199 protein-coding genes and 4 tRNA genes (2 of these 203 only partly in view) are annotated in these 230,686 nt (G+C 39.2%); 128 read left to right on the top strand and 75 right to left on the bottom strand.

Features of this window, described 5'->3' with window-relative positions; genetic code table 11:
- The 33 genes from HZB59_07230 to HZB59_07070 form a co-directional block, all read right to left on the bottom strand.
- Positions 1-716: the 5' portion of a TolC family protein gene (locus HZB59_07230; protein ID MBI5021211.1), read on the bottom strand. Its footprint begins 673 nt before the window's first position; only the first 716 of its 1,389 coding nucleotides appear in the window; its start codon is at positions 714-716; the stop codon falls past the left edge of the window.
- A gap of 520 nt (positions 717-1,236) precedes the next feature.
- Entirely contained in the window at positions 1,237-1,719 is a 483-nt protein-coding gene (locus HZB59_07225; protein ID MBI5021210.1) for a hypothetical protein, read from the bottom strand.
- A 466-nt stretch (positions 1,720-2,185) separates the two neighbouring features.
- A complete protein-coding gene (locus HZB59_07220) occupies positions 2,186-2,422 on the bottom strand; it encodes a hypothetical protein (protein ID MBI5021209.1) in 237 nt (78 codons plus the stop codon).
- Positions 2,423-3,042: 620 nt separating this feature from the next.
- Entirely contained in the window at positions 3,043-4,650 is a 1,608-nt protein-coding gene (locus tag HZB59_07215; protein ID MBI5021208.1) for a hypothetical protein, read from the bottom strand.
- 42 nt (positions 4,651-4,692) lie between these two features.
- Positions 4,693-6,177, bottom strand: a complete 1,485-nt coding sequence (locus tag HZB59_07210) for an OmpA family protein (protein MBI5021207.1) — start codon at positions 6,175-6,177, stop codon at positions 4,693-4,695.
- 53 nt (positions 6,178-6,230) lie between these two features.
- Positions 6,231-7,526, bottom strand: a complete 1,296-nt coding sequence (locus HZB59_07205) for a (Fe-S)-binding protein (GenBank protein MBI5021206.1) — start codon at positions 7,524-7,526, stop codon at positions 6,231-6,233.
- A gap of 1 nt (position 7,527) precedes the next feature.
- Entirely contained in the window at positions 7,528-8,196 is a 669-nt protein-coding gene (locus tag HZB59_07200; GenBank protein ID MBI5021205.1) for a rhomboid family intramembrane serine protease, read from the bottom strand.
- 127 nt (positions 8,197-8,323) lie between these two features.
- A complete protein-coding gene (locus tag HZB59_07195; protein MBI5021204.1) occupies positions 8,324-8,974 on the bottom strand; it encodes an alpha/beta fold hydrolase in 651 nt (216 codons plus the stop codon).
- A 51-nt stretch (positions 8,975-9,025) separates the two neighbouring features.
- On the bottom strand, positions 9,026-10,480 hold the full coding sequence (locus tag HZB59_07190) for an FAD-binding protein (GenBank protein MBI5021203.1): 1,455 nt from the start codon (positions 10,478-10,480) through the stop codon (positions 9,026-9,028).
- Between the two features lie 22 nt (positions 10,481-10,502).
- A complete protein-coding gene (locus tag HZB59_07185) occupies positions 10,503-12,545 on the bottom strand; it encodes a (Fe-S)-binding protein (GenBank protein MBI5021202.1) in 2,043 nt (680 codons plus the stop codon).
- A 13-nt stretch (positions 12,546-12,558) separates the two neighbouring features.
- Positions 12,559-13,464 (bottom strand): PhzF family phenazine biosynthesis protein, encoded by a 906-nt coding sequence (locus HZB59_07180; protein ID MBI5021201.1) that lies wholly within the window; start codon positions 13,462-13,464, stop codon positions 12,559-12,561.
- Between the two features lie 8 nt (positions 13,465-13,472).
- Positions 13,473-14,312, bottom strand: coding sequence for a DUF4905 domain-containing protein (locus HZB59_07175; protein MBI5021200.1), 840 nt, complete (start codon positions 14,310-14,312; stop codon positions 13,473-13,475).
- A gap of 125 nt (positions 14,313-14,437) precedes the next feature.
- Positions 14,438-15,034, bottom strand: coding sequence for an RdgB/HAM1 family non-canonical purine NTP pyrophosphatase (gene rdgB, locus HZB59_07170; GenBank protein MBI5021199.1), 597 nt, complete (start codon positions 15,032-15,034; stop codon positions 14,438-14,440).
- A gap of 16 nt (positions 15,035-15,050) precedes the next feature.
- On the bottom strand, positions 15,051-16,403 hold the full coding sequence (gene radA, locus HZB59_07165) for a DNA repair protein RadA (GenBank protein MBI5021198.1): 1,353 nt from the start codon (positions 16,401-16,403) through the stop codon (positions 15,051-15,053).
- Positions 16,404-17,291, bottom strand: a complete 888-nt coding sequence (locus HZB59_07160; GenBank protein MBI5021197.1) for an NAD(+)/NADH kinase — start codon at positions 17,289-17,291, stop codon at positions 16,404-16,406. It lies immediately after the preceding gene.
- Positions 17,288-17,602, bottom strand: coding sequence for a DUF1844 domain-containing protein (locus HZB59_07155; protein MBI5021196.1), 315 nt, complete (start codon positions 17,600-17,602; stop codon positions 17,288-17,290). Before HZB59_07155 ends, HZB59_07160 begins: the two co-directional genes overlap by 4 nt.
- A gap of 120 nt (positions 17,603-17,722) precedes the next feature.
- Positions 17,723-20,047, bottom strand: coding sequence for a T9SS type A sorting domain-containing protein (locus HZB59_07150; GenBank protein MBI5021195.1), 2,325 nt, complete (start codon positions 20,045-20,047; stop codon positions 17,723-17,725).
- Positions 20,048-20,074: 27 nt separating this feature from the next.
- Positions 20,075-22,471: a T9SS type A sorting domain-containing protein gene (locus tag HZB59_07145; protein ID MBI5021194.1), complete on the bottom strand. Its 2,397-nt coding sequence runs from the start codon at positions 22,469-22,471 to the stop codon at positions 20,075-20,077.
- 549 nt (positions 22,472-23,020) lie between these two features.
- Complete coding sequence (locus tag HZB59_07140) at positions 23,021-27,508, bottom strand: lamin tail domain-containing protein (protein MBI5021193.1); 4,488 nt, start codon at positions 27,506-27,508, stop codon at positions 23,021-23,023.
- A gap of 340 nt (positions 27,509-27,848) precedes the next feature.
- Positions 27,849-30,053 carry a hypothetical protein gene (locus tag HZB59_07135; protein MBI5021192.1) on the bottom strand — a complete coding sequence of 735 codons (2,205 nt, stop codon included), beginning with the start codon at positions 30,051-30,053 and terminating at the stop codon, positions 27,849-27,851.
- A gap of 60 nt (positions 30,054-30,113) precedes the next feature.
- Positions 30,114-32,327 carry a T9SS type A sorting domain-containing protein gene (locus HZB59_07130; GenBank protein MBI5021191.1) on the bottom strand — a complete coding sequence of 738 codons (2,214 nt, stop codon included), beginning with the start codon at positions 32,325-32,327 and terminating at the stop codon, positions 30,114-30,116.
- Between the two features lie 53 nt (positions 32,328-32,380).
- Positions 32,381-34,933 (bottom strand): carboxypeptidase regulatory-like domain-containing protein, encoded by a 2,553-nt coding sequence (locus HZB59_07125; GenBank protein ID MBI5021190.1) that lies wholly within the window; start codon positions 34,931-34,933, stop codon positions 32,381-32,383.
- Between the two features lie 12 nt (positions 34,934-34,945).
- Complete coding sequence (locus HZB59_07120) at positions 34,946-35,773, bottom strand: hypothetical protein (protein MBI5021189.1); 828 nt, start codon at positions 35,771-35,773, stop codon at positions 34,946-34,948.
- Between the two features lie 121 nt (positions 35,774-35,894).
- Positions 35,895-36,449 (bottom strand): hypothetical protein, encoded by a 555-nt coding sequence (locus HZB59_07115; GenBank protein ID MBI5021188.1) that lies wholly within the window; start codon positions 36,447-36,449, stop codon positions 35,895-35,897.
- A 182-nt stretch (positions 36,450-36,631) separates the two neighbouring features.
- Positions 36,632-38,506 (bottom strand): T9SS type A sorting domain-containing protein, encoded by a 1,875-nt coding sequence (locus HZB59_07110; GenBank protein MBI5021187.1) that lies wholly within the window; start codon positions 38,504-38,506, stop codon positions 36,632-36,634.
- Positions 38,507-38,510: 4 nt separating this feature from the next.
- Positions 38,511-40,550, bottom strand: a complete 2,040-nt coding sequence (locus HZB59_07105) for a T9SS type A sorting domain-containing protein (GenBank protein ID MBI5021186.1) — start codon at positions 40,548-40,550, stop codon at positions 38,511-38,513.
- A gap of 16 nt (positions 40,551-40,566) precedes the next feature.
- Positions 40,567-41,799 carry a hypothetical protein gene (locus HZB59_07100; protein ID MBI5021185.1) on the bottom strand — a complete coding sequence of 411 codons (1,233 nt, stop codon included), beginning with the start codon at positions 41,797-41,799 and terminating at the stop codon, positions 40,567-40,569.
- Between the two features lie 100 nt (positions 41,800-41,899).
- A complete protein-coding gene (locus HZB59_07095) occupies positions 41,900-42,907 on the bottom strand; it encodes an NAD-dependent isocitrate dehydrogenase (protein MBI5021184.1) in 1,008 nt (335 codons plus the stop codon).
- Positions 42,908-43,223: 316 nt separating this feature from the next.
- The gene (gene aroC, locus HZB59_07090; protein MBI5021183.1) at positions 43,224-44,561 is read right to left on the bottom strand and encodes a chorismate synthase; all 1,338 of its coding nucleotides are present in this window, start codon (positions 44,559-44,561) and stop codon (positions 43,224-43,226) included.
- A gap of 2 nt (positions 44,562-44,563) precedes the next feature.
- Complete coding sequence (gene aroA, locus HZB59_07085; protein ID MBI5021182.1) at positions 44,564-45,826, bottom strand: 3-phosphoshikimate 1-carboxyvinyltransferase; 1,263 nt, start codon at positions 45,824-45,826, stop codon at positions 44,564-44,566.
- Positions 45,826-47,247 (bottom strand): type I 3-dehydroquinate dehydratase, encoded by a 1,422-nt coding sequence (aroD, locus tag HZB59_07080; GenBank protein MBI5021181.1) that lies wholly within the window; start codon positions 47,245-47,247, stop codon positions 45,826-45,828. Before aroD ends, aroA begins: the two co-directional genes overlap by 1 nt.
- The gene (gene aroB / locus HZB59_07075; GenBank protein ID MBI5021180.1) at positions 47,244-48,329 is read right to left on the bottom strand and encodes a 3-dehydroquinate synthase; all 1,086 of its coding nucleotides are present in this window, start codon (positions 48,327-48,329) and stop codon (positions 47,244-47,246) included. Before aroB ends, aroD begins: the two co-directional genes overlap by 4 nt.
- Positions 48,330-48,396: 67 nt before the next feature.
- A complete protein-coding gene (locus HZB59_07070; protein ID MBI5021179.1) occupies positions 48,397-48,954 on the bottom strand; it encodes an ATP-binding protein in 558 nt (185 codons plus the stop codon).
- 2 nt (positions 48,955-48,956) lie between these two features.
- On the opposite strand from HZB59_07070, the gene HZB59_07065 reads away from it, so the two are divergent.
- The gene (locus HZB59_07065; protein MBI5021178.1) at positions 48,957-49,325 is read left to right on the top strand and encodes a helix-turn-helix domain-containing protein; all 369 of its coding nucleotides are present in this window, start codon (positions 48,957-48,959) and stop codon (positions 49,323-49,325) included.
- A 330-nt stretch (positions 49,326-49,655) separates the two neighbouring features.
- Here the strand turns inward: HZB59_07065 and HZB59_07060 are convergent, their stop codons facing one another.
- The 4 genes from HZB59_07060 to HZB59_07045 all read right to left on the bottom strand — a co-directional run bounded on the left by HZB59_07060 (position 49,656) and on the right by HZB59_07045 (position 54,981).
- On the bottom strand, positions 49,656-51,122 hold the full coding sequence (locus HZB59_07060; protein MBI5021177.1) for a hypothetical protein: 1,467 nt from the start codon (positions 51,120-51,122) through the stop codon (positions 49,656-49,658).
- Between the two features lie 101 nt (positions 51,123-51,223).
- On the bottom strand, positions 51,224-52,645 hold the full coding sequence (locus tag HZB59_07055) for an ABC transporter permease subunit (protein ID MBI5021176.1): 1,422 nt from the start codon (positions 52,643-52,645) through the stop codon (positions 51,224-51,226).
- Positions 52,646-52,660: 15 nt separating this feature from the next.
- Positions 52,661-54,226, bottom strand: coding sequence for an ABC transporter permease subunit (locus tag HZB59_07050; GenBank protein ID MBI5021175.1), 1,566 nt, complete (start codon positions 54,224-54,226; stop codon positions 52,661-52,663).
- Positions 54,227-54,276: 50 nt separating this feature from the next.
- Entirely contained in the window at positions 54,277-54,981 is a 705-nt protein-coding gene (locus HZB59_07045; protein MBI5021174.1) for an ABC transporter ATP-binding protein, read from the bottom strand.
- A gap of 418 nt (positions 54,982-55,399) precedes the next feature.
- Between HZB59_07045 and HZB59_07040 the strand changes: the two genes are divergently transcribed.
- Together HZB59_07040 and HZB59_07035 are read left to right on the top strand one after the other, a co-directional pair.
- The gene (locus tag HZB59_07040; protein ID MBI5021173.1) at positions 55,400-55,615 is read left to right on the top strand and encodes a hypothetical protein; all 216 of its coding nucleotides are present in this window, start codon (positions 55,400-55,402) and stop codon (positions 55,613-55,615) included.
- Positions 55,616-55,720: 105 nt separating this feature from the next.
- Complete coding sequence (locus HZB59_07035) at positions 55,721-57,175, top strand: radical SAM protein (protein ID MBI5021172.1); 1,455 nt, start codon at positions 55,721-55,723, stop codon at positions 57,173-57,175.
- A gap of 208 nt (positions 57,176-57,383) precedes the next feature.
- Here the strand turns inward: HZB59_07035 and HZB59_07030 are convergent, their stop codons facing one another.
- The 3 genes from HZB59_07030 to HZB59_07020 form a co-directional block, all read right to left on the bottom strand.
- The gene (locus HZB59_07030; GenBank protein MBI5021171.1) at positions 57,384-58,376 is read right to left on the bottom strand and encodes a sigma-54-dependent Fis family transcriptional regulator; all 993 of its coding nucleotides are present in this window, start codon (positions 58,374-58,376) and stop codon (positions 57,384-57,386) included.
- Between the two features lie 119 nt (positions 58,377-58,495).
- Entirely contained in the window at positions 58,496-59,662 is a 1,167-nt protein-coding gene (locus HZB59_07025; protein MBI5021170.1) for an efflux RND transporter periplasmic adaptor subunit, read from the bottom strand.
- A gap of 47 nt (positions 59,663-59,709) precedes the next feature.
- Positions 59,710-61,530: a peptidase domain-containing ABC transporter gene (locus HZB59_07020; protein ID MBI5021169.1), complete on the bottom strand. Its 1,821-nt coding sequence runs from the start codon at positions 61,528-61,530 to the stop codon at positions 59,710-59,712.
- Between the two features lie 582 nt (positions 61,531-62,112).
- On the opposite strand from HZB59_07020, the gene HZB59_07015 reads away from it, so the two are divergent.
- The 6 genes from HZB59_07015 (at position 62,113) to HZB59_06990 (ending at position 67,180) form a co-directional block, all read left to right on the top strand.
- The gene (locus HZB59_07015) at positions 62,113-62,547 is read left to right on the top strand and encodes a hypothetical protein (GenBank protein ID MBI5021168.1); all 435 of its coding nucleotides are present in this window, start codon (positions 62,113-62,115) and stop codon (positions 62,545-62,547) included.
- 28 nt (positions 62,548-62,575) lie between these two features.
- Positions 62,576-63,208: a hypothetical protein gene (locus HZB59_07010; protein MBI5021167.1), complete on the top strand. Its 633-nt coding sequence runs from the start codon at positions 62,576-62,578 to the stop codon at positions 63,206-63,208.
- Positions 63,205-64,434 carry a PAS domain-containing sensor histidine kinase gene (locus HZB59_07005; protein ID MBI5021166.1) on the top strand — a complete coding sequence of 410 codons (1,230 nt, stop codon included), beginning with the start codon at positions 63,205-63,207 and terminating at the stop codon, positions 64,432-64,434. The genes HZB59_07010 and HZB59_07005 overlap by 4 nt, the downstream gene beginning before the upstream one ends.
- A gap of 24 nt (positions 64,435-64,458) precedes the next feature.
- A complete protein-coding gene (locus tag HZB59_07000; GenBank protein ID MBI5021165.1) occupies positions 64,459-65,091 on the top strand; it encodes a response regulator transcription factor in 633 nt (210 codons plus the stop codon).
- A gap of 168 nt (positions 65,092-65,259) precedes the next feature.
- A complete protein-coding gene (locus tag HZB59_06995; GenBank protein ID MBI5021164.1) occupies positions 65,260-66,207 on the top strand; it encodes a hypothetical protein in 948 nt (315 codons plus the stop codon).
- Between the two features lie 40 nt (positions 66,208-66,247).
- Positions 66,248-67,180, top strand: a complete 933-nt coding sequence (locus HZB59_06990; GenBank protein ID MBI5021163.1) for a patatin-like phospholipase family protein — start codon at positions 66,248-66,250, stop codon at positions 67,178-67,180.
- 95 nt (positions 67,181-67,275) lie between these two features.
- On the opposite strand, the gene HZB59_06985 is transcribed toward HZB59_06990, so the two are convergent.
- Positions 67,276-67,431 (bottom strand): hypothetical protein, encoded by a 156-nt coding sequence (locus HZB59_06985; protein ID MBI5021162.1) that lies wholly within the window; start codon positions 67,429-67,431, stop codon positions 67,276-67,278.
- Between the two features lie 78 nt (positions 67,432-67,509).
- Between HZB59_06985 and HZB59_06980 the strand changes: the two genes are divergently transcribed.
- From HZB59_06980 to HZB59_06925, 12 genes are all read left to right on the top strand, one after another.
- Positions 67,510-68,682, top strand: coding sequence for a radical SAM protein (locus tag HZB59_06980; protein MBI5021161.1), 1,173 nt, complete (start codon positions 67,510-67,512; stop codon positions 68,680-68,682).
- A gap of 39 nt (positions 68,683-68,721) precedes the next feature.
- Positions 68,722-69,120 carry a hypothetical protein gene (locus HZB59_06975; protein ID MBI5021160.1) on the top strand — a complete coding sequence of 133 codons (399 nt, stop codon included), beginning with the start codon at positions 68,722-68,724 and terminating at the stop codon, positions 69,118-69,120.
- A gap of 906 nt (positions 69,121-70,026) precedes the next feature.
- Positions 70,027-70,746, top strand: a complete 720-nt coding sequence (locus tag HZB59_06970) for a hypothetical protein (protein ID MBI5021159.1) — start codon at positions 70,027-70,029, stop codon at positions 70,744-70,746.
- Between the two features lie 191 nt (positions 70,747-70,937).
- Positions 70,938-71,894 (top strand): hypothetical protein, encoded by a 957-nt coding sequence (locus HZB59_06965; protein ID MBI5021158.1) that lies wholly within the window; start codon positions 70,938-70,940, stop codon positions 71,892-71,894.
- Positions 71,895-72,204: 310 nt separating this feature from the next.
- The gene (locus tag HZB59_06960; GenBank protein ID MBI5021157.1) at positions 72,205-73,314 is read left to right on the top strand and encodes an HD domain-containing protein; all 1,110 of its coding nucleotides are present in this window, start codon (positions 72,205-72,207) and stop codon (positions 73,312-73,314) included.
- A gap of 396 nt (positions 73,315-73,710) precedes the next feature.
- Positions 73,711-74,697 carry a hypothetical protein gene (locus tag HZB59_06955; GenBank protein ID MBI5021156.1) on the top strand — a complete coding sequence of 329 codons (987 nt, stop codon included), beginning with the start codon at positions 73,711-73,713 and terminating at the stop codon, positions 74,695-74,697.
- A 158-nt stretch (positions 74,698-74,855) separates the two neighbouring features.
- Positions 74,856-75,149, top strand: coding sequence for a hypothetical protein (locus tag HZB59_06950; protein MBI5021155.1), 294 nt, complete (start codon positions 74,856-74,858; stop codon positions 75,147-75,149).
- 164 nt (positions 75,150-75,313) lie between these two features.
- Entirely contained in the window at positions 75,314-76,492 is a 1,179-nt protein-coding gene (locus HZB59_06945; GenBank protein MBI5021154.1) for an aminotransferase class V-fold PLP-dependent enzyme, read from the top strand.
- Positions 76,476-77,528: a radical SAM protein gene (locus HZB59_06940; protein ID MBI5021153.1), complete on the top strand. Its 1,053-nt coding sequence runs from the start codon at positions 76,476-76,478 to the stop codon at positions 77,526-77,528. Before HZB59_06945 ends, HZB59_06940 begins: the two co-directional genes overlap by 17 nt.
- Positions 77,529-77,562: 34 nt before the next feature.
- Positions 77,563-78,207, top strand: coding sequence for a deoxynucleoside kinase (locus HZB59_06935; GenBank protein MBI5021152.1), 645 nt, complete (start codon positions 77,563-77,565; stop codon positions 78,205-78,207).
- Positions 78,197-79,378, top strand: a complete 1,182-nt coding sequence (locus HZB59_06930) for a hypothetical protein (protein ID MBI5021151.1) — start codon at positions 78,197-78,199, stop codon at positions 79,376-79,378. Before HZB59_06935 ends, HZB59_06930 begins: the two co-directional genes overlap by 11 nt.
- Before the next feature lie 49 nt (positions 79,379-79,427).
- The gene (locus HZB59_06925; protein ID MBI5021150.1) at positions 79,428-80,201 is read left to right on the top strand and encodes an MBL fold metallo-hydrolase; all 774 of its coding nucleotides are present in this window, start codon (positions 79,428-79,430) and stop codon (positions 80,199-80,201) included.
- A 40-nt stretch (positions 80,202-80,241) separates the two neighbouring features.
- On the opposite strand, the gene HZB59_06920 is transcribed toward HZB59_06925, so the two are convergent.
- From HZB59_06920 to HZB59_06895, 6 genes are all read right to left on the bottom strand, one after another.
- Positions 80,242-80,475: a hypothetical protein gene (locus HZB59_06920; GenBank protein MBI5021149.1), complete on the bottom strand. Its 234-nt coding sequence runs from the start codon at positions 80,473-80,475 to the stop codon at positions 80,242-80,244.
- A gap of 126 nt (positions 80,476-80,601) precedes the next feature.
- On the bottom strand, positions 80,602-83,640 hold the full coding sequence (locus HZB59_06915; GenBank protein ID MBI5021148.1) for a type IV secretion system DNA-binding domain-containing protein: 3,039 nt from the start codon (positions 83,638-83,640) through the stop codon (positions 80,602-80,604).
- An 11-nt stretch (positions 83,641-83,651) separates the two neighbouring features.
- Positions 83,652-84,224, bottom strand: coding sequence for a hypothetical protein (locus HZB59_06910; protein MBI5021147.1), 573 nt, complete (start codon positions 84,222-84,224; stop codon positions 83,652-83,654).
- A gap of 92 nt (positions 84,225-84,316) precedes the next feature.
- Positions 84,317-84,832: a hypothetical protein gene (locus HZB59_06905; GenBank protein ID MBI5021146.1), complete on the bottom strand. Its 516-nt coding sequence runs from the start codon at positions 84,830-84,832 to the stop codon at positions 84,317-84,319.
- Positions 84,798-85,037, bottom strand: a complete 240-nt coding sequence (locus tag HZB59_06900; GenBank protein MBI5021145.1) for a hypothetical protein — start codon at positions 85,035-85,037, stop codon at positions 84,798-84,800. The genes HZB59_06905 and HZB59_06900 overlap by 35 nt, the downstream gene beginning before the upstream one ends.
- Before the next feature lie 191 nt (positions 85,038-85,228).
- Positions 85,229-85,510 (bottom strand): helix-turn-helix transcriptional regulator, encoded by a 282-nt coding sequence (locus tag HZB59_06895; GenBank protein ID MBI5021144.1) that lies wholly within the window; start codon positions 85,508-85,510, stop codon positions 85,229-85,231.
- A 335-nt stretch (positions 85,511-85,845) separates the two neighbouring features.
- On the opposite strand from HZB59_06895, the gene HZB59_06890 reads away from it, so the two are divergent.
- The 3 genes from HZB59_06890 (at position 85,846) to HZB59_06880 (ending at position 87,715) form a co-directional block, all read left to right on the top strand.
- Positions 85,846-86,058: a helix-turn-helix domain-containing protein gene (locus HZB59_06890; GenBank protein MBI5021143.1), complete on the top strand. Its 213-nt coding sequence runs from the start codon at positions 85,846-85,848 to the stop codon at positions 86,056-86,058.
- An 11-nt stretch (positions 86,059-86,069) separates the two neighbouring features.
- A complete protein-coding gene (locus HZB59_06885) occupies positions 86,070-87,224 on the top strand; it encodes a site-specific integrase (GenBank protein ID MBI5021142.1) in 1,155 nt (384 codons plus the stop codon).
- Between the two features lie 242 nt (positions 87,225-87,466).
- A complete protein-coding gene (locus HZB59_06880) occupies positions 87,467-87,715 on the top strand; it encodes a helix-turn-helix domain-containing protein (GenBank protein MBI5021141.1) in 249 nt (82 codons plus the stop codon).
- Between the two features lie 24 nt (positions 87,716-87,739).
- Here HZB59_06880 and HZB59_06875 read toward each other — a convergent pair whose 3' ends face one another.
- Positions 87,740-91,930: an ATP-binding protein gene (locus tag HZB59_06875; GenBank protein ID MBI5021140.1), complete on the bottom strand. Its 4,191-nt coding sequence runs from the start codon at positions 91,928-91,930 to the stop codon at positions 87,740-87,742.
- Positions 91,931-92,290: 360 nt separating this feature from the next.
- Positions 92,291-93,940 (bottom strand): tetratricopeptide repeat protein, encoded by a 1,650-nt coding sequence (locus HZB59_06870; GenBank protein ID MBI5021139.1) that lies wholly within the window; start codon positions 93,938-93,940, stop codon positions 92,291-92,293.
- Between the two features lie 91 nt (positions 93,941-94,031).
- Between HZB59_06870 and HZB59_06865 the strand changes: the two genes are divergently transcribed.
- From HZB59_06865 to HZB59_06855, 3 genes are all read left to right on the top strand, one after another.
- A complete protein-coding gene (locus HZB59_06865; protein ID MBI5021138.1) occupies positions 94,032-94,193 on the top strand; it encodes a hypothetical protein in 162 nt (53 codons plus the stop codon).
- A 374-nt stretch (positions 94,194-94,567) separates the two neighbouring features.
- Complete coding sequence (locus HZB59_06860) at positions 94,568-94,813, top strand: DUF2188 domain-containing protein (protein MBI5021137.1); 246 nt, start codon at positions 94,568-94,570, stop codon at positions 94,811-94,813.
- Positions 94,814-95,024: 211 nt separating this feature from the next.
- Positions 95,025-95,735, top strand: coding sequence for a hypothetical protein (locus tag HZB59_06855; protein MBI5021136.1), 711 nt, complete (start codon positions 95,025-95,027; stop codon positions 95,733-95,735).
- On the opposite strand, the gene HZB59_06850 is transcribed toward HZB59_06855, so the two are convergent.
- A complete protein-coding gene (locus tag HZB59_06850; protein MBI5021135.1) occupies positions 95,698-96,144 on the bottom strand; it encodes a putative toxin-antitoxin system toxin component, PIN family in 447 nt (148 codons plus the stop codon). The genes HZB59_06855 and HZB59_06850 overlap by 38 nt on opposite strands.
- On the bottom strand, positions 96,141-97,334 hold the full coding sequence (locus HZB59_06845) for a hypothetical protein (GenBank protein ID MBI5021134.1): 1,194 nt from the start codon (positions 97,332-97,334) through the stop codon (positions 96,141-96,143). The genes HZB59_06850 and HZB59_06845 overlap by 4 nt, the downstream gene beginning before the upstream one ends.
- A gap of 405 nt (positions 97,335-97,739) precedes the next feature.
- Here HZB59_06845 and HZB59_06840 point away from each other — a divergent pair, with 405 nt between their 5' ends.
- From HZB59_06840 to HZB59_06810, 7 genes are all read left to right on the top strand, one after another.
- A complete protein-coding gene (locus tag HZB59_06840; protein ID MBI5021133.1) occupies positions 97,740-98,504 on the top strand; it encodes a hypothetical protein in 765 nt (254 codons plus the stop codon).
- Positions 98,505-98,535: 31 nt separating this feature from the next.
- Positions 98,536-98,796, top strand: a complete 261-nt coding sequence (locus HZB59_06835) for a hypothetical protein (GenBank protein MBI5021132.1) — start codon at positions 98,536-98,538, stop codon at positions 98,794-98,796.
- Between the two features lie 9 nt (positions 98,797-98,805).
- Positions 98,806-99,297, top strand: coding sequence for a hypothetical protein (locus tag HZB59_06830; GenBank protein MBI5021131.1), 492 nt, complete (start codon positions 98,806-98,808; stop codon positions 99,295-99,297).
- 64 nt (positions 99,298-99,361) lie between these two features.
- Positions 99,362-99,817 (top strand): Mov34/MPN/PAD-1 family protein, encoded by a 456-nt coding sequence (locus HZB59_06825; GenBank protein ID MBI5021130.1) that lies wholly within the window; start codon positions 99,362-99,364, stop codon positions 99,815-99,817.
- A gap of 24 nt (positions 99,818-99,841) precedes the next feature.
- The gene (locus tag HZB59_06820) at positions 99,842-101,227 is read left to right on the top strand and encodes a ThiF family adenylyltransferase (protein MBI5021129.1); all 1,386 of its coding nucleotides are present in this window, start codon (positions 99,842-99,844) and stop codon (positions 101,225-101,227) included.
- Between the two features lie 397 nt (positions 101,228-101,624).
- A complete protein-coding gene (locus HZB59_06815; GenBank protein MBI5021128.1) occupies positions 101,625-102,440 on the top strand; it encodes a hypothetical protein in 816 nt (271 codons plus the stop codon).
- 201 nt (positions 102,441-102,641) lie between these two features.
- Positions 102,642-103,643 carry a hypothetical protein gene (locus HZB59_06810; GenBank protein MBI5021127.1) on the top strand — a complete coding sequence of 334 codons (1,002 nt, stop codon included), beginning with the start codon at positions 102,642-102,644 and terminating at the stop codon, positions 103,641-103,643.
- Between the two features lie 2 nt (positions 103,644-103,645).
- Here HZB59_06810 and HZB59_06805 read toward each other — a convergent pair whose 3' ends face one another.
- From HZB59_06805 to HZB59_06780, 6 genes are all read right to left on the bottom strand, one after another.
- The gene (locus HZB59_06805; GenBank protein ID MBI5021126.1) at positions 103,646-104,824 is read right to left on the bottom strand and encodes a hypothetical protein; all 1,179 of its coding nucleotides are present in this window, start codon (positions 104,822-104,824) and stop codon (positions 103,646-103,648) included.
- 37 nt (positions 104,825-104,861) lie between these two features.
- The gene (locus HZB59_06800) at positions 104,862-105,815 is read right to left on the bottom strand and encodes a tyrosine-type recombinase/integrase (protein MBI5021125.1); all 954 of its coding nucleotides are present in this window, start codon (positions 105,813-105,815) and stop codon (positions 104,862-104,864) included.
- 334 nt (positions 105,816-106,149) lie between these two features.
- Entirely contained in the window at positions 106,150-107,151 is a 1,002-nt protein-coding gene (locus tag HZB59_06795) for a DUF932 domain-containing protein (GenBank protein ID MBI5021124.1), read from the bottom strand.
- Between the two features lie 139 nt (positions 107,152-107,290).
- Positions 107,291-107,515: a DUF3276 family protein gene (locus HZB59_06790; protein ID MBI5021123.1), complete on the bottom strand. Its 225-nt coding sequence runs from the start codon at positions 107,513-107,515 to the stop codon at positions 107,291-107,293.
- Between the two features lie 72 nt (positions 107,516-107,587).
- Positions 107,588-108,370: a PD-(D/E)XK nuclease family protein gene (locus HZB59_06785; protein ID MBI5021122.1), complete on the bottom strand. Its 783-nt coding sequence runs from the start codon at positions 108,368-108,370 to the stop codon at positions 107,588-107,590.
- The gene (locus HZB59_06780) at positions 108,357-108,785 is read right to left on the bottom strand and encodes a hypothetical protein (protein MBI5021121.1); all 429 of its coding nucleotides are present in this window, start codon (positions 108,783-108,785) and stop codon (positions 108,357-108,359) included. Before HZB59_06780 ends, HZB59_06785 begins: the two co-directional genes overlap by 14 nt.
- A 179-nt stretch (positions 108,786-108,964) precedes the next feature.
- Between HZB59_06780 and HZB59_06775 the strand changes: the two genes are divergently transcribed.
- A complete protein-coding gene (locus tag HZB59_06775) occupies positions 108,965-109,441 on the top strand; it encodes a DNA repair protein RadC (GenBank protein MBI5021120.1) in 477 nt (158 codons plus the stop codon).
- Positions 109,442-109,642: 201 nt separating this feature from the next.
- Positions 109,643-110,101, top strand: a complete 459-nt coding sequence (locus HZB59_06770) for a DNA repair protein RadC (protein MBI5021119.1) — start codon at positions 109,643-109,645, stop codon at positions 110,099-110,101.
- A 284-nt stretch (positions 110,102-110,385) separates the two neighbouring features.
- Here HZB59_06770 and HZB59_06765 read toward each other — a convergent pair whose 3' ends face one another.
- Entirely contained in the window at positions 110,386-111,267 is an 882-nt protein-coding gene (locus HZB59_06765; GenBank protein MBI5021118.1) for a hypothetical protein, read from the bottom strand.
- A 148-nt stretch (positions 111,268-111,415) separates the two neighbouring features.
- Between HZB59_06765 and HZB59_06760 the strand changes: the two genes are divergently transcribed.
- Together HZB59_06760 and HZB59_06755 are read left to right on the top strand one after the other, a co-directional pair.
- Entirely contained in the window at positions 111,416-112,279 is an 864-nt protein-coding gene (locus HZB59_06760) for a hypothetical protein (protein MBI5021117.1), read from the top strand.
- Entirely contained in the window at positions 112,251-113,108 is an 858-nt protein-coding gene (locus HZB59_06755) for a UbiA family prenyltransferase (protein MBI5021116.1), read from the top strand. The genes HZB59_06760 and HZB59_06755 overlap by 29 nt, the downstream gene beginning before the upstream one ends.
- A gap of 53 nt (positions 113,109-113,161) precedes the next feature.
- On the opposite strand, the gene HZB59_06750 is transcribed toward HZB59_06755, so the two are convergent.
- Positions 113,162-113,308: a hypothetical protein gene (locus HZB59_06750; GenBank protein ID MBI5021115.1), complete on the bottom strand. Its 147-nt coding sequence runs from the start codon at positions 113,306-113,308 to the stop codon at positions 113,162-113,164.
- Between the two features lie 540 nt (positions 113,309-113,848).
- Positions 113,849-113,995 (bottom strand): hypothetical protein, encoded by a 147-nt coding sequence (locus HZB59_06745; GenBank protein MBI5021114.1) that lies wholly within the window; start codon positions 113,993-113,995, stop codon positions 113,849-113,851.
- A gap of 1,060 nt (positions 113,996-115,055) precedes the next feature.
- Between HZB59_06745 and HZB59_06740 the strand changes: the two genes are divergently transcribed.
- Positions 115,056-115,850: a PEGA domain-containing protein gene (locus tag HZB59_06740; GenBank protein MBI5021113.1), complete on the top strand. Its 795-nt coding sequence runs from the start codon at positions 115,056-115,058 to the stop codon at positions 115,848-115,850.
- 231 nt (positions 115,851-116,081) lie between these two features.
- Positions 116,082-117,575 (top strand): recombinase family protein, encoded by a 1,494-nt coding sequence (locus HZB59_06735; protein MBI5021112.1) that lies wholly within the window; start codon positions 116,082-116,084, stop codon positions 117,573-117,575.
- Here HZB59_06735 and HZB59_06730 read toward each other — a convergent pair.
- The gene (locus HZB59_06730) at positions 117,547-118,605 is read right to left on the bottom strand and encodes a YifB family Mg chelatase-like AAA ATPase (GenBank protein ID MBI5021111.1); all 1,059 of its coding nucleotides are present in this window, start codon (positions 118,603-118,605) and stop codon (positions 117,547-117,549) included. The genes HZB59_06735 and HZB59_06730 overlap by 29 nt on opposite strands.
- 155 nt (positions 118,606-118,760) lie before the next feature.
- Here HZB59_06730 and HZB59_06725 point away from each other — a divergent pair, with 155 nt between their 5' ends.
- From HZB59_06725 to HZB59_06615, 23 genes are all read left to right on the top strand, one after another.
- Positions 118,761-121,097 carry a tetratricopeptide repeat protein gene (locus tag HZB59_06725; GenBank protein ID MBI5021110.1) on the top strand — a complete coding sequence of 779 codons (2,337 nt, stop codon included), beginning with the start codon at positions 118,761-118,763 and terminating at the stop codon, positions 121,095-121,097.
- Positions 121,098-121,119: 22 nt separating this feature from the next.
- Positions 121,120-121,896, top strand: a complete 777-nt coding sequence (locus HZB59_06720) for a dihydroorotate dehydrogenase electron transfer subunit (protein ID MBI5021109.1) — start codon at positions 121,120-121,122, stop codon at positions 121,894-121,896.
- Positions 121,889-122,800, top strand: a complete 912-nt coding sequence (locus HZB59_06715; GenBank protein ID MBI5021108.1) for a dihydroorotate dehydrogenase — start codon at positions 121,889-121,891, stop codon at positions 122,798-122,800. Before HZB59_06720 ends, HZB59_06715 begins: the two co-directional genes overlap by 8 nt.
- A 3-nt stretch (positions 122,801-122,803) precedes the next feature.
- Positions 122,804-124,117, top strand: a complete 1,314-nt coding sequence (locus HZB59_06710) for a bifunctional folylpolyglutamate synthase/dihydrofolate synthase (protein MBI5021107.1) — start codon at positions 122,804-122,806, stop codon at positions 124,115-124,117.
- A gap of 222 nt (positions 124,118-124,339) precedes the next feature.
- Positions 124,340-125,587: a transcription termination factor Rho gene (rho, locus tag HZB59_06705; GenBank protein ID MBI5021106.1), complete on the top strand. Its 1,248-nt coding sequence runs from the start codon at positions 124,340-124,342 to the stop codon at positions 125,585-125,587.
- Positions 125,588-125,705: 118 nt separating this feature from the next.
- A complete protein-coding gene (locus HZB59_06700; protein MBI5021105.1) occupies positions 125,706-127,220 on the top strand; it encodes an OmpA family protein in 1,515 nt (504 codons plus the stop codon).
- A 57-nt stretch (positions 127,221-127,277) separates the two neighbouring features.
- Positions 127,278-128,459, top strand: coding sequence for a thiolase family protein (locus HZB59_06695; GenBank protein MBI5021104.1), 1,182 nt, complete (start codon positions 127,278-127,280; stop codon positions 128,457-128,459).
- A gap of 12 nt (positions 128,460-128,471) precedes the next feature.
- The gene (locus HZB59_06690) at positions 128,472-129,332 is read left to right on the top strand and encodes a 3-hydroxybutyryl-CoA dehydrogenase (protein ID MBI5021103.1); all 861 of its coding nucleotides are present in this window, start codon (positions 128,472-128,474) and stop codon (positions 129,330-129,332) included.
- 2 nt (positions 129,333-129,334) lie between these two features.
- Positions 129,335-130,477: an acyl-CoA dehydrogenase gene (locus HZB59_06685; protein MBI5021102.1), complete on the top strand. Its 1,143-nt coding sequence runs from the start codon at positions 129,335-129,337 to the stop codon at positions 130,475-130,477.
- Between the two features lie 120 nt (positions 130,478-130,597).
- Positions 130,598-131,161 (top strand): outer membrane beta-barrel protein, encoded by a 564-nt coding sequence (locus HZB59_06680; protein ID MBI5021101.1) that lies wholly within the window; start codon positions 130,598-130,600, stop codon positions 131,159-131,161.
- 291 nt (positions 131,162-131,452) lie between these two features.
- Positions 131,453-132,031: an outer membrane beta-barrel protein gene (locus HZB59_06675; protein MBI5021100.1), complete on the top strand. Its 579-nt coding sequence runs from the start codon at positions 131,453-131,455 to the stop codon at positions 132,029-132,031.
- Between the two features lie 40 nt (positions 132,032-132,071).
- Positions 132,072-133,601 (top strand): hypothetical protein, encoded by a 1,530-nt coding sequence (locus HZB59_06670; GenBank protein MBI5021099.1) that lies wholly within the window; start codon positions 132,072-132,074, stop codon positions 133,599-133,601.
- 177 nt (positions 133,602-133,778) lie between these two features.
- Positions 133,779-139,778, top strand: coding sequence for a PAS domain S-box protein (locus tag HZB59_06665; protein ID MBI5021098.1), 6,000 nt, complete (start codon positions 133,779-133,781; stop codon positions 139,776-139,778).
- A gap of 1 nt (position 139,779) precedes the next feature.
- Positions 139,780-140,457: a response regulator gene (locus HZB59_06660; protein ID MBI5021097.1), complete on the top strand. Its 678-nt coding sequence runs from the start codon at positions 139,780-139,782 to the stop codon at positions 140,455-140,457.
- Between the two features lie 66 nt (positions 140,458-140,523).
- Positions 140,524-141,819, top strand: coding sequence for an asparagine--tRNA ligase (gene asnS / locus HZB59_06655; GenBank protein MBI5021096.1), 1,296 nt, complete (start codon positions 140,524-140,526; stop codon positions 141,817-141,819).
- 4 nt (positions 141,820-141,823) lie between these two features.
- Complete coding sequence (locus HZB59_06650) at positions 141,824-142,744, top strand: ATP-binding cassette domain-containing protein (protein ID MBI5021095.1); 921 nt, start codon at positions 141,824-141,826, stop codon at positions 142,742-142,744.
- Entirely contained in the window at positions 142,741-143,991 is a 1,251-nt protein-coding gene (locus HZB59_06645) for an ABC transporter permease (GenBank protein MBI5021094.1), read from the top strand. The genes HZB59_06650 and HZB59_06645 overlap by 4 nt, the downstream gene beginning before the upstream one ends.
- Before the next feature lie 14 nt (positions 143,992-144,005).
- Positions 144,006-144,494: a hypothetical protein gene (locus tag HZB59_06640; protein MBI5021093.1), complete on the top strand. Its 489-nt coding sequence runs from the start codon at positions 144,006-144,008 to the stop codon at positions 144,492-144,494.
- Between the two features lie 82 nt (positions 144,495-144,576).
- A complete protein-coding gene (locus HZB59_06635; protein MBI5021092.1) occupies positions 144,577-145,062 on the top strand; it encodes an NADH-quinone oxidoreductase subunit J in 486 nt (161 codons plus the stop codon).
- Positions 145,059-145,379, top strand: a complete 321-nt coding sequence (gene nuoK, locus HZB59_06630) for an NADH-quinone oxidoreductase subunit NuoK (GenBank protein ID MBI5021091.1) — start codon at positions 145,059-145,061, stop codon at positions 145,377-145,379. The genes HZB59_06635 and nuoK overlap by 4 nt, the downstream gene beginning before the upstream one ends.
- 73 nt (positions 145,380-145,452) lie before the next feature.
- Positions 145,453-147,405 (top strand): NADH-quinone oxidoreductase subunit L, encoded by a 1,953-nt coding sequence (gene nuoL / locus HZB59_06625; protein ID MBI5021090.1) that lies wholly within the window; start codon positions 145,453-145,455, stop codon positions 147,403-147,405.
- A gap of 33 nt (positions 147,406-147,438) precedes the next feature.
- Positions 147,439-148,998: an NADH-quinone oxidoreductase subunit M gene (locus HZB59_06620; GenBank protein ID MBI5021089.1), complete on the top strand. Its 1,560-nt coding sequence runs from the start codon at positions 147,439-147,441 to the stop codon at positions 148,996-148,998.
- An 8-nt stretch (positions 148,999-149,006) separates the two neighbouring features.
- Positions 149,007-150,500 carry a sodium:proton antiporter gene (locus HZB59_06615; protein MBI5021088.1) on the top strand — a complete coding sequence of 498 codons (1,494 nt, stop codon included), beginning with the start codon at positions 149,007-149,009 and terminating at the stop codon, positions 150,498-150,500.
- Between the two features lie 93 nt (positions 150,501-150,593).
- Here the strand turns inward: HZB59_06615 and HZB59_06610 are convergent, their stop codons facing one another.
- From HZB59_06610 to HZB59_06595, 4 genes are all read right to left on the bottom strand, one after another.
- The gene (locus HZB59_06610) at positions 150,594-151,493 is read right to left on the bottom strand and encodes a universal stress protein (protein MBI5021087.1); all 900 of its coding nucleotides are present in this window, start codon (positions 151,491-151,493) and stop codon (positions 150,594-150,596) included.
- 73 nt (positions 151,494-151,566) lie between these two features.
- Positions 151,567-153,105 carry a GNAT family N-acetyltransferase gene (locus tag HZB59_06605; GenBank protein ID MBI5021086.1) on the bottom strand — a complete coding sequence of 513 codons (1,539 nt, stop codon included), beginning with the start codon at positions 153,103-153,105 and terminating at the stop codon, positions 151,567-151,569.
- Positions 153,106-153,129: 24 nt separating this feature from the next.
- Positions 153,130-154,395: a cation:proton antiporter gene (locus tag HZB59_06600; protein ID MBI5021085.1), complete on the bottom strand. Its 1,266-nt coding sequence runs from the start codon at positions 154,393-154,395 to the stop codon at positions 153,130-153,132.
- A 282-nt stretch (positions 154,396-154,677) separates the two neighbouring features.
- Entirely contained in the window at positions 154,678-154,815 is a 138-nt protein-coding gene (locus HZB59_06595) for a hypothetical protein (protein ID MBI5021084.1), read from the bottom strand.
- 247 nt (positions 154,816-155,062) lie between these two features.
- Here HZB59_06595 and HZB59_06590 point away from each other — a divergent pair, with 247 nt between their 5' ends.
- The 35 genes from HZB59_06590 to lnt (HZB59_06420) all read left to right on the top strand — a co-directional run bounded on the left by HZB59_06590 (position 155,063) and on the right by lnt (HZB59_06420) (position 192,213).
- Positions 155,063-155,212, top strand: coding sequence for a hypothetical protein (locus HZB59_06590; protein MBI5021083.1), 150 nt, complete (start codon positions 155,063-155,065; stop codon positions 155,210-155,212).
- Positions 155,213-155,615: 403 nt separating this feature from the next.
- Positions 155,616-157,031 (top strand): NADH-quinone oxidoreductase subunit N, encoded by a 1,416-nt coding sequence (locus HZB59_06585; GenBank protein ID MBI5021082.1) that lies wholly within the window; start codon positions 155,616-155,618, stop codon positions 157,029-157,031.
- Positions 157,032-157,062: 31 nt separating this feature from the next.
- Positions 157,063-158,610: an NAD(P)H-hydrate dehydratase gene (locus tag HZB59_06580; protein MBI5021081.1), complete on the top strand. Its 1,548-nt coding sequence runs from the start codon at positions 157,063-157,065 to the stop codon at positions 158,608-158,610.
- A 2-nt stretch (positions 158,611-158,612) separates the two neighbouring features.
- Positions 158,613-159,017: a VanZ family protein gene (vanZ, locus tag HZB59_06575; protein ID MBI5021080.1), complete on the top strand. Its 405-nt coding sequence runs from the start codon at positions 158,613-158,615 to the stop codon at positions 159,015-159,017.
- A 115-nt stretch (positions 159,018-159,132) separates the two neighbouring features.
- Positions 159,133-160,254, top strand: coding sequence for a tRNA guanosine(34) transglycosylase Tgt (gene tgt / locus HZB59_06570; protein ID MBI5021079.1), 1,122 nt, complete (start codon positions 159,133-159,135; stop codon positions 160,252-160,254).
- A 96-nt stretch (positions 160,255-160,350) separates the two neighbouring features.
- Positions 160,351-160,665: a preprotein translocase subunit YajC gene (gene yajC / locus HZB59_06565; GenBank protein ID MBI5021078.1), complete on the top strand. Its 315-nt coding sequence runs from the start codon at positions 160,351-160,353 to the stop codon at positions 160,663-160,665.
- 19 nt (positions 160,666-160,684) lie between these two features.
- A complete protein-coding gene (locus HZB59_06560; GenBank protein ID MBI5021077.1) occupies positions 160,685-161,911 on the top strand; it encodes a bifunctional 3,4-dihydroxy-2-butanone-4-phosphate synthase/GTP cyclohydrolase II in 1,227 nt (408 codons plus the stop codon).
- A 145-nt stretch (positions 161,912-162,056) separates the two neighbouring features.
- Positions 162,057-162,545 carry a transcription elongation factor GreA gene (gene greA / locus HZB59_06555; protein ID MBI5021076.1) on the top strand — a complete coding sequence of 163 codons (489 nt, stop codon included), beginning with the start codon at positions 162,057-162,059 and terminating at the stop codon, positions 162,543-162,545.
- 16 nt (positions 162,546-162,561) lie between these two features.
- The gene (locus HZB59_06550) at positions 162,562-163,083 is read left to right on the top strand and encodes a class IV adenylate cyclase (GenBank protein MBI5021075.1); all 522 of its coding nucleotides are present in this window, start codon (positions 162,562-162,564) and stop codon (positions 163,081-163,083) included.
- 105 nt (positions 163,084-163,188) lie between these two features.
- Positions 163,189-163,261: transfer RNA gene (locus HZB59_06545), tRNA-Gly, on the top strand.
- Between the two features lie 114 nt (positions 163,262-163,375).
- A tRNA-Cys gene (locus tag HZB59_06540) sits at positions 163,376-163,447 on the top strand.
- 81 nt (positions 163,448-163,528) lie between these two features.
- Positions 163,529-163,614, top strand: a tRNA-Leu gene (locus HZB59_06535).
- Positions 163,615-163,631: 17 nt separating this feature from the next.
- A tRNA-Val gene (locus HZB59_06530) sits at positions 163,632-163,705 on the top strand.
- A gap of 98 nt (positions 163,706-163,803) precedes the next feature.
- Positions 163,804-165,726, top strand: coding sequence for a threonine--tRNA ligase (thrS, locus tag HZB59_06525; GenBank protein MBI5021074.1), 1,923 nt, complete (start codon positions 163,804-163,806; stop codon positions 165,724-165,726).
- 10 nt (positions 165,727-165,736) lie between these two features.
- Positions 165,737-166,306 carry a translation initiation factor IF-3 gene (locus tag HZB59_06520; GenBank protein ID MBI5021073.1) on the top strand — a complete coding sequence of 190 codons (570 nt, stop codon included), beginning with the start codon at positions 165,737-165,739 and terminating at the stop codon, positions 166,304-166,306.
- Positions 166,307-166,312: 6 nt separating this feature from the next.
- A complete protein-coding gene (rpmI, locus tag HZB59_06515; GenBank protein MBI5021072.1) occupies positions 166,313-166,504 on the top strand; it encodes a 50S ribosomal protein L35 in 192 nt (63 codons plus the stop codon).
- Between the two features lie 45 nt (positions 166,505-166,549).
- A complete protein-coding gene (gene rplT / locus HZB59_06510; protein MBI5021071.1) occupies positions 166,550-166,897 on the top strand; it encodes a 50S ribosomal protein L20 in 348 nt (115 codons plus the stop codon).
- Positions 166,898-166,980: 83 nt separating this feature from the next.
- Complete coding sequence (pheS, locus tag HZB59_06505) at positions 166,981-167,991, top strand: phenylalanine--tRNA ligase subunit alpha (protein MBI5021070.1); 1,011 nt, start codon at positions 166,981-166,983, stop codon at positions 167,989-167,991.
- Between the two features lie 14 nt (positions 167,992-168,005).
- A complete protein-coding gene (locus HZB59_06500) occupies positions 168,006-170,441 on the top strand; it encodes a phenylalanine--tRNA ligase subunit beta (protein MBI5021069.1) in 2,436 nt (811 codons plus the stop codon).
- A 37-nt stretch (positions 170,442-170,478) separates the two neighbouring features.
- Entirely contained in the window at positions 170,479-170,778 is a 300-nt protein-coding gene (locus HZB59_06495) for a hypothetical protein (GenBank protein MBI5021068.1), read from the top strand.
- Positions 170,779-170,857: 79 nt separating this feature from the next.
- Entirely contained in the window at positions 170,858-171,154 is a 297-nt protein-coding gene (locus HZB59_06490) for a cell division protein ZapA (GenBank protein ID MBI5021067.1), read from the top strand.
- Positions 171,155-171,509: 355 nt separating this feature from the next.
- Positions 171,510-173,078 carry a ribonuclease Y gene (rny, locus tag HZB59_06485; GenBank protein ID MBI5021066.1) on the top strand — a complete coding sequence of 523 codons (1,569 nt, stop codon included), beginning with the start codon at positions 171,510-171,512 and terminating at the stop codon, positions 173,076-173,078.
- A 52-nt stretch (positions 173,079-173,130) separates the two neighbouring features.
- Complete coding sequence (locus tag HZB59_06480) at positions 173,131-173,775, top strand: dephospho-CoA kinase (GenBank protein ID MBI5021065.1); 645 nt, start codon at positions 173,131-173,133, stop codon at positions 173,773-173,775.
- 17 nt (positions 173,776-173,792) lie between these two features.
- Positions 173,793-175,394 carry an L-aspartate oxidase gene (nadB, locus tag HZB59_06475; GenBank protein MBI5021064.1) on the top strand — a complete coding sequence of 534 codons (1,602 nt, stop codon included), beginning with the start codon at positions 173,793-173,795 and terminating at the stop codon, positions 175,392-175,394.
- Between the two features lie 54 nt (positions 175,395-175,448).
- Positions 175,449-176,936 (top strand): amidophosphoribosyltransferase, encoded by a 1,488-nt coding sequence (locus HZB59_06470; protein MBI5021063.1) that lies wholly within the window; start codon positions 175,449-175,451, stop codon positions 176,934-176,936.
- 3 nt (positions 176,937-176,939) lie between these two features.
- Positions 176,940-177,491, top strand: coding sequence for a CDP-diacylglycerol--glycerol-3-phosphate 3-phosphatidyltransferase (gene pgsA, locus HZB59_06465; protein MBI5021062.1), 552 nt, complete (start codon positions 176,940-176,942; stop codon positions 177,489-177,491).
- Between the two features lie 18 nt (positions 177,492-177,509).
- Complete coding sequence (gene ftsY, locus HZB59_06460) at positions 177,510-178,454, top strand: signal recognition particle-docking protein FtsY (protein MBI5021061.1); 945 nt, start codon at positions 177,510-177,512, stop codon at positions 178,452-178,454.
- A gap of 2 nt (positions 178,455-178,456) precedes the next feature.
- A complete protein-coding gene (locus HZB59_06455; protein MBI5021060.1) occupies positions 178,457-179,485 on the top strand; it encodes a dipeptide epimerase in 1,029 nt (342 codons plus the stop codon).
- Positions 179,482-181,263 carry a DNA mismatch repair endonuclease MutL gene (gene mutL / locus HZB59_06450; protein ID MBI5021059.1) on the top strand — a complete coding sequence of 594 codons (1,782 nt, stop codon included), beginning with the start codon at positions 179,482-179,484 and terminating at the stop codon, positions 181,261-181,263. The genes HZB59_06455 and mutL overlap by 4 nt, the downstream gene beginning before the upstream one ends.
- A 90-nt stretch (positions 181,264-181,353) precedes the next feature.
- Complete coding sequence (locus HZB59_06445; GenBank protein MBI5021058.1) at positions 181,354-185,742, top strand: SBBP repeat-containing protein; 4,389 nt, start codon at positions 181,354-181,356, stop codon at positions 185,740-185,742.
- A 153-nt stretch (positions 185,743-185,895) separates the two neighbouring features.
- Complete coding sequence (locus tag HZB59_06440) at positions 185,896-187,557, top strand: methylmalonyl-CoA mutase family protein (protein MBI5021057.1); 1,662 nt, start codon at positions 185,896-185,898, stop codon at positions 187,555-187,557.
- Between the two features lie 6 nt (positions 187,558-187,563).
- Positions 187,564-188,442, top strand: a complete 879-nt coding sequence (locus tag HZB59_06435; protein ID MBI5021056.1) for a decaprenyl-phosphate phosphoribosyltransferase — start codon at positions 187,564-187,566, stop codon at positions 188,440-188,442.
- 4 nt (positions 188,443-188,446) lie between these two features.
- Complete coding sequence (locus HZB59_06430; GenBank protein MBI5021055.1) at positions 188,447-189,544, top strand: DUF362 domain-containing protein; 1,098 nt, start codon at positions 188,447-188,449, stop codon at positions 189,542-189,544.
- Positions 189,545-189,594: 50 nt separating this feature from the next.
- Positions 189,595-190,491: a DMT family transporter gene (locus HZB59_06425; protein ID MBI5021054.1), complete on the top strand. Its 897-nt coding sequence runs from the start codon at positions 189,595-189,597 to the stop codon at positions 190,489-190,491.
- A 66-nt stretch (positions 190,492-190,557) separates the two neighbouring features.
- Positions 190,558-192,213, top strand: a complete 1,656-nt coding sequence (gene lnt / locus HZB59_06420; GenBank protein MBI5021053.1) for an apolipoprotein N-acyltransferase — start codon at positions 190,558-190,560, stop codon at positions 192,211-192,213.
- On the opposite strand, the gene HZB59_06415 is transcribed toward lnt (HZB59_06420), so the two are convergent.
- Positions 192,194-193,666: a PAS domain S-box protein gene (locus HZB59_06415; GenBank protein ID MBI5021052.1), complete on the bottom strand. Its 1,473-nt coding sequence runs from the start codon at positions 193,664-193,666 to the stop codon at positions 192,194-192,196. The genes lnt (HZB59_06420) and HZB59_06415 overlap by 20 nt on opposite strands.
- A gap of 149 nt (positions 193,667-193,815) precedes the next feature.
- Between HZB59_06415 and HZB59_06410 the strand changes: the two genes are divergently transcribed.
- From HZB59_06410 to HZB59_06345, 14 genes are all read left to right on the top strand, one after another.
- On the top strand, positions 193,816-194,091 hold the full coding sequence (locus HZB59_06410) for an acylphosphatase (GenBank protein ID MBI5021051.1): 276 nt from the start codon (positions 193,816-193,818) through the stop codon (positions 194,089-194,091).
- A 4-nt stretch (positions 194,092-194,095) separates the two neighbouring features.
- On the top strand, positions 194,096-194,575 hold the full coding sequence (locus HZB59_06405; protein ID MBI5021050.1) for a 2-C-methyl-D-erythritol 2,4-cyclodiphosphate synthase: 480 nt from the start codon (positions 194,096-194,098) through the stop codon (positions 194,573-194,575).
- Between the two features lie 24 nt (positions 194,576-194,599).
- On the top strand, positions 194,600-195,202 hold the full coding sequence (locus HZB59_06400; protein ID MBI5021049.1) for a DedA family protein: 603 nt from the start codon (positions 194,600-194,602) through the stop codon (positions 195,200-195,202).
- 90 nt (positions 195,203-195,292) lie between these two features.
- On the top strand, positions 195,293-195,799 hold the full coding sequence (locus tag HZB59_06395; GenBank protein ID MBI5021048.1) for a phosphatase PAP2 family protein: 507 nt from the start codon (positions 195,293-195,295) through the stop codon (positions 195,797-195,799).
- A 14-nt stretch (positions 195,800-195,813) separates the two neighbouring features.
- Complete coding sequence (gene lnt / locus HZB59_06390) at positions 195,814-197,436, top strand: apolipoprotein N-acyltransferase (protein ID MBI5021047.1); 1,623 nt, start codon at positions 195,814-195,816, stop codon at positions 197,434-197,436.
- Positions 197,423-198,460, top strand: coding sequence for a low-specificity L-threonine aldolase (gene ltaE, locus HZB59_06385; protein MBI5021046.1), 1,038 nt, complete (start codon positions 197,423-197,425; stop codon positions 198,458-198,460). Before lnt (HZB59_06390) ends, ltaE begins: the two co-directional genes overlap by 14 nt.
- A 65-nt stretch (positions 198,461-198,525) precedes the next feature.
- Complete coding sequence (locus tag HZB59_06380) at positions 198,526-198,912, top strand: acyl-CoA thioesterase (protein MBI5021045.1); 387 nt, start codon at positions 198,526-198,528, stop codon at positions 198,910-198,912.
- Positions 198,913-199,051: 139 nt separating this feature from the next.
- On the top strand, positions 199,052-199,504 hold the full coding sequence (locus tag HZB59_06375) for a ribosome maturation factor RimP (protein MBI5021044.1): 453 nt from the start codon (positions 199,052-199,054) through the stop codon (positions 199,502-199,504).
- 36 nt (positions 199,505-199,540) lie between these two features.
- Complete coding sequence (nusA, locus tag HZB59_06370) at positions 199,541-200,908, top strand: transcription termination/antitermination protein NusA (protein MBI5021043.1); 1,368 nt, start codon at positions 199,541-199,543, stop codon at positions 200,906-200,908.
- Positions 200,909-200,933: 25 nt separating this feature from the next.
- Positions 200,934-203,714, top strand: coding sequence for a translation initiation factor IF-2 (gene infB, locus HZB59_06365; protein ID MBI5021042.1), 2,781 nt, complete (start codon positions 200,934-200,936; stop codon positions 203,712-203,714).
- Entirely contained in the window at positions 203,714-204,076 is a 363-nt protein-coding gene (gene rbfA, locus HZB59_06360) for a 30S ribosome-binding factor RbfA (GenBank protein MBI5021041.1), read from the top strand. The genes infB and rbfA overlap by 1 nt, the downstream gene beginning before the upstream one ends.
- Positions 204,073-205,011: a bifunctional riboflavin kinase/FAD synthetase gene (locus HZB59_06355; protein MBI5021040.1), complete on the top strand. Its 939-nt coding sequence runs from the start codon at positions 204,073-204,075 to the stop codon at positions 205,009-205,011. The genes rbfA and HZB59_06355 overlap by 4 nt, the downstream gene beginning before the upstream one ends.
- Before the next feature lie 16 nt (positions 205,012-205,027).
- Complete coding sequence (gene rpsO, locus HZB59_06350; protein MBI5021039.1) at positions 205,028-205,297, top strand: 30S ribosomal protein S15; 270 nt, start codon at positions 205,028-205,030, stop codon at positions 205,295-205,297.
- Positions 205,298-205,339: 42 nt separating this feature from the next.
- The gene (locus HZB59_06345) at positions 205,340-207,613 is read left to right on the top strand and encodes a polyribonucleotide nucleotidyltransferase (GenBank protein MBI5021038.1); all 2,274 of its coding nucleotides are present in this window, start codon (positions 205,340-205,342) and stop codon (positions 207,611-207,613) included.
- Positions 207,614-208,208: 595 nt separating this feature from the next.
- Here the strand turns inward: HZB59_06345 and bshC are convergent.
- The 5 genes from bshC to cdd are packed head-to-tail and all read right to left on the bottom strand — an operon-like array spanning position 208,209 to position 213,073.
- On the bottom strand, positions 208,209-209,858 hold the full coding sequence (gene bshC / locus HZB59_06340) for a bacillithiol biosynthesis cysteine-adding enzyme BshC (protein ID MBI5021037.1): 1,650 nt from the start codon (positions 209,856-209,858) through the stop codon (positions 208,209-208,211).
- A 54-nt stretch (positions 209,859-209,912) separates the two neighbouring features.
- Positions 209,913-210,734 carry a purine-nucleoside phosphorylase gene (locus tag HZB59_06335; protein ID MBI5021036.1) on the bottom strand — a complete coding sequence of 274 codons (822 nt, stop codon included), beginning with the start codon at positions 210,732-210,734 and terminating at the stop codon, positions 209,913-209,915.
- Positions 210,731-212,080, bottom strand: a complete 1,350-nt coding sequence (locus HZB59_06330) for a NupC/NupG family nucleoside CNT transporter (protein MBI5021035.1) — start codon at positions 212,078-212,080, stop codon at positions 210,731-210,733. Before HZB59_06330 ends, HZB59_06335 begins: the two co-directional genes overlap by 4 nt.
- Positions 212,081-212,087: 7 nt before the next feature.
- Positions 212,088-212,666 (bottom strand): thymidine kinase, encoded by a 579-nt coding sequence (locus HZB59_06325; protein ID MBI5021034.1) that lies wholly within the window; start codon positions 212,664-212,666, stop codon positions 212,088-212,090.
- A 5-nt stretch (positions 212,667-212,671) separates the two neighbouring features.
- Positions 212,672-213,073, bottom strand: a complete 402-nt coding sequence (gene cdd / locus HZB59_06320; protein MBI5021033.1) for a cytidine deaminase — start codon at positions 213,071-213,073, stop codon at positions 212,672-212,674.
- A 103-nt stretch (positions 213,074-213,176) separates the two neighbouring features.
- On the opposite strand from cdd, the gene HZB59_06315 reads away from it, so the two are divergent.
- The 10 genes from HZB59_06315 to HZB59_06270 all read left to right on the top strand — a co-directional run bounded on the left by HZB59_06315 (position 213,177) and on the right by HZB59_06270 (position 220,872).
- On the top strand, positions 213,177-213,956 hold the full coding sequence (locus HZB59_06315; GenBank protein MBI5021032.1) for a PASTA domain-containing protein: 780 nt from the start codon (positions 213,177-213,179) through the stop codon (positions 213,954-213,956).
- Positions 213,957-213,968: 12 nt separating this feature from the next.
- Entirely contained in the window at positions 213,969-214,622 is a 654-nt protein-coding gene (locus HZB59_06310) for a ribulose-phosphate 3-epimerase (GenBank protein ID MBI5021031.1), read from the top strand.
- A gap of 124 nt (positions 214,623-214,746) precedes the next feature.
- On the top strand, positions 214,747-215,205 hold the full coding sequence (locus HZB59_06305; GenBank protein MBI5021030.1) for an Lrp/AsnC family transcriptional regulator: 459 nt from the start codon (positions 214,747-214,749) through the stop codon (positions 215,203-215,205).
- A 16-nt stretch (positions 215,206-215,221) separates the two neighbouring features.
- On the top strand, positions 215,222-216,589 hold the full coding sequence (glnA, locus tag HZB59_06300) for a type I glutamate--ammonia ligase (protein ID MBI5021029.1): 1,368 nt from the start codon (positions 215,222-215,224) through the stop codon (positions 216,587-216,589).
- A gap of 98 nt (positions 216,590-216,687) precedes the next feature.
- Complete coding sequence (locus HZB59_06295; GenBank protein ID MBI5021028.1) at positions 216,688-217,470, top strand: enoyl-CoA hydratase/isomerase family protein; 783 nt, start codon at positions 216,688-216,690, stop codon at positions 217,468-217,470.
- A complete protein-coding gene (locus tag HZB59_06290; GenBank protein ID MBI5021027.1) occupies positions 217,464-217,994 on the top strand; it encodes an adenine phosphoribosyltransferase in 531 nt (176 codons plus the stop codon). Before HZB59_06295 ends, HZB59_06290 begins: the two co-directional genes overlap by 7 nt.
- Before the next feature lie 77 nt (positions 217,995-218,071).
- Positions 218,072-219,451, top strand: a complete 1,380-nt coding sequence (locus HZB59_06285; GenBank protein MBI5021026.1) for a tryptophanase — start codon at positions 218,072-218,074, stop codon at positions 219,449-219,451.
- Between the two features lie 8 nt (positions 219,452-219,459).
- Positions 219,460-220,176: a YIP1 family protein gene (locus HZB59_06280; GenBank protein MBI5021025.1), complete on the top strand. Its 717-nt coding sequence runs from the start codon at positions 219,460-219,462 to the stop codon at positions 220,174-220,176.
- Entirely contained in the window at positions 220,166-220,537 is a 372-nt protein-coding gene (locus tag HZB59_06275) for a metallopeptidase family protein (GenBank protein ID MBI5021024.1), read from the top strand. Before HZB59_06280 ends, HZB59_06275 begins: the two co-directional genes overlap by 11 nt.
- Positions 220,538-220,578: 41 nt before the next feature.
- The gene (locus HZB59_06270) at positions 220,579-220,872 is read left to right on the top strand and encodes a hypothetical protein (GenBank protein ID MBI5021023.1); all 294 of its coding nucleotides are present in this window, start codon (positions 220,579-220,581) and stop codon (positions 220,870-220,872) included.
- Between the two features lie 37 nt (positions 220,873-220,909).
- On the opposite strand, the gene HZB59_06265 is transcribed toward HZB59_06270, so the two are convergent.
- From HZB59_06265 to HZB59_06255, 3 genes are read right to left on the bottom strand one after another with little or no spacing between them, the layout of a single operon-like run.
- Positions 220,910-222,715, bottom strand: coding sequence for a M28 family peptidase (locus HZB59_06265; protein MBI5021022.1), 1,806 nt, complete (start codon positions 222,713-222,715; stop codon positions 220,910-220,912).
- Between the two features lie 6 nt (positions 222,716-222,721).
- The gene (locus HZB59_06260) at positions 222,722-223,045 is read right to left on the bottom strand and encodes a hypothetical protein (GenBank protein ID MBI5021021.1); all 324 of its coding nucleotides are present in this window, start codon (positions 223,043-223,045) and stop codon (positions 222,722-222,724) included.
- Positions 223,046-223,591, bottom strand: a complete 546-nt coding sequence (locus HZB59_06255) for a peroxiredoxin (GenBank protein MBI5021020.1) — start codon at positions 223,589-223,591, stop codon at positions 223,046-223,048.
- A gap of 111 nt (positions 223,592-223,702) precedes the next feature.
- On the opposite strand from HZB59_06255, the gene HZB59_06250 reads away from it, so the two are divergent.
- The 3 genes from HZB59_06250 to HZB59_06240 are packed head-to-tail and all read left to right on the top strand — an operon-like array spanning position 223,703 to position 226,008.
- Complete coding sequence (locus HZB59_06250) at positions 223,703-224,641, top strand: energy-coupling factor ABC transporter permease (protein ID MBI5021019.1); 939 nt, start codon at positions 223,703-223,705, stop codon at positions 224,639-224,641.
- A gap of 6 nt (positions 224,642-224,647) precedes the next feature.
- Positions 224,648-225,259, top strand: a complete 612-nt coding sequence (cbiQ, locus tag HZB59_06245) for a cobalt ECF transporter T component CbiQ (protein MBI5021018.1) — start codon at positions 224,648-224,650, stop codon at positions 225,257-225,259.
- Positions 225,256-226,008 carry an ABC transporter ATP-binding protein gene (locus tag HZB59_06240; protein ID MBI5021017.1) on the top strand — a complete coding sequence of 251 codons (753 nt, stop codon included), beginning with the start codon at positions 225,256-225,258 and terminating at the stop codon, positions 226,006-226,008. Before cbiQ ends, HZB59_06240 begins: the two co-directional genes overlap by 4 nt.
- A 1-nt stretch (position 226,009) precedes the next feature.
- Here the strand turns inward: HZB59_06240 and HZB59_06235 are convergent, their stop codons facing one another.
- The gene (locus tag HZB59_06235) at positions 226,010-226,462 is read right to left on the bottom strand and encodes a response regulator (GenBank protein ID MBI5021016.1); all 453 of its coding nucleotides are present in this window, start codon (positions 226,460-226,462) and stop codon (positions 226,010-226,012) included.
- Between the two features lie 221 nt (positions 226,463-226,683).
- On the opposite strand from HZB59_06235, the gene HZB59_06230 reads away from it, so the two are divergent.
- From HZB59_06230 to HZB59_06220, 3 genes are all read left to right on the top strand, one after another.
- Positions 226,684-229,956 carry a PD40 domain-containing protein gene (locus HZB59_06230; protein ID MBI5021015.1) on the top strand — a complete coding sequence of 1,091 codons (3,273 nt, stop codon included), beginning with the start codon at positions 226,684-226,686 and terminating at the stop codon, positions 229,954-229,956.
- 149 nt (positions 229,957-230,105) lie between these two features.
- Complete coding sequence (locus tag HZB59_06225) at positions 230,106-230,462, top strand: hypothetical protein (protein ID MBI5021014.1); 357 nt, start codon at positions 230,106-230,108, stop codon at positions 230,460-230,462.
- A gap of 99 nt (positions 230,463-230,561) precedes the next feature.
- Positions 230,562-230,686: the start of a LysE family transporter gene (locus HZB59_06220; protein ID MBI5021013.1), read on the top strand. Its footprint extends 487 nt past the window's final position; the window shows 125 of its 612 coding nt (coding positions 1-125); it begins with the start codon at positions 230,562-230,564; its stop codon lies off the right edge, out of view.

Raw genomic sequence — 230,686 nt, 5'->3', positions numbered from 1 at the left:
TCCTTATCAACGCCGATAGCGTTTCGCAATGCGTCAACCGAAAGTTCAAAATTGTTTTCGCTCTGTATCACCGAAGGACGAAGATTCTCCACCTGGACCGAGGCGCGCAGTTCGTCATATTCCGATACAATACCCTGCTTCCGCATAAGCAGAACATTTTTGAAATTATCTTCTGCATTTTTCAGACTCGATCTCATCATCTCAACAACCTTATCGGCAAGCAGTGCAGTGTAATAAGCTTTCCGTACTTTTGCAACAGTCTCTACCCGTTTGCTTTCATAAAGATCTTTAGCAAGATTTGAATAAACCTTCGCCGCGCCAACACCGACGATTACCGCACCGTTAAAAAGTATTTGCTGTGCGGTTAACGTTGCATCAAGCGAATAGTCCGATCCTATTTTGATAGGTATTGTACGACCGCTGTTCAGATCCTCGAAATCAGGCAAGAAGAACACCGGCAGTTTCAATGCGCGTGTAAAGCGTCCCGATATATCCAGCGAAGGCATAGCATTACCCCATGCCTCAAGCACCCGTGCATCCGATCTTTCAATCTCGAGTTGAGCCGTTTTCAGTTCAGGATTATGAACCATTGCAATTTGAATTGCCTCTTGCAAGCTTAGCGGCTTTTTGATCTCCGTTTGCGAGTGTACATTTTGTATAATTAAAATGAAGACGAATATTAAATAACCTATTCGTGATAAACTTCTGATTGTCATTTACTCCTCAATCTTATTTTATTGCGTTTTAATTGACATTATTTCGGACTCAACCCTCTTTAATCCCCCTTCTCTTTGATAAGATAAGGGGGAAATGGGGGATGAGTTTAATGTTACCTAAATTACGGAATAGTAATTACGTTTCAAAAAAGCGGATGTTTCATTTTTTGGCAAGTATTGGATGTAGAGCGAGATGTCACCTCGCTCAGGACGAACTATCAGTTCGTCCTACATCTCCTCTTCTTTTTTGCAGTTCGATGAATTACAATACAGCCCTGAGTTTAAGAAATTGGTATGTTCCACTAAGAAAGATGTTTGATTTAACTTTGATAAATTCTGATAAATTTTTGACTGTATGTTCCCTCAGTAGTGTTAGTCATAATTACAATCGTTGCCGCCAAGTCGACCATAATCACATCGTTAAAAAATAACGACAAAGGATATCATTTTCTCTTGACGGCGCCTGTCCCATCATCTTTTGATGGGAACCTTTTATAAAGTGTTATACGCAGGCGGCAGCTCATGAACGTAGAAATGAAATGTCGTTTTTCAGTAAGAAGAGTTCCCATTCATCGATACATCTCCCAGCAAGCTCGAATGCGTCGTAGTTTTTATCTCCAGCAGATATTAATATTGCTGCGCCAATTTTACCATCCGTGTTACTTGAGTCTATTCGACGATAATCCCTTGGGCTAATTTCTGGATTAGATCCACTTCTTGAATTGTTTAGAACTAAATGCTTAAGTCCATTACAAATATCAGCACAAAGGCTTAGTGCTGGTGATTCGTTGATGTAAGCTTCTACAAGCTTGTTCAAATGTGGTACACTTGAATCGTTCTTGATCCAATCTTTGAGATGATAGCAATTCATAAAGAATGCAAACATATCATCGCGGTGTTGGTCGTATGATTCAACTTGAACGGTCCCTTCAGCGATAGGTTGAAGCCGTTCATGCCATCGACGAATGCGTTCAAATTGTTCGAGATATCGAGGAGAAGTCATAACTGTCAATCAAGACCCACATATAGATGAATTGGCATGGACGCTTGCGTATAACGTTCGCAACTATGAAATATTGCGTTGTTCTCGTTTTTAGTTTTTGCCTATTTAAGCAATTATTGTGTTTCATCTGGTATTTTATATTCGTCTTTCGTGTAAGCCCATCATCATAACCACGCATTCCATTACCGTCTCATCATTAATACTTCATCCATATGCGTGAGTTCCCGTCTATCAACTCCATCATAATCGTGATATGCAAATTATAAAACATCCCGTTCATTGTCAAGTAAAAAACAGTAAAACCTTCCTAAAGCTTACCCGTTCAACCTTCTATAACTTGCTGGAGGTTATAATTTCGCTACCCCGTTATTTTGCTTGTTTTTGAGGGGTCAAAACAGCTACCTCACAAAACAGAACGTTTTGGGCACAATCCTATGTCGGATCGTTGCAATCCTATATTGCATCGTCACGTTCCTACATTGCATTGCGGCAATCCTATATTTCCCCGCCGCGTTCCTATATTGCATCGTCGCAATCCTATATTTCCCCGCCACGTTCCTATATTGCATTGCGGCAATCCTACATTTCCCTGCCACGTTCCTATATTGCATCGTCGCGATCCTACATTTCCCTGCCACGTTCCTATATTGCATTGCGGCAATCCTACATTTCCCTGCCACGTTCCTATATTGCATCGTCGCAATCCTACATTTCCCTGCCACGTTCCTACATTGCATCGTCGCTATCCTTATAGCTTCTGTCGTAATGCAGAAAGGGATTATCACAATAATGTTAAGTGTCGAGGATGATCTGAGTATTTTAGTTTCAATACTGATCAGAATGATATCAGATCAAGATATCATAGGGTGAGCATCTTCGAAAATCCTACCTCCCCTCAATCGGGGTGACTAAAAAGTACTTTACTGTCACTCCCGCATGTTTTAAGCGGGAGTCCAGTCCCCAGATATATTCAGATTCCTGGATTCCCGATAGAAGCATTCGGGAATGACAACTCTAAATTTACTTATTGGTCTGCCCCACGATTAATTTCACCAAGAACATTATTACAGAGAGGTATTTCATAATCCAATATTAATTGAGAAGTGCGACTCACCTACACATTTGAATCTTCGATGGAGGTGAGTCGCACATAAACTACTCTTACTGGGAGGAAGCTTTGCCCCGGCCCGCATAAATGGCTAAATGATCGGGAGTACGTGCGCCAGAGGCACATCAGTCTTTGGTTGAAACACACCAGCGGTCATACCATATAATTGACTCGAAAATACACACCCCTGTAATCCCCTCTCAAGAAGGGATTGTTTATGATTTCAAACCGAGTATTGAATCATCCGAAGTATCTCCCTCTGTTGCACTGCTGTCTTTTTCTGCAACACCTAATCCAATCCTGTAAAGCAACGGTATGCTGAACTCCATGCTCGAATCTACGCTTCTGCCGTTAGGCGTAAGAAGTCCTGTATCGTGAACGGAACGAATGCCCTCATCACCGTTTGGCGTGAGGTTTTCGAATAATTTATTTAACTCGTCGCGCGTGAAACGGACTTTCGGTGAACCTCGGAAGACATCGAAATGTTTTGCCAAATGAGGAAACTCGGAATATAAATATGTATCGCATCTGTAAATTGAAAGATGCGCGAATGCTTCTTTCAGCGCTTTGGCGCCTATCAAACGGGTTGCGCCATGCTCACCTTCTTTTCTGTTCATCTCTAACTGTTTCTCAACAGAAAGGTTTCCCAGATGAATCTGTTCGCGTGGATAGACGTTTCCCATACCGTCGGTTAAATGTTTCAGCATCCATGAATGCACAAACGGGAACTGCCCAACTTCGGCATCGCTCTCATCCATCGTCGATTCGAAAATAACGTAGAACATTCCGAGGACATCTTCATCGGTTCCGTTGATGATATCGGTGACTGTTACTTCCATTCCTGTCTGCTCTTCGCAATATGCGCGTACTGTCGGATCGGCAACCGCACGTGATACGAGCAATTTTAATAATAATGAATCGCTCCACTTCATCTCGCTTGTGTAACTGATTAGGTGCGATTTGTTCACAATCCGCAACTGACGGTAAATATCGGAACGCAGGAATATCTTGAAATGTATATTTTTGAATCTGTTGCTTTGTTCGATAAGCAATTGCACCAATCCCGTGATCGATGATTTCAGTTTTTCAAAATCATCTATAAAAAGAAGATCGAGTTTATCCAGCATGAGCCACGCTGTGCAGTTGATCTCCTGTAGGATGGTATCGATTTTATCCATAACTGCAGTAACGCTCATTCCCGTTCTGTGTTTAAAATCTTCCGCGAGTATCAATTGCGGCGGATCGTTCGATCCGTTCCCTTTCATCGATGGTTTTACCAACTGCATAACCCGCTGTTTTAATTTCGAGACCGCGCCTTTTTCAGGTTCGATGCTTAAATCTTCAAAAACCTGAAGAAGCGTTTTATACGCGTCTTTGAGTTTTTGATTTTTACTCTTCGTAACCATATCCCTGATCTTCGGTTCTTCGGCAATAGTTGTAACAGCTCTCAGTCCGATTATCATTAACCAGAAATATCTGAATTCATCGATTGAATCGGATTTCATCTCACGGAATTCACTGCCATATACATACTCTTCGTTGTACAAACCGTAAACGGGTATAGGAAATACATCTTCGAAGTTACGGGGAAACAACGGACGTAACCGTTCTTTGTCGGTGCAGAGAAGTCGGAATGCCGCGCTTTTTCCCGATCCTTTACTGCCGAGCACTAGCGAATGCTGCGCCCGAAGCGTATGGCGAAGCATATCTGTTCCGATGAAACAATTTTCAAATCGGTTATCAGATTCGGCGTCAACCCTTCCGAAATTCAAACTGTGTAAAACCTGATTGGGTTCTAACTTTTTATCTTTATCGTTTTCCACGTTTCTAATATAAAAGAATATTTGATATTTTCATATCGTTGATTATTTCCATTGAGGAACGATGACAACATCGATTCGTCTGTTCTTTGTTCGTCCTTCAGGTGTATCGTTGCTGGCAATGGGTCGGCTCTCGCCATAACCATTCGAATTGATCGGGGGATCGACGCTCATATTTGCCATTATATATTCCGCGATTGCATTTGCGCGTTTCTCTGACAATGATTGGTTCGCATCGTCGCTGCCCTGAGAGTCGGTATGCCCTTCTATGGTTACCCGACTTCCCGGAAATTTCCTTATAGCTTGTTGAAGTTTAGCAAGGAGAGGATAAAATTCTGATTCGATAGAACTCTTGGCAACACCGAATGTCAATCCGTACATTCGAATGATTATATTATCTCCCTCACGTACAATATTCGCCTCCTGTTCATTGAACAATGAGAGTAAGCTCTTAACGGTTTCTTCCTGTTCATGCTTGAGAGCCAATTTGCGTTGCAGTTCTTTTCCTTCATCCTGCAATTTCTTTTCCGCGTCACTCAATGTTCCCAATCTCTGGACCATGAGATCATTTTGTTTCTTAATGTTTTCAATCTCGGCATTTTTCTGTTTTACCGTTTCATTAGCCAACCGTAACGCTTCGGCGTCGCCTGATGATTTTAAATCTCGTTCTTTTATAGCTTGCTGAATCTCGGCGACCGCACCGGAAAGTCCATTATCGAAATGGACATTGACTCCTAACGACACGGCAACTTTTTTCATCTCAGCTTCAGCCATCAATAGAACATCTTCAAATGTTTTCTCACCCGTTTTATATTGTTCAATCGTGCGATCTAAATATATAGAATGAGCCGCTTCAATCTTGGCTTCCTGAGCGAGTTGCCGCGCTTCATCGGTATCGTACCGGTTATTTTTCAGTAATCCTTCAACTTGCCGCGCTAAACGCCAGGCATTCTGTAATGTTTTTTGCGCGTTTTTTTTCACATCCATTTCATCTGCCTTCGTAAGCAGGGCGCGTGCGGGAGATAGATAATTCGCTTTGATAGCTTCAAGCTCGGAAGTTCTGTAACTTTCTTCTGCTCTCCTGCCTCCTTCCTTAGCATCGGTAAGTGATCCGCTTTCCAACTCCTCACCTGCGGATTGAAAATATTTTTCACCCTTTTCCCACAACTCGGTTGCATGTTTGCGAGCTCCGGCACTATCCGCATCTGTACGAGCCGCAGTCACCGAACTGAAAGTCGCCTCTCCCAATCTGCATAGATCAAGAACCTTCGTGAAATATGCCTCTCCGTTTTTTATGCTCTCTCTTATATCTTCCAGACTTTTTCCGCGCCTGTAATAATCGTTCGCCTCGGCATAATATTTCATCGCCTTCGAGAAATTGGACGGAGCAAACAGTTCACCATTCTGCGCCCGGGCTTTATTCATTAACTCTTCCACATTTGAGAATAATTGAGAGCGCAACTGCTCTTGCGCAAATCCTGTCGTTCCCAGCATCAATATCAATATTAACAAAGTTTTAAAAAGCTTCATACGATTCTCCATAATATTTGAATAAAACCATTTTGAATATAGCTGAATTCATGTTAATGGTCAAGAGTTTTAGCATAGGCGCGTGATAAAATGCTTACCGGATGTAATACTTCCATTTTTAAACCTTTTTTCTCTATTCCATATTCAAGCTGAAGGTGGCAACCGGGATTCGCGGTAGTTACAATCGCGGCTCCGGTTGATTTGATATTTTCCATTTTACGATCCAATATTTTCATTGAATCATCATAGCGGACCACATTGTATATCCCCGCTGATCCGCAGCACCACGATGATTCAGACAATTCAATCAATTTTACACCCGGAATATTTTGCAATAACCCGCGCGGTTGCCGACTTATTTTTTGAGTATGAACCAGATGACAAGCATCGTGGTATGTAACGGTGGCTGAATATTTTTCGGGTATTTTTGAAAGACCAACCTCTGAGAGAAATTCGGTAATTTCTTTTATTTTGTATGAAAGATTTTTTGCCCTTTCGGCATAGTCGGGTTCATCAGCAAAGAATTTTCCATACTCTTTCATAAACGCACTGCAACCGGCAGAATCCACAACAAGATAATCGAATTGATATTTTTCAAATACTTCAATATTTATTTTCGCCAATCGTTTCGCTTCTTTGAGATCACCGTTGTGAGAATGCAATGAACCGCAGCAGACCTGTTTCTTAGGAATGACAATTTCGAATCCATTAAGATTTAAAACCCGAACCGCGTCTTGATGAATTTTTGTGAATGAGATATTCATGATACAGCCCGAAAGGAATGCTATTCTGCCCCGCTTCTCGCCGTTTTGAACATGGATAATTTCATTTACCGATTCATCGAAACAGTTTCTATCGGCTTTCGGTAATAATCGATGTTTCTCATGAAATGACGGTGATATTATTTTTAGAATTCCCGATTCCTCAATGGCGTTCCTCAAACCAATCTCCGCGTACCAATAGAGAAGTCTCCCGAATAGTTTTGTCCGGGCAGATGATGACAGTACGCCACGTAGAAATATATTTTTAACAATTCTTAGCAGATAATGATCTTTATTGGATTCACCAATAACGTTTCTTGATGCCTCAACAAGTTCTCCATACCGAACACCTGCCGGACACGCTGTTTCGCATGCCTGGCAATCGAGGCAGTAGTATATTTCATTAACGAATTTATCTGAAAGAGGGATTGATTTATTCTCAACAGCATACATCAGCTGTATTCTTCCTCGCGGCGATGATTCTTCGCGAAGATCGATATTGTAAGTCGGACATGTAGGCAAACAAAGTCCGCAATGCAAACATTTGTTATAGATATCATTCAGATGCGTATGAAGAGTGGCTTCCACTTCACGATCTCTTTCTAAAAAACGGCAGCATTATTACACCGGCTAGAAATCCGCCGATGTGTGCCCACCATGCAACACCGCCTGCATCAGCGCCTATACCGAGTGAAAATAAACCGCTGAATATTTGCATTGCAAACCATATCCCCAAAAAAAGGAACGCGGGTAATTCAACGATTTGAAAAAAGAAGAAGATCGGAATGAGTGTTACAATTTTTGCGCCTGGAAATAGGAAAACGTACGCTCCAAGAACACCAGCGATTGCGCCGCTCGCCCCCACCATTGGAGTTGTCGAATCAGGGAATATGATTGTTTGCATTACAGCAGCGCTAACACCTGCAAGAATATAAAAAATGAAATACCTGATATGTCCGAATTTATCTTCGATATTATCTCCGAAGATATAAAGGAATAACATGTTTCCAATCAAGTGCATCCATCCACCATGAAGAAACATCGAGCTAAAGAAGGGAAATATTGAGCCAACCCCGATAGACATCATCTTGAAATCGTTCATGATTGTTGCAGGAACGACTCCATAATTATAAATGAAATTCCCCAAATCAGCATCAAGTGATAATTCAAAAAGAAATATAATCAGATTAGCCGCGATCAAGATGTAATTCACTATCGGGACTGTACGTGATGGATTGGTGTCGCGGAGTGGGATCATTGATTAGAAGGGAAACCTTAGTTATTGGTGATTGGTTGTGAGTTAGTGGTTAGCAGTTAATAGTTTTTGGTTATTTTATTTTTGCAGATCACTCTATGCTCTATGCTCTATGCCCTATGCCCTATGCTTAAATATATCTCTCAAGCCATTTCATTATATCCGCCAGACTCTCTTCATCGATCTGGTGATCCATTTCATACTCTCGATACGTGACCTGAGCTTCCGATTTCTCTAACAATACTTTTGCACGTTTCGCGAACGCCACGGGAATTATCGAATCATGAACACCGTGAGACACAAAATAAGGTCTCTCTTTAACTTTTTCCCATTTATAATCCAAATCCAATCCTTCGGGAATAATTCCGCTGTTTGCAATTACCCCTCTAATCATTTCAGGATGTGTAAGAGAAACGGCATAAGCCATCATAGTACCCATGCTGAATCCGAATAAAAAGATTTTATCGGGATCGATCGGATAACCGCTTTTCACATCGTCAATGAATTTCAATAATTTTTTATAACTCTCGTTGAACATTTTAAGGTCAGGTTTGCCGATATCCTCAATATCGAACCATGTGAAACCGCCGGTATAAGCAAACTGGAAAGGTGCTTGAACACTGATGATGAATAATCGCTCATCGAGGTATTCGGAGAGACCGATTAAATCGTTTTCATCGGCGCCCCGCCCGTGTAGCATGATCAACACAGGCGCTTTTCCGGATGTCCCTTTTCGCGGTAGAAGTATTCTGTGAATGAGAGTTGAGTTGATAAGATTCATTGTGATTTCAGATTAATATTTTTAATTTTTCATTTTTAATTACGTATTCATTTAAATCCACGCTACATCTTCGAATTTCTTTATTTGATCTCTATATGTTGGCAATGTTCCTTCGCACTTCGGTTTCAGGTCAAATATTTTACCGGGATTAAGAACATTGTTTGGATCTATCATCTGCTTCAGAGTTTTCATCATAGTCAGCGATGGTGAACCTACCATTTTTTCTAAAAGTCGTTTCTTATATAAACCAACGCCATGCTCACCAGTTATTGTTCCTCCCAATTCAATTGCGGCTTCTTCAACTTCTATTATCGATTTTTCAGCCATTGCGAATGCTGCCTTATCTCTCTTGTCAGTCATATAATTAGGATGAAGATTACCATCACCCGCATGACCGAATGTGCCGATGCGAACATTATTTTTCTTCCCAACTTCGCTAATACGAGAAATCAATTCAGCAATTAGAGAACGCGGCACTGCAATATCTTCCGACATCGTGTTCGGTGTAGCTCTTGCAAGCGATGCAAATGCAGAGCGACGCGCAGATTTTAACTTTATAGATTCCTGCTCGCTCTCGGCAGTTTTGATTGTAAAAGCATTATTATTCCTGCATATCTCATAGATCAATTTTGCATCATCTTCAACAGCAGTTTGTCTGCCATCCACCTCAATTAACAAAATCGCTGCTGTGTCTACAGGCAAACCAATGTGAGTGTAATCTTCCACGCATCGTATTGTTGTATTATCAAGAAATTCAAGCATGGAAGGTGTAATCTTGGCGCCAATAATTGCAGAAACTGTCTTTGCCGCATCATCCATCGACGGGAAAAAGGCAAGAATGGTTCGGGATGTTTCTGGTTTTGGAACAATCTTCAATAATATTTTTGTGAATATACCAAGCGTGCCTTCCGATCCGACAAGAATATCTTTCAAGTTATATCCCGCGACATCTTTTACAGACTTGCCGCCAGTTCGCAATATTTCACCGGTAGGTAAAACAACTTCAAGTCCGAGAACATAATTTTTTGTTACACCATACTTCAAACCGCGTAAACCACCGGCATTCTCGGCAACATTTCCGCCTAGTGTAGAGATGCTTGAGCTTCCCGGATCGGGCGGATAAATAAATCCATATTTCTCAACTTCCTGCTGAAGAACGGCGGTAATAACTCCCGGCTCTACCCAAACACTCAGATTTTCTTCATCAATTTCTATGATGCGATTCCAATGATTTGTCAGCAGAACTATTGAATTTTCCATAGGCACTGTACCCCCGCTTAAGCCGGTACCTGAACCCCTGGGAATTATCGATAACTTCTCTTCGTTCGCAAGCGTTATGATCTTAGATATTTCCTCCGCTGTGTTTGGTCGCAATATTAAGTCAGGAATTCTCGCCGCAATGGGAGAAGAATCATACGAATACGCTGTCCGGCTTTCCATTGAATCGAGAATGTTTTCATTCCCGATCAGTTCACGCAGTTTTTTAACAGCAGATGATTTTAACATAATCTTGCGCAATCATCGATGATCATATATCTTTATTTTCAATAGCTTCCAGAACCAATTCAGCAACATCTTTCACGAATACTTTATCAGAGGCATCTTTATCTTTAACGCCATCACTCACCATCGTCATGCAGAAGGGACAGGCAGTGCCTATCACATCAGGATTGAGGGTGAGTGCTTCTTCCATTCGTTCATGGTTGACACGCTTACCGGTTGTTTCTTCCATGAACATTCGAGCCCCACCGGCACCGCAGCAAAATCCTTTATCACCCGATCTCTTCATTTCAATTGATTCCAATCCCGGAACGGCAGAGATCAAATCACGCGGGGCATCATAAATGTTATTATACCGACCGAGATAGCATGAATCGTGATAAGTGATTTTCGCTTTTGTTGATTTTGATAATTTCAACGAACCGGATTCGATTAAACTCAAAATAAAATCTGCATGATGAATCACCTCATAATTACCACCGAACTGTGGATACTCATTCTTCATTGTATTGAAACAATGCGGACAAGTTGTTACAATTTTATTGAATTTATATTTTGCCATCGTCGAAATATTATCGTTAATGAGCATCTGTGCAAGGTATTCGTTACCCGCGCGGCGTGCCGGATCGCCATTACATTTTTCTTCGGTGCCGAGGATCGCAAAATTGACTCCCGCGATCTGCATCAGTCTGGTAAATGCTTTGGTAACTTTCTTGTATCGTTCATCGTACGAACCTGCACATCCAACCCAAAACAAAACATCAACTTTTTCTTTGGATGCCATGAGTGGAACATTCAACCCTTCTGCCCAATCGGCGCGGGAAGAATGACTGAATGCCCATGGCGTAAAATTCCGTTCGAGATTTTGAAAAACAACTTGCATCTCTTTCGGAAACCGTGACTCATTGAGCACCAGGTATCTTCTCAAATCCATAATAGAATCAATATGCTCTATTTGAACCGGGCACTCTTGAACACATGCCATGCAGGTAGTGCAAGACCATAATTCCTCCTCCGTGATATAATTATCAATTAGCGGCTTACTGAGAATTCTATCATCAACCGATTCACTATCATTATTCTTCCATTGTCCATCCGCGAATTTCAGATCGTTTTTTGTAATCAACGATGCTTTTTCAAGTAGCCGATGCTTTATATCGACAATTATTTTTTTAGGAGAAAGCGGTTTACCAGTTATATTCGCAGGGCAGGAAGCGGTGCACCGTCCGCACTCAGTGCATGTGTATCCATCAAGTAATTGCTTCCATGTTAAATCTTCAACATCCGATGCGCCGAACTTTGTCGCAGTTTCATCCGCAAGATTTAACATTTTAAGGCTTGCTCTATTATCTAATTTAGCGAGGTAAACATTCGGAATTGATGATAGTATATGAAGATGTTTTGAATAAGGGAGATAATTCATCAAGCTCAAAACAAACAATATGTGCATCCACCAGAATATTTCGTACCAGGATTGCTGCTGTTCAAAAGGAAGACCGGAGAAATACAAAGCGATTTGCGCCGATATAATTTTCCAGGAATAAATGGTGGTGTCGGACTTTGCGATCTGAGCGGCACTTTGTCCGAACATCGATATCATTATTAAAACAATCATCGTCAATATCAAAGTCGCATCAAATTGCGCATGCCCGCTAACCTCCAACCTTTTGGGACGCAATATATACCTTCTGAACAACGCGAATGCGACCGATGTTATGACCAGCAAACCCATAACATCCTGCAGCATGCATAACGGTTTATATAAAACGCCCAAAAAAGAGAAATTAAAATCCGGATATAATCCTTCACCTATCGTTTCAAGAATCGCAAGTAGAAGTACAATGAATCCCCAAAATATCATGAAGTGCATGATGCCAGCGAATGGTTCACGAAGAAGTTTTTTTTGTCCGAGCGCGATCGTGATAACATTTTTTATCCGCCGCCATTTATTATCGGATCTATCCTCCGGTTTGCCGAGTTTCAGGTACGACAACAATCTTTTTACATTTATTGTAAAAAGAGTAAAAGAAGAGATAAGTATAACAATAAATATTATCGATTTAATCATTATAAATCCTGCTTAATCATTCATGTATTTGCATCTCACCATCCATAACGGTGATCGCATTACCGCCGATCCTCACGGAAGTAATTTTCTTAGATCTGAGTTCTATCTGCACTCTCACTCTACCTTTCCTGCCTATAACGTCACCCTGTTCTCCCTGAAATTCATAAAAATTTTCAGCATGTTTTAAGTAACCATTTTCATAAAGCAAGAATGCTAAAGGTCCGTGCGCAGAACCTGTAACAGGATCTTCATTGATTCCTATCGTCGGAGCGAAGAAGCGCGAATGTACTTTAGAATCACGGTCAACCGTTTCAGTTGCATAGACGCACAATCCCTCCAGATTCCGTGATGCAAGAAAATATGACATCGTTGTGAAGTTCGGTTTCATTGTAAAAAGAGTATGGAGGCGTTTAACTTGAACAAACAGATTTTTATCGCAAACATCTGCCGCACGGTTTTCGAATTCACCCGGGTTTATATCGAGGACGCGTATCAATTCAACCTTCGGCTGCACACCTTGATCAATCACCGGGTGTTTCAATCCGAACCAAACGGTGATCCGTCCCGTTTCTTTGACAACCTCAACTGGCAGAATACCTGATGCTGTTTCGATCTTAAAATTATATTCTCCAGCATCTTTCATTCCCAGTAAACCATCTTGAGCCAGTGCATGGAAAGCAGCAACGGTTGCGTGTCCGCATAAATTAACCTCAGTAGTCGGCGTAAACCACCGCAAATGAACATCCGTATCCGCTTTTTTTGGTTTGCATACAAATGCGGTTTCAGACAAATTTATTTCGCGTGCAATTTTTTGCATCATCATGTCGCTCAGGTCAGATGCATCCAATACAACGCCCGCCGGATTTCCGGTGTTGGGTGTTAAAGTGAACGCATCTACTGTTTTAACTTTAATTTTTCGCATGGTTGTTCTTATTTAATTTCCAGGGCATTTAAGATTTTGTGATCTTTCAAATACAGAATAATATTTTCGATCAGGAGAAATATTCCTCGCACAGGATAATTTGCAGATCGTATTACTGTATCCTGGTATATTATTTTGTTTTTATCTTTGTTGATAATGATTATATCCTGATTAAATGTCGATCGATTGTCGATATCAGACGACAGATAATAACCAGCAATAACCATCATCTTATCTACTTCGATATATTCAGTTAAATTGAATCCTGATATTTTCTTTTTCAGCATAATAATCTCTTTTGTTGATTCAAGCGGATTGAGATCGTTCGATTCGGGATAGACAACAGATTTAGGCACAGGTATTATTGATTTCTGCTGTAACGATCTGACCGAACATTCATCATGCCTGGCAATGATATCACAATTTTGCATCTCACATTCGACATACCCGATATTGAAATTTGATCGTTGTTCCGCAACGAGTTTTCCGGAATAACAAAAAAGATATTTGAGATTAATATCTGACCAGAGTACTTTCCCCGTCTTCAGGTCAACAACCTGAACACCTTTATGTTCCGGCAGTTCGGGTGAAGCATATCCGTGAAATATGATAGCACCATAGTAAACAATCTCGATACCAATCCACCATATTTCATGGAATGATTTTCTCCAACATTCCTTTCCGGTCAGATAATCGAGAACAACATATTCTACAATTTTTGAATCCTTGTTCCTGTCTTCGAGAACCAGGTACTGATCATCTGCGGGAATGATTTTCCAGAATACACCGTTCGCTTCATATTTCCATAGAAAGCGGGGACGGTTTTTAATAAACGGTAACTCTATCATCTGTAAAATTAATTTTGTATAAGATAATCATACTACAGACGATTTTCAAGAAATTTCTCGATAATCATAATAATTACGAATTGGGTGAGATGATGTATATTTTGTCGATACCCTACAAAATATCATTAAAGATTATAATACTCGATGAGAAATTTTATCAATTTTTGGAATGCGACAGCCCTGTGGCTGATTTTATTCTTTTCCGTAAGAGTTAATTCAGCATACGTCTTTCGATAACCGTCAGGGACAAATATCGGATCGTACCCGAATCCTTCTGTTCCTCGTAAATCGTGTATAATTTTACCCTTGCAAATTCCTTCAAATGATCTTTCAATTTTTCCATCTGTAAAGACAGCAACGCAACGAAATTGAGCACCACGCTCTTCATCCGGAACACCTTCCATCTCCTTGAGCAGCTTTTGATTGTTATCGGAATAAGTGACATTCTCACCTGCATAGCGTGCCGAGATAACTCCCGGCATCATATTAAGATGATATACTTCTAAACCTGTATCGTCGGAAATGGTAGGAGATTTTGTGGAATCATAAATTATCCGTGCTTTCTTCAACGCGTTTTCTTCAAGTGTGTTTCCATCCTCAATAATTGCAGGAAGATCGTTTCTTCCTATCAGACTTTCGATATTAATCGGGATACCGGCGATCAGACTTTTAACCTCTTTTACTTTTCCCGGATTATTTGAAGCAAAAATAATATTTTTCATTAATATTCATCCTGAGCTAAAGGAGCAGTTTCATTGCGTCATCGATTCTTTCCACACCAATGATCTCGATGCCATTCGAGTTACTGAATTCTTTCATGTTGTTCTTCGGTATGATAATTCTTTGAAATCCGAGTTTGGTCGCTTCCTGAACTCGCTTTTCGATATGGCTCACAGTTCTAACTTCACCTCCGAGGCCTATTTCGCCGACAGATACCGCCTGATTATCAACCGGTACATCCCGAAAGCTCGAAATTATGGACGCGGCTATACCTAAATCGACTGCGGGTTCATCGATTGAGATTCCACCTGCGATGTTGACAAAAACATCTTGTTGACCGAGGTGCATACCAAGACGTTTTTCCAAAACGGCGAGTAATAAATTTAATCGTCGCAGGTCGACTCCGGTTGAATTCCTTTGCGGGGTGCCATAATTTGTTGTGCTTACAAGCGCCTGAACTTCTATAAGTATCGGGCGGGTACCTTCAATACTCGCTACAACTGCTGAACCTGAAGTACCGAACGATCGTTCAGATAGAAATACCTCGGAAGGATTTTTAACTTCTTCCAATCCGTTTACCCTCATCTCGAAGACACCGATTTCATTTGTCGATCCGAAACGGTTTTTCATCACGCGCAGAATCCTGTAAGCATAATGCCGTTCCCCTTCAAATTGCAGAACCGTATCAACCATATGCTCGATAACTTTCGGTCCGGCTATCATACCGTCTTTAGTGACATGGCCGATCAGAAAAACCGGGATCGATTTCTCTTTCGCGATCCGGGTAAATAACGCCGCGCTCTCACGAACCTGCCCGACACTTCCCGCCGAACTTTCCAACTGAGGTTTGAACATCGTCTGAATTGAATCGACAATAATAATATCAGGTGGTGTTCTTTCGATTACTTCTTGAATGAGGTCCAGGTTGGTTTCAGCGAGTACAAGAAAAGAATCGCTCTTTGGAAATTTCAATCTATCGGCGCGTAATTTTATTTGCCGTGCAGATTCTTCACCGGATATATATAGAACTATCTTATTCGTAAGGTGGGCGGCAATTTGCATCATCAAAGTCGATTTACCTATTCCGGGATCTCCTCCGATCAGCATAACAGAACCATCCACGATTCCTCCTCCCAGAACCCTGTCCAGTTCAACAATATTAGTTCGTGTGCGGGAATCATCCTGTGTATCGATTTCCGTAAGAGGAGTTCCTTTGACATTAGATGAGGAAGCTGTTTTGCGTGTTGCGCCTCGTTGAGCGAGCTCTTCAACAAAAGTATTCCAACCGCTGCAGTTCGGACATTTACCGGTCCAGCGGGGTGATTCATATCCGCAACTCTGGCAAATATATTTCGAAATTATTTTTGCCATTCACTTTGTTTCTTTCCGGACATCTTTTACCCAGTTGAGCTTTGTTCTAAGCAGATCAAAATATGTATGCTCCCTTCGTTTAACAAGTTTCACTCTCAGAGGAGATTTTTTGATCCTGAATTCGGCGGGTGTATTATAAAAATATTCTTCCTGACCATCGATTGTTAAGTGAATCGGTTGATTACCGGCAGGAATCTTAATAATGATTTCGCTGTGATCGGGGATGATTACCGGACGGGCAGAAAGCGTGTGAGGTGAAATTGGACTGATTGCCAAAACCGCACTACCGGGGACAACAATCGGTCCACCCGTTGCCAACGAATATGCTGTTGAGCCGGTTGGTGTGCTCACAATTATACCATCGGCAACGTAAGTCGCGAGGTAATCACCATCAACAATAGTTTCTATCTCGATAACGCGTGGGGAAGAACCGCGATCCAACACGATATCATTAAGAGCGAAAAACAACTCCTGATCTGTGGATGTAGCGCCTTGCAATGCCAACCGCTCTTCGATGAAATACTGACCTCGTGCTATCTCATCAATGCAATCGTTCATATCATCTATAGAAACTTCAGCAAGGAAACCAAGTTTCCCGAGATTAACACCTAATATGGGTAATCCGCGCTGGCGCACCATTCGCGCCGCCGATAGCATAGTACCATCACCACCAAGAGCTATGAGCATATCGCATTTCTCGCTGATCTCCGATTCAGGCACCATTATAGATTCATCAATCGTCAAACCGGCACCCGATTGGTTAAACCATGTTCCTAATTTCTGGTGTACGACGAATGGAATTTTTTCCATCGTAAGGTAACTTACAAGATTTTCTGTTACCTCGATGATCGCAGCTTTTCTTGTGTTTCCGAATATGCCGAATTTCATTGTTGTTCCGGTTGAGATGCTTCGGGTGATGCTGTTGAAGTTTTTTGAGATTTGTTCACTTCATCAACGTAGTTAAGCTTTAGTTCCTGCAAAACTCCGGTAAACATTTTCTCTTCTTCTTTTGATAGATTGTTCTTCATTTTGTTATGAAGCATATCAAGCAAATCGATCGAGATCTGTGCTTGGGGCAGGTCTTGATCTATTTTATCGGTTAAAGGATTTTTTAATTTTCCCATATGCTGAAGCGCAGCCGTCTGAAACATTAGAATGAGCTGAGTGAGAAGCAGGTCGTCTTTTGTTATTTGATCCATATTACATCCAAAATTGTTCCTGAGAAATTATGAAAATTACAGTTGAAAAACAAAAATATAAATAAAAAAACCCACTCGATGACAAGTGGGTTTTGAACGATCATCATCATTATTTTTTTATTATTTCAGCAAAATCATCTTTTGCAATTGATGATATTGAGCATTGTCAGTGTATAAACGATAGAAATAGATACCCGATGCTAATGAACTGGCATCAAAAATGATTTCGGTTGTACCTTCATCGCATTCTTCATTTTCGAATAACGTCGTTACTTCTTTTCCAAGTATATCGTACACTTTCAATGTCACCAACGATTGTTCTGGTAAATCAAAAGAGATCGTGGTACTCGGATTGAAAGGATTCGGGTAATTTTGGTGTAACTGGAATTTATCGGGTGATAGCTCGATGCCATTTATGTCAAACGCCAATGGTTCAATGGGCGGCGCGATTGCCGGTTTTAAAAACCATACACTGTCAATTGGATTTACCCCGGTAACGACCAACGGATCACGTGAAACTATTTTAAGTGTATCAAAAAACGCGTGGTTAACCGACGACAATATATTATCGAGTAGTAGCCAATCGACGGTAGAATAATTCTTACCGTATGTCAGATAATTATCGGCAGTGGCAGCAATTTGTCGAAGTGTTTTATTCCGATACGGATTGAGCGGATTTCCATCATCAAACCTAATATCACCGAATGTAGGTGCTGTTATACCGGCATCACTCGCTGCAATGCTGATTTTCAACGCAATCAATTCTCCGGCAAGATGGTTGTTGTGTTTATCTCGTTTAGGATTTTTCTTTTCACCTACAAAAGGTGCGGATGAATAAAAATCGAACCACCTTGGTGAACCTGTATCCGGTAAATAGCTCGATACACTCTTTCCCTTATCAAATCTCATCCAACCATACGAAGTTGCAGAGTCGGGGTTTTGACTTCCAATTACCATTCCACCCGGATACCCGATGTATCCTTTTTTGATTTTTGGATAAGCCAACCTCATCGCCTCTTCACAAACATTACCCATATTTGGTTTTTGAGTAAGTTTGATACTGATAGCTTTTAGAGTCAGACTTTCCTGAACAAATGAGCGGTACTTTACAACATCGCTATCGACATACTTTATCGTTAAAAATTCAGAACCCTTTAATTTTTTCGATTGACCTGTAACATAAACAGCACCGGACGATGAAAGCACTGCAACAGGTGTGTCGTCGCTATTGGTATAACCGTTATACCTTGCGGAATAATTCAGATTGCCATTATTACCGTTGTGTTGGATGAGTACAAAATCTTTACCAACACCGGTTCCCATACTTGCACCTATTATGTAAGGATTGGTGGTTCCGGTTATCCCCACTCCGATGTCTTCATCACCCGCTGTCCCATTATAAGATCGGACCCAATTTGAGTCGCCATCCGATTGCGCATAACATACGGTTACAATATCATTGAAAGACCCGGTTTGAATACTTTTCCCTGTTACATAAATACGATTCGTACCGGATAAACCGATTGCATATGCTTCATCATGAGTATTGGTAGGACCGTTATATCGGCTTATCCATTTCACGGTACCGCTTGAAGTATAACCGATAGTTACATAATCATTATTTCCTGAAGCATTCATACTCGATCCACTAATAAACACTTCGTTATTTGTGTTTCTAACAATTCCACGGGGAATATCATTACCTAGAAGATATCCATTGTAGCGAGCAGACCAGATAGAATCTCCGGTTGCCGGATTATATTTAATTGTAAAATAATCGTACCCGGAATCGACACTTGTTCCTGTCACAAATAAATCTGTATTTCTATATAATACCATACCGAGCGCGCTATCGGTGCTGCTTGCAGGACCATTATACCGTTTGACCCATTTTTCAATACCTGAACGATCATATTTTATCGTTACATAATCTACCCCCGACCCGACGCCTTTGCTCCATCCACTAACAAAGACATTCAGAGAATCGTTAACGGCAATTGCCGTTGGTTGATCATCTTTGTTATCAGTTCCGTTATAAAGAATCGACCAAAGCTGTTGAAGATTGCTGTCATATTTAACTGTAAGAAAATCAAAACCACCTCCTCCTGAGGTAGTATATCCGGTGACATATATATTTCTACCAGTATCAACTGCGATTGCGACAGGTTTATCGATACCGGAATTTTCTACCAGGGTCCGTTTCAACTCCTCGCCATCGGATGAATAAATTACGGTAACAATATCCACACCGGTAGATTTATTAGTCGCCCAACCGGTTACTATTAGTCTCCCGGTTTTATCAACAACTAGTGCCGATCCACTGGCAGGTGAATTTTTTAAAGAACCTGATAAATGCGAAACCCACTGTCGGGTGTCTTGAGCGAACGAAAGTGCAGAAAATAGAAACAAAAAGATGAGGTATCGCTCAACTTGTAATTGTTTCATATGGGTGTTCATCCCCTTTCTGAAAGGTTATTTTAGAACTATCATCTTCTTAACCAGATGATGAACATCGGCACCTGAAAGCGGCTCAGCGATCAATCTATAAAAATAAACGCCTGATGAAAGATTTGAAGCATCGAAATCTAGACTATATTGCTCTTCATCTAAAAACGCGCGATCCATGAGCGATGCAACCTGCTGACCAAGAATGTTGTAAATTGTAAGGGATACGTACGATTGTTCGGGAACAGAAAATTCAATCGTGGTGTATGGATTGAAGGGATTAGGATAATTTTGAAGCAAGTTAAAACTTTCAGGGATTTCCTCTTCGTCGCCTATTGCCTGGAATGTTGGCAACTGGGGTGGCGGTTCAACACTCGGACGAAGGAATGGAATCGAGAATAACGCTTTCACAGATTTCATCCTTAGAGGTGAAGATGAAACTGTATCGAATGCTCCGTGAAATGCTCTGTTAATTCTTTCCAACGATGTAGCAACCGAATTATAATTAACCTGCTTGTAAGATTGCCACATAGTTAACATTGAATCGACAAGGGATGCAATATTTCTAAGTTTGCGATTGTTTAAAGGATTATTTTGAATGGTATCGAGAAAGACAATATCACCCAATCCTTCCGGTATTAATCCTGCGTCGCTCGCACCGATATTGAGTTTTAATGCTATCAATTCAGCTAGAACACGATTATTATATCGCATCGAACTCAAGTTCTTTTTCTCACCGATAAATAATCTGTCAATTATCCAATCGAAGGGCCGCGCCGCGCCTTGTTGTGGTAAAACTCTCTTTAAGAAATACGATTTTGTATATCTTATCCAACCATATTTTTTTGCGCTATCGAGACGAGATACCCCGGCGTAAAGTCCGTATGGGAACACACCTCGTTTAAAAACCGAGTCTCTGATATTGCCGGCATTCGGCATCGCTAGTATTTTTCGAGATAAATTGTTGATATATCGTTTAGACTTTGCACTTAAACTATCCTGGATAAATGTACGGTAGCACCCACCAGCAGGTAATCCATTCGCACCAATCCGGTGACTGAATATATCCGTTGAGCCGCTGTTGAGGTGATAATCAGCCCAACCAATTATTGCACCATTCATGCTGTCGATAGATAACTGCGGTATAAATTGATCCATTGGAGATGTAGCAATCGGATTTCCGTTCGTACCCCAAAGAATTTGCCCCTGTTGGTTGAATCTTTGTGCGTAGATGTCAAAATTAGCACCACGCTTATCTTGCCAGGTAACTATAAAATAAGAATTTTGATAAATGATTTGAGGATTGTACTGATACCCTGTTGCATTGCATATGGGAATGCCAGAAACTCCCCATTGCATGTTACCTTCTCTAGAAAATCTTTGGGCATAGATATCGTAATCAATTCCCGATCTATTGTCTTGCCATACCACAACTCCGCCACCGAGACAATCGGAAACTAATTGAGGATAATATTGATTACCTGCAACTGGTGCAATCGCCAACCCATCAGATAGCCATCTTATATTACCGTATGGATCGATTCTTTGTCCATAAATATTATCATATGTATTATTCCTTCTATCCTGCCAAACAACAATCGTTCCGCCGATAGTATCGGGAATCATTTGAATATTCCACTGATTATTTTGTGAAGTACATAGCGGTAATCCGTTAGCGATCCATGCGTTTTGTCCTGAAGGGAAAATCCTTTGACAATAGACATCTGAAGAACCGCTACCCAATCTGAAATCTTCCCACGCGATGAATGCACCGCCCCGGTGATCGCTTGTGATTTTGGGATTTATTTGACTTGTTGAATCGTTACAAATTAATTGCCCGTTCATCGCCCATGACGTCTGCCCTAGTGAATCAACTCGTTGAGCGAAAATATCGAACTGTCCTTTACGCCGATCTTGCCAGGTGATAATTACACCTCCCAATCCGTCGGTTGTTAACTGTGGATTGTATTGATGTCCGATAGCGTTGCAAACTGTCACACCGTTCGGCGACCAGTTCGAAACTCCGTTGCCATCAATCTTTTGAACAAATATATCATAGTCGTAACCTGATCGATTGTCTTGCCAAACAATGAAGGCACTGCCTTTTCCATCTGATAGGATTTGAGGATAATACTGATATCCGGAGGTTGAAGTGAGAGGAAGTCCATCGGTACTCCAAATCGGATTACCTGAAGGAGTTGTTCGCTGAATATATAATTTATCGCCGCCACCTCTGCGATCCTGCCAAACATAAAATGCACCATTCTTCGCATCGCTGGAAATACGAAGATTCCATTGACCTCCTGAGGCGGTAACAATCGGGACGCTGCTATCAGTCCGGCATGGCCAGTCTGCTAATAACAAACCCTGAAAAAACAGGCTAGCGAAAATATTTAGAAGTAAAATCCTTACCAATTTGGTCATGCTATAATCACAAAATTCAAATGCATCTCAGTCACATCTATCATTAACTTCATTACATTTAATGCGTGTATAAATCCTAAAATCTTTATGCTTAAAGTATATACGCTCGCAACCTACTTCAGATTAAGATAACTTCAACAAAGACATATATGGTTGAAATAGGTTCACACTCTTTAAAATAAATCAAATATTTTTTTGGATAGCGTGAATCAGGAATACTGTATTTTTTATTTATCCTCTAAGCCATTTCTCCTTTAACAACCCGCACTTGGCCCGGTATCAATTGAGAATCCTATTTAACAGCTCTGAGGTGTGGTGCTTTACTTGGTTATTACTTTACAAAGTATACTAAAATATACAATTACAGTCAATACCTAAATTAAAAAAAACGAGAAAATATGATATTTTCTTTTATTTGCTTAAAAATCCAATTATCCACCGAAATAGATAAAAAAAATCGTTCATTTTTTCATATTTTGGCTACATTTTGATCACTCATTAACACTATGGGAGCTTACAACCTATGTAAGCTCCCATCCAATACAATTATTATTTTAATAATACCGCTTTAGTGATCGCATTAAATTTATCTGCAGCCATTTTGATAAAATATATACCACTAGTAGCCGGGCGATTATCATCGGATAATCCGTTCCATTCGAGGACGGAAATTCCTGCTTCTTTTTCACCATGGTAAAGTGTTTTAATTTTTCTCCCGATCGCATCGTAGACTACAATATTCACAACGGTTGTATAAGGAATTTCGATCTGAAATTTTGTTGAAGGGTTAAACGGATTTGGATAAGATTTGCCAAGTGTAAAATTCTTCGGTAATTCTTTTTGAGAATTATATCCGAGCCTCAGTGAAGTTACCGGCTCATTGAATATAATGCTATTAGCACCGGTTATCAATTGATTTTTACTTTCAGTCCGCAGATAGCAATTTCCAATATCTTGTTTAATATCCCATTCAATCGTAATAGGATATTGCACTCCTTGCAGATTTATAGAAAATTCCTTTGATGATTCTTGAACTCGATCAACAGCTTCTATATTTCGATTCGAAGCGAATCGAATATCGAATATTTCTTCAGGACCTAATGGTGGTACGTCATGAGATTGAAGTTGTTTTTCATCTATACCATTTCCGAAATACAATGTTTGTTTCTTTCCGGTTTGATCCGTGATGGTTAATGTATTCAGTGCAAGACCATTTTCCGACGAAGAAGAATTGTTAGAACCAACTAAAACTCCACTGTTCAAAACCAGTTTCCCTCCACCATTTATTTTTACCCAATATCCATGGCTCGGTTTAATTGTATCAGATATCAGATAAGTATTTGTAAATTCAAAATATTTTGATGTTACAATATCGGTCGGAATCTGCTGAATACTGGCAGTCAAAATATTCTTGCCGATTGAACCTATCATATTCCAGCCATCCACTACAATAATCGTATCGTTGAGGATATCTGCACCCGAAAAATTAAATGTTGCGTCAACAGGGAATTTCAACCAATAGCCGAAACCTTTTTTGAGTGTATCTTCAACTTTGTAAGTACCTTCATAATAAAAAGCGTTACCAGGTGCTGTTGGATAAAGGATACTCTTTCTTGCATCTGCGACATAGTATGGTAGAGAGATTAAATTCCAGCCGGCCGTGACCGTGTGTGATTTTGTTGTAGCTCCGATTGAATGTGCAGCATCAGAGGCTGTATAGAAATCTAGTGAACTTAATCCTGTCGCCTCGATCTTATTCAATCCTGCATCGAATGTTGCAGATTGCGCCCACCATGTAGTGCCGTTATCGGTTGATTTCCAGAATGACAATGTCGCTTCGTTCTGGCCGTTCAACTCACTTTGGTCGTAATAGAACGACATTGTCGCATTCAATCCGATATTCACTTTCGGACTGAAAGAGAATGCCCGCAAAATCGATTCATTACCACCACCTGTTTGCGGTGTACCTGTGATACGATAGATCACAGTCGTATCGGGAGTGGCATCGAGCGCGTTTACTGTAACACCAATACCGCCGCATGTGTTGGCAACTGCCTGGGTTAACACACGTTTTGTTCTAACAACTCCAATAACAGTTTTACCCGACGATTCAACTATCTCGCCATTAACAAGCATAGTATCTACGTTCATCGAATTATTTAAGATCACTGTATCGATCGCACCAACTTTGACAAATGAATACGTGCCTGCGCTGCTACCACCAATGGTTTGCTTTGAACCGGTTGGATCTTCGGTTAATTCACCAAACGCTACCGAATATTTACGCGAACCGTTCGGTGACTTTAGATTGAGAGTTCCATTGTTAGTGATACCGCCATCTTTCAGATTGATATAAGCTGTGTTTGATCCGCTTAATGCATTATTCACAAGGAAACTCGCCCCAGTCTCAATTACGATACCACCCGTCAGCATCGGTAATCCTGGCGTTGAAAAATTTCCGATAGGGTTGATATTGGCTTCCGATTCCATACCGATGATAAATGAACTTCCGGTTTTCACTGTCAAACTTCGAATGTTCATGGTCGCGTTCGCTGTTTGATTCCAATACAGTATTTTCGCGTTCGTTCCATCACCAATGACAAAATTCGCGAGACGGAAACCTGCATCGGTTTTTAATGAATCTGTGGATGCACCTGTGAATTTCACAGTACCTTCGTTCATATTCAACCCGCGGTCACCATTCGCTGTCGTATTGGAGGCATTCGTGAACGCTCCTGCTTTCAGAACCAATGTTGCGTCGGTATTTCCGTTGGATGTCAGTTTCGGTCGTCCCGGTGTACCAGATAAATCTAATTTACCGTTAACAGTCAATGTTAACGCACCTGACGAATTAAATTGCAGAACCGGACCGGCTACACCGCCGACGGTATCCACACCGACCATTGTCAATTTATTACATTGCGCATCGGCAGTGATTGTAACAACAACATTTCCTGTTGTCATAGTAACATCATCGGTTGACGTTGGAACAATGCCACCCGACCATGTTGCACCGCTGTTCCAATTACCTGTCGCAATCGCTTCGAATGTATTCGTAGTGATATTTACCGTTGGAGATGAAGCTATTGGTGTGAGCGTTCCGCTTGCAAGAGCAGTCTTCACAATGAAAGATGTATTACCACTTGAAGCGGGGGTGTTGAGGTCTTTAATTTCAATTGTTCCGGGATTAACATCTGTTAAAAGCAATCCTGCAATGGTTATAACATACGGAGTTGTAGAACCATCACCAGTGATAGTCGGTGTCTTTCCGGCAAACGCGCCGGTTAACACATACGAAGCAGTATTCGTCCATGCCCATGTTAGTGGGATCTGGATGCTGACACTTTCTAACGTATTAACTCCATCACCGGTAACGGTGAGTGTTTCTGCAACCGCAGTTAGAGAAACAAGTCTGCTGGTTGGTTTAATTGTAGCTGTCCCAGAACCATCGCCCGTAGAAAGACCTAAGTCTTCAGCTTTGCGCGGTTTGATTTCCATATATGTGTAGTAATATGCTAAGATACCAGTAACATCTGTTGCTATTGATGGAATTGTTTTCCCTAAAACTGTATTTGCAGTTCCGTTACTTTGTATGTAAACCGTTATTGTGTCATTATCAGATTCTTTGAAATTATAACCATGTTCAGCAAAAGTTCCGACTGAATCAGTTGTCAAGCCGAGAATCTTCACCAGCTTACCTTCATTCGAGTAAGATGAATCTTTTGGAAGAGGTAAAGTTAAAGTAACCGGAGTAATTGTAGATGTACCAAGAGCGGTATCTACAAAATTGAAATTTGGTGTTTGCAGTTGATAGACATGAGATGATGCTGACCCGATAGTACCCTCAACTTTGGCGTTACGTCCTGCCTTTAATGACGATGGCATTCCGGTAAGGGATAAGTATAATCCACCTGTTGCATCTTGAATGTACGTTGAATTAGATGATAAGGTATTAGCATCGACATTTAACGTCCCGTTTATTCTGGCTCCGTACCCCGCAACAGAAGAAACACCATATGATTTAATCGAACTGATTGGTGAATCGCCAACAAAATATCCGTATACGCTGGATGCCGAATATGCCCCAAGGTTATCTATTGCCGTTATAAAATATTTTACAAGATCTCCGTTTGTTACATGTTTTGAAACCGGAATATCTCCGCTATAAGTTGAACCTGAAACAAATGTCATTGTAACAGATGAATCATAATTCCCCCCATTAACACTGATTGCTAATTTTACTGATGTAATAGTTCCATCATCAATAACATTTGCAGAGATAGTATTTGTTGAACTTGTTGCCGGCACAAATGTACCGCGGGTAATTGCCGAAATACTTGGAGATTGATTCCCTGATGGAGGATCCTCTGCTGAGGAAGCTGAGTTTTGTGGTACCTGAGTCGATTGAATTACAAAATCGGCGCTATTATCATTCGAATCCCATCCATTACCGTTTGTGACATCAGAACCGCCCGCTGCCATAGTAATTGCTGTTGATGATGATTGCGCTTTACGTTCAGCACATGTTGTATTACTCAACGATGAAGTAGGTCCTGATCCTTCATAAAGTGATGCAGTGCTACCATAACCAATAAAATCGACAATATTTGTACTTGAAGGACCAGTAACAGAAATAGTATCATTTGCAAGAGCTACTTTCCCATTCGAAGAAGACATGGCAATTGAGCCCGTCGCATCTGCAAGTGGTAAGTCTGTGGTACCGCCAGCTCCTGCTGCCTCTTTTACCAAAAAGAATCCATGCGCAGGTATGGTCCCTGAGAATATAGTTTTATACAATGCTCCAGCTTGAAACACACCCGCTGCTGACGCGTATTGCACAGACCAATTAGTCATTGTTATAGGTGAACTCGTAGGATTATACAATTCAACATAATCGTTTTTATATGTTGAACCGCTGTTACCGCCACCACCATAAACTTCGCTTATCACAACATGGTTAGTAATTTGGGCAAGGGCACCTACACTAAAAAGCACTAAAAATAGTGCGAAATTAAAAATTTGTCTTAAAGTTTTCATAATCCTTTCCTCCAAAAATATTTTTGAATTTGTTGATTGTATGATTTTAAAATTTTTGTTAATGAATATTCAAATATAAACTCACAAAGGATATGGGAGAAACATAAAATTTTTATTAACAAATATGAATTTCTATGTCAACTATCTCTCTGCCAACCTCGCCCTCAAAGTTACTCTAATATTGCAAAATTCCATAAATAAAACAAAACACCCGCCGGAATTCCTCGGGCGGGTGTCGATCTGGGATTTATACATATTCTGCTATAGTAATTGCTTTCCAACTTAAGCTCCCAATTTTTTATCCTACAATTGCATGATAATATTTTTAAGGATTACATTTTCACCTGATTAGAACCAATTTCCCGGCAACCTGAGTTTTGGGGGTCGAAAGAGAGTATATGTAAACACCGGTCGGGACCGAAACACCATTCATATCTCTCCCGTCCCACGAGGGCGCGTAAGGATTACCGCGTGAATTATCATAAACCCCGGCGGCGACAAAACCTAGCGGGATTTCCTGTACCTTTCTTCCGAGTATATCATAAATTTTGATCATCACACTTGTTGATATGTTCAATTCAAAAGGTAGATACGTGCCCGCTGAATGATTCATAGGATAATACGGATTTGGGAAATTTGGTAATAGTTTAATTTCTTTAGGTGCTTTAGCCACAATAGGATCTGTGTTTAAGACCCTACCGCCACCATCGACAGTTTTTAAAATCGCTCCCCTATCGCCGATAACCCACCCAACCTTATCGGAAATAAATTTTGCTGAATAGAGATCCCGGTTTGTCCCGCTCGCAAGTGCGAACCAATTTTTACCGCCGTTTGTACTTTTTAATACTGTTCCTTGCTTTCCTGCAATCCAACCGGTACTATCGTCGACGAAAAATATACTTTGATAATCTACTTTTAGAGATGGTGTGTTGATGCGTCTCGGGTACCATGTTGTGCCATAATCTGTGGTCGTCAGAATTGTTCCGTTACGGCCCGACGCGAAACCTGACTGTGGAGAAATAAATTGTACAGATAATAACGCCATATAGGGTTCGGCATGCGGAACCACCCATGTTACTCCGGCGTCTGTGCTTTTGAACATTCTTCCCAATCCGGATGAATCACCGACTGCGATAATTGTATCTTTATCTATGAACTGAACATCCGCGAGACGATAATTGCTATGCAACTGAATAAGATTCCAATCAAGTCCGCCGTTTCTTGAACGAAGAATAACTCCTCCTTCACCAACGATGATGCCTACGAGTGAAGAATTTAATCTAATTTTCATGAGTCGACTTGTTACGGGACTTGTAAGTTTCGTCCAAGTCAATCCACGATCTAAAGTGTATAGAATGATACCGGAATCACCTACGGTAACACCAGTCAGTTCATCCAAAAAATCTATTGAGTTTAAGACAGTTTTATAATTAGTATGCACGGTATCCCATCGGGCACCGCCATTTCGTGTGAATGCGATAACACCATTGGCACCCGAGGCGAAAGCGCGGTTCGAATCGATCACAGCAAGTTCTCGCAAATCATTCACATCGCCACCCGAATAATTTACCCAATTGACTCCGTTATTTGTGGTTTTCCATATCCGTCCATTTGTCCCCACAGCCCATCCAATACTATTCGGTGAAGAAAGCACAGAAACATTCAAGAAATCTGACGTGCTGTCGAAAACGCCTGCATTCCATGTCGATCCGCCTGTAGCGCTCCTTAAAATTACACCGTTATTACCAACAATAACACCTACCTGTTGGGAGAAAAAATCAAGGGCATTTAATCCTCCGGTGCCGGTAGATTTTTTTGACCAGTGCGAACCGCCGTCTGATGTAATAAAAATTTCTCCGAAATCGCGACCTAACACCCAACCTAAAGATTGATTGATAAACTTCAGATCAACAAAATCGCTGGGTGAAATCGAAGCTAACGTATCGCTTAACTGCCAATCATTGCCACTATTCATTGTTGTATAAAGTGTACGCCGGTCTGCCGCTAAAAAACCGACTTGCGGTGAGACAAATTGAATTGAATTGAGTGAGTTAGTAAGATTCAATCCTAACCGTTCCCATGAAGAGCCGTTATTTGTTGTTCGAATTAAATATCCATTTTGACCCGATATCCAACCAAGATTCCTATCGAAAAAAAACACATCTTTTAAAGTATTGGAAGTCCCGATATAACTGACTCTCCACCTATCTCCCTGATTCGTTGTGTTTAATATTCTTCCTTCCTCTCCAACAATCCATCCATTCGATTGTGTGTTAAATTGGAGCGACCGAAATGATGTGCGTATGTCTTCGAGATTTCCTCTAACTGACCATGTCGAACCACTATTGGTACTGCTCAGGAGCATTCCGGCATCACCAACTGCGTAAACAGTTCGTGCATCAATGGTTACCACATCGTAAAGATCGTTACCTTGAGGAAACGGATTTTGCCAAATCCATCCTTGAGATTCTTGACTGTGCAACGCAGGATATGATAAGATGAGAAATACAAAGATGGAATATAATCGCTTCAAAACATTTTTCATGTTTGAAATTTCTTTATTTGAGAATATCCATATGAGCCCGCTCAAATCTACCTCCATTATTTACCTGATGTATAATATTTTTCTGACCACCTGGTACTTCATCTTTTCCGATACAATATGCACAAAATACATTCCGGTTGCATAAGATTGAAAATCAACAGAAATATTGTGCGAGCCCGTATTAAATTCTTGATTTTTAAACAACGACACCACCTCTTGTCCGTAAACGTTGTAAATTCTAATTGATAGATTTGCATTTTCCATAAGCGTAAACGAAATATTCGTTGAGGGATTGAATGGATTCGGATAATTTCCAAGCTCAGTGATCAGAGAAAGATATTTCGCTTTCGAAGAAATATATCCACCTGACGAATCGTAGCGCAGTATAGTTGAGTTCCTACCGGCAATCCATCCGATGGTTGAATCGGCAAAGGATAGACTAAATAGATTATTTGCTGTTCCGCTGCCTACTTTTGCCCAGGTGAATCCACCGTCAGTCGAGTGTAATAAAATTCCATACTCACCAGTTGCCCATACATTATTTTCATTCAGGAATTTTACAGAAAGAAGATTGCGTTTCGTTCCCGATGCAACAGTATTCCATGTTCCACCGCCATCTGTTGTGAGAACGATCGTTCCTTTGTATCCCACGGATACACCGCGCTGAGGAGAAATGAAATCGATGCTGCTTAAATTGTTGCGTAACGGCCTGATTTCTTGAGGCACCCAACCATTTCCACCATCATAAGATTGAACCAGAATTCCATTTCTGCCGCAAGCCCAGGCAATTAAATTCGTTACCATTTTTATAGAATTGAGTTGACGGGATGTGTTGGCATTTTTGGATATCCATAACGAGCCGCCGTTTGTAGTACGAATAATTTTGCCCCGCGTGCCAACTGCGATGCCATTTTGTGAATCATAGAAGTGCACACCATAAAGTGTATTCAACGTAGGAGTGCTTTGTTCAATCCATGTTGCGCCGCCATCTGTTGTGTGAAGGACAGTGCCTGATTTTCCTACAACCCAACCATTCAAATGGTCTGTGAAATGAACCGCATTAAATCGTATAAGCATTGCTGAATTTTGCTGAGTCCAATTCAATCCTGCATTGGTGGTTTTCATTATTAAACCGCCATCACCTACAACCCAGCCAATATCCCGTGTTGGAAAATGTGCACCACGAAAGAATCCTGTTTCTCCACGATTTAATTTTATCCATGACGTACCGCCATCGCTCGTTCGTAATATAATTCCGCCATACCCAACAATCCAGCCCACTAAAGGATTAGCGAACCGTACACTAGATAAATAATTTGTAGTCGGCGAATTTTGACTTGCCCAGGCAGATCCTCCATTTGTCGTTTTTATTATCATTCCTCCGTAACCTACCGCCCAACCATGGTCCTTGTCGACAAAACAAATAGATTCATACGATGCAAATGGTGCGGCTTGCATTATCCATGTTAATCCACCGTTGGTAGTCCGCCTTATAACTCCATCGATTCCGGCAACCCAGCCTGAATCGGCGTTAATAAATTCGACAGATTGCAATATTTTTGTTGTATTCGAATTTTGTGCCACCCATGTCGTTCCGCCATTCGTAGTTTTAAAAATTTTACCCGAATCGCCAACAACCCAACCTTGAAGTTTATCGATAAAGTCTATACCCCGCAGTCGTACAAAACTTAGAGTGTATTGCGAGGTCCAGGAATTCCCTCCGTCAGTTGTTTTTACAACAGTGCCATTGTAACCCACAACCCATCCTGTCAAAGAATCCACGAATTTTAAAGCATGGATCGGCATAGATGTACCGAAAGATGTAGGTGCCCAGGATTCACCACCGTCTGAAGATCGGACCACCAATCCAATTGTACCGGCAGCATAAATATATTTATCATCAACAACATCGATAGCGAATAATCTTCGCGTACTCTGTCCTACGGAATGCTGCTTGTACCACGATGATCCATCATCTGTCGTTCTAAGGAAACTTTCTACATCTCCAACCGCGCACATTCCTGTATCTCTAAATACGTCGACCGAATAAAGTGTGTTTCCCTGAGGGTATGGATTCAGCCAATGCCAATTTGCACCGGCTGCAACTTCTGAAGATGTAAGTGCTTCCTCATCATCCAACAAGGGATTACTCGATTGGACGAGATCATCCATGTCCACATCGACGCTATCCATTTCTTCCTGAGCGAAGAGAGGCGTGGAGCAAAACAATGCAAGGAGAAATATTAAGGTAAAGATATCATTTCTATTTTTCATAATCATCTTCCCCCAATTTTTATTGTCAAATATTTTATTAATCAATGCATTCATTACTTCGATATCAAAACAAAATTCTTATTATCAATCAGATCACCGTCGGTTGTTAGATTAACTTCGATGTTCATGTATGATGGTTGTGCACGTAAACCAAGAGCATTCAGTTGGGTCTCATCCAGAGTAAGTCGATATCTTCCCGGGGGTATTGATGCATACTCAAATTCACCTGTTGAAAACGATGTTGTTGAATATGTTTTACCTTGATCAGACTTCATATCTTTCAGCAATAATCTGATACCTTCGGCAATGATAGTGTTATTCTGAATTTTAACAGAGCCACGCACGGTACCGCCAATGACAAGAGGAATATCGATTGCACGTACTTTATTCGGTTCTGCATAAACCCTGAATACATTATTCAGAGGTACCCATGTTGGATTTTCGAGTGTGTTCTGATCTACCGCAACATCATACTCCTCGTATGCAGGCAATTTCAAAAGGCGTGTTGAATTCATCTGTATAGACGAAACGCGTTTACTTCGCGTGATATCCGAGAAAAATAGACGGCCTACTTTAGATTTTTCTTCATCCTCGTCAAGAATCCCGTTATTATTTCCATCAAAGAACGGATTGACTTGAATTCCGCCATATCCAAGATTGGTGGTATTATTTTCGAATGATACAAGAAATGGTTTAGGAGTAATATTGACTACACCCGATCCGCCAAGCGTATATTCTCTGAAATTATTCGTTCTTTGTGAGACACTCGAATTCACACGTAAAAATGGAAAGACATACTCCAGGCGGAGAGTCGATATCGGTGAACCAAACATCGGAAATCGATAATGAGAGAACGATAACCTGACAGAATTAAATAACATTTTGTTTATGGTGAGACCGATAGATTCAATCCCTTTTCTTATATGGTTATAAGAAATATCTCCGTAAAGAAACACGCTCAGTGGAAGTGTGGTAGATAGATCAAAAAGGGAGATATGATTTAACAGCGTTCTCGAACCATCATCGACACGCCAATACATACGTGATGTAATTCGCGGAGAAATAAACTTTGAATTTATGTAGAACGAGATTTCACCATTCTGATATAGGTGACGAGCGTAGTTTACCTGACTACCGTTAAGTTGGAAACCGGTACCACCGACAATCGGAATTGTCGATGATAAATCGAATCTGGTTTTCATGCCAACCGGGTTGTAGTAATTATTTCGTGCGTAGTAAGTAGCTCCTAAATTTATCTCGGCATCCGATGGAAGAAGCCACTGAATACGAGCGCTGGAATATGCATTTGGAGTTGAACTTAAATTCAGCAATAATCCGGAATTAATCCGCGCTAAAGAACTGAATGTCGGATAGAACTTAGAATTAATTCGTGGAAGGTCGAGATAATCAATCGATATTCCAGCTGTAAAATTTGTCGATAATCCTACTTGAACATTCGCTGCTGATGTAAATCGCTGGCCGGCTCTCCTCATTCTTCCAAAAACAAGAGAATACTCGGCTGTGCCCGGCGGTACTAGCGAAAATGGGACATTCATCCTGTATCGATTCATTTCCTGTAAACCCCAAGGATCATATGACTGTATATCAATTCTACCTTGTCCATAATAGATCGGGACATTAAAATTATACCGACCGAGTGAATCGGTTTTTGTGTACATCAGGTTGGATTGAGTGTTTCTTAATTGAACATCGATATCAGGTGTGAAGGTTCCTTGGAATTCTTCATATCCGTATATGTAGCGTCTCTGCAATGGACGATTAGATATCTCAATACCTCTCGCTAAACGTGATGAAAATCCGGATGTTACTACGTCTCCTATAATTATTTGCCTTATAGCAGTCTCATCCAAAAAAGGATAACGCCATTGTGCCCGGAATTCACTGTAAGGTTTATATTTCCTTTGTACTCCGAAGGCGCTCATATTGAGATCGCCGCCGAGAAGTCCGCCACCCACCGTAAATTTATAGTGTCGGTAAGGATTGACCGTGTTCGCAAATCGATTAAAGATATTCCATCCCAACCGTCCACCATCGAATACTGAGAATGTATGCCCTATTTCAACATCGGGAGGCGGGAGTATTATTCTTGTGCGTTCTAGACGTTCTAACCTTTTAAAACCCTGGATATATTTTACTTTGGGTAAATCTTCAACTAAGGGGAGTTGAATCAATAATTGTCTGGGATTGAACTTAAAACTTAATCCGAAAAATTTATTCAGGAATGCCATTCTAAGAAATAAATCACCGTTGTTTACAAGAAAATCGTTCGCTGTCATTACAGTACGATTTTTTTTGAGTCTCGCCTCCAAAGCCGAACAATCGATTGTATATTGATTATCCGGATTTTTATAAAATCCTTTAATGATTAATTCTTCTGCGTCATAAACATTTTGTATCCCTAGAAAAGATAGAACGGTAGTTGCCGGTAAATAGATAGCCGAATCTTTTTCGATTATTTCTATATTGAGCGAACCTATCGCTTTCACCCGCAATTCAACCGGAATTCGAGTTTCTACCCCTAATTGCGACGATGCAGTATTAAATAAGAAACCAAAGTAAAAGCTTATTACTATCAGTAGCTTCACAAAAAATCCCTATTAAAATATTTCAACTTCACTTGAAAATCGAATCGGCATTGTCGATAGCAAGTACTTACTTAGAATATCGCGCCTTTTTGGAACAATTTCAAATTCGGCCGTGTATCTTCCGGCCGGTAAATCTTTTATTTTTAATCGATCTTTTAGTACAAACGTGTTAAATACAACGAGAGTGGTCATCGAGGATCGAACTACATTTCCCTCTCTATCTTTTAATCTGAGTGTTCGGGAACCGTTGAATGCAGCATTTCCTGTGCGGAATAAATTTACAGAATAGATTAATGCAGAATCCATTTTTGAAACGGTGAAATTATTTGCTTCTAATCCGGTGTGTACTTTCCCTTTACGGTAATAGATAGGCAAACCCAATTCTTGCGCCATCATCATTCCACCTTTTACTTTTAACTTGGTAGTATCCGTAAGAACTCGACGCGGTATCACTCGCACCATAATACGTGCCCAGTACTCTCCGTCGGGGAGATCCGGCGGGGGGGTTGCGAGAAGACGAATAGTTTGGCTTTCCAATCCGCCCAGGACGAATCTTGTAGGGTATGGCTTGATCCATTGGGCGGCAGATGTAAGCTCGGTCGATGCTGAGTCGACTATCAGATCAATTTTCCCCGTATCATTTGTCGTGATATAGCTATATACAATTCGGACTGCAATTTCAATTTCTGCTTCGTCCTGATTTCTCACTGTCACAGGGATCATACGCTGAGTTTGATCAAAAAATATTTGTTTTGGGGTAACTGTAACTGCCCCGTTCATGAACGAACAAAAAATGATAATTAAGAGAAGTATTTCACCCAAATATTTTAGATTGCGCATGAGTTAGAGCTCCGAAAGTTTCTTTGTTAATATACTAAAAAGGTAGCTTGTAAACCATACAAGCTACCTTTCGTTAAGGTTAATACAAAAATCGTTGTCTATTATTTAATAGAACGAACTTTTACTTGTATTGAACTGTGAGTAAGCCTTCACCTAGCCATGTACCACCGGCTACGATAGTCTTCGGAACGCATGTATTGAAACCAATCCATACTTCGGCTGCGCCGCCATCATCAAGAGTTCCAACGAACGGTCCGGCTGTTGGATTGAAGAACCATCCATCACCAAGTCCGTTCAGGAATTCTGCTGATGTTCCTGTGTATGTAAGAGCTAAGTTACCTGTTGTTCCATCGCCTAAAAGAATGGTTGGAACTGCACAGCTAACGATAACTTCTGAGAATGGATCGCCTGCAATAACTGCTGCTGTGATTGCGGCAAGTTCTGCACTTGTAACCGGCGTGATACCACCGCTTGCAATAAGACCAGCTGGATCTGGCACTACTTCATAACATACACCAGGCATAAGCCCTTCAACTGTTACATCGCCAGCTTCAACTGTTAAACCTGTTGCAACTGAGGTGACATTAAATGTATAGATGTTTTGGTTGGCAGGTTGTGCAAGTGCAATACCTGATACAAACAAACATACTACTAATAAGAACATGAATTTTTTCATGTTTGACTCCTTTGTAAATAGTTATTTAATTGGTGGATTAGATATTTTGTTAATTAGTTTTAGTTTTATTTTATAATTTCAGATTTCAAGAGAACTTCTTCATCTCCCTAGAAATCCCGCTCAAAACTTTATTAGTGTCCTTGCGAAGGTTTTCAACCTTCGCAAGGTTTACAGATATTTAATTACTTCAATAACATCATCTTTTGGACTTGCTGCATTTCGCCGTCGTTGACGATGAGGCGATAGTAGTACACGCCTGATGCAAGCGCGGAAGCGTCGAACTCAACATCGTTGGAACCTTCTGTGTATTCCTCACGATCGATAAGTGTCGCAATTTCCTGTCCTAACATGTTGTATACCTTCAACGTTACAAACGCATCTGCTGATAGATCGAAAGATATGGTCGTAGTTGGATTGAAGGGGTTCGGATAGTTCTGATTTAATTTGAACTCTACCGGTGTTGCCGATTCTACGTAATTCGGTGTTGTAATCGGTTCAACAGTTGCAAACGAAGTTCGGTAAAGAACACTGACATTCATCAATATTTTTGCATTTTTCAATACAGTTTTTGTGCCGAAACTTACTGTATCAAATGTACCAGCAAATGCACCGTTGATACGACTAATAATGGTATTCAATTCTGTTCCAGTCGCAGTTGTTGTGAAACACGAAAAATATCTATCTGCGATTGCTAGAATTGAATCTACTGATATACCATCAACCCATGATGGATCGCCTGCTTGAGCTTTATAAGCTAGTGAACCGAATCCTGTATTTGTGTGTCCATATTTACTAGAAGCTACATTGAACTTCAATGTGGCTATCTGAGCAAATAATTCGTGCTTTGATTTATCTGCGGTTAAACCTTTTGATCCTTTAGCAACTGCCTTTGTACCAATAAATCTGAAACAGGTAGTAGCGCCGCCTAAGTGAGAACCCTTGCCGATCAACGATTTATTGACATCTTTCCATTTCGGCAGGTTAACAAATTTATATTGCGGTGCTCCCTTTACTGTACTATCGGATGCGACAGTATTTAGACCGACAATCAAACCAAGTGTTGGATCGAATGCCGGTGGTGGACCGCCGTAAACCTCTTCTCCAACGTTGTTCCAGTTCGGCATTTTTAACCATAAGCGTGAGGAACCACTGTTTGGATTAACCGGTCCTAATTTAGTCGGTTTCCATTTTAATGGTGGGACATTAGGTATCCACCAGTATTTTTTCGCAACAAGTTCCTTGCCTTTGTTACCTTCCGCAAATACTGTTACTGTAGCCGGACCTAGTAATTGTGTTCCGCTGGTGAATTCAAATGTATACTTCTTCTTCTTTCCATCTAAATCTGTTACCTTATCGAAGTGATCGTAATCTAATGTTGCAATATTAACTTCCTGGCTGAATTCAACATAAAGAGCATCAGTGCTATCAGCTGAATTTGTAAATGAGAATTCACCTTCACTTGCAACAGTTTTACGTTTCTCTGCTTTGCCTTTGCCTTTTGAGTCTACTGCTTGCTCAAGAGCCAATACGGTTGCTGTATTAAAACCAAGGCCGTCACCTTTAGCAATCATGAAATACACATACGCATCGCTTTCCGTTTGAAAAACGTAGTTCGGTTGTGCCGTCATATCGCAAAGCTCAACTCCGTTATCATCAAGTAAGCGCCAGAATCCGCCGTAAACATGCGCCATATCAGCGGGCCAGCTAATCGTAACTGGTGATCCGCTAAATTCCGGTGCGAATGCGATTCTAAATGTATCGGTTTGACCTATCCGATATTGTTTGTGGTAATTAATGCGAACACCATCCGAGCCTAGTGTATCCCATCTCGGCATAGAGAAACATCGCATATCAAAAGCGTATCCTTTGGGCGGGAGTGAGTACTCACCTAATGCGGCATCGATACCACCCGTTGCAGCCGGGTGGATACCGATTGTGACGGATCCACTTCCTGAGCCATCGGTTCCGCTAATAACAACGCTTTGTTGCGCCAGTGACACACCAACTGTGAGAGCACAGAGGGCAAGCACGAGCGAAACTTTCTTCAATAAATTCATAATTTTACTTCATCAGCATAATTTTTTGAACAGCAGAGAAGTTATCGGCAGTCATACGGACGAAGTAGATACCAGTAGGCACAACCTGATTGTGTGCATCTACGGCATTCCATTCCATCTGGTATGAACCGGCTTCTTGTTCACCGTTCATCAAGGTAACTATCTTTTGTCCGAGGACATTATATATTGCTACCTCTACGTTTGTTGCTCTCGGCACGTCAACCGCGAAACGGGTTGTCGGGTTGAAGGGGTTCGGATAGTTCTGACCGAGCGCGAATACTTTCGGCACATTTACATTGCCGTTTAACGCTAAGCCCAATCCGGCTCCATTCTTTACCTTCATGCTTCCGCTGCCTTCAAGCACTCCTAATAATTTGCCGCCTGATACAAGCGTTAAGCTCTTCTCTGCCGATTTACTTATTTCCCATTTCACTATCACAGGATACGCATCCGTTGATATGCTGATAGGATATTCGTATTTGGCTGCTTCTAACTTTGCAGGATAGGTTGCTACCATACCATTTGAGTTCTTGAAGCGTGCATCAAAGCTGGGTGCTGCCGGGGGCCATTCGCCCGCGTCTAATCCGGCTGCATTAACTAATCCTTCTTCTCCAATGTAGAGTGTCTGGTAACGGCCTGCTTTGTCGATAATCGTTACTTTGTTGATCTGTGAATAATCGGCTACTTCCTGTTTCGGAAGTGATGCACTGCCGGTCATGGTTAATGTACCGGGCTGGTTTGTCTTTACCCAATATCCTAAACCGGGGGTTATAGTTGTTACCGCTTGGTAACTGCCTGCATATTTATATACAGTTCCAATCGTCAAACCGGATGATAATCCGATATTTGCGACCGCTACCGGCTTTGCGATTGAACCAATCATATTCCAGCCGGTGAGAACGTCTATTGATACGCTGTTCTTCGGAATACCGGGTCCGCCTGCGTATGTAAATTTATCAAACTTCAACCAGTAGCCAGGTCCGTTTGTTAGTGGATCGGTAGGCTGATAACCAGACGCATATCTGAAGGCCACTGATGCTGCCGTCGGATAAATGGTTGCCTTGCTCATATCGTTTCCGTTCGTTGACGCTCCGGTTGTTGCAACAGATAGCATTTGCCAGCCGGATGTAACATATACTGGCATACCTGCATACATCTTGATGCACCAGTTATCACGCGGTTTCGTTTCGTAAGGATATGTGTTGCGATTGATGAATACAAATCCGGGATCTACTGATGGGTCGGGTTGAGTAAGATCGTTTGAATCTGCCTGCATTCCAACCAATGCCAATGAATCCAATCCTTGTGTGCCTACGCTCTTATATTGATATTCTATACTGCCTTCACAGTGATTCAAGATCGTTCGGAATGTTGTTACATCGTTTGTCGATCCTGCTTGATCGAATGTTCCGATTGAATCCCATTCTACTATGAACTGACACGGATCTCCGCCAGTACCATAAACTATCTTTCCATATACTGCCGGTGTTGCACCTGTATCGGCAATTACCATATCTGCCCAGAACGGTGCTATGAAGTTCGGAGGCATACGCGATGGATAATTTGTATCTGCACGGTAATGATGTTGAAGCATCGGGAAATCCCATCCGCTGGTTGCAAAACCGTTCGCGTTGACATCGATTGTATCTGTTGCGCTCTTCGAAAGAGCTAACGCACCGTTTACGCTGACCCATGCATAACGAACTGTGTCACCGGCGAATAAACGCATTGTTCCGCCAATGTCGTATGGACCGGCTGTTCCGTCGTCTCGTGGTGCTGTGCCGGCTCCGGTCATCGCTGAATTGATGAAGAACTTATCGTAGGTGATCGAGGTGCCGGTCTGGCTTATGTTCTGCATTGTGCAGGCATATCCGGTATCTACTCGATAATATGGACTGTTGATTGTTACAACTTTGTATCCGCGGCTCGGTCCTAACTGAACCATTCCACGAAGGTCTTCTGCAATAATCCGATAACTGATTGTTGTGCCTGCCGGTTGTCCGGGTATATCTGCAGTGTAAAAATCAGACCCTAATGATGTCATATATATATCTGCTTGATCAACAAATACTTCTGTCCCGGCAACTGTTGTCGCCGTAAAAATCAGACCCTAATGATGTCATATATATATCTGCTTGATCAACAAATACTTCTGTCCCGGCAACTGTTGTCGCCTTTGACCATTGTACCTTTGCATATTTTACTCCCGCGCTGTCTATAAACTCTGCATCGCAATCATAAATCAGGTATGACAATGTTTGCGCTTGATTTGAAAATGTATTTGTCGGGTCGCCCCCTTCTTGTGCCGATATTATCGGCGGAACGTTCGTGGTTACTGACATCGAATACCAAATATTTACTGCGGCTGAATATAATTGGGCATCTGGTACCTCACCAGGGAAAGGACCACGCGCAACCCAACCACGTTTAACTTGTTCTCTGGTTGAACCTGCGCAATTTGAAGGTCCTGAATCGTGTTCATAAAATTTCCAGTTTCGAGCCGGCCAGTTTTCATCTGTTGTTGATAGTGGTAAATCGGAACCCCATGTAGCAAAATTAGTACCTACATCAAATTGCGCAGATATGTGCATGTTTGGGGTGCTCGGTTGAAATGAGATAAAAAATCCATCACCTTTTTTAACGTGTGGTTGAATGCCGGTACCTGCTAAATCAGCTTTAATAACTTGATTCGGTTTTACTACAACACCCATACCATTTGTTCCACCAAACAATGAACTATCGAACGGTGGGAATGATGTTCCAGCTGCGAGTGTGGAATACCATGTTGTATCTTCAAGAGGTGATAACGATGACAAGAATGCTGCAATACCGTTATCGGCATCGGTTGTAGATTTCCAATATCCCCAACTTTGACATGGTGGTTGCGAAGTATATGGACCAAATCCAGGACCGGATCCCGGACCTATCTTTGATCTATGAATTCTAATGTTGATCGTCGAGTCTGGAGAACCGATCCTATCTAATTGAAACCAATAAACAGTATCGATAGTGCCAGCTGCTTTTGCAACAAACCATTGACCTAGTACATCTTTATGGTAGATAATGTGATTAATATTATATTCGTACACATCAGTTGGGTATCCAAAATTAAATGTTCCTGTACAATTAGCAGAAGTCGAGAAAGTATTTTTTGCAATCCTTTTTGCGATTTCGGCAGAGGGACTTGAATATTTTGGTATTGGGAAAGCATCATGATTTGGAGAGATTAAGAATCTTTGCTGAGCAAAAACAATTTGACTTAAAAGTAAGAAAAATATTAAAAAATGTTTCATGGAGCACCTTTTATATTGTTTAACTGGTCACCCTATTACTATTATCTATTATCGGATAATTTAGATAAAAAATCAAGTGAAATCGATCATAAAAAAAATATTACATATTTTTTATGATTGCCTCAGCCATTTTGAGTGTTCCAACAGGATTAGAGGGATTTATATCTCTCGTCACATTTTCACCCTTTGCTATGGTTTTTGCAATACCTTTTTCTATTCTATTAGCAGAATCATATTCTCCGATGTGTCGCATCATCATCGCAGCGGCAAGGATCAGAGCGCTGGGATTTGCAATCTGCTTACCGGCAATATCAGGCGCGCTGCCGTGGACTGCTTCAAACATCGCAAGATCTTTACCGATGTTTGCGCCAGGCGCTAACCCGAGACCGCCAACTAATCCTGAACATAAATCCGATAGTATATCTCCGAATAAATTCGTAGTTACGATGACATCGAATTGATGCGGATTCATTACTAATTGCATACTTGCATTATCGATGATTTTATCGTTTGTTTCAATCTCAGGATATTCTTTTGATATTTGTTGTCCGACTTCAAGAAACAATCCACCTGTATATTTTAGGATATTTGCTTTATGAACCATCGTTACTTTTTTTCTTCCATGTTTTTTCGCGTATTCAAACGCATAACGGAATATTCTTTCACAACTGTATCGCGTTACGATTCCTATTGCTTCTGCGGCACTTTTTTGAGCGTCGATGTAATGCTCAATACCGGTGTAGAATTCTTCAGTATTCTCGCGGAAGATAATTAAATCAACATTATGCCAGAGAGATTGAATTCCTTCAAATGATTTCACAGGACGAAAATTAACATACAGATCGAACTCTTTCCTAAGTGCTACGTTGATGCTTCTGAATCCTGTTCCAACCGGAGTCGTGATTGGACCTTTGAACAAAACTTTATTTCGTTCAATCGATTCGAGCACATGTTTAGGCAAGGGATCTTTATATTTTTCAATCGCAGGAAGACCCACTTCATGGCGTTCCCATTCAATTTGAACTCCAGTTGCTTTTATAACTTCAATTGCCGCTGTAACAATTTCAGGGCCTATCCCATCACCCGGTATTAATGTTATCATTCGCATAATTATGATCTCCTTTTAAAAACTATCTTTCTGAATTTTCTGATTATTCTGAATCTCTAACTTTTTTTAATTCCGTTAAATTCGTGATTATTTTTTCGGGAATTCGTTTGATATACCGAATATAACGGTAAATAGTTAAAAATAGTTCATTACTATCAAGATTGATAAAGTAAATAATCTGCTCGATTATTTTGAGATTATCTATCCAACTCCCATTAATTATTTAAATTATAAATACTAATAACAAAATGTTTTTTTACATTGTCCGTAGCAAGATTTCCGAATCTTCCGTAACCGATGATTGCAATATCTTTTTTCATACGTCCCGCTGAGCTTTACGCGCGTTTTTGATTATTATTTTGTACACATCTTTTATATAATCGGGATCAAGTCCGGATTCTGCGGCGAGTGAAAGGCGTTGGGAGTATATCTCTTTTTCCCGTTCTGCATCATAAACAGGAATGCTGACTTTTTTCTTCCAGATGCCAACATCTTCAGCCAGTTCTTTTCTTTTAGTTAGCAGTAATATCAACATATCGTCGATTAAGTTAATTTGATTCCGTATTTTCATATTTGTGTTGCTTCTTCTATTAAGCTTTTGCTTCATGAGGTGATCAGCGAGCACCAGCGCTATCATCGATTCTACGACCGGTACAACTCTCGGGCAAATACATGGATCATGTCGTCCTTCAATACGGATTGTTTTCCTATTACCTTTTACATCAACTGTATTTTGTTTTTTACTGATCGAAGAAGTTGGTTTGACAGCTAGTCGGATGATAATATCTTCACCAGTAGAGATGCCACCTAAAATTCCACCTGCATAATTTGTCCTTGTACGAATGCTGCCGCTTTTTTTATCTTTAATAAATTCATCATTGTGTTCGCTTCCCTTCATTTTTGCCGAAGAAAAGCCGGAGCCGATCTCAAAACCTTTAATGGCAGGAATTGACATAAGCGCTTTTGCAAGGTCTGCTTCGAGCTTGTCGAATACCGGTTCACCAAGCCCCGCCGGACAATTCTTTACCACTGCTTCAATGATGCCCCCAAGCGAATCACCTTGTTTTATAACTTCTAAAATTCTCTTTTCCATCTTTTTTGCAGCAACAGAATCTGGACAGCGGACAGAATTATTCTCTATTTCTTTCAAGACAATTTTATTTGCGGTTATGCCACCAACTTCTTTGGTGTATGCAAAGATTTTAATTCCCTGTCTTAAAAGAATTTGTTTTGCCACAGCCCCTGCTGCCACTCGACCTGCGGTTTCTCTTCCTGAAGCTCTGCCGCCGCCGCGGTAATCCTGAATTCCATACTTGGCAAGATACGTGAATCCGGCATGTCCGGGTCTTAATAAATCTTTTATTTCTTTGTAAGCTTTTGAATCTTGATCTTTATTTCGAATCAGAAGGCAGATAGGTGTACCCAATGATCGCCCATCAAACACTCCGCTTAAAATTTCAACATGGTCGGATTCGTTTCGTGGTGTCGTAACTTTACTCTGTCCGGGTCGTCTCCGGTTTAATTCTTGCTGAATCACTTTTTCTGAAATCTTCATATTAGGTTTTACGCCGTCGATTAAAACACCGATGACTTTGCCATGACTTTCGCCGAATGTCGTAATATTGAAAAGCGTACCGAATTTATTTCCTGCCATGGTTAACCCTCTAATTTCTGAAATTCTTCCCAAAACTTCGGGAATGATTTAGTAACACACAATGGATTCTGTATACTCATACCATCGACCTGAAGTCCGGCAATTGCGAAACTCATCGCGATTCGATGGTCATTGTAAGTTTCGATGACAGCGCCGTGAAGCTGCTGTGGATGAATAACGAGTTCGTCATCGGTCAATTCAACTCTTGCTCCGATTTTTGTTAATTCTTTTGAAATAGCTTCGAGACGATCGGTTTCTTTGTGTCTTAGGTGTGCAATATTTTTGATCGTTGTTGGACTTTTTGCAAATGTTGCTACAACAGCAAGTGTCGGAACGCAATCGGGCATCTCGTTCATATCGACTTCTATACCGTGTAGTTTACCTCCGTGTATTTCGATACTTTCTGTATGCCTGAGAATTGTGCATCCCATGTCTGATAAAATTGAAATAAATTGGATATCTCCCTGGAGCGACTCAGGCGTAAGATTCGTGACTATCACACGACCTTTTGTTATCGCTGCCGCACCGAAAAAGTAAGTTGTTGAAGATGCGTCCGGTTCGATAGTAAAATCATGCCCGATATATTTTTGTTGATTATTTATTATGAAGGTTTTCATATCGATTGTATCTATAATCGCTCCAAAAGAACGCATAACATGAAGTGTCATGTCTACGTACGGCATCGAGCTAATCTTTCCGTTCACATGTAATGTAATGGTTCGCCTGGCATACGGGGACGAGAGAAGGATTGATGATACAAACTGACTGCTTATGGCTGCATCAATATTAATTCTTCCACCTAAAAAGTTTCCTCCAAGGATCTTCACAGGTGGAAATCCATTTTGGGACGAACATTTAACGCCGTTTGATTTAAGCGCTTCAACCAAATCATTTATCGGGCGTTTATTCATCTGCCCATCTCCGGTTAAAATAGTTTCACCCTCTGCCAAACAAGAGAATGCCGCGAGAAAACGCATTGCGGTGCCTGCATTGCCGACAAATATTTCTTGCGTAGGAGCTTTCAGCTTACCGTTTGAACCGAGGATTTCTAATTTATCGCCATGATCTATTATATTAATTCCGAATTTTCTTAAGGCTTCGATTAAATAGAATGAATCATCACTTCGTGATGGATGATAGATATTTGATGTTCCCTCAGCAAGTGCTGCCGCAATTAGTGCGCGGTTGGTGTAACTTTTAGAAGGAGGAACCTGGATCTCCACATCCACTGATTTTGCGAATCTTATTCTTCTAATTTCTTCCATTATTTCATGCAATCAATAAAATATTTCGATTGAAGTTTTGCTTGTTTTTCAAATAATTCCAATCCGGTAATAATTTTGCATCCTGTTTGAACTGCATCCTGGAGAAGCGGAGTCATAACAGGATTGTAAACCGCATCAATAATCAACATATCTTTCCTTAAGATTTCTTTGTGAACGATTCTTCGTACCGGATTACCTTTCATACCAACAGATGTCCCGTTCATTAGTATATGGGGATTGAGCGAATGAAGTTTATCGAATGTAGTCCACTCGCAACCAATTTCGCGCGCAAGAATTTTCAATTTCTTTGAATCTCTTCCGATGATTGTTGTTCTATAACCATTCCTCATTGAAGAATATACCATAGTTTTTGCTGTTGCCCCTGTACCTAGTACGGCAGCTTCTTTTCCGTTTAACTTTGAATGTTTCTTCACAAGTGAACTGATAGCATCTAAATCAGTATTAAAACCGACCAGCTTGCTCCTCCTTTTAATCACAGTATTAAAAACACCGAACTGTGATGCATCGTCATATACTTTATCAATTAATGGAGCGATCTCTTCTTTAAATGGCATCGTGATGCTTAGACCAGAAAATAAATCTTGGAATGCGGATAGAAATAATCTAAGATCATTAACCAGGAAATTTACGTATACAGCATTGTGAAGCTTTTTCGAAAATACTTCATTGTGAAAATAAATGCCTTTACTATGCTTGACAGGATTTCCAACCAATCCGAAAATCTTCGTTCGATGATTTAACTTGTCGGCATGATAAATATTTTTCAACTCATCGTAAGTCAATTGACCATCAGCGGTTCTAACTTGATCAGATAGGGAGGCGTATGTTAAATAATTTCCGAACTTACCGCCGAGTATTCTGCTGATTTGGCCGGCTTCGCCCATGCAAAGAGCGATTATTTTCTGCCGATCTTTATGTGCTGCCTTCATCAGATCAAATATCACTTTGTTATCAGCGATACCTTTTGCAGTTGTCGCAATCTTAATGATGTGTGCACCAGTCTTTCTCATTAGTCGATAAAGCGGATCGAGATTATTCTGTGTTCCTTCAAAGTTATGATATGAACAGATTATCTTGGTTTCTTTTGATTGAGAGATGATCTTATTTACGAACGTATCTCCCCAGCTATACTCCACATCGACATATTCAGCACCTAGTCGAATGGTTTCAGATAAGATCTCAAATTGTTGATTTGCAGAACCGATAAACTTTCCCCCTTCACTTCTTCTTCGATTAGTGATTATCAACTTTGGTCGCGGATGTTGAAGAAGTTGAGCGAGGTTTAAATCTTTAATGCCATCAATGCGAACCTCGATTATGTTTGAAGCATCATGATATCCTCGAATTACCTTCAGGGTTTCGCGCATCGAATTGGGAGCGGTGGATAAACAAATTTTCATTCCGATAGAACCTGAAAAACAATATTATTGGGAACAGTAAGATCAACTATACCTTTACCGATATTTTTCAATAGTGTATATCTCACGTTTCCGTTCTCAACTTTTTTATCATGGCAAGTTAACTGAACTATTTTGTTTCTATCCATCTTGGGAGGAATGGAAGTGGGCAATCCGTACATTCGGATGAGATTTTGTATGCGCGCGACGGCTGATGATTTTAATAGTCCAAGTGACGCGGAAAATTTGGCTTCTGCGGCCATTCCTATCGCCACCGCTTCACCATGCGAGAGACTATAGTTCGATAAATATTCCACAGCATGGCCGATGGTGTGTCCGAAATTCAGGATTCGGCGTAAACCGGTTTCTCTCTCATCTTTTTCAACAATCATTTTTTTAAGTTCACAACATCTGCTGATGAGATGAATTAAAGAAGATTGTTTGAGATGTATAATATTTTCATGATTCTCTTGAAGGAAGGAGAAAAGATTTCGATCAAGAATTGCGGCATATTTAATCACTTCAGCCATTCCACTACGGAATTGTCGCATTGGTAAAGTTTTAAGTGCCTCGACGTCTATGTAAACTTTTTTGGGATGATAAAATGTACCTATCAGATTTTTCCCAAGCGGATGGTCAATGGCGACTTTACCACCAACACTGCTATCAACTTGAGATAGGAGGGTGGTTGGAATCTGGATGAATGAAATTCCACGCAATAACGTTGAAGCAACAAAACCGGCAAGATCGCCAATCACTCCACCGCCAAGTGCAATGATCAGAGAGTTCCGATCCGGATTATGTCTAAGAAGTTTGTCTTCAAGCTGTTCTTTAGTTTCTCTGGATTTGCTTTTTTCACCGGCAGGAACTGAAATGATAAACGATTCTACGTCATGATACTGAATTGCTTTTAGAAATTCATTGCCATAAAGTAGTTTTACATTCGAATCGGTGATGATAAAATATTTTGAGAACTGATTTCTTGCGGCAAGTTCTTTAGCAACAGAAGCTAGCTTTGTACCAATAATGATAACGTATGAGTTGTCTGCTGATTTAAGTAATTTTACTCTAATATTTTTAGCCATCTGTAGTCTCGATAGTATAGCTATCAAGATACGCAAGCTCTATTGGAAATTCAAATCTGAGAGGATTTCATGTAAGCCACAAATTTCTATCCAAACTCCTATATTGAATCGCCTCACTGATATGCTCCGGTTTGATATCGGGCGACGAGGTAAGGTCTGCGATAGTGCGTCCGACTTTTAGAATTCTATCATAGGCGCGAGCGGATAATCCTAATTTAGTAATCGCCATTTTTAACAGCTCTTCTCCTGCGGAATCGAGCTTACAATAATTTTGCATATCCTTCGATTGCAAATCAGCATTGCAGTACATTCCTTTTCGGTCCACGAATCGTCTCATCTGGACTTCACGTGCCTGCACAACTCGCTCTCGAATTTTCTGTGATGATTCGCTCGTATCTTTGCTTGCTAATTCTTTATACTTCACGGCAGGGACATCGATGTGAAGGTCAATCCTATCGAGAAGTGGACCAGATATCTTTGCCATGTATTTTTGGATTTGAAGTGAATTACAAGTGCATTCTTTTGCAGGATCGGTGAAGTAACCGCATGGGCATCCCTGCGTTGCATTTCTGCGATGTAACCCTAACCGCTCAAAAACCATTATCTGAATCATATCCAATCTCATTGATGACGATCGGTGAGCATCTTAGGAAGAGGCGTCTCGATCTTAAACTCTTCCAAAAGGACATTGCAAAAATACTAGGGGTAACTACTGATACTGTTACAAACTGGGAGAAGAACAGAAGTAACCCGACATTGAAAGTAATGCCTATAATCATAAATTTCCTTTGCTATAATCCATTGGAAGGTAATGTAGAAACTATTAGGGGAAAAATCAAGCAATATCGATGGAAACGAGGTCTAAGTATAAAGGCTCTCGCTAATATATTGAAAATTGATCCATCAACGCTTGCGAGGTGGGAGAGAAGCAAAGTTGAGCCACGTGGAATGGTCAAAAAGCGTATAAATTCACTTTTTAAGAACTTAACTGGATGAATAAAACTAGCGGTTAACCAGTATGAGCAGTTTTCAAATCTGTAGGTTCATTTCGTGAGCGCGATACAATGATCGAAAGATTGTCACACTACCACAGTTTATTTTTTTCACCTACTTTTAGAAAATGTGCATTGCTATTGGAACTTTTTGGCATAGATCAAGACTCGATATTCCTTCCTTTTTGTTCCAATACCTTTTAGGAAGAAATCCGATATCTTTTCTAAAAATTCCTTTTATATAATAATTGTTAACACAATTCAGTAATTGATTATTATCGTTTCCGGACTTACTGATTTATCTATTGATACGTATTAATAATATCGCATTAAGTTACTTCCGGCTCAATTTTATTCCAAATATCACAACACTAATGACTACGCCAATTAGTAGAATTATTAGAAGCGTAGTCCCGAAAATATTTGCACTTGAAACAATGTGAACGCGAATCTTCTTATCATCTGATTCTACCTTTCGGTTATTTGCATATGATTCTGTCCTTATTGTTGCTTCATAATCACCAATACTAACATCCGCAGGTGGAGTAATTGTAACGGAAATCTCTTCTTCTTTGCCGGGAAGCAAGGAAGAGATCAAATCGGGATTGGTGATTGATATCCAGTTCAAAGGAGCTTCAGTTTTAACTTTGATATTATCAAGACGGCGGGTTCCATCGTTGTAGATTGTTAAGCTCATATGGACATTTTCTCCAGGATTGAGTTCCTGATAGAAGTTTGTTGCTCTCACCTGAATTCGTCCGATACCGCGCGGAACAAGCTCAAGTCGGACGAAGCTGACTTTCATTTTCTCAAGTTCACTTGTGCTATACTTCTTTTCTCTATTAGCTATACCATCTAACTTTGCTTGTGGGATCGCTGCTGCATAAAAGCTAATGGGTTGATCAATGATGAGCGATGTACTATCGTATCGGTCAGGTAAGTAAATGGCCAGTGAAAGTTTCCTTGCGTTAATATCTTGCGAAAACTTTACTTGTGAAAGGCGTGCATTCGTCTGTGCTTCAAAAAAATCGAATGCAATTTGCCTGGGTAGATTTAGTACCTCAAGTTTGTATACATTTTCCATGCTTGAAAAAAGTTCAAGCGTCAAATCGTAATTTGCTCGGGTTCCGAGGTCTGCTTCTTGTGAGAATTGTTCAGAAGTTAATAAAACCTTATTTGCACTTTCATCTTTCTGCAAGTATATTATTTTCTCTTCTGATTTATCACCGTACACACATTTGACTGTAACGTTATCAACGTCCTGAAGTAAAAAAAAATCAACGATTACAGGTTGGTTGTACGGCATCGATGCTACTTTTGCTTCATATGGTCGACTTATAATGGCACGTTGGTCGTTGATCAGTGAAACATATATATTTGAAATCTGATCAGTCCTGATTCCTTCAAAATCCTCAAGTTGTATTCTCTTTTCTTCCACTAATCCACCCGTAGTATTTATTAGCGTGAGACGTACCCGCTTCTTGCCATCTCTTGATTGGTACTTGACAGCTTTATCAATTGTAATATGCGGCTGTTCGAACGCAAGTGATAGAATCGCCTGTTGATATGTAATCTGTGCGGTTTTAAACCGGGCTTCAGATTCGTTGAATTCTTTCTCTGATATCAAACCTTTATCGTGTAGCATCTTTTGACGGCCAAACTCTTCTTTTTGTACTTTATAATCGCTTTGTACTTTTTCTAGATACAAAGATTTAAACCGCTCATCATTAGGATTATATAACATTTGGCTTGAGGAAATATCAAGAAGGATAAAAAATAGTGGGAGTATATATTTTACCATAATGATCATTTCTTTTAAGATTGTAGGGTTATAATTGGTAATCTTATAACTATTCATTGTCTTCAAGGACTTCTCATATAAATTGCTTCTGTGATTAGATATCATTGTCGCACATCCATTCTCAAGAATTGGAAAAGAGCAAGAATAAAGAAAAAAATGTTAAGAATTATTAAATAGCAGATAGACTTCAACGATTGCACAATATCTATACTGCTTACATGTCGTGATGGGGCAATAAATCGTGGTACTATAGCTGGGTCAACTGGTTTATTAGACATTGATCTAATTTTCGGATTTAGATCAATGCGATGCCTGCTTAGTTGATCAAGTTTATCCTGGTCATAAATAAATTGAACCAATTGAGATCGATACTGCCTAGCTCTCTGAAAGAATTTTTTATGGTATGATAAACCAGTATTAGCAAACCGTTCCATTGATTGCTTAAATGCTCCATAGGGTGAAAACAAATTGAACGATTCTGCTTTGATTGCTTGATTCGTGAGTTCCATGAATCGCTGAGTAATAAATTGTTCGAATGCATTATTTCGCTGATTAAGATATCGTTCGACAACTTTCCAATTCTCCTCATTATCTCTTCCTTGAATGCATTCATAATATTCTTGTGGTGTTTCACTCGATGTAGTGCTTAGAAGAGAGTGCCATTTTTCATCATATACTTGTTTTGATTCAACCGGGTAGTACTGCTGTACGATCATACCACCGATATAAGGACTTAAGATAACAAGAATTACCCAGGACACTAGTAGCAATGCCAAACTCGTTGATGACTTGGCAACACTCGAAGAAATCCATAACCCTAACAAGATGAACATAGATAAATAGATGGTTGATAGAACACCAGTTAATAACGTTTCAAGAGGGAACGATATAAGCACATTTTGACCAATAACAATCTGGAAGATTATGATACTAAAAAGTGAACCGATGAAGACAGCGAGAAGCAGTAGAACAAGTATGGCAACGAACTTGCCAAGAAGTATCTGTACACGAGGTACTGCGTTTGAAAGTTGTTGCTTCAGTGTTCCCTCTTCACGATCACGTGAGACGGAGTCGAAGGTAAGAACGATAGCGAAGAAACTCAACACGATCCCAATAATGAAAGTGAGATCGAAGTCTGTGTAGTTTTCTATTTTGTAGTTTTTACCGGAACCACCCACAATCATACCACCTGATGCTGAAGCTCCTTGGGGTGCATTGGGAGCAATAACAAAAGCTTTCGGGAAGCGAGATTCATTACCTGACGTGAAATAACTAGAGAGTTCCTGAAACTTCACGAGCAAAATTCCTTCCTCGTATAGTTTTTCTAAACCTTGCTGCGAGGTTTCCAAATTCGATTGATATATCAATTGGTTACGGCTGTCCTTCACCTTTTCATTTAGATACTTCTTGGAGAAAATGAAGCTTCCTCCTGTGTATACAATTAGAACGAAAAGAAGACCTATCACAAAACGCAGACTTAGAAGATTATGTTTGATTTCGTTGAGAATTAATGTTGTTATCATTCACCGCCTCACTAACTATCGTAGATCGTAAGATTTCATACTTTTACCAGACATGAAGAAAAGGATAGCAAAATAAAATAGGGTTGGTACAAAGCTCCCAACTGCTTTGGAGAAATCAGTTGTGATGTTTGATTGCTGAGCATTGAATATCGGTGCATCTCTCATATCGAGTGGTGGTTGATCATTGATATATGGAACCAAATTCGGATTTTGCATATATAGCGCCATTCGCTGTTCTGTTGCCTTTCGGTTGATTTGATCTTTGCTTAAACGGCTGAAATACAGGTAAGCGTTGTTTGAGAATATACCTTTTTGGTCAAGATAAGTAAGATATTGTGTTCGGTACTGTCGAGCTTGCTCGAAGAAGTCGTCAACATTATCAATGTCACTTTGGGAGAGAATCGCAATAGTACGCGAATACATTGCAGCAGGAGAAAGAAGTTCTAACGTTCGTTTCCATTTAAGTTGTTTATTGAGATTGGTGATAAAATGATTCTTGTAAAGATCGAACTCCTTTTCAGCACAATTGCCGAGTTTACGATAAATACGAATCTGTTGCATCCCGTATTCGAGGATATCATATGTTGCGTCTGTGATAATGGGACGAATTCTAATATTACCCCAACCAATCACCGTGCTGTATCCAAGTGCAGAATAGTATACGCGTTTCGTTGGATCCTCAAATAGACTACCGTACTGCTGTTGGAGTTGTTCCAGTTCCTTCATAGCTCCGCAGTTATCATCGGTAAATACGGATTGTGCGTTTTGCAGCCATTGTTTATTTTCAAATTCTGTCACAATGTAGGTATTGAGATTCGGTTGCAGAATAGCTAGAAAAAACCAGAGTAACAATAAAACTGCGAGGGATGTTGATGAATGGTTAAATTTGAGAGATGCAATAATACCAAGTGCTCCCAAAAGAGCTAGATAAAAAATCGTGGCAATAGCCATTAGAAGTACGCGTAAATAAGAACCAGATTCAATTGGTATACCAGAAAATACACGGACCATGATAATAGTCAGTATGTAAGTTAAGAAGACTACAAATGAGATGATCATTATTGTGCCAATGAATTTACCGTAAAGTATATTCATCCGTGCGACTGGATTGGAAAGTGCCAGTCGTAGTGTTCCCTGTTCTTTCTCACCCGAGAAAGAATCGAACGTTAACAGAATTACGAGTAAGCTAAATAGAACCCGTGCAACAGTTGCAATATCAAGTGAATCGAATATGCTCATCATCGGATTCAAACCAGCTTCTCTTGGTTTGTACAAAGGTACTTCGTTGATTTCAATGTTCACAGTTATCGGTGTCGGTATATCGATTCCGCGACTAAAGACACTGAGAGGAGATGGAGGAAGGTAAACAACCGGCTTATATTGTGAATAGACTTTAATGCTACTCAAGATAGATTGACTCTCCGTCAGCAGCTTGTCATATTCTACCTTTTTTGCGTGATAATCGCCACTGGCAACTATAGTTGCCACTAGAATCAGTGCTATCGCAATGATAAACGAGATGACTACTCGAAAATCAAGTATTTTTTCGAGGAACTCTTTTTTAGCTATTGTCCAAATCATGATATCTCAAAAAATGCTGAACTATTTTTTCTTTTAATTTATTTTTGTACTTACTCCATATATTTCAGATATAGCTCTTCTAAATCCTCATTCTCCAAATCTTTTTTTGTTTTTTCAATAATAAGAACACCCTCCTTCATTATTCCAATCTTGTCGGCAATCTCCTTGGCGCGAAAGATATCATGTGTTGACATCAGCATCGCTTTGCCTTCAGTTTTTAAATGCAACAACAGTTTTAGAAAATCTGATGCAGCTAACGGATCGAGACCCGATGTGGGTTCATCGAGTAGAAGAGCTGGTGCTTGTTTTAATATTGCAATAGCGATACCAAGCTTTTGACGCATACCCTTTGAAAATGTTTTTACGCGCTGCTCAAATGCACGCTCTGGCAAACCGACTTCTTTCAGTACCAAATGGTAATCTTCTTTTTTCAAATCTTTCCGACCTGCAAGCTTTGTGAAAAAGTCGAGGTTCTGCCGTGCAGTGAAGTTACCGTATAGCATTACATTTTCAGAGACATATGCAGCATGTTTCTTAGCATCGAGCGGATTCTTTGTACAGTCAATGCCGTTTATAATCGCAGTACCACTTGTTGGTTCTATGAAGTTGAAGAAAAGATTGATAGTGGTTGTCTTACCGGCACCGTTAGCACCAAGTAGGGCATATATTTGCCCGGGCTGAACATCGAGGTTCAGATTGTTGAGGGCAACTAAACCATCCTCGTATTGCTTAGTGAGATTAATTGCTTGAATCATGGATTGACTCTTCTATAGCTGAATAAGATATTTAAATTTTAAAATAATAATGTGAGAAGATTGTATAGTGCATTAAGATTATTCTCCTCGAGTAACTTCATATAAGAAGTTGAATCCAGAAGGCTGTCGAGAACCAAGTGTATATTACAAACATTTTTAAAGAATGTCAAGCCAGATTAAAGAGAATAAGCTACAATTCTTCAACGATTTTAGAGCCCCTTATATTTATTTAAAACTTACAAGGGGGAAAGAACAAAGGTGCACAATAATGCACAAATTATTTTTAAAGTGGAGAATAGATTTTTTTATTTTCTTAATGCATTATAAAGATTTATTGATATTCTATTGGCATCATATTTGAAGTAACTAAATACATAAAATATTCTTCAAAACATTTTTTGAAAGGAGGTGATTAAATATGGTGGAATTAATCGGTGGAAACATTAGTCCCGATATAGGTGGTGGTGGTTGTTCTTGCAATTGCAGTTGCGGTTGTGTCTGTAGTTGTTACCAGTCAGACTTGAACTCGAACACGAACAGTCACGCAGCTTCAGTTCAAAGTAGCACTTCACTTTTGAATGACTCTCAAGCTTCTGTTAATACTGTTCCGTGCGGAACGTTGAAACAATACTGATAGCCGCCCAATAAAGGATCGACCCCTAATTAAGGAATATCTTTATTAGGGGTTCGTTTTATTTAAATCAATCTATTATTTTTAAATATGAATATAGGCTATTAAATGAATTACTATAAATTCAAAACCCCTGAAAAGTTTTATCTTTATGACGTACATACAAATCATATTCTTAGAATGGAGCAATCACTCTGGCAACATATTGGTAGTAGGGTAAATAAGTCAATTCATATTGAAGATGACGTGGATGAGGAATTATTAGTAAAAATTCGAGATCTGCAAAATAATTACGGCATTTTACCTAAAAAACCACCCCCATCTGAGATTCAAAATCCTATCTGCGATGATCACATGATTGATCATTTAAGTTCAAAACTTCAATATCTGACCCTCAATGTGACTGAACAATGTAATTTTCGCTGTGTATATTGTGCTTATGGTGATTGTTATCAATCAAAACGTAAACACTCCACTATACACATGTCCTGGCGGGTTGCAAAAAAAGCAGTTGATTTCTTTCTGGAGAGAAGTATTCAAGCTCGCGACATATCAGTCGGTTTCTATGGTGGGGAGCCGTTGATTGTATACAATTTGATTCGCAGAACGGTAAAATACATTCAATCAAGAACGTCAAGGGATATATCCTACCACCTCACTACGAATGGTAGCCTTTTGACTGAGAAAATAATTAAGTTTCTGATTGAACATAAATTTACAATCAATATTAGTCTCGACGGTCCAGAGCATATCCATGATAGATATCGATTAACGGTAGGTCAGCATCCAACCTATGAGAAAATTATTGAAAACATCAAGCTTATTCAATCTATTGATATGATATATTATCGGAAAAAAGTGGGGTTCCTTCCCACAATGGCACCACCTTACGACTTATTTGCAATTGTGAATTATTTTGCAGATGAAGAAATATTTACAAATGGAACCTTGAGATTTAGTCTGGTAAACGAATATGATACAACTTTTTATTCTAGATTTAATATGAAACAAATGTCGAGGATTTATTCGAAACAAATCGTAATATTGAAGAAAAAATATATTTCATTTTTTAGGAATCCACCTGATAATACTTCGGATCAAAGAATGTTCACGGTTCTAACAAAATTTTTTTCAGGTTCATATATTCGACTTCATCATCGACCGCTTCTTCCTTTAAGTGGTACGTGTTATCCTAATGGTATTTGTATACCTGGAATGAGAAAAATATTTATTACAATTAATGGTGATATTTGTATGTGTGAAAAGCTAGAGAATGCATGGGTGATCGGAAATATTTATGATGGTTTCAATATCCAGAACATATCTGAGCTAATCAATCGCTATGTCAAAATCTGTTCTTCACAACGTTGCGAAAAATGCTGGGCGAGACGTATATGTGATCTATGCTTTACTAGTATGTTCAATGGCAACCAGGTATCTCCTGAACGTAAGCATTCAGACTGCGTAATTAAAAAGAGATCCCTTGCCAGTTACATTAGAGAATATTGTTATATAATGGAAAAAAATCCTGAAGCGTTTAAAGGCACTAAGATATCAGGATAAAATTCTTCTTCGAGTAAACTGAGATCTATTGCTGTCATATTCATCTGAATAGGTCTTGTTTAACTGCTTTTATGAAAGAATGTTTTGGTCATACTTTTTTCTTTTTATAAAAACATCATAAAATTATCATAAGACAATTATTAACAGTATCCTTACTTTGTATGTTTTGACTATAGAATCCCGATGTAAATAATATTCTCAAATGAGATTATTTTTGATTATTGCGTAATAATAGGGAGGTTCTTATATTATTTATATCGATTTGATGTTTCTTGATATAATAATAAAGGGTGTTTCTATGTACATGCAAATACCTTGCAGATTTATTAATACATCCATTAAATTGTTGCAATGTATCAACGATAATTTGAAGCTCTCTGTGATTATTTTTGTATATAGGATTATCTAATTTTATATCATCTATATCAATGGATGCTTTTCCATTGGTTAATAATATTGACTGATGAATGCATGCATCGAGTTCTCTTATGTTCCCGGGCCATCCGTGGTCTAGTAATTTATTATATGCTCCCAAACTTAAGTATTTTGTACCATTAGAATACTTTCTAACAAAATGTTCTGAAAGTACTTTGATATCATCTTTTCTTTCTCTCAAAGGCGGAACGAAAATTGTACAACTCGCTAATCGATAATACAAATCTTGCCTGAATTTCTTCTCATGAACAAGAGATTTAAGGTTTGAATTCGTTGTAGCGATTATTCTAATATCCAATGGAATTCTTTTTTCACTTCCGACGCGATAAATACTGCGATCTTCAAAAACATGCAAGAGTTTCACCTGAAGATGATATGGTATTTCGCTAATCTCATCTATTACTATTGTTCCATTATTTGCCCGCTCGAAATATCCTCTATGATCTCTAAGGGCGTTCGTGAAGGATCCCTTTTCAAATCCAAAAAATTCTGACTCAAATAATGTTTCAGGAATTGAACCACAATTTACCTGTATGAACGGTCTGCCCGCTCTACTACTCTTTGCATAGATATAGCGAGCAATAACGTCCTTTCCGACCCCATTCTCACCTTCTATTAAAACAGATATGTCTGATTGAGCGAATTTTTCTGCTTTCTCTAATATCTCCAACATAACACAACTAGAGAAAATAAATCTCTCTCGACATTCTAAATCACCATAGGTTATTGCCATGATTTGATTATTAGCTTGATTTGCTGTTTTCATAGATCTTTTGTATTAAGTTATGTAATTAAATTTCAATTAGCTCAAGTTATCATATCAATCGAAAATAGATGAGCTGGGTAATGGTAATAGAGTTATATTTTCTTATTCATTCCTAGCATTTATAAACTCGCTCTTGAATTTTTCAATTCTTTCCATATAAAATCGATGATGCGTCCAGAACCAGTCTTGATTTTTCCTTCGACATTATAACCGCGTCGTAATTTGCCTCGGATTACGGAATTCAAACTCAACGAATCTATATCTATCGTAACTCTAAATAATCCAATAAATTTAGTTTGTTCTGCGCTTACCGGTTCGGATGCGATTGAAACGACTCTCCCGGAGAAAAATCCATACTTCATAAATGGCAATGCTTTAATCGAGATGCTCACCAAATCACCTGTTTTAATCTCATGTATTTCTTGATCATTTAAAAAAAGATTCACTCGCCAGTAATCTAAGCCTCCAATTTCAATTAGGGGGTCTCCTTCACGAATAAGTGATCCATTCAATCGTTCAACATTTTCAGTTAAGACAACTCCCGAAACTGGAGAAAAAATAGTTAGTTGACGTGTCACTTCATTTAGAATTGTTATTTGTTTTTCAAGTTGTTTTAATTCACTGAGTTCTTTCTGGATATTCAACAGGTTTAGATCTATTTCTTCGATTTTGGATGTATGATATCGAATTACCGCTTCTGCAGATGAAATATCTGATAAAGCGATATCGATTCCCGTATGCGTACCGACTTTATAATGTGCAGAGAAAGAATCATCGTATGCATTGAACCCATACTGGAGAAGACTATTTCGAAACTGAGCTTTCGATCTAATTAGTTTAGCCTTTGCGTCCAATAATAGCTCAACCTCTTGTTGTCGTTGAACATCAATAACTTGTATGGTTTTTTGGTAATCGTATTTTTTTGATTGGTATTCCGATTCAATTTTTATTAGTTGATTTTCGAAACTCAGTGAATCTAATCTCGCGATGATTTGACCTTTCTGAACTATAGCACCAGTTGAAGTATTTATTTGCTGAATGATACCAGTTTGGTTGCTCCGAACTGGGATAACTATTTTTGGCTCAAGAATTCCATTTGCATCAATGGTTGTGTCAAATGTTATCGTAAAAGCAATTACTAAACCTGTTAAAAATGATAAAGAAAAGATAAAAAACACGATTTTCATTACATGCTGTAAAAATGTTATCGGTGTGCCAGGTATTGTGCCTAGATCGGGTAATTGGTAATCGTACAATTGTATTTTTTCCTGTTGAGAATCTGGCATAAAAATTGGTCTCTTTATGAATTTAGAATATAAAACATATTGTCATTTCACATTGAGATTTTTGTTCGTACGCTATGTGAACAATCCTTACTATCTGCGGTTGCAATCTTATACATTTGATAATAAAGAGAATTGTTCTTTAATAAATTCTGATGGTCATCGATTCCGATAATTTGTCCAGCATCCATCACGCAGATTTTATCTGCAAGTGCTGTAGACCCGATGCGGTGGGTAATCAAGACTATCGTTCGTCCCTGCCAATACATGATGAGCTCCTTCAGGATCTCCAATTCTGTTAAAACATCCAAGTTGGATGTTGCCTCATCCAAAATGAGGATAGGAGTATTTCTAACAAGTGCTCGAGCAATTGCCAACCGTTGACGTTGACCTCCGGATATGCTGGCACCCCATTCAGCGATTGGTGTCTCAAATCCATAAGGCATCTCGGTGATCATTTTATCTAAATGACAAATACGTACAGCCTCTTCAACAACTGTTTTAGATGGATTCTCACACGCAAGTATTAAATTATCCCAAACAGTTCCTCTAACAAGGCCTATTTCTTGCATCACAACAGAGATATGGCGACGCAAATCATAGAGCGGAATCTCATTGATTGGTATACCATCAATCAATATTTTACCAGCGGTGGGATCATTAAAGCGGGTGAGTAAACGGGTAATCGTTGTTTTACCGCTACCGCTTGGGCCAAAAATGCAAAAAACACTTCCTGCACATACAGTAAATGATATATCCTTCAACACAGGTTTATGAGGTTCGTAGCTAAATGAAATATGACTAAACTCAACACCTCCCTTTATATATACTTTATTCTCAATTGTTGAATTCACTTCATATGCAGTTAAAGGAGATTGTTCCGGCTTAATATTTAAGTATTCGAACATACGATTCAGACTAACCGAAGTTTGTTGGACATCATTGAAAAGGCCGACGAGATTTAAGATAGGACCGTAAAGGTACCCAATATAACCAGAGAATGCAATGTATTCTCCTAAAGTCATTTGACGAGAAAAGATTAACGTCCATCCAAACCAAGTATAAATCGCAGTGTTGAGTATTGATAAAAATCCAGTAGATATCCCAAAAAGATGGCTTGTGCCAACTGCATGGAATTGAGCATGGAGTGCACTTTTCACCGAATCCCTAGCTCGTTTAAACATTAGACGTTCAGCTGCCATGGATTTTAAGATTCTAATCTGGCTAAGCGCTTCAACTTGAATTGCATTAACTTCAGCGGCGGCTTCGGCAGATTTCTTCCATAATCGCCGGAGGACTTTGCCGGAAAAAAATGTTATTACCGCTGATACCGGTATTAAAATCAACGAGGCAACTGCTAACTTCCACTGTAATAGAAATAATACAGGTGGTACTAAAGTTAAATACCATGTATTCATGAGAATATTACTTAGAATTTGCGAAGCACTATTTAGTGAAGATCGGACGTCGCCAAAACGACTGGTAATCTCCCCAACACGGTGTTCCTCGTAAAATGTAATTGGCAAATATTGTAAATGATTGAAGAACATTAAGCTTAGAGTACCTCCCATAATCGAACTTATGTAAGTTGTGTAATAAGATCGTAAAGTACCCATCAACATGTTGGAAATACTAATTACCAACGTCCCTATTACAATAATATGCATCAATGTTACATTCTGGGAAGGATAGACTTCATCAATGAGTAATTTAGATGTATATGGTAAAAGAAGAGCAATAATACCAGTAATGGCAGATATTTTTATTGAACGAAATAGATGGGGCCAAAATGGTTGAATTAATTTCATCAAGCGAATAAATTGCCCGACGATTAATGAAATCGAATTAGAATTATTATCTGTTTTAAGCATTTCTAATTTTATATTTAGATTAATTCTCTCTGTACTATATAATTCTGAACAGAGTAGATATGATAAAAAAGAAAATCACAATGAAAAAAAATATTTCTTCATTTTAAAATCATTTTAGACCAAATATGAAAACGATTGTTTACCTCAAGCCTTTAACTGTAGATCATACAAATTTATGATCTTGTGATTATGATGTTGACAAAAAGTTAGAATAAAATCAGTATTAATAAATTTGTTCAATAAAAACTTAACTCATTTAATTTGTATGATCGATAAAATCTTTGAAAGGGAATGTTATCATTTCCCCCATGAAAATTAGTCAAATATAAAACTATTGTCAATGAGAAAACAAAATATTTTCCGTTGTTTAGCATTAATAGTTATAACACCCATGCCATCAAAGGTATAGACCTACTCTCTAAATAGGGTTTTACCCCATTGTAATTTCATATTTAATAAAGTAGATTATTGGCGATTCATATTGTTATGCTTACATAGCCGGGGAAAGTTCCATGAAAAGAGATTACGTGTACCTTCTTTAAATAACAACCAATATCACATTTTATTTTTGAGAGGTTTTTTATGCTTAACAAAAATGCTGTACGTTATTTTCTACTTGTTCCGTCTTTTATTCTAATAATATTATTGCTATCTTTTCTAATTATCGATGATAGCATAAGCGCACGGACAAAAACTGAACAAGTACAATTAACCGGTTACGAAAACCATTCTATCGGTTTATACGATGCATCGCGCCTCATAAAAAATTATCGAGAATCAGTTCCAACCGGTTCAGTTCTCGGTGAATATTTTGGAGGTAATGCAATTCAAGAAGTCCTGAAACAAGAAGGATGCATCGGAATAAGAATCTATTTTGCGAAAAAAGATGATGGAAATCCGGCGCTTGTTATCGTCGGGGTAGATAAAGCCGGTAATGACATGTCGGATAATACGATATTAGAGTATGGATTCCCGTGTCCGCCTTTGTGCAGTTCCGATAATGCGCTCACTAAATAACTTATTATAAATAGGTATAAAATTTATTGTGAAGCTCCCAATTATTGCATATATATATTTGAGCTCAACGATTGCAGTTTTTGTCTTAGGTGCTCTGCGATTTAGAAGATTCGACAGGGGTATGATCTTCTTTTTCTGTTTTATTATAGTAATAATGATAATAGAGGTTATTACTTACACTCTTATGATACTTTCCATTAATAATCATTGGGTGCTTCACATATATGATCTGTTGGAATATATCTTTCTGATGCTGATGTTCGCTAATTGGCAATCGGATAAAAAAATCGGATCGACTTTAGAACTAACTATCCCCGTGTTTGCGGTAGCATGGTTGATATCAAAATTTACAATTGAATCGTTCTCCGGGCTTAGTAATTATATTCACCCGAGCGCTTGCCTGATAATTATAATAGTTTCGATTCTAACTTTATTCCAAAGTTTTAGAATCAACTCAACCACTTCATCAATCAGATCTCGCATTTGGATAATTAGCGGGATACTTATTTACTATTCAGGCAGCATCGTATATTATTCATTGGTGAACCAATTTGCCGCAATGAATTATTCGGATGCTCTTGTTATTATGTACGTTCACTGGTCTTTGGACACTTTTACAAACGTAATTTATTCTGCCGGAATTCTTATGGTGAAACGATGAACGATTTTTATTCGACGTTCTATTTCGGTACTATCCTTTTCTTGATCCTGAGCGGATCAATTATTATTATATTTTTCTTTCATCAAAAAGAAAAACTAAAACTATTGCGTGAGAGTGAAAAAAAATACAGCGACCTTTTTCATAATGTTTCCGATATCATCTATATTCACACACTTGATGGCGACTTCTTGGAAATTAATAAATCTGCCTCACAATTGCTCGATTATTCCCGCCAGGACATTATTGGTAAGAATCTCAGATACTTTGTTAAGGAAATATATCATTCAGGGATAGAGGAATATCTAAATAAATTTAGAAATGGAACTGAAGAACTGCTCGGTACAGCGATACTATTTTCCAAGGACAAGAAGAAATTATACATACTTGAATATAAAAGCTCAATCGTCCTTGATGAAAGTGGGAATAGGATGGCGGTTCGAGGTATTGCGCGCGATGTTACCGAACAAAGACGATCCGAACGTGCGCTTGTAAAATCTAATTATAAGGCTAAAAGACTCCTTGATGAAGCACTCGTTATGCAAAAGAATCTGGATCAGATATCAAGGGAACTGATACGAACTCATGAAGAAGCATGCGGAAGAATTAGCCGCGAACTGCATGACGAAGTAGGTCAGATGTTGACTTCCGTTACTCTCAATCTCAAAATCTTAGGGAATAATCATTCCAATGATCAGGTGCAGATTCAGAAAATAATCAACGATACAAAATCGTTAACCGATCAAATATTTTTGAAGATCCGTTCTTATCTTCGTGAGTTAAGACCGGCAGCGTTGGATTCATTGGGACTGATTCCGGCGGTACGCCAACTTGCAAATCAATTTTCTGAGCGGACAGGTGTTATCGTTTCGATGCCCGGTGATGAATCAATTGACTGCCTTGACGGTGAACAGAAAACGGTTCTTTACCGAATTGTGCAGGAAAGTTTGACCAATGTTGCAAAATATGCTCAAGCACAAGCTGTGACTATTATGTTTGATAAGCATGACAACAATGTCGTTCTTGAAATCGATGATGACGGAAAGGGATTCAATCCGGAAAACATCAAGATTAATCAATTAGAAAGAAAAAATCTTGGAATCTTAGGGATGCAAGAACGTGCTAGGCTTATCAATGGGAAATTTTATATTCGGTCGGAAGAAGGTATAGGGACATCTATTAGGGTAGAAATTCCGATTCAATCATCTATTGAAAAACCAGTTCCTTAAATGACAGTACAAGGAAGCATTACTATGGAAAAGATAACAGTGTTACTTGCAGATGATCATAAAATAGTTCGTCAGGGTTTTCGGTCAATTCTTGACGCCGAAAAAGATATTAAGGTCGTGGGTGAGGCATCTACCGGCGAAGAAGCGATCAAAACCGCGATTAATGTAAAACCAGCCATTGTTATTATGGATATAACTCTTCCTAAACTCAATGGTCTACTTGCTGCAAGGCAAATATTACTTAAAGATCCATCTATCAAAGTTATCATCTTATCAATGAGCGCAGAAGAAGAGATCGTCGATCATGCTATTCAGGCAGGTGTCTCCGGATATATTATTAAAGAAGATGCAGCTGAAGAGTTGATAAAAGCGATCAGAATCGTCAACAGGGGAGGAGTCTCTTTTAGTTCTTCTATTATGAAGATAGTTGTTGAAAAGCAGAGAAATCCGAAGAAAAAACCCAATGGCCTCACCATTAGAGAGCGTGAAGTTTTGCACTTAGTTGCTGAAGGGAGAACGAACAAGGAAATCAGCACGATACTCACTATTAGCATAAAAACTGTTGAAAAATACAGACAGCAAGTTATGGATAAACTCGATATTCATGACGTTGCAAATCTTACACATTATGCCTTATCCAAGGGGATAATCAAGTAATTATATTCTTTATTTGATTTATCCTCATTGAATACCTCCTTTAGAAATAGGTTTCAACCTGCTGCATTTATAGGTCTGGACCGTCTTGTATCTTTTCTGAAATAACATTAGGATAATTTCAACTCCACTTTTTAATTTCTTTTTTTTCGGGAAAGGAGAAAATATTTCATGAAAATAAACATTTCCTTTCGGTATAAATTAGAAATAATTTGGCCGCAAATTCTATGGAAATTTATATTTCTCTTTATAGTTGTCGTCAGTATTACAGTTGCACAGACAACTATTACACTTAAAAACAATTTCATCGAGAAATATAAAAATAGGGCGACAATCACGGCCACTTACACAATTGATAAAGCGCACGAGAGACCCAATTCAGCGAAGAAAGACGGCGATCTTCACATTGCAGGGAGAGCTCCCGAGATCAAGCTGCCTGTCGTTGCCGAAATCATGAATGCTAAAGATGACAAAGACGCTGTTGATCTTGTTCATCAACATGAAGGGACAACCGACCCGGTTAAATTAACCGGTGCTTGGAGAATATGGTGTGAACACGGTGGGCATTCGGAACAAATCCAAGGGAAACGACTTTCAAAATTTACTACTTCAAATCCCGACCATGTATTTGAGATTCATCCTGTTACGAAGATAGGAGATATATCGTTACTCCGTTCATTGAAAACGATTGATGGCTTTGAACCCAAAGACGCAGAACGTGCTTTTACAAGCTATGAAGGTAAACAATGCCAAATCAAAGTCGATGCGGAGAAGAAAACGACAACAATCATCACACCTATGGCAGGCTATAACTATGTTGAGTTTATAATGGAACCCAATGCGACTCCATTTGAAGTGGAAGACGGGACACTTCTCATGGCGGCAGTTTATGATACGAATGAAGATCTCTTGGTAAGGAATCGTCGGATGATCTTCATTAAAGATTCAGAACCTGAGAAAAAACTAAAAGATTTAAAATCAGGTGATCGTTTGCACGTACTTGGTATTCCGCGACTTAATCTCGCGATTGTTTCATGGAGAGTTAGAAATGCCGTCGAGCGTCCTGAGGTCTTAACGTGGAATTTACCCTATGAAATAATAATTGTTGCAGTGTATTAAAACCGAGTACCAATCGTTTTATCATTTAAAAGGATTATCTATGCCAATCGAACAAAAAAGAGCTCTTGTTCTAAGTGGAGGATCAATCAAGGGAGGATTTCAAGCAGGTGCTATCAAAGCTGTTATCGAGTCTGGTTTTTACCCGGATTTCATTTATGGTATCTCTGTTGGATCACTGAATGCGGCATTTCTATGTAATGAAATTGGGAAACATGGTATCCCGAAGGATCCCCGTGAATGGTCATTGATCGGTTCAAATTTAATAAATTTCTGGAAAGAGAATATTAAGAAACCGTCTGATATTGCAAATAAGCTTTCTTGGCTGCGGATTGCTCTTGGCGCCTTGTTCAATAATTTTAACGGATTGGTGGACACGACACCCCTTCAGAAATTGGTGAGGCGTATTATAAAGATCGACAATATTCGAAAGTCATCAATAAAATTAAAAGTAGGGGCTGTTAACATATCTAATGGTATCATCACTTATGCCGATCCATCGTATCCTGATTTTATTGAATACGTGCTGGCAAGCGCAGCTATTCCCATGATTATGCCCATAATGAAAATTGGCAATCAACCCTTCGTTGATGGTGGTATTAAAGACGTTGCCCCATTAAAAGCAGCTATCGATAACGGCGCAACAGACATAATTGTTATTGCCTGTCAACCTAAAGATATGGGTGGTGTCAGCGTCAACTCCGGTAATCTAATCCATCTTACTGAACGTGTGTTTGATATCATGGTCGAGGAGATTGTGAATAATGATATCGAATGGTCAGAATATTTTAATCTATATCTTCCCCAAGATGGCACACCGGAAATTGCCGGCCCGCTGGCAGGATATCGAAGATTGAAGATAAAAGTGATCAGACCGTCTGTTCCTATTCACCTTGACCTCCAAAATTTCGATTCGGAGGATATAAAAAATATGATTGATACGGGCTATTACACAGCAAAAGAAAAATTGAAATAATCACAAATAATAATTTACAATCACTAACATATTAAGGAAAAACAACTATGGGTTGGGACGAAGTAGACAATAAAATGAAAAGACATATTGATAGTTTATTTGTTTCCTGCACTGAGAAATATGAGCGCGACACGATTAAACGGATTATCAGGGAAGAATTTCCACATATCACGGAACCTGTTATCGATAAAGCGATAGATAATTGTTGTCAGACAATTGAACCACCAAGACCCAGAGATAAATTTTTTCATTGTTTATCCCATAAGCTATTCGGGGCATCACGTATTCCTTGATTACTTAGAAGGAATATTTTTCTGTGGAGACGATTAATGAAATATACAATATGTATTACTCAACAATGTAATCTCCGATGTAAGTATTGTTACATCGGCAAAAGAGAAACTCAAATGTCTCTGCCGATAGCTGAGAAAGTTGTTGATTTTATATTTAAGAATACACCTCCTGCTGAAAAGATTCGTATCGGTTATTTTGGAGGAGAACCGCTCCTTGCCTTTGAATTAATCGAAGACATTACAGATATAATAGAGAATCATACGTCTTTTGATAGAGAAAGAGTTGAACTTGATGTTGTGTCAAACGGTACGATATTTTCGGATGAGATTGCCGAATTTCTGAATAAACATAATATAGGATTAGGTATAAGCTGCGACGGTCCTTCTTATGTGCAGGATATGTTTCGGAATTTTCCTGATGGCAAAGGTAGTTCAAACCTTGTTGAGAATACAGTGAAGCAGGCAAATGAAATTATACCGTGCTTACAGGTCAATGCCGTCTATCATCCACAAACGTTTCAATATTTACCATTAGTTGTTGACTATTTTTCTTCACTTGGACTCACACACATATATCTCAATCCTGATTTTTCTGCAAACTGGTCTAAGAGTGAAGCTGATTTGCTCCCATCCATTTTCAATCAGATTGCCAATCGATATATAAATTATTATCGTAGGGGTAACCCTCATTTCATTAGTCTTATAGACAGTAAAATCATTGTAATTTTACGAGGGGGGTACCAACCTCTGGAACGTTGCAGGATGGGAAAAGGTGAATTTGCTTTCACACCGTCCGGGAATATTTATCCATGTGAAAGACTTATTGGGTCTGACAATGGAAACGGTCATTGCATCGGGAATATCGACGAAGGTTTAGACATTAATCGTATGGCTTGTAAAATTATACCTAATAAAGAGATAAACACCGAATGCCTCTCCTGCAGTTTAAAAGCTTATTGCATGAATTGGTGTGGATGTTCGAACTATTTTTCATCAGGCTATTATAATAGGGTTGGATCATTTCTTTGTGCTTCGGAACGAGCTGCAATTGAAACAGCATTTGATGTCTTTCAGATCCTTGAGAAAGAACTCGGTCCAACATTTATAGATCACGTTACAGGTATGCCTGTAATAAATGGTGAGGGAAAGGAGGTGCAAGAGACATGGAACGTTCTCCGCCCGCATGAAAAATCTTTTAATGTTAAGTAATCTTTTTTTTAAACAACCTAAATTAAGGAGACAAAAATTATGATTGGAAGATTCGTAAAGCCTTGGTGGTGGTGGATTGGAATACCGGCACCATTCTGGATAACAAATCTAAGACAAATAGGTCAATTTATCCAGAAATACGAAATCAAACCGGTTGCACCGGAATTTCTTTCTGAGATACCCATGGATCCTCAAATCTCTTTGGGGCATGAAATGGCTCTCAGGTCATACGGACCAATAAAACCTCGGCCATTTCCGGGAGGAATAAGGGTTCCTCATTTTCATTACAAAGGAGATCTTTTTGTTCTTACGGATAAACAGTGGAAGGAATTTTCTACAGATATTATAAAAGGATTTCAGGCTAAACTTGCTAAAGCGAATACTGTAAATTTTGAGCAAGTTATTGAAATATCTGAAGTGATAGATGGTATCGGCTAGAATTGAGCGTAACGATATACGTTCAATAATCATTGATAGTCAGTGGTCAGTTAGGATCACAACGTTCAAATTTAATCCCATCTTCGGGATTCCCCTTGAACCGCTTGTTACCCCCCCAGGGGATTCATAATCTGGAGATGGGGTTTTTTTATAGGATACCTCAGAATTATCATCAATCTGGTTAGTACTAAAAATACAGCGATATTCTCATTTCAACTTATGTAATGCCTCTATTGATTAATTTATTATTAGCAGGATCGAAAGTTGTAAATTGATAGTAGGTCTATCCCTACTAGATTTATAGGTGGTCACCCTATTGTATTAACATCTAAAAAGCTATAAAATATTATTGGTGTGTTTTTTAGACTGGTTTAGATTCCCTCATTGCTTGAATTCAATTATTTATTTTCCCTCTTAGGTTATGTTTCAATAAAATTACACTAGCAAAATACTGTACGAGAAGGAAATAAGCATTAGGTTTGTGTAAAGAGGGATATCAATTTTCGTTTGCATAAGGCTAGAGGGTGTTCATCTTGTTAATCTGAGTTATCATTAAATTAAGTTTCATACTCAGCTGTAGCAGTTTGCCCGGCACTTGCTAAGAATGGAGCCGATTTGTGATACATCCAGGAATTATGAGGATATGCTAGTTAAAAAACTACTGGAATATATATACATGTTCGCAAATAAAACCTTGGAAAGATTTTCAATTTATCGGATGAGGGGATGTATCAGCCAAAAGTGGAATAATCACGATGCGTATAACATTCCGATTTGGACGGCTAAACGCTATGCGTCTATCATGCCATTTTGGTTGAATATACGCTATTCATTTATGCGGTAGATGCGTAATGTTGCACTACAGAAATCTTTGACCTATAATGTTTAACAATCAGCACAACAAATATGCAAAACACACAACAGAGAATTGACGATTTCTACTGGAAGCCACTCACGGTGTTTGTATGCCTTTTCCTGATCGGTTTGGTTATTGTAGTATTCGTCAGAGGGCTGGATGGATATCAACAATTCTTTCTGAGGATACTGTTAGGACTTTCCACCGCTGGGATCGCAGCAATCATTCCTGGGTTTCTCAAGATCAATCTAAGATGGTTATCTAATTCAATCAGAGCTGGCGGGGCAATTGCATTGTTCGTCCTTGTATATACTCAGAATCCACCCGCCATAACGTCCTATGAGACGTTTAGAAACCTCACGGGCGACTGGTACTACGATGTACATCCATCAGGAAAGGAACTCGGATTTGGTGCGAATCATTATGGCGGTAAGTCTCATTTTCAGATCGTAAGGAATCAGTTCGGGGAGAACTTGTGTATTACAGGCACGCTAACTTGGAAGATTATTGATACTACATTCGTGACGGTTCCTCCATTCTTAACTTGGCAATCTATTTCAGGATCAGTTACCGCAAGTGATAAACTCATATATCAGTATGAGGGAATGGACAATGGGCCCATCAGTGGCTTCTGTAACTACTCAATTGTTAGGGATCAAAACAACAACATTACCGAGCTTCGTGGAAATTTCTATAGAGTAAACCCGCCACACGTTAGGGGGACAATTATTATGAGGCGAGACAAACCATTTGATGAAAGAGCCCGATAAGATGGCAACACTACGCATAACAGCAGGCATTACGATTCTCACTCATTTGAAAGATGGAATTAAAGTGTTCGCTCCATTTGTTTTGCCGTAGAACAATTGGTCAGTAGATAGCGACAAAACAAACGGCGTAATACCTGCACACGTTAGCTCGCATTGTGAATTAAATTTCTAAATAAAACCTGAGAATATTTATGGAAGAAGACATAAAAAATGACACAACAGGAAGTGCAGATAGAAACACAGCATTCTTACAGCGTTCCGAAGTAAGAATTTCTACATTGCACAGAATTGCAGGCACCTTTGTAGGGGGGGCTGGGCTAACTGTTCTGCTTCCTTGGTTACTGAAGGATAATATGGCCAATCTCTTTAGAGCCTTTGGCAATTCGTTTGTATTTCCCTCATGGTTTTTCTGGTTAGGTATTTTCGCTACTGCAAATATATTTGTTTTACCTTTAATTGCTCTCTACTTCTTGATTGTTGATTTGATATATTTCTATTTTACCCATTCTATAATAGAAGAGGTGAAAGTGATTGACAAGAATAAAGAGGTTAATATGATTTACGTACCTGAACTGATAATTAAACCTTTAAATCTCAACGCAAATCTTGACGATGAAGTAAAAGCTGCTAGTAAAACGATTGACGACTTGGTCAAAAGTCTACTAATTCTAGTACTTCGATATTGGAAGGCATTTTTGTTAACACTTGGAAGTGTCTTGTGGACTATCCTTGCAAGCATGTCATTGGATACACCTTCCCCAAATGAGCAACATCATTCAAGAATAACCGATGTGACATTACTTGTTCTACTGCTATGGGGCCCGCTATCTTCTTTCTTAGTCTCTCGACCTAAACGATTGATTTTCCAAAATGCAAAAGACAAAAAGAAGGCTATGCTCCATTTTGGAAAGAATCCGGCACTAAATCTTTTCGAGGAAATCAGTCTTTTACTCTCATTTTTATGTCTGCTAGCTTCCACAATACTGATTAGTAACATCGAATCTGCTCCTTTTATTAATGAAAAAACTATCAGTTCTTTGTGGGGCATCTTTAACGCAAGGGTATTTCTTGTTCTGCTTAGCTGGACTCTTTGGGTCTATGCGAGCTGGTACAAGCTGTTACAGGCACGTGAACGTTTCAGACATTAACTTGCAAGCAGAATTAGTAATTACACAACGCCAGCTAACAATTGTAAAAAATTCATTCGCTTTATCATATGAAAATTTATTGTACTCATTAAATGCCGTTGCTTCACAGAGAATTTGTCCATGAGAGTTCGCAACAGCAATGCATGTTTATGCAAAACGTTAGTTGGCATTTGCCTCACACAAATATCAATAGTTACGAAAGGAACAAACGATGTCAACCATGTTAAAACGTTCCCTCCTTCTTCACCTATTTGAAGCATTCAACATCCAACGTTGGAACGACAGAATCCGACCTCTGGATTTGACGGAAATGGAGAAAAATGCTCACAAAATGGTAATTGCATATTGTCTCGGAAAGCACGAAGAGCAAATTGGTAAGACTATCGATTGGGATAAAATCATTAAGGGTGGCATATTTGAACTGCTACGCCGAATTGCAATCGCTGATATGAAATCGACTGTGTATCGGAAAATAAAAGTAGAATATTCAGACGTATATAAGGAATTGAACACTTGGATATACGATGCTTTCGACTCTTTATGTGAGAACGAAAGTTTTAAAAAAGATTTCCGACAATATCTTTTCGAAGAGAACTACCTCGGTCCATTGGAAAAAGCAATACTAAATGGAGCGCATAAATATGCCACATATTGGGAGTTCCAAATAATCAAACAGTTCAATCCCAATGGATACCAGATCGAGAACATCGAAAAACAAATAATGCTGGACATCGAAAAATCACTTTCTTTGGTAGGTATGCAGAAGATCGTGACAAAGCAGAAACTCTCAAGTTTTATTGATCTTTGTGGTCAACTTCGATTTCAAGTTCGCTGGGGACAAACACCTAGAGTGCCGCGAACTTCAGTTTTAGGACATACTTTACTTGTTGCCACTTTTTCTTACTTAGCTTCCATTGATGTTAATGCATGCCCTCGTCGCCGATATAATAATTATTTCGGAGGTCTTTTCCATGATCTACCCGAAGCCGTAACTAGGGATATTATATCTCCAGTAAAGGGTTCAACAGAAAACATGCCTACTGTTATTGGAAAAATCGAAGAGGAGTTTACAGATCAAGAAATTTATCCTTTACTCGAAGATGAAATAATGAGACTGGAGATTCGCTATTTTACAAAGGATGAATTTAGCAATAGAATTCGAGTGGAAAGGGTAATAGAAAAAGTAAAAGCCATAAATTCAAAATATAACACTGACAATTTTGATCCCATTGATGGGGAGATTATAAGACTCTCTGATCATCTGGCTGCCTTTCTTGAGGCTTACAAGTCAAAACAATTTGGAATAAATTCAAAATCATTAAACGATGGTCTAAGCTCTCTTGAGCATAAGTACACGAAACAGAAGAAAAACGTTTGCGGTATTTCAGCGAAATCAATATTTGAGGAATTTGCACAATGATTTTCACACTTGTTTGGCAAATGCCAGCTAACATGCAAAAAATAACACTCAAACTAAATATCCTGAATGATTCTTCGACATTGAGTCTCGAATCGCTCAATGCCGTTACTAAAATGAAATTTATTTATTATAATTCGCAACGTCATTGCATGTTTTTAGAGAACGTTGTTACAAACATTCACTCATCATAAAAAGCATACGAATTATTGAAGATTCCGTTTCATGGACAACTACCAAACAATTTGAAAGTGAGTGCATCCACATCGCTCATAAGGGCGTCAGTCACAACGTAGCGTGGTTTTCGCGCTTGTTGTTTGCCATGAGGTTTAACACACAACAGAATTGAGTGATAAAAATTGATACCCTGAAAAATCATATTCATTGAAAGGAACAAAAATGAGGAAATGGGATAATAGCATAAGAGAAAAGGATTATCGTTCTACGCATAATGTTCGGAAAACGTTAATTATCCTAACATTGATAGTTGGTATTCTGCTTACCTTGATCGGCATATTCCAACCTACAGATAAATGGTGGTCAATAGTACTGATAACATTCGGCGTGACATTCACTGCTTCCGCATCGGTATCTATTATCATGCTTTCAGCAGGATTAATGGACCTCTCAGAAAATGCAAAAGAGTTAGCTTCAGTAATAGGAAGCAGGCTTGGAATGCCATGCGCTGAGCGTTTCACACTTGTGGAAAGCTCGTCTGAAGTTGGACTGGCAAAAACGTATATTAGCAGAGAACAAGCCCTTCAAAAAAGTAAGTTCCATACGATAATAGAAGATGAAAAGGACGGACTATTCATCGTTGGATCATCTCTCTTGGGGTTCCTTCAAGACAGGCATTTCAAACATGTGATAGAGACACTCAAGAAGAAAATGCATGATGGTGTCGAAATCAAGTTTATGCTTACACATCCACTGTTTGCTGATTTCCGGGCAGCACAAGAGGGAAGAGATCCTGGAGAGATTGCTCGTGAAATCATAAAGAGTCTAAGAATTATACTGAGTTTTGTCGGATCGGAAAAAGAACTTGTTTCTGTATACCTTTATCGTGGTACTCCAACATGTTTTGGAATACTTACAAAAGATAGTGTACTACTGAATCCATATCCATATGGACGTCAAGCATACGAATCACCTTGCTTTGAATTCGACAGCCAAACTCCTGCTTATAATCTTTATAGGCAAGCTCACTTTCAAACACAATTCGCTGGTAAGATAGAGCGATTTGAATTGTCTGATGTTTCCATATCGAAGCTTGAAAGCGAGATAGACGAGTTTTCTCTGAAAGTATCGGAATTTGAATCATCGTTTAGCACGTTGCACAGAGTGACTACTGGACAGGTCCATGGAGATGGTGTATCAGGAAGCTGAAATAATATCATTCAATTTTAGGAGACATATATTAAAAGCGGATAACGGTACGGCATATAACGCTTTATCAAAGGTCAGCAAGATGTTCAACTGACCATGAGTGATAATGTATTTCGACCAATTCAGCTGGTGATTTCATTGAACGATGTTCGATAATTGTGCCGTTTTCATCGACTATACATACGACAATTTATTGGCAATGTAAATCAATACTAGGTGTGCTTGATGCGTGGAAGTTATCAGTGGATTATCGACAATATATTCAAAAACAAATTTATTGGAGAGAACCTTTGAGGAAAAAAGTGCAGAATAGAAATATTTCCCTAACATCAGCATTAACAGGGAGGGTAGCGCCTTATGGTGCATTGTACGAGTGGCAGCATTTATCAATAACACCGCTTGAGTTGGCTCAAATGAAAACGCTCTGTACACTTATTTGTTCGCAAGATTAATCAACGATGTACGTTTTATACAAACTAACAACTTGAATTTCTAATATAGTGACACCAAACAATGAACTAGATAGTTTTTTATCGCACGAATTATGCAGCAAAATCATGTGTGAGTACAATCGTTAGATAGCATAACCCATATACTTAACGCCCAAATGGAAACAATGAAACCAATTAGAGACGAACGCAGACCATTACCAGGCAATTACCCGAGATCGGTTAATATCCCAGTTGCAATGAAGTTGATCAGTAGACTACTCTCGACGGGCTTTTCAGATAAATCGATCCAGGAAGAATTTAAATCCGAAATTATTGAGCGCACACGGCGACAATATGTAGTCCCACTTAGCAATTGCACATCAGCAGGTCATGCAGCATTGTTTGCACTGGGGATTGGACCTGGTGACGAGGTTATATGTCCAGCCATTTCAGACTATGCTACTCTCTTCGCAATAATCGCATTGGGTGGCACTCCTGTGTTCTGTGATGTAGATCCAAATAATGGAAACATTGATCCCATAATATTGTCCAGGAAGATCACATCTCGAACAAAAGCCATTGTTGCCGTTCATTTCTGGGGGATCACGTGTGAAATTGATAGAATCTTGGCAATTGCAAAAAAGCAACATATTCATGTAGTTGAGGATTGTTGTCAAGCACCATTTGCATCATACAAAGAAAAGCTCACCGGATCTTTTGGTGATATTAGCCTCTTTAGTTTCTCCAGCGAAAAGCATTGGGCTGGTGAAACAGGTGCAGTTGCCCTAACAGATTCAAAAAAACTAGCAAACGCCATATCCCTAATGGGTATTCTCAGGGGAGGGAAATACATAAGGAACTTCGGGCGTTCACACTATTTGCTTGGTTACAACTACAGGTGCTCAAAACTCGATATGGCTTTGGCGCTAGCTCAACTGAAAAATCTTTCTTCTGTGATGTCTCGACGCCTTAAAATCGTTCAACATCTTGATGAAGGTCTGCGAGACATTCCTCAACTATATCTTCCAAAATCACCAAATGGCGGACAGAATGTTGCCTGGATGTATCACTTTAGATTATCACCCAAAGTTTTTTGCAATCCCATCCAAATCGTTAGAACAATCAAGTACCTAGGTTTGAGTGATCTTGAGATGGCACGCTATTACTACCTACCTAAAAGTTGTGCCAAAATACTTGGTCTCCAAAGCGCTGTATCAAGATTTGTATGTCCTACGGCATACTCATATTGCCAAAATGCTTATAAATGGACTATTAGCGAAAATTACACTGACGATGATATCCGCGACATAATTCAAATAATTAAAACAGCTATTATATACTATTTACATGCAAAAACCAGATAATATTACCTTTCTTTCTCCTTATAAGGTGTGCCAACATCTTGATCGACTCAAGTGTTGGATGGCAAGAGAATCAGTTTCACCCATCACTGCAAGTTTCGATATGACCTTGCTGTGCTCCCACCATTGTCCGCATTGTCCTTATCGGAAAATCACTATTAAGGAAAGTTTCGCAAAATGGAGTAATATCAAGAAGGCATTAACAAATCTATCAAACGTTGGAATTCGGGGAGTATTATTTACTGGAGGTGGGGAACCACTAGAGAATCCTTTTACACTTAGAGCGATTGAATTTTCGCGATCACTAAATATGGAAACTGCAATTATCACAAATGGATATCACTTGGAACCTCAAATCTCATCTGTTTTGTTACGGAATTGTCAATGGATTAGAATAAGCATCGACTCAGCAACTCCTTCAATATACAGACTAATGCATGGAACACCAGTGGGAATATTTGATAAGATTTTAAATAATATCCGGATACTAGTCGAAAGAAAAAAGATTTATCGTTCGACAACAACATTAGGTATATCAATGTTAACGACCCAACACAATCTTTCTGAAATGGAAGCATTCGTCCACCTTGGAGGTGAGCTCGGTATTGACTATTGTCAATTTCGACCGCCTCAAAATCCTAGCCGAGAAGATAAGGTCGCTCACAAAAAATCTTTGGCAGAAAATATTGAGATATGTTCGTCTTACTCAAATGGTTCTATGCGGGTGATAGCAAGCATCGACAAATACAACAAACTGATGAATAGAGAACAGCGAAACTCAAATTGTTTTGCACCACATTTCGTCATCATGGTCGGCGCTGATGGTAATACATATCTTTGTCCACATCAGCGATACAAAAAGAAGTATTGTACTGGCAGCATTTTAGAGAACGATTGGTTTCAAAGAAGAAACCGACTCCTAAACGCCACCATTCGTATGGTTGGAAATGGAGATTGCCCTTTTTTGTGTAAGTATGACCAACTCAACAAACTTCTTACTACCTTAGACATTAAACCGGAACACTTAAACTTTATTTAGATATCCTATTGCCATATGAATTAGCGAGAGTCAAATGAAAACAGGCCAATCCAAACAAATCCATCTAGTATCTATAATGGGATGTCATGGGGTTGGGAAATCCACGGTTGCCAAAGCCTTGTCAATCAAGTTAGGATTTTCATTACTCCCAAAGACAAAATCTAATCCCTTTTCCAAATCTGCTATTCTTAGTTTTATTCACTACATTGTTGAGCGAAAGAGACAACACGATTTAATATCAAAATACTCCAATGGTGTAGTGACTGATCGATACGGATTTCTTGATACGTCAATTTATGTAGATGTTCTATTGAAGATGGGGTACTGTAACGAAAGAGAACAAGAGCTCTTTGCACGAATTGTTAACAACCTTGAGCCCGTTTGGATTACTCCAACGTATCTCATTATTCTCACATGTTCCAGTAATTTGATTTTACAACGACTTGAAAGACGCAGAAAATCAAGCAGCCGGCATTTTAATCCGTTTGACAAAGATTATGTCCACAATATAAATGAGGCATTTGCCAAATTCGGACAGCATGGAATTCCACCTAGGTTTTTGGCTCCAAGACTTACAGAAAAAATTCACGGAGTAAAAAGACTGATGATTGATACATCTGAACTCTCAATATCGCAGACACTTGACCTCTTGGAGAAGGAATTATATAATGCTACTTAAGAACACGGGAATGAAAGGATTATCAGATTTTTCCAAATTATCTCAGGTACTTCAAACAGAACTAGAGAATTATGAAGTTGTTACTTTAGCAAATGTCGAGCACAAAGATACCATTATTTCGGGATTGGAATGGCTTCTGCAACACCGAAATACTGAAGGTTTTTGGGGGGAACGCAATTTAACATCTACCTCTATGGCAATTATGGTTCTCCAATCGTGGTCAAATATCTCCCTTGCTGATTGTTCCACCGAAATGATCAATGAGAGATGTCGACAATCAGTTCAGTGGATTAGATCATGCTTTGAGTCTGGTTGGGGTCAATTCCCTCGATATTGGATTAGGGGTATATCTCTTTACGCAGTACATAAATCCGGCCTTTTTGACGAATTCTACGAAAAAGAAGCTCGGAGACTCTTCAAAGAAGCATCCGCTAACTTGAGTGCAATCGACCACGAGACCGCTCATCACTATGCAAGAATTATTCGTTTGCTTGATGCAATTGGCATGCATAATGAACGAGATGAACTCTCTACCCCATTCAGCGAGTTCGTAGTTTCAATCGAGAACCCTGCCATATTTTCTCCATACTTCCTAGGTGAAATTGTTATGGGTTGTCGATCGCTAGGCAATTCACAAAGAACGTCTATTGAGGAAAGAGTTCAGAAGATAATTAGAACGCTCGAATCATATGTCGGTACTGCAAAAATTGACAGTTGGTCATTCGTTCCATATTGCGCAGCGTTGATCGCTTTGGGGGAAGAAGAAAAACTAGCAACATCATCCTTGCTCAGAGATACATATTTTAAGATTTTCCGTCAAGGTGGCAGACGAAACGATGGCAGCTTTTATTCAGATGTGCAAAAAACTTGCTGGGCTCTACTAACTCTTCAACGTGTTCGTGAGGTACACAGAATCAGTCTACCATTATACACTTTTCGCTCACGTTTCGTTTCTCATAATGAGAATATCAAAAAAAGTGTGAAAGCAATTAGGTTTTCAATACTTTTGGGACTCGGGTCAACAAGTATGCTTCTACTCATTCTCATTGCTTGGATTATACTTGACCTTTCAAGCCCCCTTCCATCGAATGTGATTGCATGGATAATGGGTGCCTTGGTCATAGCAATAGGTACGAGATCCTTTATTTTGTTAAAACGTCTTTTGCAGTAGGAATCATAGTGCAATAATTCAAAATACTATTAATAATTCAAACGACAATATGGCTACGAAAATAACACTTCTCGGATCACGTGGTTGGATGCCAATCGATGACAGACAAACCATGTGTATCTTGGTTCAAATTAATGACAAAGATTTTCTACTAGACTGCGGAACTGGAATCTCCAGATTCAGATCACCGCAGGTCAAGCAACTGCTGAAATCACAAACTCTTAACATACTGTTTTCGCACTACCATCTTGATCATATCATGGGATTGACTTACTTAACTGGTTTATTTAAGAAAGGAGAACGAAAAATTCGTCTCGTAGGTCCCAGCAATAAAATATTAGATTATGGATTGGGTTATGCGTGTGATCTCATTACCCAACCTCCGATATTTGGTACCCCGCTCAAGAAATTTGATCTTGACATTGAGTTACTAGAATATGATTCATATTCTATTGTGGTTGATGACATCAAGATTTCTTTTCTTAAACAACCTCACAAAGGTGGATCGCTCGCAATTAGATTGGCTGACCAAGTTTGCTATATGACAGATACAGGCATCACTGACCAAGCTGCAAGTTTCGCATATGGGACAAAATGTCTCCTCCACGAATCATGGCTTGTCGATAGAAATGTTCTTTCCGACTATCATGCAACGATATCCCGAGCTATTTCTATCGCCCAAGACGCGAATATTAGACAACTAATTCCTATTCATTTTAGTCAAACCGTTACAGAACGTGAAATACAAAATACGTCAGCATACTCAACATCTCAACTTCAAGTACTTCCTTTAATCGAAGGAATCACCTATACACTGGATTAAATCACTATTGGGCATCACCCACTAATGAGCGAGTGTGCTTTTATGGTTGCGCAATAGTAACTATCTGAACTGGTCTGGTCTTAGTAATATCTGCTATGAGATCTCTAGTGATACCATAAGAGTATGGTTCATCAATCTCTAATTTTTCATTGTTCAAATCGAGAATGGCGATAGATCGAACCTCCTCTTGAGATGCCGATCGGAGAGACGAAGGGTTAAATCTGTTTGGATTGTCGTTTCCTACATGAAGTAGCGGAAGAAGTGTAAAGATCAAGGAAACAATACCAACTATTGTACCGACAGTAGTAAGCTTACTCGGTAATGACCAAGACTTCCATTGTTTTAAAGTAGGTAAAATCTTTCTAACAGAATTCGATTATCTTTTGTACAAAACGCGTATTCACTGTTTTCCTTTTAGACGTTGTATCGACTGTAAAACAACCTGTGCTACCGATTCGCGCTTTTTACTTCGTTCAGATTCACTCATCGATTGATATTCCACCTTCACTCTATACCCTTTCACGCGCTCTTCTTTAATAGCCTGTTGTGCAACCTGCCCCTCAAGATAAACGAAAAGGGCTTCTGGCTCAAAGAACAATATCTTCTCCTGATCGCCACTACTTAGTTTCTTTGTGGTGTAGGTTTTGATCTTGTCCAATTTTTTTCGGTCAGGAGCGCAAACAATGATTTTGTCGTAACCAGCCGAGAGACATTTCTCGATATTGTGAAATTCCTGTTGATCATCTGTCGTGACCGAAACTTCACAGGCTATTTTTTTGCCATTTTGTTCAAGTCCAACATCGATCCTACCCAATCCGTTTGGGGTAGGCTCTTCAATGATCGCATGGAATCCTCGATCTTCAGCCATTCGTTTTATGAGAGCTTGTAAATACCTGTGCTGAGATTGTGTCTTATCCTCAACGGGCTCAGGGGTAATGATAGGTTGTACGGGTTCCGATTGTGTTTCTTGTTCAATTGGTTTTGTTACTTTTTTAATCTCTCTTCTTTCAACACGCGCTTGTAAAGGAACTTGCTCTACAATTGGAGTTTCAATTGTTTCTGTCTCAATCTCTTGATCTTCTTTGGACGTAGCACGCTTATATCCTTCGTGAGATTGTTCAATAATTCTCTTACGTCTTGATTTTCCAGTCTCAGGATTTACGGTTCGTGGTGGAAAGATTTTTAAGTTAAAATCATAGTCTGATTTATCGACTCGGGTGATTGCTTCACCAAGCCCCAAGTTTTGAAGGTCTTGTGATGTAAAGTGAGCAAAACCTTCTTGCAGCTTCTGTGCATCGAAATCTCCTAACCGAAAACAGATCCTTGTTCCTGGGTTAGAGATGACGGAGTTAGCCACACCGGTATCTTGATTGAATATTTGACGCAATTCCTGGTGAGCGAGAATGAGCCCGACACCATATTTGCGGGTACCACTTAATACTCCGGCGAGAGAAGGAGTGATAAAGTTCTGGAATTCGTCGATGTACAAAAAGAACGGTGTTCTATCACTAGCTTTTTGTGACTGCCTTGCCATAGCTCCCTGATGGAGCTTTGAGACAACCAAAGTTCCTAGGAGTGTGGAATTTTCTTCGCCCATCAATCCCTGGGCGAGCTTCACGAGGAGTATTTTCTGGCAATCAAGAATTTCGTCAAAATGGAGTTCGACTTTCGGAGCGACTACTTTCCGAATGATTTTTGGACGCAGGAAAGTATCCAACCTTGTTAGGATGGAACCTAATGTATTACCCCTGAGAATATGGTGTTGTTTTTCCCAGAAGTAACGTATCTCCTCATCAGTGACAATTCTGAGAAACTCTTTTCGAAAATCGTCCTCAAGAAGGAACTTCCGTAAATCTAATAGTGTGCCACCGCGATTGCTTTCAAGAAAAGCTTGAATCGCATTTCCAAGTACAACAGTCATTTGATCGCCCCAACTCGTCGACATTCTCTTGAAAGCTGCGACGAGATCGGAAGCGGCAACGTTTTTTTCCGCTTCTCCTTTGGCCGAAAGAATATTTATGCCAATGGGATTCTCGGCATCGGAAGGATCAAAGAGTACAACATCTTTGAATCTCCTTCCCGGTACGCAAGCAATTACCCGTTCAATCAAATCACCATGTGGATCTATTACAGCTAGTCCATAACCCTGCTCGATGTCTTGGACGATAAGATTGTGAAGCAAAGTAGATTTCCCAGTTCCAGTAGCACCAATAATGTGCATATGATTAAGACGTTGTCGTGTTTCAAGTGAAACCTTGGCAGTCTTTCCTTTGTGGAGGTTTTCACCGAGCACATGGCTATGGCCTTGAGCAGTCGAGGGAACAGGTCGGGTATTTGTGAAGTACCGGAGGAGTTTTGTAGAACGGATCGAACCCGATGGTGGATGAACAATGGCCGCTAGCTCTCGACTATTCAAGAGCATCCCACTCCGATGACTTATACGCTTTACAACATCTACAATGTGTACTTCTGGATCATAAAATTCATTTGTGAGTGGAATGAGTTCATTACTGAGCGGATCTGATAGCTGTAATAATCCACTAGCAAGTCCCCGGGTTATGTTCCATAAACGTTCACGCTCATTACTAATTCCAACTACTCTGATGACAGCTGCGAAGAGAGGATGCTTGGTTTTTTCTCGTGCGAGTTGAAGCATGTCCGGTGCATCGGCGAAAAAGCAACCACCACGGCCATCGGAAACTGACCGTAAAATACTCTCAGTCCATGGAAAACGGGTTGAATGGAATAACACCTGTAACATACCGACTTCGCCTTCTTGGAGGGTTTCTAAAGCCGCTACAAGGCTTATAAGAATATCATGGTCAAGAGAGATGGAAGTCCTAAGTGGGCGCATGAACTCTTCGGATAGACCGAAATCGACCACCAGTGAGTAGTTTGCGTCTACCTGATCGAAAAATTTTGCTTGGTGACTTTCAAGCACAGCACCAGGAAAATATCCTCTCAAAGCCCCTTCAATAGTGGGTTGGTCTCCTTGCCGGCATGTAAATTGATATATAATCTTTTCTCTTGTTCCGAGAATCTCGAAGCTAATCGGTGATCGACACAACGAGAGTGCCACTAAAAACTGTTCTGTTTGGTCCGCTGTTACCTTTTCATCTGGAGGAAGAGCAATACTTATTTCAAATATTTCAGAGTCATCGAAAAACGGTTCGGGGGTAATGAATGAATCCTCATACTGTTCACTTGGTGCCTCTTGTTCACGAGTAGTAGAATTGAAGCCGTCGCGGACGCGTTCGATGAGACCGCTTAGTAAAGTATGTTTGCGTCCGTCATCGATCTGACGAACTCGGGGAGAATATAGCCGAAACGGTTCAAATGGTGGTTCGATCTCGCAAGGAGCGTCCCACACCTGCCATCCTCGACCGCGGTGTTCCCATAAGTAGAACTGTTCGGTCAATTGTTCAGCTACAGAATCCACGAATCACCACTCTACCGTTTAAACAGATCGCGGAGAATCGGTTTCCGTTCCAGTTCACTAAGTGAGCGAAGGCCTTGAGTCTTTGTTGATTGCTCAAGTATTTCAAGAACTGAAGCATGTACGGATTCTTGAAACATGAGTGCGGTATCAATCCGGTAGTACGTGTCTGGTCGGAAAATTCGGATCAAGGCGGGACCTAGAAACGGAATTCGTATAACAATGTTCAGAAATGATCCGATATCCTCACCTAACCACCACGAGATAAAAAATCCTTTGGCAAAAGGGGCCGCACAGATATCAAAAATATGTTCTTTGCGGGTCACCCTCAAGTATTCACGCTTGGCTGAAAGCACCCCGCCTTCGTGATGGTCAACTCGCGAGATTTTGGTATCCGGCAATTTACGTTCATTAATGTTTAACGTAACTGATGTGTAAAAGTGCTGAGATGACAGTTGCAGATTATCAATGAGTTGGTGCCAATGTGAAAAGTTGACGGGACGTCCTTTGGCTGCCTTAACGATGAAATAGATAATGATACCAAGAATTACAAGTAAAAATAATTCATTCGGACCTATAAATGACATAGTAACCTCAAATTGTTATAGTTGTTCCAATTGAAAGTGAGTAAAATTACAGATATTTTTTTTTAGAATCAAGAATATGACTTTCCAGGAAATTAGGGATGAACCGTGTCTTCTCGATTATCAATTTGGTCGATAGACGCATTTGCCAAGGCAACAGATTCGAAGACAACCATGTGGTAAGGTCGTCTCAACAATTTTTCTCGTCCCCACTCTTCAAAAAGGATCGGATACTGTGCGACTATAAATTCTGCCAACTTAGCTTTGCTCACCCGTTTTCCAGGAAGGAGCCATGCCTTGATTTGGTCGAGTGTATACTCATGAACCGTAATTCCATTCTCCTGCAGATATGCCTTTGCTTCAAGTTGAAGTCGATCCAACATCGGAGAGCTTCTAGATGAATGGAATTTTTTTAGGGTTACCGATGTCGGCGAATATGAGTCAACCAAGCGTGACAAGATTGACGTGAGGCGTTGGAATTTTTCGATATAAGTTTTCCCTCGAATTACCCTAAGCCTCCACTCTCTGAGTTCGGTACCAATGATTACTGCTGTACCAACGTAGCGTGAACCGAGGTTAATCCCGATCGTTGTATTGCTTGCTGTGGGCATACTTTTTCAATAAATAAGTAAATAATGCTCCTCGACTTTTTTTAATTCGCTCAGCAGGAACACGAAGCACCTCATCGAGGATTTTTCGAAGAAGGGGTTCGGAGTACTTCCGGGCGTACAATTCGTACAATGAAAGACTCTCAGGGTCATTCAGACTGGATGCAATTTCTTGTGCGATACTTTTTTCTTTGGATCGTAAGTTCATGGTTTGTTGGTTAACCCGCCGCCGGTAACGGCGTTATTAAATAATTATATTTATTTAACGCCGGCGGTATAAATACAAATAAGAATTAGATCGACTTTGTGCACTGACATGGATTTACTTTTTCCTCTTCTCGTCAAGATAAAATGCTTAAAATGTCTTGACACCTCTAATCATTTGGATTATCAGTTGCCTTAGATTCCCCGCCTAGAATATACCTCATTAGCTTTCGCTGTGATCTCTTTCCTGGTTTCATGCATGAGATCAAAAAAGAGTTCTTCCACGTACACCTTATACAAACCAGCAAGTTTGAAGGCATTGACGAGCGTGGGTATAGATGTGCCAGTCTCCCAAGAGGAGATTTTTGAACTGTGCTTAAAGCCCAATATCTCGGCTACAATTTCTGGCTTTAGCCCAGAGGCAATACGACACATTCTTAGTTTGTTTGGGATCTTTTTGTATTGTTTGTATTCCATAATATCAAGATAGTTTCTCGCGACCATCCTTAAAAGACAGGACAATTTGCTTATTCCGACAAATACTCCCGTGTGCAATGAGTCTTCATTTCACAAAAAATATTTAAGCTTAGCCCAAAAAGGTTGTGGAAAAAGGCTGTGGAAATATTGTTGACGGAGTAGTGAAAAAATCCAGTCTTATCAGGTCTTCTGGTTACTTATAAGCTTGAATTAATTTAAGTCTTATGCATATCATTGCTCTCACCCTTTACACAAATCTTAGATGGAGTAAAATAGCTTTGCCTGCGAATAGCATCAAGCTATTGCCCAGTGTTGCTCTTTAACAACTTATAATTATGACTGATTCACACATCGCTGCATCTTCAATTCCAACTCTTCTCACGCCAAAAGAAGCTGCTGTTCTGCTGCGCATCTCAAAGGCAAGCCTTTATCGTTTGGTCGATAGTCGAGTTGTACCATTCCATAGAGTTGGTCGTGGTCTCCGGTTTGCCGATGAAGATATTAAGGCATACCTTGCAAGTAGCCGTGTTGAATCAGTCCGAAGATAATTTTATGTCTTATGAGTACACGCAAAATTCGGAATGCCTGGTGGGTTGACTTCAGGGTTGAAGGCATCCGTTATCGAAAAAAAAGCCCCGAAAACTCTCAAGTGGGTGCGAGAGCATTCGAACTTACTTTACGTCAGAGATTATCCCGTGGGGAATCTATAATGGTGACAAAGAAAGAACAACACCTTCCAACATTCAAGGAGTTTTCAGAACAATGGTATACCACCTATGTTCAAACTAACAATAAAGCTTCAGAGCAGAAATCTAAACGTGTAATGTTAAATGCTCATCTTATTCCATTCTTTGGTCGTGAAAAAATTGATGAAATTACAACTTTGCAGGTGGAAAGATACAAAGCGGAAAAACTCAAGACTGGTCTCTCACCTAAGACGATCAATAACCATTTAATCGTACTTAGAACATCGCTACGCTGTGCTGAAGATTGGATAGGTATTCAACATCGCCCAAATATCAAGCCTCTAACTGTTCCTCCTCAAAAATTTGACTTCTTCAGCCTCGGTGAAAGTGAGATGTTTCTGAATCGCATAAAGGATCCGTTTTGGCACACCATGGTACTTGTTGCTCTGAGGACAGGTTTGAGACTCGGTGAACTTGTGGGTCTCCAGTGGGGTGATATAAACTTTGAGCAACGATTGCTCACAGTACGACGAGCTGCTTTCCGCAAGATAGTGAGCTCGCCAAAAAACAACCGTGTGCGGCATATTCCACTTACACCGAGTGTATGTCAATCGTTATTTGCTTTGGGTCCAAGTGAAGGTTATGTATTTCGGCGACGGACAGCGGGTCCTATGGATCATAAAACGCCGCAATATGCTATTCATAATTGGTGTCGACGAGCAGGAATGAGAAAAATAGGTTGGCACACTTTGAGGCACACATTCGCGTCTCATCTTGCCATGAAAGGAGTTTCAATGAGGGCTATTCAAGAACTCCTTGGACATTCAGATATACATACTACGATGCGGTACGCACACCTTACACCATCAACTCTGCGTGATGCGGTCGCGGTTCTCGAACCCATCACAAAGTCCTCGGAAAAACTTTTTGGGCACTCGGTGGGCAACACTCAAAAAGTGGATAATAAAAAAGAGCTATGTGTAGCTCTTTTCGATGGCTCCGGGGGTGGGACTCGAACCGCAAGATAAAAAAATTAAATAATCGCTACACTTAGCACTAAATAGAAAAGAGGTCACGCAAAACTATTGACTCAGTAGTTATCAAAAACATTAGGAAATTTAAATCCTTCGTCATCTCGCGGGCAACGGGTGGGCAACACTGGTAGAGGTATGAAGGGACAGAAAAGAAGGGATCTGATGACCCCTTCTTTTCATTCTTAATCAACTCACATGGGAATAATTTACTCTTCCGTCAAAGCCATCGATCGACTATGATAAAAGTAAGATCAAGAAATAGATTGCCTTATGAAAGACGCTCAACAACAGACAACTCACAACCTACCCAAGCTCCTGACACCCCTGAAGCAGCTGCTTTTCTTCGCATCTCACGGGCAAGCCTGTATCGCCTCGTTGAGACGAGACAAATACCCTTCTACCACGTTGGCAGAGGGCTCCGCTTCTCTGAAGAGGATCTTCAAACATACCTTTTCCACAATCGGACTGGCCCAATATTGAACTAGTTTTCACTTGAGCTTCTGAGCTGGTTAATGGATTACTGTCTGTAGGAATGGTTTACCTAAACTAATACTGCCGTCTTGCATTAATAAATAGGCGCAGCTGTATTCAGTATAACCAGGTCCGTGATTCATATGACCTGGTATTATCGATTTTTCGCTTAGTAATGTCCAGAGTAGAGAGAGATCATGTCTTTTCAGAAAGTCAAAAAGAAAATTCCTGTTCACTACTAATGCCGATGGACCACCTTCATAAATGCTAGGATCAAAAAAAACTTTCTGTCCTTTCTTATCAACATATCCATCCCTTGCATTCCACCGAAGCTGTAAATCTGAAAAGAAAAGATGTGAGGGCACGGTTAGATTGAATGCCTCGGTTTGATATGCGTCAAAAGAGAAATGAATATTCAATTCATTCGATGTCGGTACAAGATTACATGGAATACCCTTTCTCGAATCCTGCCAAACAGGCTCTTCGTAGATAAATCTAAAGGGTGGTGCCCATGGATATTCTCCAAAGAAACCGTAATGAAGCTCAAATCCCTTTGGCATCCAATCGCCCATAAAATTCTGACCCTGAATCCATTTCCATGCTTTCTTAATATCCTCATTTCTGATAAGAAGAGACCTGAGGTGCATCCACATATTCCTCATCGGATAACCGTCTCTTGATTCCAAGTCCCTCCTCTGCCACGAGAAGTTGCAGTATAAAACTAGAAAATCATTATTAGGAACCAACATTCGTATGTCATCAGGAAAGTCAGCTTCTTTGATCCACTCCTTGTCACCCAAGAGCCTCGGATCAGGGTGGTGATATTCTACTGGTGACCACCATGCGCGGGGTTTTAAAGAAGCATTGCTATCTTTGTCAACAAACGAGGGATCAATATTCCTCTCATCTTGAGTCAAGAGAGGTTTTGCTTTTGAGGTGGCATTCATAGTATCCACTCTCTCGGGGAAAGTGATCGCTAGTCTAGCAGCTAGGCGATAGAGTGAAATCCACTGGTACTTTTTCCCAACTCTTTCTGCCCACTCTGGACGCGATCTTCCGCCACCATACTTACGAAGCAAGTACTTATCGAACTCTGAAATTTCTAAATCTGGACCATAACCCATATCCAGTACATTCTTAAATATCCAGCGACATGCATTGAGGACCGTGACTCCATCACGATTGTATATTCCGATTACACTTGGGACAGTGTAATGCTGGAAATCATCCCCCATGCAACTATGGTAAAGTTTGGGTAATTCCCAATACGTATCCTTGTAGCCTTCAACAAACTTTTCGTCAGGCCATTCAATTATTTGATTACCAGCGTAAGGTGGGATGCATTTTGTGAAGTCTATACTCTTCCCGACGCCAATATACTTAGCGTACTCAATGATCAACCTCGCATAATCGATGATTACGCTGTTAACATACTTCAACCCATTACGAAAGAATTTATCAAAAACAACCGTCGCGATATTTTCAGAGGCATCGCGATCATTGGCTCGAAGTAAAGTACCGTATGCTGCAGCAAGGCAACGTTCGACTACATATTCATCATCAATACACGAAAAACGGTTGATGACCTTGGACCATACCTCAGGCGCTACTTCTCCAATTCGAACCATAGCTTTTGTCGTATAATCCCTTACTCGTCTATCCGACGACGCAGTGAACCAACAAAGGGTAGTAAGCCATAGCTCCACTGTCGTTTTAGACAAGCTACTTAGATCAGTTCTTAGGCCCCAACGAATCAGTCGGTCAACACTCTTTTGTTTGCCATAAGCAAAATGCAGAAAGGGAACCAGCTTTCCATCACGTTTATTCAGTTGGATCGAAGCCAGCGTATCATGCAGCCAAAAAGCATTCAGTGGGTGATCTTCTATTGCAGTGATTGATAACAGGGCTTCGAATACCTGATGAAGCTGCCTTCTATCACCATCCATTATTAACGACCGAAAAAGCGACTGCGCTTCTTCAGTTATCGATTTAGGGTCGCGCCACTCAACGGAACCTATTATCAACGTCTGACTCTCATCCGAGACTGGCATTAGCCTATCAATTTCAATATGATATTTTTCGGGAATCTGAATCGCTAATGCTTCGAGTAAATTACTATATCGATGAATTGCAGAAGAGTCTGAAACGAGGCAATGAAGTTCTCCATCGTTTCCGAATGCGCCTTTAAGTTTATCTACGTCCGGAATGGTCGCTAGGTACTTAGACGCGAGGATATGATCGCCCAAGCGCTCGAAAGCCACCGAGATTGCAGGCACAACTGCATTGCTATCAGAATCATAGACGCGATCCTCCTTTATTAGGTTTTCTCTAAGGAGATGATTGAAAAATGACTTGGACCACTCGTTCGATGGCCATTTGTCCTCAGTAAGTTTCTTTGCAGCGCTCCATTCAAGCCATGCACTATTCTTATTTGCCATTTCACCTATTAGCAATTCCATAGCACTGGCAACTCGATTCTCCCGTTTGTTATAGTCGAGCACAGTGGCCAATTTAGTGTTCTTGGCTTCAAAAAGAAATCTTGACATCGCACCAAATCCTTGGATACCTGAAGGGATTTTAGTTTGCCCAGTGTCTCGGAGAGCCTCGCAGACCAGCTTCAGGAACAGGGGATTTGAATATTCAGGCTGTAGAAGAGGTGAGGAGGGCGGTTCAATCCCATAGAATGTCAAAAACTCAAAGCAAGCCTCAAACTCCACACCCTCAAATCCCTTGTGCTCAACCTCAATGATTTGAAGGTGGGTTGGTATGGTATCTTCAAGGTAACTTGACCGACATGAGACACAGACCTTCAACCACTGATAGCGATTAGTTTGAGTTAAGAAGCTCGCCAGATTCTTCATCCAAAAATCCCTTGGCACCGTTTCGTTAATAGCATCAATGAAGATTATCGTTGGATACCCTGTTGATTCCCCAAGAGCGCTTAGAATATCCAAGAGTTGATCACGCGACAAGCTGCCCGATAAACCCAGCAACTTATTGATTTGTGTCCAAGGCTCCTCATTCGCAAACTGCTCACCGAGGAGCACGATACTTGCAAGCCCACGTTGAAGACGATCCAGTGCAACATCACATATCGTATGTGTCTTGCCTATTCCCGCAGGCCCAGTTAGCAGAAACGACGGAAATAGGGGCAATCTTGGCATAGCACCATCGAGCCATTCAGTGAGCTCTTGGAGTAATGTTAGTATTTCTCTAGCAGTATCGTAGTGCCTAGTTGGAAAAGAGCCTTCATACTCGGCCATGAACTGCTTAAAGCCAACGGAGTCGGCCTTTCCTTTACCGTGCTTAGCTTCAATCTCTTCTTTTGTAATTGAGCGGCAGCGATGTGTTTCTTTATGGGCTTCAGAGATCATACTCGATAGACCCGATATCTGTCCCTCGTTCAAACCATAGTTTTGAGATTCCACAATTATCGCCTTGATCTCTTGTAGTTTCTTAAGCAAGGACTCACCGCTTTCGCGGGCTCTCTCTGGAAAATCTTGTGCACCATTCCAATCGCCTCGATGCAAGCAGTCTTCCCAAGCTTCTATCTTTTTCTCAATTTGTTGCACTTTGCTATGTAAGTTTTCTCGCCATATTGTAGTTCTCCCAAAGGCCTCAAACACTTCTGCGATTATGGTTTTTATGCTTAGTTGGGGTGTGTAACGCGGCCCCACTGTTGCTATAGCATCTTCAATATGTTTCTTGACCCAATCCAGACCAAACTTCTCTAGCTCAAACCAGAAACGAGACCTTCCCCCGGAGACATCGATTCTTGTCAACTCACTAATCAACGTCGACCGATCAACTAGGTTAAACTCAATCTCTCGACCCAATGCTTTTGCTTTACCTTGCCACTCGACTTTGTATTCGCCAAACTTTTCCGAGTCACTCTTGCCTTTTCTTCCTGTGGGTCCAGTCAGATCGAAAGGGATCGCAATAAAATATCGCTTCAAGCGTGGATGGATTTTCAGCATTGTTTCTACAGAACGATCCAGTTGGCTCTTATCAAGTGAGAAGAAGTATTTTGATTGCCAACCCCATTCATCACCATTTGGGAATTGGAAAACACATTCCACTCCACCATCTCCTCCTTGTCCCCGGAACCTCTCGAAAACAGCCTCCGCTGGTATACTTGGAGTTTGTCTTGCAATTTGGCAAACAAACTCTTCAAAACCAGTTCTTCTGTCACCATCAATAGTCCTTATTTCAGTAAGATCGATATTCATAGAGCATCATTCATATTATACAACTAATTGGTATAAATTGATTGTAACATTCTTCTCGGCATATTGCCCGAGAAAAGTCATGCAACTATAAAATATATACAATTCTTGTTTGAATTACACTCTTTCAAAGTGAACACACTATCTCAGATCTAATCAAGTGGAAGCAATACTTACTTCTTGTATTTTTTTCGTGGGCAACACTAGGAAGATATGAAAGGACAAAAAAGATGGGGTCTGATGACACCTCTTTTTGCATTATTATTTAATTATTGAAAACATTGAGGAACAGAATTGAATTCATATCAAGGGCTACCATTTGAGTGACGGGGGATGTAATGAATTGTTTAGCGGAATCCATTTCTACTTTAAGATATCAGTATGCTTTTGCAGAAACAGTCTGAATCTAGAATGTTTTCTAATTAGATCAAAATCAGAATCATGAGACAGAAATTCAAATGCCGAATGATTCCCAAGTTGCTCGTAATTCTTCATAATCTCATGGAAGTGTTCTTCGAGTATCGCCACCGCATCTTCAGTTAGACCTTGCCTAGCAAATAAGAAGGCTATGTTGTAATAAACGAATCCCATGTTGGGCTTGACTGAAAGAGCCTTTTGATAATTGGTCAATGCTTTTTTGTATTCTCCTTGCTGTTGAAATGCAACGCCGAGGTTAGAATAGACTTCTCCAGAATTAGGTGCAAGCTGGATAGCCTTCTCCAAGTAGGTGATAGCCTGGCGTGTACGATGCATGGCTGTAAATATTGCGCCGATGTTATTCAGGATCATCGAGGCATTAGGAGAGTTCGTGGGAGCTTGTATGAGGATTCTGATAGCGCTACTTGTATCACCAGCATAGTAATAAGATTTGCCGAGGTTAATATATGGCCCTGACGTGGAGGAGTCCAACCTTATACACCTGTTCCATATTGAGATGGCGAGGCTATCATTGCCTTGTTCATAGTAAGTAATAGCAAGATTGTTTAATGCAATCACAAATGACGAATCAAGAGACAGCGCTTGATTAAATCTTCTTTGTGCTTCATCAATGCAATTTTGAACATCATATAGCAATCCGAGATCATTGTAGTAGTTTTTCTGGCTCGGGTTAATTTCTATAGCGACATGTAGAGCATTAATTGCTGCCATCGCATCAAGACTTTCTGGACCATAAGGGTAATTCTTCTCAGTGAGAGCATGCGCCAGAAAATAATACAGTACGTCTGCGCCTTTTCCCCTACCACTTAAATTAATACCCTGCTGGAAGAACTCACTTCCCCTATTCCAATCTTTCTTTGCTAAGTAGGCGAGGCCAATAATGAAATTGGCCAGTGACACCGGTTGGTTTATATCTTCTGAGAAAAAATCCAAGTGCTGAATTGGACTCCAGGATACGTATAGCCCATCAAGATCGATCTCGCTCGGGGCATTTAACTCTTGATGAATTATTGTTATTCTCGGATTGATTGTCACTGGACTGAAAGGCTGTATGCTAATGTCTCCCCAAATGACGATGTTTGCACCGCGGGATTGCCCAATCTCGCGCGCTTCGTCATGAGAATCGATGTGCGGCCATATTTGATATGAGATCGTATCTAGCCGAATATTAGGCGGAGACAAGGAAGAACAAAGAAGTGTAATTAGCTGAGAATAAATCAGCCGCATAATCACACCACTTTGCAGTTGAGATTCTTTATTCAGAAACGAACCCTTAAAATTTGCAATCAGGACGCATAATTCAGAATCACTTCCTGAACATTGTAATTCTCCCTGAGCGAGTTCCGTGAACAGTTTAGCTTTGTCCGCTGGTAATACCCTGAGCTGATTTACGCGCCCATCGTTTGACAGGAGAATTAAGGCATAAATTGTGCCACAGATTAATGCCCAAACAATTGTCTTATAAAAAATCCTTTTGAGCGATTGTCCACGCTTTTTCCTTATTCTGAGGTAGATCCAAAACACGCCAAAGGCTGCAGAAAATCCTGTCAGAAATTCTGCGATGAAATCACGCATCCAGACACTCCACATTGACAATTGTAATTGGTCTGCTAGTATTTGTATTGCCAGTCAACAAATAAATTCACCTCATTCGAAAGGATGTAACATGTACACAAAAAAAGTGATAATTGTTCTTTTCATTGCCCTTGTTATTCCCGCCATACTCATCCAATCTATCTGGAACGATACTATGCTTGCGATTTTCTTTCTTGTCCTATTCATAGCGATCGTTAAGCTCATAGAGATGGTGCTAATGAGGAGAGGATAGGGGCACTCATGCTTTGTTCTAAAATAAATATTATCTGGAGGTATGATAACAAATTCATACCTTTTTTTTAGAAAATTCTATCTGCTTGCTTTTCCCGTCAAATCGCCAAAGTAAAACACCTCGTAAAGTTAAGGATATATTCTCTGAATCACAAAAATTCCTACTTTGCTACTAATTTCCTTTTGCCTATGGATAGCAAACAACACGGCTCTATTCTTGGGTAACACTAGGGAGGTGATGGAGCAAAAAAAGGAAAGGGGCTCAATCACCCTTCTTTGTCTTATTCTAGTTGTAAAATTGAATTTGATGTAGTATGTTATATTAAATCAAGCATTCTTATGGATCAACAAACTTTGTTATGAAAGGGAAATAATATGTCGCCATTACCAAAGTATACCTTGCAATACAACGAGGAAAAAGATAAGTGGGATTTGGAGAAGGACAAGACAGGAAATGTTGTTAAGAGGTTTGCAACAAAAGAAATTGCAACCCAAAGGGGTGCATTGAAAAAGGCTGTAGGTGAAGAGGGCGGGTCTGTAAAGATTCAGAAAGAGAACGGAAGATTTCAAGAAGAGAGAACGTATCCGAGGAGTAAGGATCCGCGAAAATACAGGGGTTAAATTTAGTTGCAATGAATCAACACCTCTGACCTAAGTGCGCAGGGATAAAATCCCCCAATAACAATGAGCCGGAGAGCATTAATTAAAAATGGTAAAACCGTACAAAAGATATATGATTCCTCTTGGGTTAGAATTTTGCAAAAATACCAAATATAACTTATCTTCTCCAGTAAGATTTGCGTATTATTGATATAATGATATTAATATACATATGACAGAGAAAACATTCGTCAATCGTTTAATGAATAATTTTCTGCAAGAAGGGTATCTTGCCCGAAAGGAGATAGGGGTTGGGCATGGCGTAGCTGATCTTGTTCTCTTGCGAAAGAGCAAAATATTCACTCGACGCGTCGGAATTAGAAAGAGCTACATGCAACTTTCTCCGTTGCTTAGAGAAGAATATTTCCGGACACTTCGTTTCATATCAGAAGGACCTCGAAAGACATCTCTTGATTCCCTCATAAAAAAAACACACCTCTCTAGATCTCTACTCAAATACTCAATTCTAAAATCATTGGAACAGAATGGATATGTTAAGTCAGTTGGAAAAAACTATTATTTCAAAATAAATGGGTGGATTCCTCTTGCGAGTGAACTTATTGCGATTGAAGCAAAGTTGAAGGACTGGCGAAGAGGATTGGTCCAAGCAAATCGATATAAGGTGTTTGCCAACAAAGTATACTTAGCAGTTCCTTCTTCGATAGCACACCTTGTAAATAAGAAAATGTTACAAAAACATGGACTTGGATTAATTTCATTCGACCAAGAAAGTAACAAGAAAAGTATCCTCCTCTCACCTTACAAAAGTACACCCAGCAATCCCGCACGGAGCAACTTCGCTATTGAACATTTTTGGACGAAAGGAATGTTGGGGACAGTAGGTGTCAACTCTGTAGGGAGAGTTTCGCGTAGCTTTGGATAAATTTTTCTGGGGTTACGGCAAGAACCTTCTCGAATTTCTTGATGTCCAATAGATCCTTATCTCTTGTAATTATTATTTTCGAACCGCATGCCCTTGCTACTTTCACATACTCATCATCATCGGGGTCTCTTTCTACAAACCGTTTAAGTTGATCAGACAAAACTGGTTCGAGCATGTTTACAAAGGCCCTATAGTCAAGAATTATTTTCTCTGGACTGAAAATCTGACGCTTCAGGTATTTCTGAAGTCGCGCCATTTGAATCTTCTCACAAAATTCTTGATAAGTCGCTGAACTGCCGAAGATAATTATTTTCTTTGCTAGTGCCAGATTGATTATCTTTCGAGTTGGCCCAGGCGTTCCGAGCATACCCGAAACCAAGACGTTTGCGTCGGGGACCACTTTGATCATGATTCAAGTTCTGATAAAAGAGCATTTAGTTCATTATCCTTGTCAGGAAACTCCCAGTACTTTGCTAAGTCGAGAACAGCTTTCCATCGAGGTAGAAAAGCGGTTTTCACACCTATGGCTTTTGAGCGCCAGTTTGCATTGAGTTTAATACCTTTCACAATTCTTTCATTGACTATATCGATCCTCTTGATTCGTGTTGTATCCTGAAGAGTTTCAACACTATTCAAGCGTGTGAAGAGAAAATGAAGTTTTTTTGAAACAGTATCCTTTGGATAAGAGCCTGCACAGACTGCACACTTGCAGGTATATTTGATTGTTTTTAGGTCTTCATCGTTTAAATAATCGAAGATTTCAGGTATGTAGGTTTTTTCAATTTTCTTCCCCCAGCCTTTCGGGGTGCTCTGAAGGTTTTTTGCTCGAAATATTTCCCCGCTCGCTAAGCCACTGCCATAGCCGCTTGCCCCTATGGCACACAATATCTCGCCAAAGGGACCGATTTTATTCACAAGGACCGGGGTCCCTTCAGAGAGTTGGAATACCAACTTTGATAATTCTAACAGAGAATCCTGATCAGCCGTTTCACAATCAAGATCATTAATTACAACAATGTACCCCTTGACATCGTCACGAAAGTCTTCTTTGAATCTATCAACAACATAATTTACGACGGTTGGCCGGCTTAGCACGGAACTACCTATTTCCAGCATTGCAAAAACAGGAACGTCATTCTTGGTTTCTTGAAGATACCTAATGGTCTCCGATAACATTGAAATATTAATTCCAAATTTCACGTCATCTGTATCTTCCGCGAAAAAATAAGGTGCGATTACAACGGATGCATTTTTGTTAAGTTGGTCGTCGACTGCAACACGAATGATTTTATCTTTGCGAAATCCTGAATCACTGTATATATTTTCTATTTCAATATTATTTGGATACCCCAGCTTTTTGAAATTCTGGCCATCTTTCGCGTCCTTAAAAAGAAGAACGTGCGTGGAGGGATCGATTATAAATAGATCCGATATTGCAGCAAGTTTTTGTGCAACGCCTGGCCGCCACACAGCATGTCGGGCATCCATAATCATAGCTGGAAATTGAATGTTTACGCTTTCGAAATGCCCATCCATCGCATTAGGGAGGAAGATGGGGCTTTTTGGGAAGAGGTTTATCTGCTTAAGTTTTGGATTCATAGTCATATAATATACAACAAAAATCTTCTTTTGGAAAGTTAGAGTCCTTCAATTTCTATGTAGAGTATGATATGTATGATATCAAACCTGTGAATAAAAATCTTATTATTTTTACCTGGGATTTGGTTGGCTGATTGGAAGTCGTGAAATAATCCAATTATCTCAGAGTTAAGCGGGAATAACCAGAATGTGGTGTTACCTCTTTTCTCAAGGCAATAATGGGCGATGAAATTAAGAGTGATGGTGAATAATACGCTAAGGTTAGAGCAAAATTTGAGGTTATGGGCATGCTTAAACGATTGGATAAATCACTGATCGAAAAGTCATATATAGCAAAGTCGTCGAGAATGAAAACAAAAACTTACTTTAGTAGCTTAACTTAGCAGAGTAATAGCTAGGAGGTAGATGCAGGGAAAGTTTAGCACACAAGAGTTATCAGTCAGTCGGGAGGGATGGCTTATATCTTTGACAGTATTTGACAGACTTGAATCTTTTGTCATAATTTATTATATTATTTATATGCATAAGATTCAGAATAAAATACTCAGTTTGTTGAAACACCGGGATGGAGTCTTCAGAGAGTTCTCTTATCGCACCCTTGGCGAGGTGATCCATGTTGACCATGCGCAGCAGGTCAAACACCATTTGGTGCAGTTGGAAAGGCGTGGATTGCTTATAATCGACACTGCTTCGAAGATTCTAAGGCTCACATCGCTCGGAAGCCAACGTGGCAGTGCCCTTGTTACAGTTCCTATCATCGGAACCGCGAACTGTGGTCGGGCAACAATGTTTGCCGAAGAGAACCTTGAAGGAACCTTCATGATATCCAAGCGACTTATCTCTAATCGAGAGCGAAACATTTTTGCCATCCGAGCGGCTGGATCCTCAATGAATCGCGCAAACATTGGTGGTGTTTCGATAGATAATGAAGATTATGTGATCGTTGATGGGAGCCCTTTTAAACCACGCAACGGAGATTATGTCCTAGCGATCATCGAGGGCTTTGGTGTTGTCAAGAAACTGTTAAGAGGAAAGAGACCGAATGAACTTGAACTCATCTCCGAGTCGACGGATGACTATCTGCCGATTCATATCCATCAAGATGACCAACGGTTTATCATAAATGGAAAGGTCATCTATGTTGTGAAGAAATCAAAATCAATCAATTAATTAATTATTCATCATTAACACTCATTGAACTATGGCAAAAGAAGATAAAACCTTACAAATTACAATCCAGTCGACAAGGGGATCAAAAGAATTCTCCTTCGACAAGGAAACGAAGATTTCTGAAGTGATAACTGCTGCGATCAGTGCTTTCAGCTTTGCTCCCGGGGATCGCTTCGAGCTTGTTTTCGCTAACAAGCCAGACGAGGTACTTAAGCCGGAGCGGCCGTTAGTGTCATATCATATTGTGGACGGAACGGTTCTGGTACTCACAGCTGTTGGGGGCGGGGTTTAACATAAAAGTATGGCTGTAGGACCAGATCTTTCACGAGCGATTATACAAGAGGAGCTTAGTCAAATTAAGGATATAGCTCGTACTCTCAGATGGGGCATCGTGCCGGATTACAATTCATTAAAGGTGATTGTTACCATGTTTTCGCACACCGGTGATCTCTTCATTGTTAGTCTCTTGTGTGACGATTACAAGGAAAAACCACCCTTCATCGAATTTATTGATCCTGAGACGGGAGAACCCGGAACAAACTACGCATATCCGAAATCGATTGATAGTTTCTTCCACTCTTCAGGACCGTGTATTTGCGCTCCGTTTAGTCGCAAAGCATATAAATCGGTTGTACAATCTGGTCCCCATGAGGACTGGCCGCTGAATGCTGATTGGGTCAAATCCACCGCCAGCAACATTCAATGGGCCAATCATTCGAAGCTTGGGGATATGCTCGGGACCATCTATAGTCGCATTAGTCTGCCGGACTATTATAAGGGTAGGATGGGGTAGTATGTGGCTCAGGAAATTATGTAGAAGTACAACACAGGCCCACAGTAGATGTACACCAAATTTGGTGCGCATCAACGAGGCTGTAATAAAACAATCGATCGATTCTTTTCTCAAATTCGGCCTTTCTGACAAACCCCATGAGGGCATTGTTTACTGGGCAGGCAAACGTGATCCCAAAGGCGTGATCGTAATAAGATGTTTAACCCCAAACGCAAAAACTGCGTGGGGTTCATTTCAAACATCAGCTCAAGCAAACGCCGAGATTATTAAGATACTGTGTAAGGAACACCTTGAGCTTATCGGACAAGTCCATACCCATCCTGGTAAATTTGTTGGTCACTCAGATGGAGATGATCAACTTGCTTTAATGCCGTACGAAGGTTTCCTGTCGATTGTTGTACCACAGTACGCACGGGGAGGAATGTTACCTCTTACAAAATGCGGTGTGCATGTTTTTGAAAATGGCTACTTTCGACGTCTTGGGAGCGTAGAGATCAAGAAAACATTCCATGTTATTTGATCTGTCCAAAAGTAAGTTTGCCCTATGACCACATTTCCGACGACAGCGGAGCAATTCTACGCACTTCGCGATGATCGCACAAACCGTTGTGTAACAGAAAGAGAATACCAGCAAACGGAATGCGTAGTGATTATCGACCGACCAGTTGTCGAAACTTGGCCTGGCCAAATAACGTTACTCGTATCATGTGAATTACTTAGCCGATGGTGTCGCCGGGTGAAAATCATAATGCCAACGACGCCTTGCCATCCTAATCTCGGTGGGAGTAGCATGGAACTTGGCGAGTTCATTTTGGATCGAATGCGCGACACTGACCCGTTTGGCACTTTCGAAACAACAAACCAATTGACGAACACCACTGGGATTGTTCTGCATGTCGGAGATACCAAGACTATGGAGCATAAGACACGTCAGGTTTTTATAAGCGCCTCGGGATGGTATGCGCGCCTATCCAAATTCCCTTTTTCATCCCTACCGAACACTGACGAGGCAAATCCTCTTGGTGCTATTGCGGCCGCATGTTTGGGTGTCTCACAGGTGTTTAAGATGGCTATAGGATTTCCCCAAGAGAAATTGATTGAAGATGGGATTTTCAATCTATTCAGATTTATCTATAACCAAGAACAAAAGCCACAGCATATTTCGTATCCCACTTGTGTCAATGCGGGACGTATACTTATGGTTGGGGCAGGATCAGTCGGATCATCGGCGGCCTATTGTCTAAAACTCACTGGTTTGGCAGGTGAGCTGACCATCCTCGATAAGGACGTAGTAAAGGTGGAAAATTTCAATAGGTCTCCTATTTTCGGAAGAAATAATTTTGGGCAAAACAAAGCAGAGACTGTTGCTGCCTACTTCAGTGCCTCGAAGATCAATACTAAGGCTTTTCCCGGCTGGTGGAACGAGTATGTTATGCAGGCTCAGGGAAGTGAACGTAATTTTGACATGTGGCTTCCTTTAGCGAACGATCACGGCGTCCGATGGTCGATGCAGAATAATATCCCTCCGCTCATGATTCATTCTTCTACAACTTTAAATTGGGGTGTGAATCACGGCAGACATATCCCCGGGCGCGACGATTGTTTGTCTGATCGATTCCCAGAAACTGTTCGGGTTGATGCACTAACGTGCTCAACGACACAAATCAAGACAAATCAAGGATCAATAGACGCAGCTCTGCCATTTATTTCAATGTTCGCGGGACTTCTGGTGACTGCGGATATGGTACGAGCCCAGATGACGGATTATCCGCAGATACCTAATTTTGCACTATTTGATTTCGGTTGTGGATTCAAGGAAATCCAGATGTGGGATAGGAAACCGGATCTAAAATGTATCTGCTGTGATCAAAGAAAATATCAGCACATAAACAAAGCCACAAAGTATTGGAACTTGTTTCGGACAGATTAATGATACATTTTATACCTACTCTCCAGAGTTTCATTATGAGATATAACTAGGACGTTTCTATTAAACAGGAAGCAGCATCTGCTACTTCCTAGACCAGCATTAATATCAACGCAAGGTTCGTGATTTTTAGACAACAGAGTTCTTGAGTTCTAGTTTGATAGAATTATACTGTAAACCAATCAATGTATTGTTTAGATCGTTCGGACAAAAAGATAAGCGGGAGATAGGATATTTTTTAAAGAGGGCCGAGAAACGTAATGACCTGCCTCACTAGATTAGCGACGAGCTGAGGATATTCGCGTTGGCTATTTCTGCAAAAATTATGCTATAATAAATAAAACACAGAATAGATTTATTACTAATCTCTTTTCTTATGTTTACGCTTTACAAGGTTGAAATGAGTCAAGATATATTCAGGATACTTATATTTGCGGTTATTGCAACTTTGATTACAATATGGTTTCGCACGAGTCTCTTGATTTCTACTTTATTGTATTTCGGGGTTCCATCTGTTTACATTATTTGCAAAAATCCGGGAATTGCATTAAAAAGCCTTGCATTTGTTATTCCATTTTCAATACCATTATCACTTTTTGCTGATGCTTTGGCAGCATATAATGGATCATGGTTGGTACCTCAAAGTATATTTCCGCTCAGAATATTTGGTCTCGCAACTATCGAGGTTTATATATTTGGTTTATTATGGGGACTTTGGGTAGTGCTTTTCTATGAACATTATTTTGATAATGGAAAACGAGCAGATAGGTTATCCAAACGAATCAAATATTTGTGGCTCTTTTTCTTGATACTTGTTTTGACTGTATCGGTTATGTTTTTTGAAAAAAGTGAGTTTCTCTCTATACCATATTTTTATTTGTGGGTGGGAGTTGTATTTGTGATATTCCCGCTGATTTTATTTTTGTTCAAATATCCTGAATTCTGTGACAGATATTTTGTGGTAAGTCTATTTTCATTTCCTATTCTTTTAATGTTCGAGCTAGCCGCATTATATGCAGGTCAATGGGTCTTTCCAGGAAATGGATTCATAGGATTTATCAATATAATTGGTTTTCGATTTCCGATTGAAGAACTAATAATTTGGATGATATTGGCGACCCCATCTTTTTTAGTGTATTATGAATATTTCGCAGATGATACAAAGCTTGGTACTAAGCATTTATTAATTAGGAATAAGAATAAAGAGGAAGTGTGATCATTGGACGAATTTACATAGTTTAACTGATAATAGATAAGTTGATTGGTAGGAAATTGTGAGTTAATTAAACCAGCGTTCTTTTGTCACTTACCTGAACGTCTGTATTTGAATTTCTCAATCTTTTTTTATAGATTCCATTCAATATTCGTTGATAAACAATTGTAATAAAGATAACTAGAGATTATCCTTACCAAAATTATGCTGATAAAAAGTTTCTTTAATATTATTATTTGGTGCGGCATCAGCTTGGCGCTCTGTTTAGTTGGCTTTCTAATTAGCTATTTTTATCAAGGTCCAATAATCGCAAAGGAATTATTTAACTCCTGGATATTCTATTTTGACGGCATTCTTGTGGGTGGAGTAGGTTACGGTTTAGTCTGGTTTATAAGAAAATACGGTAGCAGTCTGCTGGCCCAAATCAATGAGGTAATTACAATTTCAGAGGAAGATTTACCGAAGATATTTGTCTATTCGCGACGAATGAATTCTACGCTCTGGAAAAACACGATCGGTATTCCATTAACTATAGTTGGTGGAATTATCATGTGGAATTGTGGTTATCCTATGGAAGGATTTGCAAAATATTACTTGGCGATCAGCTCAATTTCAATTTATTATATTGGTTCCTATTTATTAACCTTTTTTATTTTCTCACTCTTGATGTTTAAATCTCTAGAAGATTCAGAAAAGAGGTTGGAAGTTACCAGAAACATTGTGCCGCTTGAATTTGAAAATCTTAATTATTTTTTTGTTATCACCTCTACAATTGGAGTCGCTGGGATTTATTTGGGATTCAGGGGTACTCTTACTGCAAATTTTATTCTTGATCCTGACGGAATTATTACCAGAAAACTTTTAATCTTTCCAGTAATCCTTTTTCTGCCTTTGACACTTTGCTATAGTTTTTATCCAAGATATGTTCTCAAAAAAATATACGAGAACGACATCATTAAGAAAGTAAAAGAAATAGAAGAGAAACGACGGAATATTCCAAATGAATTGATCTCGTTAAAGGATAAAATTGAGATTGATATGACACTTTCTGAAATTAGAGAGAAACTAATTATGGAGCGGGATCAATTCCCATTGATTAGCTTAAAAGATTCTCCCAGCTTATTAATAAGCATAATCATGGTAATTCAATTCATAGCACAGTACGATACTGCAATAAATGAATTTTTTAAGATCTTCTCTAAATAGACTTACATAACCGATTTTAAGAAAGGTTTTAAGATAAAAAAACGCTTATTTTTTAATAACTTAGATATAATTTCAAATCGCATTATATCTTTGGGATCTAATTCGCCAAAAATGATATCGTTTACCAACTTATCTCCTAAATCGTTCATACCAATAACTAATTGTTTGAAGTCGTCAGAGTTCCAATTTAGAATATCCTGAAAAAGATGCAATTGATATTTTCTATTAAATCTATTCATCGAACTTAGGTCTCTGTCCAAATCAGATTGAGTTAACGTGTTATTTCTTAAATTTGTTGAGATAAATTCTGCAACTTTTTTGTATGAGTACAATATTTTCGTGAGGCAGGTTGCTGTTGTTCCAGGATTAAGTTGGCCTGCCTCACCAAAGAAATAAATACGATCGAGAGCTCTTTGTCTCAAAAATCCAACGGGAATAATTCCCCATAAAGATTGTACATTTGACTGGTGGTTAAGAAAATATTGGTTGTAACTTGATTCATTAATAATAAATTCAAATTCTTTCTGAATATTCGTAGAAGATCGAATGCTTCTTTCTGGGACAATCAGAATTGAATACGCCTCACCATTGCTAAGTGGAAATATCTCTAGGTATTTTGGTTTTTGATCAATCATTACGTTGCTGAGTCCAATGGGAGCAATATCTTTTTTAAGTTTTAAAATTTTCCCGTGAAGAATATAATACCCGATAATTTGCACAATACCTTTTGCGTAGATGATCGGTGATGAATAACCCATGCAATCTATCACTAAAGAGGCAGAATATTCTGAAGAATTTGCCAACACAATAATTTTATTATTGGAATAATAGTAACTATAAAACTTGTGAGCATTGAGCACGTGCCCGTTTTGAGTTTTTATCGTTTCGTGTAAATTGGAAACCAAAAGATTTGTATTCCATAATGCATAATCGCCAGAACAACGATATGTTGTAAGATCGGAAGCTACAAAATCAAGGTTTGTATAATAGGAATCGACACAGGACAACAGTTCAGCATTCCCCATTACACAGTTTCTCTTAGTCAACCAAAACTTATTGCTGGGTATATTAGTTTCTTTTTCTATAATCAAGACTGAGTGTAGCTTAGAAAGTTCATTCCCAAGTAATAATCCTGAAATCCCCCCGCCAAGAATGATTACGTCATAAAACGCGTGTTTCAATTTTAGGATAATCTCTAGTTATCCTAACTCCAAAAAATTAAACAAAATTTCGAGGGTGTTTCATGCTAATCTGTTGTCTTTCTGCTAAAGTTGTGGGATTAGTGTAAATTTGGGTAGTAAGGATCGAACTATGCCCAAGAAATTTCTGGACGAATCTCGTATCCAAACCATTTTCAATGAGCATAGTTGCTACCGTATGTCGGAACATGTGTGGTGTTATTTTATAGTTCAAACATGCAAAGCTGGAGACATTTTTTAGAATACTTCTTATCGAATGAGGTTGGATTCTATTCAGGCAGCGGTTCAGTAATAATGGGGAGGAGCCATTAGCCAATCGTTTTCTTAGTCTAATGTATCTTTCTATAACCAGAATCGTTTCATCGTTTGTGATTGCAATGTCACGTTCTCGGGAGCCTTTTCCTAAGACCCGGATGTTTCTCTTATTTAGATCAACATCATCAATATTAAGATTACATAGTTCACTTACTCTGATACCTGTTGTAAAAAGGATTTCCAGAATTATCAATTCAGTCTGAATTGCGAATAAAGATTTAATTGATTTTCTATCCGGATTTGAAATTGACGGTTCTACCTTAACGTTTGAAAGAGTATTTCGGACTTGAGAATAAAGAAGGCGAATATCATTCATGCTTAGGTATCTTGGAATTTTCTTAGGAACACGTATTCGAATGTTTAATTTTCTAAATGGACTAACAGATATCTTATCTTCGTATTCTAGATATCGCAAGAATGCTTTAAGCGCAGCAACTTTTCTCTTAATGCTGGTTTCTTTTAGGTGTAGAGCATATAACTCTTGAATATAATTTCGAATATTTTCTTTATTGATCTTCTTCAAAGAAGAATTCTTCCCAATAATATGGGTAAATTGCTTGAGATCTTGTTGATACGCTTTAATTGTTAATCTGCTTAAGTTTTTATCGTATCTACAATATCTGATATACTGATCAATCGTTTCGGTGAGTTCACACATGCTCGGTTCCTTTTAATATTGATTTGATATGAAAGGTTAGAAAATACTTCCGAAAAAGATGTGAACGATATCAAAATGGTAAAAAAAAAGCCTGACTCTTCATTTTAGAGCCAAGCTTAAGGATTAGTTGGATGTGTTTGTTTGAAATTGTTTAATAATTGTAATACGACAGTGTTCCAATTTCACCTTAATCGTATCACCGATCAGGAAACCGAATGTTTCAAGATACTTCCCACCTATGCGAATCACGGGATGTGGTGTACTAGTTTCAGAATCGTAGTGCCCGTGATAAACCTTTCGTAGGTGGGAAGCTCAATCGTTTTTCTTGAGCACATCAGTTGCGAGAGTAATCATGTTTAATGCCTGCCGTCTCGACTCCACCATTGATTATGTTCACAGCAACCTTGAAGGCATGCTTCTTTATCCTTTCACCGGATCCGAACCAAATTGATCGTAGCCGGGTCGAATCATCGGCGGTCAACTGGCGATAGTAGTCCACGTATTCCGTCACCGCGTTATACGCACCCCAAAGCGTGCCCAGAGAGAGATCGGCTCCCTTGCCAACGTGTGCTAGCTCGAACACCTTCTCTCGAATCGAGTTCTTTCGATGTGAATGGCCGTTGGTAGGCGGATCGGGGAAGACCTTCTTTACGTAATCAGCCAACACCCGTCCATCGATTCTAATATTGCTCATTTGGTTGAAGATTTTATCAAGCTCCTCGTAGAGTTTGTTAGTGAGCCCAAGAATCTCATGAGCTTTCTTCATTCGTTCTGAAGCGTGAGCAGTATGCTTGATGCGTACTTCTTGTTCTCCTCCGCTCAGAGCAAGAGACAGTGTATTCTCACATACTACACGCACCGGTGTGAGCTTCACTCTAACCACACTACTCCCGTCATGGGAGTTGGTGAGGAGTAAAAACTTCTCCACCAAGTCGTTGCCCTTGACCCTAATGTAGTCGGGCAACTTCGCCAAGAGCCATATCCGTTCTCCTTTACCAAGCGCTCCTGCGGTGTGGTAGATCGTCTCACCTTCTCCGACCAGAGCGTCGAAGGTAGAGAATGCCTCTTGGTTCTGTATAGGTACGTATCGTGACCCGACCACACCGAGCACCTGCTGTGTATCGCCGCGAACCGTTGCAAAGTGACTTTCAACCGGAAGATCAAGAGCCTCCGTCTTAAGGGAAAGTTTTTCGACTGTAAATCCCAAACCAGCAGACTCAATTGCTTCATGAGCTGTAGCCGGATGGTCGAGCTTCGTGCCGAGCTTATGCCAAGGCACTTCACCAACATACATCATGGATACCTGGCCGTTTGTTTCGTTTAGATTGTGTCCCATAGTTAATTCTCCTTTCATTTTTATGTTGTATTGTATTGTGATATTTGTTCGTGTGAGAAAAGAAACGCCCGTGAACTTCATTTTATTAAGCACACGGGCATGTATGAATGTATGATAGTATTGAAGAACCCAGGGCAACTCACGTCTGTGAAATAGCTGCCGCTGCTTCATCAATGACTTTTTGGAATTCGGCAACTGTTTCCTCAAAGATTCGTAGGGTCGTTCGCTGTCTCTTTTCCCCGTCGATCCTATTTTCCGAGATCGCGAGATACTTGTTGCCATTCTTCGCTTCTTTTACGTCGACGAAATAAGTCGTCTTTCCGGCTCGTATCGACGTTGAGTAGATTGCATCTTGATCTGACATAATATTGTCCTTTGTAATTAGTGAATACAAATAAGGCATACGCCTCGTGAATTATTTTGCATGTGTTGATTTTCAGGCAGATTTTCTCTGCCATAGGGGACACAAGTGTGCATACTCGCACTCCTTGCACCAGAAACCGGCTCGAGGATAGAAGATTCCTTTAGTGATTGCGTAAAGAACCTGTTCGAGAAGGTGAAAGAAGACTTCATAGTCTGCATCGTTCCTTCGAGTTTCAGTCACTTCGATGCGCGGCTTCTTGTTTTTGATGAAGTTGATAACCTTGAATCCCTTTGGCGGTCGACCGTAAAGCCTCTTGAAGGCATATCCATAGGCCGTAAGTTGGAGCATTGATTGAATATCGAATGAGGTCATGATCTGGGCTGAGGTTTTGAACTCAGTGATTGTATCATCGCGTTCAATAATGTCGAAGAATCCTTCAAGATTTACTCCGAGTTCTCGGCCGTCCACAGGACTGACTAGGGGTATGGTGAAAGGAATTTCACTTCCCTTCACCTGTGGACGGTGTGGTTGCCTCAGGTAGAGTGATAGCATTTCTCTCCCCATAGCGATGAACTTCATATCATCGTCACTATCTTTGTATCGGATGTCCTCATCTACCTTTTGACTATACCAATCTGTCTCGAAGACCTTAGCAAGCTGTTCCTGAGACACCTTCGCTCCGGCAAGCTCTGCCTTGTGGAACCATGACAGTGCCGAGTGAAGCGCACTGCCAAATGCGAGTGCAGAAGGGCGGAACGTTTTTGGAATAAGATCAATGTACTGGAACTGGTATTTTTGAGGGCACTGAAGGTAGAGCCTTAGCTGGCTGCTGGATAAATGATCAAGCTGCTGCATGGAATGGCTTGCCTCCTTTCGCGTCCCCGAGAAGCTTCTCAATTTCACGGCTCGCCTCAAGTTTGGTTACTTCCTTCAAGGAATTCACCTGAAACTTATTCTTCAGATGCTCATGGGCTTTGTCGCCTTCAACTCCTTGATCTGCCAAGAGGCGGAACAGAAGTCGCTTTTGTGAGTCGGTCATGAGTGCCTCTCCGTTTTCCGGTTTGGGTCTTATCGTAGGATGGGACTTACTATCCTTTTCTTGCGTTGAAGCTTTGGGTATCTCGTGCAGTTTTGCTTCACCATTATTTCCGCTAAGTTTCACCTGATCAAATTGAGCAGGTGTGGTTTCTGTTTCAGAAACTGTAACAGTAAATAGAAGGTTACCACTGGCTGAGCGTACCTCAAGCCTAGCTGCCGATTGTGGTTGCATGTTGTCTTTCTCCTTTCTTGTTATGTTGTGAATGAACTGTGTTGTCTCTTTCCTATAGTATTTTCCTGAATCAATACTGCAACAAGACAGGAGAAATGTCCTTCAGCGGCAAAATATCCAGTCTACCGAACACATGATCGCCTAGGGTAGAATTGGAATACTAATGAAGAATAATCCTAATGGAGAAAGTGGTATTTGAAATTCCACAATACCAAGTAGTACTTGTGAGGAAAGGGACTATCCAGACTGACAATTCGGTAATTTGCACATCAAGTGACGCTGCAAAACTCATCAAGAGTTACCTTAAAGGTGCCGATCGAGAACACTTCGTAGGGCTTTACCTAGATGCCGCTAACCATCCCTTAGGTATCCACACCATTTCGGTTGGTATCGTTAATTCATCGATTGTCCACCCACGTGAAGTCTTTAAGCTCGCTTTCATGATCAATGCCGTTTCTATCATCGTTGCACACAACCATCCATCAGGTGACCCGACTCCGAGTATTGCCGATAAACGACTGACCTCGCGTCTGGTAGAGGCGGCAGGAATATTAGGCATTTCATTGCAGGATCATCTTATCGTAACGGAGCAAAACGGTTATGTCAGTCTGGCCAAGCGTGGATTGCTGAAGCAAATATCTCGACAGAGGTGGTAGCGATTTTATTGCGGTCAATTCCAATTCATCAACAAAACATACGCCAGAAGACTTGGTGTTTTGGACGGATTGAAGAAAAACTTGGATGACTATTTAGACAATTTCTCCAGTCTTTAAATCGGATTTGCATTGTTCTACAATCCCAAGGTAGCATATTAACAATTCGCAAAAATAATTCTCACAACAAAAAGGAACATGAATATGAAAAAAATCAAAGTAGTCTGCGAGACGCCATTGTACAAAGTTGTACTCGTACGAGAGGGAATGATTGAGGTTGAGAATCGATGCATCCAATCACCGGAAGAAGCTGCCAAGATCGTCCGAAAGCATCTTCAAGGAGTTGATCGAGAACATTTCATAGGTTTGTATCTCAACAGTGCAAATTACCTAATCGGAATACACACGATATCGATTGGTATTTTGAACTCGTCGTTGGTTCATCCGCGTGAGGTATTCAAGCTTGCTTATATGATGAACGCCGCAACGATTATTGTCTCTCACAACCATCCTTCCGGAAATGTTGAACCTTCTAGCGATGATATTACTTTGACAAAACAACTTGTCGACGCTGGAAAAATTCTTGGAATACCTCTGAATGATCATATCATCGTAACTGAATACAATGGTTATACGAGCTTCGCTGAAAAGGGATTGCTCTAATTTTAAGCGACCTCAAAACCTGATGCAAATTGCACCGGGTTTTTTTCTGTCCGAAAATCTAGGGTAAGATCAGATGTTATGCTCTAAGGAGGTAGTTGGTCTTATATCTGGGTAACAGATATTAAAAGGTTTGCAGGGATGGGCAGTGTTCTCAGTTTTGAATATAAATACCAGTCAGCAAGCGTGGCCTATAAAAAAAGTAAAACATTACGTGTAAATCCTTCCAATGCATCTGGAATTATAACAAAACTATGGGAAATCGAAGACTTGATTAAATTAACCAATTAAAGATTGAGTTTTCCCTGTTCTGGTCGCGGTATGTGATTTATGACCTCTACAATTTCATACGAACCGTTTACCCATGTATTTGCAGATTCATTGAATGTTTGTTCAATCTTCAACTTAACCTCTAAGATGTCACCTTCTGCAAATTTTTCGCCGCTGTGAACACGTTTGAAAAAATTATCATCCAATATCTTTGCTGATATTTTGTTCCCTCTCCAAAAAAATTCCCATTTATAATGTTCATCCCAAACGATTTTAAAGACATTAACGCTTGCCGATATGGTTTGTGATCTCTGTTTCTCGGTAATCTCTTCGACCTCTGCGCTAATTTCTGGAAAGTGTTCTTTTGTCGCTGAAAATAATTCGGTGTTATTTTTATCTAAAATATCAATTTCCTCAACGGCTGGATCAATGGATAACTCCCCAAATACTCTATCTACCGCATTATTAATCTGAATGTTATCCTTATAGATATTGTATATCCTTTTGTCAATAACGATATTATTACCACTTTTTGACTTTAATTGATAATTATTCTCATCCTTCTCAGTAACTTCGGCTTTTTCCTTACTAAAATATTTTCTAATTGTTAGTATGCCAACGAGTGTTGTAACAAGGTAAGCCGCATTTTGAATGGTTGCATGCTCAAGTATAGTCTGAATTATCGATGGAGATTCAACTGCCATATTTATCAAAAAACTACCGCGCTTAGGAGATTGTACCTTAATTTTTATCTTACGCTTTGGTAAAAGCTTTTTATTTGATTCCTCTAAAATCGAAATAATTCCAGATAGGGAACTGACCAAAGTAGATGCATTTATCTCTGCCGCTTCACCTTGAAATTTGAGCTTAAACTCAGATCGATCAATATCTTTTGCCATTAGTATACTCCTAATAATGGCAAGCAAGGTAAGTATTATTCTATAAACTTTCAAACTGAGACACTACCCATGGGTTAAATGGGTTGCTAAATCGTAAACAATTTACTACATTAATTTTCAGGACATTATCACTGAGGAAACAAATAAAATGGCTCAGAATATTCCGGCTCTACAAAAAAACGTGATGCGAAATGCATGGGTCACGTCTTGGATTGAAAGGCTTTATAGTGGAGCACTTTTTGCATTAACGATATTATTTCTATCAAAAATAGTGCCTGCTGTTCGACAAGGAATAACTCCAGCGAATGAGTTGACCATCGCTCTTATTCTAGGGGCTCTTTCAATTCAAAGTTTGACTTTTTATCACAAACTTGTCATAAAGTTGAGAGAGAATGAATTTGGTCAGATGCTATCAATTTGGTTGGTAATCGTTTTATTACTGCTTATTGTAATTGGTATGTTTTATCCACTTCTTTTCCTTATAGGAATCGGGATAGGATTTATATGTTGGAAGGCTTTACTACTGTATCAAAATTCGAAGAAGTTTGATAATAATGAGATCTCAAAAAAGTATTTCAAGAGGATATTAATAACATATGTTACTTTGTTTCTTTTAATCTTACCGCTTGGTATTTTAGCCGACAAGGAGACTATTTATCTTTTTCCAAAAGATCAGTCATTACAAGCATATGAAAAAGCTAGAGAGGAAATTACAAATCTTAGTTTGGTCGGGAACCAGATTCTTGACAGCGTCAAAGTCAAACAAGAGATAGACTCACTCGGAAGGAATGTGGATGAATTATACGCCAACTGGAAAGAGGTGAAGACAAGAAGTAATACAATTCTATTTGGAGGAATTTTAGCTCTACTTATTGTTATAGTGTATGGTGCATATAAGGGTGCTTTAATAAGGAAATACCCACTTGAATATGTATTGAAAGAATTAGAAGGACATTACAAAAAATATTATGAGGAACACCCAAATGAGGATCCCACAAAAAGTGGGGAATAACTTTACTACAATCTTTATCGCCATAATTTCTACACTAAGATTATTCATATCATCTATTGCAGGAACTATTGCGGCAACGGTCTATTATGCAACAACTTTGAATCCTTCTATGATGACAGCATTAATTACCTTTGCTGTTGTTGTATTAACGTCTGGATTTGGATTTGCATTGAATGATTATATTGACTTGGATAAAGATAAAATCAATCATACTTATCGTGCTCTACCTAGTGGTAAATTATCCCGGAGGCAGGTCTTGTTATTGATACCTATACTTGTGATCGTCTCAATTTATTTTTCATTCTTACTTAACAGTCTTGCTCTATTTATCGATATAATTGTCATTGCTTTATTATCGGTGTATTCCTTTGTTAACAACAAATATGGGATTTGGGCGAATGCAATTACTGCCCTTACAAGTTCTTTCACGATAATATTTGGAATGAGTGTTGGGAACTTCTCTTTGCCGCTTCTATTTTCTGCCATGGGAGCGTTCTTTCTGATATTTGCTCGAGAAATTATTTTAGACATCAGAGATTTCGTTGCCGATAAGGCATGGGGAAAAACATCAGTTCCAATTCGATTTGGTATAGTGAAGGCGGTAGATATCTCTATGTCTCTTCTTGGAGTAAGTTCACTTATATTTGTTGTATCAGCAACAACCTGGGGTACAGCCTCATTTATCCTCTTTGTCGGTGTGATCTTAAATGGATTGTTGTGGGTTGGTTTCCTTTATTACCGTTTTCACTTAAGTATATCTGCAATGGAAAGATTTTTGATTCTTACAAGGATCGCCTTTCTTTGTTTGCTTCCTGCGTTGTTATTGTAAATTGGCAAAAAAATTCCACTGTTAATATAACAGTGGAATTGCTTGGTACATTGTTATTTTTGTTTAGTAACGCTTTGATCTTTATCCTCAAGATTCACCACTCTTTGATTGAGCCATTCAATATCACGTTTAAATCTGTGATAAAGAAGAAAGAGCATGTATGCAAGCATCACAACAACTATCCAAAGTAAAAGAACCATATTACCTCCTTAAGAAAACTTTCTTTGTTTATAAAACTGTGTATTAGGTCTTGCTTTTATAAGCAAGGGCAGTTTCCCTAAGAAAGTGATTGGTTTGGTATTTGATTTTGACAAATCTTCTATTTGTTTATTTTAATTTTATTCTAACAGGAAGTATAAATCTTAATAAATCCGATTGTCAGGGAAAGAAAACAGAACTAGATTTTTCTTTTAAAATGAGTCGCTATGGGCGAAGCAAACCCTTTCTGTGATGGTGGAAGGTTCGTGGCTGAATTAATAAAACTTATGTTTTTTACAAATATAGATTCTATGGGATATTGACTTCGATTGGTTCTCCACCTGGGTCATTCTCGTTGCACTCTGGTGTAAAGTGATCATGCAGGAACTAATCAATTCCATCTCGGTCACTCTGTGTTGAAACTTCAGCACATTCATATTCTTTAATATGTTCATGAACATGTTTTTTCATACAATTGTTTTTTCGTTATCTGATAAATGCTCGAAAAGTCTTCGCTCTAAATTATCAGATTGTCCGGCATACTAACATTTCCATTTGTTATTATTAAGTTGAAACCAGAGTAAATAAACACCGGCACCAATTGGTGTATATTTCTTGACATTATCCTCAGGTAGACGATGAAAACTAGTCCAAGCAACTACCATGAACATCTCCTCGAATGATTCCATTGTTAATTATAATAAGAGTGAGAGAAAGTTACAAGTGGATGAAAATAATTATTGAGAAAAAGTATGGTTAACTTGTTAATTCTAAAATGGAGCCAACTCTTGATAGATGGAAAGCAGCAAAGAATAAAAAGATACCTAGGAATAGGTAGTGTGCTATATTTGATTACATCTAATTGAGAATGGGAATGTTGAAAAAGATCAATATTGACTAACCCCCGATATATGATCCAAAGATAAATTAATAAATTAGGATCGCAGAAAGAGTAAACGAAACGAGTAAGAAGAGATATACGCAGAAACAATAATAACACTGAACTCGAAATCGATTTTTATCTTGGTTTCGCAAATTATAACTCTTCATGAAGTGAATAATGATTCCCCTATTCAATTGAGATATACATTATTTCATCAATATTAGTTTGAATTTAAAAATATTCTTTCATATATTCTTAACGCGTGTCTGGTTCCCGCTTCGAAATCAAGGCCCTCCCACTTGGTTTCACCGCCAGACACGCTTTTTTATTTATACTTTATTCAAGTATTTCAAATTAATTTTAATTTTGATTGTAACTTCTTCGAACTTCACCTTGGTATCCGTGTATGTTAGGAGAGAAATACAAAAGCTCTGAATTTTCTTCAAGACACAAAACCAGTAGCGAGGGCCGATGTTCTTCAAAATTCCTGGTATCTAAATGCTATTAATCACTTGTTCCAAGAAATAATGAAAATAATCAACATTTTCATAAAGATTTGACTTTCCAAATTATTCTTCATACCTTTTTCATAGGCAGACCAGTATTAGAGCTTTTTTATTTTTGTAGCAGCGGTACCACAGCCGAATGTGCGGACTGGGGCGAGAGTTCGCCCCGGTTGCTTGATGGCTGTGGATGCTCTATACTGGTCTGCCGATCAGATAGACCCCAGTGCACTTGTGACCGGGGTTTCTGTTGGTCGGCTTACCCAAGATTGATGGAAACCTCTTTCGGCAATTGTGCTGGAAGAGGTTTTTCTATTTTATACTAATTCACTCTCAATTAATCATTAACTCTCTGGAGGATCTATGAAGAACGTATTTTTTTACATCAATTTGTTTGTTGGTATAGTCCTGCTAACTCTTGGATGCGAAAAGGGTGACTCATCTACGGAGGTGACAGAACAACAAAAAGCCACGCTAAACATTACTTCTATACCAAGCGGTGCAGTAATATGGATTGACAGTGCGATTACCAATCAACAAACACCAGCATCGATCTTAGTGGCAGCTGGAAATCACTTGGTCCAGCTGAAATTATCAGGTTACTATTATTGGGCACAACAAGTCGCAACTGTCCCCGGCCAAAGTCTCACTATCAATGCCACCTTGCAAGAAGCTCCAATCTTTGAAGAATCATGGGAAACAGGCTTGAGCAGATGGTCATTCTCCGATAAATGGTCGCTCAGGACGGATAGCGTATATGAGGGCGCATTTGCGGCTGGTTATAATGGCTATGATTATCCATCACACGATCAATATTGGGTTGCTCAAGCTTGGTTGAAAGAGGAATTTAGCCTTGCTTCAGTGTCAACTGCCTGGCTTCGGTTCTGGGCTTCTAATACTTCCACGAATGATCTGCTTGTGCAAATATATATTTCACTCGATGGCGGGTCATCATGGGATATCATCAGGGGAGCCACACCCAGAAAAACGTGGCAACGATTCGACGCAAATCTCTCCTCGTTTGTTGGTCCAGGTTCGACACATGTCAAATTATTAATAATACTATATTACCAGTATTCTATCTTAGATATTTATTATAACCCTAAAAAGCAGTATGCCAATTTTCGGATTGATGCCATCACAATCACGAAGCAATGAATTGAGATCGATACTATATTGGCAAACGAAATATTTTGACTGGTTATAAATATTGGGCAGTTAAAGATAGTTAAAAAATTTATTATCTTATATTTGAACTGCCCATGGTATATCATATATGAATGGATAGTTTTCGGGTGTGAAAGGTAAAGACGAATACAAAAATTATCACTTTTCATTTTATTATGGCAGTCATAATTTATTATCATCAAACCTTACGGAATTTCGTCGATGGAAAACGAGAAACATGTCGGTATTTGGATTAGGGTTTCAACTGAAGATCAGGTGAAGGGCGAAAGCCCTGAACACCATGAAAAGCGTGCTCGATACTATGCTGAGTCAAAAGACTGGATAGTCAAAGATGTGTATCGTCTTGAAGCTGTGAGTGGCAAGTCTGTAATGGAACATCCCGAGACGAAACGAATGCTGGCAGACGTACGGTCTCATAAAATCACAGGGATTATCTTTTCAAAGTTAGCACGATTAGCTCGTAACACAAAAGAACTTTTGGACTTTGCTGATATTTTTCGTGAATGCGATGCTGATTTGGTAAGCTTGCAAGAGTCTATTGATACATCTACGCCTGCGGGACGGTTATTCTATACTATGATAGCTGCGATGGCTCAATGGGAACGCGAAGAAATTGCTGAACGCGTCGCAGCTTCAGTTCCTATACGAGCGAAACTTGGCAAACCTCTTGGTGGAGCGGCTCCATTTGGATACCAGTGGGTAGACAAAAGGCTGGTGATTGATCCGAAAGAAGCTCCCATACGAAAACGAGTCTATGAACTATTCCTTGAACATAGACGTAAAAGAACAGTCGCCCGTCTACTAAACGAATCAGGATATCGTACCCGGAATGGTGGCCAATTCTCAGATACCACGGTGGATCGTCTGTTGCGTGATCCGATAGCCAAGGGGAAACGCCGTATGAACTACACGAGAAGCTTGGGACAGAATAAAAAATGGGTGGTGAAGCCTGAGGATGAGTGGGTACATATTAATATTGAGCCAATTGTGAGTGACGAGGTATGGGGACAGTGTAACCAGATCTTAGGTGAACAACATCAAAGGCAGAATCGACGTCCGGCTGAACACCTTTTTACAGGTATAGTCTTCTGTTCATGTAACAATAAAATGTATGTTCCACACAAATCGTCGAAGTATACTTGCTATAAATGTCACAATAAAATTCCCACATCTGATCTTGAAGTTATATACCATGAACAACTAAAAACATTCTTTTTTTCGAATGAGGAAATTTCAACTTATCTGAATAAGGCTGATGAACTTATCAATGATCGGCAAAACCTATTTGTGTCCATCGAGGAAGAAGCCAAGAAGCTAAAGCATGAAATGGACAAATTGGTCCGACTACACCTTGATGGAGAGATGCCTAAAGAAGGATTCGGGAATCACTACCGGCCGCTGGAAGACAGGCTGAAGCAGATACAGAATCAACTCCCAGAATTGCAGGGTGAGATAGATTACCTAAAGATCCAATATCTATCAAGTGACGAAGTACTTACCGAGGCTAAAGACCTGTATGAGCGATGGCCGACACTTGAATTGGTTGAAAAGAGAAACATCATTGATACAATAACAAAAAGAATAACTGTTGGAAGTGACGAGGTTTCAATCAATCTGTCTTACATGCCTTCATCGGCAGAAATGACAGCAGGAATGCAATACAACCTCAGGGATTCATGGCACAAACCATCATAAAGTTTGCGGGGTAGTCGATTGACATTTTAGAGCGATTGATGGTTACATGTCCGTCTTCCAATGGTTGCCTTAAAACTTCGAGAACATTACGGGCGAATTCAGGGAGTTCATCTAAGAATAAAACTCCATGATGTGAAAGCGAAATCTCTCCCGGTCGTGGGATTGTCCCACCACCAACGAGCGCGCTATCAGAAATTGTATGATGAGGTGAGCGGAATGGTCGGGTTGAGATTAACGCCGTATCGGGTGGAAGTAATCCTGCTACCGAATGAATTTTTGTGGTCTCAATCGCCTCATCGAATGTGAGTGGAGGAAGAATAGTTGGTAATCGTTTTGCCAACATTGTTTTCCCGGAACCGGGTGGACCGATCATGATGATATTATGTCCGCCTGCTGCAGCAACCTCGAGTGCACGCTTAACATTTTCCTGTCCCTTCACGTCAGAGAAATCAGTCGGATATTTTTGTTCTGCCGTGAAGATTTCTTTGATATCAACATGGAATGGTTTTAGTAATTTGTATTCACCGTTTAAGAAAGAAACTGTTTCAACAAGCGAATCCATCGGGTACACTTCTAACCCCTCAACCATCGCCGCTTCTTTGGCATTTTCTCTGGGTACTATCATACCGCGGATATTGTTTCTCTTCACTTCGACTGCAATAGGCAATGTGCCATGGATAGGGCGGAGCGTACCGTCGAGTGCTAATTCACCGAGTAGAACAAATTCATTTAAAAGATTTAATGTAACCTGATTGGTAGCGGCAAGGATTCCGATAGCCATCGGTAAATCAAATCCTACACCTTCTTTTCGAATGTCTGCAGGAGCAAGATTTACTGTAATGCGTTGACCGGGCCATTTGAATCCCGTTGTTTTAATCGATGCGAAAACTCGGTCGCGGCTCTCTTTTATCGCATTATCAGGCAAACCTACCACATTAAATACATGTGAAGCCGGTGAAATATGCGTTTCGACCTGAACTACTTGAGCTTTGATTCCCAGAGTTGAACCGCTAAGGCATTGTGAGAACATTCCCATATATGTCTCCCATACTTTTTTTGTCGAAAAATAATGAAGTGTCCAGTAAAATGCAAATTAGGAAAATAATTACCGTTGCTTTTGCATTTATTTTTACGTATTATTCTAATGTTGTGATAAAGATTAGATGTTCTGATAAGGAAAGATACTTGCCAAAAAAAGACGTTTTCTTGAAGATTGTAATACTCTTCTCCGCTCTTCATATTTTCTCAAGTTGTACATTCTATGAAAATGTGACCGGGTATTTTAATACCTACTACAATGCGAAAAAGAATTTCGATGACGCAATCACTGAGATAGAAAAAAATCCTCAAAAGGGACGAGATACGAATTACTTCGCTGTTTACACAATCCCTAAAAGCGCTTCAGATAAATTGGATAAGGTTATTGAGAAGAGTTCAAAGTTGATTCAATTGTACCCTCAATGCAGTTGGATAGATGATGCACTTTTGATGATAGGAAAATCGTATGTTTATAAAGGAGAAAGTGAATCAGCAATAAGGAAATTCAAAGAACTACTCGATAATTTTCCTGATAGCGATCTTTGTGGCGAGGCAAAAATGCTTTTAGCAGTTTCGGAATATCAATCGAAACACGATGATGAGGGGTTGCGGATTGCAAAAGAAGTTTTCACTGAATCTGAAATTACGGGGGAGAACGACAGATTAATACAAGCTTCTATGCTACAAGGGCGAATTTATTTTGAACGTGAAGATTACAACTCAGCCGTCGAAATATTAGATAAAGCCTCAACATACTCCGGAGATAACGCCTTGCTGGCTGAGGTACAATTCCAACGAGGAGTTTCATATGAACGGTTAGGTAATCAATCAAAATCTGCAGAAGCATACGGAGGTGTAGCTTCTCATGGATCATCATTTTCAAAAGTGTTTCAGGCACGGTTGCGACAGGGTGCCATGCTTGCGCGGGAACATCGATTCGAGGAAGCGTTCGATGTATTCTCTGACCTGCAGGGGGAAGCGCTCAAACCTGATGAACGGGCTTTAGTCGAACTCGGTATCGGTAATACGTATAAAATAAAAGGCGATACATTATCTGCTTTCGAAATATATGAGAGGATTGATACATTATACAAACGAACAGATGCCGCGGCTAAAAGTTTTTATGAGAGAGGTTTGACATTTGAAAAAGAGTATCCTGATTACAAGCGTGCCGCGGTTTATTATGAAAAGGCGAAATCGGAATTTACCGCATCTGAAATTACACCACTTGCTACAAAAAGATATCTTGCATTATCTAATTATTTTAAACTTACAAATAGTTTGATCCGTTATGATAGTTTGATTGAACTGAAAGCACATCTGGATACATCAGCTATTGAAACGGATTCGTTAGCTCTTACAGATTCCATAGAAAATAAAACTATCGGAAACGCTCCTGAACATGTTAATGACAACAAACTATTGACGCCTCAAGATAATCAAAATATAACTGACATTTCTGATGCAGAATCCTACGATAATCTTGAAGATAATTTAGAACCACTTGCTGAAGAGCAATCGTTGCAATCTGCGTTATTTTCTAGACGTGAGTCGGGAATCGCCTCTCGGGATTATAGACAAGATAGAATGGGGGATAGAATAGCCGGACAATTAAGACCTGGAGAAGCTGCAGATTCAAATGCAGTTAAATTGTCTCAAAAGGATGCATTGAAAGCACCAGCCTCTGATCCTTTATTGAAAGTTTCGATCGATTCGCTTAATAAATTAATCGGACAGACAAAATTTGAATTAGGTGCTCATTTCTATCTTGAAATGGATCTCCCTGACTCAGCCCTTATTTTTTACTGGGATGTTGTAGATAATTATAGCTCCGAGCAGTTCGCTCCGAGGGCATGTTACGCTATGGTAGAAATATATAATGAGGAATCCGACAGCATCATGGCAGACTCAGTTAAAAATATTTTATTCACGCAATATGAAAATTCTGAGTATACTTCTGCGCTAAAAAAATCTATTGGACAAGAAGTAACGATATCTGTTGATCCGATCGATTCTATTTTCACATCGGCATATCAAATCGCGATGGAGGGTAAGCTTGATACAGCAATGAAAATATTCGACCAACTCGCCATCAATTATCCAACATCACCATTCGCTTCAAAATCATTGTTCACCATAGCGTGGTTATTAGAAAACGATTCAAAAAACGATAGCGCAACATTTTGGTATAAAAAATTAATAAAAGAATATCCAACTTCGGTTTATGCCGTTGAAGCTAAACCCAAAGTTTCCATCAAAGATGATCCTAAAAGTGCGGATCAATTAATCAAGATAAAAGAAATACCATCTCTTGGAAAAACCGCAGTACCTAAAAAAGAGACAACTAAGACCGCCGATCAAGATAAAAAGCCGCAAGTATTACAGCCGATTCCTCTAGAGGAAGATCCCGAAGAAGATACTCCACCCGATGAAGAAGAGGAAGAAGAACCACCACCCGATGATGATGAAGGTGGGGGCATCTAAGAAAAAAATCAACAACTCTTGAATGAAGCAGATTTTTGCAAAAATAGTCAACTTAGCGAATTTAGGGAATTCAATATACAGATTAACGTTTGAAGCCCCGGAGATCGCCAATACCGTTGCTCCGGGACAGTTTATAAATATCCGGATTTCTGATGATAGTTATCCATTATTAAGACGTCCTTTTAGCGTCTACAATAAAGTCGGTGATAAATTACAAATTCTTTTTAATGCTGTTGGAAGAGGAACTGCCATTATCTCCAAAAGAAAAGAAGGAGACAGTCTCGACATTATTGGTCCGTTAGGGAATTCATTCTCCTTAACAGGAGATTTCGAAAACACACTACTTGTTGGTGGAGGTATGGGTGTGGCATCGTTGCCTTTATTGTATTCAGAAATTCAGGTCAACAAAATACCTGTTACAATATTTGTGGGTGCAAGGAATAAAGAAAGTCTGATTCTCGATTACTTACAAAATGTCAGTTGTGCAACAGATGATGGAAGCGATGGTTATAAAGGGAATGTTGTTTCTCTGGTTGAACAATATCTAAATAAAAATGATATTATAAAACCGAAAATATTTGCCTGTGGTCCTCCTCCAATGCTTCGGGCAATATCTAAACTTGCCGATAAATACAACATCTTGTGCGAAGTTTCAATTGAGAGCGCTATGGCTTGTGGAATCGGAATCTGCCAAGGGTGTCCGGTTGAGCGTATCGGTACCACAAACAAATATTCTCTGGTGTGCAAGGATGGTCCAATCTTCGAAAGCAATACTATCAATTATGTTTTACATGGTTGATACTACTGTAAATATCGGATCGTTGAAATTAAAAAATCCTGTCGTTGTTGCATCCGGAACTTTCGGTTACGGAGATGAAGTCTTGGATCTGGTCAATGTTTCATTGCTGGGCGGAATTGTTACAAAATCTTTAACCCTTAAACCTCGAGATGGAAATCCTCCTCCACGAATTGTTGAAACCGCAAGCGGCATGTTGAATTCAATCGGACTTGCTAATATCGGAGTGAAAAAATTTATTGAAGATAAAATTCATCTGTTGAGGAAATTAGACACTTCAATCATAGTCAATATTGCCGGTAACACGATTGAAGAGTATGAAGAACTTATAATCTTATTAGAAGATCATGCTGGGATTGATGCGTATGAAATAAATGTCTCTTGCCCTAATGTAAAAGAGGGCGGACTTGCCTTCGGGACCAAATGTGATACAACTGCAGAAATCACACGACGCGTTCGAAAGCTAACTAAGAAACCGATAATCGTTAAGCTTACCCCAAACGTAACCAGAATAGCTGAATTTGCTGTAGCAGTGGAGGGGGAAGGTGCCGACGCGGTTTCCGTGATAAACACTTTGGTCGGACTTACAGTAGATGTGAAAACTCAAAAACCGAAACTTTCAACCGTCACCGGAGGATTGTCGGGACCTGCGATTAAACCTGTGGCTCTGGCAAAAGTTTATGAAGTTTATAAATCTGTCAAAATTCCGATTATTGGATTGGGAGGAATAATGAATTGGTCGGATGCTGTAGAGTTCATGCTGGTAGGAGCGAGGGCCGTTCAAGTTGGAACAGCTAATTTCATCGATCCCGCGGTAGGATTGAAAATTGCTGATGGGATTGAACAATATTGTGCCGATCGAAAACTGGCACAGGTTGTTGATTTGGTTGGCGCTCTGAAAATTTGATTGATGGGCAAGATAACAACATCCGCCAGGTATGATCGAACAATAAAATTCTTATTCGATCTCGAATTCTTCGGTATAAAACTCGGTTTAAAAAATATAAATTCACTTCTTGACTATTGCGGCAATCCTGAAAACAATTTTCCATCTGTACATATTGCCGGCACAAACGGCAAAGGATCGACCGCAGCAATGATCGCATCTGTGCTGACTGCATCCGGTTACAAAACAGGATTATATACATCTCCTCATCTTGTTGATTTTGCGGAACGAATCAGGATTGATGGGAGGAAAATATCGTGGGATGATATTATTGCTTACGCGAATTATTTTAAATCAAAAATAATAAAACAAAAAGCGACTTTCTTCGAGGCAACAACGGCAATTGCCTTCAAATATTTCGCTGAGCAAAAAATAGATATAGCAGTTGTAGAAACCGGGCTTGGTGGTAGGTGGGATGCAACAAATGTTTTATCACCGCTTGTCAGTGTCATCACCAATATTAATATTGAGCATGAGCAATATCTTGGGAAAACATATTCAAGCGTAGCACGAGAAAAGGGAGGCATTATAAAACCGTATATCCCATCTTTTACAGCGACTAAAAATCCAGAGGCGTTAAAAAAACTCAGGTCAATTGCGAAATCAAACCAATCAAAGCTATACCATATAGATGAAAACTCAAAAGCAGTTTTAATATCTAATTCATTAACTGGTATAAAGACTGATATCTATACCAGCGACAATATATATCCGGAATTAAAAATCTCACTTGTGGGAGTTCATCAACTGATCAATTCACGACTTTCTATTCTTGTTTTGGAATATTTAAAAAAATCAGGGAATTTTAGATTAATTACAAAAAATAGTATTTATAATGGTTTCGAATTCATAAAAAAATATACCGGTTTATTCGGGAGAATGGATATGATCTCCATATCTCCGCTAATAATCGGAGATGTTGCACACAATCCGGATGCAGTAAAAAAGCTGGTGGAATCAATAAGAAAATTAATCCACGGAAAAGTTGTTTTACTATTCGGCGTAATGAAAGATAAAAGGTTCACTGAGATGATAGAATATTTGCAGCCAATCACAAGAGTTGCTGTTGCAGTTCAACCCAAGGGTCTGCGTTCTTTAGATAAATCAATTCTCATCGATTGTTTCAACAAACTTGGTATTCCGGCAGTTAAAGGCAAAACGTGTGAAGAAGGGCTTCGACTTGGATTAGTTGAAAAACGTGAAAATGAGCCAATTTTAATAACCGGTTCGCATTATGTTCTATCAGAAATTTTACAGAATATCAATAAATTCATCTAAAAAAACTTGCTTTTTTTAAGAAAAGCATATATATTTAAAAAGCTTATAGAGGAAGCTCCTAATTTTTATTTCTAACAATAGATAATCCACCATTTAACATATCAATTTTTCTTCTCCTCATAATGCATTAGTTCGAAACGGATATTTAATCATCGTACGGATAAATGAGGGTAATTCATTCAACATAATATATTTTTCATAAGGATGTAAAACACCATGCCAATGGATATTGGAGAGCTCAAGTCAAAAAAGATTGCTGAGTTAACAACGATCGCAAAAGAGTTGAATATCACCGGTTACGCAGACATGCGGAAACAGGAATTGATATTCAAAATTCTTGAAGCTCAAACAGAAAAAGACGGTCTCACTTTTAGTAAAGGTGTTCTGGAGACTTTACCCGATGGGTATGGATTTCTCAGGTCGGTTGATTATAATTATTTGCCGTCCCCAGACGATATATACGTATCGCCATCTCAAATTAAAAAATTTAATTTGCGAACCGGAGATACTGTAAGCGGCCAGGTTCGTCCCCCTAAAGAAGGGGAGAGATTTTTTGCGCTGTTGCGGGTTGAAGCAGTCAACGATGAAAATCCTGATATGGTGCGGGATCGGGTGTTATTCGATAACTTAACGCCTTTATATCCCAACAATCGGTTAAAGCTCGAGACTGCTCCGGGTGAGTACGCAATGCGTGTAATGGATCTTTTATCACCGCTGGGTAAAGGTCAGCGAGGTATGATTGTATCTCCACCCAAAGCCGGTAAAACAATTTTGCTTCAGAAAATCGCGAACAGTATTCTCAGAAATCATCCAGAAGTTTATTTGATTGTTTTACTGATCGATGAGCGTCCCGAAGAAGTTACCGATATGGAAAGATCGGTCAACGCTGAAGTAATCAGCTCGACATTCGATGAACCACCAGAACGCCACGTTCAAGTTGCCGATATGGTGCACGAGAAAGCCAAGCGATTAGTGGAAGCGAAAAAAGATGTTGTGATCTTGCTGGATAGCATAACACGGTTGGCTCGCGCACATAACACTGTTGTCCCGCATTCCGGAAAGATATTATCCGGAGGTGTTGATGCGAATGCGCTTCATCGTCCGAAACGGTTTTTTGGCGCTGCGCGTAATGTAGAAGAAGGCGGTTCACTCACAATCATTGCAACTGCTCTTATCGAAACCGGAAGCAGAATGGACGAAGTTATATTCGAAGAATTCAAAGGTACCGGTAATATGGAAATTATTCTCGATCGTAAATTAAGTGATAAGAGAATATTCCCGGCGATGGACGTTAATCGCTCTGGAACAAGGAAAGAAGAGCTCCTCTTCGAATCGGATGAATTGAACAGAGTTTGGATACTACGGAAATTATTAAGCGATTTTTCAACTGTTGAAGCGATGGAATTCCTTATAGATAAAATACGAGGAACAAAATCGAACAAAGAGTTTTTACGCTCGATGAACAGCTGATGAAACGATTTTTCCGAATATCTCAGATTTAATATGAATATCCGGTCAAAATGCTTGACTTTATCAAGAGCAAACATTAAATTGGGCAAACAACTGATATCATAACGGTCGAATGCGTATGCCGAAAAATATAGCTAAAATAATAGTCTTATTATTCCTGTTGACACCAATTGTGAATTCTCAGGATCTGGAGAGTGCTTATGGTGTTGGAACTTCTTTCGGCTTAACTGTTCCCCGAACAGATATCAAAGGCGCAGTTGAATCTCCGATCGGTCGGGCTTTTGTGAGATATTTTCCTTCCCCGGCTGTTGGAATTGAATTTGGGGCGGGAATTGGCGCTCTAGAAGCAAAAAAAGATACACAATTCTTCACTTCAACAATATATCCTTTCGATGTCAGATTTATTTTCCAACCGGTTAAAATTAAATCGGTAACTCCATACTTTTATGCAGGTGCCGGACTTTTATCTTTTAATCCAAAGGATTCAACCGGCAAAAAATTACCTCGTAATGCCAGAGGTGATTACAAATTGCTGACATCTTTTTATCCTCTTGGAGGTGGAGCGACTGTTAATTTATCAAAAAGTACTACAATTGGTCTGGCAGCGACTTATAACATTACATCAACAAAATTTTTAGAAGATATCAAAACGAACGTTCGAGATGCGTATTGGAGTTTCACTATCGAACTATTCGCATTTCTTAAAGAACAGAATCCTGATTTGGATGGCGATGGATTACTGAACGATGAAGAAAAACAATTAGGAACCGATCCGCTTAATCCCGATACAGACGGCGATGGTCTAAAAGATGGCGAAGAAGTTCATACATATAAGACAGATCCGTTAAATCCCGATACCGATGGTGATGGATGTAAGGATGGCGAAGAAGTGCTTACATATCAAACAAATCCATTAAATCCTGATACCGATGGTGAAGGATTGACAGATTGCGATGAATTGAAGACACACAAGACAGATCCGCTAAAACCTGATACCGACGGTGACGGCTGCTCAGATGCTGATGAGGTGCTAAAGTACAAAACAAATCCATTGAAGCTGGATACCGATGGTGAAGGATTGACCGATTGTGATGAAATAATGACGCACAAAACCAATCCGTTGAAACCTGATACCGATGAAGACGGATTGACTGATGGTGATGAAGTGTTGAAGCATAAAACACTTCCATTAAAACCTGATACTGATGATGGTGGAATGCCGGATGGAAAAGAAATTCAACTCGGTCTGAATCCCTTAGATCCGTCCGATGATGTTCCAACAATTAAAATCGGTGAACGCATTATTTTAGAAGGCGTAAATTTTGAAACAGCAAAAACGACTTTGCTGCCTGAAGCGCGACAAATTCTTGACCAAGTTGCCGTTAGTTTATATTCAAATATTGCGATAGAAGTTGCAATTCACGGTCATACCGATAATGTTGGCGGAGCTAAATATAACATGAATCTTTCATCGGGCAGAGCCGAATCTGTTAAAGCGTACCTTGTCAGTAAAGGAATCGATGCAAAACGGATAACGACAAAAGGTTACGGCTTTACAAAACCGATTGCCGATAATACTACCGCCGACGGACGAGCGAAAAACAGAAGAATAGAATTCGTTCGGGTTAAATAAAATCCGATAGATCTAAAAAATTAAATCACTGATTATTAACTCGTTAGTTTAATTAATATGAGTAAAGAAGTTATTATTGCGAGCGCCTGCCGAACTCCGATTGGATCGTTCGGCGGTTCATTAAGTTCCTTTCCCGCAACAAGATTAGGTGCCTATGTCATCCAAGAAGCTGTTAAAAGAGCAAACATCAAATCTGAGCAAGTTGATGAAGTGATAATGGGTTGTGTACTTCCGAGTGGAATGGGTCAAGCCCCGGCTCGTCAAGCCGCGATTTACGCGGGATTACCCACATCGGTTGAGTGCATGACGATAAATAAAGTCTGCGGCTCAGGTTTGAAATCGGTTATGCTTGCTTCACAAGCTATTGCTCTTGGCGATGCTGAGATAGTTGTTGCAGGTGGAATGGAAAGTATGTCAAATGTTCCTTACACTCTCGAAAAAGCGCGAAATGGTTACCGGATGGGTCACGGACAAATTACCGATCTGATGATTAAAGACGGTTTGTGGGATCCTTATAAAGATTTTCACATGGGGAATGCCGGTGAGCTTTGTGCAAAGGAATGCAACCTCTCAAGAAAGGCGCAAGATGATTTTGCAGTTCAAAGTTATCAACGGGCATTGGAAGCGCAAAAGAACGGATCGTTCAAAGAAGAAATAATTCCAATAACGATTCCGCAAAAAGGCGCAGAGCCATTAATCATAAGTGATGATGAGGAACCGAAAAAAGTTAAGTTCGATAAAATAACGACTTTGAAACCGGCATTTGTTCAAGACGGAACAATCACGGCAGCAAATGCTTCTAAGATCAACGATGGAGCAGCAGCATTAGTCATCATGTCTAAAGAAAAAGCAACTCAACTCGGAGTAAAACCGCTCGCACGAATCATTGCATCCAGTTCTGCCGCAAAACAACCTGAGTGGTTCACAACAGCTCCTGCCGATGCTATAGCGAAAGTGCTAAAGAAAGCTAATTTGACAAAAGAGCAAATTGATTTATTTGAAATCAATGAAGCATTCGCTGTCGTAACGCTCGTGGTTAATCAAATTCTGGGTTTAGATAACAACAAAGTGAATGTCAACGGCGGAGCGGTGGCGTTAGGTCATCCGATTGGAGCAAGCGGCTCTCGTATATTAGTTACTTTGCTTCACGCTCTTAAACAACGAAATTTAAAACGGGGAATAGCATCTTTGTGCATCGGCGGTGGAGAGGCGAGCGCGATGATTGTTGAACTTTATTAAGGAAGGTTTATTATGGAAATAAAAAATGTTACAGTGATCGGTGCGGGAACAATGGGTAACGGAATCGCCCACGTATTCGCCCAGTATGGATTTAACGTTACGTTGAATGATATCAGTCAACAATATCTTGACCATGCGATAAAAACTATCACCGACAATCTTGATCGCCAGATTAAAAAAGAAATCATTACCGAGGATAAGAAGAAAGAAACATTAGGAAATATCCGAACTTCACTTGTCTTGGAAGAAAGTGTTAAGAATGCAGATTTAGTTATTGAAGCGGCAATTGAAGATCGTGGGATTAAAACAAAAATATTTCAAACGATCGATGTGGCAGCACCAGCGAACGCGATTCTCGCTACGAACACGTCGTCAATTTCAATCACTGAGATCGCCGGAAAAGTAAAACGTCCCGATAAGGTAATCGGCATGCACTTCATGAATCCGGTACCGATGATGAAACTTGTTGAAATAATTCGCGGCCTCGCAACTTCAAATGAAACATTGGAAACAGTCGTTGCGATTTCAAAAAAGCTTGAGAAAGTGCCGGTAGAGGTGAATGATTACCCGGGTTTCATAGCAAACCGAATTTTAATGCCGATGATAAATGAGGCGGTCTATTGCGTTATGGAAGGAGTTGCAACACCCGAGGCAGTTGATACGATAATGAAATTGGGTATGAACCACCCCATGGGTCCGCTTACACTTGCTGATTTTATCGGATTAGATGTTTGCCTTTCCATCATGAATGTCCTTCATGAAGGATTAGGAGATTCAAAATACCGACCATCTCCATTATTAAAAAAGATGGTTGCGGCAGGACATTTAGGAAGAAAAACCGGTCAAGGATTTTATAAATACGAAGGAAAGTAAGAATGCAATTCAATTTCAATGAAACACAATTAATGATAAAAGATACCGCGCGTAAATTTGCCGAGGATGAGTTAGTGGCTTCTGCTATTGAGAGAGATGAAAAAGAAAAATTTCCGCACGAGATCGTCAAGAAATTAGGCGAGTTAGGTTTTATGGGGATGATGGTCCCGGAACAGTATGGCGGTGCGGGGCTGGATGCGGTAAGTTACGTACTTGCCATGGAAGAAATTTCCAGGATCGATGCTTCTTGCGGTGTAATCATGTCTGTTAATAATTCGCTTGTAACTTACGGATTAAATGAATGGGGGAGTGAAGAGCAAAAGCAAAAATATCTTATCCCGCTCGCTAGTGGAAAATTGCTTGGTGCGTTCGCGTTATCCGAACCTGAAGCCGGAAGCGATGCATCAAATCAAAAAACGATGGCGGAGAGATCAGGTGATTATTACATATTAAACGGAACAAAGAATTTTATTACAAATGGATCTACAGCAGATGTAATATTGGTTATGGCAACAACCGATAAAACAAAAGGCGCCCATGGTGTTAGCACTTTTATTGTTGAAAAAGGAACGCCGGGTTTTTCCGTGGCGAAGAAAGAAAAGAAATTAGGAATACGAAGTTCCGATACTGTTTCGTTATCATTTCAAGATTGTAAAGTGCCGGTTGCAAACCGCATAGGTGAAGAAGGATTCGGATTTAAATTTGCGATGAAGACGCTTGATGGCGGTAGAATAGGAATCGCCTCTCAAGCTCTCGGTATCGCACAGGCATCGTTAGATGCCTCTGTTGCATACGCAAAACAAAGAAAAGCATTTGGTAAATATATTGCAGAATTTCAGGCGATACAATTTAAGATAGCCGATATGGCAACACGAATTGAAGCAGCGCGGTTATTAACGCTAAAAGCTGCCGCATTAAAAGATGCTCATGAACCGTTCGGTAATATGTCGGCAATGGCAAAATTGTACGCATCAAAAGTTGCGGTCGATGCCGCTCTCGATGCAATCCAAATTCATGGTGGATATGGATACTGCCAGGAATATAATGTTGAGCGGTATTTGCGTGATGCGAAAATAACCGAAATTTATGAAGGTACTTCAGAGGTTCAAAGAATTGTTATATCAAGAAATCTGTTAAAAGATTAAAAATTCACTAATTATTATTCTCAGTGGAACTCTTGACTTGACAAATAGTGTTGTTTTTCTTATAATTGCAAGTCAGTTATTTAACATAATTAACAATCATAAACATAACAGGAGTTATAAATGAAAAAATTAGTTTCCGTTTTAATGTTGATTTTAGTAGTGACCGGAATCGGTTTCGCTCAGGAAGGTCAAATGAAAGCAGGCGTTGGTCTTGAGCTTGCACTTCCCATGGGTACCTTCGGTGATTTTGCTGGTACGGGTATTGGTGGAACTGCCAACTTCTTATATCAGTTAAATAACCAGATCTCCCTTTCCGGTACGGCTGGCTATATTAGCTGGGGTGGAAAGGATTTTGGAGTTTTTAGTTATTCATATTCAGCTATTCCAATTCTTGTTGGTGGAAGATATTATTTCACTGAAGGTGACGGACGTGTTTATGGAAGCGCTGAAATTGGAATGTATATGTTTAGCTGGACTTTCGAATCACCTACATATACTGTAGGACCATATTCATTTGGTGGTGAGGTCTCTGAAACCAGTAGCGAATTCACAATTGCACCCGGAATTGGCTATGAAATGAAGATTGGCGATAACATGAATTTAGATTTAGCCGCCAAATATCTTGTAATTTCTGATATGAGCAATTTCAATATTCGCGCTGGAGTTAATTTTGTAATCAATTAATCATCTCAGTTTTTAGTCAAACTAGTTGATAAAGGCGTTCTGTTTCAGAACGCCTTTTTTTATTCCAATTTTGCTGATTATTGAGAAAAACGCACAAAAATCAAAATATTTGATCAAGATTGCAAAAAATATCGACCTATTGAAAAATAAGGAGATAACCCGCTTAGGTTAAACAATAAAATAAAACTTGACAAATTCCTTTTTTTTTGGTATACTTTACGCGGTTATTGGTTGTAATTTTTAAAATTATTTTTTGATAATTGATACTAATAAAATATTAACAAGGCATCTATGAAAAAAAATATCATTATTCTAACATTTTTAATAATATTCGGCTCGATCAATTTATTTAGCCAAAACATTTTTTTTAAATTTGATGGAGGAATTGCTCTGCCGATGGGTAAGATGAGCGATTCTATAAAAATGGGATTTGGCGGATTGGTGACCTGCGGATACGATTTCGACCAAAATGTCGCAATTACTTTAACGTCGGGATATCTCTATTTTCCGGGGAAAGAAATTACCTCAACGGTAGCGGTTAACACAACAAAATTTGAAATTATACCGATCTTGGTAGGCACTAAGTACTCTGCGCAAATGGACGATCAGATAAGCATATACGGTAAATTTGATATAGGCGTCTTCGTAATGAGTTCAACGATTACCTCAAAAATTATCGCATTGGATTATAAAGAAGGAAGTGCCACTAACACAGAAACAAAATTCGGAATAATTCCATCGTTGGGTGCCGAATATAAGATCGATGATAAAATGGCAATAGATTGTAATATTTCATTCAATTATTTAGCAACTGAAGATAAACCGACTGAGTGGCTCGGAATATTTGCAGGAATTAAATATACGTTATAAAAATTAAATCACTAAATATTCACAAATATTAGAGGGTATTATGAAGAAGTTTGTTATTGCAATAATTTTGGTGGTCATGGTAGTTAGCTTAGCTTTCTCCCAGGCAAAGCCGGGTGGAATTGCTCGCCAGGCAAGTATGGGCGGATCACAGGCAGGTTATGGATTAGTATTAAATCCATTTATCATGAATGATCCTGCGTTAATTTTTGTCAATCCGGCATATCAAGCAGATTACAAAGATTATCTCTGGATGAACATCTCCGGCGGTAGGTTGTACAGCAGCTCGAGTTCAGATAACGGATACGGGCAGCAGAACGCCGGTGTTTCATTTGGCGTTACTGATAATTTAACAGTTGGAACAATCCTGAGTTATGATCCTACCACAATCAATTCAATCAATCAAACATTAGAACCTCCATTCATGCAACGTTACGCGAATGACATCCCTTACGTCAATAATGTTTGGGAAGTGCTTGCAGCGTACAAAATGAGCAACTTGACACTTGGATTTGGTTTCATGTATGGCTGGTCTAATTATGATTATAATTATGATGATAAATATACATGGACTCTTTTATATCCACTACGCCGCGATACGAGTACAACTTATACTGGAGAAGGAGAAGGTTCCTCGAGCATGATGGGTCTCAGAGCAGGCGCGATTCTTGATCTAGGTAATGGTTCGTCAGTTGATTTCAGTGGTGCTGTCAGATTCAACAGTGCGACTGATATTGCAAAATCCTCACCGGCAGATACTGGGTATAACATGTGGTATCGTGACAATGGTGAATATTCTGTTTCAGCTACAGAATTGCAATTGGCGGCACGCGGTAAATTCAAAATCAACAATAAATTTAATTTTGTCCCTTATGCGATGTTTGCTACAGTTAGTGGAGAACCAAAAGAAGATAAAGCGGTAATGAAAACTTCATCCGAAACGCGATTCTTAAATGCATTTCCGAGAACATTTTCAATGGAAGAATCCGGAACAGCATTTGCATTCGGTCTTGGCGGTGAATACAAAACCCAATCGTTTTATTTTGCCGGCGGTGTTAGTTTCCAATCAGGTAGCGTTGAAATGAAAATGGATACAACCGGAAGTTACATAGACTATTATTATTTTCCCGCAGACACGGTCACCCGAAGTTTCTCAGGGACTGAAACTTATACTTACACTGCTCTGCCGGTAATTAATCTCGGTGCCGAATGGTGGGCAACAGATTGGCTTGCATGCAGATTGGGATATCAACGAGCTATCGGTAGCGTCAAACATGAATTTGAAGCTAAATGGACCAGGACCGATCGACAGGGAACTTCTTTAACGCAATCAGAAACATATAAATATGAAAATAATCAATCCATTGCTCACAGCATGATGTTAGTTGGCGGTCTAAATCCGTCAACATTCGATGGTTTAGTCACAATGGGTGTTGGATTTAAATTTGGCGGATTCTCACTCGACGCAACGGTGAGTGAAGAAGCACTCCGTCGTGGTCTCGGATTATTCGGTTCAAACGATAATTTAAATACGTTTGGATTTATGACAGCAAGTTATAATTTTGCCGAGTAATTTTTAAGTCATAAACTTATTAAAAGGCGACCGATTATCTTCGGTCGCCTTTTTTATTGAATTAATATCAAGTGAAAATCTATTTTCATTCAATTCATATTCAAACATTTCGTTTTTGTGCAATGAATGAATTATTTGTACATTTTATATAATCTTTGACAGAAATTAATTCCACGCATGCACGAGATACAATTTTCTACAGGTTCAAAAAAGTTAGATAATCATCTGGGAGGAATCGTTCCGGGCGATACACTATTGTTGCTTCTAAGCTCCGAATCGAATGTCGCACCGTTATTAAAAAGTCTTCTTAGCTACTCCTCACGTAATAAAATACCGATTCAACGTTTCAATTTCGGTAAGAGTGATTTGTCCGAAGTTAAAAATCAAAAATATTATAAAGTAATTGAATTCCATCCTGAAGAAATCAAATCCAAAATATTCGTTAACAAATTCATTAAAAATCTATCTTCCATTGAGAACAAATCTGTAGTTATTATTGATGGTTTAAATTATTTACATAAGATTGGAATGACGGATAAGAATATTATCCTTCTTTTCGAGGCGCTTGCAAATATTTGCAGAAGAAAGAAATTATTCACCGTCGTTACCCTTCTAAAAGATATTCCAACTCTTAAAATGATCGCAGATATTAAAGATTTATCTTCAATATGTTTGGATGTGATTCTTTATAAAAATGAATTGTATTGTTTGCCCATATCGCTAAAAGGAAGATATACAGCATCCGCGATCGTGCCGTTCAACATAACCAAGGCATTGTCGGATGATTCCCCTGAAACTCCTCTAATTATTTCTTCGGAATCAATGATGGGGAATTTTGAAAAGAGATTTGAACAAAGTTTTAATAAAGCTTCTGACGCGCTTCTCCTCTTCGACCGTAATGGTAATCATCGAGAGTTTAATGACCGATTACTATCGCTTCTCGGATATGAACTGGAAGAATTGAAAATAATAAAGTTGACCGACATAATAATACCATCTCATCGCCGGAAATTTATAAAATCAATTTTAGATTTACAGAAGAAACGGTCAGTGGAAATTGCGATCGATTTAATTAAAAAGAACGGAAGAATTTTACCGGTTGAAATAAATATTTCAACTGTGGCAGATGGATGGTATTTCGCGATTGTCCGTGTTATTGAAGAGCATCAAGAAATGGTCATAAAGTTAGAGCAACAGAAGTCCGATTATGAATTAATCATTTCATCATCTAACATTGCCATTGCGCTTCTGAGAGAAAATAAGATTGTATTTACCAATAATAAATTTGTTTCCCTATTTGAATTCAATAAAGCAGAAGAACTATCACAGAAAAATATAAAATCGTTTTTGTCGAATGATTCATATCGCAAAGTTCAAAAGTTAATACAATCGGTACGTGAATCGGGTGAACCGGCTGTTATAGAAATTTCTATTAATACAAATACAGGAAAAACATTAGAAGCGAGAATATATCTTTCATCGATACGGTATGAAGGAAATGATTGCATCCAGCTTTCGGTTCAGGATATCACCGCCGATAAAAAAACATTGACAGAGGTGACTGAAAAAATAGTATCATTCAGAGCGTTGATTGAAAACTCAATTTTACCTATTACAATTACGAACAATGGAATTGTAAAATATGCAAACAACTCATTTCTCGAATTACTGAAACAAGAATCCGCACAGATTGTCGGTAAAGAAATTGTATCGATTATCGCAGATGAAGATCGAGAGAAATTTAGTCAGCGTCTCGAGAAGCAGGCAGGTCCAAAATCGAAACCGGCTGCCGATAAATTTATAATAAAGCGACAAGATAATAAGATTATTGAATGCGTACTTACATTCTTCAATCTCAACGATCAGAAAACCGGTGATATTGCAATTTATATTGAAGACACGACAGCACAAAACGCTCTTGAGAATGAAATCTTTCAACGTCGGCAGGAGATTGAATACCTTAAAAATATCAGCTCAACATTATTCAATAACTTTGATTTAACAAAATCTCTGAGAAGCATAATCATCAAAATATCGGAGCTGTCCGGTTTAGAAATTGGAGCCGCTTACCTGCCCGATGATGGGGGATCGAAATTAATATTGGCAGATTCAAGGAATATACCATCCGATGTTGCGCAAAAGCTTCACGAAATTGAAAATGAACATGGTATAGGCGGGTTTATATCAAAAACTCTTTTACCTCATCTATTCCGCATTGATCGCTACCCAAGTTATCTTCCTCATCGAAGTATTTTTAAATCTGCGGGAATAAAAATTGTAGCATTAATACCGTTGGTGGCGAACGAAAAGTTGGTCGGGATGTTTCTCTTTTGTTCGCGGAAAGATCAAGGCGCACTGCATTTCACGCAAGACCTTTACATCACGATCGGACATTTAATTGGCAATCATCTGATCAATGCCGGAATGTTTAAAACCGCGAAATCAAAAGCCAATTTGGCAACCTCATTGATCGAATCGAGTCCGGATGTGCTTTATCAGGCGTCTGCATCTGGCTCATTCACGCTGGTGAACAGAAGAATAGAATCCCTGACAGGATATACAAGAAATGAATTCACGCGCATAAAAGATTTATGGCTCAAGCTGATCCATCCGGACGATAAAAAATATTTCTTCGAAAGAATTACCCGGCTTGAAGATATTACCGGACGGGATGAAATTGAATACCGTATTCTTCCGAAAGGGAAAGCGGAATACAGGTTTGTAAAAGACGGGATCGAAGTGTATAGGGATGTGGACGGGCATGCTATACAGATATTGGGAACAATAATCGATCAAACAGAGTCCAAGAATTTATTGAAAACACTGAAGGAAGAAAATATATTCCAAAATAATCTGATAAGATCGATCCCCGAAGCTGTTATAGTATTCGACAATAACCAGCGATGTATTTTCTGCAATGTCTCATTCCAAAATCTTTTTGATGTCGAGTTCGAGAAGATAAAGCTAAAGGATGCCCGATCGATCATTCCATTTTATGATGAGATATCATTCGACGATGTGATTAAGCATGTCTCGGCGGGTGATAAAGAAGAGATGATAGAATTTAATTGGAAAAGAGAAGATAAAGAAATCTTTTTCCGATGCCTCTTTACTAACCTGCTCGATACCGAAAAAAATAAAATCGGAAATGTTGTTGTTTTCGATGATATCACTGTCCAGAAACGATCTGAAAATGAGATCCGGGAATCTCAATACGTTTTAAGCAACGTGATCGATACTATGGGAGACATTCTGATTCTTACTAATCTGGAGGGGACGGTTGTGCAGGTTAACCGCACATTCCTGAATTTGCTCGGATATAACCGGAATGACATTAACGGTTGCGAATTTCCATATCCATGGTTGGTTGAAGAAGAAATGGGTAGATTCGTGCTTTGGATAGCAAGTCTGCGTGAACATAACTGGCTCCATGATTTTGATATGACCCTTCGGGCGAAAGACGGAACATTGATTCCAGTAAGTTTGAGCACGACCTTATTGCGGAATAGGATGGGCGAACCAATAGCAATGCTGAATATCGCCCGTAACATAACAGAGCGGAAACGTTTAGTTCAAACTTTGGAAAAAAGAAATAAACAGATTGAACTTTTCAACCGTATAGTTTCAAAAGCAAATCAAACCTTTGATCTTCGCGATATATTTGTTACAGTATCGAGTGAAATAAAAAATCTTGTGCAGTACGATAATATCAGCATCAACATACTCAAAGATGATTCAAAATATCTGACTGTCTACTCAGGGACCTTAACGGGAATAATTGAAGGGAAAATAATACCTCTTGAGCGAACTATATCACAAATTGTGCTCAAAGAAAAAAAACCGCTGATAGTGAATGATTTTCATGGAGACGCACAGTTAAAAGAGATAAGTCAACATCTTGGAGAAATAAGGTCTCACATCGGTGTTCCTATAACTCTTAAAGATAAAATATTAGGGACTTTGGAGCTCTTTAGCGTTGAGCCGTTTACATATACAGATGACCATTCACTACTCTTAACACCAATAGCGCAGCAGATCGGGACAATCATAGATCGCGTCTTATTATTCCGTCAGGTTTCGGAGGATTCGTCGTATATTCATAATCTGTTAGATTCAATTAACAGTATAGTTTACACTGTTGATACGGAACTCCGCATTCGTGAAGTGAATAACGCATGGCGGCAGTTCATGAAAGAATTCGGCAAAGCCGGAACCGATAATTATGAAGGAAAATACCTTTACGATTTACTGCCGAATGATGCTGTAAAATATATTTTGCATGGCATTGTCGATAAGATGCTTGCAGGCGAGATATATATATTCTCTCAAGAAATTCTTTATACAACTTCATCAGGCGACAGAACATATCAGCTTACGGTCAACCCGATGGAGATCGGTAAAAAAATTACCGGCTTGGTATTCACACAAACAGATATTACGGCACTCAAGAACTCGGAAGCCGAACTGAAGAGGAACAACGAGCAGCTCATGGCACTCAACGAAATTTCGGGTATCATCAGCAGCTCACTTGAATTCCAGAGAATGCTTGAGAAGGCATTACCACACTTAAAAGAACTGATAAGAGCTTCAGCCGTTATTTTATATCTGCATGATACCGACTCAAACGATCTGGTCATGATATCACATACCGGTTTTAATATCGAAGAAAATAAGTCCATCATGCGATTGAACCAATCGGCATCCGCAACCGGAGTGGTGGCAGTATTGAAAGAACCGATGTACATTAATCAGAATGCATATCTTGATGAGAGAATAATGCCTGATAATAGATCGATTCTTAAAAAACTTAATTTAGAAGCGATGGCATTGATTCCTATCGTCTCAAATGATCGGGCACTTGGGGTGATCGATATATTTTATAATCATATTCATCCGTTTACCGAAAAAGAGAAGCAAATCTTAACATTGGTCGGAAACCAATTCGGTTCTGCTATTGAAAATGCCAGACTCTACAGTGAATTGCGAGTACAAGTTGAGCGGTTGACGGTTCTCTATGAAATAAGTCAGCACCTCACCTCGACATTAAATATCGATGAAATATTTGCCACGGTTTATAATCAGGTTAAACAAGTTATTCCGTTCCAAATGTTCAAGATCGAGTTGTACGATGAGAAGACAAAAACAAAATCACCTATTCTTCACGTAGAGCGACTCGGTGGTCAGGAAATATTTATTCCTGCACCGGCACAATCTAGCACGATAATATCCGGATCAATACTCGGGCAGGTAGTTGAAAGCAGAAAAGCATATCATTCATCGGATAACCGAACTATGTTCATCCCGATGTTATCGAAAGAAGTTCTATTCGGCCTGATGTCGATTGAAGCGGAACCTGATAGCAGTTATTCCGAAACTCAAAAAAGATTAATGGAAAGTATAGCCAATTTAACAGCGCTTGCTCTGGAAAAAGGGAAACTTCACGAAGAGACGTTGCAAAAATCAACTGAGATAGAAAGACGGAATAAAGAACTTGACGATTTTACATACGTAGTTTCGCATGATCTCAAAGAACCGTTAATCAGTGTGGAGGGTTTCAGCAGGATATTACAAACTGATTTCCAGGATATTATACAAGGAGAAGGCAAAGAATATTTAGATTCAATTGTCGGTGCCACAACCAGGATGAAAGGTTTGATAGATGATTTGTTGTTATTATCGCGCGTTAGCCGACCGGCTGAATCGTTCAAGGGAATTGCAATAGGCGACGTTATTCGAGATATTCGGACTGATATGGAATTCACCATCAGGCAAAAAGATGTATCGTTCATACTCCCGGATGATTTACCTGAGGTGTATGGAAACGAAACTCAGGTGCGTATCGTATTCCGTAATCTGATCGGTAATGCAATAAAATTCAACGATAAAAAAAATCCTGTTGTTGAAGTGAAATTTCAAAATGCCGAAAATAATTACTATCTTTTTTCTATCAAAGATAACGGAATCGGGATTGACCGGGAATTCTATGAAAAAATATTTGTCATTTTCCAGCGGCTTCATAGACGCGAAGAATATGAGGGTACCGGAGCCGGTTTAGCGATTGTGAAAAAAATAATCGAATTACATAAAGGTAATATTTGGGTCGAATCGGTTCCCGAAACGGGTTCAACATTTTATTTCACATTACCCAGGGTAAGTTCATATAAGGAACAAGTTTGATATGGAGAAGGAAAAAATACGGATTCTTTTAGTCGAAGATAATAAAGATTTCGCGAAACTCGTCAGCGTTTACCTGCAGCGATTTGAAAAAGATAAATTTCAAATTACCTGGAAGGAAAATTATCACGACACGATTAAAGAACTTGAGCAAGATCCCAATTATGATATAGTGCTTATGGATTATTTTCTTCCGGGCAAAAATGGATTGGAAATTACTAAAGAACTGAAAGCGAAAAAATTCAATTTCCCGATTATATTTTTAACCGTAAATAAGGATTTCGATCTTGCTGTTGATGTGATGAAAATAGGCGTCGATGATTATCTCGTTAAAGAAGAGATATCATCACCTATTCTACCCAAGACCGTTTTGAGTGTTATCGAAAAGCATCGGCTAAGGGATCATTTAATGCAACTGGAAATAAGTCAGCAGCGCTTGAAGGCAATCAGAGAAACGTTGATGGGAGTGGTTGGTGAATTCCAACCATCTATTAACGAAATGAAATCATTATCTGATGATATTAAATCATATTTTCCATCGGAAACACATAGTAAATATATCAAGATAATTGAAGAGAATGTTCATCGTATTCACGATAAATTGGAAAAATTGAAAAGTCTCAAAGAGTATCGTACCGTAAAATATATCAAGGATATCAAAATGATCGATCTCTCAGCTTGAATTGTTTACAATAATCTTAATAAGACCCCGGAAATATTATTCATTGATTAAAATAAAAAAGTGAGTATGACAAGAGTGACAATAGATAAATTAGGCGAACATGTCGGCGGTGAAGTTAAAATCAACGGCTGGCTGTATAACAAACGATCGAGCGGAAAAATCAGATTTCTTGTCGTTCGCGACGGAAGCGGTTTACTTCAATGTGTGATTGTAAAAGGGAATGTATCTGATAACGTATTCGATTTATTCGATTCAATAACACAAGAATCATCTCTTGCTGTTTTTGGAAAGATCAAGAAAGAAGATCGCGCGCCCGGTGGATTCGAAATGGAGGTCATGAATGTTGAAATCATACAGATTGCAAAGGAATATCCTATCACACCTAAAGAGCATGGTGTGGAATTCCTGATGGACCATCGACATTTATGGCTTCGCTCATCAAAACAGCACGCGGTTTTGCGGGTTCGTCATCAAATCATTAAAGCGATTCGGGAATTTTTTGATAATCGTGGATTTGTTTTAATGGATGCACCAATCTTCACACCCGCCGCTTGCGAAGGTACCAGCACCTTATTCGAAACCGATTATTTCGATCTCGGTAAAGCATACTTAACACAATCCGGACAACTTTACGGCGAAGCCGGAGCTATGGCACACGGAAAAGTGTACGTTTTTGGTCCAACATTTCGGGCGGAGAAATCTAAAACCCGACGCCATCTTACTGAATTCTGGATGGTTGAACCGGAAGTGGCATTTAACGATTTGAATGATAACATGGAACTTGCTGAAGAATTTTTAGAGCATATTGTTTCTTCTGTTCTCAAACACAGACAACAGGAACTCAAAGTGCTGGAGCGCAACACAAAATTTTTGGAAAACGTAAAAAAGCCGCTTCCTAAAATAACTTATGATGAAGCCATCGATATTTTGAAGAAAAAAGGAATTGCATTCGAATGGGGGAATGATTTAGGTGGGACAGATGAAACAGTAATATCTGAACAATATGACCGACCGGTAATCGTTCATCGTTATCCTGCTCAGGTGAAAGCATTTTACATGAAGCGGGATCCACAAAATCCCAAACTTGCACTTGCCATGGATGTTCTTGCCCCTGAAGGTTACGGCGAGATAATCGGCGGTAGCCAGAGAGAAGATGATTACGATACTTTGATAAGGAGATTAGATGAACATAAGCTTCCGCACGCACCTTTCGAGTGGTATCTCGATTTGCGAAGATACGGATCGGTTCCACATGCCGGATTCGGACTCGGGATTGAACGTACTGTGGGTTGGATTTGCGGTTTGGATCATGTGAGGGAAACGATCCCATTCCCAAGAATGATTTACAGATTGAATCCATAAGGATATGTTAACTACTATCGATATTCGGAAAGAGTTCGCAACAGTTGTAGCAGTTGATGGTGTTTCTCTGGAAGCCAAAAGGGGAGAAATTCTCGGTCTACTGGGACCAAACGGAGCCGGTAAAACCACTTCGATCAGGATGATCTTAAATATAACCCAACCGGATTCTGGGGAAATTTTATTCGACGGAAAACATTTTAGCGAGGAAATACGCGATCGTTTAGGTTACCTGCCCGAGGAGAGAGGATTATACCGGAAAAATAAATTATTGAATACGATTCTTTACTTCGCGAGTCTGAAAGGAATTGATACTGCGGAAGGGAAGCGCCGCGCATATAAATGGCTTGAGAGATTCGATCTGTTGACTGCGTACGATAGAAAAATCGAAGAGCTTTCAAAGGGTAATCAGCAAAAAGTCCAATTCATTACATCGGTGATTCATGAACCTGAACTTGTGATTTTAGATGAGCCATTCTCAGGACTTGATCCGGTCAATCAAATTATTCTAAAAGATATAATGCTTGAGATGAAACATCAAGGCAAAGCGGTGATATTTTCAACTCATCAAATGGATCAGGCAGAAAAATTATGCGATAATATTTGTCTTATCAACAAAGGCAAAGTTGTCCTAGAAGGTGCCCTCACAGATGTGAAGGGCAGTTACGGCAGCAACACTGTCAGGATTGAATTCGACGGAGATCCGAAGTTCCTATCGATGCATCCGGCATTTTCCGCGGTTCAATTGTACGATAATTATGCGGAACTTGTTTTAGCCGATTCAATAAAACCTCACACAGTCTTAAGAGATATTTCTCAACTACTCGATATCAGAAAATTCGAAAATACTGAGCCATCGCTAAATTCAATCTTCTTGAAAATGGTAGGTACTAAAAAATCGGATGGGCAATCTGAGGAGTCGGTATGAAAAAAGCATTCGCGGTTGCCAAGTGGGAATATATTGAAAAAATAAAATCCAAATCTTTTTTAATTTCTCTTTTTTTGACTCCGTTGATAATGTTAGGAGCCGGAATTGTTCCATCGTTGCTTATGAGCAGACCTGATACTGAAAGTGTAGTCATCGGAATAATTGATGAAACCGGAAATTTCGAAGTGCCATTAACTAAAACCCTTGAATCGCGTTATAAATTACCAAACGGACAACCAAATTATCTGCTTCATCAAATACCGATTACATCAGTGGGAGATTTGGAAGATGCGAAGCGCAGGGCAGATAAGATGGTAATAGACGAGATGATCGAAGGATATTTGATATTGAAAAAAAATATCCTTACGGACAGCGTTGTGGATTACCGTTCCAAAAATGCAGGGAATATAAAGGTAACAAGTCGGCTGGAACGGGCACTAAAAGACGTTGTAATGGAGAAAAAGGCAACGGAAAGAGGACTTAATCCATCTATCGTCAAAGAAATAACTGCAACAATTGATTTAAAGTCGATCAAATTAACAAAGAGCGGGAAAGAAGAAGAGGGAGGATTCGAAAAAATCTTCATGTCGTCATATATTTTCATGATGATGATGTTTTTCTTGATCATGACTTCAGGGCAGCTTCTTGTTCGCAGTATGTTAGAAGAAAAATCGAATAGGGTAGTCGAGGTGCTCATGTCGTCAAGCCCCGCAAATCACCTGATGGCAGGAAAGATTTTAGGATTAAGCGCCCTGGGATTAACACAGATCGGATTCTGGGCATTAATAGGAATTATCGCGAGCTTAAAATTTTCCGTTACAATGATACCTCTTGCTGGTGCCGCGCTTCTTCTGGTTTATTTTATTCTCGGCTATATATTTTATGCGGCAATTTTTGTTGCGGCAGGCGCGCCATTATCCACTGAGCAAGAAGCCCAGCAGGTAACAGGTTATTTGGTCATAGTATTGATTATACCAATCATGCTTGCAATAATGATTATTCAAAATCCTGAATCAACCTTATCGAAAATATTGTCTTATATCCCATTCTTAACAGCATCGATGATGGCGGTGAGAATTCCGATTCAAATGCCATCAACATTGGAAATTATTTCAACTGTTACGCTTTTAGTGGTTTCGTCGGTTGCTGCCATCTGGGTGGCTGGGAAAATATTCCGGACAACTATTTTATCGTACGGAAAGCGCCCCTCGATCAAGGAATTATGGTTACTCGTCAAATCGAAATGAGAAGGAAGAATTACATGAAGATATCTTTATTAATATTATCAACATTCATTTTATATAATTCTCTGCATGCTCAGGTTGCTGAGCCGGCACAAACAACCGAGGCGATTGAACAGTCTGTGTTCGGTGTAGGACTCGCAGGTGGATTAGCAAGCGGTTTCGGACTGAGCTTTCGTCATCATTTGCCCGGAGATTTTTCATATCAAATTATCGGAGGTGTAATTAAAGCCGATAATCAAACCTTACTGAATGTCGGAACTGAACTGCAGTATGATTTCGTACGGGGAGAAACGACCCGCTTTTTTGGAGCCGGAGCGCTTGGATATTTTTACAGGGGACGATCGGAAAACCAGCTATCAGCTCCAATCAGGTTCGGATTGGGAATAGGCGGTGAATTGAATAAATTAGAACCATTACACCTGAGCGGTGAATTATTGTTCACCTTCTTCAACGATGGAACAATATTACCGCTGCCGCAAATCGCACTACACTATTATTTCTTTTGAAAATTGTTTGAAAATTGTTATCTTCGAAAGAATTTTTCTATTTACAATAACCTAAATGAACATTGAAGTTATCATATTTATTCTGATTGCAGTGGCCGCGGTTGCATCCGCTGTTTTGATGGTGATCCAAAAAAATCCCATTAAGAGTGTTCTTTTCATGATTGTGAATTTTTTCTGCCTCGCGGTGATCTATCTTCTGCTTCACGCTCAGTTTATCGCAATCATTCAAATCTTAGTGTATGCCGGGGCAATCATGGTTCTGTTTCTTTTTGTGATCATGCTGCTTAATCTTGGCGATGAATCTCTTCTCAAGGAGAAGGTGAATTTCAGAAAAACAATCGCATATATTTTGTCGGGAGTTATCCTGCTGGAATTGATTGTCGGTATCATTCTTCCGCCGAATCTACACCCGATACGGCAATCTCCGGATGCATTCAAGATCGGCACGGTCGAAGCGATCGGCGCTACCTTATTCCAAAATTATTTACTGCCGTTCGAAGCAGTTTCGATCCTCCTGCTGGCGGCGATAGTTGGTGTTGTAGTCTTAGCAAAGAAAAAATTCAAATGAATTTCACATTGACAGAAATACCGCTGAATTACTATCTGGCACTAAGCGCAATTTTATTCAGTATCGGTATTGTAGGTGTTCTTACACGCAGAAACGCGATAATAGTTTTTATTTGTATCGAGATGATGCTGAATTCGGTGAACCTTACACTGGTAGCATTTTCAGCTTTTCTTGGAAATCCGGCCGGGCAGATACTTGTATTTTTCGTAATGGCTGTTGCGGCGGCAGAAGCCGCGGTCGGTCTAGCAATTGTTATATCTATATTCAGAAATAAAATGACAGTGAATATAGATGAAATTAATATTATGAAATGGTGAAATAAAATTGCGGATTGCGAATTTTGGTTTCGTATAAAATCCGAATTCGAAAATCCGAAATCCGAAATCAAATATGTATAATTTAGCTCCTTACATAGTTCTTCTTCCTTTTATCGGTTTTCTCATCAATGGATTGATGGGTAAGAAGATAAATTCCGAAAAGCTCAGTGGCATCATCGGCAGCGGCGCTGTTGGTCTATCGTTCCTCATTGCGCTATCGATTTTTCTTGAGATGCTCAAATCACCCGTCGAAGAACGGTCACACATTATAACAGTATTTCAATGGATAGTTGCCGGATCGCTGAATGTTTCAGCCGCGTACCAGATAGATCAACTTTCGATACTAATGACGCTTGTTGTTACAGGTGTCGGATTTTTAATCCATGTTTATTCGATCGGATATATGCATGGAGATAAAGGTTTATGGAGATTCTTTGCATATCTGAATTTGTTCATTTTCATGATGCTTAATCTCATCCTCGCGAATAATTTTCTTCTGATGTTTCTTGGATGGGAGGGAGTTGGGCTATGTTCATATCTCTTAATCGGTTTTTGGCATGATAGGAAATTCGATACCGGTGGATATAAAACCGGAGAGGCAACCACAAACGATGCCGCTAAAAAAGCATTCGTGGTGAACCGAATCGGTGATTTTGGTTTCCTCATCGCCATGTTTCTTATTTTTAAAGTTTTTGGAACACTTACTTTCACTGATGTATTTTCAAGAGCATCCTCAATGATTATGACGGGAGACAGCACAATCATGTGGATTACGTTATTGTTATTTTTGGGTGCCACAGGTAAATCGGCTCAGATACCGTTATTCATTTGGTTACCCGATGCGATGGCTGGTCCAACACCCGTTAGTGCGCTAATTCATGCTGCAACTATGGTAACTGCAGGTGTTTACATGGTAGCGAGATGTTCCGTCTTGTATGCGCTGGCACCAATCTCGATGGAAGTTGTTGCCATTGTTGGTTTGGCTACAGCATTTTTTGCAGCGACAATGGGCCTGGTACAGAATGATATCAAAAAAGTTCTCGCATATTCTACCATCTCACAGTTAGGTTATATGTTCCTCGGTTTGGGTGTTGGTGCATTTTCGGCAGGCATATTCCATGTGATGACACATGCATTTTTCAAAGCTCTACTCTTTTTAGGTGCGGGGGCTGTTATTCACGCCATGCACGATGAGCAGGATATTCAAAAGATGGGTGGACTGAAATCTAAGATGCCCACTACCTACAAAACTTTTGTTGTAGCTGCGTTTGCTATTGCCGGTATTCCACCTTTGTCCGGTTTTTTTAGTAAGGATGAAATATTGTGGAAAGCGTTCAGTCAGGGTTCGCCCGCATTCTGGATTATCGGATGGATTACAGCCGGATTAACAGCTTTCTATATGTTCCGATTAGTTACGTTGACCTTCGAAGGTAAAGAACGATACGGTCACGATAAACATCCACATGAGTCACCGAGAGTAATGACAGTTCCATTAATCATACTTGCGTTTTTATCGATAGTTGGTGGATTTGTAGGTATTCCGCATGCTCTGGGCGGCGGTAATGCGATTGAGCAATGGTTAGAACCGATTTTCGAACCGGCAACATCGAAATTGTTGCACGGACACGAGGCAAATCTTTTTGTAGAATATCTATTGATGGCTCTCTCAGTCCTCGCAGGTATCGTAGGTATTTTGCTCGCGCGACGTTGGTATCTTTCGAAACCTGAAGTGGTGGAGAACCTTACAATAGCGATGAAGAAATTTTATAATCTTCTCTGGAACAAATATTTTATCGATGAGATATACGAATATACAATCGTTAAGCCGATAAAGGTCGGATCGGAAAAACTTTTATGGAAAGGTTTCGATGTCAATATAATCGATGGGATGGTGAACGGTTCGGCGAAGTTGATCGGTTTCATCAGCGGCGGATTGAGGAAAATCCAGAGCGGCGTGGTTCAAAATTATGCTTTCGCTTTTATAATTGGCATCGTAGTAATCTTGTGGATAATAATATTCAAGTAATATTTAAACTATTCAGAATTTAGAAATACAATAATGGCGAATCTTTTAACATATATCATCTTCTTACCGCTCGTTGGTACTGCTTTACTCTTGATTTTCAACCGTGACAGAGTTAATGCGATCAAAGTATCGGGGATGGTGATTAGTTTACTTACGTTCGTACTTTCGCTATTGCTTTATTTCAATTTCGATCCATCAAATCCCGGAATTCAATTTCTGCATAAAGTTCCATGGATTCCTTCGTTAAACATTTCTTACAACGTTGGTATTGATGGTTTGTCGATTCTACTCTTAATGTTGACGACATTTTTAACCCCGATTGCGCTGCTATCATCGTGGAATTCGATTGAGAAAAGTATCAAAGAGTACACGATGATGATTCTTCTTCTCGAAACAGGCATGCTCGGTGTATTTTGCTCACTCGATTTAGCCCTCTTTTATATTTTTTGGGAAGCGATGTTGATTCCGATGTATTTTATTATCGGTATCTGGGGTGGTGGCAATCGCATTTATGCCGCGATAAAATTTTTCATTTACACCATGTTCGGAAGTTTATTGATGTTGATCGCTATTATATGGCTTGGATACTATGCATCAACACAACCGAACGGACAATTCACGACGGATCTCCTCCAGCTTTACAGGATAGGTCCAACTATTCCGCTTGCGATTCAATCATGGATGTTTCTCGCATTCACTTTGAGTTTTGCAATCAAGGTTCCGTTGTTCCCGTTCCACACATGGTTACCCGATGCGCACGTTGAAGCCCCAACAGCTGGCAGTGTCATTCTTGCAGGTGTTTTATTGAAGATGGGGACTTACGGATTGTTAAGATTTTCTATCCCGCTATTTCCGCAAGCGACATTGGAGTTTATGCCGTACATTGCTGGCCTTGCGGTGATTGGAATTATCTATGGCGCGCTCGTCTCCATGGTACAAACCGATATTAAAAAACTCGTGGCATATTCTTCCGTCAGTCATTTAGGTTTTGTTGTACTCGGTATTTTTGCTTTGACAGAAGAAGGAATTCAAGGTGCGATCATTCAGACGATCAATCATGGATTATCCACAGGAGCGCTCTTCTTAATTGTCGGGATGATTTACGAACGCAGGCACACTCGCGAGATTTCGGAATTCGGAGGAATTGCGAAAGTGATGCCTATCTTTTCTACATTTTTTATGATCATTTCACTTTCGTCAATCGGGTTACCGGGACTTAACGGATTCGTTGGTGAGTTTCTTATTCTGCTTGGCTCGTTTCAATCGCCATATCTGAATCAGTGGTTTACTATTTTTGCGGCGACCGGAGTTATATTTGCTGCAGTATATCTATTGTGGATGTACCAGCGAGTGATATTCGGCAAAGTCACGAATCCGCTCAACCAGAATCTTCTTGATCTTTCGAAACGTGAAATTGCAGTACTTGTACCTGTGTTGCTGTTTATCGTCTGGATCGGAATTTATCCAAATACCTTTCTTCATCAATCTGCGTCAACAACAAAACAAATCGTTTCAATAGCTACTCAAAAACCGCTTCCGGTGTTACCGCCTTCTGTTCAGCAAACAGTACCCGCGGATTCTCAGGGGAAATGATCCTCTAAATGATCAAAAGAATTACCTCACTAGCTCTTCTCTTCGTTTTAAGTTCATTATCAGTTTATGCGAATGAAGGTTACGAGGTAGTTGCGGTAAGTCCCTGGATGATCATACCGTTTGTTCTTCTATTGCTCTCAATTGCGATTATACCGTTTATTAACCGGCATTGGTGGGAAAGGTACTATCCTCACGTTTCAATCGTTTTAGGGGCAATTTCAGTCATTTATTACCTCTTTTTCTTGCAGAATGCGGCTAGAATGCTCTATACCGGCATTGAATACCTGAGCTTCATCATTTTAATAGGATCTTTATTTGTTGTAGCGGGTGGCATTCATATTCGTATCAAAGGTAAGTCGACACCGGTTGCGAATGTTACATTACTAGCAATCGGAGCTATAGCATCAAACTTTTTAGGTACTACCGGTGCTTCGATGATTTTAATCAGACCATATCTGCGAGTAAACAGATACCGGCTGCGACCATTTCATATCGTGTTTTTTATTTTCATTGTCAGTAATATGGGAGGCGCGCTTACACCTATAGGAGATCCGCCTTTGTTTCTTGGTTATTTAAAAGGTGTTCCGTTCTTCTGGGTACTGGCTGCTGTATGGCATATTTGGGCAATTGCAATTAGTATAATTTTACTTGTATTTCTTGCAATCGATTATATAAGTTTTTGGAAGTTCGAGCACAGCATTGATCGTGTTCCTGAATCTGAGTTGCATGAAGAAGCGGAAGTCAGCGGATTGCACAACATATTTTTTCTGCTGGTTATACTCGCCTCGGTTTTCATTCAGAAGCCGATTTTCTTACGCGAGTTTTTGATGGTGATTGCGGCAGTCGGCTCTTACAAGATGACGAAGAAAGAAATTCACAAGAAAAACGATTTCAACTTCATCCCGATTAAAGAGGTGGCGATTTTATTTTTAGGAATTTTTGCCACAATGGTTCCGGCGCTTGATTGGTTGGAACTGAACGCGGCAAAAATCGGCATCACATCAGCAGGACAATTTTATTGGGGGACAGGGATACTTTCGGGCTTTTTAGATAACGCTCCAACATACCTTAACTACCTCAGCGCGGCAATTGGTTTATTTGTCGATCAAAACATCGTCGCTCAAGTTCAGCACCTAATAACGACGAGGGGTGCCGATATAGCGAATATTGCAGGTGCTCACAGTGACGAAATTAAAAACACATTTGCAGTGTTAATGAAATATCATTCCGATCTGGTTGCAACAGGAAATGTTCCACTGTCCGATATACAGGTAAGTTACTTAATCGGAAATCATGCCATTTATCTAAAAGCAATTTCGATAGCGGCTGTATTCTTCGGGGCTGGTACATACATCGGGAATGGACCAAACTTCATGGTAAAATCTATAGCCGAACAATCAGGCGTAAAAACTCCGAGCTTTGGTGGATATATATTGAAGTATGCTGTTCCAATATTGCTTCCTATACTCTTTATCATTTGGTTGTTGTTCTTTACAGACTAATAATGATTAGTATGCAAGAAATCGCATATTAGATTTCACATCTTATAAGTATTGTTCTGAATGATGATAGAAATGATATATAAATAAATCTTGTTATTGTTGATATTCACCGAAACGGTTTCGGAATACAACCTTATGCACCGGATGAGTGACGGTAAGTACCGGTACACTCACACGACGAACAACCTCTTCGGTAGTGTTTCCTATTTGAACTCTTCGCATTCCGCGCGCACCATGTGTTCCCATTACAATAAGATCTGCCTCATATTCTTGTGCTAATCGTACAATTGCATTCTCCGGTTCAATATCTTTATCGATTATCTTTTCTATGAAAACATCATTCGCATTGTCATGATATATATTCAGATCTGGAAATTTATCCATCAATCGTTCAGGGTGAGTAAAAGAGATATCTGCAATATGTACCAAGAAGAGTCTTGCAGAGTATTGCTGTGCAATCGAGATTGCATAGGGGAGAGCATAATTTCCGTACTCGGAAAAATCTGTGGAACATAATATGGTTGTAATTTTAGGAATCAATATTGTGTTTTGAGGACCTACAGTAAATATTGGAGTTCGTATGAGCCGAACCACACGTTCCGCAGTCCTTCCTATGAGATGCGGGGAGGAGCGTCCCAATCCAAGAGTTGAAAGTACGACTGCTGAATATCCATTTGTTTCAGCTTCGTTGATAATTTCAATATAAGGCGTTCCGGAGCGGATCAGGAAATTAGTACGGTCTTTGTCTAATTGAAGGGTCTGAACAATCTCAGAAAATTTATTATGAGCCAATTCCTCAATGACTTTGTGATGCTCAAGTCGTTGTTGTTCACTCTGCATAAAATATCCCGGGGCAGTTGTAAAATATCCGTCAACAAAAAGTAAGGTAATTGTTCCCTTTAACCGTTCAGTGGCATGGATCGCAAAACGGATTGCATCAAGTGAGCTTGCAGAAAAATCTGTCGGGCACAGTATTTTTTCAAGTTTATACATTATATCCTTTATTAAACTTGCATTTTAATTCGTTTGTTTAAACAAGATGTATCTTTCATCTTTATTATTTAGATTATTCTTTTTTAAAATTTATTTCGTATAAATCTATTCTTCGATCTTTCCAATTAAGAACACTTCCGGTTTGACGGTGTGATTTTAACAATTCTAAATCAACATCGTCTATTATGACGGTTTCAATATTTGGGGTTGCTTCTGATTGAATTGCATCGCGAGTAAAAGGGATATCGGACGGAGTGAAAATCGCTGATTGGGCATATTGTATATCCATGTTTTCTACAGATGGAAGATTACCTACGGTACCAGCCATTGCTACATAGACATGGTTTTCGATACATCTTGCTTGAGCGCAATAACGAACTCTCAGGTAAGCGTATCTTTCATCGGTACTAAATGGAACAAAAATTATTTGTGCCCCTTTTTCAACAGCAATTCTACTTACCTCAGGAAATTCAATGTCATAGCAGATTTGAATTGATATTTTCCCCTTATCAGTATCGAAGACCTCAATCGAATTTCCGGGCTTAACACCCCACCATCGCTGTTCGTTAGGCGTTATGTGTAATTTATATTGCTTACCAATAGTTCCATCACGACGAAAAAGATATGAGATATTGTATAAATTATCATCCTCAACCGTGTAATGGGAGCCACCAATTATATTCACATCATACTTGACGGCGAGCTTTGTGAACAACTCAAGATAATTGGGTGTATATTCAGAAAGTTTTCTCATCGCAAGAGCAGGACGTAATGGTGGTAAGAATGAAAGTAACTGTAGCGTAAATATTTCAGGAAAAAGTACAAAATCACTTCGGTAATCAGAAGCAACATCAACAAAGTATTCACATTGTTTTGCAAAAGCATCAAAGTTTTCAACTAAACGCATCTGAAATTGAACTGCACAAATTCTAACTGGTGCAATGGGCATATATTTTCGCGTTGTATCAGGTACATAATCGATATTTGTCCACTCTAGAAATGTGGCATATCCTTTTGATTCCTTATCGGAAGTAAGGTAATTGGGAATAAGGCGTTTAAGAATAAAACCGTTTGAAAGTTGTGTTGTTAAAACCGGATCGATAAGAATCTTATCAATAACTTTATCAACATATTCTCGTGCAGACATCTGGTCGGCATATTGTCCGTAACCAGGTATTCGTCCACCAATAATTATCCGCATTAAATTCATTTCTTTTGCAAGCGTTTTCCTTGCGTGATACAATCTGCGCGCTAGTTTTAGTCCCCTGAACTCAGGATCAACCATTATCTCTATGCCATATAGTGTATTACCTTTCGGATCATGGTTTCTGATGTATCCTGCGTCAGCGATCTCTTTCCAGTTATGCCATGAAGCATATAACTCAAAATCGAGAACAAGACTGCTCGAAGAAGCTATTAATCGATTTTGATATTCAACACCTAATTGTCCTTCTCCAAATATTGAAAGTTGGCTTTCAAATTGTTCCATTGACCATGGTATCATTCCGGGAAAACAGTTAAGTTGTATTTCAACCACATCATTATAATCTCGAATCTGCAAGGGACGGACGATAATATTCTTTTCAAATGTTTTCAAGTCTATCTGAGGCATAAGATTATTCCTATTGTATAATTTCTATAGTTCAGAATTTTCGGTATTTGTATCTGAGGATATATGAAAGTTTTTAAAATAAGTATTGTAATATTTTTTTATTGCCGGATTATTAATTAAAACAATCATGACTGATGTAAATATCACGCTGAAGAGTATGACTATATAGGTGATATTTTGGATAAACTCTCCACCTTCGATTCCTTGTTGAAATGGAAGTGATGCTAAGACTGCTGCAGCCAATCCTTTGGGAACTATAACAGACATTAGTCGAACATCGCTTACAGGTGTCGCTTTGGATATAGAATATTTCACTACAGGAACTCTCAATGCGAACAACGCGATAGTTAAAAGTAGTCCGAAAATTATCCACCCAACATTTAAGAATTGAATCGATAATCCAATATAAACGAAGAAAAATGTTTTCAACAAAAAAACAATCTCCGCCTCAAATAGTTTCTCCGGCTCGTTCAATGAGATTGGTTCTTTAGAAATATATTTCTTCAATAAAGGTATTTTTACGAGATTGATATTTGCGATTGTAAAACCAAACGCCAAGGATGAAATGGCTCCGCTATAACCTAATAATTCAACAATGCCAAAAACTATAAAAACAAATGCCGGAGTTAAGAATAATGAATTCTGCAATGTCCTAACTTTATGTAATATTAACGACCAAACGAATGCACCAAAGCCTCCTAAAATTATAGCCAACAAAAAAGATGCAATCATCTTACCTATCATCAAACCTAATTGTAATTCACCAAATCTCATCGCCTCAAGGAAACCGAGCACAACCACAATGCATAGGACATCGCTGATGGCTGATTCAAGAACGAGAATTGATCTTGAATTCTCATGCATTGAAAGTTGTCGTACTAGAGGAATTACAATAGCAGAAGATGTACCGCCCACCATTGCACCGAGCATCAAGGATTTCATCAAATCGAGTTCACTGAATATTACTCCGATAAAACCAAACGCAATCATTGTAGCGAAGAAATTAAGTATTGTAAGCGGCAGCGCCCCGCGAATTGCAAATCGAATGCTATCAAAAGGAATGCTGATCCCGCCTTCGAATAGTATTATTACAAGAGTGATGGTAGTAAAAATCGAACCAACAGCACCAAATTTATCAGGTGTCACAATGCTTAAAACCGGTCCTAATACTAAACCTATTATGAAAAGAAATAAAACATCAGGGATCTTTGTTCTTCTAAAAATTCCCGCGAAAAGATGGGCTAGAAAAATAAGTATTCCAACGAAGACGATTACAGGTGCTACATTCATGTGCGAATATAAAATTTTTAGTGATGAAAATCCAATCTTACAAACAGATTATTAATTTACAGTAAAATTTTAGCTACAACCTATATTAAAATGCACGATAAACGTTCACTCTTTCAATTTAGTCACTAAATTCATATTATCTTTTAATGTCTACCGTGCAATAGGTGTCACTTTCCATAGTCCACCAAGTGATTCATTTCTGAAAGTGACACCCATGCATCTTGTGTCTTAAAATTGATTAGAATGGTCCTCTTTTCTAATCGATTTACTTCTAATTCAGAATTAAAAAAGTCCAATTGATTTTAAGATGATCCCCGAAATAGATAACAAAATGATGATAAGTAAAATTATTAATTGGATGGGAGTGCCTTCATCAATTTTCTGCTGATTTGGCTCAACATGTTTTTCATTCGTTTTCATTGTAGTTCTCCGTTTTTGAAAAAGAAATAAATATAAAAGCAAGAGATTTTTAGTATTTAGTTTTATACTAAAACTTCAATATTGCTTAAAAAGATCGAGTTATGGTGATACTTAAGGGAACTACGCTAACGGCGGATCGCGGGGAAGATATCTTACAAAGGAGAATTGTGGCTTTAAATGATAAAGGTTTGCTGTTTTGATAATGACAAATTTTTCTACTCTAGCAAATTGATCCGGAATTCTTATTATGCCGGATTGTATTTCAACTTTAATTACAGATGGTCTGGGTCTCTTTGCTAATAATTTTGGTACAGGGACAGGGGAATCCGACCGTGTAGATGTTTCAATTGAAGATATTTGTAAAATTGTTGAATGGGAAGCAGTATGGACAATTTGAACTTGCCATGAAAGAGCAAAAAACAAAAACACAATTGAAGATATGATAAATAATATTTTTGTTTTGCAATTGTTCATATAATTAAGATATACCATTTCTATTAAAGATGCAAGCAAAATATACCTGAACCATATTTAAGTCATAATGATATTTTTACCATTCCTTTCGTCTCCTCTCTTTATAATCGCTTCGGGACATACAAAGGAGGGGAGTGAGGTGAGGTATGTTTTGCAATAATTAACTTCCCGAAAGTTACCACGATTTCGATTAACCACATCTTTCGGGAAGTAATATTTGAACACAATTATTACGGTGCAGACTTGTGGATTCTAAGTGTTATTCTTGTTTCTTTCACAAAAAATCCCTAATTTATCAAAACATTTAACAGACATTTGTAAAAGCAATGAACATACTAAGCTCTGAACTTTTTGCAATAGCGCCATTAATTTCTCTTACAATCGTATCGCTAATCGTTTTGCTCACCGAAGCATTGGTGAAGCAGAGCGAGCGGCTGAGTTATTGGATAAGTATAATCGGTTTGTTTGTAACCTCTTATCTCGCTATAGTAACCATGCCGTTGAGAGGTACAGTTTTAAATTCGATGATTATAATCGGAGGATACAGCAGTTATTTTTCAATTATATTTTGTTCTGCAGCATTATTTACGATAATCTTTTCCAAGGAATATTTAAATTACCAACAATCAAAGATCGGTGAATTTTATCTGCTGATAATATTCTCGACAATCGGAATGATGTTAATGGCATCTGCCGCCGATTTAATATTATTATTCATCGGTTTAGAATTGATGTCGATTTGTCTTTATGTATTAGCAGGATTCTTCCGCAACCGTCAATTATCTAACGAGGCGGCATTAAAATATTTTTTACTTGGAGCTTTTGCCACAAGTTTTCTTTTATATGGAATTGCTTTGGTGTACGGCGCAACGGGATCGACTAATATCGACATAATTGTCCAAAATTTAACAAACATTAGTAATTCATACTTCATGTCGGTTGGAATCGGATTGATATTAATCGGACTTGCATTCAAAGTAGGTGCAGTTCCTTTTCATATGTGGGTACCGGATGTGTATCAAGGTTCACCAACCCCGATATCCGGTTTCATGGCTACGGGCGCAAAAGCGGCGGCGTTTTCCGCGTTCGTTGTTTTGTTCATCAATTCAACATCACCGGAAATCAAAACAGTCTTGATTCTACTCTCCGCGTTATCAATGATAGTCGGTAACATAATTGCAATCTCACAAAACAATGTCAAAAGAATGCTCGCATATTCAAGCATTGCCCATGCAGGTTATATGCTCAGCGGTTTGGCTGCAGCTAACCAATTAGGACGAGATGGAATTTTATTTTATCTGCTATCTTATATGTTGATGAACGTGGGCGCGTTCGGTGTAATTTCTATGCTTGAAACAGGTGAGGAAAAAAATCTTTCATTCGACGATTACAAAGGACTTGGAACAAAAAAACCTGCACTTGCCGCGATATTATCTGTCTTGATGTTCTCACTCGCCGGGATTCCGCCATTCGCCGGATTCTTCGGAAAATATTATATCTTCATCTCAGCAGTTAATTCTAATTTAACGTGGCTGGCAATTCTTGGCGTTCTGACAAGTGTAATCTCGGTCTATTATTATCTAAGACTTGTTGTTGTTATGTATTTTAAAGGAGGAGAAGAGATTCTACCTGCTAAAGTATCTCAGTTGAGCTATCTCGTTCTCATCGCAATAATTATATTCATAACCGGAATTGGTGTTTATCCAAGTTCTATCCTTTCCATCATAAATCAGATTCCTTAGTTTTGTGGAAATTGTTTTAACATCTTCACAGATGCAACAGTGTGATCGCTACGCGATTAACACGTTGAAAATTCCCGGTTTAATCTTAATGGAGAATGCCGGGAGAGGTACCGTTGATTTGATAGAAAAAAGATACGGCCCCGTTCTGGGGAAAAAGTTTATTGTGGTGTGTGGGAAAGGAAACAATGGCGGCGATGGCTTTGTTATTGCCAGGCATCTTTTTGTCCGGGGTGGGATGGTTGTAACCGTTTTGATTGGAAAATCGAGTGAATTGAAAGGAGATGCGAAAACAAATTATCTCACATTATCGACTATAGAACGAAAGTATGGAACCACAAAGAAGCTGAAACTACTGCAAGATTACAGTAAGAAAAAAATATCCATGCTCCCCAAAGCAGATTTCATTATTGATGCACTTTTTGGTACTGGATTTAAAGGGAAAGTATGCGAACCTCAACTCGGAGTGATACAATGGATCAATAACCGCCCGGAGAAAAAAATAAGTATTGATATTCCTTCGGGCATCGATGCGGATACAGGAACAATTGGAAACAATGCAGTCACCGCATCAGATACGGCAACAATGGGATTTAAAAAAATCGGTTTAACCATCGGCGATGGAAGAGAATACGCCGGTAAGGTTGATGTAATTGATATATCTTTACCGGATGAAATTATTAAAACAGTTGAACCAAATAATTTCATTGTTGGAATTGATGATGTAAAAAAATTGTTGCCAAGACGGCGTTTCAACGCGCATAAACATTCGGTAGGGAAAATAATACTTTTAGCAGGATCACGCGGGATGACAGGAGCTGCAGCATTAACGGCACGGGCAGCGATGCGCGCAGGAGCAGGATCGGTGATTCTTGGAACACCCAAATCGGTTTATCCGATACTGGGGAGAAAAATGACTGAGGTGATGGTTGAACCGCTTCCTGAGACTGAGTACGGAACGTTAAGTTTAGATGCGTATAACTTTATCGATAAATATTCCCAATGGGCTGATATAGTTATTTGCGGACCAGGATTTTCGAGAAACCCGGAATCGGCAGAATTGATTTGGAAAATAGTCTCATCATGGAAGAAACCGCTTCTTTTAGATGCCGATGGCTTGAATAATATTTCCGAAAAATTATCAATCTTAAAGAATCATGCAGCTTCTAATTTTATTATTACACCTCACACCGGGGAATTTTCAAGATTAACAGGTTTAACCACGGATGAAATAAATAGAAATCGTCCTCAAGTTGTAAGAGATATCACCAAACAATTTAAATTGACATGCGTTCTGAAAGGGGCACCGACAATTACGGGATCGGATAATGGAAAAATTTTTATAAATTCAACCGGCAATGCTGGTATGGCATCTGCCGGAATGGGAGATGTGTTAACTGGTATAATTGGAGGTCTATGGGCACAGGGTGTCAGCCAGGATGATGCTGCAATTGCGGGAGTTTATCTACACGGTTTAGCGGGGGACTTTGCCAAAATAAAATTCGGTGAAAAGAGTTTGATGGCTCTTGACCTTCTCTCATTAATACCGGAATCATTACTTCATATTGAAAAGCATATCTGATTGTGAGCATACATTTTAAACATTTCATACGATATCAATTCCCGGCTATTGCCTGGGCTTTATTGATCTTTATCGGTTCATCAATACCGTCAAAATATTTTCCATCATCGAGGATATTTACGTACGATAAATTAATTCATATATTCTTGTTTTTTGTATTGGGAGTGTTTGTCTATCGGGCGCTAACACCTTATCAAAACCGGCACGATATTAATTGGCGCCGGTTGATAATTACTGTAATGATTGTCGTCGGTTATGGGATACTTGACGAACTTTACCAAGGAACAGTCCCTGGCAGATCACTTGATTTCTATGATGGAATAGCCGATACAATCGGTGGTATATTAGCCGCGTTACTGGTTATTTTTTTAGCAAAGCGTAATAAACGTGTAATTGTCTCAGAATAAAGAATAGTTTTTGTTATTGCATATCTCGCACCCGGAATAAAAGTTTGCTTACAATTACCAGCAGATAATAAATGCTGTATTTGTTTTTCCATCAAAAAAATAGCAAATTAGAAGCGTGAGATTCGTTCTTGAAATGAAAGATGAAAATGCCCGCGCGGGTATTATTCATACTGATAATGGTTCTATAACTACGCCTGCATTCATGCCGGTTGGAACTCAAGGCACCGTAAAAGCAATTGCTCAAAGAACTATTGAAGAAATTGGTGCGGAGATAATTCTAAGTAATACTTATCATTTGTACTTAAGACCCGGCACAGATGTACTGTTTGAGGCAGGAGGATTACATAAATTTATGAGTTGGCGAAAACCGATTCTGACTGATAGCGGCGGGTATCAGGTGTTCAGCTTGTCTGATTTGAGAAAGATCGCGGAAGAAGGGGTTCGGTTCAAATCGCATCTCGACGGATCGACACATCAATTCACACCTGAAAAAGTGATAGAGATCCAGCGTATAATAGGTTCAGATATCATGATGGTTCTCGATGAGTGTGCTCCGTATCCTTGCACTAACGATTACGCAAGAGAATCGAACAGCTTAAGTATGCGTTGGGCTGAGAGATGTTTAATATATTTCAATTCAAATGGAAAATTATACAACCATTCACAGTCGATATTCGGAATTGTACAAGGCAGTGTTTTTCCCGAGATAAGGAAGGAATCAGCATCCATTTTGAAAGAAATGAATTTTGATGGTTACGGTATTGGAGGTTTGGCGGTTGGGGAACCAGCCGAGATGATGTATGAGATGATTGAAATAACGAATTCGATACTTCCGGAAAATAAACCCCGGTATTTGATGGGGGTTGGAACTCCGGAAAATATTCTAGAAGCAATTGATCGCGGTGTGGATATGTTTGATTGTGTGTTGCCGACTCGCAATGGAAGAAACGCGCAGTTATTCACGAGAAACGGTACTCTGAATATCACGAATCTAAAATTTAAAAACGATTTAAGACCTGTTGATTCCGAATGTGAATGCTATACTTGCAAGAATTTCTCAAGATCGTACATCAGACACTTATTTAACGTCAAAGAAGTTTTAGGGTTGGAACTTGCAACCATCCATAATCTTTATTATTATCAATGGTTAGTGCATAGTGCCCGGAAATTTATTATGGATGGAAATTTTAGGGATTGGAAACAAAAGCAGTTACTACGGCTAAATGGGGCAATTTAGAAATTAGTTAAAGAAAATAAGCAATAAATATTTTTAAACAAAACAAAAACTTATTCATTAAAGGAGATTAAATTGAATTTATATAACATTATTTTGATGGCACCACAAGGTCAGGGACAGGGTGGAGGTATGTTCAGCACCCTAATTATGTTCGGCTTGATCATTGTGATATTTTACTTTATGATATTGAGACCACAACAGAAAAGACAAAAAGAAAGAGATAAAATGCTAAACGATGTTCAAAAAGGTGATAAGATTATCACTGTTGGTGGTATGCACGGAAATGTTGTTGGCTTAGAAGATAAAACTGTTTTGGTTCAAATTTCTGATAATGTAAAAGTAAAGATCGAAAAATCTGCTATCTCATCAGTTGTACGAAGCACAAGTGATAGCGTAGGAAAAACTAATTAAAAAAAAATAAAAGTGAACTGTGAGCAGAGATCATTTCAAATTTAATAGCATAGACGAAGCGGTAGCCGATTTAAAAAACGGTAAAATCATAATCGTCGTTGACGATGAAGATCGCGAGAATGAAGGAGATTTTATTGTCGCGGCAGAGAAATGCACTCCTGCGGCGATAAATTTTCTAGCGAAACATGGCAGAGGAATTATCTGCGTGGCACTGACTGAGCAAAGGACAGCGGAATTATCTCTCGACATGATGGTGGATAGCAATACTTCGCTTCACGAAACTTCTTTCACTGTTTCAGTCGATTCGATCCACGGTACTACAACAGGTGTTTCTGCTCACGATAGAAATGCAACTGTCCATACTTTGATTAATCAAAATGCGAAGGCAAGCGATCTAGCTCGGCCCGGTCATATCTTTCCGCTCCGAGCAATGGAAGGTGGCATACTTAGACGTGCTGGGCATACAGAAGCTGTCATCGATTTGTGTAAAATAGCCGGCTTATATCCTGCAGGTGTACTTTGCGAAATCATGAATGAAGATGGTGCCATGGCGCGTGTGCCTGATCTGATTAAATTATCAAAGGAATTCAACATCCGAATCATCTCGGTTCAAGACTTAATCGAATACAGGATGAAACGGGAAAAGTTAGTTCAACGTCTCGCCTCAACCCAACTACCATCCAAATATGGTATTTTTAAAATCCATCTCTACAAAAGCGAAAACGATAGCAAAGAACATGTCGCGCTTGTCAAAGGTGATATTGATCCGGAGAAACCTATGCTGGTTCGTGTTCATTCGGAATGTCTGACCGGTGATGTATTCGGTTCGATGCGATGCGATTGCAACGATCAACTGGTCTCTTCCCTGAAAATGATAGAGAAGGAAGGAAATGGTATTATCCTTTATATGCGGCAGGAGGGAAGAGGGATCGGATTGCTGAATAAATTGCGGGCATATCGTTTGCAGGATGACGGTTTAGACACTGTTGAAGCCAATGAGAAATTGGGTTTCCGGGATGATTTGAGAGATTACGGGATAGGTGCGCAGATACTTCGCGATCTTGGTGTTCGCCGAATGAGATTGATTACAAACAATCCTAAAAAAGTGGTTGGTTTGCACGGTTATGAGCTTGATATCGTTGAGCGGGTACCGATCGAAGTAAAACCACACGAACATAATGAACGTTATCTAAAAACAAAAAGAGATAAATTGGGACATCTGATTTTACTCGATCAAAACAAATAAAACTTGATTTTCTAATTTACATGTTGTAGATTTAATCAAGTAATGAATACAACAGCCATCACCCCAAAGCGTGATGGCTGTTTTTTTCTTCCATTTTGCTACCTATTTATTATCGAACTATTGTTATATCATTTACGTTTTTATTATGCAAGAAAATAAAAATAACGGGTCAGTCTATCTTACGCGCGAGCGTTTAGTTGAGATTGAAAAAGAACTTCACGATTTAAAAATACACGGAAGACTTGAAGTCGCTCAAAAAATTCAGGAAGCGCGCAGTCACGGCGATTTATCTGAGAACGCTGAGTATGACGCAGCCAAAGAAGAGCAACAGCATCTTGAGTTGCGGATTTCAAAATTGGAACAGACTCTTTCTCGAACCCGGATAATCGAAAGCAAAGATCTTCCAAACGATAAAGTTTATATTCTTTCAACGGTAAAATTAAAAGATTTAAAAACAAAAGAAACCGTTACCTATCTGCTCGTTTCACCTGAAGAAGCAGATTTTGAAAAAAATAAAATTTCAGTTACTTCTCCTATTGGCAAAGGATTGATGGGGAAAGTTCAGGGAGAAAAAATCAAAGTACCGGTACCTGCCGGAACTTTGGAATACGAAATTCTTGGCATCAGTCGATAGATAAATTATTTCTACTATGCCGGTAAACCTCGAAATTAAAGCACACGTTAATGATTTGCAAGTTGCAGAAAATATTGCCATTGAAATTGGCGCACATGAAACCGGAGTATTGATTCAAACCGATACTTATTTCAATTCTCCAAATGGTCGACTGAAGATGAGAGAAGTCCCAGATTCAGATGCTGAATTGATTTTTTACAATCGCGAAGAGGATTCAGTTCAAAGAAGAAGTAATTTTTATATATACAAAACTATCAATGCATCTGATCTTAAAGAAATATTGGCATCATCGTACGGTATTCGCGCGGTCGTTGAGAAAAAGCGGAAGTTGTACATGCTGGGAACAACCAGAATTCACATCGATCAAGTCAAAGACCTAGGTTCATTCTTAGAATTCGAGATACCGATGGGGGATAATAATCAAACACCAAGTGGAATAATGAATTATTTAATCGATAGATTCAACATCTCACACGATCAATTCATCACCAAATCCTACATAGATTTGATGTTATTAAACAAAGAGCAGGTCTTCTAAATGGTGGAAATGGTTGCATTTAACCCGCTCTGTAAAAATTCTACGTGAACTATTAATTTTATTTGCGTGTGCATGAAAATTTCAGTATATTATTCAGCATTAATTGCGGGAATAGCTCAGTTGGTAGAGCGTCACCTTGCCAAGGTGAATGTCGCGGGTCCGAATCCCGTTTCCCGCTCAATTTTATCTGATTACGCGATTATTAAGTATTGATAGCGTATCATGGTTACAGAGAATCGCCCTGCTGCTCCCATTACATCAGGCGGCGGGGCTTATTTTTAAAAATAAAAATGGCGCCGTACCCAAGTGGTAAGGGAGAGGTCTGCAAAACCTTTATGCGGCGGTCCGAATCCGCCCGGCGCCTCTTGATTAATTATTAGTTATTGGTAAAGTGTTTTTTTTTTTTTAAAGGACATCCAATAACAGGTGACAAAGAACAAAGATTGCCGGGGTGGCGAAACTGGTAGACGCACAGGACTTAAAATCCTGTTCTCCGCAAGGGGAGTGTCGGTTCGATTCCGATCCCCGGCACTCGGAAAAAATATTTTGGGCTCTTAGCTCAGTTGGTTAGAGCGCTACCTTGACATGGTAGAGGTCATAGGTTCAAATCCTATAGAGCCCACATTAATAGGAGAAATGAAAATTTCAGAACAGATATTTTATAAAATTGAATTTATTTTCTGAAATCGGATTTTATCCGATTTTTTTGTTTAAATGATGATGACAACTATTACAATAAAATTTCCTGACGGTAATACTAGGGAATACTCAAAAGGTATCTCCGGATTAGATATTGCCAAGAGTATCAGCAACGGATTACTTCGTGATGCCCTTGCGATTGAAGTGAACGGGGAAGTTTGGGATCTTGTCAGGGCGATAAACGCTGATTCTCAGGTGAGAATTTTAAAATGGAATGATATAGGCGGAAAAGATACCTATTGGCACAGTACCGCGCATCTGATGGCGGAAGCAGTTGAAGCAATCTTTCCCGGCGCAAAGTTTGGCGTTGGACCATCGATCGATGCGGGATTTTATTACGACATCGATTTAGGCGGTCACACTTTATCCCCAGATGATCTCTCGAAGATTGAACAAAAGATGTTGGAACTATCGAAGGTAGATTCCAAGATTGTTAGAGAAGAAAAAAAGTGGGAAGATGCCGTCGCATATTTTAAAGAAAAAGATGATCCATATAAGCTTGAGCTTCTCGAAGAGTTAAAAGGACAAATCATCACATTTTACCACTCAGGGAAATTCATCGATCTGTGCGCAGGTCCTCATTTACCTTCGATGGGAAAATTGAAAGCGATAAAGCTTCTGAGTGTTGCAGGTGCTTATTGGCGCGGGAACGAAAAAAATAAAATGCTTCAGAGAATTTACGGCATTTCATTTCCTACTCAAAAAGAATTAGATGAATATCTCTTCCGCATCGAAGAAGCGAAGCGGAGAGATCATAGAAAATTAGGGAAAGAACTCGACCTATTCGTTTTTCACGATATAGCTCCCGGTGCTCCATTCTGGCTTCCGAATGGAATGATTGTTTTCCGCGAACTCGAAAAATTTCTGAGATACGAACTCGATGGTGCAGGGTATCAGGAAATATCGACACCAATTTTAGTTAAGAAAGAATTATGGGAACAATCAGGACATTGGGCGCATTATAAAGAAAACATGTTCTATTTCGATCACGATGATGCGACATTCAGTTTGAAACCGATGAATTGTCCCGAAAGCACATACGTTTATCGTCATCGGATGAGAAGCTATAAAGATCTTCCTCTGAGATATTCCGAGATCGGAAGATTACACAGGAACGAAATTTCAGGTGCGCTTGGTGGAATGTTCAGGGTACGGCAAATCACTATGGATGATGCGCATATCTATTGCCGACCCGATCAGATTTTGGATGAAATAAATTCATTGATAATTTTAGTCGAACGATTTTATTCAATTTTTGGTTTGAAACCAGTTTATAACCTTTCAACTAAACCCGAAGGTGCAATGGGAGATCCGAAACTTTGGGAAGAAGCTGAATCAGGTTTGATGAAAGCCCTTGAACATAACAAAATAAAATATACTTTAAAACCTAAGGATGGCGCTTTTTACGGACCCAAGATCGATGTCCAAATCCAAGATGCGTTGGGAAGGGATTGGCAAATTGCAACAATCCAGTTAGATTTTATAATGCTGCCTGAACGTTTTGAATTGGAATATGTTGCTGAAGATGGTTCCCGTAAAAGACCTGTCGCAATTCATCGTGCAATTTTCGGATCATTCGAAAGATTTATGGGAATTATTACCGAGCATTTTTCTGGATCATTCCCAACTTGGTTATCACCGCAGCAAGCCATCGTACTGCCGATTACCGATTCTCACTTAGATTATGCACGTAAAGTGTATCAAGCATTAAAAAACGCAGATGTCCGGGTCGAGCTTGACGATCGAAACGAAAAAGTAAATTATAAAATCCGTGAGTGGGAAATGAAGAAGGCATCGTACATGTTGGTGGTGGGCGATAAAGAATGTAATTCGAATGCGGTATCGGTACGACAACATAAAAAAGGTGACATAGGTGTAATGCCTCTCGATAAATTTGTAGATAAAATTTTAGAAGAAATCAAATTAAAATCATTAACAATTTAGGAGTACTGCCATAAAAGAGACAAATCGTGTTCGCATCAATGAAGAAATAAGAACATCGCAAGTTCGTGTCATTGATGAAAATGGTCAGGTAGGGATGATGCATCCCACTGAAGCGTTACGGATAGCCCATCAAAGGGGTTTAGATTTAATTGAGATTGTACCGAATGCCACACCTCCAGTTTGTAAGATTATGGATTTCGGTAAATACAAATATGAGCAGACAAAGAAAGATAAACTCCAGAGAAAGCATCAACAAGTAACCCAAGTTAAAGAATTACGGTTCCATCCAAATACGGATGTTCACGACTTCGAATTTAAGGCCCGTCATGGAAGACAATTTTTAGAGGATGGTCATAAACTAAAAGCAACGGTGGTCTTCAAGGGTAGAGAAATCACATACGCCCAGCAAGGAGAAGAATTGCTTAAACGGCTTGAAGAAAAATTAGCCGACGTTGGAAAAGTTGAACAATCTCCAAAATTAGAAGGTCGCAGCATGGCAGTCATCTTCGCTCCGGAACGGAGCTCAAAAAAGAAATCTGAAAAAAAGCAAAAACCTGTTGAAACCCAAAAGGAAGGATAGAATAAAATGCCAAAGATGAAATCAACATCAGGCGCCAAGAAACGTTTTAAAAAAACAGCTTCTGGTAAATATAAACGTCACAAAGCGTTTCGAAGTCATATACTGACTTCAAAATCGACAAAAAGAAAACGTCATCTTCGAAAATCAACACTTGCTTCAAAGCAAGAGCAACAGAAAATCGAAATGATGATTCAATAATCAAAACAAACAATAACAACTTAGAGGAAAGGAAGAAGAGCAACTATGCCACGTTCGCAAAATAAAGTTGCCTCCCACCGCCGGCGCAAGCGCATATTAGCGCGTGCTAAAGGTTACTGGGGTGCGAGAAGTAAAGTCCTCACGGTAGCTAAGCACCATATCGATAAAGCTGGACAGCATGCTTACCGTGATCGGAAAACAAAGAAAAGAGAATTTCGCGCATTATGGATTGCCCGTATCAACGCAGGAGCCCGTTTGCACGGAACAACTTATTCAAGATTAATTGCTGGACTGAATAAAAAAGGTGTTGAGATTAACCGCAAAGTATTGGCTGATCTCGCATCGCGCAGTCCCGAAGCATTTGCAGAAGTCGTAAAATTCGCAACTGCTTAATGAATCTTCAACTGTTGGGGCAGTGGAATAATTCCATTGCCCTTTTATAACAGTCTGAAGATTTTTTTATTTTATTGGAAAATATGATTAAGAAAATAGAACAAATCAAACAATCGGCTGACGTAGAAATAAATTCTGTAAAAAACCAAGAAGAGCTGGAAGCGTTTAGGATAAAATATCTGGCTCGAAACGGACTTGTGGGAGATTTGTTCGACGCATTAAAAACATTGGATAAAACTGATCGTCCGTTGATGGGAAAGCATTTAAACGATCTTCGCAACAACGTTCAAGTACTTTATGATAAGAAAAAAGGTGAAATTGAATCGAAGATTGGAACCCCTCAAGAAACTATCGATTTTACACTGCCGGGAAGAAGAAGATGGGTTGGAACGACTCATCCTCTCACTCAAACACTCGAAGCGATCAAAAGAATATTTTACAAAATGGGTTTTGATGTTGCTGATGGTCCTGAGATTGAAGATGATTATCATAATTTTGAAGCGTTAAATTTTCCACCTGACCATCCTGCGCGTGATATGCAAGATACATTTTTTATCACCGATAAAATCCTATTACGTACGCACACATCTCCGGTTCAAATACGTGTAATGCAGAATCAAAAACCTCCGGTACGTGTAATAATTCCAGGACGAGTTTATAGGAATGAAGCGATAAGTTCACGCAGTTACTGCCTGTTTCATCAGGTAGAAGGATTATATGTCGATGAAGGTGTAACATTTAGTGAATTAAAAGGAACATTGATAACTTTCGCGAAACAATTTTACGGGAGCAGCTTGAAATTTAGATTCAGACCGAGTTATTTTCCTTTCACTGAACCAAGTGCTGAGATGGATATAACTTGTTTCTTATGCAAAGGTAAAGGATGTCGTGTGTGCAAGCAAACGGGTTGGCTCGAAATTTTAGGTTGCGGCATGGTAGATCCGAATGTTTATAAATATGTCCGATATGATGATGAAAAAATTTCCGGGTATGCTTTCGGTATGGGTATTGAGAGAATCGCAATGCTGATGTATGGAATAGATGACATCAGAATTTTATATCAAAATGATATCCGTTTCTTAAAACAATTTTAATAAGATCATATATTATGCGGATTTCACTTGAATGGTTAAAAAAATATGTAGCGATAAAATTATCGCCGGAAGAATTAGGTCACTTACTTACCATGCGTGGCCTGGAAGTTGAAAGCATTGAATATCAGGGTGAAAAATATAATCATTTTGTAGTTGCTAAAGTTTTAGAAGTTCAAAAACACCCGAAAGCAGATCGACTTACTGTATGCCAGGTGGATACCGGTTCAGCAATATTGCAAATAGTTTGTGGGGCTCCAAATGTTGCAGCAGGGCAGATTGTAGCTGCTGGTCTCATAGATGCGGTTGTTCCTCGAAATCAACACGATCCTGAAGGTAAACCATTTAAAATCTCTAAGGCTTCTCTTCGCGGGATTGAATCGCACGGAATGATATGTTCAGAATATGAACTTGGATTGGGAGAAGACAAAGATGGCATTCTTATTCTCGATGATTCTGCTCCCCTCGGTACTCCATTAGCCGAATATCTTGGTGTGAAAGACACAATTCTCGAAATTGGTGTAACACCAAACCGCCCTGATGCTCTCAGTCATATCGGAATTGCGAGGGAAGTAGCTGCAATCCAGGATATAGATTTCAAATTGCCCAAAATTAGTATCGAGGAAGAGGGAAAATCAATTTCAGATTTTGCTAAAGTGATCGTCGAAGATATTGAAAACTGTCCTCGATATTCAGGACGTTTGATAAAAGATGTCAAAGTGGCCCGATCACCACTTTGGTTAGAGCAAATTTTAGAGTCGGTTGGTATTAGACCGGTTAATAATATCGTAGATGTAACTAATTACGTGCTAATGGAATGCGGCCAACCACTTCATGCTTTTGATTTCAATAAGGTAGAGAATGCAACCATAATCGTAAAGTCGGGATTGGAAAATTATCAATTTACAACTCTTGATCATAAAGAGAGAAAACTTCGGTCCGATACTTTGATGATTTGTGACGGAAAGAAACCAATCGCGGTTGCAGGTGTAATGGGTGGTGAAAACACAGAAATCACACAATCCACAAAATGCGTATTTATCGAGAGCGCATATTTTTTACCACGGAGCATAAGAAGAACCTCAAAATATTTTGGTTTAAGCTCAGATGCTTCCCAACGGTTCGAACGCGGTGCGGATCCCAATATAACTCTTTGGGCGGTTGATCGTGCAGCAGAAATGATAAAATCAATTTCAGGCGGGACAATCATACGAAAAAGGATAGATGTATATCCTAAAAAAATAAAAGAGAATAAAATTACCCTCCGTGTCTCGAAAGTCAATCAACTACTTGGCATAACTCTCTCAAATAAAGAGATTATCGATTTGTTAGAAAAGATATTCTTCAAGCATGTCGCTGAAAAAACAAAAAGCAAAAATCATGATCTGATTAAATTTTTAGTGCCGACTTTCAGACCAGATATTGAACGTGGAATTGATGTTATCGAAGAAATTGCGCGCATGTACGGATATGACAATATTCCTATCAATGAAATATCGAAATTAAGATTATCCGAGAAAACTCCGCCGATGGATTTTCTTCCAATCATTAGAAATTATTTCGTAGGGGCAGGATTTCAAGAAATAATTACAAATAGCATGCAGCCAATTCTGACAGCTCAGATAGGATCTGATAGAGTTGTAAAAATCGCCAATCCAATAAGTCGCGATATGGAAGCCTTACGTACTTCTTTACTTCCGAGTGTGGTTGAAGTGATTCGTGAAAACATTTTTAAAGGAAATAGTTCTCTTCGTTTATTTGAAATTGGGAAGACGTACTTCTGTCATGATTCAATAGTTGGTGAATATCTTCCAAAATACACTGAAAAGAGACAATTATTAATTTCATCCATAGGAGACCAAAATCCGCTCAGATGGGATGAAAAATCAAAAAATACTGACTTTTTTGATATGAAGGGGGAAATTGAATCATTCTTCAAAAAAATATTTCTTGACAATATTAAATTTATTCAGTATCCTAATACCGATGCTTTAAGTGAACGAGGTGTTCATATTGAAATAAATAAGGAATGCATAGGTAAGATTGGATATGTACACAAAGAGTTATTGAAGCAATTCGGCATCGAGAATGAAATTGTTTTTGCCGAGATTGAGATCGAAAAAGTGATTGACAAAATAAATGTAGAACGGCATTACAAAGCATTACCGAAATATCCTTCAATAATTAGAGATATCGCGTTAGTCATTGACTCTAATATTCCAATGGATAGGATTGAAGAATGTATAAAGTCTTCAGGATCGTCCTTATTGAAAGGTATTGAATTATTCGATACATATTTCGGGAAGCAGGTAGGTGATTCGAAAAAGAGTTATGCATTCAGATTAGAGTTTTATTCTGAAGAAAATACATTGACGCAGATTGAAATTGATGATATTATGAATTCCATAATCAATCAGTTAGAGAATAAGTTTAAAGCAATTATTAGACGATAATAATCATTTTCATTAATAGAAACCTGTTTGGAAAACAATGGAAAACATTGAGCAAGTTTTACGCATATTCTGGGAAAAGACTCGGAGAGCGGCCGAACTTATCTCGCAACTTCGCGAAACGAACAAACAACTTCTAATTTCGAATCAGAACTTAGAGCAAGAGTTACAAAAAACCCATTTAGAATTAGTTGGGAAGGAAACTGAGGCAAAAAAACTCAAACAGGAGCATGCTCAGATGCAGGCAGTTACCAGTGGTGAAGTTTTTACAGTATCCGAGAAAGATGAAGTAAAAAATCGGATAAGAGGATTGATTGCGAAAATTAATTCTCATTTATAAGAATTGATTTCGATTTAAAATAATTGTATGTTTCAAATGGCACTTGGACAAAATTGAAAATATGAGTGTCGGAAAAAATATGGCATCAGACGGAAAAAGCATAAAAGTAAAAATATTTGGATCAGAATATCCGCTTCGAGGTGAGAGTGAAGAGCTCACTAAAAAAGTGGCGGGATATGTAGACCAAATGATAAGCACAATTCACGAGAAAATTCCGGAACAACCCCCGCTCACGGTGGCTGTCCTTTCAGCATTAAATATTACTGAAGATTTATTTAAGGAAAGAGAAAAATATCGTCTCTTAACGTCATTAATCGAGACAGAAGTTCAAAAAATGAATGAATTTCTAGATCACCATCTTAATCCGGAATTATAATTCATTTATCTTTACCGTTCTTTACCATACATTGATGGTCACATGCTTTATAAGTATTAACCGCACCGTCAGCTGATGCCATGATTAAAATAATCATGGAATAAGTCAAACATATTAAAGAATCTGACAAATTATTTTAATAGGGAACTTGACTTGTGAACGTCGATTGCAGGCCTCACCTCTTTGAGGATATTACGCGCTGCCAAAAAATCGGTTTTGAGCGTAAGCAGTGGAAGCAAAAAATGTTCAGGCAAGTACCCACTGTGTATTGATTGAGATTCTTAAATACACTGACTTATAGGCTGCGTGCGGTTTTTTATTTAAATAATATTGAAAATTAAAATTAGGTAAGAAAATGGACTTTGATACAATATTCCCCATACTTTATGCCCTGCTTGCCGGTGGGATTGGTTTTATTTTGGGATGGTACCTAAAAAATAATATTGGTAAAAATAAAATCGCTAATGCCGACGCTCGTGCCAAAAGAATTATAGAAGATGCCGAAAGAGATGCTGCTAACCTAAAAAAAGAAAAGCTTCTTGAGGTTAAAGATGAATGGTTCAAGAAAAAACAGGAACATGAACATGAAGCAAACGCCCGCCGGAATAAACTTCAATCTTTCGAAAAACAACTTGAAAGCCGTGAGGATAATCTTGAGCGTAAAGTAGATATGGTTAATAAAAAAGAAAAAGAGATTACTGGCATAAAGCGAACATATGACGAAAAAATTAAACTGGCGGAAGATAAACAAAACCAGTTGAGTCGCCTCCTCATTGAAGAGAATATAAGGTTAGAGCGGGTTTCTGGTATGTCGCGTGAAGACGCGAAAAAACTTCTAATCGAAAATCTTACTGATGAGGCAAAATCAGAAGCTGCGCAAACACTAAAGGAAATTCGCGATATAACAAAAGCCGATGCAAAAAAAGAAGCCCAAAAAGTTATTATTCAAGCTATCCAACGAAGTGCGACCGATCATTGTGTGGAATCTACCGTCAGTGTCCTTCAAATTCAGAATGATGAAATGAAAGGAAGGATTATTGGAAAGGAAGGCAGGAACATCCGGGCATTTGAAGCTGCAACCGGAGTTGATGTTATAGTTGATGATACTCCAGAAGCGGTGATTCTATCTGCATTTGATCCATTGCGAAGAGAGGTTGCTCGGCTTGCATTGGAGAGACTTATCACAGATGGTAGAATTCACCCGGCTCGCATAGAAGAAATAGTTGAAAAAGTCAATAAAGATTTGGATGAGGAATTACTACATTCCGGGGAAAATACCATGATTGAAGTTGGAATCACCGGGGGTAGTCCGGAATTGCTCAGACACTTAGGAAGAATGAAATACAGATCGAGTTACGGGCAGAATCTTCTCTCACACTCAATTGAAGTTTCACATCTCACAGGATTGATGGCTGCCGAACTGGGTCTTGATATAACCATGGCTAAAAGAGCCGGTTTATTGCATGACATTGGAAAGACAGTAGATAGAAGTGTTGAAGGTCCACATGCTTTGATCGGTTATGATCTTGTAAAGAAGATGAACGAACATCCGATAATTATTAATTCGGTAGGTTCACACCATGATGATATGCCGATTGAGTATCCTATTGCTGCACTGGTGCAGGCGGCTGATGCAATCAGCGGATCCCGACCAGGTGCCAGAAGGGAATCAATCGAAGCGTACGCAAAGCGGATGGAACGGCTTGAAGAAATGGCAAAATCATTCCAAGGTGTAGCGCAAACTTATGCCATACAAGCGGGTCGGGAAATAAGAGTGATTGTTGAGCATGATAAAATTGATGATGCAATGGCAGATATCCTCGCTCACGATATCGCAAAGAAAATTCAATCTGAAATGGGTTTCCCCGGTCAAATTAAAGTGGTTGTAATTCGTGAAAAAAGATCAGTCGCTTTTGCAAAATAGCGCACAAGAATAATTTTTCAGCAATATTCAGCATCCTTGATCTTTATTTAGTATGCAAAATATTAATCAAAGATATAACACACTTGCCATAGGAGTGACAGGTGGGATCGGCAGCGGAAAAACAAAAGTGTGTGAAATATTATCTGCATTTGGCGTGAAATGTATTCAAGCCGATAAAGTTGCTCAAGAGATTATGCGGACCGACAAAAAAGTAGTGAAGCAGATCCGTCAAGTCATCGGCCCCGATGCATATCTTCCTTCCGGATTATTGAATAAACAATTGATCTCATCACTGATTTTTAATAATCACGATCTTCAGGAAAAAATTAATAAGATTGTGCATCCGGTGGTTATTAATCTTATTAAGTCAGAGATCGAGATAGAAAAAATAAATGGAACAATACCTTTAATCGTAAATGAAGCCGCTCTGATTTATGAAGCGCGATCTGAAAACATTTACGATTACATAATTGTTGTAGATGCCTCTCAATCTGTCCGACTGAAGAGATTGAAAGAAAAAGACGGATCTAACCGGAAAGAAATCCTCGACAGAATGAATTCGCAAATGTCTCCTGACGAAAAAAGATTGCGGGCCGATTTTGTAATAAAAAATAATTCAACAATAGAGCATCTCGAAACACAAACTAAATTCATCTATTCAGTACTTCTAGCATTAGCGCGCTTAAGTGATAATTGAGAAATTAATAATTGGAAATGAAATCAGACATATTGGTTATCGGTAGCGGAATCGCCGGTTTGTCGATCGCATTGAAGGCGGCAGCGCTGGGGAGTGTGCTCTTGATAACCAAAAAAGAAAAAGCTGAATCAAACACCAACTATGCGCAGGGTGGTATTGCGACAGTTGTTTCTTCTCTCGATACTTTCGACCTTCACATCGAAGACACTCTACGCACCGGAGTTGGTTTGGGTCATCGAGATTCCATCGAGATCATGATAAAAGAAGCCCCTGAGCGATTAAATGAGCTTGTTGAAATCGGGGTTCAATTCACCGAGAAAAACGGCTCTCTCGATTTAGGTAGAGAGGGCGGTCACTCGCGCAATCGCATCGTACACGCGAGAGACCATACCGGGGCTGAAATAGAAAGAGCGCTGCTTCATGCTATTTCTATTCATCCAAATATCACTCTCTTAGAAAATCACCTTGCAATCGATCTCATTACCGAACATCATTTAGGTGAAAAATATTCACAACAAAAGCCGATTCATTGCTGGGGGGCGTACGTTCTGGATGTTGAAAAAAATGTTGTCAAGAAAATCTTATCTTCTTTTACCGTTCTTGCATCAGGCGGTGCCGGACATGTTTACCTCCATACGACAAATCCTTTAATCGCTACCGGTGATGGTGTGGCAATGGCATACAGGGCAGGTGCGTTGATCGGGAATATGGAATTTATACAATTTCATCCCACAAGTTTGTTCAACTCAGGATCACCCTCATATTTAATTTCAGAAGCAATTCGCGGTTTCGGCGGGAAGTTAATGACGAGGAAGAATGAAGAATTCATGTTAAGGTATGATAGCCGTGGTTCACTTGCCCCGCGCGACATAGTGGCACAAGCGATCGATATAGAGTTAAAGAAAAGCGGTGACGAGTATATAATTTTAGATTTACGTCATCTAGATTCTTCTCTTATTCGTGAAAAGTTTCCATCTATCTACAAAACCTGTCTAGAAAAATTTAAAATAGATATAACTGCTGAACCAATACCGGTTGTCCCGGCTGCGCATTATTCATGCGGTGGTGTTGTTACAGATCTTTTTGGAAAAACCACGATCGATAATTTGTACGCGTGCGGTGAAGTTGCAATGACGGGCGTTCACGGAGCAAACAGGTTGGCAAGTAATTCTCTTCTTGAAGCATTAGTTTTTGCTCACAGAGCGTATAGAGATATGAGTTCAAAGACGATAAAACAAATTAAAGATTTTCCGGCAGTACCCGAATGGGACGAAAGCGGAACGTTCGGTGCCGAGGAGTGGGTCCTGATCGAACATGATAGGAAAGAAATACAACAAATTATGTGGGATTATGTTGGGATCGTTCGGTCTAATTTAAGATTAGATCGCGCAAATCGTCGTTTAATTTTAATTAAGGATGAAATTGAGAATTTTTATAAACGAACGAAAGTTACAGAGGGTTTGATCGAATTGCGAAATCTTTCAACGGTGGCAGATCTAATCATCAAATCTGCATTGCAGCGAAAAGAAAGTCGCGGACTTCATTACACAACCGATTATCCAAACAAGAACGATGATACCTGTCTTCATGATACTTTAATAAAATGTATCGGATCTTGAGTTGGAATATGAAATTTTGTACTTTAACTAATATCAGATCAAAATATTAATAAAATGGAATTTCAAGAAGATAAACCACGTGAAAATTGTGCTGTCTTTGGAATATTCGGTCATCCCGAGGCAGCTAAAATGGCATATTACGGTTTGCACGCTCAACAACACAGGGGGCAAGAGGCATCCGGTATTGTAACAACTTATACCGATAATCAAACAGGTAAGAATCATTTTAAAATCCATAAAGATTTCGGTCTAGTAAATGATGTTTTTAGAGACGACACGATTTTAACTCAACTCCTCGTAGGATCGGCAGCGATTGGTCATAACAGGTATTCAACAGCAGGTGCATCGGACAATAAATTAAATATTCAACCTTTGATTGTGAATTACAGAGATGGAAATATCGGGATTTCACATAACGGAAATTTAACTAACTTCGGAACATTACGTAAGCGGCTTCAGGATGAAGGAACAATTTTTCAAACTACATCCGATACGGAAATAATATTACATCTGATAGCCAAGAGCAGGGAGCAAGACCAGATACATCAAATCATCGACGCGCTTAATCAGGTTGAAGGTGCATTTTCAATAGCGATTTTGACTAATGATAAATTAATTGCGGCGCGCGATCCTTACGGATGGCGTCCGCTTGCGGTTGGTAAATTGGATAATGCCTATGTAATCGCATCAGAGACATGTGCATTCGATATTATTGGAGCTAAATATCTTTGTGATGTTGAACCGGGTGAGATTTTAGTATTTGATAAGGAGACTGTGAATAGCAGTGAGGCAAAATCTTTCCGACTTCAAAACAAACAGCAGAAACCGAATCATTGTATTTTTGAATATATATATTTTTCCAGACCTGACAGCAGAGTGTTTGGTGAGAGTGTTGATAGAGTCCGGCGAAAGTTAGGAAAATCACTCGCAGAAGAGCATCCTGTAGCTCCTGATCCTCCCGATGATACTGTTGTGGTTATCAATGTGCCGGATTCGAGCAATACCGCGACGCTTGGTTATGTCAGTCAAAACATCAAACAAGGGAATAAAAGCAAATATGAAATTGGATTGATCCGAAGTCACTATGTCGGACGAACTTTCATCCAACCCCAACAAGATTTGCGCGAAATGAAAGTTAGAACAAAATTCAACACCGTAAAAGGTGTATTGAACGGGAAGAAAGTTGTCATCATCGATGACTCGATAGTAAGAGGAACAACATCTAAACAACTCGTCAAGTTGATCAGAGATGCGGGTGCGAGAGAAATTCATTTTAGAATCACATCGCCAATGATAAAATTTCCGTGTCATTTCGGTATGGATTTCCCGAGTACGAATGAGCTCATCGCAAATTGGTGCGGCGGAGATGTAGAAAAAATTAAAACCGAACTATGTGTCGATAGTGTTGGATATCTAACACTCGATAAATTACTTGCATCGGTTCCACGCGATAGAGGACAATATTACTGCACCGCATGCTTCAGCGGTCAGATACCGATCGAGATTGACGATCTTTCATCCAAAGACGAACACGAGTTATAATAAATGACCCGAAAAATTTGGACGGTCTCTAACTTATTAAGCATCAGTCGGATTTTATTCGTTCTTCCTGCCGCATATTTAATATTTGCCGATGCAAAGAGCTTCAATTGGGAAATTGTTTCATTAATTTTAATTGCCGCGATTACAGATTATCTGGATGGTTTCTTCGCGCGGAGATTTAATCAAGTAACCGAATTGGGGAAAATTCTTGATCCGGTTGCCGATAAAGTAGCGATTGCTATTCTGTCAGTTGCATTAGTACTTTCAGGAAGATTATCGATATGGTTTTGCGCGATTGTAATTCTCCGCGATATTGCCATTATGCTCGGTAGTGTTCGAATCATGAAAATAAAAAAAATCACAATCCAATCTAATTGGATAGGCAAATGGACTGTAACAGTCATCGCATTATATCTGTTATCCACCATAATATTTGTCGATAACATGTATGGCGTTCTATCTGCACTTCAGGTCATCAGTCTCGTTATGATAATTATATCATTCATCTCTTATCTTACCAGATATTTGTCGGAAGTAAGATCGATACAAAAATAATAAATGAAATAAAACGATATGGGTTTCTTCGATAAATTTAAATTAAGCAGGTTAAAAGAAGGTCTTACAAAAACGCGTGAGAATATATTTGGGAAAATCCAAAAAATACTATTAGGGAAAACCAGAATTGATGATGAAGTTATAGATAAAATCGAAGAAGTATTGATAGGTGGTGATGTTGGAGTTGCAACAACAATGAAGATCATTGATGATATCAGGAAACGCGTCAAGATCGATGGTTTCGAGAATCCTGAAGATCTCGATAGATTGCTTCGTGAAGAAATACAAAAAATATTCTCGAATGGCACCGACAGCGATACCGATCCATTCACATTGCCTCAGTCTCATAAACCTCATGTAATCATGATTGTTGGTGTCAATGGGGTCGGAAAAACAACAACAATTGGAAAGCTCGCATTTAATTATCGAAACGCCGGGAAGAAAGTCCTCATTGCAGCCGCCGATACATTCAGGGCAGCGGCAAACGAACAGCTTGAAATATGGGCAATGCGTGCGGGAGTGGAAATAATTCAGCAAACACACGGGGCAGATCCGGCAGCCGTTGCCTACGATGGGTTGAATTCCGCAATTTCACACAAGGCTGATCTTCTTATCATTGATACGGCAGGGCGTCTTCATACAAAAATAAATTTGATGGAAGAATTGAAAAAAATTAAACGTGTTCTGCAAAAACTTGATCCCGAAGCACCTCATGAAGTATATCTCGTGGTCGATGCATCAACGGGACAGAACGCCATACAGCAAGCAAAACAATTTACCGCCGCAGTTGGCATCAGTGGTTTAGTACTCACGAAACTTGATGGCACAGCAAAGGGCGGAGTAATTCTCGCTATTAATGAAGAGTTACAGATACCTGTTAAGTATATCGGAGTCGGAGAAAAAATCGATGATCTGCAACCGTTCGACCGCAAGGCATTTGTTGAAGCATTATTCGAAAAATAATAGTGACGTTCAGATTTTATAAATACGATTTAAAATTAAAGCACCCATTCACAATTGCCCGAAATACGCGAACAACATCTCCTTCAGTCATTGTTGAATTCGAGCACGAGAACATAATAGGTTACGGAGAAGCCGCGCCTTCAACTCGCTATGGTGAAACTCAGGAAACTGTTTGTAAATTTTTGGCTGATATAAATTTAAAGAATTTTATTGGTCCGTTCGAGCTTGATAAAATATTAAGCTATGTTGACAGTATCACAGAAGGTAATACTGCGGCCAAAGCCGCGGTCGATATCGCACTACATGATTGGATAGGGAAGAGTGAGAATATTTCCCTTTGGAGAAAATGGAATCTTGATACTCAAAGAATACCTGTATCATCGTTTACAATCGGCCTGGATTCACCAGACGTCATTGAGGCAAAGATTCATGAAGCCGAAACGTTTCCAATACTTAAGGTGAAGTTAGGCAGGCAGAATGATCGGGAGATTATGACAAGAATTCGTTCCATCACAAATAAAACTATTCGTGTGGATGCGAATGAAGGTTGGAAAAATAAAGAGGAAGCATTAGAAAATATTTTGTGGCTCGAAAGTATGAACGTAGAATTGATTGAGCAACCGTTGCCGGCTTCAAAAATCGATGAGATGAAATGGTTGTGGCAGAGAGTGCATATTCCGATGATTGCGGACGAATCTGTTGTGAGGGGAAATGATATTCCAAAAATAGTTGGAGCATTTGATGGAATAAATATTAAACTGATGAAATCAACAGGTCTACTCGAAGCGAGAAAAATGATCGATTCGGCAAGAAAACATAAATTGAAAATCATGTTAGGTTGTATGATTGAAACATCAATCGCAATCTCAGCGGCATCTCAGTTGTTGCCACTTGCAGATTATGCTGACTTGGATGGAAACATCTTAATCTCGAACGATCCGTTCAGCGGAGCAGTTTCAGATAATGGAATAATCCAATTAAAGGAGAACTTCGGTATTGGAGTTGATAAAAGATTAGAATATTCATCATGAGCAAGACTATCAAAATATTACCCGAACATCTTGCAAACAAAATTGCTGCCGGTGAAGTAATCCAAAGACCCGCTTCAGCCGTTAAGGAATTGATCGAAAATTCAATCGATGCTCACTCAAAAACAATCAAAATAATCATCAAAGATGGCGGGAAAGAATTAATTCAAGTCGTTGATGATGGTGATGGAATGAGTGCAGACGATGCATCGGTTGCATTTCATCGCCATGCAACGAGCAAAATTGAAACGTATGAAGACTTGGAGGCGATTAAAACGTTAGGTTTCAGGGGAGAAGCACTCTCCTCGATTGCCGCAGTTTCGCAGGTGGAATTACGTGCGCGCCGATTAACAGATACTGTAGGCATTAAGGTTCGGATTTACGGAGGAAAAGAGAGTCAGATTGGTGAAGATGCCTGTTCTCCGGGCACTTCTATCACAATGAAAAATATATTTTTTAACACGCCTGCCCGCCGGAATTTCTTAAAAAATAAATCAACGGAATACCGTCACATCTACGATGTCGTTCAACGATGTGCACTATCACATCCCAATATCGCATTTCTTTTTCATAGCGATAATGAAATAATACTGAACTTGCGGAGATGCGAATTACATGATCGGCTCAAAGATCTTTTTGGAGAAGCACATTTTAAAACACTTATGCCTGTAAACAGCGAAAAAGAATCGGTTGCGATATCCGGTTATGTAGGGCAACCGCAATTTGCGAAACGCGGCAAAGCTGAACAATTTCTTTTCCTTAACAACAGATATATCGTCAGTAAAAATCTAAATCATGCGGTTTATCAGGCGTATGAGCATTTAGTTGAAAAAGGAACGTTTCCATTTTTCATAATATTTATTTCGATTGACCCGAGAAAAATTGATGTCAATGTTCACCCAACCAAAATGGAAGTGAAATTTGACGATGAGCCGGCAATCTACAAGATGATAATGACCGCTGTTCGCGCCACATTGGGGAAATATGAGATGATCCCGCAAATTCATCTGCAATCTGAGATTTCGCAGGGATCTGATAATTTTACAAGATTGTCATCTCCTCCAATTCAGATTCGTGAAATCGATGATCTTAGACAACAATCGCTGAACATACAACCATCGAAGCGGGAATTAACAAAAACTTCTGATGATTTAGGCGCTTCATTAAAAGGTTTGAGCAATGAAACGGTTGGGCAATCGACCGAGGTCGGCCGTAGTGATATTCGCCAGCTTAATAAAAAATATATCTTGTACACATCGTCCGATGGTCTGATGATTATCGATCAGCATGCAGCTCACGAAAGGATATTGTATGAAAAGTTCAGAGCTCGATTAATTGGTAATCAGAAAACATCTCAGCAATTGCTCTTTCCTCAAACGTTACAATTGAACCCCGGTGATTTATCGTTTGTCAAAGAACTTCAAGTAGAATTTGAATCTTTGGGATTTTCGATTAAGTTTTTCGGTAAAACAACGATCATCATCGACGGTGTTCCACCGGAAATCAAGGCAGGCAACGAAGCTGTTATTCTCCAAGATGTTTTAAGCTTGTATAAAGATGACCGCCAGGAAATTAACATGAAACCATCTGAGCGGTTGGCGAAATCGCTTGCGTGCAAAGCTGCAGTGAAAGCGGGTGATTTGCTCACTTATTCTGAAATGACATCATTAATCGAGCAGTTAGCAACCACATCAATTCCAACTGTATGTCCGCACGGCAGACCTGTAAGCATGAAACTGACCATTGAAGAGCTAGACCGGAGGTTCGGCAGGACTTCTTAGATATAAGATAGTTCTGCTGTTGACAATCCAGTTCCTAATCCGTATCTTTTTTAAGATACAATTATCCCAAAATGAAAACGACGAAAGAGAATGCGGTCGCTAATATCTATCATACTACTTGCTAGTCTTATCACCGGTTACTCAGACTGGACGCGTGGACAAAATAATATTTTCGAGGGGGCAGATAGGTGTAAATCATTCCGAACCAGACTACTAAACAATTACATTGATGGGAAGTCCAGCATCGATTTAACATCCAAGGTAAAAATTAACACTCAGTCCTCAACAGAAAAAAAATCAGAGCCTTCGCGCGTAGTAGCTAATTCAACCATTCATACCTCCCAAAAATATAATTCAATTATATCAGGAAATGTCCGCGAAGAATGGGTACAAAGATATGAATCGAATAACTTATCGTCAGTTGATCTATCTAATGCCATTGTCGTAGATGATGAAGGTAACGTAATAGTAACAGGCATTAGTTTTACATCTTACACCGGTGCCGATTATCTCACTGTTAAATATAATGAACGGGGTGAAATGCAATGGAGTAAAAGGTACAATGGCGATGCGAATGGATATGATGAATCGATAGGGATTGTATCTGATAAAAGTGGTAATACTTATGTTGTCGGATTCAGCGCTTTAAATCAGAAAAAATATAACATTGTGACAGTTAAATATAACAGTGCAGGGGATATTGAGTGGATTAAGAAATATTTGTCTAATAACGACAGCATTGCTATACCAACAGCTGTTGAAATTGATAACTCCGGAAATATCTTGATAGGCGGTTATTCAGAGTCAACGCTCTCAGGAATAAACATGCTTACATTAAAATATAATTCAAACGGTGAATTAATATGGAGCAAAAATTATGATGGTATGCAGCATGGAATAGATTTAGTATTTGCTATAACTGTTGATTCAGTCGGGAATGTCTTAGTCGGTGGATCATCGCAAAATTCGGAAAACGGTACCGATATGATCATGATATTGTATGATTCTACCGGCGGTTTTAGATGGGAAGATAAGTTATATCAATCATCGAGTAATCGTGATGCAGTAACATCGGTTTCATTCGATTCGGAAGGTAATGCTTACGCAACCGGATATCATGCGGGATTATCTTCAAATTATGATTATTGCACGATGAAAGACGATAAGAATGGCGTCAGACAATGGTTGGTAAGTTACGATGGTGAGGGAAATGGAAATGATTATGCTTATGAGATGAAAATCGACCAAGATGATAATATCTATGTAACTGGCACTAGTTATGGAGGCATCAGTAAATTCGATTACACAACGATATCTTATGATAAAAATGGAAATCTTAAATGGAGCGAATCTTATAAAGGAAGCGCGGGATATGATGATCAGCCGGTATCGCTGGTAATAGATCGTTCTCATCGAAATATTTTTGTGACAGGAAGTTCTAATTCGAATAACGGCGGACCAGCTGATTATGCCACACTATGTTACAATTATTCGGGATCTCTCACATGGAAAACATTTTACGGTGCTATTTCAAGCGCTGATGATTGTCCAACAGCCATGGCAATCGATGAGAAAGGAAATGTTTACGTCACCGGATCTAGTAACAGCTCATCTTCCTCTTATGATTTTCTGACTGCAAAATATATTTCAATTGAATCCAATCAATGGCCCACACGTTTCAATACCGGTAATGGCAGTAACATTATCTCCAATCTTGCAAAAGATTCAAATGGTGACGTGGTAGTCGCAGGAAACGATTCATCAAAAATCATTCTTGTAAAATTTGATTCAACAGGAAAATTGATCTGGAATAGGAGTTTTGGTAATGAAAAGAGTAAAGCAACAGGATTAACCCTGGACAAAGACGGCAACATTCATGTCACTGGATATTCATATTATTCAGGATCATACGATTATATAACTTTAAAATACAATATTGATGGTACATTATTATGGAGTGCGAGTTACAACGGTACGGGGAATCTTGACGATCGTTCAGCCGAAATTGCGACTGATAATAGTCAAAATGTTTACGTCACCGGCACCAGCTATGGCAACGAAAGTCTATCCGATATTGTAACAATCAAATATAATTCAGATGGATTAGAACAATGGAGTGCCAGATATAACGGCAGTTATAATAGTCGTGACAGCGCTACCGGTTTAGTTGTTGATTCGATTGGGAATGTCTATACTGCCGGAACAACCGTACGCTCCGGCTCATCTTATGATTTCGTTGTTATAAAATATTTAACTGACGGTATCGAATCATGGAAATCATTTTATAACGGTCCGGCAAATGGAGCTGATTTTCTAAATGCAATAACAACCGACAATAAGGAATATATATTCGTTACAGGAAGAAGTAACGGAGTCAGAACATATGGTGATTACACAACGTTAAAGATCAGTTACTCGGGAGCGGTTAAATGGATTGCGCGGTATAATGGACCGGCAAATAGTATCGATGATCCATCTTCATTGGATATCGATTCAGAAGGAAATGTTGTTGTAACAGGTTTAACATTTTCTCCACAAACTGGTTATGATATTGCAACCATCAAATACGATTCTAGCGGCGTTCAATTGTGGTCTCGCATTTATAACGGTGATGATAATGGAAACGATTTTGCATCGGACATTCAAATTGACGTTGAAGGTAATATTTACATCGCTGCAACGAGCAGTCAATTAACTTCTATGGACGATATCGTTACAATCAGATATTCTCCCGTCGGGTATTATGATTGGTTAAGCAGGTATAACAGTCTTTACAATATGAATGATAAGGCCACATCGCTCTTATTAGAATCAAACGGAAAATATATTTACACTAGTGGTGTTAGTTTTGGGTTGGATAAATATCAAGATATTATAATAATTAAAAGTACTTTTAGTGGAGCTTCAGATCAATTATGGCCGCGAAGAGAAAACGGACCGGGTGTTAGTTATGATAATGTAAAAATGTTAAAAATAACTCCGCAAAATGATGTCGCCATCGTCGGCAGGAGCTTAACATCCGGTGGCACTGATGGATATTTCCTTTGTTCATACAAACAAACCGGAGATCAAAACTGGAATGTCATTCAACAAAATTTATCGGGAGGGGATATAAATATTTCCGATATGTCATTCGATCAAAGTGGAAGACTCAATTTGGCGGGTACAAATTACAATCGTTATTCACCAAGTGATATCACAGTTCTCCAGCACAATTCAGATGGGATTCTTTCATGGCAACAACAGGTGATTGGAGGATTTGAAAATAGCTATGAGTTTGGATCATCGATCACTGTTGATGCAAACTCAAATGTCATTGTTGCCGGATATAGTTCAGGAACAACCTCGTATGATTATGTCACTCTTAAATTCGATAGTACAGGCAATTTGTTATGGAAAAATATTTACGACGGGGAATCGAATAAAGATGATTTAGCGTATGATGTTGCAGTTGATAAAATCGGAGATATTTATGTCACTGGGTTGAGTACAGGTTCAAGCACACGGTCCGATTATGCTACAGTGAAATATTCCTCAGAAGGAGAGCAAAAGTGGGCGATTCGATGGAATGGAGAAATTAATGGAGAAGATCGACCCGTTGCGATTGCAGTTGACGAGGAAAGCAATATTTACGTCTGCGGATTCTCTACCGGATCCGATACGAGCTATGATATTGTCGTTGCAAAGTATGATTCATCGAGTAATCTCTTATTTACAAATTCATATCATGGTGAAAACCGTACAGAACAGATGCCAAAAGCGATGGGATTAGATTATCAAAATAATTTAATCATCGTCGGTCAGACAAGATTGCAGGGCTCGAATCATTACGATTATTTGATATTGAAATATGATCCATCTGGAAGATTGATTTGGGAGTATCTGTATGATGGTCAAAGCGGATTGGATGATATACCGGCTGCTCTTGCGCTGGATGCGAACGGAGGAATATATGTTACAGGGAAAAGTATGGGCGATGATTTCAATTTCGATTTTACAACAATTAAAATTAATTCATTTGGAAACATTGAATGGATCGCTCGTTACGGTTCTGTAAGTGGATGCAACAATGAACCAAAAAGTATTGCGATCGATTCATCTAATGCAGTATATGTTACGGGAACATCATCAACAAACGATTGGAGTATTGTATCTACAATAAAATATTCGCAAATAATAGATGCGGTTCCAGATCCGGTAGTCGATGAACCGATAAAATATGACCTTTCTCAAAATTATCCCAATCCGTTCAATTCCCGGACAACCATTCGGTTCTCGCTTCCAAAACGCGATAGGATAAAATTGCAAATATTCAATATGCTCGGCCAGCTTGTTCTAACGATTATTAACGGTGAGAAAAGTGCCGGGATTCATAAAGTTGATTTTGACTCGTGCAATTTAACCACGGGACTTTATTTTTATAGGTTGCAATCAGCTGGAGGATATATTGCATCAAAAAAAATGATGATCATAAAATAAGAACATTTCAAGAACATAAATAATGATAAAAGTCTGTTAGGTTTAACAGGTTCAAGAATTTTTGAAGAATAGCTGAGAATTCTTATCTTAATTCTCAAATAATTCTTTAAATTTGGAATCATGCTGAGACGAAAGTGATTATAGGTATTATTGATGGAAAAAGAAACGAATAAGATAAGGACAGAGCGAATTAAGTGGGAGGAGAAAGCTAAGAGAACTCCTTCGTTGCCTGTTAAATTTACAACTGTTTCGGGTGAACCGATCGAAATGCTTTACTCACCTGAAGATATTGAGAACATAAATTATTTAGCAGACATCGGTTTCCCAGGCGAATATCCATACACGCGTGGTATTCATACAAATATGTACCGCGGAAGAATGTGGACAATGCGACAATTTGCGGGTTTTGGAACACCTGAAGATACGAACGAAAGGTATCATTATCTTTTGAAGCACGGTCAAACCGGACTTTCCGTTGCATTCGATTTACCAACTTTGATGGGCCGGGACGCTGATGATCTGCAAGCGCAAGGTGAAGTTGGAATCTGCGGTGTTTCGATTAGTTCACTCGCTGATATGGAAATATTATTCAAAGGAATTAATCTCGCCGATGTCTCAACATCAATGACGATTAATGCACCTGCAGCTATGCTTCTTGCATTTTATATCGCCGTAGCTCAAAAGCAAGGCGCTAAGACGGAGCAGTTACGGGGAACAATTCAGGCAGATATTTTAAAAGAGTACATCGCACAAAAAGAATGGATATTCCCACCTCATCCATCAATGCGTATCATAACCGATATGTTCGAGTATTGCACCAATGAAATGCCTCAATGGAATCCAATATCAATCAGCGGATATCATATCCGAGAAGCAGGCGCAACGGCGATTCAAGAATTAGCATTCACATTGGCAGATGGTTTCGCTTATGTTGAAGCCGGAATCGCGAAAGGATTAGATGTTGACGAATTTGCGCCGCGCCTTTCATTCTTTTTCAATTCTCACCTCGACTTTTTTGAAGAGATAGCCAAGTATCGAGCGGCTCGAAGAATATGGGCTAAAAGAATGAGAAATAAATACAATGCTAAAAATCCACGCTCATGGTTATTAAGGTTTCATACACAAACTGCTGGATGCACACTAACGGCACAACAACCCGAAAATAATATTATACGCACATCATATCAAGCTCTGGCAGGCGTCTTGGGTGGAACTCAATCCCTTCATACAAACTCGATGGATGAAACACTCGCTCTTCCCTCTGAAAAAGCCGTAAAGATCGCGCTCAGAACACAACAGATAATCGCGCATGAAATTGGAGTAACCAACACCATTGATCCGCTTGCCGGAAGTTATTTTGTTGAAGCTTTGACAACCAGAATGGAAAAAGAGGCTGAAGTATATTTTGAGAAAATTGATTCAATGGGTGGAGTAATTCAGGCGATTGAAGCTGGATTCTTCCAGAAAGAAATCGCCGAGTCTGCTTATAGATATCAACAAGATCTGGACATAAAAGAAAAAATAATCGTGGGAGTGAATGATTACATCGAAGAGAATGAAAAAATTGATATCCCGATTTTGAACATTCCCCCGGAAGTCGAAATTAAACAGCGTGAAAGGATTGCGCAAGTTCGTGCATCACGGGATAATCAGAAAGTAGCCGATGAATTGAAATTACTGCAACAAGCCGCAACGGATGGAACAAACCTGATACCTCGTTTGATTGAATGTACAAAATCGTATGTAACGCTCGGAGAAATGTGCAACGCACTTGCCGAAGTTTTTGGCGTTTATGAAGAACCAGCAGTATTTTAGACCGTGATGAAAACAATAAGATACATAATCGCGTCAATGCGGATCCAGCAATGGATAAAAAATTTATTTATATTTTCCGCGCTCATCTTCTCCGGTAATCTATTTTATCTTACCGATATTTATCTTACGGTCAGCGGTTTTATCCTATTTTCTTTTATCTCAAGCGGTGTCTACCTCTTGAATGATATAGTAGACATTGAAAAGGATAAATTGCATCCTATAAAATCAGTGAGACCCTTAGCATCGGGAAAACTGTCACCAAATATCGCGTTAGTTGTCGCTGTATTGCTGATTGTTCTCGGTATTAGTGTATCATATTTGTTGCAACCATATTTTGCACTGGTGTTGTTAATATATTTGATCCTTAATGTCTGGTATTCGTATCAGTTAAAAACATTCGTGATACTCGATGTGATGACGATATCAGCCGGATTTGTACTACGTGTTGTTGGAGGTGCGATCATAATTGGTGTGCCGACATCTGAGTGGCTGATAATTTGTACGATTTTATTATCTCTTTTTCTCGGGTTCAGCAAACGGCGGCATGAATTATTAATCTTGGAACAACACGCAAATACTCACAGACCCGTACTTCAACATTACAGTCCATACTTCCTCGATCAGATGATAGGAATTGTTACGGCAACAACAGTAATGTCGTATGCTCTTTACACCATCTCCGATGAAACTATCCATAAATTTGGAACTAAAAATTTAATTTACACGGTACCGTTTGTGTTGTACGGAATATTCCGTTACCTTTACCTCGTTCATAAAAAAGAAGGCGGGGGAAATCCTACGAAAATAATGGTCACAGACCCACCGCTTATTGTTAATGTAATACTCTGGATTGTAATTGCAATCATTATCATCTACCGGAAATAAATTTATGACAAAATCAAAAGTTGCCGTAATTAAAACAGAACCTAGAACCGTTTTAGATGATATTATTCATTTAATGGAGTTGGCGGATGTTAAGAGTTCGCTTGATAAGAACTCAACGACAATACTCAAAGATAATATATCATGGCATTTTCCGTTCCCTGGGGCAAATACAACCCCATGGCAACTAGAAGGATGTGTAAAAGGGCTGCATGCGAATGGACTCAATGACCTCGTTTGTATTCAGAATAAAACAGTTGTAACAAACGCGTTCAAAGGTGAAGACCTGAATCATTATGTCCCGATTTTCAAAAAATACAATATTCCCGTCCTTTATAATTTTAAAAAAGAGGATATGAATTGGATTCGGTACACGCCTAAAAAAGCGATGCACGTATTGAATAAAATATATCCAGAAGGAATTTACATACCCGATTATTTTTTCGGAAAAAATATTATTCATCTTCCAACTGTGAAATGTCATATCTATACAACAACCACTGGTGCGATGAAAAACGCATTCGGCGGATTATTAAATACAAAACGCCATTATACTCACTCATGGATCCACAAAACACTTGTTGACCTTCTTGCCATACAAAAAGAAATTCATCCAGGCATTTTCGCGGTCATGGATGGAACCACTGCGGGAAATGGTCCTGGTCCAAGAACAATGAAACCGGTTATTAAAAACTGTATGCTTGCAAGTTCTGATCAGGTTGCAATAGATGCTGTTTCTGCTAAGATGATGGGATTTGATCCTATGAGTATTGAATATATAGCGTTGGCTCATCAACAAAAACTTGGAATCGGTGATGTTCGTGAAATTGAAATAGTTGGCGAGGATATATCAAAAGAATCATGGGGATTTGAAGTGGGTGACAATGGTGCAAGCATCGTCGGGGATCTTCTTTGGTTTGGTCCTCTTAAATCATTACAAAAATTATTTTTTCATACACCGTTAGTTCACATCTTTGTTCTCGGCTCTGAAATATTTCACGATTATTACCGATGGCCATTTATCGACAAAAAAATATTTAACAACTGGAAAAATACTACTGCATGGGGAAAGTTGTTTGAGGATTATGAATTTCCAAAAGAATAATTGTGATAATTATTTATCACCATCACCTTGAATGATAACTTATCAGACTCATGACAAAACAGCATAGAGCCGAGTTGTACATGGCGGCGGTTACCTTTATTTGGGGAAGCACTTTCGTTATAAGCAAATCTCTGCTTGATTACACAACACCGCTGGCTTACACTGCATTGCGTTTTTTCCTCTCAGCCGCAATAGTTATGATCTTATTTTACAAACGAGTCTCGGTCATTCCACTTTCAACAATGTTGAAAGGTTCTGTTTTAGGAATATTATTATTTTTTGGATTTGCTTTGCAAACCGTAGGTCTTCAATACACAACGGCTTCAAAATCTGCCTTCTTTACAGGTATGCTGGTAGTTTTAACACCGATAGTTTATTTCACTGTCCAACATTTTCTCAAGATGGAAAAGAAACCATTGCGGACCGGAAACATTATCGGCGTTATTTTTGCGGCATTCGGACTTTTTCTTCTCACATCACCGGAAGGATCTTCATTTAATTTCGGCGATGCGTTGACACTGGGATGTGCAGGACTATTCGCATTTTATATCGTTTACCTTGATTTTGCATCGAGTGAGCCGGATAAATTACAGCTGACATACATTCAGTTTTTAGTTTGTGGAATTCTAGGTTTAATATCGGCGATTCTTTTCGAAAACTCACATATAGTTTTTTCATGGCAATTTATTTCAGGGCTGCTTTATTTAACTATATTCGCGACTATTATCTCAATGTGGGTTCAAAATCAGTTTCAAGGTGATACAACCCCAACAAGAGCAGCTTTAATATTTGCTATGGAACCAGTGATTGCTGCAGTCTTTGCGTATTATTTTCGAAGTGAAATTATCGGTGTTGTTGGAATTATGGGTGGTGCGATTATTCTAGTCGGGCTGCTAGTTTCAGAATTCTCAGACAATCTTCCGTTTCTGAAAAAAGAATTATTGTAAAATAATTTGAATGCTTATCTTTTATACATCAATTAATTCCGAAGATAATAAATTGAAGTAACGTATATGAGTATCAAAATCAAAATAGCGCTTACATTGATATTTGGAATCTGTCTGGGAATAGCTTATCCGCCATTCCAATTCGGTTGGTTGGCGTTCGTGGTTTTTATTCCGTTTTTAATTGGAATAGATAATTCAAAAACTTTTCGCGAAACATTCTTTTTCAGCTTCATCGCATTTTTTATTTTCTCAATCATCACTCTTTATTGGGTCGGAGCTTTTCACATCCATAAAGATATTTATCTTCTGATAACGGGTGTGGCGTTGCTAATCGTTTGCCCATTATGGTTCTCTATTTTGATCAGTTTACATTATTTTATTAAAAAACAATTCGGCAGAAATATCTCTCTCATAACATTTCCATTCATTTGGGTTGGGTGGGAGTACATTTTAACTAGACTTGAAATCGGATTTCCTTGGTTATCATTAGGGCACACGCAAAGTTACGATTTAGCGGCTGTTCAATTCGCGTCATTTACCGGTGTATACGGTGTTTCATTCTGGATAATATCGATTAACATCATATCATTTTATTTTTTATCAAAAATATTAAATAAAGAATGGCTTTGGTTCTCACTTAAATCTTTATTATTTATTTTAATGATTCTCATAATATATTTTATTCCGAAATTCTACGGTTACACGATATTAAAAAACAATAGCGAAGTATATGATGGGAAATATGAAAAGATCAAGATCGGTGTCATACAGCCGAACATCAACTCATATGAGAAATGGTTCGGTGATTTAGACAAACAAATAAATATATTGCAGCACCTATCGAACCAAGCCGCAAGCGAAAATGTTGATTTGATTCTTTGGCCCGAAACTGCCGTACCTAAATATTTATTATTTCCCGCGAATTATGATATTTACAATCGTATTAAAAATCAGGTAGATTCGATTAACATAAATTTATTTACCGGTGTTACAGATTGGACTTTGTACAAAGACATCTCAATGGCGCCTCGTAGCAGCAAATATACTGAGGGAGGTCAAAGGTACGACGTATTCAATTCTGCGGTATTACTGGAACCTCACAATGAAGTTATTCAAAAATATGATAAAATGTTACTCGTACCTTTTGCTGAAAGAATCCCTTGGGCAGAAGAACTGAGTTTTCTAAATCTCGATTTTATCCGTTGGAATTTTGGAACGTCCGGATACGGAAAAGGAGTGGATACGACTGTCTTTGTTTTCTGTCCGAAGAATATGGCAGACGTAAAATTTTCAGTCATGATATGCTTTGAATCAGTATTTCCGGAATTCGTATCCAGATTCGTGCAGAAGGGATCTCAATTTCTTGTTGTGCTTACGAATGATAATTGGTGGGGAAGAACATCCGGTCCGTACCAGCATTTGCAATTCGATATATTCAGAGCAATTGAAAACAGACGATGGTTGGTGAGATGTAACAATGGTGGAATATCTTCTTTCATCGATCCGTTTGGAAGAATGATCTCCTTCACGGATATCGGTGAGGCAACAATTCTGGTAAACTCGGTTGAGTTAAGAAATGAAATAACTTATTTCACGGCTCATGGTGACATGCTTGGAAGAGGTTGCTGGTATATTTTCCTTTTCTTATTCGCAATATCGTGCATAAGTTTAATAATCAATCGGAGAAAGCGAGATCGCGGATCTATATCGGCAGGTAGATAGTAAAGGTTGTACCTACATTTTCATGACTCTTCACCCGGATTTCACCTCTAAAGCTTTTTATTATTCCGTAACTAACCCACAAACCCAATCCTGTTCCTTCGCCAACTTTCTTGGTTGTAAAAAATGGCTCGAAGATTTTAGACAAATCGTCTTGCTTAATACCCTTTCCGCTATCTTCAACAGTGACGACGAGAGAGTCTTCGCTTAAAGTAGAATGAACATAAATCTGTTTTTTATTTTCCATAGTAGGTATTACTCCCTGTAAAGCGTCCACGGCATTCAGCAGCAGATTGATAAATACTTGTTCAATCTGATCAGGGACAAGCATCAGAGGAGGCAGATTATCTTCAAGTTTTGAATTTATTGTTATCTCTTTTGCTTTTTTACTTACCTTTACAATTTCAATAGCATCGCGTATGGTCTTATTTACATCTGTCAATTGTACTTCGTATGTTGACCGACGAGAATAATCTACAAGGTCACGGATTATTCTTGAAATTCTATTTACCTGACTTTTAATAAGTTCAAGTTTCTCTTGTGTGAATTCATCTTCGCTGGTTCGCTGGATGATTTGAACAAGAGAAGATATTGACGCTAACGGATTACCAACCTCGTGCGCCAATCCGGCGGCAAGCATTCCGATACTCTCCATTTTTTGCGCATGAATTAATTGTTGCTCAAGATATTTTTGGTCAGATATATCGCGATGAATTCCAAAATATCCCACCAACTCTCCGTCAGGGTGGATGATTGGCGAGACGAGAATCTGTGTGTAGAATGGATCTCCGTTCCGTTTTAGGTTCTCAACTTCTCCTACCCATACTTTTCCGGACGATATAGTTTGCCACATCTTGTGCCAAAAGCTTTTCGGATGCTTGCGGCTGCTGAAAATGTTAGGATTTTTTCCGACCAATTCATCTTTTGAATAACCGCTGGCTTGTTCGAAAGCAGGGTTGACATATATGATATTGCCGTGCTGATCCGTTATCTCAATCGGATTTACGGTGAAGTGAGCTAAATTCGTGAATCGTAGCAGATCGAGTTCTTGTTTTTTTTGTGCTGAAATGTCACGTGCAACAACCAGATAACAATCGGAATACTTATGGTTAAGTACATTCAGCGTGCTGAAAAATAACTCCACATCCAGAATATTATTATTCTTTATTGCTAACGTAGTTTCTAATCTTTGTCGCTCAGACGTTTGTGAACAACGGCTCAGTATTTGAGCGAATTGTTCTTGAGATGCAGGAGGCAAATAATCACGAAAATGCATCGAAAGAATCGGAGTATCGTTATTCTTCAATAAATTGATTCCTGCATCGTTACCTTCCAGAATTTTACCATCCCGTGAAATCACGTAAATGATATCGGGTAGAGCGTTGAGAAGATATCGCACGTCATCATGCAACGGAGCGTTATCTTTAGAATGATTTAGATTGACAGTTTTTGCCATTTATGATTTAAAAATATATTCGGGTTATAGAAAATTCTATCAAAATATACTTCACATTTCTGCAATAATCAAATCGGTATGTTCATATTAAAAGGATTCATGTTTGACTTTAATGCAATTTCCTCGTATTTTTTTTAGTCGGAAAATAAATGAATGAACATCAAGTGCATATGATCGTTAGAGGGATGGTGCAAGGTGTCGGATTTCGTTACTTTGTCTACCAACGTGCGATTGGATTAGGATTAAAAGGATACGTACGGAACCTTTCTAACGGTAATGTTGAAATTGAAGTTTCGGGAAATAGGTCATTAGTTGAAGAGCTAATTCAGATGGTGAAGATCGGCCCCAGAGCATCAAAAGTGACTGATGTGCAAATTCAAATAATAAATTCAGATTTAAATCATACATCATTCGAGAAAAAGTGAAATAATGGATATTCGAGTTGGTTTTGGTTATGATGTGCACAAGATGATAATCAACCGTAAATTGATTTTGGGGGGAGTTGAAATACCGTTTATTAAAGGTTTACTCGGGCATTCCGATGCGGATGTTCTCTGTCATGCAATTGCCGATGCTCTGCTGGGTGCTGCTGCACTGGGAGATATTGGAAAACATTTTCCGGACACCGATAATCGATTTAAGGATGTTTCAAGCATTGTCCTTTTGCGTCATGTGGGAGGATTAATAAGATCTAATAATTACGAGATCGTCAATATCGATTCGACAATTCTACTTCAGCAACCGAAAGTTGCTCCGTATATCAAAAAGATGCGGGAGAATATTGCCGATTGTTTAGGAATCTATGTGAACCAGGTCTCTGTAAAAGCTACCACGAATGAAGAATTGGGATTCATTGGATTGGGTGAAGGGGCTGCGGCATATTCTGTGGTTTCCATTCGCGGAATTTAATAATTATAAAAGATAGAAATTACTTTGGAAGAATTAATACAAACAATAGCGAAGCTTGATCCGGCTTGGATCTATTTAACAATATTTGTCGTTGCCTTCATCGAAAATATATTTCCTCCCGCACCAAGCGATATACTTGTTGTGTTCGGCGGTGCATTGGCAGGGATGGAACAGGGAAACTTTGTTTTCGCATTTCTCGCAGGTGCATTTGGCGGCACATTAGGTTTTATGGTTATGTACGCGATTGGTAAATGGTTCGGTCACTCGATTTTAGAAACGGGGAAAATAAAATTCATAAAACTGGATGATTTGCATAGATTTGAACGATGGTTCCAAAAGTGGGGATTCTGGTTAATTATCGGTAACCGGTTTCTCTCAGGCACAAGGGCTGTTGTTTCTTTTTTCGCGGGTGTGTCAGAGCTCGAGTTTAAACGAACAACCGTTCTTTCGTTAATTAGTTCGGTGTTCTGGTATGCAATACTTGTTTATGCAGGCTACTCACTCGGTCAACACTGGGAACAGGTTGGTGATTTATTGAAGACATATAGTATAGCTGTAACGATAGTTATTGTTCTGATCGGGGCATTAAGCGCAGGACGATATTTCTTCCTAAAAAAAAAGAAATAATTCAAAATGATCGATTATTTATATTCCATTGATAAGTGGTTATTTTGTTTCTTTAATCAAACCTTATCAAATCCATTTTTCGATTTCATCATGCCACCGATTACAGATTGGAACCTTAGTTGGATAGGAAGAGGGATAGCAATCACTCTTTGGTTATTGCTTTTTTGGTTGGGGGGTAAGCGCGGAAGAACAGTTGCTCTTTTATTAATCATATTAATTATTATAACAGATCAATTAAGTGCAAATATTTTAAAAAATTATTTTGAAAAAATACGCCCGTGTCAAAAAATAAATGGTGTTCCTGTTGTTGAAACTGTTCATTTATTGGTTGGATGTGGTGGCGGTTATTCTTTTCCATCTGGTCATGCCACAAACAATATCGCGTTTGCCACACTTATTTCATATTATTATCCTAAATGGAAATGGGTTGCATTTTCTTATGGAATATTGATGGCAATGTCGCGAGTTTTTGTTGGCGTACATTATCCTTCAGATATACTATTCGGAGGTTTACTCGGTGCATTCTGCGCACTAATTTTAATTAAAACTTGGAACCATGTTTCTCACCGCTATCCATTTTTGGATCTTAGGTCGTGAGCGAAAACAGAAAAATGAAATTATTTTTGGGATTATTATCCGGATTGTTATTGGGATTATCATTCCCTCCGGTACCGACAGGTGTAGCCGTGTTGATAGCATTCGTTCCTTTCTTCCTGCTTCTCAGCACACTTGAAAATTACGGTTCCACATTTCGCTACACTTATTTCACAATTTTCATTTTCAATCTGATTACTACATATTGGGCTGGCGGCTTTGTTCACTTGAAAGATTGGTACATGATGGTAGCGGGATTGTTGCTGATTATCGGTCACCCGCTATTTTTTATTGTTCCTGTTTTTGTATGGTTATTCATACGTAAACAATTTGGTTTTAAAATCTCGATATATACTTTCCCATTTATTTGGGTCGGATTCGAATATCTTCACGGAATAGGAGATTTAGGATTTCCTTGGCTTACCATCGGGAACACGCAAACATACGATTTATCTGTTGTTCAAATGGCATCTATCACCGGTGCGTATGGCATATCTTTTTGGATACTATGGATCAATGTTCTGATATTCCTCCTGTTTGTAAAATTATTTTTGAAAGAATGGAACATTTCTGAAAAAAGGAGTATGTTGTTAATAGCAACAATACTAATCATGTACTTCATTCCGAAAATTTATGGAATTATTCTTCTTGATGGGAAACCATCAATAGAAAATAATAATGTTTCAATTTCTGTAATACAACCAAACATTGATACATTTGAAAAATGGACTGGCGATCCTACAGTTCCGTTTGAAATCTTACAGGACCAGACGAAGGATATTCGATCTATTCATCCCGATTTAGTTTTATGGCCCGAGACAGCTATTCCATTTTATATTCTGCAGCCGCAAAATATTTATTATTTAAATCAGTTAAAACGAACAGTTGATTACCTTGATATCCATCTATTAGCGGGTATTCCTGATATCGCTTATTACTCTCCGACTGATCATTTTCCCCAAAGCAGTAAAATATCCAAAAGCGGTGAGAGATATGATTCGTTCAATAGTTCTATATTGCTGTCACCCCATGAGAGCAATATTCAAAAATATTCAAAAATTGTTCTAGTTCCTTTTGCAGAAAGAGTACCGTTTTCGGAGGAACTAAGTTTCTTAGATATCATGGAATGGAATTTCGGACTAGGTGGATGGGGTCATGGGAGAGATACAACTGTTTTTGAAATTAATCTCCGAAATGGGAGAATCGTAAAATTTTCAAACCTTATTTGCTATGAATCTGTTTTTCCAACTTTTGTGCGCACATTTGTTAAAAATGGAGCAGAATTCTTGACTGTCATAACAAACGATAGTTGGTGGGGAAATACTTCCGGTGCCTACCAACATAAACAAATTGCCATCATGCGGGCTGTCGAAAATAGAAGATGGGTTGTGCAGTGCGCGAACGGTGGTATATCATGTTTTATTGATGCGTACGGGACTATCGTGCAGCAATCAGATTTGTACACTAAAACAATACTCTCACAAAATGTTAAAGCAAGTAAAGAAATAACTTTTTATACTGAATATGGAGATTGGCTTGCTGAAATGTGTGTAATGCTAAGTTTATTTTTCGTAATGGCGGCAATCAGCGGCAAATTTTATAAAACTTTAAGAAGCAGAGATTATCATGGAATACATTGATCTTAGAAGCGATACTGTAACGAAGCCATCAGAGGCTATGAGGCGCGCGATGATGGATGCGGAAGTTGGCGACGATGTTTACGGTGAAGATCCAACCGTAAATAAACTCCAGAACAAAATTGCCTCGATGTTCGAGAAAGATGCTGCATTATTTGTTCCCAGCGGAACAATGGGAAACGAAATTTGTATTCAGCTGCATACACAACCGGGAGACGAAATAATTGTGGAGGAAGATTCTCATATATTCGTTTATGAAACCGCGGCACCATCGCTTTTAGCTGGTGTTCAAATGTTACCGTTGCGTGGCGATAACGGTGTTATAACAGCGGAACAAATAAAAAAAGCTATAAGACCGGCGGTATATTATTTACCGCCTACAAAATTAATCTGTATTGAAAACACACATGGCAGAAGTGCGGGATCGGTAATTCCGATTGATGAGATAAAAAAGGTATATGATGTTGCAGCCGAACAAAATATAAAGATGCATTTGGATGGAGCGAGATTATGGAATGCCTCTGTTGCATCTAAAATTCACGTTCGTGATTATGCGAAGTATTTCGATTCAATTTCAGTTTGCTTTTCAAAAGCTTTAGGTGCTCCAATCGGTTCAATGATCATCGGTTCCCATCAGGTGATTGAGAAAGCGCGCAGGTACAGAAAAATATTTGGTGGAGGGATGAGGCAGGTTGGCATTCTTGCGGCAGCGGCGATGTATGCTGTAGAAAATAATATCGACCGACTTTCGATTGATCACGAAAATGCAAAAATGTTTTCTAAAGAATTATCAAAGATACAAAAGCTCAAGATCACTCCTGAGAATATTCAAACTAACATGGTCATCGTAGATATAAGTGAAACAGGAAAAACTCAATCTCAAGTGTTGAAGCTGTTGAAAGAAAAAGGAATATTGCTCACACCGGAACGTGATTCATCAGTTCGTGCTGTCATGCATCTTGATGTTGATAAAAATCAAGTTATGGAGGCGGCAAAAATATTTCAATCAATCTTTGATCCTTCATGAATAATGAATTATTTAAACATATTATCGATCTCCGTGTAAGGAATTAAGAAGTCGATTGGCAAAATATATTTCATAATGCCATATATCTTCAATATTTTGAGATTGGCCGGATTGAATATCTCAAGCGAATCGAAATTGATGTAACCGCGGAACAAATTAATGGTGCATCGAAAGTTGTTATAGTCAGAAATGAAATTAATTACTATTCACCGGCTCAGTTTGATGATTCACTAAAAGTTTACACGCGGATCAAATATATTAAAAATTCAAGTTTTGCTTTCGAAGGACTCATCAAAAAATCTGTATCGAATGTCAAAATCGCCGAAAACATATCAGTTCATGTTTGGTTAGATCAACTTACTGGCAAATCGAAAAGGGTCAATGATCGATTTCGCGATAAACTAAAGGAATTTGAACAAAATTCTATCGAGTTTCAAGAAGAAAACGCCTAAAAACTATTTTTTTAAATTTCTTGCTATTGGCATCGAGAGTTGTTATATTTGGTATGCTCTCTTCTAGAAAGTCCCACCTAATGGGACTTTTTTTTTGAACGAAAAGAGCCATAACCATAGAGAAATAAAAAGGTTAGAAGTGTCAGTCATTGATAGAATAAGGGAGCTTATTGAGCCGATTATTGCAGGTAGTGGTGCTTTCTTGATTGATATTGAAATCCAAGGCGGTAAAGATGGAAAAAATTTACAAATCTATCTTGATACAGATCAGGGCGTAACCACAGAAATGTGTGCAGGTATTAGCCGTGATCTTTCGAAGTTGATAGATACCGAAAATATTTTTACATCCCGATATAATTTGGTGATATCTTCACCCGGGCTTGATAGACCTTTGAAATATTTAAGACAATATCGAAAAAATATCGGACGAACACTCAACCTTAAAATAATAAATGCTGATAAAAAAGAAAATATCAAAGGAGTATTATCAACCGTTTGTGATGAAGAAGTAATAATCGAGTTCAATGATACCGAAGAAAGAAATATAAAATTCTCTTCTATTGTTGAAGCGATTGTTGAGACTCCGTGGTAACAGAAATTAGATATAAATTAGAATCAAGGATGAAGCATGAATTACGAAATAGTTGAATCATTTTCTCAAATGGTTCGAGAGAAACGGATCGACAAAGATATGCTGGCAAGTGTCATCGAAGATGTATTCTCGATGATGGTGAAAAAAAAGTACGGATTGGATGCCCGCTTCGATGTTGTGGTCAATATGGATAAGGGTGACATCGAAATTTATCTTGAAAAAGTGATTGTTGACAAAATAACGAATCCTAGCACCGAAATCGATTTAGAAACTGTCCGCAAGAAAACAGACGAACCGCTTGAAATAGGAGATGATTTTGTTGAGGTTATTGACCTGAAAGATTTCGGCAGGCGGCTTGTGGTAAGTGCTAAACAAAATTTAAGTCAGAGAATTAAAGAAATAGAGAAAGAGGTTGTATACGGTGAGTATAGCAATACAATCGGTGAGATCATTGTTGGGGAAATATATCAGGTTCGCAAGGGTGAAATTCTCATCAACCATAATCGCAATGAATTATATCTTCCAAAGAACGAACAGATTGCCAAAGAACGGTACCGCAAAGGCGATACAATCAGGGCAATCATAAAAGAAGTGCGGAAAGATACGGCTACTCCAATGGTAATTATTTCTCGTGCTGATCCGAAATTTCTATCGAAATTATTCGAGACAGAAATTCCGGAAATATACGATGGAATCATAGAAATCAAAGCGGTAGTTCGTGAACCTGGCGATCGTTCAAAGGTTGCGGTTGAATCGCACGATGATCGCATTGATGCCGTTGGCGCTTGCGTAGGTATGAAAGGAGTTCGTATTCACGCGATTGTCCGTGAATTGAACAATGAAAATATAGATGTGATCAATTATTCCGATAATTCGACAACCTACATTACCAGAGCTCTGGCACCTGCGAAAATTAAAAGTATTGTTGTTGATGATTCAAAAAAAATAGCCACAGTCATGGTCGATAAAGATCAGGCTTCCCTGGCAATAGGTAGAAACGGTCAAAACATCAGATTGGCTTCGCAGTTAACCGGATTTCAAATCGATTTGATTAAAGAGGGTGCCGAAGAAGAATACGATATGGACTTGGCTGAATTCAGAGAAGAGTTGACAATTCCGCTCTATGAACGACTTGTTGACGAAGGATTCACAACAGCCCGAAGTGTAATCGAAGCGAATATAGATGCGCTACTCGAGATTGAAGGTTTAACTGAAGATCGAATTCGCGCAATAAAAGAAATGATGAATCGCGAATTGGAAGATGCAGAAGTAGACGAAGAAGCTGAGAATGAATACTCCGGCGAATCTGTGTCAACAAAAGAAGAAACTATTGAATCCAAGGAAGTTTCTAAAGAAGACGATTCAGTAGTAGAAGAAAAAAATGAAAGTAAAGCGAACGATTAAAGACGAAAGCTAAAAAGCGAACTCTATGACTGAAAAATCGCATCCAAAGAAAAAGATTTATCAAATAGCGAAAGAAATCAATATCTCGCACGAGACATTGATGGAGTATTTGAAAAAAAGAGGGCATGAAGTCAAAAGCCACATGAGCTTGGTTGACGATCTCATGATGCATGATATTCTTTCGCATTTCAAAAAGGATAAGGAAGTCGCTGATAAGCATCAGAAAAAAATTCAAACTATTCGCGACGCGAAGAAAAAAGCAGATACGAAAACAAGCGAACAACTCGAAGTTCAAAAATCAAAACTTATCAAACGCAAGAAGGTTACAGAAACCAAAGAAGAACCTGTAACACCGATTGCAGAAACAACGATTGTAGAGACTGTACCAACTCAGATCGCTATTCCGGTAGAAGTACCACTATCCGAAGATCAAAAAATAAAACAAGAAGAAACATCGGCAGATGTTGGAATATTGTCGGAACAAAGAGTTGAATCAACATCAGAAGTTTCTGAAGCTGCTGAAGTAACCGAGGTCCTTGAAGAAGAAATTCTTACAACCGAAGAAATTATTCCTCAATCTCCGGCACCTGCGGAAGAAGGACCGAAAGAAGTTGTCAAAGAGAAAAAGACTCATGAAATCATGAGACGTTTGACACCTAAAATGGGACTGAAGATAAAAGGCAAAATTGACCTTGCCGAGGTCAAGCGTACAACCGATATTCTGGAAGGAACCACAAAACCTGAACAGGAAGCTGCATCAAAGACCGATGAAGCAAAGAAAAAGAAGAAAAAGAAAAAGCGTATCAAAGCTGAACCTGCAGTTGTAGTCAAAGAGAAAGAAGAAGACGAATTACTGCGTAAAGCGAAGAAAAAGCGCAAGTTGAAATATCGGGAAGTGGATCAGGAAGAAGTTGACGAGGCTATTAAAAGAACCTTGGCAGAGATGGACGAGAGTGCTCCGGTTATTACCCGCGCATCTTTTAAGAAAAAGCGAAAAGAAAAACGATTGATTGAAGAACAGCGTCAGAGAGATGAACAGGCGCTCGAAGCATCCATCCTCCGCGTTACCGAATTTGTTTCGGTCAGCGAACTGTCGAATCTTATGGGTGTGTCGGTTGCAGATGTAATTAAAAAATGTATCGAACTCGGAATCATGGTTTCGATTAATCAGAGGCTTGATAAAGACACAATAACGCTCGTCGCTGATGAATTCGGTTTTGAAGTGAAATTTTTCTCTGAACTTACAGAAGATGCTGTTGTAGATATTCCGGATGAAGAAGCTGAGCTTGAACCGAGACCGCCTGTAGTTACCATCATGGGACATGTTGATCATGGTAAAACCTCGTTGCTCGATTATATTAGACAAGCGAATGTAGTTGCCGGTGAAGCTGGAGGAATTACGCAGCATATTGGTGCATACATGGTTTCGTTGAGCGAAACCAAAAGTATCACATTTCTTGATACTCCTGGTCACGAAGCATTCACGGCAATGCGTGCACGTGGCGCTCAATTAACAGACATTGTTGTTCTTGTTGTAGCGGCAGATGATAATGTTATGCCACAGACGGTTGAGGCAATCAGCCATTCGCAAGCGGCGAACGTTCCGATTATTATTGCTATTAATAAAATGGATAAAGCCGACGCAAATGCAGACCGAATAAGGCAACAACTTTCTGATAAAAATGTTTTGATCGAGGAGTGGGGTGGAAAATATCAGTGCGTTGAGTTATCAGCACGTACAGGTAAAAACGTAGATTTGTTGCTCGAAAAGATAGCACTCGAATCGGATGTTTTGAATCTGAAAGCAAATCCAAATCGTGAAGCGCGCGGAGCTGTTATAGAAGCACAGGTTGATAAAGGAAAAGGTACCGTTGCAACTATTTTGGTTCAAAAAGGAAAATTAATGATCGGCGATCCTTTTGTATCGGGAATACAAAGCGGACGTGTACGTGCTATGTATGATGAACGCGGACACCGTGTAGATAGCGCCGGTCCGTCAACACCTGTTCAGGTACTCGGATTCGATGGCGTTCCGCAAGCTGGCGATAGTTTAATAGTCGTTGATAGTGACCGCGAAGCTCGCGAAATAAGTTTGCGCAGACAGCAGTTGAAACGTGAACAAGACTTCCGCCTGATAAGAAGTGTAACGCTCGATGATCTATCACAGAAAATTAAAGATGGTCAAATAAAAGAGTTGAAGGTTGTTGTCAAAGGAGACGTAGATGGATCTGTTGGTGCACTTGCAGATTCATTGATGAAAATATTTCACTCAGAAGTCCGTGTAAGTGTTATCCATCGGGCTGTTGGCACAATCACTGAATCCGATGTTTTATTAGCGGCAGCTTCAGGAGCTGTGATTATAGGATTCCATGTGCGACCGAATATTAACGCTCGCCGGCTCGCTGAGCAGGAGAATGTTGATATACGTCTTTACAACATTATTTACGATGCTATAGATGATGTAAAGAAGGCACTCGAAGGTTTATTAGCGCCCGAAAAGAAAGAAGAAATAACTGCCACTATCGAAGTCCGGGATATATTCAAAGTTCCAAAGATGGGAACAATAGCCGGTTGTTTTGTGCAAGATGGCAAAATAGCCCGTGGAAATAAAGTGCGCTTGGTGAGAGATGGAATTGTAATGTTTGAAGGAGGACTTTCATCATTGAAACGATTCAAAGACGACGTGAGAGAAGTCGAATCCGGTTTTGAATGCGGCATAGGGCTAGACGGTTTTAACGATATCAAAGTTGGAGATATTATCGAAGGTTATAAAGTTGTTGAAACTATGAGGAAATTAGGAGCATAATGACGTTACGAACTGACAAAGTTGCTTCATTAATAAAAGAAGAAATCGGTTCTTTCATCACGCGAGAGTATCGCGATCCGGCTTACGGATTGATAACGGTTACCGAAGTTATAGTTACACCCGATATTAGAATAGCTAAAATATATATCAGTATAATGGGATCTGAAAAAATTAAAGATGCCACGTTCAGAATGCTCGAGGATAACAAAGGCCAGTTACGATCAGTCATCGGTTCTCATCTTAGTTTGAAGTTTACTCCGGCAATTCAGCTCTACATGGATGAGACTCTCGATCGTGTTGAAAAGATAGATAAATTATTGAAACAGATACACGAAAAAGAGGAACATAAAGACGGGCAATGAATGTAATTGCTTCTACAAACGAATTGCAATCGGGAAAAAAAAGTGTTGTTACCATTGGAACCTATGACGGTGTTCACGAAGGTCACCGCGCAATACTGAAGCGTGTTTTGAATAAAGCGAAACAAAACGATGGACAAAGTATTGTTGTTACATTCGATCCTCATCCAAAAGAAGTTGTTGGTCGGGGAAAAGTGGGATTACTAACCACTCTCGATGAGCGAATAGCGATAATGCAAGAACTCGGTGTCGATAACGTTTTAGTGTTGAAATTCACGTATGAATTTTCTCAACAGACATCCCGTGAATTCTATCGAAATCATATTCTCCCAAACGCAAATGTAACCGACGTGATAGTCGGGTATGACCATTCTTTCGGGAAAGATAGAAATTCGAATATATCTGATTTGGAAAAGTTAGGTAAAGAATATAGTTTTAATGTTGAAGTTGTTTCCCCCACTTCGATAGATAACGACATCGTTAGCAGTACAAAAATTAGAAATTTATTGAAGGAAGGATTGGTCGATAGGGCGGCACTTTATCTCGGTATTCCTTATTTTATGAAAGGAATTGTAATATCAGGAGACAGGCGTGGTGCGACCCTCGGTTTCCCGACCGCAAATATTAAACTCTCATCCGAATTCAAAATAGTTCCCAGGGATGGGGTTTATTGTGTATCGGCAGAGTTGGAAAATAATAAGTTTATCGGTATGATGAATATCGGATATAGGCCCACATTTCAGAAGGCCGATGAAAAATATCTGGAAGTAAATCTTTTCGATTTCAAAAGCGATCTTTACGGTAAAAATATTAAGATCAATTTCCTGAAATGGATAAGAGAAGAAAAAGTTTTTAAAACGAAAGAAAATTTAATCAATCAATTACAGAGTGATCGCAGCGAGTGTCAGAGCTACGCGGCTGCGTCACAGATACTTTAGTGGAAAGGAGAAATATATGCCACTGACAAAAGAAAAAAAACAGGAGCTCATGACAAAATACGGCAAGACGCCGACCGATTCAGGATCACCCGAGGTTCAGATCGCGATTCTTACAACAAGAATTAACGAACTCTCCTCGCACTTCGCAGCGAACGTGAAAGATAATCATTCGCGGTACGGATTGCTGAAGATGGTTGGAAAGCGACGCCGGTTACTGGAATATCTCCAGAATAAGAATATTGAGCGATACCGCACAATATTGAAGGAACTGGAATTAAGAAAATAAGTTTGACAAAAATAAACAGAGAACTCGAAAGAAGAAATAGAAATGGTAATAAAAAAAGAGATTGAATTAGGAGGTCGTACTTTCTCACTGGAAACAGGGAAGTATGCTAAACAAGCCGATGGCTCCGTGATGGTGCGATATGGCGACACAATGGTGTTGGCAACGGTAGTTGCTTCCATGGATGTGAAAGAAGGACAGGATTTCTTTCCGTTGCAGGTTGAATACAGAGAAAGAACCGCGGCAGCCGGAAAGATTCCGGGTGGTTTCTTGAAGCGCGAAGGAAGACCTTCGGAAAAAGAAATCCTATCTGCACGTCTGATCGACAGGCCCATACGTCCCATGTTCCCCGAAGAATTTAAATCGGAGACGCAGGTTGTTTTGACTGTCTTTTCATCGGATGTTGAAAACGACGCAGATTGCCTGGGGGCAGTTGGCGCATCGGCAGCACTTATGATAAGCAACATACCTTTCGCAGGTCCGGTTGCAGAAGTGAGAGTGGGAAGAGTTGATGGAACATTGATAATCAACCCAACCTTTTCCGAACTCGCGAAAAGTGATCTGGATGTAACAGTAGCAGGTACGAGCGATTCAATCGTAATGGTGGAGGGTGAAGCGAAAGAAATATTAGAACAAGATTTGTTAGGTGTTTTGCGTTTCGCTCAGGAAAATATTAAAAATTTATGTCACCTTCAGTTAGAACTTGTTAAAGAGAGCAATAAGCCAAAACGCGAGATACCGGTTAATATTCTTAAGAAAGAATTATTCGAACCGGTTTCAAAAATTGCAAGAACTAAGATAAGTCAGGTTACTCATCAGATACTGATGAAAGAAGATCGAAGCAAAGCGAATGAGGAAATATTAAAAGCTTGCATCGAAACTTTGAAAACAGATATTGCTGGAGTTCAACTAACTCTGGACGATATCGATAAGGCGCTTCATCATGAAAGTCCTGCGGCATTCATCGAATCAAAGGAATCTCTCATCGGAGAAATATTCCACGATATCGAATATGAAGAGATGCGCAAGATGATTTTGAAAGATGGAAAACGTCTTGACGGCCGCGGAGTTAAAGATATTCGTAACATAACCTGCGAGATAGGAATTTTACCGAGAACTCACGGGTCGGCTTTGTTCACTCGCGGAGAAACTCAGAGTTTAACCACTGCCACGCTCGGCACAAAAACGGATGAACAAATTTTGGACGGTCTACTTCCGGAATCGACAAAACGGTTCATGCTTCATTATAACTTTCCGCCATACTCAACCGGTGAAGTTGGAAGAATGACAGGAACCGGAAGACGTGAAGTTGGGCATGGTAACCTTGCCGAAAGATCTTTAAAAAATCTAATTCCATCCGAGACCGATTTCCCATATACGATCAGAATAGTGTCAGATATTCTAGAATCAAACGGATCGTCGTCAATGGCAACAGTTTGTGCCGGTACTCTCTCGCTGATGGATGCAGGCATTCCGCTTAAAAAATCTGTAGCCGGAATCGCGATGGGTTTGATAAAAGAAGGAAACGACATTGCCATACTGAGCGATATACTTGGCAATGAAGATTTTCTTGGAGATATGGATTTCAAAGTTGCGGGTACAAAAGATGGAATCACCGGACTTCAAATGGACATCAAAATTCAAGGAATATCATTCGAGGTATTCGAACGCGCTTTGATTCAAGCACGCGAAGGTCGGCTGCATATACTTGGTATAATGGATCAAACCATAAACACACCCAGGGCAGAATTATCACAATACGCTCCGCGATTGACTACGATGAAAATTCCTGTCGATATGATCGGAACAGTTATCGGTCCGGGCGGAAAAATGATCCGTCAGATTGTAAAAGATACCGGTGCCGAAATCAACATTGAAGACGATGGAACAATCGTTATTGCATCAGTCTCTTCAGAGGGAAGCAACAAAGCACAAGCTATCATCAATAGTTTGGTAGAAGCGCCCGAAGTTGGAAAAACATACAAAGGCAAAGTTACCAAGATTATGGATTTTGGAGCATTCGTAGAATTCCTACCGGGTAAAGAAGGACTTGTTCATATTTCTCATCTCGATATCAACCGAGTTAATAAAGTGACAGATGTTGTTAATGTTGGAGACGAGATTGAAGTCAAGCTGATAAAGATTGATGATGAGGGAAGAAAAAATCTAAGTCGAAAAGCGCTTATGCCCGGTTACGATGCCGAGGCAGAAGCCCAGAAAGAAAAAGAGCGCCGCGACTCGCGCCCGCCACGGCGTGATGGCGATAGAAACGGCGGAGGACATCGCGGAGGCGGTGGTCGCAGACCGCATCGCGATTAGTACTTTCACTTATTAAGAATCCCGTGAGATCAGTACATCTAGATTTCACGGGATTTTTTGTTGATAGACTTATTATAAAATTGATTTCTTTCTGTCGAGGATGGCTTTAAAACTGATTTATGATGTTGTATGGGGTTATAATTAGGATCAGTGAAAAAACCAAAATCTGCAAACCAAGCGTAGCCGCAATCCTTCGGAACAAGTCCTCAGGACGACGCCTCTTACCTGATTTAATTTGGGATGGTTGCGCTTTTAGGCAACCAACGCGGACATTTATTTGGAAAAAAAAATGTAGCCGCAATCTCCTCAGAGCTTAAACTCGAGAGGATTGCGGATAATTGCAACAGCGCAGACATTTATCTTATGACAACAAAAATAAATCCGCGGCTACAACAATTCGATCCCTTTTGTATTTCCCCCCATCGAGGGGGAAAGGAAAATTGGAGTTAAATAATTGAACCGGATTTATGTCCCACTTGCGAAGTGGGACTATAGGGGGTCAGATACTGAATTTCCAAATTTATATAAAGAAAAGATAATGATTACCGGAGATCGGTAAATTTGATTATCAGCAACGCGGATCGGTGACCCGCTACTACACTTTAATAATTTGATGTTTGAATTGATCGATCACAACTTCACTCTTTAAAGATTTCACAAAATCCAATCCATGTTTATTCATAAAATGGATAATATTTAATTCCCTCTCCTGGAAGTTGCGGTTCGGGAAAATACTGTTAGTTATTTTGCTGATCTGTTTGAGCGCTGTATCATGCTTACGATTATGTGCCTCCGAGACTTTTCCTTTTAACACGATAAGCTGTTGTTCTATTTTATCTTTCGTATTCTGAAGCGTTCCAAGTAATGTCGGATCGATGTAATTTAATCCAAACTTCATCTCGTTCGTAAGATCGTTTATTTTTTTATCAGCTTCCTGAAACATTTCATCAATATTGACTTCGGAAACTATATCGATAACCTTTGAATTAATCTTATCCGGATTACCGAAAAATTCAATAAGGTCTAATTGATATTTGTCCATTACCCGTTCAAATTTATCTTCAATAATCGTCACGCTGGCTCTCGGATAAATTACAGGCATTGTGAGACCGAAATATTGATATACTTTTTTCAGTTGAGCAAAATACGCAACTTCAGAGGGTCCAGCGACATAAGCGAATGTCGGCAACAGTAAATCCTGACAGATAGGTCTTAGAGCCACATTGGGACTCAATAACTCAGGATAATCAGTTGCTATTTTCAACATGTCGTCTTTTGAGATGAAATGTCTTGTCCCCTTCAAGCTGAAATCTGTTTCGCGCGGCTCAATAAAATATCTTCCATTCTTGAAAAAATAAAAGAGATTCAATGCCTTAGTCTTTATCTGTGCGTGATATTGCTCTTCAAGCTCCGCGCTTTGCTGAATGATTAACTGAGACACTTTAGGGAATTCGGTTATCTCTTTTTGGAAAACAGGGGAGAGGAGCTGTTTAAATTGTTTATTGTAAGATGAAATAAAAATTAGACCATCATCTTGAAAGAAATAATGCATCAAAGCGATAAATGCCTGATTGAACGATGAACCCGGTTTATAACATCTTTGAATCAGTTCTAACAACGCTGTTTTAAATTCCGAATTGCCAATATTGTTTTTAATCGCTTCAAAGAATTGATCTATATTTTGATCGAATGTAATTTCACCGACCGGTCCGTAATTCTTTCCGGTACCTTTGATTGAAGACAGATATGCAACAATCTGTAAAACCTGTTCGTGATTGATGATCCCGATTTTATTGACTTCATCGAAATCGTGATCCTCGCCTTCCAACCAAAATACAGGAACGAATTTGAATTGCGGATTTTGAATACTTAATTCACGTGCGAGCTTTATCGCTGTAATGGTTTTATAAATCGTATAGACCGGACCCGTGAGTAATCCGACTTGCTGTCCGGTTACAATTGAAAAAGTATTATCATCACCCAATAGCTTGATATTATCTACCGTAAACTGACCTGCACCCGCGGAAAGATTTTGTTCAAGTAAAACATCCACCAGTAGTTGTCGATGTTTACATCGCTGATTCAGGTGCGTTGTAAAACTTTCATCACATTTTATATTACGGTAATCAAATTGATAAAATGACTTTAATTTATCGAAATCGTTTATATAATCTTGGTATAACCGGGTGAGTCCGGATTCGCTTCTAGGAAGCTCCGATGTATTGATAAATGCTGAGGTTTCCATAAAGATAAATTGAAATCAATAGTTTAAAAAAGTCTATTTTGATGATATTAAAGTTTAACCGACTGCTTCTACAACACCGGTTATCAATCTACTGAATGTATGTTTCACCCGGTCTGCAACTTCTGTCACTTCCTGATGTGAAAGTTTTTTATCTGATATCCCAGTGGATAAGTTCGTAATGCACGAAAATCCGGCAACTCGCATTCCCAAACTGACTGCGAGGGAGACTTCATTCACAGTAGACATCCCAACGGCGTCTGCTCCCAACTTGCAAATCATCCTGACTTCGGATGCCGTCTCATAACTTGGACCTTTAAGGCCACAGTAGATTCCGGATTGCAAATGAATGCCAGCCGATCTCGCAACCTCGTTAATGGTCCTTTGCATATCGATATCGTATAATGCACGGTTACGCTGTGGCGACGACTTACTACCTAATGGATTTTGAAATGTTAAATTCAGATGGTCTGTAATCAACATTAGATCACCGGGTGTAAATCGATTGTTTATACCACCTGCAGCATTTGTTACAATTAATGTTTTAATACCTAAAGCAAGTGCAACCCGGATGGGATATAAAATTGTTTCTATATTTCCAGTTTCATAAAAATGTACTCTACCCTGAAATGCTAAAAGTGCCGCCTTGCCAATTTTCCCAAATATCAGTCTCCCTTTATGTCCTTCCACTGAAGAAAGAGGGTAATGAGGAATGGTATGAGTGTCGATGATGGTCGGAGATGAGATTGTTTCAGCAAACTCTCCCAAACCAGATCCGAGAATAATAGCAATTTTAGGTTTAAGTTTTACTTGAGTTCTAATTGCTTTAACAGATTCTTTTAGATGATCTTCTAACGATTTTGTTCGAGTTTTTTTCATCCCAATAAAATTCCTGCTATTGTTGCAGTTAAGAGGGTTGACAATGTGCCTCCGACTACTGCCCTAAGTCCTAATGATGCCAAATCTTTTTTTCTCTCCGGTGCCATTGGACTGATGCCACCAATTTGAATAGCAATTGATGAAAAGTTTGCAAATCCACAGAGGGCGAATGTCGCCATCGTGATACCTTTATCAGACATTACACCCTGTTTAATGAAAGTAGCGAGATCAAGGTATGCAACAAATTCATTCAACACTACTTTTGTTCCTAATAAACTGCCAAAGATAAATGAATCGTTCCAAGGAACTCCGATGGCGAATGCCAGATATTGTAATATGGTTCCAAAAACAACTTGCATGCTTAATGGTTGTTTAATCGTCGACATCAGATAAGAATTGATTCCAGTTATGTCGCCGAATTGTAAAAGCAGATAATTAAGCAACGCTATGAAAGCAATGAATGCCAATAACATACCGCCGACATTCAATGCTAATTGAAGCCCATCGGAAGCCCCTGTTGCTGCAGCCTCGATGACATTGGATGAGTTTTGCTCAATCTTTAATTTTACTGTACCCTTGGTGAGGGGATCTCCAACCTCTGGATAAATTATTTTTGATATGGCTAAAGAAGCAGGTGCAGCCATGACACTGGCAGCTAATAATTTGACTGCGAATGTTAGCTGAGCGGTAGCGATGTCTGTCCCTTGAATTGCTGCGAACGATTGTCCGAGCATCTGAATATATGCTGCCATGACGCCACCTGCGATTGTTGCCATTCCACCGACCATAATTGTTAGCAATTCCGATTGAGTCATTGTTGCTATGTAAGGGCGTATCAAAAGGGGAGCTTCGGTTTGACCGACGAAAATATTTCCTGTATTCGATAAAGATTCTGCTCCGCTTGTACCCATTAATTTAGCCATTATCCATGCCATTCCTTGGACAACACGCTGTAAAATACCGAGATAATATAAAACAGATGTGAGTGAAGAAACAAAAATGATAGTTGGGAGAACTTGAAAAGCAAAAAAGAACCCCAAGCTTTCCGGACCATAGTTGACTGCTAAATTTCCGAAAACAAATTTAGCGCCTTCAATTGTAAAACCCAATAAACTCACAACAGCAGTTCCTAACCAATCAATAATAAGTTTCGGTAAACCAAGAGGATAGAAGAATGCGGTTAAAGGTTCATGTAGAATAATCAAAATCGCAAAAATAATTTGTATCCCTAAACCTGAAGCGACTAATTTCCAATTTATTCTCTTTTTGTTATTGGAAAACAAAAATGCAATTCCAATGATTATAATTATCCCTATCAGTCCGCGTACTACAGTTGATGTATCCATGGTTAATTCAATCAGTGGTTGGTGGAACGAAACATTTACGACATCGGGCTTCGTATACGCCGCGTGCTCCAACAACTACTAATTCATGCTGTTCTGTCGTTCTTTGTGTACGATCAGCTGGATTGCCACATTGCATACATATCGCAAGAGTCTTGGTTATATACTCAGCGACAGCCAATAATTTTGGTATTGGTTCAAATGGCCTTCCGCGATAATCTTGATCAAGTCCGGCAACAATAACGCGTCTACCGGCATTTGCCAACTCTTCGCAAACCTCAACCAAGTCGGGAGAAAAAAATTGTCCTTCATCTATACCAATTACTTGAGCATCTTTGGATAGATTAAGTATTTCAGATGGATTATCGACGACAATTGAAGGTAAAGATTGCTCGCTGTGCGATACAATTTGATTAGAACTATACCTATTATCAATTTTGGGTTTAAAGATCAATACTTTTTGTTTAGCTATCTGAGCACGACGCAATCGGCGAATCAATTCTTCGGTTTTGCCGCTGTACATGCATCCACAAACAACTTCAATCCATCCGGTGTTTTGTGGCATATTGTGTAGAGTTACGACTTCCATTGCAATTATTTTTTTTGTTTAAAAATTGAGTTATTAAAAGATGCGGGTAATAAAATGTTAAGTTTAGTTACTGTTATCTTTCCTTTTCTATTGGATAAAACTATATCGATGTCTCCTGCTAAATCCAGCAAAACCTGTCGGCAAGCACCGCAAGGTGGAATAAATTCAATTTTATCAGAATTTATCGCAATAGCTTTAAACTTTCTTTCACCGTTTGAGATTGCCTTGAAGATCGCGGTTCGTTCGGCGCAAATGGTTAAGCTGAATGAACTATTTTCAATATTGCATCCTGTATAAATTTTGTTTGACGATGTTAACAATGCCGCTCCCACACGAAGATTCGAATATGGAGCATGCGAATGTTTCTGTGCGGCTTCGGCTTTCTTTACAAGATTTTTATAATTCAATGATTACCTTCAAATGTTAAAAGTAGGCGAAATATAGAAAAAATGTGGATGATAATCAAGATTTGAACTTCTGGAAAGTATTTCCTATATTTTTTCATCAATTATGAAGCTTAATAAAAAAATTTCCAAAATCCTAAAATCTTCTGTAAGCAAGAAACTATTCTTCGCAGCAGGTGGATTATTGATCCTATTTTTTCTCTTCAACGATCTTTTTATGTATTGGTATGTAAACAAAGAGGCAACGTCCATCGTGCCCAATGTAGTAGGTTTGAAATACGATGAAGCAGTACGTTTATTGGATTCTCTGCGATTTGAACCTCGTAAAGGAGATGTTCGTCTGGATAGGGAACATCCGGCAGATGTCGTGATTGTACAAAATCCGCCTGTAGGGATGAAAGTTAAAACAGGACGGCGTGTTTACATGACTGTTAGCGCCGGTGAAATTACTGTGATAGTCCCGAACATTAGGGGAAAAACTTTACGGGATGCGAGATTCCAGTTGGAACGCGAAGGACTAAGAATAGGTAACATTGATTACGAAACGTCTGATGAATATCCTGCAGGAACTGTTATCTCTCAAAAAATAGAGTCTGGGGTTAAAGTGAAACGAGATATCACCGTTTCATGTGTAGTTAGTATAGGCAGCGAAGATAATTTAATCCAGATTCCTGATCTGACGGGTAAAACTTTGGCGGATGCTGAAAAGTTATTGAAAGATTCCGGATTATTGGTCGGTAATGTCACTTACATATCCTCGAATGATTTACTGCCGAACACTGTCATAGACCAATACCCCAGGTTGGGAGAGAAAGCGCTTCCTGATAAAAAAGTTGACTTGATAGTTGTACAAAGTAGCGACAACGATAATGCACGTGAATATTGAAAAGGATCAGCGATGATTAAAATTGCCCCGTCAATTCTTTCTGCAAATTTTGCGAATCTTGAAAAGGATATTAAAATTCTTGAAAGAGGAGGAGCTGATTGGCTTCATCTCGATATAATGGATGGAAATTTCGTCCCGAATATCACCTTCGGTCCAATTCTTATCAAATCCTTGAGAAAAATAACGAAGCTCCCACTTGATGCACATTTGATGATTGATAAACCGGAAAGATATCTTGAAGATTTTCAGAAATCAGGAGTCGATATTTTAACTGTCCATCTTGAAGCTACAACTCACTTACACCGAACGATTACCGAAATAAAGACATTGGGTATGAAAGCCGGTGTAAGTATAAATCCATCTACACCAGCAATCACCATAAGAGAAATTTTACCTTTTGTGGATCTGGTGTTGATAATGACGGTGAATCCGGGTTTTGGTGGACAAAAATTTATTCCAACCATGATAAGAAAAATTCAAGAGGTGGCGGTCATGTGTGAAGCTTCTGGGCGGAGGATTCACCTGCAGGTAGATGGAGGAATAGATGAGACGAACATTCGTGCAGTCTACGACGCGGGAGCTACTGTATCTGTTGCGGGGTACTCACTTTTCTCGAAAGATAACATTCCCAAAGCGATTCAAAATCTTAAAAAATTGACAAGTTAATTAATTTGAGTGAAAATAATTACCCAGGGGTATTGCTTTTATCATTTTAAAACCTTATTATATTAGGTATTTAATCATATAACCTAAATAAATAAGGATTTATAATATATTAGCGAATATTATTATGATTGATGAAATAGATATCAAGATATTAAACATTTTACAGAATCATGGAAGAACGCGCAGGAATGAAATCGCGGAGTATGTAGGATTATCAATTCCATCGGTCAGCGATCGTCTGAGAAAGCTTGAGGATAGCGGTTTCATTATTCAATACACAACTCATATTAATCCAAAGAAAGTCGGGAAGGATATTACCGCATTCATAGCAGTTAAAGTGGACTCGTCAAAACATTATCCTGCGTTCATCGAGAAGGCGAAAGGAAACGACGATGTCTTGGAATGTCATGCTATTACCGGGGACGGTTCTCATTTGCTCAAAATCAGAACCGAAAACGCGGCAACGCTTGAAAATCTTTTATCAAAAATTCAATCATGGAACGGAGTAACAGATACCCGAACAAGCATAGTTCTTTCAACAGCGAAAGAAACGATGAAAATAAATATCACAACGAAAAGATAATAAGAAAGGTATAAGAATGGCTAAAAATAAATTAAAAAAAGAATCAAAGACAATTAACGACACAATCAAACGCGTAAAAGAAGATGGAGTGCAATTTTTACATTTGCAATTCACAGATCTGAATGGCCACCTGAAAGGTGTAACCATCCCGATCTCAAAAATAGAGGCAGCACTTAATGATGGAATATGGTTCGATGGTTCTTCAATAGAAGGATTCACACGAATTTTCGAAAGCGACATGTATCTTAAACTTGATCCTGATACATATGCTGTTATCCCATGGACGCGGAAAAGTGATTCGCAAGCTGTAGTCGGCCGGTTCATGTGTGATGTTTATATGCCCGATGGCACCCCATTTGAAGGAGATCCGCGCTATATATTAAAACGACAATTGGAACGTGCGAAGAAATTAGGTTTCACGTTCAATGTTGGACCTGAACTTGAGTTTTTTCTTTTTAGAAAAGAAGATGGTAAGTTGAATCCTCTGCCGCACGATAACGCCGGATATTTCGATCAAACATCTGACCTGGCAATGGAGATCAGACAGGAGATGACGAATGCACTCCATGGCTTCGGAATCGATGTTGAGGCATTACACCATGAAGTAGCGGTGGGGCAACACGAGATCGATTTCCGGTATGCAGATGCGTTGAAAATTGCCGATCAGGCAGTTACTCTAAAATTTACGTTGAAGTGGATAGCGTCGCATCATTCTCTGCACGCTACGTTTATGCCAAAGCCGATCAGAGGAATTAACGGATCAGGTATGCACGTGCATCAAAGCATATTCAATTCAGCAGGAAAAAATTTATTTTTCGATCCGAAAGATGATTATCACCTATCGGACATGGCAAAATATTTTATCCAAGGTCAACTCACGCATATCAAAGCGATGAATGCTATTTTGAATCCAACTATAAATTCGTATAAACGGTTAGTTGTTGGATATGAAGCTCCTGTTTATATTGCCTGGGGTCAGCGGAATCGTTCGGCTTTGATTCGAATTCCGCGTTACACACCCGGTAGAGAAAAATCGGTAAGAGCAGAATTACGTTGCCCCGATCCGGCTGCGAATCCTTATCTCGCTTTTGCGGTTATGCTCGCCGCAGGTTTAGATGGGATTGAAAAAAAGAAATTACCGCCAAAACCGATTGAAGAGAATATTTATGAATTTTCTGAGGAAGAAGCTAAGAAAAGGAAAGTTGATCTATTACCTCGCGATATTACCGAAGCACTCGATCATCTCAGCCACGATTCCGTGATTAAAGAGGCGTTGGGCGAATTTGCCTATGAAAAATTTCGCGTACTAAAACTCAGTGAGTGGGATGATTACCGCTTACAGGTTACCCAGTGGGAAATCGATCAATATCTTGAAAAATATTGAATTTCATCCAGCCATCCCGAAAGCCCTGATTATTTAATCAGGGCTTTTTTTTTACATTAAATTTGAGATTGATGCAGAAGTTTCTTAATTTGTGCCTCATGAATTATACATCGATTATATTTGAAGTCGCCGATCGTATTGCTACTCTAACATTATCCAAACCGGAACGTAGGAATTCGTTGGATGATCTGACGATCAAGGAATTAACTGAGGCATTCACATCGGCTAACCGTAATCCGAATGTACGTGCTTTAATCATAACAGGCGCAGGTTCGGCTTTTTGTGCCGGAATGAATCTGGATTATCTCAAAACGTTCACCGAGAAGAGTCATGATGAAAACCTTGAAGACGCCAGAAATCTGATGAAAATGTATCAGGTTCTTCACTCCATGAAGAAACCGACTATCGCGGTTGTGAACGGTCCCGCGTTGGGTGGAGGTTGCGGATTGGCAGTCACTTGCGATTTTGTGTTCGCGGCAAAAAACAAAGCAAAGTTTGGAGTTCCTGAAGTACGAATTGGATTTTTACCCGCTATCATTCTAGTTTATCTAATCAAAAGAATGGGAGAAGGTAAAGCGCGTGAAATGATTATCCGCGGAGATATTTACGATTCTCAAACAGCCGCATCGTTAGGTCTTGTTACCGAAGTTATCGAAGATGAATCGCTTTCTGACAAGAGTACTGAATTTGTAAAAAAACTTATCAATGATTCTTGCTCCTCTTCGATTAATTTGACAAAAGAATTATTCACACGTTATCACGAAATGAACGAGAAAGAGTTAATGGAATATGCCGCAAATCTGAACGCGTTGATCAGAAAGACAGATGATTTTAAACGTGGTCTTGATTCGTTTCTCAACAAGGAAAAATTAAAATGGTAGACAACGATCTTAGGCAAACCATTCGAAGCATACCCGATTTCCCAAAAAAAGGAATTGTCTTTCGCGATATCACCACATTGTTGAAAGATAGAGAAGCTTTCAGAAAATCGGTAGATATTTTATTCGAAAAATATAAATCAGTTCCAATTGATAAAGTAGTGAGTGTTGAATCGCGTGGATTTATATTCGGGAGTGCGCTTTCATATAAACTTAATGCCGGATTTGTACCGGTTAGAAAGCCCAAAAAGCTTCCGTCAAAAACAATCAGAGAAGAGTATCAACTTGAATACGGGAAAGATGCACTCGAAATTCATACAGATGCGATTACGAAAGGGGAAAAGGTATTAATTGTTGATGATCTTCTGGCAACGGGCGGTACTATTGATGCGGCATGTCGGCTCGTGGAGAATCTCGGAGGCGAAATTGTTGGATTGGCATTTTTAATTGAATTGAATTTTTTGAACGGAAGAAATAAAGTAAAAGGATATCCTATTCATTCTTTGATACAGTATGATAGTGAATAGAAATCATCTCTGCGGTATTTATAATTTAAAACCGTTAACGAGAGAATTAAATTTATATTTTAACACGAACTTATTATATGAAAACCATAATTGAACCATTCAAAATCAAATCGGTTGAACCGATCAAATTTACTACAAAAGAAGAACGCGAACTTATACTGCAAAATGCAGGATATAATCCGTTCCTGATACATGCCGAAGATGTGCTTATCGATCTTCTTACAGATAGCGGCACATCGGCAATGAGTTCTAAGCAATGGGCAGGGATTATGGAAGGCGATGAATCTTACGCCGGCGCGAAAAGTTTTTTCCGCTTCGAGAAGACAACACGTGATCTTACCGGATTTAAATTTATAATCCCCACTCATCAGGGCAGAGCTGCAGAAAAAATTCTGTTCACAATTTTAGGTGGAACCGGGAAATATTTTCTCAACAACACTCATTTCGATACAACAAGGGCGAACATCGAATTTTCAGGATCTGAAGCTTTTGACTTTATCACTGAAGTTGGAAAGGATACATCAGCCGTTGCCGATTTCAAGGGAGACATGGATTTAATTGCACTTGAAAAATTTATAAAAGAAAAAGGAGCTGAAAATATTCCGCTGGTAATGATCACTGTAACAAATAATGCCGGTGGTGGTCAACCTGTATCGATAAATAATATCAGAAAAACGAAAGAGATCGCATCGAAGTACGGTATTCCTTTTTTTCTCGATGCTTGCAGATTTGCCGAGAACGCTTATTTTATTAAGAAGCGCGAAAAAGGTTACGCAGATAAATCTGTCAGAGAAATTGCCAAGGAAATGTTTTCGTATGCAGACGGATGCACGATGAGCGCGAAAAAAGACGCGCTTGTGAACATGGGCGGTTTTCTCGCCATGAACGATCCGGACTTGGCGATGAAGGCACGGAATATACTGATCGTTACTGAGGGCTTTCCAACTTATGGCGGACTTGCCGGCAGAGACCTTGAGGCAATAGCACAAGGTCTGGATGAAATATTGGATGAACATTATCTTCAATATCGAATTAGATCAGTCGAATATTTAGGCGAAAAATTAACTGCCGCCGGAGTACCTATTCTACAACCTCCCGGTGGGCATGCCATCTATATCGATGCAAAAAGATTTTTACCTCATATTCCATCACATGAATTTCCCGGACAGGCAATAGTATGCGAATTGTATAAGGTGGGTGGCATCAGAGGAGTTGAAATTGGAAGTGTTATGTTCGGTAAAACGGATAAGATAAGCGGGAAGTTTATTCCTTCAACACTTGAATTGGTTCGCCTCGCAATTCCGCGCCGCGTTTACACACAAAGCCACATCGATTATGTTGTTGAGTGCGTGATTGAGGTTTTTGCCAATAGAAATAAACTTAAAGGTTACGCTTTTACATACGAAGCGCCGATGCTTAGGCATTTCACAGCGCGCTTCAAACAAATCGGTCGCTGAGCAGCTTTATGATTATCTGCCCTGTTTGCGAAACAGAAAATCAGCACCTTGCAATTAATTGTTCAAAATGTAGAGGTTACCTCCAGCAAAAGATCGAGACTCTCGATCTTTTCTCCATCGCTTGGTTGCTGATCGAGTCTCCTAAAAAAGCTTTTCACAAGATAGCGATTGCGACTCATAAAAATTATATTATCTTCCTTTCGGCAATCGCAGGAGTAGGCTTATTATTTTCTACATTTTGGTTTTATAAAATCGGCGATCACGTTTCATCTCTACTCAAATTTCTCGGAATTGGGATCAGCAGCGGATTAATATTTGGTCAGATATTTATCCTGTTACTAAGCTTAATTGTTTGGCTAATATTTAAAATCGAAAAAAGGTCTGTTAAATTTAGACAGGTATTCGCAGTCAGTGCTTATTCATCTATCCCGATAATAATTTCTGTTATTATACTTCTACCGCTGGAGGTGCTAACCTTTGGAACATATTTTTTCGCAACGAATCCGTCGCCTTACCTTCTTAAACCATTCTCATATATAGTTCTGCTTGGACTCGATTTTCTCTTTGGCTTGTGGTCTTTTATATTATTGGGGATCGGTATAAACAAATTGCGCGACGGGGGATGGATAAGATCATTCCTGATAGAAATAGTGTCATTGGGAATATTATGCTCCATTATTCATTATTTTTTTACAACTCTGATATATAATATTTATGGAGCGTGAGGTTTTTGAGAAATTGGTAGAACAGGCGTTCGAACTTCTTCCTGAAAAATTTCGTCTTGCACTTGATAATGTCTCGATAGTTGTAGAAGATTACCCCGCAGAAGAAATTGTAAGAAAAATGGATTTGAAATCAGGAAAGCAATTACTCGGATTATATCAAGGCATTCCCCAAACTCACAGGGGAACGTGGTATGGTATGTCGCCGATTATGCCCGATACGATTTCACTTTTTCAAAAAAGTATTGAACGAATATGTCGCGACGACGAAGCGATAAAAGAAAAAGTGAAAGAAGTTCTGATCCATGAATTGGGGCATTACTTCGGAATGAATGAGGAGGAAATAAAAAATGCGGGATTTTAAAAATATTTTTGTATATTGTTCTGATTAAGGAAAGGAAAACAATGGGTAAAGTTATTTTTACAATTTCATACGATATCATTCCTGAAAAAAGGGATGAATATATCGCATTAACGCAATCAATGAAGAGTCACTTCCAAAACGCGAATGGAAGAGAATATTCTGTTTATGAAGTAAAAGGTAAGAAAAACAGCTTCACAGAATTATTTATTTTTAAAAGTTTAGAAGAGTACAATCAACTGGAAGATAATGATGATAGTATGTCTGATCTTGTTTCGCAGCTCGAATCATTTTTGAACGGCAAAATGAAATACACAACATTAATCGAAGCCGATTAATGTTAAGTATTCTTTAAGAACAAGATATCGATTTAAATTACTTTCCGATAAGCGTAGCTCTCAGAATCTTTTCCTCATTTCCACGCTTCACAACAACTTCAACTTCATCACCTGGCTTAAACTGACCTAGTAGATAAGTGAAGTCATATATATTTTTTATTTCTTTTCCGCCAAACTTTATAATAACATCATCACCAATTAAACCGGCTTTTTCTGCCGGACTGCCCGGACGAGTTCCTGAAATTTTCATGCCGGGTACATCACTGGCAAAATCCGGGATGATACCAAGTGTAACTCTCGCACCCTGGCGGTCACCACCCATCGGCAGGGGAGTTGATTTTGTGAATGGTGGTTTAGTTTCAGCTTTAGCGATATCTATTACAACTCGTTTTGCCATTCGCACAATTTTTTCTTCACCAACATAATTCAGCTTTTCCCATGTGTCGGATGGTTTATGGTAATCTGAGTGAAGGTTCGTGAAGAAGAATACGACCGGAATATCCTTTTTATAAAATGATGCCTGATCGCTTGGGCCAAAACCATCCGGTTTTAATTTTAATGTCAATGAATCTAAATTTTCACGTTTCATCAACGAATCAAAAATTGGAGATGTTCCCATTCCTTCGATAACTAGCACGCTGTCTTTCATTCTCCCTATCATATCCATATTTACCATAGTTATAGTTTTATCTAACGGTTTAAATGGATTTTTAACGTAATAATCCGAGCCAAGTACGCCCAACTCTTCACCCGTGAATGCCACAAACACGATAGACCGTTTTAAAATATGTTTTTGTGAAGATAGATTTTGTGCAAGTTCAAGCAACCCGGCTGTGCCGGATGCATTATCATCAGCCCCTACATGCGGCGCGATAGTATCCGGTTTCAACGAACCGGAACCTTCACCACCCATCCCGAGGTGATCGAAATGAGCCCCGATGACAATCACCTCATTACTTAAAACAGAATCGCTGCCTTCCAAATATCCAACAACATTTGCTGTAGTTGCACGGATTTTTTCAATCTGGGTTACGAGGTTTACTGTGGTCTTTTCAAATTCAAAAGAGTTTGGTTTTAATTCAGATTCTATTTTTTGTTTGATTTGCAGTAGATTCTTTCCTGCAATTGTAAATATCGAATCGGCAACATTCCATTTCATGCTGAGGACTGCAATGCTTGCGCCTCCGGTTCTAGGATCCTCGAAGGCACCCAGGTTGTCGCTTTTTGTCCCGGGCATTCCTGCGAGAAAAATAATTCCAACCGCACCTTTTTCACGAGCTGTGAATAATTTTGCCATTACGCTCGAATGTTGAAAAAACTTATCGGAGACAGAAGTATCGGGGGAACCTCTCATAACCAATACAAGTTTACCTTTCACGTCTAAACCGGTATAATCGTTGTAATTCAGAGAATCGGGTGCGGCTATACCGAAACCTGCGAACACAAATTTTGTAGTGAGAGATGTATCGATTGATGATGATAGCGGGCGATAATCGTCTTTCGGTTTTAAAATTACATTTTTACCATCAATATTTAATTCAAATTTATTATTCGCGCCGACTTTGGTTGAAGAGACGAATTTGAATTCCTGAAAATATCCGCCGTTCGCACCTGCGGGAGATAGACCATATTCTTTGAATTTATCTGCAATGTACTCAGCCGCCTTGCGGTTACCTTCTTCACCCGATCTTCTTCCTGCAAAATTATGAGATGTTAAATCCTTCACATGCTGTCTAAGCTCACTGGATGTTATGTCGGTGGAGATAAATTCATCAACCTTTGGTGCGCAATTGAATACCGATATGATGAAAATGATGATGAAAATAGATGATAATGTTTTCATAAATATTTAATGTGGTGAAATGTGAATGATATCTAAAACCTCTGCTAATTTTCCAACCATACAAATTGATGATGCATCGTCGATAGGGTGGACCACCAGTTCGGCGTATGAATTATTTAAAAAGCGATCAACAAACGTATCGCCTGTTATTTCAAATGTTTTATTTTCTTCGGTAACAAACTGCCAGCAGCCACCCTCGATCTCTCTGTAGTACATAGTCCCACAAATTATTATAGATCCCGGTTCGTATTTTGACAAATCAACCGTAGTGCAGGAACTTTCCATAATTAGAAAAAAGAGGACAGATAAATATAGCAAAATATTCGGCATTTATTTACTTAATCCTTCAAGTGCCGTACGAAGTTGTTTGAATGATTTTTCGTCAGCGACAGAATAGTTCAGATCAATATATAATATTTTACCGCAAACATCGATTACATATACCGTTCTTTTATTATATCCGTGTTCAGAATTATAACTCGAATATGTTTTCGCGATAGAATGATCGTGATCAGATAGTAATTTAAATGGGAGATTATGAAATTTCGCCCATTCGTGATGGGAAAATATATAATCTCCGCTAATCGCGATTACCTCGGTATTTAAATCAGCAAGCGACTTGAAATTATCCCGCAGTGAACAAACCTCCTTAGTGCAGCCGCCGCTCCAGTCTGCCGGATAAAATGCAAGTATGACTTTTTGATTCACCGTTATATCCGATAAAGTTATCTTACCTCTCGACACAGAATCTTTTGTGGCATAAGGTAGAGTAAAATTTGGTGCAGTATCACCGACTTTCAGCACCGTTGCTTGTTGCCCGACTAGTAATTGAATGAACAGCAGACTAAATAATATATAAAAGAAAATATGTTTCAACTTGTCACCTTATAATGTTAATCAAAATAATAATCGTTTTGAACAATATCAAGCAGTTATGGAATAAAGGAAAATCTTATTATATTTCAACCGAAAAAATTGAGATAACTAATGCACATCCCCGATGGTTTTCTAGATACAAAAACGGTCATTACAACTGCTACATTATCAACGGTTGGAATCTCTTTTGCGTTCCGGCATTTGAAGAATTCTGCTATATCTCAACAAGTTCCGTTAATTGGGCTTTCAGCAGCATTTGTTTTCGTTGCTCAAATGTTGAATTTTCCAATTGCCGCCGGTACCTCAGGGCATTTTATGGGAACAGGACTTATCACAATGCTTTTAGGACCAAGCGCTGCTATTATCATAATGACCGTCGTGCTCGGTGTTCAATGTTTTCTTTTTACCGATGGTGGACTGATATCCCTGGGAGCGAATATATTCAATATGGCGATCGGCGGTGCGCTAATCAGTTATGCAATTCAAAAGGTGATTGAAAAGATTCTTCCTGATATTCGGGGAAAACTTATAGCAACAGGGATTTCATCTTGGAGCGCGACGGTTTTGGCTTCGATATTATGCGCAGGAGAACTTGCATGGTCGATGACAGTAAGTTGGTCTGCCGCGTTTACCGCGATGGCAAATATTCACATGTTGATTGGAATCGCCGAAGGAGCCATAGCAACTATCGTTGTAGCGGGCATTTTAAAATCAAGACCTGAAATAATCCGCAATTCTAATCTTCAACAACAAAAACCATCTTTCAGCACAAAATTAATTTATGTTTCCATCATTGTTATCGGCATAATGATTTTTATTACTCCTTTCATCACAGAATTACCGGATGGATTAGAAAAAGTCGCATCTGTTTTGGGTTTCGATCATAAAGCGATTGAGCAACCGATATTAAACGCTCCTTTTCCGGATTATCAATTGGGAATATTTTCATCACCCGCCCTTGCAACCATTGCGGCAGGATTTATCGGGATTACAATCGTATTTATTTTATCTTTCATACTCTCTAAAGCTTTAACAACAAAAAAATCTTGATAATAAATGAGACATGACTTTATAGATAGGTACAGCAGGCAAAAGAGCATCATTCACGATTTGCCGACATTTGTGAAAGTTGCAGCGGCGATCATAACTATCATCGTGATAGTCGCATTACCGCATAAATCATGGATGAGCTTTTGTTTGCTCGCATTATTTTTAATTCCGGTTATCGTATTATCCAAATTACCGATTCGTTTTTTAGTACTCCGATTAATAATGTTAGAACCATTCGTACTGGGAGTTTCAATATTATCTTTGTTCAAGGACGGAGGGATAATTATTTTTGTTTCTATCGTCATAAAAAGCACGTTAGCATTATTAACCATGCTTTTATTATCGAACACTACGCCATTCGAACAGATTCTAACCTTAATGAAGAAAATTAAAATTCCATCGCTCATGGTTACTATACTCGCTTTGTTCTACAGGTATCTTTTTGTTCTCATTGATGAAACAGAAAAGATGCAGAGAGCACGTACGAGCAGAACATTCTCAAATTCCAAAAAACATATCTGGAAAAGCAGAATTCAGATGATCGGTGAACTATTTATCCGCTCAACGGAACGCGCAGAACGAATTTACTCTGCAATGCGCGCACGGGGATGGTCATGACTCCGATTATTGAAGTTAAGGATCTTGCATACAGTTATCACGACGGAACAAATGCACTTCGCGGAGTTTCATTCAAAATTCAAAAAGGTGAATGTGTCGGATTGATTGGTCCGAATGGCGCCGGAAAATCAACGCTTCTTTTGCATCTTAACGGATTACTTCCAGAAAAAAAAGAAAATAATTCTTCGGTGATGATTTTAGGGAAGGCAATTTCAAATGAGAACGCTAACGAAATACATCGTGATGTTGCCGTTCTTTTTCAAAATCCTGACGACCAGTTATTTTGTCCGACGGTTTACGACGACGTTGCATTTGGTCCGAGACAATGGGGAATGAATGAAGAGGATATTAAAATCAAAATTGAAAATCTACTGTCGCAAGTCGGAATCCCCGGATTTGAAAATCGTTCACCTCATCATCTAAGCGGTGGAGAAAAACAAAGGGTATGTTTGGCGGGATTATTGATTTGCGATCCGAAGATACTGGTGCTTGATGAGCCGACAAGAGATCTTGATCCACGGGGTAGAAGAGAATTATCAAATATCTTGAAAAATATCCCGACAACAAAAATTATCGCATCGCACGATCTTGAATTGATCGTAAATCTGTGTGCAAGAACAATCGTTCTGGATAAAGGGAAAATTGTTGCTGATGGGAGTACTCTTGATTTATTATCGGATGAGAAGTTGATGTTAGAACACGGATTGGAGAAGCCGCATTCTCTTCAGCATCTTCACCCTCATAAATAAATCAGCGATTCGAGCGGAGTGAGCGATCCCGGCTGCGATCCCTATCTAATTTTACTGCAGAAGAGGTTGGAGGTATAGATGGGCGCTTATCGATCGGTGTGGTTAGATATTTTATCCACGCTTTCAGTTCATTTAATGGTCTGGCTTTTTTTATAAAACCATCTAACTTTGAAGATTTAACAGCAGAAATTGTATGGTCATCGTCGAAACCGGACACGAACAGAAACGGAATATTCTTGAATTTGGGCGCAGACCTAACATGCTTATAGAATTTTAAGCCATCCATCACCGGCATATAAATATCTGAAATTATCAAATCCATTGAAGCGTCTTCTAATTTATCGAGCCCCGCTTCACCATTTTCTGCCAGAAAAACAGTGTATCCTTCAGTTTCAAGATAGTGACCCAGTAACATCCTGTATTCGGCTTCATCATCAACCAACAAAATATTCATTCAATTTCTCCAAGCTCGTTTTCAATTATTCTATATCAATTTACAATCTTTTCATGAGAGTTTCAAGAGGAGAATTTGAAATAAATAAGCAGAATTCGCATATTTTTCATCAATACGAAAATTTATTACAATAATCTCAAACATTCTTCATATTAATTCGTAAAAGGATTAACAATCATCTAATAATAAACCACACAATATTTTACTTTTTTGGAGTATTCATGAAAAGATTTTTTCAAGGAATGGTATTCCTATTCCTGACAGTAATATCACTTCATGGACAACAGGAAACACGTTTATTACGTTTTCCTGCTATCCATGGTAATCAAATTGTTTTCACTTACGCCGGAGATTTATATTCGGTTGAAGCTGCAGGCGGCATCGCGCGCAAACTTACCAACGAGGTTGGATTTGAAATGTTTCCGCGCTTTTCGTTCGACGGGAAATGGATTGCATTCACAGGCCAATATGACGGTAACACCGAAGTATTTTTGATACCATCGTCCGGTGGAATTCCGAAAAGATTAACATACACCGCAACGCTCGGTCGCGATGATGTATCTGACAGAATGGGACCGAATAATTTAGTCATCGGTTGGATGCACGATAATAAGCATATAGTTTACCGTTCACGGATGAGAGAGTTCAACGATTTTAAAGGGCAACTTTATCTCGCCTCGATAGATGGTGGGTTATCAGAGCAGCTTCCGCTTCCTCGCGGTGGATTTTGTTCTTATTCACCCGATGATAAACAACTTGCATACAACCGGATCTTCCGCGAATTCAGGACGTGGAAGCGTTATCGCGGCGGTATGGCAGACGATATTTCGATTTATAATTTCGAGACAAAGAAGACAGAAAATATTTCCAATAACGATGCTCTCGATATTATCCCAATGTGGGCAGGGAACAAAATATATTACATATCTGACCGCGATGTCAACAAGAGAATGAATCTTTACGTTTATGATCTTACATCAAAAGAGACGAAACAACTTACGACATTCAAAGATTATGATATTAAGTTCCCCTCACTCGGAGATAAAGCCATAGTTTTTGAGAACGGTGGATATATTTACCGTTTCGATCTTGTTTCTGAAAAATCAGAAAAGATTCCGATTCAAATTATTGATGATATGAACGGCGGCAGAAGTGTGCTTTCGAATGTTGGTGACCAGACCACTAATTATGAAATATCGCCCGACGGAAAACGAGCTTTATTCGGTGCCCGTGGAGATATATTCACTGTTCCTGCTAAGTACGGAGTTCCTCGCAATCTCACTAATTCACCAGGAGTTCATGATCGGAATTCGAAATGGTCTCCCGATGGAAAATGGATTGCGTATATTTCAGATGCGTCAGGGGAAGATGAAATTTATATGATTCCTCAAGATGGCAGTGCTCAGCCAACTCAATTAACGAAAAACAGCGATAACTATAAGTACCAAATATTATGGTCACCCGATTCTAAAAATATTCTTTGGGCTGATCGTGCTCAACGTTTGCGCTATGTTGAGATCGATTCAAAAACAATTCATGAAGTTGAGCAATCGAAAGCTTTTGAGTTCGGTGATTATAATTGGTCACCCGATAGTAAATGGATAACTTATGTGAAGCCCGAAGACGATTGGATGTCGAGGGTCTATATCTTCTCGCTTGAAAATAAAAAAGAATATGATGTGACCGATAAGTGGTATTCATCGGGACAGCCGACATTCAGTTCCGATGGGAAATACCTTTTCTTCGTATCAGACCGTGATTTCAATCCCACTTACAGTCAAACCGAGTGGAACCACGCCTATCAAGATATGTCGAGAATTTATTTAGTGACATTGAATAAAGATATTGAATCACCGTTTAAACCAAAAAGTGATGAAGTATCTTTGAAGGAAGATAAACCAAAGTCGGATGAATCAAAAGATAAAAAGGAAAAAGACAAAAAGGATGAAAAGGAAAAATCTGTCGTTGTTAAAATAGATTTTGAAGGAATAAAAGAGAGAATAGTCGCTCTGCCGGTTCAAGCATCTGGATACAGAGGACTCGGATCGGTTGGGAATTCATTGTATTATTTCCGTAACGGAAGTAAAGATGAAAAATCTCAATTTATGATCTATGATTTAAGCGAATTAAAAGAAACCAATTTAGGCGAAGCCGATGGTTATGAAATTTCGGCAGATCAGAAAAAAATGCTTGTCGGGAAGGACAGAGGATATTATATAATCGATTTACCGAAAGGGAAAATCGATCTGAAAGATAAGCTTGATTTGTCAGGATTGGAGGTGAGTTTGAATAAACGCGCCGAGTGGAATCAAATCTTCACCGAAAGCTGGAGACAGATGCGGGATTATTTCTATGATCCTAATATGCACGGAGTCGGTTGGAAAGAGGTTTATGAAAAATATAAACCTTTAGTGCAGTTTGTGAACCACCGTGCTGACTTAACTTATATAATCGGTGAGATGATCGGAGAAATAAACGCCGGGCATACTTATGTAGGTGGCGGCGATTATCCGAAACCGAAACGAATTCAAACCGGATTGTTAGGTGCACAACTTTCTAAAGACAGCAAGTCAGGTTATTTCAAAATCACAAAAATATTGAAAGGCGAAAATTGGGATAAAGGAACACGGTCACCTTTAACTGAAGTCGGCGTGAATGCCAAAGAAGGTGATTTCATCGTTGCAGTCGACGGCAAATCAACCGCTTCAATGGTCGATATCTATTCAGCACTTGTAAACAAAGCGGGGAAGCAGGTGAAATTAAAACTTAATTCAACTCCCGATGAAAGGGGAAGTAGGGAAGTTACAATTCTGCCTATAGCCGATGAAGCCAATTTATATTACTTCAATTGGGTGAGAACCAACATGGAAAAAGTCGATAAAGCGACTAACGGTAAAGTAGGTTACATCCACATACCCGATATGGGTGTGCACGGTTTGAACGAATTCGTAAAACAATACTACCCGCAATTGAGGAAAAAAGCTGTTATAATCGATGATCGTGGTAATGGTGGTGGCAACGTGTCGCCGATGATTGTTGAACGTTTAAAGCGTGAAATTGCAATGATAAGCATTGGACGTAATACAATACCGACTCCAGATCCCGATGCGATGATTTGGGGACCGAAGGTATGCTTAATCGATGAGTTCTCTGCTTCTGATGGCGATATCTTTCCATATCGATTTAAGAAGTATGGATTGGGAAAACTTATCGGTAAACGGACTTGGGGTGGTGTGGTAGGAATACGTGGTACATTGCCATTGTTGGATGGTGGTTTTCTTAATAAACCGGAATTCTCCCGCTACAGCACAGAAGGGAAATGGATAATGGAAGGTCACGGTGTCGATCCAGACATCGTTGTTGATAACGATCCTGCTAAAGAATTCGCGGGAGAAGATCAGCAGTTGAATAAAGCGATCGAAGTGATTCTCGATGAACTGAAGACGAAAGAAAATCAGATTCCACCGGTTCCGGAATATCCGATTAAGAAATAATACCGCTAAACATATTAATCAGCATTCAAAGCCCGCGAGTCAAATTGCGGGCTTTTGATTTTATAAATAGCAATACTTGATATTTTAATACATCTTTTATATTTTAGGCAACATCAATTATCAACAAGCATTTATCAAATATTTGATATATGACTAAAGTTCGTAATGTCGGCTTTGTATTATTAGGTGTGGCCGGACTCATTTTTAAAGGGCATTATAGCGGTCCGGCAGAATATCTAATCAAGAGTTATCTTGGAAATATCGCAATATCTTTTGCGGTATATTTTATAACGATTCAAGTACCAATTAGCTCCAAGTACAAACGAGTCTGGAGCGCTGTACTTGCCCTTGTAATAGTGGAATCGTTTGAAATATTTGATGGATTCGGAATATTCAGCAATGTATACGACAGTCTCGACTTGCTTGCCAATGTCTTTGGAATTTTGTTTGCCTTGATTGTTGATACTGTTTTTTCCTCTTCGAAAAAGATAGCCACAGACAAATAGCTGCTCGATTGGAAATGAAGATTGTGCATTATTGAAATCGAACAAAATAATTTATTCCTTCCTTTGAAATATTCCAGGATTAATGTACCTTCGTAAATCATGCTGGTTTATTTGATCATCGGATTTTCTTACGGCTTTGCCGCCGCCGTGCAACCTGGTCCTTTTCAGACATTTTTGATTTCTCAATCTCTGAAAATAGGATGGAGGCGAACTGCACCCGCAAC

The organism is Ignavibacteriales bacterium, assembly GCA_016214905.1.
GTDB lineage: Bacteria > Bacteroidota > Ignavibacteria > UBA10030 > SZUA-254 > PNNN01.
This window is presented reverse-complemented; position numbering and strand designations above follow the sequence as displayed.

Excerpts from the sequence above, each read along its gene's own strand:
- HZB59_06670 (MBI5021099.1), top strand. The coding sequence starts at position 132,072 with ATGAAGAAGTTTGTTATTGCAATAATTTTGGTGGTCATGGTAGTTAGC.
- HZB59_07000 (MBI5021165.1), top strand. The coding sequence starts at position 64,459 with ATGGAAAAGATAACAGTGTTACTTGCAGATGATCATAAAATAGTTCGT.
- HZB59_06315 (MBI5021032.1), top strand. The coding sequence starts at position 213,177 with ATGAAGCTTAATAAAAAAATTTCCAAAATCCTAAAATCTTCTGTAAGC.
- HZB59_06280 (MBI5021025.1), top strand. The coding sequence starts at position 219,460 with ATGATTATCTGCCCTGTTTGCGAAACAGAAAATCAGCACCTTGCAATT.
- bshC (MBI5021037.1), bottom strand. The coding sequence starts at position 209,858 with ATGGAAACCTCAGCATTTATCAATACATCGGAGCTTCCTAGAAGCGAA.
- HZB59_07070 (MBI5021179.1), bottom strand. The coding sequence starts at position 48,954 with ATGAGATTGGATATGATTCAGATAATGGTTTTTGAGCGGTTAGGGTTA.
- HZB59_06430 (MBI5021055.1), top strand. The coding sequence starts at position 188,447 with ATGACAAAATCAAAAGTTGCCGTAATTAAAACAGAACCTAGAACCGTT.
- HZB59_07055 (MBI5021176.1), bottom strand. The coding sequence starts at position 52,645 with ATGATAACAACATTAATTCTCAACGAAATCAAACATAATCTTCTAAGT.
- HZB59_06640 (MBI5021093.1), top strand. The coding sequence starts at position 144,006 with ATGAAGATATCTTTATTAATATTATCAACATTCATTTTATATAATTCT.
- HZB59_06600 (MBI5021085.1), bottom strand. The coding sequence starts at position 154,395 with ATGAATGTAGCACCTGTAATCGTCTTCGTTGGAATACTTATTTTTCTA.
- rny (MBI5021066.1), top strand. The coding sequence starts at position 171,510 with ATGGACTTTGATACAATATTCCCCATACTTTATGCCCTGCTTGCCGGT.
- HZB59_07180 (MBI5021201.1), bottom strand. The coding sequence starts at position 13,464 with ATGCGAAAAATTAAAGTTAAAACAGTAGATGCGTTCACTTTAACACCC.
- HZB59_06745 (MBI5021114.1), bottom strand. The coding sequence starts at position 113,995 with ATGGAATCATTCGAGGAGATGTTCATGGTAGTTGCTTGGACTAGTTTT.
- HZB59_06795 (MBI5021124.1), bottom strand. The coding sequence starts at position 107,151 with ATGGGACACAATCTAAACGAAACAAACGGCCAGGTATCCATGATGTAT.
- HZB59_06905 (MBI5021146.1), bottom strand. The coding sequence starts at position 84,832 with ATGCCCACAGCAAGCAATACAACGATCGGGATTAACCTCGGTTCACGC.
- HZB59_06895 (MBI5021144.1), bottom strand. The coding sequence starts at position 85,510 with ATGGAATACAAACAATACAAAAAGATCCCAAACAAACTAAGAATGTGT.
- HZB59_07095 (MBI5021184.1), bottom strand. The coding sequence starts at position 42,907 with ATGCGAATGATAACATTAATACCGGGTGATGGGATAGGCCCTGAAATT.
- HZB59_06860 (MBI5021137.1), top strand. The coding sequence starts at position 94,568 with ATGTCGCCATTACCAAAGTATACCTTGCAATACAACGAGGAAAAAGAT.
- HZB59_06870 (MBI5021139.1), bottom strand. The coding sequence starts at position 93,940 with ATGCGTGATTTCATCGCAGAATTTCTGACAGGATTTTCTGCAGCCTTT.
- HZB59_07190 (MBI5021203.1), bottom strand. The coding sequence starts at position 10,480 with ATGTTAAAATCATCTGCTGTTAAAAAACTGCGTGAACTGATCGGGAAT.
- HZB59_07120 (MBI5021189.1), bottom strand. The coding sequence starts at position 35,773 with ATGCGCAATCTAAAATATTTGGGTGAAATACTTCTCTTAATTATCATT.
- mutL (MBI5021059.1), top strand. The coding sequence starts at position 179,482 with ATGAGCAAGACTATCAAAATATTACCCGAACATCTTGCAAACAAAATT.
- HZB59_06415 (MBI5021052.1), bottom strand. The coding sequence starts at position 193,666 with ATGGCAAAAACTGTCAATCTAAATCATTCTAAAGATAACGCTCCGTTG.
- HZB59_06875 (MBI5021140.1), bottom strand. The coding sequence starts at position 91,930 with ATGAATATCGATCTTACTGAAATAAGGACTATTGATGGTGACAGAAGA.
- HZB59_06235 (MBI5021016.1), bottom strand. The coding sequence starts at position 226,462 with ATGAATATTTTGTTGGTTGATGATGAAGCCGAATACAGGATGTTACTG.
- HZB59_07115 (MBI5021188.1), bottom strand. The coding sequence starts at position 36,449 with ATGAAAAAATTCATGTTCTTATTAGTAGTATGTTTGTTTGTATCAGGT.
- HZB59_06490 (MBI5021067.1), top strand. The coding sequence starts at position 170,858 with ATGGCATCAGACGGAAAAAGCATAAAAGTAAAAATATTTGGATCAGAA.
- HZB59_06975 (MBI5021160.1), top strand. The coding sequence starts at position 68,722 with ATGATTGGAAGATTCGTAAAGCCTTGGTGGTGGTGGATTGGAATACCG.
- HZB59_06855 (MBI5021136.1), top strand. The coding sequence starts at position 95,025 with ATGACAGAGAAAACATTCGTCAATCGTTTAATGAATAATTTTCTGCAA.
- HZB59_06240 (MBI5021017.1), top strand. The coding sequence starts at position 225,256 with ATGACTCCGATTATTGAAGTTAAGGATCTTGCATACAGTTATCACGAC.
- ftsY (MBI5021061.1), top strand. The coding sequence starts at position 177,510 with ATGGGTTTCTTCGATAAATTTAAATTAAGCAGGTTAAAAGAAGGTCTT.
- HZB59_07155 (MBI5021196.1), bottom strand. The coding sequence starts at position 17,602 with ATGGATCAAATAACAAAAGACGACCTGCTTCTCACTCAGCTCATTCTA.
- HZB59_06345 (MBI5021038.1), top strand. The coding sequence starts at position 205,340 with ATGGTAATAAAAAAAGAGATTGAATTAGGAGGTCGTACTTTCTCACTG.
- HZB59_06265 (MBI5021022.1), bottom strand. The coding sequence starts at position 222,715 with ATGAAAACATTATCATCTATTTTCATCATCATTTTCATCATATCGGTA.
- HZB59_06750 (MBI5021115.1), bottom strand. The coding sequence starts at position 113,308 with ATGGTTCTTTTACTTTGGATAGTTGTTGTGATGCTTGCATACATGCTC.
- rho (MBI5021106.1), top strand. The coding sequence starts at position 124,340 with ATGGATATTGGAGAGCTCAAGTCAAAAAAGATTGCTGAGTTAACAACG.
- HZB59_06755 (MBI5021116.1), top strand. The coding sequence starts at position 112,251 with ATGAGGATCCCACAAAAAGTGGGGAATAACTTTACTACAATCTTTATC.
- HZB59_06645 (MBI5021094.1), top strand. The coding sequence starts at position 142,741 with ATGAAAAAAGCATTCGCGGTTGCCAAGTGGGAATATATTGAAAAAATA.
- HZB59_07035 (MBI5021172.1), top strand. The coding sequence starts at position 55,721 with ATGAATTACTATAAATTCAAAACCCCTGAAAAGTTTTATCTTTATGAC.
- HZB59_06395 (MBI5021048.1), top strand. The coding sequence starts at position 195,293 with ATGCCACCGATTACAGATTGGAACCTTAGTTGGATAGGAAGAGGGATA.
- nuoL (MBI5021090.1), top strand. The coding sequence starts at position 145,453 with ATGTATAATTTAGCTCCTTACATAGTTCTTCTTCCTTTTATCGGTTTT.
- rpsO (MBI5021039.1), top strand. The coding sequence starts at position 205,028 with ATGCCACTGACAAAAGAAAAAAAACAGGAGCTCATGACAAAATACGGC.
- HZB59_07150 (MBI5021195.1), bottom strand. The coding sequence starts at position 20,047 with ATGAAACAATTACAAGTTGAGCGATACCTCATCTTTTTGTTTCTATTT.
- thrS (MBI5021074.1), top strand. The coding sequence starts at position 163,804 with ATGACAACTATTACAATAAAATTTCCTGACGGTAATACTAGGGAATAC.
- HZB59_07040 (MBI5021173.1), top strand. The coding sequence starts at position 55,400 with ATGGTGGAATTAATCGGTGGAAACATTAGTCCCGATATAGGTGGTGGT.
- HZB59_07100 (MBI5021185.1), bottom strand. The coding sequence starts at position 41,799 with ATGAAACATTTTTTAATATTTTTCTTACTTTTAAGTCAAATTGTTTTT.
- HZB59_06840 (MBI5021133.1), top strand. The coding sequence starts at position 97,740 with ATGCAGGGAAAGTTTAGCACACAAGAGTTATCAGTCAGTCGGGAGGGA.
- cbiQ (MBI5021018.1), top strand. The coding sequence starts at position 224,648 with ATGAGACATGACTTTATAGATAGGTACAGCAGGCAAAAGAGCATCATT.
- HZB59_07175 (MBI5021200.1), bottom strand. The coding sequence starts at position 14,312 with ATGATAGAGTTACCGTTTATTAAAAACCGTCCCCGCTTTCTATGGAAA.
- HZB59_06780 (MBI5021121.1), bottom strand. The coding sequence starts at position 108,785 with ATGCAACCACAATCGGCAGCTAGGCTTGAGGTACGCTCAGCCAGTGGT.
- HZB59_06845 (MBI5021134.1), bottom strand. The coding sequence starts at position 97,334 with ATGAATCCAAAACTTAAGCAGATAAACCTCTTCCCAAAAAGCCCCATC.
- HZB59_06435 (MBI5021056.1), top strand. The coding sequence starts at position 187,564 with ATGAAAACAATAAGATACATAATCGCGTCAATGCGGATCCAGCAATGG.
- HZB59_07065 (MBI5021178.1), top strand. The coding sequence starts at position 48,957 with ATGACGATCGGTGAGCATCTTAGGAAGAGGCGTCTCGATCTTAAACTC.
- HZB59_06770 (MBI5021119.1), top strand. The coding sequence starts at position 109,643 with ATGAAAAAAATCAAAGTAGTCTGCGAGACGCCATTGTACAAAGTTGTA.
- HZB59_06330 (MBI5021035.1), bottom strand. The coding sequence starts at position 212,080 with ATGGATACATCAACTGTAGTACGCGGACTGATAGGGATAATTATAATC.
- HZB59_06295 (MBI5021028.1), top strand. The coding sequence starts at position 216,688 with ATGAATTATACATCGATTATATTTGAAGTCGCCGATCGTATTGCTACT.
- HZB59_06680 (MBI5021101.1), top strand. The coding sequence starts at position 130,598 with ATGAAAAAATTAGTTTCCGTTTTAATGTTGATTTTAGTAGTGACCGGA.
- HZB59_06775 (MBI5021120.1), top strand. The coding sequence starts at position 108,965 with ATGGAGAAAGTGGTATTTGAAATTCCACAATACCAAGTAGTACTTGTG.
- radA (MBI5021198.1), bottom strand. The coding sequence starts at position 16,403 with ATGGCAAAAATAATTTCGAAATATATTTGCCAGAGTTGCGGATATGAA.
- HZB59_06885 (MBI5021142.1), top strand. The coding sequence starts at position 86,070 with ATGAGTACACGCAAAATTCGGAATGCCTGGTGGGTTGACTTCAGGGTT.
- HZB59_06960 (MBI5021157.1), top strand. The coding sequence starts at position 72,205 with ATGGAGAAAAATGCTCACAAAATGGTAATTGCATATTGTCTCGGAAAG.
- HZB59_06990 (MBI5021163.1), top strand. The coding sequence starts at position 66,248 with ATGCCAATCGAACAAAAAAGAGCTCTTGTTCTAAGTGGAGGATCAATC.
- HZB59_06550 (MBI5021075.1), top strand. The coding sequence starts at position 162,562 with ATGCCGGTAAACCTCGAAATTAAAGCACACGTTAATGATTTGCAAGTT.
- HZB59_06995 (MBI5021164.1), top strand. The coding sequence starts at position 65,260 with ATGAAAATAAACATTTCCTTTCGGTATAAATTAGAAATAATTTGGCCG.
- pheS (MBI5021070.1), top strand. The coding sequence starts at position 166,981 with ATGATTAAGAAAATAGAACAAATCAAACAATCGGCTGACGTAGAAATA.
- glnA (MBI5021029.1), top strand. The coding sequence starts at position 215,222 with ATGGCTAAAAATAAATTAAAAAAAGAATCAAAGACAATTAACGACACA.
- HZB59_06410 (MBI5021051.1), top strand. The coding sequence starts at position 193,816 with ATGAATGAACATCAAGTGCATATGATCGTTAGAGGGATGGTGCAAGGT.
- HZB59_06890 (MBI5021143.1), top strand. The coding sequence starts at position 85,846 with ATGACTGATTCACACATCGCTGCATCTTCAATTCCAACTCTTCTCACG.
- aroD (MBI5021181.1), bottom strand. The coding sequence starts at position 47,247 with ATGAAAATTTGTTTATCCACCGCTCCCAATTCGATGCGCGAAACCCTG.
- HZB59_06830 (MBI5021131.1), top strand. The coding sequence starts at position 98,806 with ATGGCTGTAGGACCAGATCTTTCACGAGCGATTATACAAGAGGAGCTT.
- HZB59_06790 (MBI5021123.1), bottom strand. The coding sequence starts at position 107,515 with ATGTCAGATCAAGATGCAATCTACTCAACGTCGATACGAGCCGGAAAG.
- HZB59_06275 (MBI5021024.1), top strand. The coding sequence starts at position 220,166 with ATGGAGCGTGAGGTTTTTGAGAAATTGGTAGAACAGGCGTTCGAACTT.
- nuoK (MBI5021091.1), top strand. The coding sequence starts at position 145,059 with ATGAATTTCACATTGACAGAAATACCGCTGAATTACTATCTGGCACTA.
- rbfA (MBI5021041.1), top strand. The coding sequence starts at position 203,714 with ATGACGTTACGAACTGACAAAGTTGCTTCATTAATAAAAGAAGAAATC.
- HZB59_06580 (MBI5021081.1), top strand. The coding sequence starts at position 157,063 with ATGCAACAGTGTGATCGCTACGCGATTAACACGTTGAAAATTCCCGGT.
- HZB59_06760 (MBI5021117.1), top strand. The coding sequence starts at position 111,416 with ATGGCTCAGAATATTCCGGCTCTACAAAAAAACGTGATGCGAAATGCA.
- HZB59_07020 (MBI5021169.1), bottom strand. The coding sequence starts at position 61,530 with ATGCTTAAAACAGATAATAATTCTAATTCGATTTCATTAATCGTCGGG.
- HZB59_06740 (MBI5021113.1), top strand. The coding sequence starts at position 115,056 with ATGAAGAACGTATTTTTTTACATCAATTTGTTTGTTGGTATAGTCCTG.
- HZB59_06910 (MBI5021147.1), bottom strand. The coding sequence starts at position 84,224 with ATGTCATTTATAGGTCCGAATGAATTATTTTTACTTGTAATTCTTGGT.
- HZB59_07225 (MBI5021210.1), bottom strand. The coding sequence starts at position 1,719 with ATGACTTCTCCTCGATATCTCGAACAATTTGAACGCATTCGTCGATGG.
- pgsA (MBI5021062.1), top strand. The coding sequence starts at position 176,940 with ATGACCCGAAAAATTTGGACGGTCTCTAACTTATTAAGCATCAGTCGG.
- HZB59_06675 (MBI5021100.1), top strand. The coding sequence starts at position 131,453 with ATGAAAAAAAATATCATTATTCTAACATTTTTAATAATATTCGGCTCG.
- HZB59_06865 (MBI5021138.1), top strand. The coding sequence starts at position 94,032 with ATGTACACAAAAAAAGTGATAATTGTTCTTTTCATTGCCCTTGTTATT.
- HZB59_07015 (MBI5021168.1), top strand. The coding sequence starts at position 62,113 with ATGCTTAACAAAAATGCTGTACGTTATTTTCTACTTGTTCCGTCTTTT.
- HZB59_07005 (MBI5021166.1), top strand. The coding sequence starts at position 63,205 with ATGAACGATTTTTATTCGACGTTCTATTTCGGTACTATCCTTTTCTTG.
- HZB59_06765 (MBI5021118.1), bottom strand. The coding sequence starts at position 111,267 with ATGGCAAAAGATATTGATCGATCTGAGTTTAAGCTCAAATTTCAAGGT.
- HZB59_07145 (MBI5021194.1), bottom strand. The coding sequence starts at position 22,471 with ATGACCAAATTGGTAAGGATTTTACTTCTAAATATTTTCGCTAGCCTG.
- HZB59_07130 (MBI5021191.1), bottom strand. The coding sequence starts at position 32,327 with ATGAAAAATAGAAATGATATCTTTACCTTAATATTTCTCCTTGCATTG.
- HZB59_06250 (MBI5021019.1), top strand. The coding sequence starts at position 223,703 with ATGCACATCCCCGATGGTTTTCTAGATACAAAAACGGTCATTACAACT.
- HZB59_07050 (MBI5021175.1), bottom strand. The coding sequence starts at position 54,226 with ATGATTTGGACAATAGCTAAAAAAGAGTTCCTCGAAAAAATACTTGAT.
- HZB59_06940 (MBI5021153.1), top strand. The coding sequence starts at position 76,476 with ATGCAAAAACCAGATAATATTACCTTTCTTTCTCCTTATAAGGTGTGC.
- HZB59_06720 (MBI5021109.1), top strand. The coding sequence starts at position 121,120 with ATGAAGCAGATTTTTGCAAAAATAGTCAACTTAGCGAATTTAGGGAAT.
- lnt (MBI5021053.1), top strand. The coding sequence starts at position 190,558 with ATGAGTATCAAAATCAAAATAGCGCTTACATTGATATTTGGAATCTGT.
- HZB59_06850 (MBI5021135.1), bottom strand. The coding sequence starts at position 96,144 with ATGATCAAAGTGGTCCCCGACGCAAACGTCTTGGTTTCGGGTATGCTC.
- HZB59_06715 (MBI5021108.1), top strand. The coding sequence starts at position 121,889 with ATGGTTGATACTACTGTAAATATCGGATCGTTGAAATTAAAAAATCCT.
- infB (MBI5021042.1), top strand. The coding sequence starts at position 200,934 with ATGACTGAAAAATCGCATCCAAAGAAAAAGATTTATCAAATAGCGAAA.
- HZB59_06930 (MBI5021151.1), top strand. The coding sequence starts at position 78,197 with ATGCTACTTAAGAACACGGGAATGAAAGGATTATCAGATTTTTCCAAA.
- HZB59_06440 (MBI5021057.1), top strand. The coding sequence starts at position 185,896 with ATGGAAAAAGAAACGAATAAGATAAGGACAGAGCGAATTAAGTGGGAG.
- HZB59_06970 (MBI5021159.1), top strand. The coding sequence starts at position 70,027 with ATGCAAAACACACAACAGAGAATTGACGATTTCTACTGGAAGCCACTC.
- rdgB (MBI5021199.1), bottom strand. The coding sequence starts at position 15,034 with ATGAAAAATATTATTTTTGCTTCAAATAATCCGGGAAAAGTAAAAGAG.
- HZB59_06335 (MBI5021036.1), bottom strand. The coding sequence starts at position 210,734 with ATGAAAAAAACTCGAACAAAATCGTTAGAAGATCATCTAAAAGAATCT.
- HZB59_06325 (MBI5021034.1), bottom strand. The coding sequence starts at position 212,666 with ATGGAAGTCGTAACTCTACACAATATGCCACAAAACACCGGATGGATT.
- HZB59_06945 (MBI5021154.1), top strand. The coding sequence starts at position 75,314 with ATGAAACCAATTAGAGACGAACGCAGACCATTACCAGGCAATTACCCG.
- HZB59_06820 (MBI5021129.1), top strand. The coding sequence starts at position 99,842 with ATGACCACATTTCCGACGACAGCGGAGCAATTCTACGCACTTCGCGAT.
- rplT (MBI5021071.1), top strand. The coding sequence starts at position 166,550 with ATGCCACGTTCGCAAAATAAAGTTGCCTCCCACCGCCGGCGCAAGCGC.
- rpmI (MBI5021072.1), top strand. The coding sequence starts at position 166,313 with ATGCCAAAGATGAAATCAACATCAGGCGCCAAGAAACGTTTTAAAAAA.
- yajC (MBI5021078.1), top strand. The coding sequence starts at position 160,351 with ATGGCACCACAAGGTCAGGGACAGGGTGGAGGTATGTTCAGCACCCTA.
- HZB59_06925 (MBI5021150.1), top strand. The coding sequence starts at position 79,428 with ATGGCTACGAAAATAACACTTCTCGGATCACGTGGTTGGATGCCAATC.
- HZB59_07060 (MBI5021177.1), bottom strand. The coding sequence starts at position 51,122 with ATGGTAAAATATATACTCCCACTATTTTTTATCCTTCTTGATATTTCC.
- HZB59_06590 (MBI5021083.1), top strand. The coding sequence starts at position 155,063 with ATGCCGGATTGTATTTCAACTTTAATTACAGATGGTCTGGGTCTCTTT.
- HZB59_06225 (MBI5021014.1), top strand. The coding sequence starts at position 230,106 with ATGACTAAAGTTCGTAATGTCGGCTTTGTATTATTAGGTGTGGCCGGA.
- HZB59_06660 (MBI5021097.1), top strand. The coding sequence starts at position 139,780 with ATGGAGAAGGAAAAAATACGGATTCTTTTAGTCGAAGATAATAAAGAT.
- HZB59_06965 (MBI5021158.1), top strand. The coding sequence starts at position 70,938 with ATGGAAGAAGACATAAAAAATGACACAACAGGAAGTGCAGATAGAAAC.
- HZB59_06610 (MBI5021087.1), bottom strand. The coding sequence starts at position 151,493 with ATGTATAAACTTGAAAAAATACTGTGCCCGACAGATTTTTCTGCAAGC.
- aroB (MBI5021180.1), bottom strand. The coding sequence starts at position 48,329 with ATGGCTAAAAATATTAGAGTAAAATTACTTAAATCAGCAGACAACTCA.
- HZB59_06270 (MBI5021023.1), top strand. The coding sequence starts at position 220,579 with ATGGGTAAAGTTATTTTTACAATTTCATACGATATCATTCCTGAAAAA.
- greA (MBI5021076.1), top strand. The coding sequence starts at position 162,057 with ATGCAAGAAAATAAAAATAACGGGTCAGTCTATCTTACGCGCGAGCGT.
- nusA (MBI5021043.1), top strand. The coding sequence starts at position 199,541 with ATGAATTACGAAATAGTTGAATCATTTTCTCAAATGGTTCGAGAGAAA.
- HZB59_06615 (MBI5021088.1), top strand. The coding sequence starts at position 149,007 with ATGATCAAAAGAATTACCTCACTAGCTCTTCTCTTCGTTTTAAGTTCA.
- HZB59_06260 (MBI5021021.1), bottom strand. The coding sequence starts at position 223,045 with ATGCCGAATATTTTGCTATATTTATCTGTCCTCTTTTTTCTAATTATG.
- HZB59_07200 (MBI5021205.1), bottom strand. The coding sequence starts at position 8,196 with ATGATCCCACTCCGCGACACCAATCCATCACGTACAGTCCCGATAGTG.
- HZB59_06880 (MBI5021141.1), top strand. The coding sequence starts at position 87,467 with ATGATAAAAGTAAGATCAAGAAATAGATTGCCTTATGAAAGACGCTCA.
- HZB59_06480 (MBI5021065.1), top strand. The coding sequence starts at position 173,131 with ATGCAAAATATTAATCAAAGATATAACACACTTGCCATAGGAGTGACA.
- HZB59_07025 (MBI5021170.1), bottom strand. The coding sequence starts at position 59,662 with ATGCCAGATTCTCAACAGGAAAAAATACAATTGTACGATTACCAATTA.
- HZB59_06500 (MBI5021069.1), top strand. The coding sequence starts at position 168,006 with ATGCGGATTTCACTTGAATGGTTAAAAAAATATGTAGCGATAAAATTA.
- HZB59_06470 (MBI5021063.1), top strand. The coding sequence starts at position 175,449 with ATGGAATTTCAAGAAGATAAACCACGTGAAAATTGTGCTGTCTTTGGA.
- HZB59_06495 (MBI5021068.1), top strand. The coding sequence starts at position 170,479 with ATGGAAAACATTGAGCAAGTTTTACGCATATTCTGGGAAAAGACTCGG.
- lnt (MBI5021047.1), top strand. The coding sequence starts at position 195,814 with ATGAAATTATTTTTGGGATTATTATCCGGATTGTTATTGGGATTATCA.
- HZB59_06900 (MBI5021145.1), bottom strand. The coding sequence starts at position 85,037 with ATGAACTTACGATCCAAAGAAAAAAGTATCGCACAAGAAATTGCATCC.
- HZB59_06985 (MBI5021162.1), bottom strand. The coding sequence starts at position 67,431 with ATGAAAAAATTTATCTCTGGGTCTTGGTGGTTCAATTGTCTGACAACA.
- HZB59_06690 (MBI5021103.1), top strand. The coding sequence starts at position 128,472 with ATGGAAATAAAAAATGTTACAGTGATCGGTGCGGGAACAATGGGTAAC.
- aroC (MBI5021183.1), bottom strand. The coding sequence starts at position 44,561 with ATGGCAGGAAATAAATTCGGTACGCTTTTCAATATTACGACATTCGGC.
- HZB59_06585 (MBI5021082.1), top strand. The coding sequence starts at position 155,616 with ATGAACATACTAAGCTCTGAACTTTTTGCAATAGCGCCATTAATTTCT.
- HZB59_06810 (MBI5021127.1), top strand. The coding sequence starts at position 102,642 with ATGCTGATAAAAAGTTTCTTTAATATTATTATTTGGTGCGGCATCAGC.
- HZB59_06595 (MBI5021084.1), bottom strand. The coding sequence starts at position 154,815 with ATGAAAACGAATGAAAAACATGTTGAGCCAAATCAGCAGAAAATTGAT.
- nadB (MBI5021064.1), top strand. The coding sequence starts at position 173,793 with ATGAAATCAGACATATTGGTTATCGGTAGCGGAATCGCCGGTTTGTCG.
- HZB59_06445 (MBI5021058.1), top strand. The coding sequence starts at position 181,354 with ATGCGGTCGCTAATATCTATCATACTACTTGCTAGTCTTATCACCGGT.
- HZB59_06665 (MBI5021098.1), top strand. The coding sequence starts at position 133,779 with ATGCACGAGATACAATTTTCTACAGGTTCAAAAAAGTTAGATAATCAT.
- HZB59_07110 (MBI5021187.1), bottom strand. The coding sequence starts at position 38,506 with ATGAATTTATTGAAGAAAGTTTCGCTCGTGCTTGCCCTCTGTGCTCTC.
- HZB59_06735 (MBI5021112.1), top strand. The coding sequence starts at position 116,082 with ATGGAAAACGAGAAACATGTCGGTATTTGGATTAGGGTTTCAACTGAA.
- HZB59_06285 (MBI5021026.1), top strand. The coding sequence starts at position 218,072 with ATGAAAACCATAATTGAACCATTCAAAATCAAATCGGTTGAACCGATC.
- HZB59_06815 (MBI5021128.1), top strand. The coding sequence starts at position 101,625 with ATGAGTCAAGATATATTCAGGATACTTATATTTGCGGTTATTGCAACT.
- HZB59_07160 (MBI5021197.1), bottom strand. The coding sequence starts at position 17,291 with ATGAAATTCGGCATATTCGGAAACACAAGAAAAGCTGCGATCATCGAG.
- HZB59_06650 (MBI5021095.1), top strand. The coding sequence starts at position 141,824 with ATGTTAACTACTATCGATATTCGGAAAGAGTTCGCAACAGTTGTAGCA.
- HZB59_06230 (MBI5021015.1), top strand. The coding sequence starts at position 226,684 with ATGAAAAGATTTTTTCAAGGAATGGTATTCCTATTCCTGACAGTAATA.
- HZB59_06290 (MBI5021027.1), top strand. The coding sequence starts at position 217,464 with ATGGTAGACAACGATCTTAGGCAAACCATTCGAAGCATACCCGATTTC.
- aroA (MBI5021182.1), bottom strand. The coding sequence starts at position 45,826 with ATGGAAGAAATTAGAAGAATAAGATTCGCAAAATCAGTGGATGTGGAG.
- HZB59_07105 (MBI5021186.1), bottom strand. The coding sequence starts at position 40,550 with ATGACATCATTAGGGTCTGATTTTTACACTGCAGATATACCCGGACAA.
- HZB59_07210 (MBI5021207.1), bottom strand. The coding sequence starts at position 6,177 with ATGAAGCTTTTTAAAACTTTGTTAATATTGATATTGATGCTGGGAACG.
- HZB59_06620 (MBI5021089.1), top strand. The coding sequence starts at position 147,439 with ATGGCGAATCTTTTAACATATATCATCTTCTTACCGCTCGTTGGTACT.
- HZB59_06605 (MBI5021086.1), bottom strand. The coding sequence starts at position 153,105 with ATGCCTCAGATAGACTTGAAAACATTTGAAAAGAATATTATCGTCCGT.
- HZB59_07045 (MBI5021174.1), bottom strand. The coding sequence starts at position 54,981 with ATGATTCAAGCAATTAATCTCACTAAGCAATACGAGGATGGTTTAGTT.
- HZB59_07030 (MBI5021171.1), bottom strand. The coding sequence starts at position 58,376 with ATGAAAACAGCAAATCAAGCTAATAATCAAATCATGGCAATAACCTAT.
- HZB59_06425 (MBI5021054.1), top strand. The coding sequence starts at position 189,595 with ATGACAAAACAGCATAGAGCCGAGTTGTACATGGCGGCGGTTACCTTT.
- HZB59_07135 (MBI5021192.1), bottom strand. The coding sequence starts at position 30,053 with ATGAAAAATGTTTTGAAGCGATTATATTCCATCTTTGTATTTCTCATC.
- HZB59_06800 (MBI5021125.1), bottom strand. The coding sequence starts at position 105,815 with ATGTGTGAACTCACCGAAACGATTGATCAGTATATCAGATATTGTAGA.
- ltaE (MBI5021046.1), top strand. The coding sequence starts at position 197,423 with ATGGAATACATTGATCTTAGAAGCGATACTGTAACGAAGCCATCAGAG.
- HZB59_06405 (MBI5021050.1), top strand. The coding sequence starts at position 194,096 with ATGGATATTCGAGTTGGTTTTGGTTATGATGTGCACAAGATGATAATC.
- HZB59_06355 (MBI5021040.1), top strand. The coding sequence starts at position 204,073 with ATGAATGTAATTGCTTCTACAAACGAATTGCAATCGGGAAAAAAAAGT.
- asnS (MBI5021096.1), top strand. The coding sequence starts at position 140,524 with ATGACAAGAGTGACAATAGATAAATTAGGCGAACATGTCGGCGGTGAA.
- HZB59_06305 (MBI5021030.1), top strand. The coding sequence starts at position 214,747 with ATGATTGATGAAATAGATATCAAGATATTAAACATTTTACAGAATCAT.
- HZB59_06955 (MBI5021156.1), top strand. The coding sequence starts at position 73,711 with ATGAGGAAATGGGATAATAGCATAAGAGAAAAGGATTATCGTTCTACG.
- HZB59_06785 (MBI5021122.1), bottom strand. The coding sequence starts at position 108,370 with ATGCAGCAGCTTGATCATTTATCCAGCAGCCAGCTAAGGCTCTACCTT.
- HZB59_06695 (MBI5021104.1), top strand. The coding sequence starts at position 127,278 with ATGAGTAAAGAAGTTATTATTGCGAGCGCCTGCCGAACTCCGATTGGA.
- HZB59_06935 (MBI5021152.1), top strand. The coding sequence starts at position 77,563 with ATGAAAACAGGCCAATCCAAACAAATCCATCTAGTATCTATAATGGGA.
- HZB59_06980 (MBI5021161.1), top strand. The coding sequence starts at position 67,510 with ATGAAATATACAATATGTATTACTCAACAATGTAATCTCCGATGTAAG.
- HZB59_07140 (MBI5021193.1), bottom strand. The coding sequence starts at position 27,508 with ATGAAAACTTTAAGACAAATTTTTAATTTCGCACTATTTTTAGTGCTT.
- HZB59_06730 (MBI5021111.1), bottom strand. The coding sequence starts at position 118,605 with ATGTTCTCACAATGCCTTAGCGGTTCAACTCTGGGAATCAAAGCTCAA.
- HZB59_06685 (MBI5021102.1), top strand. The coding sequence starts at position 129,335 with ATGCAATTCAATTTCAATGAAACACAATTAATGATAAAAGATACCGCG.
- HZB59_07195 (MBI5021204.1), bottom strand. The coding sequence starts at position 8,974 with ATGAATCTTATCAACTCAACTCTCATTCACAGAATACTTCTACCGCGA.
- HZB59_06700 (MBI5021105.1), top strand. The coding sequence starts at position 125,706 with ATGCCGAAAAATATAGCTAAAATAATAGTCTTATTATTCCTGTTGACA.
- HZB59_06835 (MBI5021132.1), top strand. The coding sequence starts at position 98,536 with ATGGCAAAAGAAGATAAAACCTTACAAATTACAATCCAGTCGACAAGG.
- HZB59_06710 (MBI5021107.1), top strand. The coding sequence starts at position 122,804 with ATGGGCAAGATAACAACATCCGCCAGGTATGATCGAACAATAAAATTC.
- HZB59_06310 (MBI5021031.1), top strand. The coding sequence starts at position 213,969 with ATGATTAAAATTGCCCCGTCAATTCTTTCTGCAAATTTTGCGAATCTT.